We start from the raw sequence: 225,584 nt of genomic DNA on the forward strand, positions 1-225,584 counted from the left end.
AAGCGACGCGACCGCAGGGAGCGCCCTTGACGGACCGACCCGACACGGAAGGACAGTGGACTGACGGGACGCCCCCGGACACACCACCAACCCCGAGCCCATGAGTCCCGACCCCCGAAGCCCCCGGCCCGACCTTCACCGACCCCGACCCCCGCCCCCAACGCCCCCTACACCCCCGGGTTCTCCCGTACCGCCGCCAAGTCCGACGACGTCTTCGACGCGATGAACTCCGTGATGCGGTACTCGCAGACGCCGGCCAGGATGAAGGGGTCCTCCGCCGCGATGCGCTCGACTTCCTCGCGCGAGACGCCTGCGGCGATGATGATTCCGCCCTCGCGCGGGACCTTGCGGCCCGAGGCGATGAAGACGCCCGAGGCGTAGTAGCCGTCCAGCCACGCGATGTGGGCGTCCAGCTCGTCCTCGACGGCTTCGATGGGCGCGGTGTAGGTGAGCTCCATGACGAACATGATCGTCAGGCTACTCTCGCACCATCATGACGAGTGTGAAGACCCCCGCCGATGAGGCCGAGGCCCGGGCGATACAGGACGAACTGCGTAAGAGTGTGGTGCTCGACGAGGCCGGTCCGCCGCCCGGGCTCGGGCTGGTCGCGGGCGTGGACGTCGCCTACGACGACGAGCGCGACCTGGTCGCCGCCGCGGCCGTCGTCCTCGACGCCGCCACCCTTGAGGTCGTCGAGGAGGCGACCGCCGTCGGGCACGTCAGCTTCCCGTACGTGCCCGGGCTCCTCGCCTTCCGTGAGCTGCCCACCGTGCTGGCCGCGCTCGACTCGCTCACCGCCGCCCCCGACCTGGTCGTCTGCGACGGCTACGGGCTCGCCCACCCGCGCGGCTTCGGCCTTGCCTGCCACCTCGGGGTCGTCACCGGGCTGCCGAGCATGGGCGTCGCGAAGAACCCCTTCACGTTCACGTACGAGGAGCCGGGGGACCGGCGCGGTGACGCGGCCGCGCTGGTCGCGGCCGACGGCGCCGTCGTCGGCCGGGCCCTGCGCACACAGGACGGGATCAAGCCGGTGTACGTCTCCGTGGGCCACCGGATCTCGCTCGACACCGCCTGCGCCCATGCCCTCGCGCTCAGCCCGCGCTTCCGGATCCCCGAGTCCACCCGGCACGCCGACTCCCTCTGCCGACGGGCCCTGCGCGAAGCCTCCTGACCCGGGCCCGCGCCTGACCCCGGCCCGCGCCTGACCCCGGCCCGCGTCTGACCCCGGCCCGCGCCCGGCCCGCCCCCGCCCGCTACCGCCTGCCCGCCACCCGGAACCGGATCCCCGCCTTCTGGAGCCGGTCCAGCAGGGCGTCGCCCATCGCCACCGCCGTGGTGAGCTGGCCGGCCCGCTCCGGCAGGGCGTCGTACGCGAGGCACAGCGCCGACTCCGCCAGCATCTTGGCGGTCTCCCCGTATCCCGGGTCGCCGCCCGAGACCTCGGTGAACACCCGGCTGCCGCCGCCCTCGCCGACGAACCGGACCGTGAACCAGCTGCGCGCCCGCCGCTCGGCGTCCGGGCCCTGGCCCGCCTCCCGGCGGCTCATCAGCCACCGCCGCGCCGCCGGGAGCTGAGCCAGGGCCACCGCTCCGCCGACCGCCGCCGCACCGCCCACGGCGACCGGAAGGTGCTTCACCGAGGCGTACTGCCGATAGCGGAAGTCCGGCCCGTACCGCTCCAGCGCGGCCGCCGAGCGGGTCACGACCCGGTGGTCCAGCGTCGGCAGCGGCAGCGCCCACGCGCCGGTCTCCCGGCTGAACCGCGGCGCGCCCAGGGGGCTCCGTACACGGCGACCCGGCAGCCGGGGCTCGTGCAGACGGCGCTCCTGCGCCGCGGCCAGGGTCTGCGGTCCGCGGCCCATGGCGGTCAGGGCGGAGGCCAGGGTCCCGCCGGAGAACGTCGCGTTGGAGCGCATGAACCCGTCCACCCGGAGCGGGACGCCCTCGGGCAGCTGCCCCACCGTGAAGTACGCGCCGAGGTCGGCGGGGATCGAGTCGAAGCCGCAGGCGTGCACGAGCCGCGCGCCGGTCTCCCGGGCCCGGGCGTCGTGCTCGACGTACGTCCGGTCCACGAATTCCGGCTCGCCGGTGAGGTCCACGTAGTCCGTGCCCGCCGCCGCGCAGGCGGCGACCAGCTCCGCTCCGTAGAGGACGTACGGTCCGACGGTCGTGGCCAGGACCCGGGTGGAGGCGGCCAGTTCCCGTACGCCCTGCGCGTCCCCGGCATCCGCGCGCAGCAGGGGCAGTGACGCGCAGCCGGGGTCGAGCAGGGTCAGCCGCTCGCGCAGCCGCTCCAGCTTCCCGAGGTCGCGCCCCGCCAGGGCCCACCGGCAGCCGGCGGGGGCGTGCGCGGCGAGGTACTCGGCGGTGAGGGCCCCGACGAAACCGGTCGCCCCGAAGAGCACCACGTCGTAGGAGCGCTCGCGCTCGCGCCCGAGCTCACGCCCAGGCCCGTGTTCGAGTTCCGCGGTTCCGTCGGCCTGCCGAACCTCTTCGTCCATCACGGCTCCTCCCACTCCTGTCGGTGGCTGAGGCTAACCCGCACCCCCCGTACGCAGAACAGCGCCCCGGGAGCGGCCTGGACGGCCGTTCCCGGGGCGCTGTGAGCGGCGCCGGGCGCGGTGGGTCAGTTCTCCTGGTACAGCCCGAAGACGTCGACGATGAGGTCGGTGTCGCCGTCGCTCTGGTTCCAGAAGTCGACGAGGCCGGTGCCGCCGGTGCTCGCCTGGACCAGGTTCGGGACGGTCTTGCCGGTCGTCCAGTTCAGGGTGGAGGAGGTGGGCGGCGTCGGCTGGCTCGCCGCGTCGTTGTCGTACTCGTCCAGCGTGTTCGGGTCCGGGGAGACCGCGAGGAAGCCGCTGTCCTTGGTGTTGGTCACCGTGGCGTTCAGCACGAAGCCCGTGATGCCGGAGCCGGGCTCGCCCATCGGCGCGTAGATGTAGTCGCGGCCGCCCAGCGGCCCGTAGACCGGGCTCTCGGGGTCACGGGTGTCGAGCATCCGCTCCGGGGTGAAGGGCAGGTAGGAGCCCTTGCTCTGCGGGCTGTAATAGCCGACGACGTCGACGATGACGTCGGCCGGGTTCCAGCCGCCGTTGCGGATGCTGATCTTGCCGTCGGGGCCGACCGGGACGATCACCGAGTTGGCGATGGTCTGGCCGGTCGTGAAGTTCACGTTGGACGCGGTCGGGGCCTGCTGGCCGCTCGGGAAGACGGTCAGGTGGCCGTCGCTGCGCGGGTTGGTGACGGTCACGTTGAGCGCCACGGCGGTGACGCCGGAGGCCGGCACCTTGCCCAGGCCCGTGATCTGGGTGCTGAAGGACCCGTACCCGGCGAGCTGGCCCTTGGCGGTGCCCGTGCCGCTGCGGGTGTCGACGAACCGCTGCGGCGCCAGCGGGGTGTAGCCGCTGGAGGCCGTCTGCGTGAAGTAGCCGGTGACGTCGGCGATGAGGTCGACCGACTCCCAGCCGCCGTTGTAGAGGTTGACGTAGCCGTTCGGGCCGACCGGCACGATGACCAGGTTCGGGACCGTCTGGCCGGGGACGAAGTTGACGTTCGAGGTGCTCGGACGCCCGTCGCCGTCGGCGAAGGCGGTGACGTGGCCGCCGCTGGTGGTGCCGGTGACGGTGACGTTGAGGACCACCGCGGTGACGCCGGCGGGGATGCCGCCGTTCCCGCCGATCTTCAGGTGTGCGGAGGTGTACGCGGCGACCTTGCTCTTGGGCGCGCCGGTGCCGTTGCGGGTGTCCAGCAGACGGGTCGGGCCGTACGGGGTGTAGTCCGAGCCGGCGGTCGTGAACGCCACCTCGTTGGTGACCGAGGTGTTGGCCGCCTTGTCCGTCACGGTGACCTTGACGGTGTAGGTGCCGAGCTCCGCGTAGGTGTGCTCGGAGGACACGACCTGCGTGCCGGAGGCCGACGCGGCGGTGGTGGCCCCGTCGCCCCAGGCGATGCTGATGTCGAGCGGGGTGGACGCGCTGGTGACGGAGCTGTCCAGCTCGACCGTGTGCGCGGAAACGGCGAACGCGTCCAGGCCGACCGCGAGGGTCGGGTTGGCGGCGCCGGCGGTCTCCGCCATGGGAGCGGCCGCGAGCTTGCCCGTGGGGACCGGTGTGCTCTTCCGGATCGACCGGTCGGCCGGGCTGGAGAACTTGGTGGTGTCCTTCAGGCCGTCCTGGGCCAGATCGGGCTTGCTGATGCCCTGGGCGTCGCCGGGGTTCGCGTCGGCCGCGTGTGCCATGCCCGGTATGAGAGAAATGCCGGCCGCGAAGACGGCCGCAGATGCTGCGAGTCGGCGGTAGGACACCGAGCCCCCTATGTTCCGTGAGCCCTTGGTCAGGGCTGAAAGCTCGCTCAGATTACATAGCTCCTGACGTTCCGCTTGAGGCCCCCCGGGTTAAGTTCGGGCAGCTGCGGGAAGTGCCTCGAAAGCTGCCTGGAAGTCATCCCCCTCCGCTGTGATCAGGGGTTTCATGTTCTCTGACCAGTTGTCCGGGTAGGCCCCGAAAAGGTGGACGGCGGGGCCGATGTCGCCGTCGCTCCGGTTCCGGTAATCGACGGCGCGAGGGGGGCCTCGACCCGCCGGGGGCGTGCCCGACCGCCCCGGCCGGGAAAGGACGTCGTCGGTTCCCGGCCCGTGCCGGGGCGCGGCGCTAGCGTGGGCAGGGACTGTCCGTGCGGGCGTGTGTGAGCGCGTGTGAGCTGTGGTGAGGGAGGCATCGGTGAAGGCTGCGGTGCGCAAGTGGGAGGCGGTGCGGGAGTTTGCCCGAGGGCTGCCGGAGGCCGCGATCGAGTTTCCCTGGGGGCCCGAGGACTGCGTCGTGAAGGTCAACAAGAAGATCTTCGTGTTCCTGGGCAGCGCCGACGGCCCGCAGGCGCCCGGGCTCTCCGTGAAGCTCAAGGACGAGGCGCTGCACGGCCACGCCATGACCGCGCCGGGGGCGGAACCGACCGGTTACGGCCTGGGGAGGGCCGGCTGGGTCTCCGTGCCGCTGGGGGAGAAGGGGGCGCCGCCCCTCGACGTGCTGTGCGAATGGGTGGAGGAGAGCTACCGCACCGTCGCCCTCAAGCGGCACCTCAAGGAGCTCGACGCGCGGCGGGAGACGGGTCCCGGCGCGCGAAACGAGGCAACCGGCTAAGCGGTTGCTCTTGTGCTGAGTGGAACGCGTTCCTAGCATCGCTGGTGTTACATCAGTTGTGTCACACAAAGGCGCGCCGCGGACGCTACGGATGCTGGGGGCTCGATGGCAGTGACAGGGAACGTGCCCGGCGGGCCGGGCCGCACGCCCGGCGCCGGTCCGCTCGCGGGCGTGCGCGTCGTCGAACTGGCGGGCATCGGCCCGGGCCCGTTCGCCGCCATGCTCCTCGCCGACCTGGGGGCCGACGTCGTACGGGTGGACCGGCCCGGCGGCGGCGGGCTCGCGGTCGACCCCACGTACGACGTCACCAACCGCGGCAAGCGGTCGGTCCTGGTCGACCTGAAGTCCGCCGGGGGCCCCGCCCGCGTGCTGGACCTCGTCGAGCGGGCCGACGTGCTGATCGAGGGCTTCCGGCCCGGGGTCGCCGAGCGGCTCGGCGTCGGACCCGCCGACTGCCACGCCCGCAACCCGAAGCTCGTCTACGGCCGGATGACCGGCTGGGGCCAGGACGGTCCGCTCGCGCACACCGCCGGGCACGACATCGCGTACATCGCCGTCACCGGCGCCCTCGGCATGATCGGAAAGCCGGGGGAGGCGCCGGCCGTCCCCGCCAACCTCGTCGGGGACTACGCGGGCGGCTCGCTCTACCTGGTCATCGGCGTCCTCGCGGCGCTCCAGCACGCCCGCACCCCCGACGGCGCCGGCCAGGTCGTCGACGCGGCCATCGTCGACGGCACCGCCCACCTCACCGCCATGATCCACGGCATGATGGCGGCCGGCGGCTGGCAGGACCGGCGCGGCGCCAACCTCCTCGACGGAGGCTGCCCGTTCTACGGCACGTACGAGACCTCCGACGGCGGGTACATGGCGGTCGGCGCGCTGGAGCAGCAGTTCTACGACACCTTCGTCGAGCTGCTCGGCATCAAGGACGAGGCCCCGGCCCGCAAGGACCCGGCCCGCTGGGGCGAGCTCCGCGAGGCCGTCGCCGCCCGCTTCAAGTCCCATACGCGCCAGGAGTGGACGGCGGTGTTCGAGGGCACCGACGCGTGCGTGGCCCCGGTGCTCTCCCTGCGCGAGGCGCCGCAGCATCCGCACCTCGCCGCCCGCGCCACCTTCACCGACGTCGGCGGGATCACCCAGCCCGCCCCCGCGCCCCGGTTCTCGGCCACCCCGGCCGCGATCGCCGCGGGCCCCGCCCTGCCCGGTGCGCACACCGAATCCGTGGCCCGCGACTGGGACGTACCGGCCCTGCTCGGGAAAGAGGCCTGATGGAACTGTCCATGATGCTCGACTACGCCGGGGACCCGCGCCGGGCCGCCGATGAGGCGGCGGCGCTGGAGGCGGCGGGGCTCGACGCCGTGTGGGTCGCCGAGGCCTGGGGCTTCGACTCCCCGACGATCATGGGCTACCTCGCCGCCCGCACCGAGCGGATGAAGATCGGCTCGGCCATCCTCAACGTCTACTCGCGCACCCCGGCCCTCATCGCCCAGACGGCCGCCGGACTGGACGCGCTCTCCGGCGGCCGGGCGCTGCTGGGCCTCGGCGCCTCCGGCCCGCAGGTGGTCGAGGGCTGGCACGGGAAGCCGTACGACAAGCCGATCGGCCGGACCCGCGAGACCGTCGAGCTGTGCCGCAGGATCTGGCGCCGCGAGACCATCGACCACCACGGCATCACCGACATGCCGCTGCCGCCCGGGAAGGGCGGCCGGCACGGCAAGCCGCTGAAGATCCTCACCCGGCCGGTCCGCGACGCCGTCCCCGTGTACATCGCCTCGCTCGGTCCCGCGAACGTGCGGATGACCGCCGAGATCGCCGACGGCTGGCTTCCCACCCTGTTCCTCCCCGAGAAGGCCCACGCCGTGTGGGGGAGCGCCCTCGCCGAGGGCGCGGCCCTGCGCGCCCCGGAGCTCGGCCCGCTGCAGACCGTGGCCGGCGGGCTGCTCGCGATCGGCGAGGACGCCGCCGCCGTACGGGACCTCGCGCGCCCGCAGATCGCGCTGTACGTGGGCGGGATGGGCGCCGTCGGCAAGAACTTCTACAACGACCTCGCCGTCGCCTACGGGTACGGGGAGGAGGCCCGGAAGATCCAGGAGCTCTACCTCTCCGGCCGCAAGCGCGATGCGGCGGCCGCCGTACCGGACGAGTTCTGCGAACTCATGACGCTCTGCGGACCGGAGGGCTACGTACGCGAGCGGGTCGAGGCCTTCCGGGAGGCGGGCGTCACCATGCTCAACGTCACACCCGTCGGAGCCGAGCCGGCCCGGCTGATCGAAACCGTCAAGAGCTGGCTCTAGGGGGCCCCGATGCAACGCCGCATCTTCGACGCCGACCACGAGGCGTTCCGCGAAACGGTCCGCACCTTCCTCACCAAGGAGGTGCTGCCGCACTACGACCAGTGGGAGAAGGACGGCATCGTCAGCCGTGAGGCCTGGCGGGCCGCGGGCCGACAGGGCCTGCTGGGGCTGGCCGTCCCGGAGGAGTACGGGGGCGGGGGGAACACCGACTTCCGCTACGCCGCCGTGATCGCCGAGGAGTTCACCCGGGCGGGCGCGGCCGGGCTCGCGATCGGCCTGCACAACGACATCATCGGCCCGTACCTGACCTCGCTCGCCACCGAGGAGCAGAAGCGGCGCTGGCTGCCCGGCTTCTGCTCCGGCGAGACCATCACCGCCATCGCGATGACCGAGCCGGGCGCGGGCTCCGACCTCCAGGGGATCCGGACCAGCGCCGAGGACCGGGGCGACCACTGGGTGCTCAACGGCTCCAAGACCTTCATCTCCAACGGCATCCTGGCCGACCTGGTGGTCGTGGTCGCGAAGACCACCCCGGAGGGCGGGGCGCACGGCCTGTCGCTGCTCGTGGTCGAGCGGGGCGCGGAGGGCTTCGAGCGCGGCCGCAACCTCGACAAGATCGGGCAGAAGGCGCAGGACACCGCCGAGCTGTTCTTCCACGACGTACGCGTCCCCAAGGAGAACCTGCTCGGCGAGCTGAACGGGGCCTTCGTCCACCTGATGACCAATCTCGCGCAGGAGCGGATGGGCATCGCGATGGCCGGCATCGCCGCCGCAGAGCACCTGCTGGAGATCACCACGCAGTACGTGAAGGAGCGCGAGGCCTTCGGACGGCCGCTCTCCAAGCTCCAGCACGTCCGCTTCGAGATAGCGGAGATGGCCACCGAGTGCGCCGTCACCCGCACCTTCCTCGACCGCTGCATCGTCGACCACTCCAACGGGGAGCTGGACCACGTCCACGCCTCGATGGCCAAGTGGTGGGCGACCGAGCTCCAGAAGCGGGTCGCGGACCGCTGCCTCCAACTGCACGGCGGTTACGGATACATGAGCGAGTACCGGGTCGCCCGGGCCTTCACCGACGGCCGCATCCAGACCATCTACGGCGGCACGACCGAGATCATGAAAGAGATCATCGGCCGCTCCCTCCTCGGCTAACGCACGACCTCTCCCCGAAAGGCTTGACCAGTGAGCACCGAAGCGTACGTATACGACGCGATCCGCACGCCGCGCGGCCGCGGCAAGGCCAACGGCGCCCTGCACGGCACCAAGCCGATCGACCTGGTCGTCGGCCTCATCAACGCCCTGCGCGAGCGCAACCCCGGCCTGGACCCGGCCACCATCGACGACATCGTCCTCGGTGTCGTCGGCCCGGTCGGCGACCAGGGCTCCGACATCGCCCGGATCGCGGCCATCGCCGCCGGACTCCCGGACACGGTGGCCGGCGTACAGGAGAACCGCTTCTGCGCCTCCGGCCTGGAGGCCGTCAACCTGGCCGCCGCCAAGGTCCGCTCGGGCTGGGAGGACCTCGTCCTCGCGGGCGGAGTGGAGTCCATGTCCCGCGTCCCGATGGCCTCCGACGGCGGCGCCTGGTTCAACGACCCCATGACCAACTGGGACACCGGCTTCGTCCCGCAGGGCATCGGCGCCGACCTCATCGCCACCATCGAGGGCTTCTCCCGGCGCGACGTCGACGAGTACGCCGCCCTCTCCCAGGAGCGGGCCGCCACCGCCGTCAAGGACGGCCGCTTCGCGAAGTCCGTCGTCCCGGTCACCGACCGCAACGGCCTGGTCGTCCTGGACCACGAGGAGTTCGTCCGCCCCGGCACCACCGCCGACACCCTCGCGAAGCTCAAGCCGTCCTTCGCGGACATCGGCGACCTCGGCGGCTTCGACGCCGTCGCCCTGCAGAAGTACCACTGGATCGAGAAGATCGACCACGTCCACCACGCGGGCAACTCCTCCGGCATCGTCGACGGCGCCTCGCTCGTCGCGATCGGCACCCGCGAGGCGGGCGAGCGGAACGGCCTGGCGCCCCGGGCCCGGATCGTCTCGGGCGCCGTCTCCGGCTCCGAGCCCACCATCATGCTCACCGGCCCCGCGCCGGCCACCCGCAAGGCCCTCGCCAAGGCCGGCCTGACCATCGACGACATCGACCTGATCGAGATGAACGAGGCCTTCGCCGGCGTCGTCCTGCGCTTCGTCAAGGACATGGGCGTCTCCCTCGACAAGGTCAACGTCAACGGCGGCTCCATCGCACTCGGCCACCCGCTCGGCGCCACCGGCGCGATGCTGCTCGGCACCGTCATCGACGAACTGGAGCGCCAGGACAAGCGCTACGGGCTCGTCACCCTCTGCGTCGGCGGCGGCATGGGCGTCGCCACCATCGTCGAGCGCCTCTGAACCGCGTCCTGTATCCCCCTGACCTCCTCTCAGACACGGAAGTAGCGAGAACATGAGCGAGTCCACCACGATCCGCTGGGAACAGGACGAGACCGGCGTCGTCACCCTGATCCTCGACGACCCCGACCAGTCCGCCAACACGATGAACCAGGCCTTCAAGGACTCCATCGCGGCGATCGCCGACCGCGCCGAGGCCGAGAAGGACTCCATCCGCGGCATCATCTACACCTCCGCGAAGAAGACCTTCTTCGCGGGCGGCGACCTCAAGGAAATGATCGGCCTGCGCCCCGAGCACGCGCAGCTCGCCTTCGAGACCGGCACCGCGATCAAGGGCTCGCTGCGCCGCATCGAGACCCTCGGCAAGCCCGTCGTCGCCGCCATCAACGGAGCCGCCCTCGGCGGCGGTTACGAGATCTGCCTCGCGTCCCACCACCGCATCGCCCTCGACGCGCCCGGCTCCAAGATCGGCCTGCCCGAGGTCACCCTCGGCCTGCTCCCGGCCGGCGGCGGCGTCACCCGTACGGTGCGCCTCATGGGCATCGCCGACGCGCTGCTCAAGGTCCTGCTCCAGGGCACCCAGTACAACCCGCAGCGCGCCCTCGACAACGGCCTCGTCCACGAACTGGCCGCCACCCCCGAGGAGATGCTGGCCAAGGCCCGCGCCTTCATCGACGCCAACCCCGAGTCGAAGCAGCCCTGGGACGTCCCCGGCTACCGGATCCCGGGCGGCACCCCGTCGAACCCGAAGTTCGCCGCCAACCTCCCGGCCTTCCCGGCCAACCTGAAGAAGCAGCTGAACGGGGCCCCGTACCCGGCCCCGCGCAACATCCTGGCCTGCGCCGTCGAGGGCGCCCAAGTGGACTTCGAGACCGCGCTGACCATCGAGGCCCGCTACTTCACCGAGCTGGTCACCGGGCAGACCGCCAAGAACATGATCCAGGCGTTCTTCTTCGACCTCCAGGCCGTCAACGCCGGCCGCAGCCGCCCGCAGGGCATCGAGCCGCGGAAGGTCGGCAAGGTCGCCGTCCTCGGCGCCGGCATGATGGGCGCGGGCATCGCGTACTCCTGCGCCCGCGCGGGCATCGAGGTGGTGCTGAAGGACGTCACACCGGAGGCCGCCGCCAAGGGCAAGGCGTACTCCGAGAAGCTGCTCGACAAGGCCGTCTCCCGCGGCCGCAGCACCGAGGCCCAGCGCGCCGAGCTGCTGGCCCGGATCACCCCGACCGCCGACGCCGCCGACCTGGCGGGCTGCGACGCCGTCATCGAGGCCGTCTTCGAGGACACCTCCCTCAAGCACAAGGTGTTCCAGGAGATCCAGGACGTCATCGCCCCCGACGCGCTGCTCTGCTCCAACACCTCCACGCTGCCCATCACGGGCCTCGCGGAAGGGGTTTCGCGCCCCGGGGACTTCATCGGACTGCACTTCTTCTCGCCCGTCGACAAGATGCCGCTCGTGGAGATCATCAAGGGCGAGCGCACCGGCGACGAGGCCATCGCCCGCGCCTTCGACCTCGTACGGCAGATCAACAAGACCCCGATCGTCGTCAACGACTCGCGCGGCTTCTTCACCTCGCGCGTCATCGGCCAGTTCATCAACGAGGGCGTGGCGATGGTCGGCGAGGGCGTGGAGCCCGCCTCCGTCGAGCAGGCCGCGGCCCAGGCCGGCTACCCGGCCAAGGTGCTCTCCCTGATGGACGAGCTCACCCTCACCCTCCCGCGCAAGATCCGCAACGAGACCCGCAAGGCCTTCGAGGCCGAGGGCCGCTCGTGGACCGCGCACCCCGCGGACATGGTCATCGACCGGATGGTCGACGAGTTCGGCCGCCCCGGCCGCAGCGGCGGGGCCGGCTTCTACGAGTACGACGAGAGCGGCAAGCGCGCCGGTATCTGGCCGGGCCTGCGCGAGCACTTCGCGAAGCCGGACGCGGAGATCCCCTTCGAGGACATGAAGGAGCGGATGCTCTTCTCCGAGGCCCTGGACACCGTCCGCTGCCTCGACGAGGGCGTCCTGACCTCGATCGCCGACGCCAACATCGGCTCCGTCATGGGCATCGGCTTCCCGGCCTGGACCGGCGGCGTCATCCAGTACATCAACGGCTACGAGGGCGGTCTCGCGGGCTTCGTGGCCCGCGCCCGGGAGCTGGCCGCACAGTACGGCGAGCGGTTCACCCCGCCGGCCTCGCTCGTCGCGAAGGCCGAGCGCGGCGAGACGTACGCCGACTGACCCCGTCAAACCCGTAGCACCCGCCGCGGGCGGCGTTCACCCGGAGTCGGCCGACTCCGAGACGAACGCCGCCCGCAGTTCCTCCTTCAGCGACCGCTGGAACGCGGTCACCAGCGCCTGCACCACCATCGGCTGCATGTGCGCGGACAGCGCCTTCATCGACTCCACCCGCTCCGGATCGCTCTCGTCCCGCGTGAACGGACTCCACACCTCGTCCCGGAAGAGCGCCGTCAGCTCGTGCGCCGCCGTCCGCGCGTGCTCCAGCAGCACCTTGCGCGCCGCCAGGATCGTCTCGTGCGCGATCGGCACGTCCAGCAGGGCGACCCCCAGCCGCAGCAGCCCCACGTCCACCCGGAAGCCCTCCCCGGCCGGCGCCAGCACGTTCATCGCCGCCAGCCGCCGGACGTCGGTGTCCGACAGGCTCCGGCCCGCCCGCTTCTCCAGCTCCTCCCGCGACACGTCCTGCGGCGCGTCCGGAGCCCAACTGGACACCATCGCGCGGTGGATCGCCAGGTCGTGCGCGCTCAGGTCGTCGGGCAGCGCGTCCAGATAGCGCTCGATGGCGGACAACGTCATGCCCTGGTGCTGGAGTTCCTCGATCAGCGCCAGCCGCGAGAGGTGTTCCGGTCCGTAGTGCCCCACCCGACGAGGGCCGATCACGGGAGGGGGCAAAAGCCCGCGCGTGCTGTAGAAACGAACGGTGCGCACGGTGACGCCCGCCCGGGCCGCCAGCTCGTCGACGGTGAGCATCGGCTCGGGTGCCTGGTCGGCCATCGTCTGCGCCTCGCTCTCTGCTCCACAGCTTGGGTTCAACAGTATTGCTGTCGCACCAACGATGTGAAACGGCCAGGAGCTGCCCATGACCATGAAACTGCGACTGCCCGGACGACCCGAAGAGCTCACGATCCCCGCCCTGCTGGCCCGCAACGCCGCCGAGTACGGCGCTCTCCCCGCCCTCTCCTGGCGCGAGGGCGACGGCTGGACGACCCTCGACTGGACCGAGGTCCGCCGCAAGGTCGCCGTCCTCGCCTCCGGATACGCCGCCCTCGGCATAGAACGCGGCGAACACGTCCTGATCATGATGGGCAACCGCCCCGAGCACTGGCTGACCGACCTCGCCCTCGTCCACCTCGGCGCCGTCCCCGTCACCGTGTACGGGACCTCCGCGCCCGAGCAGATCGCCCACATCGCCCGGCACAGCCGGGCCCGGGTCGCCGTCCTCGAAGGCGCGGGCGAGCTGGCCCGCTGGGAACCGCTGCTCGCCGACGCCCGGGTGCCCCTGGAGCGGCTGGTCGTGGCCGAGGCCGCCGAAGCCGGTCCGCACCGCACCTACGGCTCCCTGCACGCGAGCGGTGCCCGTGCGCACCGCCCCGACGCCTTCGAGAAGGCCTGGCGGGAGACCCGCCCCGAGGACCCGCTGACCGTCGTCTACACCTCCGGTACCACCGGCGACCCCAAGGGCGTGCGGCTGACCCACCGCAACATCATGCTCCAGGCCGTCCGCATCGACGGGCGCACGGACCTGCCCGAGCACGCCGAGCACATCTGCTACCTGCCGTTCGCGCACATCGCCGAGCGGATCCTCGGCATCTACCTGCCGCTGCTGCGGGCCGCGCACGTCCGGCTCGTCGCCGACCCGGCCGCCGTGGGCGCCGCCGTACGCGAGCTGCACCCGGTGCAGTTCTTCGGTGTGCCCCGGGTCTGGGAGAAGCTCGCCGCGTCCGTACGGGCGGTGCTGGCGCAGCTTCCGGCGGCGCAGCGGGAGTCCATCGAGGCGGCGAACGACCTCGCCCGCGCCCGGGCCGGCCACCGCGAGCGGGGCGAGCGGATCCCGGCCGCGCTCGAAGCCGCGTACGCCCGGGCGAAGGAGCAGGTGCTCGACCCGCTGCTGGGCCTGGCCGGGCTGGACCGGCTGGTGTGGACGGCCAGCGCCACCGCGCCGATGCCCATCGACGTCGTCCGGTTCTGGGCGGGCTGGGGGATCACCATCATGGACGCCTGGGGGCTCACCGAGACCTCGGGCGTGTGCACGATCAACAGCCCCGACGGCTTCCGGCTGGGCTCGGTGGGGCGGCCGATCGAGGGGCTGGAACTGCGGCTCGCCGAGGACGGGGAGATCCTCACGCGGGGCGCGACCGTCTTCGCCGGGTACCTGCGGCCCGACGGGTCGGTGGAGAGCGCGCACGACGCCGACGGCTGGTTCCCGACGGGGGACGTCGGCCGGCTCGACGAGGACGGGTTCCTCTGGCTGACCGACCGCAAGAAGGAACTCATCATCACCTCGAACGGCAAGAACGTCTCGCCGGCCCTGGTGGAGAACACCGTCAAGGAGCATCCGCTGATCGGCCAGGCCATGGTGCACGGCGACGGCCGCTCCTACCTCGTCGCCCTGCTGGTGCTGGACGCGGAGGTGGCCCCGGCCTGGGCGGCGGCCCGCGGCATCGAGGCCGGCTCGCTCGCCGGGCTCGCCGAGCACCCGGCGGTCCGGGAGGAGATCGCCGCCGCGGTCGACGCGGCCAACGCCCGGCTCAACCGGACCGAGCAGATCAAGCGGTACCGGCTGCTGACGCAGGAGTGGGGCCCCGGGTCCGGGGAACTCACCCCCTCGCTGAAACTGCGCCGCCGGGTGGTCCGGGAGAAGTACGGCGCCCTGATCGACGCGCTGTACGCCGACCCGTACGAGGAACCGCACCACGCCGGGGGCCGGTAGCCCGGACGGCCCCGTCCGGTGGGCGGGCGGGCGTCCGCCGGACGAGGCCGGGAGGACGCCGGAGACCCGTTCCGGCCGCGAGGTGGTCCAGCCCACGACCCGGACCACCTGAAGGCCGGCCGCCAGCTGGGCGACGTCTTCGCCGAGCACGCGGCGCAATGGCGGCGCTCGCAGGCCCGACCGCCTCGGCGCGGCCCCGCGGGTGCCCGGCCGCGGCGGCGGGCACCCGGGGGAGTGCGGACTAGCGGCCGATCAGCGGGTAGTGGTCCGAGAGGTTGGTGTACGTGTACGAGGTGCCCCAGCTGGAGACCGTCCAGGGCGCCGACTCCTCCTTGACCACGTTGTTCTCCCAACCCGCCGGGCGGGCGTTGCCCTTGCGGTAGAGGACGTAGTCGAGGTCCTCGCGCGGGTCCGTCGGGTAGCGGTAGTTCGCGATGGAGTTCAGCGCGGTGTCGAACGAGTACGGGTGGCCCGTGCGCGAGTCGGAGTCCGCCAGGTCGGCGTTGGCGAGCATGGAGGCGAACTCGGGGGAGCGGGAGTCGACGTTCATGTCGCCCGCGACGATGACCTGCTCGGCCGCCGGGATGTTCTTGCCGTCCAGGAAGGCGTCTATCGCCTTGAACTGGCGGGCGCGCATGTCCGCCGCCTCGCCGGAGCCGCAGCCCGAATCGGTGGACTGGGCGTGGGTGCCGACCACGTGGACCTTGGTGCCGTTCACGTTCAGCACGACGTAGGCGAAGCCCTTGTTGGACCACCAGTCGGCGCCGCAGGCGTCCTTGTAGACGACCTGCTCCTTGCGGACGATCGGCCACTTGCTGAGGATCGTGACCCCGCCGTCCTCGGGGGTGGTCGAGGAGTACGCGCCGCCCGTGGCGTCCCAGCCGCTCTTGCTGCGGCCGACGATCGGGGTCTGGTACGGGTACTGCGCCGAGGCGTTGGCCTTCAGCGCGTCCGAGGCGCCGTTGTCGAAGGCCTCCTGGAGCACGACCACGTCGTGGCCCTGGAAGAAGGAAGCCCTGGGGATCTCCGAAGCCCGGTGGTCCTGACCCCAGTTGGGGTAGAGGTTCTTGCTCATCAGGAACGTGTTGTACGTGAGGACGCTGAGCCGCGGGGCCGCGGCGCTCTCCGCGGCCGAGGCGGCCGGCGCACTGGTGGCGGCCAGTGCGCCGACGGCGATCGCCGCAACGGCCGTGGCGGCGGCGCGGTTGCGGCTGAGCTTGGTGTGCAGCATGAGGTCTCCATCATTCCTGCAGGGGGAGATCGACTCCGTCATCCAAGCAGCCGCGGTTACCTCTGGGTAACACCCGTGACAAGACTTTCTGTCCGGGAGCGGACGTCTGGCACCCGCGACCCGAACCTTCAGCACTCGCATACTGGAACCATGAGCGAAACAGGGCTTCCCGTACCCGGACAGGCGGCCGGCCGCCGTCCCGATCCCGAGCCGCCGGCCCCCGGCGGGGTGCTCTGGACCATCTCCGGCGACATCCGGGCCCTGCTGATGCTGCCCGCCGCCTTCACCATGCAGGTCGCCCACCCCGCGATCGGCGCCGGCGTCGACGCGTACTCGGTCTTCCGCACGGACCCCTGGGGGCGCGGCGAGCGCTCCCTGCGCTCTGTCCAGCTGTGGGTGTACGGCGGGGCGGAGGCCGCCGAGGAGGGCCGCCGGGTGCGCCGCCTGCACAAGGAGATCCAGGGGATCGACACCCGGGGGCGGCGCTACCACTCCCTCGACCCCGCCTGCTACTCCTGGGTGCACGCCACCGGCTTCCCGATCTACCTCTACGCCGGGCGCTACCTGCTGCGCCCCTTCACCCCCGCGCAGGAGCGGCAGCTGTACCGGGAGTGGCTCCAGGTGGGCCGGATCCTGGGCATACACGACCGGGACATGCCGCAGAGCATCGAGGCGTACTGGGTCTACTACCGCCGGATGCTGGCCGAGGAGATCGAGCCGACCAAGGTCGCCCGCGAGCTGGTCGCCACCGACGTGCCGCTGCCGAGGCCCGAGGGCGGCTCCCTGCCCGTGCGGCTGCTGCTGCGGCTCACCTGGCCGGCGCTGCGGGCTGCGTTCCTGCGCTTCCGGGCCTTCGCCACCGTCGGGTACATGCCGCCCGAGGCCCGCGCCGCCATCGGGCTGGAGTGGAGCCCGGCCCAGGAGCGCAGGCTCCGGCGGTTCAGCACGGCCGTACGGCTCCTCGTACCGCTGCTGCCGGAGCGCCTGCGGTACCTGCCCATCGCGCGCGCCGCCCGGGCCCGGTGGCGCGCCGGCACCCCCTGAGGGGCGCCGGCGCGCGGAGCCTCGTACGCGCTGCGCGTCTCAGTGCTCGTGGATCGTGTTCGTCTCGGCGATCTTCTTCCAGGACTTCGGCTCCACCGGCTTCGCGGCGGGGGCCTTGAGGGACCGGGCGCTCGGGGCCGCGGCGGCCGGCGGGGCGAACGCCGGCTTGCCCGGGGTGTACAGCCAGGTCTCGAACAGCTGCGCCAGCGGCTTGTTCGAGACCTTCTCCGCGTACCGGACGAAGTCCCCGACCTTGGCGTTGCCGTAGGCCCGCTCGGTCGGCCAGCCCTTGAGGAGCTTGAAGAACGTCTCGTCGCCGACCTCGTTGCGCAGCGCCTGCAGGGCGATCGCGCCGCGGTCGTACACAGCCCCGTGGAACTGGTTGTCCGGGCCCGGGTCACCCGGCTTGACCTGCCAGAACGGGTCGTCCGCCGCGCGCAGCCCGTACGCCCAGTCCGCGAGCTCCTGCGCGGTGCCCTCGCCCTCCTTCTCCGACCACAGCCACTGGCTGTAGCGGGCGAAGCCCTCGTTGATCCAGATGTCCTTCCAGCCGTCGACGGAGACGCTGTCCCCGTACCACTGGTGGGCCAGCTCGTGCACGACGACGGAGACGTTCGCGCCGTTCGCGAACTGCTTCGGGCTGTAGAACGGCCGGGTCTGCGTCTCCAGCGCGAAACTGGACGGCACGTTGGGTACGTACCCGCCCAGGGCGTTGAAGGGGTACGGCCCGAAGACGCCCTCCAGCCATTCGGCGACCTCGCCGGTCCGCTCCACGCTCGCGCGCGCCGCGCCCGCGTTGTCGCCGAGGTCCTTGCTGTACGCGTTGAGGATCGGCAGGCCGCTCGCCGTCTTGTCGGTGGTGACGTCGAACTTGCCGATGGCGAGGGTGGCGAGGTACGTGGCCTGCGGCTTGTTCGAGCGCCAGTTGTAACGGGTCCAGCCGAGCCGGGAACTCTGCGACTGGAGCACGCCGTTGCTGATGGCCTGGGTGCCATCGGGGACGTTGACCGAGATGTCGAAGGTGGCCTTGTCGAGCGGGTGGTCGTTGCTCGGGAACCACCAGACGGCCGAGTCGGGCTCCTGCGCGGCGACGCCGCCGTCCGGGGTGCGCTGCCAGGCCGACCAGCCGTCGATCTTGAACTCCGAGGGCTTCCCGGCGTACTTGACGACGACCGACGCCGGCGTGTCCTTCTTCAGCGGCTGGGCGGGGGTCACCTCCAGCTCGTGCTCCCCGGAGGTGGCGAACTTCGCCTTGGCGCCGTTGACACGGATCTCGCTGACCTTCAGGCCGAAGTCCAGGTTGAAGCGGGAGAGGTCCTGCTTGGCGGTGGTCAGGAGGGTGGCGGTGCCCTCCAGCAGGTCCGTCTTCGGCTGGTACTGCAGGCGCAGGTCGTAGTGGGACACGTCGTATCCGCTGTTGCCGCTGGCCGGGTAGTAGGGATCGCCGATGCCCGGGGCCCCTTGGACCGAACTCGCCGCCGAGGCCGGGATCACCAGCAGGAGGGAGGCGGCGAGCACGCTCGGGGCGATGACTTTGCGGTGCACGAAGAGCTCCAAGTGGTAGGGAGACGGTTCTGTTCAACGGCTTGTCGTCCGACCGTATTCACGCCCGCCCCCCTACGTCATGTCCATGGCCCCCGGTGTCACACGATCGCCATTCGGCCGTCACAGGCCGGGGCCCGGACCGGCCTCCCACCGCGCCGAAGAGCCGTGTTCGGGCACGCGAACGGCCTTCTTCCGCGATGGGGACCGCGGAAGAAGGCCGGAAACCGGATGCCGCCCGGATGCGAAAGCGGCGGACTAGAGGCCGTTCAGCTTCGAGTTGGTCGCCAGGAACTGGTTGCCGATGCCGGTGTCGTTGCCGGTGAAGAGGCCCGATGCGCCGCGCAGGCTGGTCTTCTCCGCCGCCAGACGGCCCATCAGGGTCTTCACCTGCTGGTCCCAGGTGTCCGCCACCTTCTTCAGGCCGGCGGCCGTCTCCCAGCCGTCGAAACCCTTCTGGGCGGCGCCGGTGTCGGTGTCCGCGTGCTCCGCGGCCTTCTTGGTGTTGGGCTCCAGCTCGGTCTCGATGGTGTTCGCCGCGGCCTTCTTCTGGGCCGGCGTCGAAGCGAAGTCCCCGGAGCCGCCCGGGACGAACGGGCCCATCGGGCCCTTCGGGCCGCCCGGCGCGGCCGGTCCCGTCGGAGCCGTCGGTCCGCTCGGTTCGGTCGGCACGTGGTTCAAGCGCATGCCGGCCTGGAGGTCCGACACCTGCTCGCCGTCTTCTGACATGTTCACGCCTCCCCGTTGGTTTCGGCTCGATCATATGCATGGAGGCCGGGACTCGGCCTACCCGACATACTGAGCGGTCGGTAATCTGGCCGGTATGACGATTCCTCCGCGCGCCGCCCGCAATTGCTGGCATGCGGCGATCAACCCGCTGCATGCCACCATCTACTTCTCTCCCGATCTGGGCAAGGAGTTCGCCGCCCTCGGGGTCGCCGAGGGGCCCGCGGTGAACCTCGCCTCCCGGTCCGCCGCCATGGGCGCCGTCGGGCCCGGCACGGTCACCGCCACCTTCTACAACTACCGCCACGACTTCGTCGCCCGGCACCTGCCCGCCGTCTGGGACACCATCACCCCCGAACAGGCCCTCGACGCCCGGTTGCGCGCCGCCGACAGCACCCTGCGCCGACTCCTCGGCGCGGAGGCCATCGCATCCCCCGAGCTCGCCGAGGCCGCCGACCTCGCCCTGCGCGCCACCGAGGGCTGCACCCGGCACGCCCGGCCGCTCTACGCCGCCCACGCCGACCTCCCCGTACCCGAGGAGCCGCACCTGCGCCTCTGGTACGCCACCACCCTGCTGCGCGAACACCGCGGCGACGGCCACCTCGCCGCCCTGCTGCTCTCCGGACTCGACCCGCTGGAGGCCCTGGTCAGCCACACCGCCACCGGCCGCGGCATGACCCCGAAGTGGATCAAGGCCATCCGCGGCTGGGAGCAGTCCGACCTCGACGCCGCCGCCGACCGGCTGCGCGAGCGAGGGATCCTCGACGCCGACGGCGAGCTCACCGAGGAGGGCGCGGCCGTACGCGAGCGCCTCGAAGCCGACACCGACCGCCTCGACGCGGCCCCCTACGAGCACCTCGGCGCCGAAGGCCTGGCCCGGCTGGCCGAGCTCGGCGGCGGCTTCGTCGTCAAGGCCGTCACCGCCGGGGCCTTCCCCGCGGACGCCTTCGGCAAGGCCTGACGGGACCGCGCACGGGCCCGGGCGCGGGGCTCCCGGCCGCCGTCACCGCCACCTGCCACAATTGGCAGCCTTCCAGTGCAAACGAAGGCAGGCGGGACCCGATCGTGACGATGTCCATCGAAGGCAGGATCGCCGAGGAGCTCGGCGTACGGGAGCGGCAGGTCAAGGCCGCCGTCGAGCTGCTCGACGGCGGCTCCACCGTGCCGTTCATCGCGCGCTACCGCAAGGAAGCGACCGAGATGCTCGACGACGCCCAGCTGCGCACCCTTGAGGAGCGGCTGCGGTATCTGCGCGAACTGGAGGACCGGCGTGCGGCGATCCTGGACTCCGTACGGGAGCAGGGCAAGCTCGACGCCGAGCTGGAGGCCCGGATCAACGCGGCGGACACCAAGGCCCGGCTGGAGGACATCTACCTCCCGTTCAAGCCCAAGCGCCGCACCAAGGCGCAGATCGCCCGTGAGGCGGGCCTGGAGCCGCTCGCCGACGGCCTGCTGGCCGACCCGTCGGTGGAACCGGCCGCCGCCGCGGCCGCGTTCGTCGACGCCGACAAGGGCGTCGCCGATCCGGCCGCAGCCCTGGAGGGCGCCCGCGCCATCCTCACCGAGCGCTTCGGCGAGGACGCCGACCTGATCGGCGAGCTGCGCGAGCGCATGTGGGGCCGCGGCCGGCTCGCCGCGAAGGTCCGCGAGGGCAAGGAGGAGGCGGGCGCCAAGTTCTCCGACTACTTCGACTTCGCCGAGCCCTTCACCGCGCTGCCCTCGCACCGCGTCCTGGCCATGCTGCGCGGGGAGAAGGAGGACGTCCTCGACCTCACCCTGGAGCCGGAGCACCCCGAAGACGCGGCGAACCCCGGCCCGTCCACGTACGAGGGCATGATCGCCCGCCGCTTCGGGATCGGCGACCGCGGCCGCCCGGGCGACAAGTGGCTGGCCGACACCGTCCGCTGGGCCTGGCGCACGAAGATCCAGGTGCACCTCGGCATCGACCTGCGGATGCGGCTGCGCGCCGCCGCCGAGGACGAGGCCGTACGGGTCTTCGCGGCCAACCTGCGCGACCTGCTGCTCGCCGCCCCGGCCGGCACCCGGGCCACGCTCGGCCTCGACCCGGGCTTCCGCACCGGCGTGAAGGTCGCCGTCGTGGACGCCACCGGCAAGGTCGTCGCCACGGACGTGGTCTACCCGCACGTGCCCGCCAACAAGTGGGACGAGTCCCTCGCCAAACTGGCCCGCCTCGCCGAGGAGCACGCGGTCGAGCTGATCGCCATCGGCAACGGCACGGCCTCGCGCGAGACCGACAAGCTCGCCGGGGACCTGATCACCCGCCACCCCGAGCTGAAGCTCACCAAGGTGATGGTGTCCGAGGCGGGCGCCTCCGTGTACTCGGCCTCCGCGTTCGCCTCGCAGGAGCTCCCGGACATGGACGTGTCGCTGCGCGGCGCGGTGTCCATCGCCCGCCGCCTCCAGGACCCGCTCGCCGAGCTCGTCAAGATCGACCCCAAGTCGATCGGCGTCGGCCAGTACCAGCACGACCTCTCCGAGGTGAAGCTCTCGCGCTCGCTCGACGCGGTGGTCGAGGACTGCGTGAACGGCGTCGGCGTGGACGTCAACACCGCCTCCGCTCCGCTGCTCTCGCGGGTGTCGGGCATCAGCGGCGGGCTCGCCGCGAACATCGTGGCCCACCGCGACAACAACGGCCCGTTCCGCAGCCGCAAGGCGCTCAAGGACGTGGCACGGCTCGGCCCGAAGGCGTACGAGCAGTGCGCGGGCTTCCTGCGGATCCGCGGCGGGGACGACCCGCTGGACTTCTCCAGCGTGCACCCCGAGTCGTACCCGCTGGTCCGGGGCATGGCCAAGGCGGCCGGGAGCGAGGTGGCGGCGCTGATCGGCAACACCGGCGTGCTCCGCTCGCTGCGGCCGGAGCAGTTCGTCACCGAGGCCTTCGGCCTGCCGACGGTGACGGACATCCTGCGCGAGCTGGAGAAGCCGGGCCGCGACCCGCGGCCCGCCTTCAAGACGGCCACCTTCAAGGAGGGCGTCGAGAAGATCGGCGACCTGGCGCCCGGGATGATCCTGGAGGGCGTGGTCACGAACGTGGCGGCGTTCGGCGCCTTCATCGACATCGGCGTCCACCAGGACGGGCTGGCCCACGTCTCGGCGCTGTCGAAGAACTTCGTCAAGGACCCGCGGGACGTGGTCAAGCCGGGCGACATCGTCCGCGTGAAGGTGCTGGACGTGGACATCCCGCGCAAGCGGATCTCGCTGACGCTGCGGCTGGAGGACGAGGCCGACCGCCAGGCGGGCGGCGCTCCCCGGCCGCGCGAGGACCGCCAGGACCGTCAGGAGCGGCGCGGCGGCGGCCGTCCCCCGCAGCAGCGGGGCGGCGGCCAGGGCCAGGGCGGTCAGGGCGGCCAGGGCCGGGGCCAGGGCGGCGGCCAGCGCCAGGGCGGGCAGCGCCAGGGCGGCAGCGGCTCCCCGGCCCCGGCCAACAGCGCGATGGCGGACGCCCTGCGCCGTGCCGGCCTCACGGGCGGTCCCGAGGAGCGCCGCAAGCGCTGAGGAGGGTGGGTCCGCAGGGACGGTCCGGGGATGGCCGAATAGGCACCCCACCTGGGCACACACCTTGCGAACTCGCGTACAAGATCTGTAGGCATGGTGGAACGCCCGTTCGCCGAGTGGCGAACGGGCTTCCGCTTCTCCCCTCAGGACCCCACTCCCAGAGGCCGCCTTGAAGGCACAGGACGCCATGCCCACGCCCACGCACGCCTACCGACGCTGCCCGCGAAAGGGTCCGAAGAGGGATCACATGCCCCACTCGCAACCCAGCCTCCGTAAACGGTGCGAGAAGATTCTCGGCCATCTGGATCTGACACATCCCTTCTCCATCGAGGGGCTGTGCAACCGGATCGCCGAGCAGCGGGGCCGCCCCATCCACCTCCACCCGCTCCCCAAGGAGGCGGCGGAATCCGGGGTCTGCGGGCTGTGGGTGGGCACCGACAGCGTCGACTTCGTCTTCTACGAGGCCCAGACCACCGCGCTGCACCGCGAGCACATCGTGCTCCACGAGCTCGGGCACATCCTGTTCGGCCACAACTCGCTGGAGGCCGAGGACAACGACGGGCAGGTCCCGGTCGTTCTCGGGCGCACCAACTACACCACCAGCCAGGAGCAGGAGGCGGAAATGCTGGCCAGCATGATCCGCATTCGCACGACGGGCCCCTGCCCGCAGTCGGCCGCCGCGCCCCGCGGCACCCTCGCCTGGCTGGAATCCGCCATGGGCTACGGGCGGGGGAACCATGGACGCCGCTGACCTCACCGCCTTCGGCGACTCGCTCGCCGTGCCCAGCGTCGTCTGCCTCTGGACGGCAGTCCTGCTGCGCGCCCCGGCCGCCCTGCGCTCCCCGCAGCAGCGCGGCCTGTGGCTCGCCGTCGCCACGGCCGCCGCCGCGATGACCTTGAACCTCCCGGACGTCGTCGCGTACGCGATGCGCGACCCGGACTACGCGCACGCCGTCGGCCTCGTCCGCAACCTGATCGGCGTGCTGTCCGCGGGCACCGTGCTCTACTTCGTCGCCGCCGCCACCCGCGGCCGGGCCCTCCAACTCGCCTCCTGGGTGGGCACGGTGGCCTGGCTGACCACGCTCGTGGTGCTGGACACGACCGCCCCCGCGCACACCGCGCACACCATCCCGCCGCAGGGTGACCCGGTCCCCTCCCTGGCGTACTGGCTGCTGCTGATCTCCGCGCACCTCCTCGCCAACACCACCTGCGTCTCCCTCTGCTGGCGCTACAGCCGCCGCACCGAGAGCCGGGGGCTGGCCGCCGGGCTGCGGCTGTTCGGCCTCGGTACCGCGCTCGCCGGCCTGTTCTGGTTCGCGTACCTGCTCAAGGCCCTGTTCGCCAGCACCTGGGCGATGCCCGCCCTGCCGCTGATGATGAACCTGCACGGACTGCTGCGGGCCGCCGCGATCCTCGTGCCCACCCTGTTCACGCTGCGCCGTACGAGCGCCGACATCGCCACCGCCTGGCGCCTGTGGCCGCTCTGGCACGACCTGGTCCAGGCCGTCCCGCACGTCGCCCTCACCAAGCCGCGGGCCGGGCGGGTCGTGGAGCTGCTGTGGCCGCCCGTCCCGCGCAACCTGCTGGTGTACCGCAAGGTGATCGAGACCCGCGACGCGATCCTGATCCTCGGCGAGTACGTCGCCCCGGGCGTTCCGGAGCTCGCCCGCAGCCATGTCACCGGGCACGGGATCCCCGAGCAGCGGCGCACCGCGGCCGCGCTGGCCTGCGTACTGAAGGAGGCGCGGCAGGCGAAGCTGGCCGGACGGCCCGGGCAGCCGGGGGAGGACGCGGCGTGGGAGCTGCCCGCCGCGATGCAGACCTCCGCCGAGGGCGGCGACCTCGACGACGAGGCCCGGTTCCTGGTCGACGTGGCCCAGGCCTACGGATCGCCGTCGACCACGGACTTCACCCCGCAGCGCCCGCACACCCCGTAAGGAAGTGACCCTCTCTTGACCACCGTTCTGATCACCGGGGCCAGTGCCGGTCTCGGCGCCGCCTTCGCCCGCGGCTTCGCGGCGAAGGGCTGCGAGCTCGTCCTGGTCGCCCGCGACAAGGACCGCCTCGAAGCCGTGGCCCGGGAGCTCGCCCGGGAGTTCGGCACGGCCAGCGAGGTGCTGCCCGCCGATCTGCTGGACCCGGCGGACTGCACGGCCGTCGCCGAGCGGCTCGCCGACCGGGACCGGCCCGTGGACATCCTGGTCAACAACGCGGGCTTCGGGCTCGCCGCACCCTTCCCGTACAGCCCCGTCGAGGACGAGGAGCGGCTGCTCGACCTGCTGGTGAAGGTCCCGCTGCGGCTCACCCACGCCATGCTGCCGGGGCTGCGCGCCCGCCGCCGGGGCGCGGTGGTGAACGTCTCCTCGGTGGCCGGACTGCTGCCGACGGGGACGTACGGGGCCGCGAAGGCCTGGGTCACCGCGTTCAGCGAGTCCCTGCGGGTGGACATGGCGCCGTACGGGGTCCGGGTCCTGGCGGTGGTCCCGGGGTTCACCCGCACCGAGTTCCAGGCGCGCGCCGGGATGGACGTCAGCTCCCTGCGCGAGGCGGTGTGGCTGGAGCCCGAGGCGGTGGTGGCCAAGGCGCTGCGGGACCTGGCGCTGCGCCGGCCGGTGAGCATCACCGGCCGGCGCTACCAGGCGTACGCGCTCGCCGTCCGGCACCTGCCGCGCGGCTTCGTGGCCGCCCGGCTCGCGCGCAAGCGGCGCGCGCCCGAGCAGTAGGGGCCCGGGCGCAGTAGCGGCCCGGGCGCCGGCGCCCCGGCAGGGGCGGCCCGGGGGCGGCGACGCCCGGGCAGGAGCGGCCCGACGCCCCCTAGAGCTCGGTGACCTTGCCGTTCGCGACCTCCAGGCGGCGGGTCACGTGCACCGCGTCCAGCATCCGGCGGTCGTGGGTGACCAGCAGCAGGGTGCCCTCGTACGCGTCCAGGGCCGACTCCAGCTGTTCGATCGCCGGGAGGTCCAGGTGGTTCGTGGGCTCGTCGAGCACCAGCAGGTTCACCCCGCGGCCCTGGAGCAGCGCCAGGGCCGCCCGGGTGCGCTCGCCGGGGGAGAGCGTGGCCGCCGGACGCAGTACGTGCGCCGCCTTCAGGCCGAACTTGGCCAGCAGGGTCCGTACTTCGGCCGGCTCCGTCTCCGGCACCGCCGCGCAGAAGGCCTCCAGCAGCGGCTCGTCCCCGAGGAAGAGCCCGCGCGCCTGGTCCACCTCGCCGACCAGTACGCCCGAACCGAGCGTGGCCGCACCGGAGTCGGGTGCCAGCCGGCCGAGGAGGACGGCGAGGAGAGTGGACTTGCCCGCGCCGTTGGCGCCGGTGATCGCCACCCGGTCCGCCCAGTCGATCTGCAGGCTGGCCGGACCGAAGGCGAAGTCCCCGCGCCGCACGGACGCCTCGTTCAGGGTGGCGACGACCGAGCCGGAGCGCGGCGCCGCCGCGATCTCCATCCGCAGCTCCCACTCCTTGCGGGGCTCGTCGACGACTTCGAGCCGCTCGATGGCGCGCTGCGTCTGGCGGGCCTTGGAGGCCTGCTTCTCGCTCGCCTCGCTGCGGAACTTCTTGCCGATCTTGTCGTTGTCCGTGGCCTTGCGGCGGGCGTTCTTGACGCCCTTGTCCATCCAGCCGCGCTGCATCTGGGCCCGGCCTTCGAGCGCCGAGCGCTTGTCCGCGTACTCGTCGTACTCCTCGCGGGCATGCGTACGGGCCCGCTCGCGCTCCTCCAGATAGGCGTCGTAGCCGCCGCCGTAGAGGTTGATCTGCTGCTGCGCCAGGTCGAGTTCGAGGACCTTGGTGACGGTCCGGGTCAGGAACTCGCGGTCGTGGCTGATCACGACGGTGCCCGCGCGCAGGCCCTTCACGAACTGCTCCAGGCGCTCCAGGCCCTCCAGGTCCAGGTCGTTCGTCGGCTCGTCGAGCAGGAAGACGTCGTAGCGGGAGAGCAGCAGCGAGGCGAGGCCCGCGCGGGCCGCCTGGCCGCCGGACAGCGCGGTCATCGGCAGGTCCAGGCCGACGGCCAGCCCGAGCTCGTCGGCGACCTCCTGGGCGCGCTCGTCGAGGTCGGCGCCGCCGAGGTTCAGCCACTGGTCCAGGGTCGTCGCGTACGCGTCGTCCGCGCCCGGGGTCCCGTCGACCAGGCCCTGGGTGGCCGCGTCCAGCGCCGCCTGGGCGGCGGCGACGCCCGTGCGCCGGGCCAGGAAGTCCCGTACGGACTCCTCGGGGCGCCGCTCCGGTTCCTGCGGGAGGTGGCCGACGGCGGCGGTGGGCGGGGAGAGCCGCAGCTCACCGGTCTCGGGCGTGTCCAGGCCGGCCAGCAGGCGCAGCAGGGTGGACTTTCCGGCGCCGTTGACGCCGACGAGGCCGATGACGTCGCCGGGGGCGACGACCAGGTCGAGATCGGCGAAGAGCGTGCGCTCACCGTGCGCGGCGGTGAGGTTCTTGGCGACGAGGGTTGCAGTCATGGTCCGACGATCCTATCCGCGCGAGGGGTCATGGCCGTAAAGGTGGGATGAGCGTCATTGCGGCCATCGGCACGCGGGTCACACCATGGGGTCATGGCGTTGCGAAACGTGCTCGTCGTCCTCTACGACGGCCTCCAGAGCCTGGACGTGACCGGGCCCGTGGAGGTGTTCGCCGCGCTCGGCCGCTTCCCGGAGCGGGCGGGGGCCGGGTACGCCATCCGCACGGCCTCCCTCGGCGGGGCGCCCGTACGGACGAGCAGCGGGCTCACGCTGGTGCCGGACGGGGACCTGGAGAGCGCGCGGCCGGGGGCGGGCACCACGCTGCTGGTGCCGGGCGGCCAGTACCGGGGGGACTTCGAGCCCCGGCTGACCGAGTGGCTCCGCGCGCACGGGGGTGGCGCGGAGCGGCTGGTGTCCGTCTGCACGGGCGGCCTGCTGCTCGCGGAGGCCGGGCTGCTGGACGGGCGGCGGGCCACGACGCACTGGTACGTCTGCGAGCGGATGGCCCGGGACTACCCGGCGGTCACCGTGGAACCGGACCCGATCTACGTACGGGACGGCCCGGTGGCCACCTCGGCGGGGGTCACGGCCGGGATCGACCTGGCGCTGGCACTGGTGGAGGAGGACCACGGGAGGGAGCTGGCGCTGCGCATCGCGCGGCACCTGGTGGTGTTCCTGCGCAGGCCCGGCAACCAGGCGCAGTTCAGCGCGCAGCTGGCGGCGCAGACCGCGCAGCGGGATCCGTTGCGGGAGGTGCAGCAGTGGATCACGGAGCATCCGGGCGCGGACCTGAGCGTGGAGGCCCTGGCGGCGCGCGCCCGGCTCTCGCCGCGGCACTTCGCCCGGGCCTTCCAGGCGGAGACGGGGGTGACGCCCGGCCGCTACGTGGAGCGCGTACGCGTCGAGCACGCGCGGCGGCTCCTGGAGGACACGGGGGACGGGGTCGCCCAGATCTCCCGCGCCTGCGGCTACGGCACTCCCGAGGCCCTCCGCCGCGCTTTCGTGAAGACCCTGGGCCAGCCCCCGGCCGAATACCGCCGCCGCTTCGGTCCCGGTCCCGCGTAGCAGACCGACCCTTCACCACCCAGGAGGAAACATGCAGATCGCCGTACTGCTCTACGACCGCTTCACCGCGCTCGACGCCATCGGGCCCTTCGACACCCTCGGACGGCTGCCCGACACGGAGGTCGTGTTCGTCTCGGAGCGGCCCGGGCCGGTGCGCACCGACAACGGGGCGCTCGCGCTCGTCGCCGACAAGGGGCTCGACGAGGTGACCCGGCCCGACATCGTCGTGGTGCCCGGCGGGCCCCACCCCGAGCTGGAGATGGAGAACCCCGCCGTCGTCGACTGGCTGCGCACCGTCGACGCGGCCACCACCTGGACCGCCTCCGTCTGCACGGGATCGCTCCTGCTGGCCGCCGCCGGGCTGCTCAAGGGGCGGCGCGCGACAAGCCACTGGCTCTACCTGGACCGGCTGCCCGCCTTCGGCGCCGAGCCCACCGGTGGGCGGGTCGTGTACGACGGGAAGTACGTCACCGCCGCCGGGGTGTCTTCCGGCATCGACATGGGCCTCGGCCTCCTCGGCCGGATCGCCGGCGACGAGTACGCCCAGACCGTCCAGCTGATGACCGAGTACGACCCGCAGCCGCCCTACGACGCCGGCTCGCCGGACAAGGCCCCGGCCGGGATCGTGGCGCGGATGCGCGCGCTCACCGCCCGCCAGGACCTCTCGTAGCGCGCCCTGCGGTCCAGCCGAACGACGGCGTGCGGCGTTCCAGGAACGCGGCGACACCCTCCGCGGTGTCGCCGCTCCCGGCCGCCTGCTCCGCCCAGTACGCGTCCCGGTCCGTCCGCCCGTTCGCGAACTCCTTGGCCGCGGCCTGCGTCAGCTGGGAGCGGCTGGTCAGGACGCGGGCGAAGTCCGCCACGCGCTTGTCCAGCTGCCCGGCGGGCAGCAGCTCGTTCAGGAAGCCGGCCCGCAGCGCGTGCTCCGCGTCGATCAACTCGGCGGAGAAGAGCAGGTACTTGGCCACAGCGGGGCCGACCAGCGCGGCCAGTCGGCGGGTCGAGGACGCGGGGTAGACGATGCCCAGCTTCGCCGGGGTCACCCCGAACGACGCACCCTCCTCCGCGAACCGCAGGTCACAGGCGGCCGCCAGCTGGCTGCCGCCGCCCACGCAGAATCCGCGGACCGCCGCGAGCGTCGGTTTCGGGAAGGCGGCCAGGGCCTCCTCCGCCACCACGGCCAGGGCCTGCGGGTCCTCGCCCCCGGCCAGCGAGGAGATGTCGGCCCCCGCGCAGAAGGTCGGTCCGGCCCCGGTCAGGACGAGGACGCGTACGGCCGGATCGGCCGCGAGCCCGTCCAGTACCTCCGGGAGCGCCCGCCACATCGCCGCCGTCATGGCGTTGCGCTTGGCGGGATGCGAGATGACGACCGTGGCGACCCCGTCGGCGACGGTGTGCAGGAGGGCTGCTTCCTGGGCTGCGTCCATGCGCCGGATGCTATCCCGGTCGGCCGATCCTATGATCAAGGGGATTCCGTCCGGGGGGTGCTGAGAGGTGGCACGACCATGGGCGCAGACCGTTCCGGGGCCGCGGCCGGGTCCGGGGCTTCGACCGAGGCCGAGGGCAAGGACAGGAAGCAGCTCAAGCGCGGCTTCGGGCTGCTGGCCGTGCTCGGGGCGCTCCTGGTGGCGGCCGGGCTGATCGGTCTGCTCTACGCCGGGTTCGCCACGCTGACCACGATGTTCCTCTTCGGCTGGCTGCTGCTGGCCGGCGGCCTGGTGGGTCTGGTCCAGGCGTTCCAGTCCCGCAAGAGCAACCATTTCTGGCTCGCCGTCGTGGTCGCCGCGATCAACATCGCCGCCGGTTTCGTCATCCTGCGCCGGCCCGGGGCGAGCGCCGAGGCGCTGACCATGTTCGCCGCGCTGTTCTTCCTCATCGGAGGGCTGTTCCGGCTGGTCGGCGGCCTGGTGGTGCGCGGGACGAACCTCTGGGTCAACCTGGTCCAGGGCGCCTTCGGGATCCTGCTGGGCTTCCTGATCCTCGCCAACTGGCCGAGCAGCAGTCTCTACGTGATCGGAACCTTCTTCTCGCTCGCCCTGCTGTTCGACGGGCTGAGCCTGGTCCTCCTGGGCATGACCGCCCGGCGCATTCTGGGCTTGGTCAGGGAAGACGAGGTTGCGGACGCCACGGCCGGGCCGGGGAGCGCTGCCGAGAAGGGTTCCGCAGAAGACCAGGAACGGTCGCACAACTGACGCTGTCATACGCCAACGATCAGAAAGCGTCCGATTGACGCTGACTTCTGGTCAGGGGTCCGGTGCGGACCGGTCCGCTCCCCACTCTTGACGCGTGGAGACGATCGAGCGCGAAGACGGGGGCCGGAAGATGGATGTCAGCGGGAGCGTCCCGCCAGCCGGGGAGGGGGAGCCGGCGGCCCCGGCCGACCCCCTCGCGTACGAGGGCGTGTGGCGGTTCACCGTGCCCGCTGTAGAAGAATCCGTTCCGCAGGCCCGCCGGGCCGTCCGCGACCTGCTGGGCCGCCAGGGCGTTCCGGCCGACCGGGACCTCGTGTACTCGCTGCTGCTGATCGTCTCCGAACTGGTGACGAACTCGGTCCGGCACGCGGCCCTGCTCTCGCCGGAGGTCGCGGTCGAGGTCGCCATCGGCCGGGACTGGGTACGGGTGGCGGTCGAGGACAACCACCCGTACCGCCCCAAGGCGCTGGAGGCGGACTTCGGCCAGACCGGCGGCCGGGGCCTGCTCCTGGTGCGCGAGGTCACGCGCGAGTCCGGCGGGGTCTGCGACGTCGAGCACACCTCGACGGGCGGCAAGGTCATCTGGGCGGCCCTGCCGCTCGCCGCACCCGCGGTCTGAGACGGCGTACGGGCTACCAGCCCGCGGCGTCCCCGGTCAGTTCGCGGATCGCCGGCCGGGCCGCGTCCAGGACGGTCATGAACCAGGCGGAGAACGGCGCCTCGGCATGCCGCTCGGCCAGCTCCTCGGCGGTCACGAACGCGGTGTCCCCGACCTCCTCCGGATCCGGCCGCAGCCGCGACTGCGCGAGTCCCACGAAAAGGTGGTTGAACTCCTGCTCCACCAGGCCCGACGCGGGGTCCGGGTGGTTGTAGCGCACGGTGCCCGCCTCCGCGAGCAGCGAGGGCGACAGGCCCAGCTCCTCGTGGGTCCGCCGGGCCGCCGCCGCGAACGGCGACTCCCCGGGGTAGGGGTGACCGCAACAGGTGTTCGACCAGACGCCGGGGGAGTGGTACTTCCCGAGGGCACGCTGCTGGAGCAGCAGACGGCCCTGCTCGTCGAAGAGGAACACCGAGAAGGCCCGGTGCAGCAGACCGGGCGCCTGATGGGCGGAGAGCTTCTCCGCCGTGCCGATGGTGTTGCCGGACTCATCGACCAGTTCGAGCATGATCGGTTCTTGAGTGCCGGTGCCGGGGGACGCGGTGTTCGCGGCGGTGGCTGGTGTGGTCGGCATACCCATCCTTCGCTTCGGACTTCGACCTTCAGTCTGCCGCACAAAAGAGGCTTGTCCCCACTTCGCCCATCCGCGCATGTCCGCCCGCGCAGCGTGGTAAGCGGCGGTGGCGGAGCACCCCTGCCCCCGGGTTTGTGGTATCTCGCCGCGATCGTCAATGATGATCGCGCCGGGGCCCGAAGCCCCGGGATATTCGGCTGGTCGGGGAGTAAACGGGTGGTGAACCCCCGCTTCCATTCATCCGATAGCCTCTGCCGACGTGCCGCCGCCCCCCACGGGGGCGCCCGTCCAGTGTTCGCTGCAAGGAGTGAGTCCGTCTGTCGACCGTCATCCTCACCGGCCTGCCGGTCCCCGGATCACCGCTCACCGACGAGCTGCGCTCCCTCGGCTTCGACGTCCGCCCGGCCGCCGGCCCTGAAGGGACCGCTGCGGTGCTGGCCGGCGTACCCGCCGACCAGCGCGTCGCCGTCGTCGACAGCGCCTTCGTCGGACACGTCCACGCCCTGCGGCTCGCGCTGACCGACCCGCGTTTCGACGCCTGCGCCGTGACCGGCGCCTTCGCCGTCCAGCCGGGCGCCCGCGCGGCCCTGGACAAGGCCGCGGCCCTCCCGGTGGAGGGCGAGGGCCCCTACGCGGACCGGCTCGCCGCCGCCGTCGAGGCCGCCGGCACCCCCGTCCAGCGGCCCGAGCTCGGCACCCTGGTCGCCGCAGTCCCCGCCTCCGACGCCGAGCGCGCCGCGGCGGACGCCGCCGTCGCCGCCGTGGACGACGAGGCCGTACGCCTGCGCACCGCCGTGAAGTCCCGCGACGGGTTCTTCACCACCTTCTTCATCAGCCCGTACTCGCGCTACATCGCCCGCTGGTGCGCGCGCCGCGGCCTGACCCCGAACCAGGTCACCACCGCCTCGCTGCTCACCGCGCTGATCGCGGCCGGCTGCGCCGCCACCGGCGAGCGGTGGGGCTACGTCGCCGCCGGTGTGCTGCTGCTCGTCTCCTTCGTCCTGGACTGCACGGACGGGCAGCTCGCCCGCTACTCGCTCCAGTACTCGACGATGGGAGCCTGGCTCGACGCGACCTTCGACCGCGCGAAGGAGTACTCCTTCTACGCGGGCCTCGCGCTCGGTGCGGCCGGGAACGGCGACGACGTGTGGGCCCTCGCCCTCGGCGCGATGATCCTGATGACCTGCCGCCACGTCGTGGACTTCGCCTTCAACGAGGCCAACCACGACGCGACCGCCAACACGAGCCCGACGGCCGCCCTGTCCGGCAAGCTCGACAGCGTCGGCTGGACGGTATGGGTCCGGCGGATGATCATCCTGCCGATCGGCGAGCGCTGGGCCATGATCGCGGTGCTGACCGCGTTCACCACCCCCCGGATCGTGTTCTACGCCCTGCTCGTCGGCTGTGCCTTCGGCGCCCTCTACACCACCGCCGGCCGGGTGCTGCGCTCGCTGACCCGCAAGGCGAGGCGCACCGACCGGGCGGCCCGGGCACTGGCCGACCTCGCCGACTCCGGCCCGCTGGCGTCGATCGGCACGGCCCTGGCCAAGGGGCGGCCCGTCGCCCCGCTGGTGATGGCCCTGACGGGCTCCGTCCTCGTCATCGGCGGGGCCGCGGTGAGGCCGTACGGCACCGGCGCACTGATCGGGGCCGCGGTGTTCTACGTCATAGCCGCCGGCGCGGCCGTCTCCCGCCCGCTCAAGGGGGCGCTGGACTGGCTCGTGCCGCCGGTGTTCCGCTGCGCCGAGTACGTGACCGTGCTGGCGCTCGCCGTGCGCGCCGACGTCCCCGGGGCCCTTCCGGCCGCATTCGGACTGGTCGCGGCGGTCGCCTACCATCACTACGACACGGTCTACCGCATCCGCGGCGGCTCGGGCGCGCCGCCCAGATGGCTGGTGTGGACGATCGGCGGGCAGGACGGCCGGGTGCTGCTGGCCGTGGTCCTGGCCGCCGTCCTGCCCCGTGACGCGTTCCCCGTCGCGCTCACGGCCCTGGCCGTGTTCGTGGCACTCGTGGTGCTCGTGGAGAGCATCCGCTTCTGGGTCTCCTCCGGGGCACCCGCCGTACATGACGAAGGAGAACCAGCATGATCGGCCTTGTACTCGCTGCCGGTGCCGGACGCCGTCTGCGTCCCTACACCGACACCCTGCCCAAGGCCCTCGTGCCCGTCGGCCCCGAAGGCGCCGAGGACAGCCTGACCGTGCTGGACCTCACCCTCGGCAACTTCGCCGAGGTCGGCCTCACCGAGGTCGCGATCGTCGTCGGCTACCGCAAGGAGGCCGTGTACGAGCGCCGGGAGGCCCTGGAGGCCAAGTACGGCGTCAAGATCACGCTGATCGACAACGACAAGGCCGAGGAGTGGAACAACGCATACTCCCTGTGGTGCGCCCGTGACGTCCTGAAGCAGGGTGTGATCCTCGCCAACGGCGACACCGTCCACCCGGTCTCCGTCGAGCGGACCCTGCTCGACGCCCGCGGCAACGGCCAGAAGATCATCCTCGCCCTCGACACGGTCAAGAGCCTGGCCGACGAGGAGATGAAGGTCGTCGTGGACGGCGCCAAGGGCGTGCAGAAGATCACGAAGCTGATGGAGCCGTCCGACGCCACCGGCGAGTACATCGGCGTCACCCTCATCGAGCCGGAGGCCGCCGCAGCCCTCGCCGAGGCGCTGCAGACCACCTTCGAGCGCGACCCCGACCTGTACTACGAGGACGGCTACCAGCAGCTCGTCAACGACGGCTTCGTCATCGACGTGGCCCCCATCGGCGACGTCAAGTGGGTCGAGATCGACAACCACGACGACCTCGCCAAGGGCCGGACGATCGCATGCCAGTACTGACGAGGCTCATCCCCTCCCCGGTCGTCGTCGACATCACCCGCGGCGCCATGGACGACCTGGCCGGCCTCCTGGCCGACCAGCGGATCTCGGCGTCCGGCAAGCTGGCGATCGCGATCAGCGGCGGCTCCGGCCAGCTGCTCCGCTCCAAGCTGGAGCCGGTACTGCCGCACGCCGACTGGTACCCGGTCGCCGACGGCACCATCGACTCCGCCGTCAAGCTGGCCGACGACATAAAGGGTCGCCGCTACGACGCCGTCGTCGGCCTGGGCGGCGGCAAGATCATCGACGTGGCGAAGTACGCCGCGGCGCGGGTCGGGCTGCCCATGGTGGCCGTCGCCACCAACCTGGCGCACGACGGCATCTGCTCGCCCGTGGCCACGCTGGACAACGACAACGGCCGCGGCTCCTACGGCGTGCCCACGCCGATCGCGATGGTCATCGACCTCGACGTGATCCGCGACGCCCCGGTGCGGTTCGTCCGCTCCGGCATCGGCGACGCCCTCTCCAACATCTCGGCCATCGCCGACTGGGAGCTCTCGCACAAGATCACCGGGGAGCCCGTGGACGGCCTGGCCGCCGCCATGGCCCGTACGGCCGGCGAAGCCGTCCTGCGCCACCCCGGCGGCTGCGGCGACGACACGTTCCTCACGGTGCTCGCCGAGGCCCTGGTGCTCACCGGCATCGCCATGTCGATCAGCGGGGACACCCGGCCGGCGTCCGGCGCCTGCCACGAGATCAGCCACGCCTTCGACCTGCTCTACCCGGGGCGCTCCGCGCTCCACGGCGAGCAGGTCGGCCTCGGCGCCGCCTTCGCGATGTTCCTGCGCGGCGCCGACGAGCAGGCCGGGCTGTTCGTGGAGTCGCTGCGCGGCCACGGACTGCCCGTGCTGCCCGCCGAGATCGGGTTCAGCGTGGACGAGTTCGTCGCGGCCGTCGAGTACGCCCCCCAGACCCGTCCGGGACGCTTCACGATCCTGGAGCACCTCAATCTGTCCGCAGCCGAGATCAGGGACGCTTACGCCGACTATGCCAAGACCATCCGTAGCTGAACTCCGGCCCGTCGTCCACCCGCCGGGCGTCAAGGACCGGCGCAGTGGCGAGCACTGGGGCGGTCGCCTGTACATGCGCGAGATCTCCCTGCGCATCACCCGCGTCCTGGTGAACACCAAGGTCACGCCCAACCAGCTGACCTACCTGATGACCCTCGCCGGCGTCCTGGCCTGTCCGGCCCTGCTGATCCCGGGCATCTGGGGCGCCGTCCTCGGCGTGGTCGCGGTCCAGATGTACCTGCTGCTCGACTGCGTCGACGGCGAGGTGGCCCGCTGGAAGAAGCAGTACTCGCTCTCCGGCGTCTACCTGGACCGCGTCGGCGCCTACCTGTGCGACGCGGCGGTCCTCGTCGGCTTCGGCCTGCGCGCCAGCGACCTGTGGGGCACCGGCCGGATCGACTGGCTGTGGGCCTTCCTGGGCACCCTCGCGGCCCTCGGCGCCATCCTGATCAAGGCCGAGACCGACCTGGTCGGCGTCGCCCGGCACCAGACCGGCAAGGAGCCCGTCGCCGAGGCCGCGGCCGAGCCGCGCTCCTCCGGCATGGCGCTCGCCCGCCGGGCCGCGTCCGCGCTCAAGTTCCACCGGCTCGTCCTCGGCATCGAGGCCTCGCTGCTCATCCTGCTGCTGGCGATCGCGGACCAGATGCGGGGCGACCTGTTCTTCACCCGGCTCGGCGTGGCCGTGCTGGCCGGCATCGCGATGCTCCAGACGGTTCTGCACCTCGTGTCGATCCTGGCCTCCAGCAGGCTCAAGTGACGACGGCGATGCGGCTGGGCGCCGTGATCATCACGATGGGCAACCGCCCGGACGAGCTCAAGGCCCTCCTCGACTCGGTGGCCCGCCAGGAGGGCGACCCGGTCGAGGTCGTCGTCGTGGGACAGGGCGTCCGGCTCACCGGGCTGGAGGGTGCGCTGCCGGGTCTGCGCACCGTCGAGCTGCCCGAGAACCTGGGCATCCCCGGCGGCCGCAACGTCGGCATCGAGGCCTTCGGCCCCGGCGGCAGCGAGGTCGACGTCCTGCTGTTCCTCGACGACGACGGGCTGCTGGAGCGCACCGACACCGCCGAGCTGTGCCGGCAGGCCTTCGCCGAGGACCCCCGGCTCGGGATCGTCAGCTTCCGGATCGCGGATCCGGAGTCCGGTGAGACCCAGCGCCGGCACGTGCCCCGGTTGCGCGCCTCGGACCCGATGCGCTCCTCCCGCGTGACCACCTTCCTGGGCGGCGCCAATGCCGTCCGCACGTCGGTGTTCCAGCAGGTCGGAGCATTGCCGGGGGAGTTCTTCTACGCGCACGAGGAGACCGATCTGGCCTGGCGGGCGCTCGACGCAGGGTGGCTGATCGACTACCGGGCGGACATGGTGCTCCTGCACCCGGCGACCGCCCCCTCCCGGCACGCCGTCTATCACCGTATGGTTGCCCGTAACCGGGTGTGGCTCGCCCGCCGTAACCTGCCCGCCCCGCTGGTCCCGGTCTACCTGGGCGTCTGGCTCCTGCTGACGCTCCTGCGCAGACCCTCGGCACCGGCGCTCAAGGCCTGGTTCGGTGGGTTCAAAGAGGGATGGACCACCCCCTGCGGTCCCCGGCGCCCCATGAAGTGGCGTACGGTCTGGCGGCTGACCCGGCTGGGCCGACCGCCTGTCATCTGACACGCTCGGGTCTGAGAACATGACGCGGTCACGGAACACACGTGATCACGCACCATGCATGTTCACGGGCCGAGCGCCCCAGGCCCGATGCCACCTTCTGCCGCATCTTGAAGACGGAAAGTTTCAACTTGTGAGTGACACAACCCAGGATGGCGCCCTCGCCACGAGCAAGCCGCCGTCCGAAGACGCGGGGCTGAGCCCCGCGGAGCTCGCCAGGAAGTACGGCCTGTCCGTCAGCGGTGCCCGGCCGACCCTGGCCCAGTACGTGCGGCAGCTCTGGGACAGGCGCCACTTCATCATGGCGTTCTCCCGGGCGAAGCTGATGGCCCAGTACAGCGAGGCGAGGCTCGGCCAGATCTGGCAGGTGGCGACCCCGCTGCTCAACGCGCTGGTGTACTACCTGATCTTCGGCCTGATCATGAACGCGGGCCGGGGCATGGAGAAGGGGGTCTACATCCCCTTCCTGGTGACGGGCATCTTCGTCTTCACCTTCACCCAGAGCTCGCTGATGGCGGGAGTCCGGGCCATCCCCGGCAACCTCGGCCTGGTCCGCGCCCTGCACTTCCCGCGCGCCTCCCTGCCGATCTCCTTCTCGATGCAGCAGCTCCAGCAGCTGCTGTACTCGATGATCGTCGTGGTGGTCGTCACGGTCGCGTTCGGCAACTACCCGAAGCTGTCCTGGCTGCTGGTCATCCCGACGCTGGCGCTCCAGTTCGTCTTCAACACCGGCCTCGCGCTGATCTTCGGGCGGATGGGCTCCAAGACCCCCGACCTCGCGCAGCTCATGCCGTTCCTCACGCGTACGTGGATGTACGCCTCGGGCGTCATGTTCTCGATCAACGGGGCGCTCAAGGAGAGGGACGTGCCCTCGTGGGTTTCGGACGTCCTCCAGTGGAACCCGGCGGCGATCTACATGGACCTGGTCCGGTACGCGCTGATCGACGACTACGGCCGGCACAACCTGCCGCCGCACGTCTGGGCCTTCGCCGTCGGCTGGGCCGTCGTGATCGGCCTCGGCGGTTTCGTGTACTTCTGGAAGGCTGAGGAGCGTTACGGCCGTGGCTGAGAACTACCGGGGCAACGTCCCCACCGTCATCGCCGACGACGTGCACATCGTCTACCGCGTCAACACCGGCAGCTCCGGCAAGGGCAGTGCCACCGCCGCGCTGAGCAAGATAATGCGCCGGGGCAAGGGCGATGCGCCGGGCGTCCGAAGGGTCCACGCCGTGCGCGGCGTCTCCTTCACGGCGTACCGCGGCGAGGCCATCGGCGTCATCGGCTCCAACGGCTCCGGCAAGTCCACCCTGCTGCGTGCCATCGCCGGTCTGCTGCCGTGCGAGTCCGGCAAGGTCTACACGGACGGCCAGCCCTCGCTGCTGGGTGTCAACGCCGCACTGATGAACGACCTCACCGGTGAGCGCAACGTGGTCCTCGGCGGTCTCGCGATGGGAATGAGCCGCGAGCAGATCCGGGAGCGCTACGACGACATCGTCGACTTCTCGGGCATCAACGACAAGGGCGATTTCATCTCCCTTCCGATGCGCACGTACTCGTCCGGTATGGCGGCGCGCCTGCGCTTTTCCATTGCCGCGGCCAAGGACCACGACGTCCTGATGATCGACGAGGCCCTGGCCACCGGTGACCGCAAGTTCCAGGTGCGTTCCGAGGAGCGCATCCGCGAACTGCGCAAGCACGCCGGTACCGTTTTCCTGGTGAGCCACAACAACAAGTCCATCCGCGACACCTGCAGCCGCGTGCTGTGGCTGGAGAAGGGTGAGCTCCTGATGGACGGGCCCACGGAGGAAGTCGTCTCGGCCTACGAGAAGGCGACCAGCGCCTGACTCCGGTCTTCGCCGGCCCCCGTCGCTCCGAGCGGCGGGGGCTTCGGCATGTCGGCCGACATTCGGTGGCGGAGTGAATACCCGAGAGGCTGCCGCGGCGTTGTACAGCGTAAGCTGGAGCAGTCCTGAATCACGCCAGAGGGGACGATTCCCCGCAGGTGAACGGCCTGGGGTACCCCGGGGAAAGTCCGGCGGCGTGTCCGAAATAGGATGTATTGGGTCGGCAGTGTAGAACGGGAGACGTGACGGCAATGGCTACGGGAATTCTCCGGCCCCCAGGCATTACGGCCGTCCCCCGCGCGGGCGGCGGGCGGTGACCCCCGGGCACGACGGTATCCGGCCACGCCGGGACGCGGCCCCCACATCCCCCGACGCCCGAGCCCACGCGTACGCCACCCTCGGCAAGGCGCGCTCGGAGAACTTCCCCGTCGCCCCGTCCTTCCTCCCGCGCGCCTGGCGCCACGGCCTCATGGCGGTGTACGGGTACGCCCGCCTGGTCGACGACATCGGCGACGGCGACCTCGCGCCCGGCGGACACGACGCCGTTCTCCTCGGCCTCGACCCGGCCGCGGCGGACGACCCGCTCACCATGCTCGACGCGTTGGAGGCCGATCTCCACCGCATCTTCGGCAGCCCGGGCGGCCCGCCCCGCCACCCCCTCCTGCAGGCGCTCCGGCCCGTGGTCCGCGCCCACGGCCTCACCCCCGAGCCCTTCCTCGGGCTCATCGAGGCCAACCGCCAGGACCAGCGCGTCACGCGCTACGAGACGTACGGCGACCTCCTCGCGTACTGCGAGCTGTCCGCGAACCCCGTCGGCCGCCTCGTGCTGTCCCTCACCGGCACCAGCACCCCCGAGCGGATCCGCCGCTCCGACGCCGTCTGCACCGCCCTGCAGATCGTCGAACACGTACAAGACGTCACGGAGGACCTCGTCCGCGACCGGATCTACCTCCCGGCCGAGGACATGCGCCGCTTCCACGTGGCCGAAACCGACCTCAAGGCCCACCGCGCCGGCGCGTCCGTGCGCTCCCTGGTCGCGTTCGAGGCGGAACGCGCCCGGGACCTCCTGGCTGAAGGCACCCCGCTCGTGGGGAGCGTGCACGGCAGACTCCGGCTGCTGCTCGCGGGCTTCGTGGGAGGAGGCCGTGCCGCCCTGCGAGCCGTCACCGCCGCCGGCTTCGACGTACTTCCCGGCCCGCCCAAGCCCACCAGGAGCGGCCTGCTCCGCGAGGTGGCCGCCGTCCTGCGCACAGCGCCGAGAAAGGGGTGAGCCCGACCGTGGAGGGTTCCGCACACACGTCCGCACCGTCCGCAGCGGTCCTGGCGGCGTACAGCTACTGCGAGGCCGTCACCGGTTCCCAGGCGCGCAACTTCGCGTACGGCATCCGGCTGCTGCCCTCCGACAAGCGGCAGGCGATGTCCGCGCTGTACGCCTTCTCCCGGCGCGTCGACGACATCGGCGACGGCACGCTCACCCCCGGGGCCAAGTTCGTCCGGCTGGAGGAGACCCGCGCCCTCCTCGGCCGGATCCGGGCCGAGGACATCGACGAGGACGACACCGACCCGGTCGCCGTCGCCCTCGCCCACGCCGCCCGCCGCTTCCCGATCCCGCTCGGCGGCCTCGACGAGCTCATCGACGGAGTCCTCATGGACGTCCGCGGCGAGACCTACGAGACCTGGGACGACCTCAAGGCCTACTGCCGCTGCGTGGCGGGAGCCATCGGGCGCCTCTCCCTCGGCGTGTTCGGCACCGTGCACACCGGCGGCCTCGGCGCCGCCGACGCGGCACGGGCCGGCGAGTACGCCGACACCCTCGGCCTCGCCCTGCAGCTCACCAACATCCTGCGCGACGTCCGTGAGGACGCCGCCAACGGACGCACCTACCTGCCGGCCGAGGACCTCGCCAAGTTCGGCTGCTCGGACGGGTTCGCGAGCGAGCGGATGCCCGCCGGGGCCGACTTCGCCGGGCTCGTCCACCACGAAGTCCGGCGCGCCCGCGCCCTGTTCGTCGAGGGCTACCGGCTGCTGCCCATGCTCGACCGGCGCAGCGGCGCCTGCGTCGCCGCCATGGCCGGCATCTACCGGCGCCTGCTCGACCGCATCGAGCGCGAGCCCGAGGCCGTGCTCCGCGGCCGCGTCTCGCTGCCCCCGCACGAGAAGGCGTACGTCGCGGTGCGCGGCCTGTCCGGCCTCGACGCCCGTACCATCTCCCGCCAGAGCACGCGGAGGCGCGCGTGATCCGGCCGACACCCCCGCCCGCCGCGTCCGCCGCGGCGGACGCAACCCCCTTCCGCGCGGCCGCGTCCCTCCAGGCGGGCACCGCAGGCCACGCCGACGGGGAGGGCTCATGAACGGCAGCGACGACCGCGCCGTCGTCATCGGCGGCGGGCTCGCCGGAGTGAGCGCCGCGCTCGAACTCGCCGACGCGGGGCTCAAGGTCACCCTGCTCGAAGGCCGCCCCCGGCTCGGCGGGCTCGCCTTCTCCTTCAAGCGCGGCGACCTCACCGTCGACAACGGCCAGCACGTCTACCTGCGCTGCTGCACCGCCTACCGGTGGTTCCTCGACCGCGTCGAGGGCGCCGCCCTCGCCCCCGTCCAGGACCGGCTCGACGTGCCCGTACTCGACGTCGCCCACCCCGCCGGCCCGCGCCTGGGCCGGCTGCGCCGCAGCGCCCTGCCCGTACCCCTGCACCTGGCGGGCTCCCTCGCCCGCTACCCGCACCTCTCGCTCGCCGAGCGGGCGAGCGTCGGCCGCGCCGCCCTCGCGCTGCGCCGGCTCGACCCCGCCGACCCGGCGCTGGACGGCCTGGACTTCGCGACCTGGCTCGGCCGCTACGGCCAGAGCCCGCGCGCCATCGAGGCCCTGTGGGACCTCGTCGGCATCGCCACCCTCAATGCCACCGCGGGCCAGTGCTCGCTGGGCCTGGCCGCCATGGTCTTCAAGACCGGCCTGCTCTCCGAGAACGGCGCCGCCGACATCGGCTGGGCCACCGTCCCGCTCGGAGACCTGCACGACACCCTCGCCCGCAAGCAGCTCGACGCGGCGGGCGTACGCACCGAACTGCGCACCCGCGTCACCCGCATCTCCCGTGCGCAGGAAGGGAACTGGCGGGTCGACACCGAGGGCGAGTCCCTCGACGCGGGCACCGTCGTCCTCGCCGTCCCGCAGCGCGAGGCGCACGCACTGTTGCCGCCCGGAGCCCTCGCCGACCCGGACAAGCTCCTCGACATCGGCACCGCGCCCATCCTCAACGTACACGTCGTCTACGACCGCAAGGTGCTCAAGCAGCCCTTCTTCGCCGCGCTCGGCTCCCCGGTCCAGTGGGTGTTCGACCGCACCGACGCCTCCGGACTTCCCGACGGCGGCCAGTACCTGGCCCTGTCCCAGTCGGCCGCGCAGGACGACATCGACGAGCCCGTCTCGGTGCTGCGCGCCAAGTACCTGCCCGAGCTGGAACGGCTGCTGCCGGCGGCGCGCGGCGCCAAGGTGCGGGACTTCTTCGTGACCCGGGAGCGGACCGCCACGTTCGCCCCCACCCCCGGCGTCGGCCGGCTGCGCCCCCGGGCGCGGACCGACACGCCGGGCCTCTACCTCGCCGGTGCGTGGACCGCCACCGGTTGGCCCGCGACCATGGAGGGCGCTGTCCGCAGCGGACTGAGCGCGGCGCACGCCGCACTCGCCGCACTCGGCCGCCACCGGGAGCACCCCCTGCAGGAGGCGGCATGACGACCACCAGCACGACCGCAGCAGCACGTACAGGACACAGAGGAGAGCCAGTGAACCCGGGGAATCCGGCTGTCGAGAACACGGACGCCGGCAACGGCGCAGCCGGAGGGGGCGCCGAGAAGGCGGACACGCTCGCGCTCCTGGAGCGCGGCCGCGCGCTGTCGACCCCCGTGCTCCGAGCCGCGGTCGACCGGCTCGCGGCGCCCATGGACACCGTCGCCGCGTACCACTTCGGCTGGATCGACGCCCAGGGCAACGCGGCGGACGGCGACGGCGGCAAGGCCGTGCGCCCCGCCCTCGCGCTGCTCTCCGCCGAGGCCGCGGGGGCCGCGGCCGAGGTCGGCATCCCGGGCGCCGTGGCCGTCGAGCTCGTCCACAACTTCTCGCTGCTCCACGACGACCTGATGGACGGCGACGAGCAGCGCCGGCACCGCGACACGGTGTGGAAGGTGCACGGCCCGGCGCTGGCGATCCTGGTCGGCGACGCGCTGTTCGCCCTCGCCAACGAGGTCCTGCTGGAACTCGGCACCGTCGAGGCCGGCCGCGCCGCGCGCCGCCTGACCACCGCCAGCCGCAAGCTCATCGACGGGCAGGCCCAGGACATCTCCTACGAGCACCGCGAGCGCGTCAGCGTCGAGGAGTGCCTGGAGATGGAGGGCAACAAGACCGGCGCCCTGCTCGCCTGCGCGGTCTCCATCGGCGCCGTGCTCGGCGGCGCGGACGACCCTACGGCCGACAAGCTGGAAGAGTACGGCTACCACCTCGGCCTCGCCTTCCAGGCCGTCGACGACCTCCTCGGCATCTGGGGCGACCCGGACGCCACCGGCAAGCAGACCTGGAGCGACCTGCGCCAGCGCAAGAAGTCCCTGCCGGTCGTCGCCGCCCTCGCGGCGGGCGGGCCCGCCTGCGAGGAACTCGCCGAGCTGCTCGCCGCCGACGCCAAGAGCAACGACTTCGAGAACTTCTCGGAGGAGGAGTTCGCGGCGCGCGCCGCGCTCATCGAGGCCGCGGGCGGGCGCGAGTGGACCGCCGAGGAGGCGCGCCGCCAGCACGCCATCGCCATCCGCGCCCTCGACGACGTGGACATGCCGCAGCGGGTGCGCGAACAGCTCGTCGCCCTCGCCGACTTCGTCGTCGTGCGCAAGAGGTGACCGCCACCCGAGCAGGGATATGACTCGCGAGTCGCCGGCCGGCGCCGCCTGACAGCAGCGCCCGGCCGACGGCATACCCCAGCACAGCAGAGGACCACTGCCACGTAAGGGGAAGCCATGACAGCGACGACCGACGGTGCCGGTACCCCCGGCGCCGATCCGGCTGACACCGCGCCCGCTCCCGGGCCCCCCGCACTGCGGGGGGCCCGGGAGGCCGCCGCGCGGGCCACCCGGTACCTGCTGGCCCGCCAGGACGCGGCCGGCTGGTGGAAGGGCGACCTGGAGACCAACGTCACCATGGACGCCGAGGACCTGCTGCTCCGGCAGTTCCTCGGGATCCGGGACGAGGCCACCACGCAGGCCGCCGCCCTCTTCATCCGGGGCGAACAGGGCACGGACGGCACCTGGGCCACCTTCCACGGCGGGCCGCCCGAACTCTCCGCCACCATCGAGGCGTACGTCGCCCTGCGGCTCGCCGGCGACGAGCCCGACGCCCCGCACATGGCCCGCGCCTCGGCCTGGATCCGGGCCCACGGGGGGATCGCCGCCGCCCGCGTCTTCACCCGGATCTGGCTGGCCCTCTTCGGCTGGTGGAGCTGGGACCACCTGCCCGAACTCCCGCCCGAGCTGGTCTTCCTGCCGCCCTGGGTGCCGCTGAACATCTACGACTTCGGCTGCTGGGCCCGCCAGACCATCGTCCCGCTGACCGTGGTCTCCGCGAAGCGGCCCGTCCGCCCGGCCCCGTTCGCCCTCGACGAGCTGCACACCGACGCGCGGCGCCCGTACCCCGCTGCCAACCGTCCTGCTCCGCTGGTCAGTTGGGAGGGCGCCTTCCAGCGGATGGACAAGGTCCTGCACGCCTACCGCAGGTTCGCACCGCGCCGGCTGCGCAAGGCCGCCATGGACACCGCCGCCCGCTGGATCATCGAGCGGCAGGAGAACGACGGCTGCTGGGGCGGGATCCAGCCGCCCGCCGTGTACTCCGTCATCGCCCTGCACCTGCTCGGGTACGACCTCGGCCACCCGGTGATGCGGGCCGGGCTGGAGTCCCTGGACCGGTTCGCGGTGTGGCGCGAGGACGGCGCCCGGATGATCGAGGCCTGCCAGTCCCCGGTCTGGGACACCTGCCTCGCCGCCATCGCCCTGGCCGACGCGGGCCTGGCGCCCGACCACCCGGCCCTGGTGAAGGCCGCCGACTGGATGCTCGGCGAGGAGATCGTCCGCACCGGCGACTGGGCCGTGCGCCGCCCCGGACTCGCCCCGGGAGGCTGGGCGTTCGAGTTCCACAACGACACCTACCCCGACATCGACGACACCGCGGAGGTGGTGCTCGCGCTGCGCCGGATCAAGCACCCGGAGCCGGCCCGGGTCGAGGCGGCCATCGCCCGCGGGGTGTCCTGGAACCTCGGGATGCAGTCGAAGAACGGCGCCTGGGGCGCCTTCGACGCCGACAACACCAGCCCCTTCCCGAACCGGCTGCCGTTCTGCGACTTCGGCGAGGTCATCGACCCGCCGTCGGCCGACGTCACCGCCCACGTGGTGGAGATGCTCGCCGTCGAGGGCAAGGCGGCCGACCCGCGGACCCGGCGCGGCATCGCCTGGCTGCTCGCCGAACAGGAGCCCACCGGCGCCTGGTTCGGCCGCTGGGGCACCAACTACGTGTACGGGACCGGATCGGTGGTCCCGGCCCTGACGGCCGCGGGCCTGGCTCCGGCGCACCCCGCGATCCGGCGGGCCGTGCGCTGGCTGGAATCCGTACAGAACGAGGACGGCGGATGGGGCGAGGACCAGCGCTCGTACAAGGACCCGGAGTGGGCCGGGAAGGGCGCTTCGACCCCCTCGCAGACGGCGTGGGCGCTGATGGCCCTGCTCTCGGCGGGGGAGCGGGACGGCAAGGCCGTCGAGCGCGGCATCGCGCACCTGGTGGAGACCCAGCGCGGGGACGGCTCCTGGGACGAGCCGTACTTCACCGGCACCGGCTTCCCGTGGGACTTCTCCATCAACTACCACCTGTACCGGCAGGTGTTCCCGCTCACCGCGCTCGGCCGCTACCTGTACGGGGAACCCTTCGCGCCCGGGGAGGCCTGATGGCCGGCGCCGCCCGGGCCGACGGCCCGGCACCGTCCGAGCAGCCCGCACCGCTGCTGGTCGCCTGCGCGCTGCGCATCGAGCAGGCGGCCCTGCGCAGCGGCGGCGGCCGCGGCGCCGCCCGACCCGAACCGGGGTACGCCCTGTTGCGCACGGGCATGGGCCCGCGCGCCGCCGAGCGGGCCGTCGGCCGGGCGCTCGCCGAGCCCGGGCTGCGCCGGGCCCCCGTCCTCGCCACCGGGTTCTGCGCCGGGCTGGTCCCCGGCATGAGCCCCGGCGACCTGGTCGTCGCCGAGGAGACCCGGGATCCGCGGGGCACCGTCGCGTGCGCCGGCACCGCCCTGCTCGCCGAGGCACTGGCCCGGGCCGCTCCGGGCCGGACCGTGCACACCGGCGCACTGACCGGATCCGACCACGTCGTCCGCGGCCAGGAGCGCGCCGAACTGCGCGCCACCGGCGCCATCGCGGTGGACATGGAGTCCGCGGCCACCCTGTGGACGGCCACCCGGGCCGCCGCAGATGGCCGGAACCGTCCGGTTGCGGCCGTCCGGGTGATCGTGGACGCTCCGGAGCATGAGCTCGTCCGCATCGGCACGCTCCGCGGAGGAATATCGGCCTTCCGCGTATTGCGTGCCGTACTGCCCGCGTTTTATGACTGGCACCGTTCTTTGCTGCTCCCCAGGAGGTGAGCCAGATGGCCATGCCGCTGCGACAGTCCATCAGGGTCGGGACGTATCTTCTCGAACAGAAGCTCCGCAAGCGTGAGAAGTTCCCGCTGATCGTCGAGCTGGAACCGCTCTACGCCTGCAATCTGGCGTGCGAGGGGTGCGGGAAGATCCAGCACCCGGCGGGCGTGCTCAAGCAGCGCATGCCGGTGGCCCAGGCGGTCGGTGCCGTCCTGGAGTCCGGCGCGCCGATGGTGTCCATCGCGGGTGGTGAGCCCTTGATGCACCCGCAGATCGACGAGATCGTCCGACAGCTGGTGGCGAAGCGGAAGTACGTGTTCCTGTGCACCAACGCGATGCTGCTGCGCAAGAAGATCGAGAAGTTCACCCCGTCCCCGTACTTCGCCTTCGCGGTGCACATCGACGGACTGCGCGAGCGCCACGACGAGTCGGTGGCCAAGGAAGGCGTATTCGACGAGGCGGTCGCCGCCATCAAGGAGGCGAAGAGGCGCGGGTTCCGGGTCACCACCAACTCCACCTTCTTCAACACCGACACCCCGCAGACGATCATCGAGGTGCTCAACTACCTCAATGACGACCTCAAGGTCGACGAAATGATGATCTCGCCCGCCTACGCCTACGAAAAGGCACCCGACCAGGAGCACTTCCTGGGCGTCGAACAGACCCGGGAACTCTTCAAGAAGACCTTCGCGGGCGGGAACCGGCGGCGCTGGCGGCTCAACCACTCCCCGCTGTTCCTCGACTTCCTGGAGGGCAAGGCGGATTTCCCGTGCACCGCCTGGGCCATTCCGAATTACACCCTCTTCGGCTGGCAGCGGCCCTGCTACCTGATGAGCGACGGGTACGTGCCCACCTACCGGGAGCTGATCGAGGAAACCGACTGGAGCAAGTACGGCCGCGGGAAGGACCCGCGCTGCGCGAACTGCATGGCGCACTGCGGCTACGAGCCCACCGCCGTCCTCGCCACCATGGGCTCCCTCAAGGAATCCCTGCGCGCCGCCCGCGAGACGATCTCGGGGAACCGGGAGAAGCAGTGACCGGCTTCGACCTCCGCGCCCTGCTGGACGAGCGGGGCGGGGAACGGTACGAGCTCCACGCGCGCCACCTCAACCACCAGCTGCCCCGGATGCTGCACACGATCGGCTTCGACAAGGTCTACGTACGGGCCGAGGGCGCGCACTTCTGGGACGCCGAGGGCAACGACTACCTGGACATGCTGGCCGGGTTCGGGGTGATGGGCCTGGGCCGGCACCACCCGGTGGTCCGCCGGGCCCTGCACGACGTCCTGGACGCGCAGCTCGCCGACCTGACCCGCTTCGACTGCCAGCCGCTGCCCGGGCTGCTGGCGGAGAAGCTGCTCTCGTACAGCCCGCACCTGGACCGGGTCTTCTTCGGCAACAGCGGCACCGAGGCGGTGGAGACGGCCCTGAAGTTCGCCCGGTACGCCACGGGACGGACGAGGGTCCTCTACTGCGACCACGCCTTCCACGGCCTGACCACGGGCTCGCTCTCGGTCAACGGGGAGGGCGGGTTCCGCGACGGCTTCGCACCGCTGCTGCCCGATACGAAGATCGCCCTCGGGGACCTGGCCGCCCTGGAGCGGGAGCTGAAGCGGGGCGACGTCGCCGCCTTCGTCGTCGAACCGGTCCAGGGCAAGGGCGTGCTCGCGGCCCCGCCCGGATTCCTGCGGGCGGCGCAGGAGCTGCTCCACCGGCACAAGGCCCTGCTGATCGCGGACGAGGTGCAGACGGGTCTCGGCCGGACCGGTGATTTCTACGCGTACCAGCACGAGCCGGGCGTGGAGCCGGACCTGGTGTGCGTGGCCAAGGCCCTTTCGGGCGGTTACGTGCCGGTGGGCGCGACCCTGGGCAAGGACTGGATCTTCAAGAAGGTCTACTCGTCCATGGACCGGGTGCTCGTGCACTCCGCCAGCTTCGGCTCCAACGCGCAGGCGATGGCGGCCGGGCTCGCGGTGCTCTCCGTCATGGAGGACGAGTCGGTGGTCGCGAACGCCCGCGCGACGGGCGACCTGCTGCGCGGGCGGCTCGCCGCGCTCGTGGACGAGTACGAGCTGCTCCACGAGGTGCGCGGGCGCGGCCTGATGATCGGGATCGAGTTCGGGCGGCCGTCCTCGCTCGGGCTGCGCAGCCGGTGGACCATGCTCCAGGCCGCCCGCAAGGGGCTCTTCGCGCAGATGGTCGTGGTGCCGCTGCTGCAGAAGCACCGGATCCTGACGCAGGTGTCGGGCGACCACCTGGAGGTCATCAAGCTGATCCCGCCGCTGATCGTGGACGAGGGGGACGTCGACCGGTTCGTCGGAGCCTTCCGCGAGGTCATGGACGAGGCGCACGGCGGGGGCGCCCTGATGTGGGACTTCGGCAGGACGCTGGTGAAGCAGGCCGTCGGCGGCGGCTGACGGCCTGCTCCTGCTCACGGCGGCCGGGCTCAGTCGAGCAGCCGGTCCCGCAGCCGGTCGAGGGTCTCGGGCGCGAGTCCGAGGCCCTCGGCGAGGTACCGGTCGACCCCGCCCCAGTGCTCGTCGATGGCGTCGAAGGCGGCCGTCAGGTACTCGGCCCGGGCGTCGAAGAGCGGCGAGAGCAACTCCATCACCTCGGGGGAGCGGGCCTCGGGCGCATCGCTGCCGCGGCGCACCCGGTAGCGGCGGTGCGGGGCGTTGGACTCCAGGTAGTCCGCCACGATCGCCTCGCGCTCGACGCCCAGCGCGAGCAGGGTGACGGCGATCGCCAGGCCGGCCCGGTCCTTGCCGGCCGCGCAGTGCATGAGCGCCGGAACGCTCTCCTCGGCGAGGGCGTGCACGACCCGGCTGTGCTCGGCGGTGCGGTTCTCGATCATCGAGCGGTACGACGTGGCCATCCGGTCGGCGGCCCTCCCCCCGCCGAGGAGTCCGCGGAGCTGTTCGATGCCGCCGTCGCGGACCATCTTCCAGAACTCCTTGCCGTCGGCCGGATCCGACAGCGGGATGTTGACGTTCCGTACGCCGGGGAGCTCGACGTCTGGCCCCTCCAGGGCGTGGTCGGCGTCGTTGCGGAAGTCGAAGACGGTGTGCAGGCCGAGCGATGCGAGGAATTCTGCATCGGTTTCGGTGGCATGTGCCAGATGTCCGCTACGGAACAGTATTCCCGGCTTGACCCTCCGGCCGTCGGTGGTCGGGAGGCCGCCCACGTCACGGAAGTTGCGCACCCCCGCGAGTTCGGGCTCCGGTACGGGCTCCGTCCGCGGGGGCCGGGGTATCTGCTGGGTCACGGGAACTCCTCCGCGTCGTCGCGATCTGTCCGAATTACACTACTTGGGGCCAACTTGCCATAACCGGAGGCGAGATCGGGCGCGGCCCCGTGAGCCAGATCATACGGTGACCGTGAGTGCCTGATCGTCGAAGCCGAATGGCCCGGCCGGGGCGGTTGTTGGCGCCGGGGAATGGACGCAGGGTGACCGGAATTCCGGCGGATTCCCGCTTCTGTGAATCCGTCAGGAAATTCGTGGCTTGTTCGGTGCGGCTCAACTCGATTACCTTCGCGATCGATCCGGATGGACCGCCGAATCCTGCCGCCGTCCGGAAACCGCACCCGACTATTCACGCGCGCGGCAGGAGCGGGGGAACCAGGTAGGCCGCTGTTCCCGATCATTCGCATCGGAGCAGCTCGGGGTGAAGCCGTTCATGTTCTGTTCATGCACGGCCGGACATCTCCAGTCCGAACCCGACAGCTCACCTCGCAGGCGACGGAGAGGAATTCGCCATGCCTGCAAAGGGTAAGCACCGACGTCCCAAGTCCCGTTCCGTGGCGCGCGGCTTCGCCGTCGCGGGCACCGGCGGTGCGGCCCTCGCGCTGCCGCTGCTGGGTGCCGCCGGCGCCCACGCGGCCGGCGCTCCGGCCGCCGCACCCGCTGCGGCTCCCGTGCAGGCCCCGCAGTTGCCGGCGGCCCTCCAGGCCGCGCCCGCCGCTGCCGAGCAGGGCTCCCCGGCCACTTCGGCCGTCTACACGGTCGTGCCGGGGGACTACCTCTCCAAGATCGCCCAGGACCGCCACCTCTCGGGCGGCTGGCAGCAGCTGTACGCCGACAACCGCGAGGCCGTCGGCGCCGACCCCTCGCTGATCCACCCCGGGCTGAAGCTGGCCCTCGGCGTGAAGGGCGGGGACGCCCCGGCTCCCGCGGAGAAGGCGGCCCCGGCCCCGGCGAAGAAGTCCTCGGACTCCGCCCCGGCCTCCGCCTCGGACGCCGAGGGCTCCGCGGCCGCCGCTCCGGCCCCCGCCGCTCCGGCCCCCGCCGCGCCCGCGCCCGCGCCCGCGCCCGCCAAGAAGAGCGCCGCCGCCAAGTCCGCCGCCGGCACGGTCAGCGCCGCCGGCTTCGTCGCCCCCGTCGGCGGTGGCGGGATCTCCACCCAGTACAAGACCCCCGGCGCCATGTGGTCCAGCGGTTACCACACCGGTGTCGACTTCATCGCGAGCTCGGGCACCACCGTCCGCGCCGTCGGCGCGGGCACCGTGGTCTCCGCCGGCTGGGGCGGCGCGTACGGCAACGAGGTCGTCATCCGTCACGCCGACGGCAAGTACTCCCAGTACGGCCACCTCTCCCAGCTCTCCGTCTCGGTCGGCCAGAGCGTCACCGGCGGCCAGACCATCGGCCTCTCCGGCTCCACCGGCAACTCGACCGGCCCGCACCTGCACTTCGAGATCCGCACCGGGCCGTCCTACGGCTCGGACATCGACCCGCTCGCCTACCTCCGCTCGAAGGGCGTGAGCATCTGACGGCTCGCCGTCGGAGAGGCAGCCGGACACGTGGGGCCGGGACCCGAGGGGGGTCCCGGCCCCACGCGCTGTTATTCCGTACCGACCGGGTGGTATAGATCACGGTCCGTCAACCCCTGCCTACGGTGGCGTAGGTCACGTGCCGGGGTGAAGGATGTGTTCTCGTGGCAGCGACGAAGACGACACTCAAGACCATCGGCTCGTACGCGGCGATCGGGGACAGCTTCACCGAGGGTGTGGGGGACCCGGGGCCCGGGGGGACCTTTCTCGGCTGGGCGGACCGGCTGGCCGTACTCCTGGCCGATCAGCGCGAGGAAAACGAATTCCGGTACGCGAACCTGGCCGTGCGGGGGCGCCTCCTCGACCAGATCGTGGCCGAACAGGTCCCCCGGGCCAAGGAGCTCGCACCCGACCTGGTGAGCTTCTGCGCGGGCGGCAACGACATCATCCGGCCCGGCAGCGACCCGGACGACGCGGCGGAGCGGTTCGAGGCGGCGGTCGCCGACCTCACCGGGGCCGTCGGCCAGGTCATGATCACCACGGGCTTCGACACCCGGGGCGTTCCGGTCCTCAAGCACCTGCGGGGCAAGATCGCGACGTACAACGCGCACGTGCGCGCCATCGCAGACCGCTACGACTGCCCGGTGCTCGACCTCTGGTCCCTGAAGTCCGTGCAGGACCGCCGGGCTTGGGACGACGACCGGCTGCACCTGTCGCCCGAGGGGCACACCCGGGTCGCGCTGCGCGCCGCCCAGGTGCTGGGGCTGGAGGTGCCGACCGACCCCGACCAGCCGTGGCCGCCGCAGCAGCCGCGCGGCTCGGTGGACGTGACCCGGGACAACATCCAGTGGGCGCGGGAGTATCTGGTGCCCTGGATCGGGCGGCGGCTGCGCGGGGAGTCCTCCGGGGACCACGTGGAGGCGAAGCGTCCGGACCTGCTGCCGCTGTAGAAGGCGGGGCGGGCGCGGGGGAAGGGGACGCAAGGGCCGCGGAGGGGGCGGGAGGAGCGGGAGCGAGGACGCAGGCGCGCGGCGGAATCCTTCGGGGCCGGTGCGCGTTGGCAAGGTGGTAGACCGGTACTCCGTACTGCCTCACGCCCATCCGCCCCACCCTCCCAGGAGGCGCTTTGACCGGCTCCCGTCCCCTGCGTCCCCGGCTGCGCGCCCTGCGGCCCGAAGCCTTCGGCGCGGATCCGTCCGGTGCCCGCCTGGAGCGGATCCGGCGCTCGCCGAACTTCGCCGACGGCGTCTTCCAGAACCCGGTCGGGGCCCGGACCAGGCCCTCCGGCTCCATGACGGAGTTCGCCAAGATCTACTTCCACAAGGAGCAGCGGACCCGGCGCAACCCGGGCGCGCCGATCCCGGTGTACCCGACGACGCTCGCCGAGCTGGCGAAGCCGCCGGTGAGCGGCTTGCGCCTGACCTGGATGGGGCACTCGGGCGTGCTCGCGGAGATCGACGGGCGGCGGGTGCTGTTCGACCCGGTGTGGGGTGAGCGGTGCTCCCCGTTCCCGTTCGCCGGGCCCAAGCGCCTGCACCCCGTCCCCGTACCGCTGGCCTCGCTGGGGCCGGTCGACGCCGTGGTGATCTCGCACGACCACTACGACCACCTCGACCTGCCGACCATCAAGGAGCTGGCCGGGACGGACACGGTCTTCGCCGTGCCGCTCGGCGTCGGCGCCCACCTGGAGCGCTGGGGGGTGTCGCCGAACCGGCTGCGCGAGCTCGACTGGAACGAGGCCACCGAGATCGCGGGGCTCTCCCTGACGGCGACCCCGGCACGGCACTTCTGCGGGCGCGGCCTGCGCAACCAGCAGAACACCCTGTGGGCCTCGTGGGTGGTCGCGGGCGACGAGCACCGGATCTTCCACAGCGGCGACACCGGGTACTTCCCCGGGTTCGCGGAGATCGGCGCCGCGCACGGCCCCTTCGACGCCACCATGATCCAGATCGGTGCGTACTCGGAGTACTGGCCCGACATCCACATGACCCCCGAGGAGGGCATGCAGGCCCACCTCGACCTCCAGGGCGGGATCCCGCACGGCACCATGCTGCCGATCCACTGGGGCACCTTCAACCTGGCGCTGCACCCGTGGGACGAGCCCGGCGAGGGCACCATGGCCGCCGCCGAGGCCACCGGGGCGGCGATCGCGCTGCCGATCCCGGGCCAGCCGTTCGAGCCGGGCGACGCGGGCGCCCCGAGCGAGCCGTGGTGGCGCCCGTTCGTGGCCTCGGCCACGCCCGTCCCGGCGACGCCGTCCCGCCCGGTCGCGACCGCCCGGCCCTCGGCCGCGGCGCACGAGGAACCGGAGGCCGTCGGCTCGTAGGGGGTTGTTTCCGCGGATGGGGGGTGCGCGTCCCGTACGGTCCTCGCGAACGTGCGCCCCCCGGCGGATTCGGGCTGCCGTACGAGCGCTCCATCGGGAGCGGGAAGCACCCCGGCGAAGTTCCCCAACTGGCTGTCAGCGGCGGGATCCTGCGGTCTAGCGTGGGTATCCGGTGATCAACACCGTGATCCACACCGGGCCCCGGAACCCTGGGGGCCCGGGCCCCACGTAGAGGACGCCGATGTCCGGACTCCGCGCCGCCCGCCACGCCCCGTCGAGACACTCCGTCACCGGTCCCGGCCGGCAGATACGGCCCCAGCTGGTCCGCGCCGCTCTGCTGCCCACGCTCGCCGCCGCGCTCAGCGGCGCCGCCGCGGTGATCTTCACGCTGCAGCTCGGCGGGGGCGCGGGGGAGCGGGACGCCCGGCTCTGGCCGGTCCTCGCGGGCTGCGCGCTGCTCGTCATCGGCGCGCTGGCCGCCGCCCTGCTCGGAGCCCAGCGCTCGGCCAAGGCCGTCCGGGACCGCTGCGAGGCACTGCGCCGCTCCAGTGTGCGCGGACGCCAGGAGCTGCGCACCGCCGCCGAGCGGCTGGAACGGGGCGAGCCGCCGGTCCGCCCGGTCCGCGGCGGACCGACGGCGCCGCCGCCCGGGACCGACCCGGACCGCGTCGACGAGTTCTGGCTGCTCTCCCAGGAGCTGCGCGGCGCCCGCGAACACGCGCACACGACCCTCGTACGGCTGGCCGGCCCGGCCGCGCCGTCCGACAGCGACCGCAAGGTCGAGGTCTTCGTCAACCTCGCGCGCCGCCTCCAGTCCCTCGTGCACCGGGAGATCTCGCTGCTCGACGAGCTGGAGGACACGGTCGAGGACCCCGACCTCCTCAAGGAGCTCTTCCACGTCGACCACCTCGCCACCCGGATCCGCCGCCACGCCGAGAACCTGGCCGTGCTCGGCGGCGCCGCCTCCCGGCGCCAGTGGACCCGGCCCATCGACCTGAGCGAGGTGCTGCGCTCCTCCGTCGCGGAGGTCGAGCAGTACACGCGGGTCAAGGTGGTGCCCCCGGCGTGCGGCACCGTACGGGGCCACGCCGTCGCCGACGTCGTGCACCTGCTGGCCGAACTGGTCGAGAACGCCACGGTGTTCTCCGCCCCCGACACCGACGTGGTGGTGCGCGCCGAGCGGGTCACCGCGGGCATCGCCGTCGAGGTGGAGGACCGCGGGCTGGGCCTGCCGGCCGCGGAGCAGCACCGGATGAACGCCCTGCTCGTCGACCCCGACCAGATCAGCGTCCGGCACCTGCTGGCGGACGGACGGATCGGCCTGTTCGTGGTGTCGGCTCTGGCCCGGCGGCACGGGATCGCCGTCGAGCTCAAGTCCAACATCTACGGCGGGGTGCTCGCGGTGCTGGTGCTGCCGCAGGAGCTGCTGGGGGCGGAGGCGCCGAGCGCCGCAGATGCGCTCGGGGGCTCCCGGGCCACGTCGTGGGGGACCGGTGACGGGGGCGCCGGCATGCCTCCGCTGGAGCCCGTACGGGTGGCGGTGCCGCAGCCGCAGCCGCAGCCGCAGCCGCAGCCGAGGCCGAGGCCGGAACCACCGCTCCGACGGGAGCCGGAGCCGGCGGCACCGACCTGGGCGGCGCCGTCCGCGCCGCACCCGCGGACGCGTGTGCGGCCGCCGGAGCCGAGGGAGGTGCCGGACGTCGAGACGACCCTGGACCTGGGCCTCGACCTGGGGCTGGACGTGATCCCGCCGGGCCGGGCGCCGGCCGTGAGCCCGGGCGCGGGACCGGCCGTACGGCCGGCCGCGAGGCCCGTCGTACGGGAGCCGGCGCATCCGGCGCCCGTGCCCGCCGCCACGCCCGTGCCCGCCGCCACGCCCGTGCCCGCCGCCACGCCCGCGCCCGCGCCCGCGCCCGCTTTCGCGCCCGCGCCGGTGGCCCCGCCGGCCATGGCGGTGGTCTCCGTACCGGCCGCCCGCACGGATCCCGACCGGCCGCCGCTGCCCCGGCGCCGGGCCCAGCACCACCTCGTCCCGCAGCTGCGGGACGCCCCCGCCCCGCGGCCGGCCGACACACCCGAACAACCCGTGCACGACCCGGGCCTGATGGCCGCCTTCCAACGGGGCTTCGGCCTCGCCCAGTCGGAGAACCAGCTATGACCCCGACCTCTCACCTCAGCAAGGAGCGCACCACCATGGGCGGCGAAGCGGCGACGAAGACCAGCCGGCTCTCGGACCTCGACTGGCTGCTCAGCGGCCTGGTCCAGCGGGTCCCCTACACGCGCAGCGCGGTCCTCCTCACCGCCGACGGCCTCGTCACGTGCGTCCACGGCCTCGACAAAGACAGCGCCGACCACCTGGCGGCCCTGGCCTCCGGGCTGTACTCGCTCGGGCGGAGCGCCGGATCCCGGTTCGGGGACGGCGCGGAGGTCCGTCAGGTGGTGGTCGAGCTCGACACCGCGCTCGTGTTCGTGTCGGCCGCCGGGGCGGGCACCTGCCTCGCGGTCCTGGCCGACCGGGAGGCCGACGCGGGCGTGCTCGGCTACGAGATGGCGATGCTGGTCAAGAGCGTCCGACCGTACCTGGCGGCCCCGCCGCGGCGGCCCGTCGGCGACCCGGAGTGATGCGCGCCCGCGCCCCGTACGGCATGGGCGCTCCGCGGGACACTCCCTGGCTCGACGATTCGGCGGGCCGGGTGATGCGCCCGTACACCGCCAGCGGCGGGCGGACCCGTCCGGCCGCCGCGCTCGACCTGCTGTCCCTGGTGACCGCGACGGGGGTACGGCCGCGCGGCCCGCTCGGCGCGGAGCACACGCTGGCGCTGCGCCTGTGCGCGGGCTCCGCGGCCGTCACCGTCGCCGAGGTGGCCGGACAGCTGCGGCTGCCGGCGGTGGTGGTGAAGGTGCTGCTGTCCGACCTGATGGAATTCGGGGCCGTCACGGCGCAGGCGCCGCGGTTCCCGGGCGGCGGATACGTCGCCGCCGACGACCAGAACCTGCTCCGGGCGGTGCTCGATGGCCTACGCCGACGACTGTGACACCCGCCTCGCCCCGGCCCTGCCCGCGACGCTGAAGATCCTGGTCGCGGGCGGGTTCGGGGCGGGCAAGACGACCTTCGTGGGCGCGGTGAGCGAGATCGAGCCGCTGTGCACGGAGGAGCTGCTCAGCGGGCTCAGCGAGGAACCCGACCCGCTCGACGGGGTGGAGGCGAAGACGTCGACGACCGTCGCGCTCGACTTCGGCCGGATCACCCTGGACGAGCGGCACGTCCTCTACCTCTTCGGGACGCCGGGGCAGCAGCGCTTCTGGTTCCTGTGGGAGGAGCTGTGCGCGGGCGCGCTCGGCGCGGTGGTGCTCGCGGACACCCGCCGGCTCGCCGACTGCTTCCCGGCGGTGGACTTCTTCGAGCGGCGCGGCATCGGGTTCATCGTCGCCGTCAACGAGTTCGACGAGGGCCACCGCTACACCGCCGCCGAGGTGCGCGAGGCGGTGGGGCTCGGGACGGAGGTGCCCGTCGTACGGTGCGACGCGCGGCTGGCCAGCTCGGGGACCGGGGCGCTGGCCGCCCTGGTCCACCACTTGCTCTTCACGGCGGCGACGGACAAGTCGTCGAAGTCATGGAATCGGGATGGGGGGAAACCGCGATGACGTACTACGAGTCGACCGGACACCTGCTGCTCACGCCGGTGGACCGGGAGGCGCCCGCGCGCGCCGTCCGGCTGCGCGAACTGGGCCTGGGGGAGCGGGCGGACACGGAGCTCGACGCCTTCGCCCGGCAGATCGCCGAGGTCCTGGCGGCCCCGTACGCGGGGGTCAACTTCGTCGGTGAGGAGCGGCAGTTCTTCGCCGGGCTGCACCACGCGCCGGACGCGCCGGCGAGCGGGTACCCGGCGCGGGTGCTGCCCCGGGACCACGGGTACTGCCCGCACGTGGTGGTGCGGCGCCGGGCGCTGGTGCTGGAGGACGTACGGGACTTCGCGCGCTTCGCGGGCAACGCGGTGGTGGACGAGAGCGGGGTCCGCTCGTACGTGGGCGCCCCGCTGATCGACCGGACGGGGGCCGTCCTGGGCACGGTCTGCGCGGTCGACGTGGAACCCCGCCGCTGGGGCCTGAAGGGCCTGGCCACGGCCAAATCGCTGGCGGCGGACCTCCTGGAGATCATCCACGCCCGGGAGGACACCCTGCGCACCGGCTGAGCGGCCGCCCGGGAGCGGTTGCCGGTGGCGGCCGCTACGGCCGCCGGCAGCGGGTCTGCCGATCGCCCGGCTCCCGGCGGCCCCCGGACGCCCCGTCGCGGCCCACCCGGAACCGGCCCGCTAGCGGGGCTGGACGAAGGCGCCGATCCGCTCGCGGAGGGAGTGCGGATCGAGGCCGTGCGCGGCGGTGTGCTCCTCCATCGTGCCGTAGCGGCGGAGCTCGGCGCGGCCGACGCCGAGGCCGAGGACCCGGTGCGGGACGTGCGTCAGGGCCTGGGCGGTGGCGGCCGTGGAGGTGCCGGCCAGGTACGGCTCGACGAGGACGACGTCGGCCCTGCCCCGGCCGACCGCCCCGCGCAGGGCCGCGTCGTCGAAGGGCCGCACGGTGGTGGCGTACAGCACGGTCACGTCCAACCCCTCCGTCGCGGCGAGCACGTTGTCCAGCAGCGGCCCGGCGGCGACGACGACGGCGGCGCCGGGGCCGCCCTCCCGCACGGTCAGGAAGCCCGCGCCGTCCACCGGGCGCGGGGCGGCGTTCGACTGCTGCGAGAGGCGTACGTAGACCTTGTCGTCCCCGGCGGCGTAGGCGTGCCGCAGCAGCGCCTCGGCCTCGTCCGGGTGCCCCGGCACGTGGACGGTCCAGCCGTGGAGGGTGTCCATCAGCGCCACGTCGCCCGGCGCCATGTGCGTGAGCCCGCCGGCCGGCCAGTCGTAGCTGGCGCTCGCGCTGACCAGCACTCCGCCCGTGCCCTGGTGCCCGAAGTCCAGCTTGACCTGCTCGAACGGCCGCTCCACCAGGAAGCTGGCGAACGTGTGCACGATCGGCCTCAGCCCGGTCAGGGCCAGCCCGCCGCCGACCCCGATCAGCAGCTGCTCCCGGATCCCGACGTTGACCACCCGATCCGGATGGCGCTGCCGGGCGGGCCGGAACCCGTCCATGGTGATCTCGGCGAGCACGAGCGCCAGCCGCGGATCCCCGTCGAGCGCGCGCGAAGTGACGGAGACGAAGCGCTCCCTCATGTTGTCCACGACCAACCCCTCTACTGCTTCTTCTCGACACGGGCGATGACGGCGTGGGGCCGGCCCGGATGCGGTGTGGTGAAGGCGGCGTGCAGCGCCGCGTGGTCCCGTCCGTCGACGGTCACCGCCGACCAGCCGGCGGCCTCGAAGCGGGAGGCGATCCCGCCGCGCCAGCCGTGGGTCGCGGAGTCGTTGTCGATCACCACGGTGTGCAGCCGCTCCAGCCCGGCGGCGCCGGCGTAGGCGATGGCCTCGTGGTTGCTGCCCTCGTCGAGCTCCGCGTCCCCGATCAGCACCCACACCGCCGGCTCGTCCAGCCCCTGCGCCCGCAGCCCGAGCGCGCTGCCGACGGCGAGCGGCAGCCCGTGCCCGAGCGAACCGCTGCCGATCTCCACTCCGGGGATCAGCGTGCGGTCCGGGTGGTGCCCGAGGGGCGAGTCGTACGATCCGAAGCCGCGCAGCCAGTCCACCGGGAAGAACCCCTTGGCGGCGAGTACGGCGTAGTACGCCATCGGCCCGTGCCCCTTGGAGAGCAGGAACCGGTCCCGCCCGGCCTCCTCGGCCGCCTCGGGCTCCACGCGCAGCACCCGGTCGTAGAGCACCCACAAAACGTCGAGCGTGGAGTGAGCGGCGGGCGCGTGCTTCTCGGCCCCGGTCATGAGCGCGATGAGCCGGCCCAGATCCTCGTAGCGGAACCCCGTGTCCGCGGTTGCCTGTGTCATGCACTGATCGTGCAACCTCAAGTCCGCTTGAGGTCAAGCCCGCCCCCGGCCCGCGACAGGTGCGCGCGACCACCCCGCGAAGTGCGGTATTGTTCTCCTGCGCGTTCGGCCAGGGGAAACCCCAGGTCAGCGGGTATCGGGACGTGGCGCAGCTTGGTAGCGCACTTGACTGGGGGTCAAGGGGTCGCAGGTTCAAATCCTGTCGTCCCGACCAGCGTTTACGCAGGTCGGAGGCCGTTCTCTCACACATGAGAGGACGGCCTTTTCCGTGCCCGGAATGCTGGTGGTCGCAGTGTGGTCGCACGCCCGCTTCGGGGCTGGTTCGCCATGGTGCTGAACGCGGTCGGGGCGGGGGAGCGGAGCCGGTTGAGGGCTTCGCGGAGGTGCTGGATGTGGTCGCGTGGTGGTCGCAGCCACGCCGCGCGGCCTGTCCACGTCCTGGTCTTCTCGGCTTTGGTCAGCGTGTGGTCGATGGTGTCGACGGCTTCGCGGGCTGCCTGTTGGGTGAGGTGGCTGTAGATGTTGGCGGTGGTCGACAGCGTGGAGTGCCGCAGCGTCTTGGAGACCACGGGGAGGGGGACGCCGGCGGTGATGGTGATGGTGGCGGCCAGGTGTCGCAGGTCGTGAACGGTCACCCGCGGTACACCGGCCTCTTTGGAGAGTTGCCGGAGCCGGTCGAGGACGGTGTGGGGTCGCATGGGTCGGCCGTCGGGTCTGCAGAAGACGAGTCCGGTGAAGGGATCGCTGGGGTCGCTGTGGCGGCGGGCCCTGGACCGGGCCCGGTGCTGGAGTGCGGTGGCGACGCGGGGTGAGATGGCGACCCAGTTCCTGCTGGTACGGGTCTTCGGGCTGGTGATGACGAGGTGGTTGTTGTCGATCGCGGAGAGCGTGCAACGTACATAGAGGACACGCTCGGCGAGGTGGACGTCGTCCCAGTGCAGACCGAGGGTCTCTCCTTTGCGCATGCCGGTGCCGATGAGGAACTCGAACAGGTCGGCCATGTCCGGATCGGCCTGATGGCAGTGCTGGAGGAAGCGGACGGCCTCGTCCGCGGTCCAGATCCGTCGCTCGGGCGACGGTGGCCGGTGAAGTGCCGGGGGACTGGCGGGATTGTGGGCGAGGCGATGCTGGCGGACCGCGTCGCCGAGTGCGCTGGAGAGGGTGGCCAGGCAGCGGTAGAGGGTGGTCTTGCCGCGGCCTGCGGCGAGCTCGCCGGTGACGAAGGCCGCGATGTGACGGTGTCCGAGCTCGTCCAGCTTGAGGATGCCGAAGGCGGGCGCGAGGTCGTTGTGGACGTAGTCCCGGTAACGCGCCATGGTGGTCGGCTTGAGCACGAGCGCCTTGGTGGCCAGCCAGGTACTCAGGTAGTCGTCGACGCTCTGGTTCGGGTCGGCGTTGAATCCGCCGGCCTCGCCCTCGAGGAATCTGCGGAGTGCGGTCTCGGCTGCGTCGTGGTTGTCGAAGCCGCCCCTGCGCACGGTCGTCCGGTGGCGGCGTGGGGTCGGGACATCGACCGCAAAGGTCCACGTCCCGTGGTCACCGTCGGTGAGCAGGTGGGGGCAGTGCGCTCCGAGCTGGTGATGCAGTGTGTCCCGGCAGCCACATCTGCGGTAGATGCGGCCGCGGTCGGCGGTGGTACGCATGCGGATCGCCTCCAGGAGGCGGAGGAAAGGGCCGACACCCTCATTCTCGTGCGACCACATGCGACCACCACGACCCATGCGCCCCCTGTGACCTGTGCTTTCTCCTTGTCTCTGCGCCAAGGGCGCGGCCGTGACAGGCAGGGCCGCTGTTCCCCGATCGCGGCGCCGACCAGGTTCCAGGAGGCGAGGACTCGGCCTGCGGCAACGTCGATCCACGGTTTCCTGAATTCAGGATTCCTTGTACTGTTGTTGTGTGCTGACCGTCGCTCCTGACATTGAGGTGCTGGCCCGTTTCGGCCGCGCGCTCGCCGATCCGATCCGCTGCCGCCTGCTGCTCGCGCTGCGCCAGGCTCCCGCGTACCCGTCCGATCTGGCCGACCAGTTCGGGATCTCCCGGACCCGGCTGTCGAACCATCTCGCCTGCCTGCGCGACTGCGGCCTGGTCGTCACCGTGCCCGACGGTCGGCGCACACGCTACGAACTTGCAGACGAACGCCTCGGCCACGCCCTGGACGACCTGCGCAGCGCCGTCGTCGCGATCGAGGCCGACAAGACGTGCCTGGATCCCGAGACGGAGGGCTGCTGCTGATGGCCTCGATTTCGCTGGGTCCGTCGCCGGCCCGCCGTGATGTGCTGGCCCGCCGAATACGCCTGCTGGTCGCAGCCACCATCACCTACAACGCCATCGAGGCGATCGTCGCGATCACCGCCGGGATGCCCGCCTCCTCCACCGCCCTGATTGGCTTCGGCCTCGATTCCGTCATCGAGGTCTCCTCCGCTACCGCGGTCGCCTGGCAGTTCTCCGCCCGCGACCACGCTGTGCGCGAGGCGCGGGAGAAGGTCACGCTGCGGATCATCTCCGTGTCCTTCTTCGCGCTTGCCGCATATGTCGCCGTCGACTCGGTCGGCGCGTTGGCCGGTTCCGGTGAGGCCGACCGCTCTGTCGCCGGTATCGCCATCGCCGTCCTGTCGCTCGCGGTGATGCCGTTCCTGTCCGCCGCCCAGCGCCGGGCCGGTCGCGAAATCGGCTCGGCCAGCGCGGTCACCGACTCCAAGCAGACCCTGCTGTGCACCTACCTCTCCGCGGTCCTCCTGGTCGGTCTGGTTCTCAATGCCGCCCTCGGCTGGTCCTGGGCCGACCCGGCCGCCGCGCTGGTCATCGCCGCTGTCGCGGTCAAGGAAGGTCGTGATGCATGGCAGGGCAAGGGCTGTTGCGCCCCCGCCCCGGCTGCTTCGCCGAGGAGCGAGGCTGGTGGGTGCGACTGCCGGCTCGGATGCGACTGCTGCACCTGACCTCACCGACAGGTCGCTGAACTGGACCGCTGTCGAGGGCGGATGACGACAATTGAACCCGCGCCCCAAGCTTGGGAATGCGGCTGTACGCACGCTGGAACGGCCCAGGAACTGGGTCACAGGGTTCGGGTCTGAGTGACACGCCACAAGCGGCGCGGTAGTTCGCCTTCCTCGAAGCCATGGACTTCGTTCAGGATCCAGTTGTCGGACAGTGCGCCGACCAGGTCGCGCGAGAAGAAGTGCACGGCGAAGCCTCCGTGTTCGTAGATGTCGTCGCCGTGCGGGGTGCCGGTGCCGTAGTGGCTGTCGCCGGTGTGTCGGGCGGTATAGATGAACACTCCGCCCGGCCGTAGCACTCGGTGGACCTCGTGGACCAGGGCGTGGATTTCTGGAGTGGACAGGGCCATGCACAGCAGCATGTGCGCGAAGACCGCGTCAACCGAGGCGTCCGGTAGCGCCAGCGGCTCGCGGACATCGTGGACGGCGGTGCTGATTCGATCTGCGACGTCCTGGATGCGGGCGGCCTCCTGTAGCTGCTGAAGGCCTGTGGCGCTGAAGTCGGTGGCTTGCACGGTGAAGCCCTCGCGGGCGAAGTGCAGGGCGTCGCGGCCGTGCCCGGCCCCCAGCTCCAGCACATCCTTGGCTCCGGCCGCATGGAAGACAGCGGCGGCGTGGACCGCAGCGGTGGAGGGCTGATCGCCGTACATGCCCGGGTGGGCCGAGTAGGTGTTCTGCCAGTGGTGCCGTTGCGCGTCGGCGAGGCCCTGGTCGTGGCGGCGGTCGGTCAGCGCCTGGCGCAGCTGGTCGAGGCTGGGGAGACCGGCACGGCCGTCCGCTGTCGGGTACACCCGGCACGCCAGTCCCGCCGGGCGCCCGGCCTCGGCGAACGGGTCGCGTCCGTCGATCAGGAAGGTCGGCGACCCTGTGAAGCCGCGCTGTTCGGCCTCAAGATGGCCGGTGACCACGCGCGTGGTCACCGTGGCACTGTGCAGGCCGACTTCGTCGAGAGCCTGCCGCAGCAGCTCGGCCGCCGACTCGGTGTGCGGACAGTCGGGTACGACGAGGATCTCGATGTCCATGCCCCCAGCATCGCGCGCCGTCCACGGCCGGCACCACCGTCCGAGGAACGACTCGGGCCCCTGCGGTGACTACCGCTGCCTATGGCTTCTGCGTAATGGCTGGCCTTAATCGGGGCCCGACCAGTCGAAGGTGATGTGCTTGCTGGACTGACGCTCCCGCTCCAATGGAAGCCGAAGGCGTCGGCACGGTCCGCCGTGGAGCGGCCCCAGGTCGCGACCCGCCCCGGCCCGGTCATCGCCGACCTCCAGGCCCTGCGCACCACCCTCCGGACCGCGCGTGCCATGGCCGGCCAAGCGGCGGACCGGGGAGAACGCCGTCGTCTGCCAGATCATTGAAAGCGTCCCCGCGGGATCCTGACCCGCGCCCTGACGCACGGGCCCGAGGGTGCCGAGCGGCTACCGATGCGGCTTGGCCCAGCATGGCGCGCATGTCGCGATGCCTGCCCCTGTCGCTCCGGACGTGGTCCGGAGTGCTGCTGGTGTGCGCGCTCTTTGCCTGTCTGACGGGGCTGGCGCGTCCGGCGATGGCGATGCCGGGCCCGATGGAGATGTCGTCGCACGTCGTGATGAGTGGGCATGCTGCGGCTCCGGCCGCCGCCGAGTCGCCGGACCACGGTCCGAGCTGCCCGATGGCCCAGGAACAGTGCGTGGCACCGAAGGGCATCCTCGCCCAGCACAGCCCGGCAGTCCCCGTGCTCGCGACGGAGTCGCATGCGACGGGCTGCGCGCCCGAATTCCTGATGACGCAGCCCAACGCTCCGCCGCCAGCGGCGGCTCCTCCTGATCTGCACCGGTTGTGCGTGTCACGGACGTGACGGTCGGCCACCCGTGAGGCGAACGCCTCGCGGGACGCCGTGTCTTCTCATGTCCGTCTCGGCACGCCCGGATATTCCGTGTGCGCGTGCCGTCGTCGCAGAACAGGAGTAACGACGCATGCTGTCGTCCGTTGCTTTGCTGATCACCGGTGCGAGTACCGGTCTGCTCGCCGGTGGTGCCTCGTGCGCAGCCGTACAGGGGGGGCTTGCTGGCCGGCGCAGTGACCCGCCGCCGCAGCCCCGTCTCGAAATCGACCGCCAAGCCGAACACCTCCCCGCCGGAGACCGCTACGCCGCTGCCGTCGGTCGGAGCCTTCCTCGCAGGGAAGCTCGCCTCCCACACCGTGCTCGGCGCCCTGCTGGGCGTCTTCGGCAACGCCCTGCAGCCCAGCCCTCGTACCCAGGCGGTGCTGCTGCTCGCAGCCGGGGCCACCATGGTGCTATTCGCCTGGACCTGATCGGGGTCAAGGCCGTGGGCCGGCTGCTGCCCAGGCCCCCGGCGTCATTCGGCCGACTGATGCGCCGCAGCGCGAAGACCGACACGGTCGCCACCCCCACCCTGGTCGGCTTCGCCACCGTCCTGGTGCCCTGCGGGGTGACCCTCTCGATGGAGCTCCTCGCCATCACCTCCGGCTCGGCGGTGGCCGGGGCTGCGGTCATGGCCGGATTCGTGGCGGGCACCGCACCGCTGTTCGCCCTGCTCGGCTATCTGTTCCGGCACAGCAGCCAGGCACTCTCGGGCAAGCTGGCCGGACTCACCGGTGTCGTGATGCTGACCGTCGCCGCCTGGACCATGCTCTCCGCGCTGCAGGCAGGCGGTTGGGTCTCCTTCGACCCACCCTCACCGGGCCGGCAGACCTCGGCGAGCGGCCCGTTCATCGTCGAAGGCGGCGACGGCAGCGGTTCCGGGGGCGGCGGCGACTCGCAGGAGCCGCCCGAGACCCCCGAGACCCCCGTACGTACGGACGCATCCGGGCGACAGATCATCACGCTGACCGTGACGGACTTCTACGTCCCCACTCAGTTCACCGCGAAGGCCGGTGTACCCACCACATTGGTGCTGCACGGCAAGGACTCGGGCGGCTGCGCCCGGGCGTTCACCATCCCCGAACTCGGGGTGCAGGAGATCGTCAAACGCGACGGTGACACCGACGTCGACCTGGGCACCCGCAAGCCGGACCCGTTCAACCCGTACGAGCGCGTCGGCATCTGGGACCTGTTCGACGTGCACGTCGTCTCCGAGCGGGTCGGCATGGCCAAACCCGATCTGGCGATCTATCGGCTGACCCTGGACCGGATCGGCCTGCCCGCCGAGCGGTGCGTGTTCGTGGACGATCACGCTGTGAACCTTTCGCCGGCCGCCGAGCTGGGCATCACGACCGTCCACGCCACAGATGAGGACGCGGCTGTGGCGGAGCTCGAGGCCCTTCTGGGAGTTAGTGCGGTCCTCGCGGCGTGCGGTAACTTGCGGCTGATCAAGGGCGGCCTGTCGGCATTGGCGCGAGCGACCGCGGCAGGGTGCCGTGACGATCTTCCAGTCGCCCCAGCCGGTACGTGACCGATCATCGACTTGCTGCTTGTGAAGGCGCTGCGCTCCTTTGCCAGGAAAGACTCGGGTTGGCGGTGGAAGATGGGTAAGGGGAGAGATAAGGGGTTCTCCATGGCTCACGCTTCCACCGTCGCTGTTCTCGGAGCAGGTGCACTGGGCGCCGCGATGGCAACGCGGCTCGGCGATACTGGCCACGAGGTAAGGCTGTGGAACCGTACGGAGGAGAGAGCCCGTGCGGTGGCGGACGGCGCTGCCGGGGTCACAGCAGTGAGCGCGGTGGGCGATGCGGTCTCCGGCGCCTCCGCCGTTATCACTGTGCTCCGTGATGGCGATGCGGTCGCGGAGGTCATGTCGGATGTCATCGACCGGCTCGACAGAGATGCCGTCTGGGTGCAGGCGAGCACGGTAGGGCCACGGAGCGCCGACGCCCTGGCCGGTCTGGCGCGTGATCACGGTGTCGCCTACCTCGACGCACCAGTTTCGGGAAGCACCGGGCCCGCTCGGCAGGGCAAACTTGTCTGGCTGGCCGCCGGCCCCGAGGACGCCCTCGCGCGGGCGCGACCCGTTCTCGACGATCTTGGCTCGTCCGTGCTGCATGTCGGGACGGGAACCGAGGGCAGCGCCGTCAAGCTTGCGGTCAACGCCTGGATGGCTGCCTCGACGGTCGCCATGAGCGATGTCCTTGCGCTGTGCGACGCTCTCGGCGTCGACCACGCGACGTTCGTCCGGGTGCTTGAGGCGGGCCCGCTCGCCATGCCGTACGAGTTGCAGAAAGTAGGCCTCATGGACAACGACTCGTATGCGCCCGGATTCGCGGTGCAACTCGCCCTGAAGGACATCGACCTGGCCGCGGCAGCTGCCGCCCCCAGCCCGCTGCTCCAGGTTGTCCGGGCCCGCCTGGAAGCAACCGTCGAAGCCGGCCACGACCACGACGACCTCGCCGCCGTCGACTACCTGCGGAAGCCGCCGCCGTAGTCCGCGTGCGGGCCGTCATTCGCTGAGGCCCGTCGAGGAAGGCACCGCATGCGCAAACTGTTGACTGATGCCGTTCATACGCTCGTCCCGCCGCGCGACGATCCTCATGGCCCCCTCCCGCCGCTGATGCTCACACTCACGGTGGTGACAGGCCTGGTCGATGCGGTGAGCTATCTGGGACTCGGCCACGTTTTCGTCGCCAACATGACCGGCAACGTCGTATTCCTCGGGTTCGCACTGGCCGGTGCCCAGGGGCTTTCGGCGCCCGCCTCCGTCACCGCTCTTGTGGCCTTCCTCGGTGGCGCGTTCGCCGGAGGCCGGCTGCACGCCTGGCTGGGCACGCATCGCGGTCGAATGCTCACCGTCGCCCTCGGGGCGCAAGTGCTGTTGGTGGCCGTGACGGTGGTCGTGGCTGCGGCCACCGACGACAAGGTGACTTCGGGTGTCCAGTACGTGCTCATCGTGCTCCTCGCGATGGGCATGGGGGTGCAGAACGCTGTCGTCCGGCGCCTCGGCGTCCCCGACCTCACCACGACCGTCCTCACCCTGACTCTCACCGGACTCGCCGCCGACTCCACGGCGGCAGGCGGTACTGGACCGCGACCCGGGCGGCGCGTCCTGTCCGTTCTGGCGATGTTCCTCGGTGCCCTCATCGGTGGCCTGCTCCTTCTGCGCGTCGGCCTCTCCACGGCTCTGGGCCTGGCACTGCTCCTGCTCGTCGCCACGGCTGCATTCACCCATCGGTTCTCGGCTTCCGACGCCGCATGGACCCGGCCTCCCGCGTCGTGACCGGCGAACGGGAGCAAGCACCATGATCAATACATCTAAGCCCGCCCGCAGCGTCGATCGAGGCCAACTGGGGGCGCCTGGTAGTGGCAGGGTGAGTGCGCGTCGGCGTATTGGTCTGGTCCGACCAGTCTCAGATGTGGGTGGCATGGCAGTGACTGTGGGCGACTTCGGGTGGGCACGGGGCCGCGGTTGTGCCTCGGCCGGTACGCCACTCGATCAGTGAGATGCCCAACGCCGCGCAGATGGCGACGATGCCGACGCCGACGGACGCTGCCACGGCCAGCCGGTAGTCGTCCTTGCTTGAGGCCAGTACCAGGTAGTACGTGCCGGGCAGCGCGGCCGTCCCCACCGCCCCGCCCAGCCGCTGTCCGGTCTGCAGCGCGCCGCCTGCGGCGCCCGCCATCCGCACTGGCACATCCCGCAGCGTCATCGTCACATTCGGGGAGATGACGAAGCCACTGCCGATACCGCCCACGAGGAGGGCGGGGACAGCGGCCCAGACGGCGACTGATGGCGGGGCGAACCTGAGCAGCAGGGCCGCTGCGGCGAGCCCGACGATGACGCCGACCAGGCCGAGCACGGTCAGCAGCCTGCCCATCCGCTCCACGAGCCGCCCGGCTACGACGGCCGCGCCCGCGGAGCCCACCGCGAACGGTGTCACAGCCAGTCCGGACTGCAGCGGTGAATAGCCCAGGCCGTTCTGGAAGAACAGGGCGAACACGATCCACACACCGCTGAATCCCATGAAGTAGAGCGTCGCCAGGCTGGCACCGGTGGCGTAGCCGCGGGTTTCGGTAATCAACCGTGGATCCAGCAGCGGTTGGCCGCCGTGCGTTGCGACTCGGCGCTCCCACCACCCGAAGCCGACCAGCAGCACTGCCCCTGCTGGGAAGAGCCACCACAGACGGCGCAGGCCGCCAGCGTCGGCCAGGACCAACGGCAGCATGACCGCCAGGACACCGCAGCCAAGCAGGGCGACACCCGGCAGATCGAGGTGTCCCCTCTTGCCCGGGGCGACGCGGGGCAGCAGTCGATGGCCGAACACGAGTGCCACGGCACCGATGGGAACGTTGACGAAGAAGATCCAGCGCCAGCCCTGGGGTCCGGTGGCCAAGGCGAGGATGAGGCCTCCGGTGATCGGACCGACCGCACTGGAGATACCGACGATGGCGCCGAACAAGCCAAAGGCACGAGCACGCTCGGCTCCGGTGAACATCTGCTGGATCAGCGCGGAATTCTGAGGAGCAAGGCAGCCGGCGGCGATTCCTTGCGCCATGCGGGCGATGACGAGCACGGTGATCGTCGGGGCCGCCCCCGCCGCGACGCTGCACAAGACAAAGGCCGCGAGCGCCCCGAGGAAGATCCGGCGCCGGCCGATCGCGTCGCCAAGACGTCCGGCCAGCACCAGCGCAAGGGCGAACGTCAGCGCATACCCGGACACCACCCATTGCACTGAGGCCGGGGAGGCGCCCAGATCCCTTTGCATCGAGGGCAGGGCGACCGCGACAATCGTCACATCGAGAAGGATCATGAAGCCCGCCACCAGGGTGACCCACAAGGCATGCCACCGGCTCGGACCTGGCCGGCCTGCTGACGTCGCCGTACCTGGTTGTCGCCTACTCGGTTTCACGGGGGCTCCTTTCGACGGAGTCACAGCCCAGCGTCCCTGGGATATCCCGCATCCCGGAGGATTCGTACGCCGCTCTCCACCGACATAACCCCGCCGCGGTCTTGACCACCTCATCGAGGACGGCAGCGAGACGGCTGTTCGCTGCGATGCGATCGAGGACGTATCGACCCGAGCTGGGCAGCGGTCAGCAACCCGTGCGCCGACTCGGCTGTGACGCCATGCGTGAACCAAGTGGTCCAACGCCCACGCGCCGAAGATCCAGCGTAGCCATAGTTATCGCGCTCGTCGGTGACAGACGCGACCGCGGGCTCTGCGTCACCCGCGACGCCGCGGGCGGTGGCGACACGGGGTTGCGCCTGCTCGCTGCGGCGCATGGCGTTCCCGACTTGCGGAGCCTCGACACCGGCCGCTCCAGTACGCTGCCCGTCGCGGTTTCTGGCCCGTGACGACTGGGACTGGTGCAGCAAGTGCGGCGGCTACGCCGTACGCCGGCTGACCGACTACTTCGAGAAGGACCTGAAGGGAAACCTGTACAGGGTCTGGAACCGCATGTCATCGGGCTCGTACTTCCCGCCTCCAGTGCGAGCGGTGGCCATTCCGAAGACGAACGGCGGTGGCACGAGGATGCTCGGTATTCCCGCTGTCGCCGACCGGGTAGCTCAGACCGTCGTAGCCCGGCATCTCATGCGAAGGGTGGAACCCATTTTCCACCCGGACAGCTACGGATATCGGCCCGGACGGTCTGCCTTGGATGCGGTAGGGAAGTGCCGGGAGCGCAGCTGGCGGCAGGACTGGGTGGTCGAGTTCGACATCGCCAAGTTCTTCGACAGCGTGCCCTGGGACCTGCTGGTCAAGGCGGTGGCCGCGCACACTGACGTCGTCTGGGTGAACTTGTATGTGCGGAGGTGGCTTACCGCCCCGCTCGTCATGCCTGACGGCTCCCTGGTGGAGCGGGAGCGCGGGACGCCTCAAGGGGCACCGGTCTCTCCCGTTCTGGCGAACCTGTTCCTGCACTATGCGTTCGACATGTGGATGGAACGGGAGTTCCCGTCCGTCTGGGTCGAGCGCTACGCAGACGACGCGGTCTCGCACTGCGTCACTGAGCGAGAGGCCCGCCAGGTGCTGGCTGCGCTCACGAACAGGATGGTCGAGGTCGGACTGCGTCTGCACCCGGACAAGACCCGGATTGTTTACTGCAAGGACGGCAACCGCCGGCGCTCCTTCGAGCACACGGCCGCCACCCTTCTTGGGTACACGTTCCGCGCCCGGAAGAACCGGAATCGGCACGGGAAGCCGTTCCTGTCGTTCGAGCCGGGGATCAGCAGGGAGGCCTTGACGAGGATCGGTCGAGAGGTGCGTTCTTGGCGCGCGTCAACACCTACCTGGTGCGTTGGATCCGCAACAAGTACAAGCGGCTCGCGGCCCAGAAGAAGGGCGTACTCGAAGATGCAGGAGATCGCCCAGCGATACCCCCGCATGTTCGTGCATTGGCGCCTCACCACGGCGGCCGCGGAGGTCTGATGATCAGAGCGACAAGAGCCGTGTAACGGGAGATCGTTACGCACGGTTCTGTGAGAGCCGAGAGGTGAGATTCCCCTCGGCTACTCGACTCTCCGGGAGGGTTGTTCGCTGCGGATCGAGGAGTCTGAGCTGCGGGTCGCGGGGGCGGGGCCGGCGTAGGCGGCGAGGTGGGCGGCGGACGAACTGCCGTCGCCGACGTCGATGAGGATCCTGGCTCCGGTCCTGACGCCGATCCCCGGCGTGGACGTCAGGACCTTGGAAAGAGGGTGCTTCTCCAGCAGTTCCTCGATCCGGGCGGCGAGGAGTTTGCGCTGGTCAAGGACTGCTGTGAGCGAGCCGGCCAGGCTGGGCACGATGAGTGCGGCCGCAGGGGCGGGTTCCGCAGCCATTATGCAGCAGAGCTCGCGCTGCGGAAGTTCCAGGAGGGCGAGGCCGGCGGGTTCAACGCCGACCCGGACGGTCGTCCAGTGGTGGCGTGGGGCGGGGAGGTCGACGGCGAAGGTCCACGTCCCGTGGTGGCCGTCGGTGAGCAAATGCGGACAGTGCGCTCCGAGCCGGTGACGGTGGGTGTCCCGGCAGCCACACCTGCGATAGATGCGGCCGCGGTCGGCGGTGGTACGCATGCGGATCGCCTCCAGGAGGCGGAGGGAAGGCCGACACCCTCATTCTCGTGCGACCGCCTGCGACCACCCCGGCTGTCACACCGACCGTGACCAGTGCGTTTCCCTTGTCGGAACGCCAAGGGACTGCAGCAGATTCCTCTGCTGCTGGTACACGGCTTGCATCACCGCTGGCCAGCCGAATAGTGCCATCTCGGCTGGCGGTGGGGCGCTGGTCGGTGACTGGCCCGGATCTTGATCCGCTGTCGATGGGCTGATCGCGCATGGGCGGCGAGGTCCTCAGGCGTGCACCGCTGGAGGGGCTGCGAGCGCGTGAGTGGTTGCCGGCATCTGGATCTCGAAGTGGACCGTTCCGAAGCCGCCGTGCTCGCCGGTCGTGCGGGCGTCGTAGACCTCGGTCGCGAGACTGCGCCAGAACGTCTCCGCGCCGGGGATGTCCACGTTCGTGTGCAGGTAGATGCTGTCGTAGCCCGGGACCCCGGCGGCGAACTCGCAGGCCATCTGCACCATGGCGCGTGCCAGGCCGTGCCGGCGGTGGTCGGGTCGCACGTACACGCGCAGCAGCTGGGCAGTGCACCCCGACGGGTAGCGCTCGGTGAGCCATCGCGGGTGCGGGGGGTGGGCGGGGCCCCGGGAGTGCAGGGCGGTCGTGCCTACGACCTCGCCGTGCAGTACCGCCACGACGAGGGTGTGGCGCGGGTGCGCGAGGTACGTGTCGTCGATGTCTACGACGTCGGAGTGCCACTGGGGCACGTATCCGTAGTCGAACTCCCGATAGAACGTGTCGAGCATGACGCTGCGCGCGCCGGGCACGTCCTCCGGTCTGGCGTGCCGCACCACATACGGACCGAGTTCTTGATACCGCATCAGATTCTCCATCACTCCACCACCTCGGGCTTCCGGAGCGGCAGGTTACCCCTCGAGACACTCTATTGGAAATGAAAACGCTTTCCGATAGTGTCCCGGTTCAGCGATGCGGAACGCCTCCTGTTGGGCGGTCCGCGGCGTACGTATGCCCGAGAGCCGTGTCGGCGGTCTGAGAGGAAGTCCTGTGGGACATCTGCTGGTTATCGAGAGCTGGGTGGGGTCGATGAGCAGGCTGCTGCCCAGGGCGATCCGCGAAGGCGGACACGAGTTCACCTTCGTCACCCGGGACCTGCACCACTACCTGCGTGCCGCCCCCGCCGACGGGCCGCACCCCCTGCTCGCCGCGCGCAACGTCATCACCGCCGACACCAATGACATCGACGTACTGCTGCCGTACCTGGAGCGGTTGCATGCGGTGCTCGGCTTCGACGGGGTGGTCTCCTCGTGCGACTACTACCTGCCGGTGGTCGCGCGCACGGCCGAGCGGCTGGGCTTGCCCGGGCCCGCTGCCAAAGCGGTCGAGGCCGCGTGCCGCAAGGACCTGACCCGCCGGGTACTGGCGGAGGCCGGAGTGCCCGGCCCCCGCTTCGCGGTGTGCGGGGACGGGGTGCAGGCGGCGGTCGCCGCCCGGGAGATCGGATATCCGCTGGTGGTCAAGCCCGTGGACCTGTGCGCCGGGATGCTGGTTCGCGAGGTCCGCGACGAGCGGGAACTGGAGGCGGCCTGCAGGGCGCTGGCCGAGTTCCCGGTCAACGCGCGGGGCCAGGACCGCAGCCCCGTCTTCCTCCTCGAGGAGCTGCTCACCGGACCCGAAGTCAGTGTCGAGACGGTCTCGTTCGGTGGCGCCACGCGGGTGGTCGGGGTCACGGACAAGAGCATCGGCGGGGCTCCGGCGTTCATCGAGACGGGTCACATGTTCCCGGCGGGCATCGAGCCGGGGCTGGAGGGGGAGGCCGTCGACACCGCTGTGGCGGCGATCAAGGCGCTCGGGCTGGACCGTGTGGTCTGCCACACCGAGATCAAGCTGACCCCCGAGGGTGCCAGAGTGGTCGAGGTGAATCCCCGCCCGGCCGGCAACCAGATCACCGAGCTGGTACGCCGGGTCACAGGCGTCGACCTCGCCGCTGCGTGTGTGGACGTGGCCCTCGGCCGCAATCCGGACATCACCCCGCGATCGACCGGCGTACGCAGCGCCGCCATTGCCTTCCTGCTGCCCGACGCCACCGGCGTCCTCACCGGCATCGAGGGCGCGGACAGCGTCCGGGAAGAGCCGGAGGTGCTGGAGCTCACCCTCGCCGGGCCGGGCCGCACCGTACGCGCCGCGACCAGCAACAACGAGTACCTCGGGCACATCATGACCGCCGACACCGAGGGCGGCGGCGCCCGCGGGACGGCCGAGCGGCTGCTCGCCCTCCTGCGCCCCACGTATGAAGAGTGTCCGGCTGAAGAGTGTCCGGCCGAGCCGTCGTCGGCGGTGTCCGCGTGAACGCGCCCGTCCTACACGAGTCCTCCGTCCGTACGGTCGACCAGCTCATGGAACGCGTCCGCACCGGCGGCTACGGTCCCGACCCGGCCCAGGAGCGCATCGCACTCGCCTTCACCACCGCCCAGGCGGTCCGCCACGAAGGCCGCAGCGGCGGCTACCGTAATGAGGTCCTCAGCCTGCGCCTCGCCGGTGCCGTCGGATCCTGCGCCGTGGAGCCGGGAGCGCTGCCCGCGACGGCGCTCGACGAATGCGTCGGCGCCACCGTGGCCGACCTGCTCGACCATCCGCTCCTGCCTGTGCGGATCGCCGCGCTCGACGCCTACCTGATGTACGTATGCCCGCACACCCCCGACCACGGAGCCCGCCCCTACGCGCTGCCCGCGGGCAGTTCCCTATACCGCTCCCGAGCCCGAGCCCGTGCGGTCGTAGATCTCCTGCCCGCTGCCGGGCCCCAGCGGCTCCTCGTCGTGGGTGTCGTCAACTCCCTGCTGGAGCGGCTGCGCGAGCGCGGGACGGCGTACACGCCCTGCGACCTCAAGGGCGGCACCACCGAATGGGGCGAGCCGGTCCGCACGGATGCCCTCGCGGAGCTGGAGCGCTGCGACGCGATCCTCGCCTCCGGCATGACCCTCGGCAACGGCACCTTCCAGCAGCTGCTCGACCACGCCACCGCCACCGGAAAACCGCTCGTCATGTTCGCGCAGACCGGCAGCGCCGTCCTGCCGCGGTTCCTCGGAGCCGGGGTGAGCGCCGTGTCCGCCGAGCCGTACCCCTTCTTCTGGCTCGACGGCGGCCCCGGAGTCATCCACCGCTACGGAGGCACCCGGTGACCACCGCACCCCTGCTGCACCGGACATCGGCCGCCGTGGCCAACCCTGACCTGCTGCCGCTCGTCGGCCGCACCCCGATCACCCGGATCCGTACCGAACTCCCTTACCCCCACCCTGGTTTCTGGGCGAAGCTGGAATGTCTCGGCGCCGGCGGCATGAAAGCCCGGGCGGCCGTCTCCATGCTGCGCGGTGCCCGGCGTCGCGGGGAACTGCTCCCCGGCGCCCCCGTGGTGGAATCGACCTCCGGCACGCTGGGCATTGGTCTCGCCTTCGCCGGACAGGCCCTCGGCCACCCGGTCGTCCTCGTCGGCGACAGCGAACTCGAACCGTCCATGCGCCAGTTGCTGCGCACGTACGGAGCCCAGCTGGAGCTCGTCGAATGCCCGGCGGCCGAAGGCGGCTGGCAGGCCGCCCGGATCGCCCGGCTGCGCGAGGTCCTGGCCCGGATGCCGGACGCGTACTGGCCCGACCAGTACAACAATCCCGACAATGCGGCGGGCTACCTGTCCATGGCCGCCGAACTGTGCAGTCAGCTGGACCACTTGGACATCTTGGTGTGCAGTGTCGGCACCGGTGGGCACAGCGCCGGACTCGCCGGCGCGCTGCGGCGCCGCTGGCCGCGCCTGAAGGTGATCGGCGTCGACTCCGTCGGCTCGGCCATCTTCGGCCAGCCCGCCCGCCCCCGCCTGATGCGCGGACTCGGCAGCAGCATCCACCCGCGCAATGTCGCCCATCGAGCTTTCGACGAAGTGCACTGGGTGGGCCCGGCCGAAGCGGTCGACGCCTGCCGCAGGCTTGCCCGTGGCAGCTTCGTCAGCGGCGGCTGGAGTACCGGCGCCGTCGCTCTGGTCTCCGCCTGGGCGGCCCGCGTGGAAGCCGGCGCGGTCGTCGCCACCGTCTTCCCCGACGGACCGCACCGCTACCTCTCCACCGTCTACGACGACGACTTCTGCCACGTCCACGGCCTTGACCGGGCCGAGCTCGCCGTCCGGCCGCTGGAGATCCCGCACCCACAGGCGGTCGAGGCCGTCGGCTGGGCCCGCTGCCGGACCGTCCTCGACCCGGTGGCACCCCGCCGTCTCCAGGTGCCCGTGCCCGCGCAAGGGGGCGCCGCGTGAAGCTCACCTGGAGCACCACGGAACTGGAACTGGCCGAGCCGCTGCGCATCTCCCGCTCGGTGATGGCCCGCCGCGACGCCGTCTGGGTCACCATCGAACACGGCGGCCTTCGAGGCTGGGGCGAGGCCGCCAGCAGCGACTACCTCGGCCTGCCCACCGGCCGGATCGTCAAGCACCTCGCCGCCTCGCGCCCGGGCATCGAACGCCTCCCCGACCCCGAGACGGCATGGGGCGAACCCGCCGCCTGGACACTGCCGGAGCTGCCGGCCGGCGTCCTCGCGGCGATCGAAGCGGCGCTGATCGATCTCGTCGGCAAGCGGGCCGGCCGGCCCGCACACCAGCTGCTCGGCTCGGACGCCGCCCCCGCCGTGGCGACCGCCCGTACAATCGGCATCGCCCCGCCCGTGGCGGCAGCCGCGCAGGCCGCCCGCCTCGCGGTGAGCGGATTCACCGTCCTCAAAGTCAAGGCCGGATCTCCCGACCCGGCGGACGATCTCGCCCGGGTGGAGGCCGTACGCACCGCAGCGCCCAAAGCCACCTTGCTGCTCGACCCCAACGGCGCTTGGACCGAGCGCCTGGCCCTCGACCTGCTGCCGCGATTCGCCGACCTCGGCGTCACCGCCGTGGAACAGCCGATCGCGCCGGGCCGCCCCGAGGTCCTCGCCCGGGTGGCCAAGGAATCCCCGGTCCCCGTCATCGCCGATGAGGACGCGGTCTCGTACGAGGACGCCGTGGCCCTGGCCGGACGGGTGCACGGCGTCAACGTCAAACTCGCCAAATGCGGCGGGGTCCGGGCAGCCCTGCGCATCCACGAAGCCCTGCGCGGCAGCGGCACCGAGCTGATGCTCGGCTGCCTCACCGCCAGCTCGCTGGGCATCGCCCCCGCCGTGCACCTGGCCGATCGGGCCCGCTGGGTGGACCTCGACGGGCACCTGCTGCTCGCAGACGACCCGTGGACCGGTATCGGCGGAGCCGACGGCACGGTACGGGCCGCGAACCGGGCCGGTCTGGGCGTCAGACGCGCCCACGTGGAGGCCGTACGGTGAGAACCCTTGCCGCGGTGCGGAGCTTCCCCCTCGCCATACGCTTGCTCCTCGTCAACCAGCTGGGCGTCAACACCGGCTTCTATCTGCTCATCCCGTACCTCGCCACGCACCTGACCGACGACCTCGGCCTGTCGGCGGCCGTCGTCGGCGTGGTGTTGGGCCTGCGCAATCTCAGCCAGCAGGGGCTGTTCCTCATCGGGGGCTCGGCCGCCGACCGGCTCGGAGCCCGCGGTGTGATCATCGCGGGCTGTGCACTGCGCACCCTGGGCTTCGCCCTGTTCGCCCTCGGCGACGCGCTGCCGCTGCTGCTCGGCGCGTCCATACTCAGCGGGCTCGCGGGGGCCCTCTTCAACCCCGCCGTACGGACCTACGTCGCCCAGGAGGCGGGCGGGCGCACAGCCGAGGCCTTCGCCCTGTTCAACGTCTTCGCGACCACCGGGGCGCTGCTCGGCCCGCTGCTCGGCAGTCTCCTCCTCCTCGTGGACTTCCGGGCCGCCGCCGTCAGCGCGGCAGCGGTGTTTGCCGTACTCACCTTCGTGCAGTTCCTGGTGCTGCCCGCCCGCGAGGTCCCCGCACCTGACACGGGGGTGCTCGGCGACTGGCGGGAGGCGACCGGTAATCGCCGGTTCCTGGCGTTCTCCCTCGCCATGGTCGGCATGTACGGCCTGCAGAACCAGCTGTACCTGCTGCTGCCCCACGCTGTGGCGCGGGCGTGGGGGTGGGACGGTTCGATCGGTCTGCTCTTCCTCGCGGGGACCATCGCGAATCTGGTCTTCCAGCTGCGCATCACCCGCAGGCTCGCGGCCCGGGCAAGCCGCGCCCGCTGGATCGCCACCGGCCTTGCGGTCATGGGACTGGGCTTCGTCCCGCCGATGCTCGTCTCGGGCGCCCGGGCCCCGCACCCGGCGTACCTGCTCCTGGTGCTGGCCGGTGCACTGCTCCTCCACCTCGGCGTGATGATCGCCCAGCCGTTCGTGATGGAGCTGATCCCCGCCTTCGGCCGCGAGAACCTGACCGGCACCTATTACGGCCTCTTCTACGCGGTGTCCGGCCTCGCCGCCGCCGTCGGCAGCGCGGCGATCGGCTGGTCCATGGACACCGCCGGACACACCGGCCTGACCTGGCTGCCGTACGCCTGCTGCCTCGCCCTCGGCCTGGCCTCGGCCGTGGCCGTCGTACGGCTGCACCGACGGCGCGCGCTGCCCCCCGACTCCGTACCGGACCCCATGCCCCCACGTGTCGACGTACGTCCTCGAAGCGAGACCAAGTGACCAGCGGCAACCTCCTCACCGACCACCCCGAGCTCTACGAAGAACGCTTCCCCGACCTGGAACACCTGGCGGCCCGCTGGGCCGAGGACGTCCTGGACCGCCACGGCGCAGGGCCCCGCGTCCTCGACGTCGGCTGCGGCACCGGCCGCGACGCCGCCTGGCTGCACCACCGGGCAGGCCGCGAGGTCACCGGCATCGACACCTCCGAGGCCATGCTGGCGCACGCCCGCAGCCGCCACCCCGGCCCCGCCTACCACCGCGCCGACATGCGCGACTTCGACCTCGGCAGCCCCTTCGACGCCGTCGTCTGCATGGACAGCGCCCTGCTCTACTGCCACACCAACGACGACCTCACCGCCTTCCTCGCCCGCTGCCGCACCCACCTCAACCCCGGTGGCCTGCTCGTCGCCGAAATGCGCAATGGGGCCTTCTTCCTCGGCGACACCGAGCTCCTCGACGGCCCGCGCACCAACACCTTCGCCTGGCGCGGCACGACGTACACCTCCCACACCACCCTGTGGATCGACCACGGCGCACAACTCCTGCGCCGTCGAAGGACCTGGACCGCCGACGACGGCTCCCGGCCGGAGGAGCAGCACTCCGCGTGGAGGCTCCTCTTCCCGCAGGAGCTGCGGTACTTCCTCACCACCGCCGGGTTCGAGGTCCTCGCGCTGTACGACGGACCCGGCCCCCGCACCGAACCCCCGTGGAGCGAGGGGGAGGCCCCGCACGGGACCACGAGTTCCGACCGCCTCCATCTCATCGCCCGGCTCATGACCCACCTCAGCAACGGAGACACCCCCGCATGAACGACGCCCGCTCCAGTCTCGCCCGCAGAGGCTTCCTGATCGCCACGGGCGCCACCGCGCTCGCCTTCACCGCCGGCTGCGGCACCGGCGCCACCACCCCGGACGCCAAGAACGCCGCACAGGGAGCCCCCAAGGCCGGCGGCAAGCTGCGCGCCGCCTTCGCCGGTGGCGGCGCCAACGAGACCCTCGACCCGCACGCAGCCAACCTGTTCGTCGACGCCGCCCGCGCCAAGGCCCTCTTCGACAAGCTCGCCGACTTCGGCGCCGACCTCGCCGCCGTCCCCAGGCTGGCCGAGCGCTGGGAGCCCAACGACGCCCTCGACACCTGGCGCATCACCCTGCGCAAGGCCGTCTTCCACGACGGCAGGCCCGTCACCGCTGAGGACGTCCTCTACAGCTACCGCAGGATCGCCGACCCCAAGGGCACCTTCCGCGCGAAGGCATCGCTGGAGCCCATCGACCTGGAGGCCAGCCGCGCCGTCGACGCGGGTACCGTCGAGTTCAAGCTGAAGCGCCCGTACGCCGAATTCCCCAACGTCCTCGCCGCGTTCGGCGCGTACATCGTCCCCAAGGACGCCACCGCCTTCGACAAGCCCATCGGCTCCGGGCCGTTCACCTTCGTCTCCTTCAAGCCGGGCAGCTCGCTCGTCGTCAAGCGCAACGACGCCTACTGGGAGGGCGCCCCGCACCTGGAAGAGCTCGAATTCGTCGTCGCCGGCGAGGAATCGGCACGCGTCAGCGCCCTGCTCGGCGGGCAGGTCGAGTACGCGCACGAACTGAACCCGGCCACAGCCCGCACCCACGAGGGCAAGGGCAAGATCGACATCATCCGCCTGCCGGGCAGCGCGATGCAGGGCTTCGTCATGAAGACCGACCGCCCGCCGTTCAACGACCCCCGGGTCCGCCAGGCCTTCTTCCTCATCGCCGACCGCAAGGAACTCGTCGACGGGGCCCTCTCCGGCGCGGGCGAGATCGGCAACGACCTGTTCGGCAAGGGCTACCAGTACTACCCCGCCGGCCTCCCGCAGCGCACCCAGGACCTCGACAAGGCCCGTGCCCTGCTCAAGGAGGCCGGGGCCGAGGGGCTCAAGGTCACCCTCGACACCGCCCCCGCCGCCACCGGCTTCGTCGAGGCCGCCGGCATCTTCAAGGAGCAGGCCGCCAAGGCCGGAGTCACCGTCGAGATCAAGGTCGGCAACAAGGACACCTACTGGAAGGACATCCTGAACAACGGTACCTTCGCCTCCTACCGCTCGGGCGCCATGCCCATCGAGTCCCACATCTCGCAGCGCCTGCTGACCGGCTCCACCACCAACGCCACCAAGTGGCAGCACAAGGACTTCGACGACCTGTACCAGCAGGCCCAGTCCACCCGCGACGTCACACAGCGCGGCGCCCTCTACGAGCGGATGCAGCGCCGGCTGTACGACGAGGGCGGCTTCCTCATCTGGGGCTTCGCCGACTGGATCATCGCCACCGCACCCAAGGTGCGCGGAGTGTCGAAGACGGCCCCCGCCAACACCCTCGACTGGGCCCGTTTCGACAAGATCTGGCTCGCGTGACGCTCCACCCGTCATGGATCGGCCGCCGCCTGCTCCTCGGCCTGGGGCAGACGGCGGCCGTCGTCCTGTTCATCTTCGCCCTCACCGAGGCGCTGCCCGGCGACGCGGCCGTCGCCCTCGCCGGGGACCAGCCCGATCCCGCCCGCATCGCCCGCATCCGCGAGACGATGGGCCTGGACCGCCCGGCCGCCGAACGCCTCGTCGACTGGGTCTCCGGCCTCCTGCACGGCGACCTCGGCACCTCCTTGGTCAGCGGACGGCCCGTCACCGGCTACCTCACCGCCGGACTCGGCCCCACCCTGCTGCTGGCCGCCGCCACGCTCTCTCTGCTGGTGCCGCTCGCCGTGGGCCTGGGCGTCCTGGCGGCCCGTCGTGAGGGCGGGCCGCTCGACCGGACGGTGAGCGCCCTGACCCTCGCCGTGCACGCCGTACCGGAATTCGCCGTCGGGGTCCTGCTCGCCACGCTCTTCGGGCTGTGGCTGGCCTGGCTGCCGCCCACCGCCGTCGGCGCCGACCCGTTCACCGAACCCGCCGTCCTGGTCCTGCCCGTCGTCGTCCTGCTGTCGCGGCCCGTGTGCACCATCAGCCGCCTCGTGCGCGCCGGGATGATCGACGCGATGGCCTCGCCGTACGTCGCCCAGGCCCGCCGCTACGGAGTGTCCGGCGCCCGAGTCACCTGGACGCACGCCCTGCCCAACGCCCTCGCCCCCGCCACCCAGCAACTGGCCCGCACATGCGACTGGCTCCTCAGCGGAGTGATCGTCGTGGAGGCGCTCTTTGTGATCCCGGGTCTCGGCACCGTACTCATCGAAGCTGTCGCCGCCCGCGACATCCCCGTTGTCCAGGGCATGGCCGTCGTCTTCGGCATCGTCACCGTCGCAGTCAACCTCGCCGCCGACCTGGTCGCCCGCCGCTTCGCACCCCGGTCCGAGGTAGCGGCGTGAAACAGAAGCCGACAAGGTACCTCCTCGCACTCGGACTGATCGTCCTGCCCGTCCTCCTCGCGCTGGCCGGACCCTTCGCGGCGGGCCCGGCCGGCCCCCGATCGGTCTCCTTCGCCTCCGGCGACGGGCACTGGCTCGGCACCGACTTCAGCGGGCGGGATGTCTGGCAACAGGTGCTCCTCGGCGGCCGCTCCGTCGTGCTCGTGGCGATCGCGGCCACCGTCCTCGCCTACCTCGTCGCCACCCCTCTGAGCCTCGCCGCGGCCCTCACCCGCCGTACCTGGCTTGAGGAGGCACTGATGCGTCCCCTGGACGTGGTCATCGCGGTCCCCTCGCTCCTGCTGGTGCTGCTCGTCGCGGCCACCCTCACCCCGGGACCCGTCGGACTGACCGTCCTGGTCGGGCTGGCCGCCGTACCCGATGCCGCCCGGGTCGTGCACGCGGCGGCCGTCGAGATCTCCTCCCGGCCGGCCGTCGAAGCCCTGCGCATGCAGGGCGAATCCTGGTGGCGCACGGCCATCGGGTACGTAGCCCGCTCCATGCGCCGCACCCTCGCCGCCGACGCCGGCATCCGGCTGACGGGCGCCCTGTACCTGGTGGCCACTGCCGCCTTCCTCGGCGTCGGCGTGCAGCCGGACGCCGCCGACTGGGCGGTGATGGTCGACCGCAACCGCACGGGCCTGTTCCTCCAGCCCTGGGCCGTGGTGGTGCCGGCGCTGCTTATCGCGGCGCTGTCCATGGGCACCAACCTGCTGTTCGACGCCGCTCTGCAGAAGAAAGGAACGACGCGATGAGCCTCGTCGCACACGTGCGCGGCCTCCGGGTGGAGATCGGCGGGCGGGCGATCGTCGACGGCGTGAGCCTCGAGGCCCACGCAGGCAAGGTCACCGCCCTCATCGGCCCTTCCGGCAGCGGCAAGACCACCACGGGCCTCGCACTCCTTGGCGAGTACCCGCGGGGCGCCAAGGTCGAAGGCACGGTACGTACACCAGGGGGCGCCGTCGGATACGTACCCCAGCACCCCGCGACCGCACTCAACCCGGCACGCCGCGTGGGAGCACTGCTGCGGGACATCGCCGTCCGCCAGGGAGGCGACCGGCGCGAGATCCGCGGGCGCGTCGAGCAGGCCCTCCGCTTGGCGCAGATCCCGGACCCAGCGGCCGTACTGCGCCGCTTCCCCCACCAGCTCTCCGGCGGCCAGCAGCAGCGGATCGTCCTGGCGCAGGCACTGCTGCTGGGCGCGCAGGTCATCGTCGCCGATGAACCCACCACCGGCCAGGACGTCCTCACCAAACAGGGCATCGTGGCGGAGCTGGCAGCCGTGGCCGCACAGGGCATCGCCGTCATCCTGCTCAGCCACGACCTAGACGTCGTACGGGAGTTGGCCGACGAGGTCGTGGTCATGCGAGAAGGCCGGGTCGTGGGCCGCGGGTGTGCGTCGTCGGTGCTCGCCGGCCCTGTGGGGGAGCCGCCGCCCCGCGCTGTACGGGCGGCCCGCCCGCGAGGGCCGGTACGCCTTGCGGCCCAAGGCCTGAGCGCGAGGCACCGCACGGCGCGGGGCGCCATCGAGGTGCTGAGCGATATCCAGGTCTCGGTCGCAGCGGGGGAGTGTCTGGCGCTCGTAGGCCGCTCCGGCAGCGGCAAGACCACGCTGGGACGCTGCCTGGCCGGGCTGCACTCCGCGTACGACGGTACGGTCCTGCTCGACGGGAGCCCGCTGCCACACAGCCTGCGCTCCCGTAGCCGCGCCCAACTGGCCGCCGTACAGTACGTGTTCCAGGACGCGAAGGCCGCCTTCGACGAACACCGGCCCGTCCTCGACCAGGTCGCCCGCAGCGCGGTGCGCCTGCGGGGGGCGGACCGGCACGACGCCCGCAGGGCGGCCGTACGGACCCTTGAGGAACTGGGCCTGACCGCGAGCCTCGCCGAACGCCGCCCCGGCGGGCTCTCGGGCGGCGAACTCCAGCGGGCCGCACTCGCCCGGGCCCTGCTGGCGCAGCCGCGGGTCCTCATCTGCGACGAGATCACCTCCGGCCTCGATCCCGCCACCCGGCACGCCATCCTCGACGTACTCGCCCGGCTCCGGGAACGCGCCGAGCTCACCCTGTTGTTCATCACGCACGAGCTCGCGGCTGCCGGGGCTCTGGCCGACCGGATCGCGGTCCTGGACGAGGGACGGGTGGTCGAGGACGGGCCGGCGGGGCGCGTGCTCACCGAGCCGCGGCATGCGTTCACCCGAGCCCTGCTGGGGGCCGCGGCACAGCCCACGTAGCCTCGGCAGTGAGATCGATGGAACCCGGATCGTAGGGATTACGTCCCATCGCCGACCGACCGATGCTCCGGTGCGGGGAGGCCATAGGATGCGTATGCGGGTACGGACGGGAATGGTTCTCGCGGCGCTGCTGCTCACGGCCGGTTGCGGCGCCGAACCGGCCCGGGCCGGCTGCGTCGACGGCGGCGAGGTGACCGTCACCGCAGCGGACAACGGCCATCGGATCTGCCTGGACAGGCACGGCACGGTCCGGGTGTCGCTGCAGGGGCGGCCCACGGGCCCGGTGAGCGTGTCCGGAGCGGCGCTGGCCCGGGAATCGGACGATCTCTTCCGGGGCGAGTCGACCGGAACGGCCGTCCTGACCTCCGCCGTCCGGAGCTGTCCGGAGCCGACTGCGGCCGGCTCGGTGAGCTGCCTCGCGATGATGACCTGGAAGGTCACCGTGGAGGTCCGCTGAGCCGGGACGGGCGGGCGGCCGCACAGCCGGGCGGGCCCGGACCGATGCCTGCGGTCCGGGCCCGCCCTTCTTCATCTTCGGGTCAGCTGACGTTGACCGCGGTGTCGTCGATCACGAAGGAGGTCTGCAGGCTGGAGTCCTCGGTGCCGGTGAACTTGATGGTCACCGTCTGCCCCGCGAACGAGGACAGGTCGAAGGTCTTCTGGACGTAGCCGGTGTTCTTGTTGAGGTTGGAGTAGCTCGCCAGGGTGGTGGAGTTGGCCGTCACCGTCAGCTTGTCGTAGGCGGTGGCGGTGGTCGTCTCCGCGGTGTCGATGTGCAGGTAGTAGCTGAGGGTGGCGTGGCAGCCGGCCGGGAGCGTCACCGACTGGGAAAGAGAGTCGGTGTGCGTGGAGCCGTAGCCGTTGAGCCATGCCTTCCAGGAGCCGGAGTGCGCGGCCTCGCCGCTGCCGTTGTCGACCACGCCGGTGGTGGCGGTCCAGGGGCTGGCGCTGCCGGTTTCGAAGCCCGCGTTCCCCAGGCGCTGCCCGGGGACGCAGCCGCCGCCGGTCGGGCTGACGGCCCAGGTGAAGGAGGCGCTGCCGACGGCGTTGGTGGTGTCCTTGGCGGTAACCGTCACGTTGTAGGTGCCCGCGGTGGTCGGCGTACCGCTGATCAGCCCGGTCGAGGTGTTTATGGACAGGCCCGGCGGGAGTCCGGTGGCGCTGTAGGTGAGGGTCTGGCCGCTGGCGGAGTCGGTGGCCTGGATCTGCAGGGAGGCGGCGGTGTCGACGGTGGTGCTCCGGCTGCCGGGGTTGGTCACCGTGACGGTGTTCCCGCCGGTGGAGCCGCCCGTGAAGGCGGCGGTGCCGTTGGGGGTGCCGAGGCCGGTCGGGCCGTCGTAGCCGGACTTGGCGGTGCAGAGGTAGCTGCTGCCGCAGGAGCCGTTGGCGCCGCTGGTCACGTCGTTGAGTGAGGAGGTGTGGGCGTACGGGTACGAGGACGGGTAGCTGCCCGCGGCCGGGGTTCCGGCGAGGGCGTAGACGGCGGCGATGATCGGCGCGGAGGCGCTGGTGCCGCCGTAGACGTTCCAGCCGCTGGCCTGGTAGCTGTCGTAGACGGCGAGGCCGGTGGCCGGGTCGGCGACCGCGGAGACGTCGGAGACGGTGCGCTTGGCGCAGCCGCTGTCGGTCTGCCAGGACGGCTTGGTGGTGTAGGAGGAGCAGCCGGAGCCCGCGCCGTTGCCGCCGGAGCTGGTGCCCCAGACGGATTCGGACCAGCCGCGCGTGGTGCCGCCGGCCCGGGTCAGCGAGGTGCCGCCGACGGAGGTGACGTACTGGGAGGCCGCCGGGTACTCGACTCCGTAGCCGCTGTCGCCGGAGCTGACGGTGATCGCGACGCCGGGGTGGTTGAAGTACGAGGCGTCGGAGCTCGGGTCGGTGGAGTCCTCGCCGCCGCCGTAGCTGTTGGAGACGTACTTGGCCCCCATGGTCACGGCGCGGTTGACGGCGGCGCCCAGGTCGGCCATGGACGGCTGGTTCGCCTCGACGAGCAGGATGTGGCACTGCGGGCAGACGGCGCTGACCATGTCCACGTCGAGGGAGATCTCGCCCGCCCAGCCGGAGTCCGCCTTGGGGTAGTTGGTGCCGCCGTTCTGGTCGACCTTCCTGAAGCAGCCGTTGGCGGTGGTACAGGCCGGGAGGCCGTACTGGGAGCGGTATGTCGCCAGGTCGGCCTCGGCGTTCGGGTCGTCGTAGGCGTCGATGATGGCGACCGTCGCGCCGGCGCCGGCCGAGGCCGACAGGGCGTACGCGCTCTGCAGGTCGGTGGGTCCGTAGCCGGACGGGAGCAGGTTGGGCGCGAGGCTGAGCTGCTGCTTGAGGTCGGTACGGGCCAGCGCGTGGCAGGCCATGAAGCCGGGTTTCGTCGGCTCCGAGCAGAGCCGCTGGGTGTGCGCGGCGGAGGCGGCGGGCGTGGCGGGCGCCGTCGAGGCAGCGGACGGTGAGGCGACGGCGAGTAAGCCGCCGGATATCACGGCCGCCGTCGAGAGCACGGCGGTCGCGGCGCGGCGCGTCAGGCTTCTGGCGCGGCTGGTGGGACTCGATTGCAATGAACTGCCCTCCATGGGGGGTCGGATCCCCGCGGCGTGGGATTGGCCTCCAGGACATGCCAGGTCCATGACATATCGATGGGGAGGAACGCCGCGGGGCTACGCGTGGCACGGGTTCATTGATCTGAGTGACTGCCACCACGTTCAGTGGTGGCCACCGCAGAACGTAGTGAGAAGCAGGCCCAAGGGGATACCCGCGAAGGGCAAAGGATTGCTTTCGGTCAGTGATCTACGGGTATACCGTGTGCTGCCATGGAGTTGGACGACAGTGCGGTCAACAACCTTGTTGCGCTGGGCCTTTCCCGCTACGAGGCGCGGGTCTACCTCACCCTGGTGAGGCGGGAGTCGTACACTGCGGCGGAAGTGGCGCGCGCCGCGGACGTCCCCCGCCAGCGCGTGTACGACGTTCTCGAGGCGCTGGTGCGGCGGCGTCTCGCCATCCCGCGTCCGGGGCGGGTGGCCGCCTTCTCCGCCGTGTCCCCCGAGTTGGCGCTAGCCCGGCTGATGGCCCTTCAGCGGGAGTCACTGGAAAGGCTGGACCAGGCGGCGGCCGTGCTGGCGACGGCGCTGACTCCGGTCTGGTCGGCCGGGCAGACGCATACGGATCCGCTCGACTACATCGAGGTGCTGCGCGACCCCAAGGCGATCGCCGAACGGTTCGCGAGTATCCAGGAGCAGGCCACGCACGAGCTGCTGAGCTTCTGCAAGCCGCCCTTCGTCGCCCCCGCGGCCAACGACGAAGGCATCGAGGCTGTCCGCAGGCTTCGCCGCGCCGGGGGATCGGCCCGCGCCGTCTACGCCCACGATGCCCTCGGCGACGGGGGGGTGCTGGAGAACGTGCGCCGGTTCGGCGAGGCCGGCGAGGAGGCCCGCTTCACTCGGGAGCTCCCGTTGAAGCTGATCATCGCCGACGCCTCGCTGGTCCTGTGCGACATGCCCGACCCGATGGCCGACACCCGGGCAACCACAGCGCTGTTCATCGAACACCCGGCACTCGCAGGCTGTTTGAGGCTGTCATTCCTGTCGGTGTGGGACCAGGCCGAGGCGGCGTCCGACGCACGCCACCCCTGACACCTCTCGCGCGGATCGGTTCGGTGGACTACCGGCTGCTGCTGTACGGCAGCAAGGCCATCTCGCGGGCGTTCTTGATCGCCTGGGCGAGGCGGCTCTGCTGCTGGGCGGTGACGCGAGTGACGCGGCGGCTGCGGATCTTGCCGCGGTCGGAGATGAACTTCCGCAGCAGGTCGGTGTCCTTGTAGTCGATGTAGGTGATCTTCGCGGCGTCCAGCGGGTTGGGGCGGGACTTCAGCGGCTTGTGGGGGGCTTGGCGGCGGGCCATGAGGGTTCCTTGGGGTTGTCGTGTCGTCAGGAGACGGGGTCGAGGAGGGAGTCGAAGGCGGCCGGGAGGCTCTTCCATGCCTCCCGTCCCGCCGCGTATTCGGCGTCGGTGAGCAGGCAGGACTCGAGGAGCCGTTCGAGGCCGTGCCGGTCGAGGCCGGGTGAGGTGAAGACGAGGTGCTGGCAGCAGTCGCCGTGTTCGGGATGCCAGTCGAGCGAGGCTGCCGCCCTGCGCATCGGCGGCACCATTTCCCAGGCGGCGTCCGGTAGGGACGCCAGCCAGGGGCCGGCGTTCTCCACGCACAGGGCGCCGCCCGCGGCGTCCCAGGCCAGCAGGGTGTCGGGTCGGTCGGCGAGCCAGAACCGGCCGCGGCTGCGGGCCGCGGCGCAGCAGAGGTCTTCCAGCGCCTGGTAGAGGCGCTCGGGGTGGAAGGGGCGGCGGCGGTGCCAGACGAAGGTGGTCACTCCGGCCTCGTCGGCCTCCTGGGGCAGCAGGGCGCAGGCCGGGTGCTGGGCGGCGGCCGCTGTTTCCAGGTCGAAGCCAGCGAAGGCCAGCTGGGCGAGCTCTCCGGATCCGGCCGGGACCCGGCGGGCGGTCGGATGGAGCTGGGCGAGGAGGGCGCGGTCCTCGTCGTCGGCGTCTTCGCTATCGACGAGTGCGAGTACGGGGGCGTACTCGAGCTGCCGCGCCCAGGTGTCTCCGACCGTTCGCTGGTCGGAGGCGGCCGCGGCGAGGCCCACCTCTGCCAGGTCGTCTCCGTTGACGAGGTACGGCAGTACGAGTGCGGGGTCGACCGCGGTGATGACGCCGGTGAGGTCGAGTACGTCTCCACCGTGTGCGACGACGACCTCGGCCATCGCCTTGGGCTCGACGGAGTCCCAGAGCTCGACGACGGCCAGCCGTGTCATCCCGCTGTCGGCCAGCCGTTCCAGCTCGGGGACCAGGTCCTCGCGCAGGGCGCAGCAGGCGCAGTCGTTGACGAGGGGTGCCTCGCCGCGGGACAGCTCGCCGGAGGCGTCGCGTACCAGGCGCTGCACCGTGCCGGCCGGTGCGGTGGCCAGGTCGTGGTGGAGGGCGACGCTTCCGGGCACGGTGCGCAGCAGCCGATCCACGACCTCTCTGCGGGCGTCGGCGTGGAGCCCGCCGACGAGGACGACGGGCAGGGTCACGGCTTGCTCCCGTAGCGGCGCTCGAAGCGCTCGACGCGGCCGGCGGTGTCCAGGACGCGGGCGGTGCCGGTGTAGAAGGGGTGGCTCCGCGAGGAGATCTCCACGTCGATCACGGGGTAGGTGTTGCCGTCCTCCCACTCCACCGTCTTCTCGCTGGTGGCGGTGGAGCGGGTGAGGAAGGCGAAGTCGGCGGCCTTGTCGCGGAAGACGACGGGGCCGTAGGCGGGGTGGATTCCGGGCTTCATGGGATGGCTCTCTCGGTTGTCGGGTCTTGGTCAGCGCTCTTCGCGGAAGTCGACGTGCCGGCGCACCACCGGGTCGAACTTGCGCAGCACCATGCGGTCCGGGTCGTTCCGGCGGTTCTTGCGGGTGACGTAGGTGAAGCCGGTCCCCGCGGTGGAGCGGAGCTTGATGACCGGGCGTACTTCGTTGCGTGCCATGCCGCTACTATACGGGAATGGAAATCGTTTCCAATAGCCTTCCCGTTCAGAGAGAGGCAGGCAACACGCCATGTCCGCCCACTGCCAACTGACCGGCGCCCAGCCCGGCTTCGGCAACAACATCTCCCACTCGCACCGGCGCACCTCCCGCCGCTTCGACCCCAACATCCAGCGCAAGCGCTACTGGCTGGCGAGCGAAGGGCGCCACGTCCGCCTGACCCTGAGCGCGAAGGCGATCAAGACCGTCGACGTGATCGGCGTCGAGGCGGCGGTGGCCCGGATCCGCGCCCGAGGGGTGAGGGTCTGATGGCGAAGAAGAGCAAGATCGCGCAGAACGAGAACCGCAAGGCGACCGTCGAGCGGTACGCGGCCCGGCGCGCCGAGCTGAAGGAGGTCCTGCGACGCCCGCACTCGACGGAGGCCGAGCGCCGCGCGGCCATGGCGGAGCTGCGCAAGCAGCCCCGCGACGCCAGCGCGACCCGGGTCCGTAACCGGGACGCCGTCGACGGCCGCCCTCGAGGCCACCTCCGGAAGTTCGGTCTCTCCCGCGTCCGGATGCGCGAGCAGGCACACGCCGGCCTCCTGCCCGGAGTCACCAAGTCCTCCTGGTAGCGCCTGCGTACCTGGTGCGCGCACGGGCCCACATCTCCGGCGGGATGTGGGCCCGCACGCCACCGCCTCGCCCGCCTGCCGCCGCTGCACCCCGATCCGCTCCTCGGCCGTCGCTGGGCTTGCGATGACAATGCCCGCCCAGCGCGAAGCTGGGCGGGCATTGTGGGACCGATACCGGGCTGGGCAGTGCCGTGGCTGCGACCACTGCCCAGCCCGGAGTCTTCATGCCTGCTGCAGCACCGGTTCCAGGCGCTCGTGCTCGCAGGCGTCGTCGATGCCGTAGGTGTCCCAGGCCGGGAACGGATCGCCCGGCGGGAGGGATTCCCCATCCGCCATCAGGCAGGCGCCCAGGGCCGCATGGAGGGATTCGGCGCGAAGTCCAGTACCGATGAAGACCAGTTCCTGGCCCTGGGGGGCGTCCGCGTCGCGGGCGCCGGAGGGCTCGAAGCGGGCCACGGCGCCGGCCTGTGACCACAGGCCGGTGATGTGCGGGCGGCTGGCAAGCCAGAAGAAGCCCTTGGAGCGCAGGACTTGTCCGTAGGTTCCGCTGTCGAGGCCCTTGGTGACGAAGGTCCACAGTCGGCCCGGATGGAACGGCAGTTCGGAGCGGAAGACGGTGGACGAGATCCCGTACTCCTCGGTCTCCGGGACGTGGTCGCCGTTGAGCTCCATGACCCAGCCCGGGGCCTGCTGGGCTCGCTCCAGGTCGAACAGTCCGGTGCCCAGGACTTCGCGCAGTTCGACGCGCCCGCGGGTGGCGGAAACGATCCTGGCGGAGGGGTTGAGGCGGGTGAGGGCGGCCCACAGCCGGTCGGCGCTCCGCTTGCCGACGAGGTCGAGCTTGTTGAGCACGATGACGTCGGCGAACTCGATCTGGTCCATCAGCAGGTCGCTGACCGTGCGCTCGTCGTCCTCGTACTGGTCGAGCCCGCGCTCGGCGAGGCCGTCCCCGCCGGTGAGTTCCGGCAGGAAGTTCTTCGCGTCGACCACGGTGACCATGGTGTCGAGCCGGGTGAGATCGCCCAGGGTGGCGCCGTCATCGCGCGGGAACGCGAAGGTGGCCGCGACCGGCATGGGCTCGGAGATGCCGCTCGACTCGATGAGCAGATAGTCGAAGCGGCCCTCGCGGGCGAGGCGGTCGACTTCTTCCAGCAGGTCATCGCGCAAGGTGCAGCAGATGCACCCGTTGGTCATCTCGACCAGACGTTCCTCGGTGCGCGACAGGGCAGCCTCACCGCCGCGCACCAGTGTGGCGTCGATGTTGATCTCGCTCATGTCGTTGACGATGACCGCGACGCGCAGGCCCTCGCGGTTGCTCAGGATGTGGTTGAGCAGGGTGGTCTTGCCCGCGCCCAGGAAGCCGGACAAGACGGTGACGGGCAGTCGGTTGTGCGTCACGTCGGTCAGCCCTCGGGCCGCAGCAGACCGCGCTCGTAGGCCTTCAGCAGCCGCTGCGGCACGAGGTAGACGGAGCCGTCCACGGTGAAGGGCACCAGCGTCGGGGTGGTCGCCTTCCACTGGGCGCGGCGGTGACGGGTGTTGCTGCGGGACATCTTCCGCTTGGGAACGGCCATGGCGATCTCCTGGGTGGGTGCGGGGCGGGCGATTCCAGACAGTACTCTAAATGAACACGATTTTCATGTCGATAAGATGCGGGCTCGTGCAGTGCCCAAGCCCACCCCTGGAGGACCCATGCATCACCCCAAGCGCGGCGCCGTCGGGCTCGCCTCCGTCGCCATAGCCCTCGCGCCGGTAACTGCCTGCGGCTCCGGCTCAGCGGCCGACAGCGGCGCCCCCGGCGAGGGCGGCAAGCTGAAGGTCGTCGCCACCACCACACAGGTCGCAGACTTCGTCCGCACCATCGGCGGCGACCGTGTCGCGGTCACCCAGCTGGTGAAGCCCAACGCCTCGCCCCACGAGTACGAGCCCACCCCCGCCGCCATCCAGGCGATAGGCCAGGCCGAACTGCTGGTCAAGAACGGTGTCGGTCTCGAAGACGCGTGGCTCGCCAAGACGGTCCAGACCTCCGCCTTCCACGGGCAGACCGTCGACACCAGCGCGGACGTCACGCTCCGCCACGGCGAAGACGAGGAAACCGGCAAGCCAGCCGACGACCCGCACATCTGGCACAACCCGCAGAACGCCAAGACCATGTGCGCCGCCATCGAGAAGGCCCTGGCCAAGGCCGACCCGGCCCACACGGCCGACTACGAGCAGCGCTTCACGGACTACGCGGCAAAGCTCGACGCCCTCGACAAGGACATCGAGCGCCAGATCAACTCCCTCCCGGAGGACGGCCGCAAGCTCGTCACCAACCACGACGCCTTCGGCTACTACATCGACCGCTACCACCTCACCTTCGTCGGCTCGGTCATCCCCGACTTCAGCGACCAGGCGGAGCTGTCCGGCACCCAGCTGGACAACCTGGTGAAGAAGATCAAGGACGAGAAGGTGAAGGCCGTCTTCGGCGAGTCCTCGCTGCCGCCCAAGACCGCGCAGACCATCGCCGACGAGGCCGGAGTGAAGGTCGTCGCGGGCGACGGCTCGCTGTACGGGGACTCGCTCGGGCCCGAGGGCTCCGCCGGCGACAGCTACCTCAAGAGCGAGGCGTTCAACACCAAGACCATCGTGGACGCCCTGAAGTGAGCGCCCTCACCCTGCCCTCACCGCGTACGGAAGCCGGTCCCGGCCCGCTGCCGGCGATCGCATTCGACCACGCCTGCCTGTGCTACGGCTCCACCACCGTGCTCGACGACGTGCACGGCACCGTCCTCCCCGGCCAGGCCGTCGCGCTCATCGGCCCCAACGGCGCCGGCAAGTCCACCCTCATCAAGTCCGCACTCGGCCTGGTACGGGTGGGCTCCGGGGCGGTCTCCGTGTACGGACAGCGCCCGGCCGCCGCCCGCTCCCGTACCGCCTACGTTCCCCAGGCTGACACCCTCGACCCCGAATTCCCCGTCACCGTGGGCCAGGTGGTCCTCATGGGCCGCTATCGGGCCGTCGGCTGGCTGCGCCGGCCCGGCCGGCGGGACCGGGCCGTCGCCGCTGACGCGCTGGAGCTCGTAGGCCTCGCCGACCGGGCCAACGACCGCTTCGGCACCCTCTCGGGCGGGCAGCGGCAGCGCGTCCTGCTGGCCCGCGCCATCGCCCAGCAGGCCGATGTACTGCTGCTGGACGAGCCGTTCAACGGCGTGGACGCGGTCAGCCGGGATGCCCTGCTGGGCGCGCTGCGCGAACTGCTCTCGGGCGGCGCCGCCGTCCTGGTCTCCACCCACGACCTGACGGTCGCGCGCGACCTGTGCGAGCAGGTGTGCCTCCTCAACGGGCGGCAATTCGCCTTCGGCCCGCTGGAGCAGACCCTCACCGCAGACAACCTGCGGTGCTGCTACGGGTCGCACGCCTTCGAGGTGGACGGCTCCGCGATCGTGGCCGGGGCGTGAGCGGGGTGGGGGCTCTCCTGGTGGAGCCGTTCCACGTGCCGTACATGGCGCGGGCACTGACCGAGCTGGTGATCCTGGGCGTCCTGGGCGGAGTGGTGGGCGTGTTCGTCCTCGTACGCCGCCTCGCCTACGTCGCCGACGCACTCACCCACACCGTCTTCCCCGGCGTCGTGGTCGGCTTCGCCGCCGGAGCGGCGGACGGGGTCTTCTGGGGCGCGCTGACCGCCGGACTGATCACCGCCGTACTCCTGACACTGCTCACCCGGGCCCCGCGCATCAGCGAGGACTCGGCCCTGACCGTCCTCCTCACGGCCTTCTTCGGTCTCGGAGTGGTCATGGTCTCCCGGCAGCACGGCTACCGGCACGACCTGACGGCCTTCCTCTTCGGCCAGGTCCTGACGGTGACCTGGACGGAGGTGGTGCAGAGCGCGCTGGTTGCCGTCGGCTGCCTCGCCGCGCTGGCGGTCCTCGGCCCCCACCTGGCGCTGCGCGCCTTCGACCCGGAGGGAGCCCGGGCCATGGGCTACCGTATTGGGCTCCTGGACCTGGCCCTGAACGTCGTCATCGCACTGGTGGTGGTCGCAGCCGTCCGGTCGGTGGGGACGGTGCTGGTCATCGCACTGGTCATCACCCCTGCCGCCTTCGGCCGCGTCCTGTCGCACCGCATCCCCGTGATCGCCGCCGTCGGAGCGACCTTCGGCGGGCTCTGCGGCTGGCTCGGCCTCGCGGCGAGCTACCAGGCATCCGTCTTCCACGGCCTCCAACTGGCGGCCGGACCCGCCATCGTCCTGCTGATGACCACCGCTTACGCGGCTCTGCTCGCCGGAGCCGCACTCCTGCGAAGGGCCCGACGCGCATGAGCTGGCTCGACTCCTACACCCACAGGGCTCTCTTGGAGGCGGCCATGGTGGGCGCCCTGTGCGGGGCGATCGGGCTGCACGTGGTCCTGCGCCGGATGAGCTTCTTCGCGATGGCCATGACCCACGCGACCTTCCCCGGCGTCGTCCTGGCCGCCGTACTGGGCATCGACATCTACCTCGGCGGCGCCGCCATGGGCCTGCTCGTCTGCCTGTGCGTCCTCGCCCTGTCCCGCCGACGCGACCACCAAGCGCAAGGTGCCACCACCGCGACCGGCATCGTCCTGGCCACCGGCTTCGCCCTCGGCGTGGCCCTGCTCTCCGCCACCAACGGCTTCAACAGAAACCTCGAAGCCTTCATGACCGGCTCGATCGTCACCGTCACCGGCCAGGACCTGGCCACCACGGCATGCGTGGGCGCCGTAGTGCTCCTGGTCCTCGGCGTGCTGCACAAGGAGTTGCTGTACGGGGCGTTCGACCCCGAGGGGCAGCGCGCGGCCGGCTACCCGGTGGCCGCCCTCGACCTGCTGATGCTGCTCCTGGTCGAAGCGGTGATCGTCGTCACCGCCCCGGCCGTCGGCGTCATGCTGGCCATGGCCCTGATCGTCGGCCCCGCCGCCACCGCCCGCCTGTGGACCGACCGCATCCGTACGACGATCCTCATCTCGGTGGGCACCGGCACCGGCTCCTGCGCGCTCGGCCTGGAACTGTCCACGCGGTGGAACCTGGCAGCGGGCGGCACCATCGCCCTGGTCATCGCCGTGGCCTTCCTCGTCTCGCTCCTCGTCGCACCGAACGGCGGTGTGCGTCGGGTCGCCGTCGCGTGAGGTCCAGTGGAGGGCGTGAGGGTCGAGAGTCCTTGGTTCAGTTGGGCTTGCCAATTGTGCTGCGGGCCGCGAGGCGGAAGTCCTTGACTGCTTGGTAGAGGGTTCGCTCTCGTTCGGCGGCAAGGGCGGTGTCTTCGGCCTTGCGGGTGGTGTTCCCCGCGCGGGCGTTCTCGGCCATCCGTCGCATGACGTGTGAGAGGTCGCTGGAGGCGTTGGTAACACGCTCCGCGACTTCCGCGAGGGATGCAGGCCCTTCCAGGATGACGACTTCGCCGGCACGGTGGACCTCGCGGGCCAGGGTGATGAAGCGGCCCATCTTCTCGTCGATGTCGGGCAGGCCGGGTGGGTCTGAACGCAGCGAGTCGAGGACGGCGTCCATGGCGATGTCGCGGTCGTGGAGAGCGCTGAGGTAGCCGGCGTATGCGTCGCGGCGATGCTGGCGGCTCTATTGGGCGTGCTGGGACCGTGCCTGAGCACGGCCGTTCACGATTGCGGCTCCGAGGGTGGCGGCGGAACCGACGGCGGCGCCCAGCAGTGCGGCGAGTCCTGAGTCCATGGGCCCCAGTCTGCCGCTTGTTGTACATCCTGTTCGCCGGGGTTTCGTGCCCTTCTCGTGGTGGGAGGGCTGGCTGTTGTATCCCTCGCCGGTAGCGGGGGCCCGTCTCACGTCGTGACGTGTGGGCTGAGTGCTGGTTCTTCGAAACCAAGTGGACGTCCGGGCCCTGGCCGGGAAGGTGTCGGAGCATGCGCTGGTGAGGGGGCTCTTTAGACCACAGGCTTCTCAACCCTCGTCGAACCCTTGGCCTGGTCGTCTTCGCGCTCCTGTACGCCGGCGTCGTCCTTCCTGACCATCTGGTCGCGCCACCCGGACCGCCGCAAAGCGGCGCACCGCGCCCTCGACATGCTGCTGAAGGCTCGCCGCGGTCTGCGGCGTATCGGGCGGTGAGGCGTGGTGGGAGCCAGGTGGGCCCATGGTTCCTGCGTCAGGCGCAGCTGTACACCACGAACTCGGACCCGCGACTCCCTCGCGCAGCTCACCGGCTGCACGACATTGCACGGCAGCTCGACGACGAGCGTGCACACCGCGTGCCCGTTGACCCGGAAGCCCTGACCAGGCAGGTAGAGAACCTTGCGGCCGGGGAGCCCGGTAGGCCCGAGGGCCGTGACTGGCACGGCTCCTGGCGAGGCGTGAGGTCATCCGCGACCTGCCAGGCCGAGCCGAGGCAAGAGCGGCACGCTGATCCCGAGCGTCTTCCCCCTGGTGGCGGGCTGTGGCGGCGGGCGGATTCCAGGGCCAGGTGGCGCCCCTTGGGCTGGGGGTCAAGGGGTCGCAGGTTCAAATCCTGTCGTCCCGACCATGCTTTTAGCTGGTCGGAGGCCGTTCTCTCATCCGTGAGAGGGCGGCCTTTCGTGTGTCCGGGGCCATGGTGGTCGCAGTGTGGTCGCACGTCCAGTCTGCGGCCGGGAGGCCGTGGCGCTGAAGGCCAGCGGCACGGGGGAGCGGAGCCGGCGGAGGGCTTCGCGGAGCCGTTGGATGTGGTCGCGTGGTGGTCGCAGCCACGCCGGGCGGCTGGTGTCGGCGCCGGCCTTCTCGGCTCCGGTGAGGGTGCGGTCGATGGTGTCGACGGCTTCGCGGGCTGCTTGCTGGGTGAGGTGGCTGTAGATGTTGGCGGTCGTCGACAGGGTGGAGTGCCGCAGCGTTTTGGAGACCACGGTCAGGGGAACGCCGGCGGTGATGGTGATGGTGGCGGCCAGGTGCCGCAGGTCGTGGACCGTGATCCTGGGGACGCCCGCTTCGGCGGAGAGCCGGTGCAGTCGGTCCAGAACCCGCTGTGGTCCGAGAGGACGGCCGTCGGGCTGGCAGAAGACGAGTCCGGCGAACGGATCGTCAGGGTCGCCGCGTGTTCGGGGCATCGTCTTGGCGTGATGCCGGAGGGCGGTGGCGACGCGGGGTGAGATGGCGACCCAGCCGCGGCTGGATCGGGTCTTCGGTGTGGTGATGACGAGGTGGTTGTTGTCGATGGCTAAGAGGGTGCAGCGGACGTAGAAGACGCCCTGGTCGAGGTGGACGTCGTCCCAGTGGAGGCCGAGGGCTTCGCCCTTGCGTAGGCCGGTGCCGATGAGGAACTCGAACAGGTCGGCCATCTCGGGGTCGGCGTGGTGGCAGTGGGCGAGGAAGCGGGCGGCTTCCTCCGCCGTCCAGATGCGACGCTCCGGCGACGGAGGACGGCGCAGGACCGGGGGACGGGCCGGGTTGTGGGCCAGACGGTGTTGGCGCACGGAGTCGCCGAGGGCGCTGGAGAGGGTGGCCAGGCACCGGTAGAGGGTGGTCTCGCCGCGGCCGGCGGCGAGCTGGCAGGTGGTGAAGGCCGAGATGTGTCGGTGAGCAAGCTGGTCGAGCTTGAGGGTGCCGAAGGCCGGGATGAGGTCGTTGCGGACATAGTCGCGGTACCGGGCCATGGTGGTCGGCTTCAGTACCAGGGCCTTCGCTTCCAGCCAGGCCCCCAGGTAGGCGGTGACCGTCTGGTTCGGGTCCGCGTTGTATCCGCCGGCCTCGCCCTCGAGGAAGCGGCTCAGGGCCTGCTCGGCCGCATCCTGGCTGAGGAAGCCGCCCCGGCGCACCGTGGTGCGGCGGTGGTCCGGGGCGGGGACATCGACGGCGAAGCTCCAGGTGCCGTGCTCGCTGTCGGCGACCAGGTGGGGGCAGTGTGTGCCGGGCTGATGGCGATGGTTGTCTCTGCAGCCACGGCGGCGGTAGACACGGCCGCGGCCGACGCTGATACGCATGGTCATCGCCTCCGGGAGGCGGAGGGAAGTGGGTACCTCCAGCCTGCGACCACACGCGACCACCACGCCTCTCACGAGCGTCTGACCAGCCGGTTTCCCTTGATACCGCGCCAAGGACTGCGGCCCCGGAGACCACCGGCAGATTCTTCGTCTCATGGTGAACGGCAGCCGCGAGCCGTTGACCAGCGGAGACGCGGTTTACGGCTCTGAGGGGACTGGACGTTCCAGCGGAGTGCCCTCTTTGAGGAATCGGGTGACCGCGTCCATGCGGTCGGAGAACCCGACTGGTGTGTGGTCCGCCAGGAGATCAAGGTGGTCGGCGGGCCACGTCTGGGGGTTGCCCTTCAGCAAGACGAGGCGCTGATCGAAGGCATAGTCCGCGCGTTCGATGCGTTGCACGAGCGATAGTGCGTGTTCCAGTCCCTGCTCCGAGCCGCCGACGGCCTGTACCAGGACCGTTCGCTTGGGGAGGTTGATGCGCGCGGTGGGGCGTACCTTGGCGCCGCGGGGGAGCTCCACAGTGGGGCGCCGGTCGTAGGCGATGCGGGCATCGTCTAGGTACGCGTAGAGCTGCCGAACGAGTTTGCTGTCCCGCTCAGGAGCCGCGAGCCATCGCAGGCCGTCGGTGGTCAGCATGGCGCTGCTGAGGTCCGAGACGAGCGTCGCCGCCTGTTCCAGAGGTCGGCGGCCCACGATCCGTCCGTCAACTTCGCTGAGGCGGAACGCATTGAGAGTCTCGGTCCAGGCCGTCGCTGCCCGGGTAGGCCCCCAGACGTCGACTCCTGCATCGGCCAGGCGGGTCACCATGGTGCCTCCGTCGCTGGCCAAGGCGTCGTCTCCGGATACGCGCAGAAGGACGGTAACGCCGTCTCCGTCAGCGAAGTATGAGCGTCCGGTGAGCGCGACGGTTCCAAGGCGACCTGCCGGTGCGATGTGCCAGCAGCGCAAGTCCTCGGTGAGGCGCGGATCGAGGGGGGAGGCGCTCATGGATATTCCTCGAATCCCTCTAGCGTCGGGGGCGGCATGGGCGGCGCGGGCGGAACCCAAACGTAGCCCGTGGCGATGTCCATCTTGCATTCCTGGACGAAGTCCCTCACCACGCGGTCGTACTCTTCGTCCATAGAGGTGAGGGTCGCATCGGCGATCGGATCTGGCCCATGGCGGATGTCATCTGGGGCGTAGACGTCCCTGTTGCCCCGCCGCTCGCTCCACTTGTGTTTGTGCGTGCGGTTGATGAAGTGCTCGCCCGTTTCACGGTCTAGGTGTGTTCCCCGTACGTCGAGGCGGCGCAGGATCGTGCCACTTCCGGGATGGAGGAGCATCAGGCTGTACTCCCACGGCTTGTCGAGGCCTATGCGGAAGCGGAGCTCGAGGCGGCAGGAGAGGTCGGTCCAGACCGGAGTGTTTGCCTCGACGTGAATAGGGGCGGACAGCCGGCGCGGTGCATTCTTCTGCTTCCACCGGAATGGAAGGTGGAGGGCACCTCCGACCTTGCCCCCAAGGATCTTGTCCGCCAGGGCGTCGATCATCACGTCGTCAGGGTCCATCCACTCCCCCCTCAGCGTTGAGATGACGAACATAGAGCCGCTGCCGTCCGTTTCATAGAGGGCCGATCAACGTCTTGCTTCGGTGGCTTGCTCATGCGGTGCGGCTACTTGCCCCGCTCGCCATTCCTGGGGCGCGACGATGAGAGTGCTGAATGGCTGCCCTGCTTGCAGGCAGGCCGACCGCTCTGGTCGCACCAGGTACCGTCGCCGCAACCTGGTCTCGGCCGAAGTGGTGACGGCAGATGGTGGGCTCGTCGTGGCGAGCGAGCAGGAGCACGAGGACCTCTTCTGGGCACTGCGCGGCGGCGGTGGCAATTTCGGCGAGGTGATCCCCCTCGAATTCCGGCTCAGCCCGTCAAGGACATCTACGGCGGGCCGATCCGCTTCGAGCTGGACAGCGCCGACATGGTCCTGTGCTCCTTCCGGGCCTTCATCGCCGACGCGCCGGAGCAGCTCGGCGGCTTCCCGGCCTTCCAGATCGCCCCGATGCTGCCGTTCATCCCCGAGGCCGGCGCGGCGAGCCCTTCACACTGATCGTGTCGTGCTGGGCGGGGCCGCCGGAGGAGAGCGAGCGGGCGCTGCAACCCTTCCACGACCTCGCCCCGGTGGTCGCGGAACACGTCGGCGTCATGCCGTATCCCGCGCTCAACAGCACCTTCGACGCGCTCGTGCCGCGGTCTCCAGCACTACTGGAAGGCCAACTTCGTGACGGAGCTGAGCGACGCCGCGATCGAGGCGCACCTGGTGCACGGCCCGCGCCTGCCCGCCGTGAACTCGACGGTCCACATCTACCCGATCAACGGCGCCTGCCACCGGTTCGCCCCGGAGGCGACGGCCTTCGCCTACTGGGATGCCTCCTTCGCCACCGTCGTCGCTGGCATGTGGCCGGAACCCCGCGACAACGAGGCCAACACCGCCTGGTCCGCGACTACTACGAGGCCACCGCTCGCACTCCGAGGAGGGCGGCCTCGCGGGTCCGCTCGATCGTCGGCATCTCACCGGTACCCGCGTCCGGGTTCCCGCTCGAAGGGGAGATGTGGGAGCTGTTCGTCGGGGCCGTGGAGGATTCCGGCAACCGCCCCGGCGCCGCCCTGGCCCTCCGCATGCGAGGAACCTCTTCGGCTGGGGTGACATCCGTCCCTGCTGAGGCGGGGGGCGGATCCGGCCGCGGCGGACGTGCGGCCCGCATTTGCTCTCGTCTTGACTGGTGCTCGCGGCCGAGCTGCGAGCGGGTGGGGTCCCGGGCATGCTGGTTCGAGGCGGTAGGTGTCGGGCCCGCCGGGCCCTGGCCGTCCGGGATGAGGGTGAACGCCGGTGTGGGGCGAAGGGGAAGCGTACGAGCCGTACATCGGGCGGTGGAGCCGGCAGGTGGCGGTGGAGTGCGTCCGCCGGCTGGGCGTTGCGGAGGGCAGTGACTGGCGGGACATCGGTTGCGGGACGGGTGCCGTCACGCGGGCGGTCCTGGACGTGGCCCGTCCCCGGCGGGTGGTGGGAGTCGAGCCGTCGGACGGCTACGTCCGGTACGCCCGGCAGTACGTCACGGATTCCCGGGTCCCGTTCGTACGCGGCGATGCGATGAGGCTGCCGTTTCTGAAGTCAGGCCATAGCCCCCTCGCCGGCTCCGTCGGCGGTGGACGGGCCGGATTCTGGTGGGGCACCGGCTGGTCTGCCTCTCGGGGGGGCCGTAGGCCGGGCGCCCGTGTGGCTGCGTCAGTGCGTGTGGCGAGGTCGCGGTCGCACGGGGGCGGCCCGTGGAGACAGTCCTACGGGGCTGGTGTGGAGCATGAGCGGGGTCGGGTCAGCCCTGTGCCTTGATGTGGTCGATGACGGTGGTGAAGGCTTCGATGGGTGAGAAGTCCACGTATTCGCAGTCCTCGAGTGCCACGGGGGCGTGCCCGGGCGGCCAGTAGAAGGCCTGGCCCGCTTCGTAGGTCTCCTCCCCGTCCTTCGTCACCATCTTCAGCCTCCCTTTGAGCATGTAGCCCCAGTGAGGGCAGGCGCAAAGGCCGTCAGGCAGGCCGGTCAGGGCCGGCCTCATATCGGCGCCCTGCGGGAACCGGACGAAGGCCACGGACAGGTCCTCTCCGATTGCTTGCGTACGGAGTTCGACGCCTCCGCCTTCGATCACGACCGGTGTGTCATCCCGCGTCGTCGCGGTCATGGCCGTCTCCATTCCCTGGGGTTACGGGGAGCCACCTCCCTCCAGGCTCGCCCCGGCGGCCGGATCGTGCCACGTGGGCGCGGTGGGCCGGTCCGGGCGGCGGTCGGCCCAGGGGCGGGCGCGTTCAAGCTGGGCTGCGAGGCGCAGGAGGGTCGCCTCGTCGCCGGCACGGCCGAGGAAGTGGACGCCGATGGGCAGGCCGCTGCCGGACCAGTACAGGGGTACGGACATGGCGGGGCCGCCGGTGATGTTGGCGACGACGGCGGGGAACGCGACGAAGGGAGCGCTCCGCTCGGCGGCGCGCAGTGGTTCGTCCTCCGTGGAGGTCATCTCGCCCAGGAGGAGCGGTGGTTGCGCCAGGGTCGGAGTGAGCCAGGTGTCGAAGCGGCTGAGGAACCGGGCGGCGGTGCGGGCGAAGTGCTGGAGTGTGGTGACGGCGAGGAGGTAGTCGCCGCCGGTGAGGCGCAGGCCGTGTTCCCAGTACGCCCGGGTGAGGGGTTCGAGCTCGTCGGGGCGGGGTTCGCGGCCGAGTTCGCGGATCCAGTAGGCGAGGATCCAGGACAGGCCGGCGCCGTAGACGGCGCCGATGGCGTCGCCGACGTCCGGGGTGAGGCCTGGCAGGTCGGCTTCGACGAGTTCGTGGCCCAGTCCGGCGAGGAGCCCGAGGGCGTCGTCCAGGGCCGCGAGACAGTCGGCGTGCACGCGGTGGCCGTCCGCCGGGCGCCTGCTGAACGCGATGCGTAGTCGCCCCGGTTCGTGGTGGACCTCGTCGGCGAACGGCCCCGGCGTCTGGGGGGCCGGGTAGGGGTCGCCCGCCTCGGGCCCGGCGACGGCGTCCAGGAGTGCGGCGGAATCCCGTACGGAGCGGGTCAGGGCGTGTTCGCAGGCCCAGCCGCCGAAGGCGTCGCCGTAGGCGGCGCCGAGCGGCACCCGGGCCCGGTTGGGTTTGAGGCCGAACAGCCCGCAGCAGGAGGCGGGGAACCGGATGGAGCCGCCGACGTCGTTGCCGTGAGCCGCGGGGACCATCCGGGCCGCGACGGCGGCCGCGGATCCCCCGCTGGAGCCGCCGGTGGTCCGACTGCGGTCCCACGGATTGCGGGTCGGCCCGTAGAGGACGGACTCGCAGGTCGGGCTCATGCCGAACTCCGGTGTGCTGGTCTTGCCGAGGATGACGAGCCCGGCGGCGCGCAGCCTTCGTACGAGCTCCTGGTCGTGCGGGGAGACGTGGTCGCGCAGGAAGACCGATCCCTCGTGGAAGGGCACGCCCTCCTGCTCGGTGATGAGGTCCTTGAGCAGGTAGGGGACCCCGGTGAACGGGCCGTCCGGGAGACCGGCCCCGACCCGTTCCAGGGCCTGCTCGAACACCTGCGTGACGACGGCGTTGAGCTGCGGGTCGAGGGCTTCGATGCGGGTGACGGCCGCCGTGACGAGGTCCTCGGCGGTGGCTTCTCCGGTACGGACGAGCTGCGCCTGGGCGGTGGCGTCGAGCGCGGTCAGCGCTTCCACGTCTCCGGGGCTGAGGGCCGTCATGGCCTTGGGCCGATGGCGCGGGCCGCTGCCGCCAGCGCCGCCTCGGCTTCCCTTACGGTCCGGCGGACGATCTCGCCGGCGGGCAGGATCTCCTGAACGAGGGCAGTCGACTGGCCGGTCAAGGGGAGGTACTCCTCGCCACCGCCGGCCCGGATCGCGGCCATCACGCGAGGCACGATCTCCGCGGGGTCCACCTGTTCAGGGTGCTCGCGCAGCGCGTCCACCAAGGGGGTGCGAAGGCAGCGCGGCACCCCGGCACTGCCGGGGAGGTTGAACGGCGGCAGGATCCGCTCACTGCCCACGGCCTTCACCGCGTCCGACGCGGCGGACTCCACGATCCGGCTCTTCCACCCCTGCGACACGCTCATCTCCTGCGACGCGAGGAAGCGCGTCCCCATCAACACCCCCTGCGCCCCCAGTGCCAGCGCCGCGGCCAGGCCACGGCCGTCGGCGATCCCGCCGGCCGCGAGGACGGGTACCTCACCCGCCATGTCGACGACATCGGGGACCATCACCATCGTGCCGACATCCCCGCCCTGCCCGCCGGCCTCGCCGCCCTGCGCGACGATCACATCCGCTCCGGCCCGCAGAGCCTCGTCGGCCTGCCGCCGGCTGGAGACCTGCTGGATCCAGAGGATGCCGGCATCGTGCGCCCGGGCGATCAGGCCGGGCGGCACCGCCAGGTGGAAGGAGATCGCTGCCGGGCGCTCCTCGATCGTGGCCTGGAACGCTTCCTCGTCGAAGGGGCGGCTCGTGTGATTGATCGCGAACGGCCGGTCCGTCAGCCGCCGCAGCCGAGCCCACTGCTCCCTCAGTTCCGGGAGGGGCCGCACCGCCGTGCCGAGGCCGCCGAGGCCGCCGGCTCCGCACACTGCCGCCGCGAGATCGACCTCGTCCCAGGGGCCGAAGGGCGCGCAGACGATCGGGGCATCGATACCGAGAAGGCGGCATACAGGGGTGGTCAGCATCAGGACCTCCAGGGAGCTCGCGAGGATCATGCTGCGAGCGGCCGTGGCACGGGCTTCTCCGTCCCATCATCGCGTACGCCGCGCTCCCGGGCCTCGTGAAGGAACCCGTCATGCTCGGCCGGAAGGATCGGGAGCAGCCGCCGGGCGCCGTCCCCACGGGCCGGGCGCCCGGGATCCGACCGCGGCCCGGATCATGACCTTGGGGTTCAGCAGTACCGAGGGGGGCGCTGCCCGCATCGCGAACGCCGCGAGCCGACGGGAGATGTCCGGTTCGGACACGGCTGCCGCGCGGATCGCCCGCTGGAGCCAGCTGGGTGGCCGGGCGAGTGCTTCCCGCCGGCCCAGGGCGTCGTACGTGTCGATGAACCTGTGTGCCCGGCGGTAGTCGCGCAGCGCGCGGTGCAGGTCCCGGCCCTGGGCCAAAGGCTCGGCGGTCGCGTCGGCCAGCCACGCGGCACTGCGGAACGCCCAGCCGCAGCCCACGGCCGGAACCGGGTCCGAGGCCCGGCGAAGTGGAACCGGCGCGGCTCGCCGATCACGCAGAGCGTGCCGACGACCGGGCCGCCGTGCTCGCCTACGCACCCCTCGCGGCACAACGGGCATCCACGCTGGGGGCTCACACGGAGGCCGCGGCACACCTCCGCCGCGCACTCGAAGTGTTCCCGGGCAGCCCGGACGCGGACCGGGCCGGGCTCCTGGAGGAACTCGGCCGGCAGTGTCATCTCGCCGACGACCTCGACGGCGCCCTGCGCGCCCGGCAGGAGGCCGTCGAGGCGTGGCGGGAGGTCGGCGACGACCGTCGGCGGGGCGGGGCGCTGGTCGGGCTGGCGATCACCGCGGCGCACCTGGCCCGGGAGATCACGCTCGGCGAGAAGGCCTGCGACGAGGCACTCGCACTGCTGGCGGGGCAGCCACCGGGACCCGAGTACGCGCTCGCCTGCGCCATCCGCGGCAAGCTCTCCGCAATGGCGTTCCGCAACGCCGACGCGGTCGCGTGGGGCGAGCGGCTCCTCGCGATGGCCGGCGAGGGCACCGGACCGCTGGAACGGGCGCTCGCGCTGCTGCCCATCGGCATCGGCCGCGCCCAGGACGGCGACGTGTCCGGCCTCGACCTGATCGCGGAGAGCGTCCGCCTGGCGCGCGAAGCATCCGCAAACGATCAGGCCGGCCTCGGCTACTTCTGGCTCCAGCTGATCTGCGTGACCCGCCGCTGGTACCGGGAGGCCGAGCGGTGGTACGCGGAGGCCCTCTCCTTCACCGAAGAACACGGCCAGGAGGTGTGGCGCCAGTGGCTGCGTGCCTTCCGGTCGAGGGCGCTCCTCGACCGGGCCGGTGGGACGAGGCCGAGGCGCTCGCCTCGGAGGTGCTGCGCACGGCTGGCGTGGACGACGGGCGCAGGATGATAGCCATGGTGGTGCTGGGCCGGCTGCGCTCCCGCCGAGGTGACTCCGATCCCCGCCCCCTGCTGGCCCGGGTCCGTTCGGTCATGGTCACCGCCGAGCCGGTCGTCGGCTGGATCATCGGATCCACTCCGGCGCTGGCGGAAGCCGCGGCGTACACCGGCGACCTCGATCAGGTACGCGCGGTGGCCACCCCGGCCCTGGCCACCGCCGAGGAGCAGGGCGAGCCATGGCTGCTTGGCGAGCTGGCCTACTTGCTCTCGCGCGCCGACCGACCGGGCGAGGTCCAGGCGCGGGCAGCAGAACCGTACCGGCTCCAGCTGTCGGGCCGCCCGCGCGAGTCGGCAGAGCGTTGGCAGGAGATCGGCTGCCCCTACGAGGCCGCGCTCGCGCTCGCCGACACCACCGACGAAGGGATGCTGCGCGAGGCACTTGCGGCCTTCGACCGCCTGGGAGCCCGCCCGATGCGCGACATCACAGCCCGCCGCCTGCGCCGGCTCGGCGTGCGCGACATCCCCAGGCGCCCGTCCCGCGGTGCCGGCCCAGACGGGCTGAGTACCCGCGAGCGGGAGGTGCTCACCCTCTTGGCCGACGGACTCCGCAACGCAGAGATCGCCGACGAGCTGATCTTGTCGCGGCGCACCGTGGAGCACCACGTCGCCGCCGTGTTGCGCAAGCTCGGAGTGGCGAACCGGTCGGAAGCCGCTCGATACGCCCGGCGAAACGACGTGACCGCTCGCCGACCCGTCGTGCCCCCATCGCCCCTGACACCGTGATCGTCTTCTACCGGAACGCCAACGTCACCCCCGTCGCAGCCTGACATGCCGTCACGCGTGAGGCCCCGGCGACCTCTCGGTGGCCGAGGGGTTTCGTCCGTTCACTGCTCCGAGTGGGTCCGGTCGGTCAAGGCCCACGGTGTCCTTGCGAAGGCGCCGTGGGAGAGGGGGTGACCCCGGGCCCAGCCCCGGCAAGGGCCGCAGCGGCAACACCATCAGGTCGGCCACGTCGGTCCCCGGTGCTGATCCCGAATGCGGCGAAGCCCTGTGCCGGGACCCACTCTGCCGCGCGGGCTGCGTCCTGCTGCGGCATCAGCGGGTCAGGAGCGGTGCCATGAGGTCGTGGGCGAAGTCGGCGACGGGCCGTGGGTCGCGCCCGGTCAGTTGGCGCACGGAGTCGGTGGTGTCGGCATTGATGCCTTCCCTGAGCATCTGGAAGATGCCCATCACCCCCTCGGCGAGCCACGGAGGCAGGCCCGCCCCGAGCATGCCGGCCAGGGCCGCCTCGTCGGGTACGGCGACATACTCGACCGTCCGTCCGAGGGCGGCGGAGAGCTGGCGGGCGACCTCGGTGAAGGTGATGGCCTCCGGGCCGGTGATCAGGTGGGTCTCTCCGTCCCCGCTCTGCCCGCCGAGCACCGCGACCGCGCAGGCGGCCACGTCCCGGGGGTCGATCATGGCGACGCAGGCGTCGTCCGCAGGCAGGAAGATCCGCCCGGCCTGCCCGATCGTCGGCAGTGAACCGAGTAGGTTCGACATCAGGAAGCCGGACCGGAGAATCATGAACGGGATCCCCGCCGAGCGCAGGCGGTGCTCGATGCGGCCGTGCTGATCGGCGAACGTCTGCGCCGCCCCGACCTCGGCGCCGACCGTGGACAGCAGGACGATCTGTCGGACACCGGCCGTCGCTGCGGTCTCGATCGCGTTTGCCGCGTTCTCGACCTGCCGCGGGTCGTTGGCGCAGCTCAGGAAGGCCTGCTCGGCGCCCGCGAAGGCGGCACGGAGCGAATCGCGATCGGTGAAGTCCCCCTGCGCAAGGTCGGCGCCGGGGCCGAGTACGGCAGTGGCTCGTTCCAGGTTGCGGGTGAGCGCGCGGTAGGGGATGCCGCGCCGGCCCAGTTCGCTCACCACGTGTCGTCCGACGTTCCCGGTCGCGCCGGTCACCACAACGGTCGTCATCTCGTCGCGTCCTCACGCCGGTACGGGGCTTTCCACCCACGTTGTGCGCCATGACCGTCCTGAGGCCCTCAGGACACGCGGGTTCACCCGTCAGGACCCCTGGGCGGGCTACCCCGCCGGAATGGGAGGCCTGGTGCTGCTCCAGGCTGCCTCGGGCATTCCGGTCTGGTTCGGGTCGCGCTGAATCGGCCGGCTTCGCCCTCGAGGAAGCGGCGCAAGGACATCCAGCCACGGAAGGATCTCGTCCTATGGTGCGGTCGGCCAATCCGGGGGGACCATGGAACCCGAAGCGCCCACAGACGCAGGAGCCAGGCAGGGCCGGCGTCAGCGGACGGCCCGCGCGATGCCGGCAGGCGGAAGGAGAGCCTGCGATGAGCGCAGCCGAGGCACGTCGGGCCGATGCCGGTCGGCCGGAGGAGGGTGCGCCGGAGCCGAGCGGGCTGATGGACCTCCTCGGTGTCGCCGCCGTGCTGCTGAACGCTGATGGGCGGATCGTCCTGTGGAGCCCGCAGGCCGAGGACCTCTACGGCTACTCCGCCGAGGAGGCGCTCGGGCAGTACGCGGCGCCACTGCTCGTCCATGAACAGCACTGGGAACTGATGAGCAAGCTGTTCGCCCATGTCATGGGGACAGGCGAGAGCTGGGCCGGAGCGTTCCCCGTTCGGCACAAGGACGGCAGCACTCGACTGGTCGAGTTCCGCAACATGCGCCTGCTGGACGACCGCGGCAACTTCTACGCCCTCGGGCTCGCCGCCGACGAGACGACGTTGCGCGAGCTGGAGCGGGATGTCGCCCTGTCCACGCGGCTGATCTCACAATCCCCCATCGGGCTGGCGATCCTTGACACCGATCTGCGGTACGTGGCGGTCAACCCGGCCCTGGAGCGGATGCACGGCATATCCGTGAAGGACCACCTCGGCCGGCACTACCGCGAGATCATGACCGCCGCGAAGTTCGGGGTGGCCGAGGCCGCGATGAGGGAAGTTCTGAAGACCGGGATTCCGATGGTTGACCAATCCACCATCGTCGGCCGCACACCCGGCGACCCGGATCAGCACGCCTGGTCGATCTCCCTGTACCGGCTGGAGGACCCCCAGGGCCGGGTCCTCGGCGTGGCCGACCTGGTGGTCGACGTCACCGACCGGTATCAGGCGGCCATGGAGGCCGCAGAGGCCCGGCGGCGCCTGGCCCTGATCGCCGACGGCTCCGCCCGGATCGGCACCACCCTGGACGTGGAACAGACCGCCCGCGAGCTGGCCGAAGTCGTCGTTCCCGAGCTCGCCGACGTCGTCGCGGTCGACGTGCTCAACTCCGTCCTGGACGAACACCGCCCAGGCCCTGCTCCCCGAGACGGCCCGGAGCTCTTTCGCGCGCTCGCGCTGAAGGCCGCCTACCCCACGGAAGCGTTCCAGGCCGCCGACCCGCCCGGCGAGATCGCCGCCTACGCCGCCGACCGCGTGGCCACCGAGACCGTACGCACCGGGCAGCCACAGCTCATCGCCCACGCCGACGACACCGACCTGGCACGCATCGCCCGGGACAGCCACGCCGCCGGCCTTCTGGCCCGCGCCGGCGTGCACTCCTACATGTCGGTCCCGCTCACCGCACGCGGCCACGTCCTCGGCTTCCTGGGCCTCACTCGGGCCCGCAACCCGGCGCCCTTCGGCGAGGACGACCTCTCCCTCGCTGCCGAACTCGCTGCCCGCGCCGCCGTGTGCATCGACAACGCCCGTACGCACCAGAGCGTGCGCAACGCCGCCGAAACCCTGCAGCGCAGCCTGCTCCCCAGCCACCCGCCGCACCTTCCCGGACTGCAGATCGCCTCCCGGTACCGGCCCGCGCAGGCCACGTACGAGATCGGCGGCGACTGGTACGACGTCTTCCCCCTCGACCGCGACAGGACCGCACTCGTCGTGGGCGACGTCATGGGCAGCGGCATCGACGCCGCCGCCGCCATGGGCCGCCTACGCACCGCCACCAGCGCCTTCGCCGACCTCAACCTCGACCCCGACCAGCTCCTCCAGCACCTCGACAAGATCACCTCGGGGCTGGAGCACTACATCGCCACCTGCGTCTACGCCGTCTACGACCCCCACCGTGCCGAATGCCACATCGCCAACGCCGGCCACCTACCGCCCGCCCTCGTACGCAGCGGCAAGCACCCCGAACTCCTCGACCTGCCCACCGGCACCCCGCTCGGAGTCGGCGGAGCCCTCTTCGAGACCACCACCTTCGGCCTCGGCATCGGCGACCAGCTGGTCCTGTACACCGACGGACTGGTCGAAACCCGCCACCATCCCATCGATGAACGACTCGAAACCCTCCTCGCCCTGCTCGACGTGCCCGACGATTCCCTGGAAGAGACCTGCGACCGGCTCCTACGCGAACTCCGGCGTCCCGACGACCCAGATGACGTCGCCCTGCTCATCTGCCGTACGCAACCCTTCACACGTGGTGCTGATCCCCCACAGAGCTGATCCCGGAGCCACCACCTTGCGGCTGGTGATGCCCAGCTCGCCCGGACATCGCTCCACTTGCGCACCACGCAGACACTCGGCGGCCAGCACCCCGACGACACACGTCGGCACGGAGATCTAACGGTCCTACTGGCGGGGGAGCCGGGCCTTGATCAAGTACTCGGCTTCCTCGGACAGTCGCGCACGCCGGCCTTCTTCGTCGGCGATCTCGATCTCCCCCCGCAGGGCCAACTCCGTGCGCAGTACGGTCGTTCCCGGGACAGGTACCCGCTGACCTGGCTTCTCCGTGAACGGCTGCAGCTCTGCTGCCAGGGCCTTCGCATCGTCCGATGCGCTCCGGCGCAGCGAAAGGAAGACCCGGGCCAGCCAGTCCGCGGGGATCTGCACCATGAAGTCGGTCAAGCAGGTGTAACGACCAGCCCAGGTGGTCCGTGTCGCTCGACCGCCCGAGCGGCCCAAGGGTGTCGGCCACCGGCACCCGGGACGCAGCCCTCGCGGCACTGAACGAGGCGTGCAGCGTGACACCGGTGTGGGCGACGCTCCACTGGCCTTCGGGTGGGGACCCGGCCCGCATCGTGCGCGCCAGCGACCTCGCGGGGCAGGCGGTGGTCGCCGTGCTCGCCGGACAAGCCGTCGACCTGTTCACCGGCGACATGCGACCGCAGCTGCGTGCCTGCCTGGCGCCGGGCTGCGTGCTCTACTTCGTGAAGCAGCACCCCCGCCGCGAATGGTGCTCGGCCGGCTGCGGCAACCGTGCCCGTGTCGCCCGCCACTACCAGCGCCACCGGGGCACCAAGACCGCCCCCGAGTCCTGAGCGGAGGCTCTCCGATGAAGGTCGACGTGCTGACCGAGGCCGTGATCGCCGCCCCGTCCGACAAGGTCGCCGCCTACGCGGCCGACCCCACGCACGCACCGAGTGGTACGCGAACATCACCTCCGTCGACTGGCGGACGCCGCCGCCGTTGGCTGTCGGCTCCAGGGTCGCGTTCGTCGCCCGCTTCATCGGCAGGCGGCTGGCCTACACATACGAGATCACCGCGTACGAGCCCGGGCGCCGACTGGTGATGCGGACGGACGAAGGACCCTTCCCCACGGAGACCACCTACACCTGGGAGCCGTACGGGGAAGGCTCGAACCGCACGCGCATGACGCTGCGCAACCGGGGCGAGCCCAGTGGGTTCGCCTCCTTCGGCGCCACCGTGATGGCGGCGGCCATGCGCCGCGCCCAGCACAAGGACCTGGCGGCACTCAAGGCGCTGCTGGAGCAGTGAGTACGGATCTCACTTGGGCGGCAGCGTGTCCGCGAACGCCACTGCCGTCGTGAGCCAGTGGTCCAGCACCGCATCCTCCGCCAAGGCCCGGCCGCTGACCGTCACCCAGCCGCGCATCGGGCGACCGGTGAAGTCCATGGGCCGGGCCTCCGGGCGGGCGAGAGCCTGTTCGGTCCCGTCCGGACCCACACGGGCGATGACCTCGTCGCCGGACACGCCCACGGTCATGTTGCCGTGCAGCAGGAACGCGAGACCGCCGAACATCCGTTTCTCGGTGACGGCGGGCTGCTCACCGAGCCGCTCCCGGATCCGCTGGGCCAGTCCTTCGTCGTACGTCATGCACCCACTGTCCTGCGCGGTACGGGTGCCCGCGCGCCGGGCACCGCCGCGATGTGCCGGTGCGGGCGGTGCTCGGCCCCGCCGAGCAGGATGATCCACGGGGTAGGGTTTCCGGAGGCAGGGTGGTCATCGACCTCCCTGCCGTTCCACGTCGCGGCCGCCGGTGATGCCAGCCGCCCGGAGGCATCCGGAGGTGCCTCGGCGGCGCCTCCGCCCCCTGCCGCGCACCCCGTTCTGTCAACGAGGTGCCCCAGCCCGACAGGCCCTGACCCCTGCTCGCTTCCCCGATGTCCGCCGTCGCGCGCATCGTTCGCCGAAGTCCTGGCCTCGAACATCGGGGGCACGGCCACCCTCGTCGGTGACCCGCCGAACATCATCATCGCCAGCCGGGCCGGGCTCACCTTCAACGACTTCCTGGTGCACCTCGCCCCGCTGTGCGTCGTGCTCGTGGGCGTACTGGTGCTTCTGTGCCGGGTGATGTTCGCGAAGCACTTCGTCTACGACGAGAAGCGCGCGGCTGAGCTCATGGACCTTCGCGAACGCGAGGCGATCACCGAACCTCGGCTCCTGGCTCAAGGCCTCGGCGTCCTCGCGCTCGTCGTGGCGGGCTTCGTCCTGCACCCGGTGCTGCACTACGAGCCGAGCGTCGTGGCCCTGCTCGGCGCGGGCCTGCTCATCGCGATCTCCAAGGTCGAGACGGGGGAGATCCTCGGCGAGGTGGAGTGGCCCACCCTCGCCTTCTTCGCAGGGTTGTTCGTCATGGTCGGGGCGCTGATCGAGACCGGTGTCATCGGAAGCCTGGCAGGCTCCCTCGCGGATGCGATCGGCGGTGACGCACTCGGCGGATCCATGATGCTCCTGGGTGGATCCGCGGTCCTCTCGGGGATCATTGACAACATCCCTTACGTGGCCACGATGGCTCCGATCACCAGCGAGCTGGTCGGCGAAATGGGTGGCGACCCCGACCACGTGATGTGGTGGGCGCTCGCGCTGGGCGCCGACCTCGGAGGCAACGCCACCGCCATCGGAGCTTCCGCCAACGTCGTGGTGCTCGGCATCGCCGAACGCAACCGCCACCCCATCAGCTTCTGGGCATTCACCAAGTACGGCCTCGTGGTCACGATGGCGACCGTCGCCCTCTGCGCCCTCTACCTGTGGTTGCGCTACTTCGCCCTCGCCGGGTGAGCATCGTCATCGGCTCGTGGGCAGCCCGGCTGTTGGACCGCTAAGGCTTAGGCGACACCCGACTTGAAAATCAGGTGCCGGAGTTGTCGACGAACCCCACGACATCGAGGTATTCGATTTTGGGCGGGACGCCATAAATCCCCGTCACCTTGCCGACGAGCTCCTCCGTGAAGAAGGTGCGGCCTTTTTCCTCGTCATCCCACACGTAGAAGTTCCTTGCCCGAACACCGTCTTCGTCGAGCATGAAACTCTTGAAGCGAAGGCCGGCCATGCCTTCGAACGGTGCCCGGAGTTCGCCGGCAATCCTTGCGAGAGTTGCACGATCGAACTTGTCGGTCTGCGTAAAAGTCACGAGCACGCCGATCATCGGGCCTCCTGTCGATCCAGTGATGCTAGCGGCGGAGCCTAGTACACGCGGCCGGAAATTCTGGGCGTTAGGCCGCGAGTGGGAGGTGCGGCTCGCGGTCCGCTATTCGGGCCAGGAGCGCGTCGCTCGTCCACACCGCCGGAAGCGGTCTCCACGATCAGCAGCCCCTGGCCGTGGACGAGGTCCCTGATCCGCCGCAAGAGCCTGCAGGGGTCGCCGCCGATGCCGATGTTCCCGTCGATGAGCAGGGCCGTTCCCCACGTGCCCTCACCGGGAATCGGATCGAACACCGAACAGTGCAGTGCGGCGCCACCCCGGCGCACCGTGGTGATCACGGCGGACGGCGACACGTCGATCCCGAGTGTGTAGTGCCCGCGGTGGAGCAGCGCCTCGACCAGCCGGCCGGCCCCGCCCCCGATGTCCAGTACGCGGCCCTTGCAACGGCGCAGCACGGCGTGATCACCGGCGTCCGCTCGCGCGCACCGCCTCTCGAGACATCCAGGGGACAGCACCAACCGTCCGCATCGCGCAGTGACAGATCACCCCGCCGGGTGTGCATTGCCTCTGCGTAGGGGCCGTTGTTCCAGGCCCTCAGCGGTACGGAGCGGCCCAGAACCAGAGGTGCTCACACAGGCTCCCTATGAGCGACAGGGGCCGCCGCAGTCCGGGGCGGGCGGCGGCCATCCTCCATGCATCGCCACAAACGCCGGGATGGGCGGGGCAGTGGCGGCCGATTCCATCGAACGGCCCTCTCCGGATTCCTGGCGCTGGATCCCTGGAGCCGCCGCGGTGGGTCACCGGGGCCGACGGTCCCGGCCCAGGGCGAACGTGACGAGGATCCCGGCGAGCGCGCCGGCCCTCGTCTACGAGGACGACGAGGGGAGACGGGCGGCTCAGCCCGCTGCGGGGGCCAGGGCCGGGTCGGAGAAGAACGCCGAAGGAGCGGTCACCCCGGCGATCACCCGGGCGAACCCGTCCATCGTCTCTTGCCGCTGCGCGATGGCGCCGAACATCTGCTGCATCTGCGGGGTCGGCGGGTCCAGCTGGGCGAACTCGGCGGTGAACTCGTACATCTCCTGTACCCGCGCGTCGCGGGCCTCTTGGTAGTCCCGCATGGCCTCCGCGAAGGGGCGTTGTCCGGTGAGGGTCTCGTCGACGGCCCGGGCGCACAGCTCCGCGTCCTGGAAGGCGTCCTGGATGCCCTGCGCGGTGATGAAGTCCTTGAGGTAGCCGGCGTCCCCGACCAAGGCCCAGCCCGGTCCGTACGGTCTGCGGAAGTAGTTCGGGACGGCAGTCCCGACGAGCCGCTCGACACGGGTGGCCGAGGCGGTCCGTTCGGCGAGGGAGGGAGCCAGAGCGATGGTGGCCAGGTACTCCGCCTCGGCGTCGGCCCGGTGCGCCTCGGCTTCGCGCATCGGCCAGCCGCAGATGAGCAGGGTCAGGCCGTCGTTGGTGGGCCAGCCCGCGAGCGCCCGGTCGGGCCGAAGGAAGGCCTCGAAGTGCTCGAACCCGAGCCCTGACCAGTAGGTGTAATAGCTGGCCTGCAGTTTCGGCTTCTCGGCGTACGAGGCGGCTCCGGCGGTCCGCGCGACGAACGAGTGGGCTCCGTCCGCGCCGACCACCACCTGGGCGTGCTCCGTCACCTGGGGGCCGTCGTGTTCGCGGCCCGTGATCCCGGTCACGGTGCCGTCCGTACCCCCGCCGTCGGTCACCAACTCCTCAACGGAGAAGGCCTCACGTACCTCGACGCCCGCTTCCGAGGCCGCATCCACGAGGATCTTGTCCAGGACGGTGCGGCGCGGTGCGTACGAGCCGGAGAACCCGCACCCGGCCGGTGAGCCCGCCAGGGTGAGCGGTCCGAGGTCGAACGAGTAGGTGGTGATCTCCGGCAGACCGCCGGCGGTCACTCGGCTCAGCAGGCCCCAGCGGTCCAGGGCCGCCAGGCCCGGCGGGTGGATCAGGTGCGTGGAGACGGTGTCGCTCGGGAAACGGGCGCGGTCCACCAGAAGGACCCGGTGGCCCCGGCGGGCCAGCAGCATCGCGGTCGGTGCACCCGCGCAGCGGGCCCCGACGACGATGGCGTCGTAGGTCTTGTTCGTCATGGCCTCACCTGCCGGTCGCTGTTCTTCCACGCTATCCGCGGACCTAGGGCGGCGCCCCCGGAGAAGGGGCCCGCGGTCCCGGCCGACTGTGCGGACGGGGCCGGATTCGTCTGGCGGCCGCGCGTCCGGGGGGCTCCCGGCCGTGAATCATGTGTCACCGGACGATCACCATCCGTGCCGAGCGTCCCGTGGGGCGGCCTCTCCGTCCGTCGCCGGAGATGGTGGAGGTGCGTAAGCTTGATGTGAGGGCCTGCCGGTGCCAGAGGGCTCTCTCCGCCGGGGCAGTGGGGTGTTACGCAACGGCGGTCCGAGCCCGTCGATGGCCGGTGCCGACACGCTCGCGACCAGCGCGGGCGAGCCTGGTCGGGCACGCGGAGCCTTCGGAGGAGGCTGTTTTCATGACGACCACGGTCAGTCGCGCCGATGTCGAAGCGGACATCAAGGAAACCCTGGGCCTGGTGCCGCACTTCTTCCAGAGCATTCCGACCGAGCTGCTGGGCCCGGAGTGGGAGATCTTCAAGCGGATCGAACTCGGCGAGACGCTGATCCCGAACAAGTACAAGGAGTTGATCGGCGTCGGGCTGCACGCCGAGACCAAGTGCCGGTACTGCAGCCTGTTCCACGCCGAGGCGGCCAAGCTCTTCGGTGCCACGGACGAGGAGATCCAGGAAGCCGTGCACTACGCGAAGGCGAGTCTGGGCTGGAGTGCCTACATCAACGGCATGCAGGAGGACTACGACCAGTTCGCCTCCGAGCTGGGCCAGGTCGTCGAGTACGTACGCTCCAAGGGCTGACTGATGCTGCTGGAGAGGCTGCGCCCGGCGGTACTCCGCGGCACGTTCCACGTGTACGAACTGTCCGCACTGGTCACGGCGGCCCGCTACGTCGTGGAGTCCGCTCCGGCCGACGTACCGGCCGAGTCGCTGGACCATCTCCGTCAGCTGCTCGACGATTACGACCGGCAGGTGCAAGACCTGCCGGCCGCGGCCGCCCAGCCGACACGAGGCGGCCCCGCGGCAACGTGAACGGCAGAGATGCCACCATGTCCCGCTGCCCCGTCCATCCCCGTCCATCCCGGTGCCGGGAGTCAGCGGCACAGGACGGGGACTCGCTGGACGGCGTTGTTGCCGAAGCCGCCACGGTTCCATGGCTGTTCGAGGGGCTGGGTGCGGCCCGAGGCGTCCGTGGCCCGGACCGTCAGGGTGTGACTGCCCGGGGTGGCCGTCCACTCCGTGTGCCAGGCCTGCCAGGCCGCCGGATGCGGCCCGGGCGGCTTGACCTCGGTGTCGGCCCACGTCAGCCCTCCGTCAGGACTGAACCCGACCCGTACGACCGGCCCGTGCCCCGACCAGGCACGGCCTTCCAGCCGTACGGGCCCTGGGTGCACGACGCGGGTGCGGGACATGAAGTCCGGGAATCCGGGCGGTACGAGCAGGGCGCGCGGCGCGATCCGGGTGACTGGTTCGCCGGGCTCCTCCGGGGTCTGCCGGTAACGGTAGGCGACCGTCTGCTGGAAGCCGGTGAACGGGCGATCGACGAGAGTGATGTCGCGCAGCCATTTCACGTGGGCCATGCCGTACCAGCCGGGGACGACCAGACGGACCGGGTACCCGTGCTGCGGGGGCAGTGGCGTGCCGTTCATGGCGTAGGCGATCAGTACGTCCTCGCCGACGGGCAGTGGAAGACTGCGCTGGTAGTCCTGCTCGACGCCCCGCTCCACGCCGTGGTCGGCGCCGGTGAACACGGCTTCGACGGCATCAGGCCCTACCCCGGCCGCGTCGAGCACCGCCTGCAGAGGCACGCCCGTCCATCGGCGCTGCCCACGGCCTCGACCAGCCAGGGCTGGCTGACGGGCCTGGGCGAGAGCCGGGCCGGCCGTTGCCCGCGCACTCCATGGTGACCCGGGTCGTGACGGCCGGGAGCGCGCGGAGGGCGGCCAGGCCCAGCCTGAGCGGCGTGCGGACCGTCCCGCCGACGGTCAGCCGCCACTCGTCGTCGTTCGCCACGGGGATGTCGTAGTGGACCAGCACGTAGTGCAGCCCCGCCGGTGTGACCTCGTAGCGCAGCGCCTCCAGCGGCATCCCGTGGTTGCGCGCAGCGAGCGCCAGCTCCTCCGCGCCGATGCCTTCACCGGCATCCGCCACGCGACCGGGGCTGCTGACATCGCTCAGGGACGGCGGTTCCATGCCCCCATGGTCGCGCGAGGCACTCCGCCCGGCACGTCACGGGGCCCCGCGGGAGAGTGGGCGTATGACGTACGACGAAGGTCTGGCCCAGCGGATCAGGGAGCAGCTCCGCGAGCGGCCGGACATCACCGAGAAGCGGATGTTCGGCGGCCTGTCCTTCCTTCTGTGCGGGCACATGAGCGTGGGCGTGGTCGGCGACGAGCTCATCGCCCGGGTGGGTCCGGACCGGGCCGAGGAGGCGCTCGCCCGGCCGGAGGCCCGGCCCATGGACTTCACCGGGCGCCCGATGCGCGGCTGGGTGACGGTCGGAGGCCCTGCCCTCGCGGAGGAGTCCGTCCTGCGGCACTGGGTGACGACGGCGGTGGCCTTCGCCTGCCCACGCTTCCCCGGAAGTAGCGCAGCCGACGGGTGCACGCGCCTGCTTACCCGAGGTTTCGCGAGCTCCGGGTGCGAGCCAGTGAAGGCGGTTGCCGAGACCGGCCACATCGAAGGCGGCGGTGATGGATGCGCTTGCGGACTGGGAGCCCGGCTGGCACGCTGGGGGTCAAGGGGTCGCAGGTTCAAATCCTGTCGTCCCGACCAGCGTTTACGCAGGTCGGAGGCCGTTCTCTCATTCATGAGAGGGCGGCCTTTCGTGCGTCCGGAGCCATGGTGGTCGCACGTCCGGTCTGTGGCCGGTCGGCCGTGGCACTGAAGCCGGGTACTGCGGGGGAGCGGTGTCGGCGGAGGGCTTCGCGGATCCGGTGGATGTGGTCGCGTGGTGGTCGCAGCCACGGTGTCCGGCCCGTTTCGTGGCCGGCGTTCTCGGCTCCGGTGAGGGTGTGGTCGACGGCTTCGCGGGCTGCCTGTTGGGTGAGGTGGGTGCAGAGGTTGGCGGTCGTCGAGAGGGTGGAGTGCCGCAGCGTCTTGGAGACGACGGTGAGGGGGACGCCGGCGGTGATGGTGATCGTGGCGGCCATGTGTCACAGGTCGTGGACCGTGACCCTGGGGACACCGGCTTCGGCGGAGAGACGGCGAAGTCGGTCCAGAACCTGATGAGGTCCGAGCGGTCGGCCGTCGGGTCGACAGAACACGAGTCCGGCGAACGGATCGTCAGGATCGCCGCGGGTTCGAGGCATTGTTTGCGCGCGGTGCCGTAGGGCTGTGGCGACACGGGGTGAGATGGCGACCCAGCCGCGGCTCGACCGGGTCTTCGGTGAGGTGATGACGAGGTGGTTGTTGTCGATGGCTGAGAGGGTGCAGCGCACGTAGAAGACGCCCTGGTCGAGGTGGACGTCGTCCCAGTGGAGGCCGAGGGCTTCGCCTCTGCGCAGGCCGGTGCCGATGAGGAACTCGAACAGGTCGGCCATCTCGGGATCGGCATGGTGGCAGTAGGTGAGGAAGCGGGCGGCTTCCTCCGCCGTCCAGATGCGACGCTCCGGCGATGGTGGTCGGTGTAGGAGCGGGGGACGGGCCGGGTTGTGGGCCAGACGGTGTTGGCGCACGGAGTCGCCGAGGGCGCTGGAGAGGGTGGCCAGGCACCGGTAGAGGGTGGTCTCGCCGCGGCCGGCGGCGAGCTGGCAGGTGACGTAGGCCGAGATGTGTCGGTGGGCAAGCTGGTCGAGCTTGAGGGTGCCGAAGGCCGGGATGAGGTCGTTGCGGACGTAGTCGCGATAGCGGGCCATGGTGGTCGGCTTCAGCACGAGGGCCTTCGCCGCCAGCCACGCGTTCAGATAGGCGGTGACCGTCTGGTTCGGGTCCGCGTTGTATCCGCCGGCCTCGCCCTCGAGGAAGCGGCTCAGGGCCTGCTCGGCCGTGTCCTGCGTGGGGAAGCCGCCCCGGCGCACCGTGGTGCGGCGCCGGTCCGGGGTGGGGACATCGACGGCGAAGCTCCAGGTGCCGTGCTCGCCGTCGGTGACCAGGTGGGGGCAGTGTGTGCCGAGCTGGCGGCGGTGGTTGTCCCTGCAGCCACAGCGGCGGTAGATACGGCCGCGGCCGACGCTGGTACGCATGGGTATCGCCTCCGGGAGGCGGAGGGAAGTGGGTACCTCCAGCCTGCGACCACAGGCGACCACCACGCCTCTCACGAGCGTCTGACCAGCCGGTTTCCCTTGTTGCCGCGCCAAGGGCCCCACTCAGGAGAGCGTCAGCAGATTCTTCGTCTGCTGGTGGTACACGATCAGCGCCTCCGATGACCAGGCAAAACGTACGTCGATCGCCGGAGTGTTCACAGCTTGGTCCGCAACTGGCCCGGATCTTGGTTGGCTTGGGCGGAGGACTGGAGCGCCGGGTCCGGGCTGCACTTGATGGCGAGGCCGTCGTCGCTGGGGCGCCACCGCGTTCGATACTCCCGTACGTCGCAGAAGCGCTGCCATGGCGGACAGATCGACTGATCCGGGGCAGCGATAGCCAGTCGTGGCACGAGGAGGCCGCGAAAGTCGGCCGGCGCACGCTCGCGGAGGTTGACGCGACGACTGCCGGGCGTTCGGGGACTCCGTCCCGGGCGAAGCTCGAACGGGAGCCCGAACGATGGGCAGGCAGGGGCAGCCCGGATCACAGTTCCGTTGCGTAGATGCGCTCGAAGACTCGGGTTCTCCTGCGATCTGCGAGGTCGGCGGCCTCGGAGAGATCGCAGATCCCGGCCTGCGCAGCTGGTGGGATCGTCCACTGTGAACGACTCCTTCCGCCCGTCAGACTGCCCAACATGACTGACACCGCGCCGCCCGCTGACACCACACCCGACCAGGACAAGTGGCTGAGCCCGGGCGTCAAAGGCATCGGCTCGGCCAGTTTCCTCGCAGACGTCGGCCACGAGATCCCGACCGCGCTGCTGCCCTCCCTGCTGACCTCCACGCTCGGCGCTCCCGCCGCTGCACTGGGGGCGATCGAGGGTATTTCCGACGCGCTGGCGGGGGCGGCCAGGTTCGGTGGCGGCGTCCTCGCCGACGACCCGGCGCGACGTCGGAAGGTCGCCGTCGGCGGGTACGCGACGACCGCAGTACTGGGCGCGGCAACCGCAGGCGCCACTGCGGTGTGGCAGGTGGGACTTCTCCGTGCCGCCGCCTGGACCGCACGCGGGCTTCGGGTGCCTGCCCGCAACGCCCTGCTGGCGGACATCGTCCCGGCCAGGGCGTACGGACGGGCGTACGGGTTCGAGCGGATGATGGACAACCTCGGCGCGATCTTCGGCCCCCTCCTCGCGCTGGGTCTGGTCGCCTGGGTAGGCGTCCAGTGGGCGATCGGCCTCTCCGTCATTCCCGGTCTGCTGGCCGCCGGCGCAATCGTCTACGCCATCCGCAAGACCCCTCGCCCGACCAGCCGGGACAAGGTGCCCCTCAGGATCCGCGTCAAGCCCGTCCTCCACGGTGATCTCGGCAGGCTGCTGGGCGCGGTCGCCGCGTTCGAGGTCGGCAACGTCGCCGCCACCCTGCTGATCCTGCGCGCCTCGGACCTGCTGACCCCCGAACACGGCACCAAGACCGCGACCACCATCGCGCTCGGCCTCTACACCGCCTACAACGTGGCCGCCACCATCGCCTCCGTGCCCGCCGGGCGGCTTTCCGACAGGCTCGGCGTCCGGGGCCCTGTTCTCGTCCTCGCCGCAGGGGTCGCCGCCTTCGCCTTCTCCTACGGCCTGTTCGCTGTCGACGCCACGGCCATTGCCTTCCTTGCGGTGCCGTTCGTCCTGGCCGGCGTCGGGATCGGCGCAGTCGAGACCGCCCAGCACTCCGCCGTCGCGGCCCTCGCACCCAAGGACCTGCGCGGCTCCGCCTTCGGCATGCTCGCCACCGTCCAGTCCCTCGGCAACCTCGCAGCCAGCACCATCGCCGGCATCCTCTGGACCACCATTTCCCCGACCGCGGCCTTCACCTACCTCACCGTCTGGATGGTGCTGGCCCTGGCCGGGCTGCTGACCTCTGCCCGCCGCCGATAGCAGCCGGGGCCGCGGCCTGGCTCGACGGGAGAGGACTCGGCCTGGCTCTTGCGGCTCGTCACGAGATGAGCTCGCGTTCCCTTGCCGCCGCTCTCGAGCGTCTGCTGTTGGCAGTGGCGTGAGCGACCGCGGCCTTCTGGGAGTCGACCGGCTCCCAGAAGGCCTGCGTGGCATCAGCGCAGACGGAGGCGGCGCAGCGCCATCACGGTGCCGTCGGGGTGTAAGGAGACGGGGCCGCGCCACTTTGAGTCCCAGGGGTCGGCGGGCCAGGAGGAGCGGAGTGCGTGCGCCTCGTGGCGGTACTGCTCGACCCTGCCTTCTCGTAGGTGCTCGAAGAGGTCCTCGGCGAGGCCGGAGAAGGCCTCGACCCGGATCCCGTTGAGGCGGAAGACGTGATCGGTGCCCACGAAGTTCTTGCCGTGGATGGTGTGGGTGACGTCTTGGACGATGCCGGTGCCGGCGTGGGTGAAGGTCTCGAAGTGCCGCTTGCCCTGGCGCTTGGTGAGGTAGCGCGCTGTCGGTTCACCGCCGCCGGTGAACGCCATCAGACCGGCGGCATCAGCCTGGGCGAGAACGCGGCCGAACCAGCCGTGCTCCTCCGGCTGGAGGTGGTATCCGGGCAGGACGACCGGCTTCTCGTCCGGCTCGGTGGGCACGTGGATGCCGGGGACGATGGCGCGGTCCTCGACCGAAGGGTCGAGGGTCACGGTCGTCGGCAGCCGCAGGGTGCCGTCGCCGGGGGCCTGGAGCAGGTAGACGGTGATGTTCTCGCTCTTCTTGGGGAGCGTCGTACCGAAGACCAGGGACGGAGTCTCGTTGTACGGGCCGATGTGGATGCCCTCCACATCGGCGGAGGCGGTGGCGAGCTGCTTGTGTACCTGGGACACGTTGCCGTGGGTGCCCTTGCAGGTCACCGGGATGACCCGGGACGGCTCACCCGGTTTCCAGACCTCCAGGAAGAAGTTCGGTCGCCTTGGGGCGCTGCTGCGCCCGGCCTCCTTGCCGGTCAGCTCCCAGCCGGCCCGCATGGCTATCTCGGCGTCGATGACCGAGACCGAGTGATCCGGATACTGCGCGGCGAGCACGCGCTGGGCGAGCGCGAGGGCGAAGCCGATGCTCAGCTCGCCCGACTGGGTGGCAGCGTAGTGGCGCCGCGGGTTGCGGCCCTCTGTCGAAAGGGCCATGTAGCGGCCGTCGTTACCGGTCAGGGCTTGGCAGTACTTCAGGCTTGCCCAGTGCTCGGCGAGGCCTCGTCCGGCGCCTTGCCGGGCGAGGACGTTGGCCCGGCCCAGGGTGTGGAGGACGTCCCAAGGGGTGAGCTGGAGCGACAGGCCGAGCGGCTTCAGGGGCAAGGGGCGGAGTTCCGGTTTGCGGCGCAGGGGCGCCTGGTTCTTCTCCTGCTTGGCCTTGTCGTCCGCGGCCGCCGCTTTCGCGACGCTGCCCGCAAGTTCCGTTGTCGACTGGACGGATACGTGCCACGGTTGCGCGAGATCCCTCAGTACGTCTGCTCGCTTCAAGCTGCTTCCCCCTACGGCTCGTACGGGTGTTACAGGCCAACGTCGCAAGCTACGTGGGGGAGTAGGGGCGCATGAAGGGCGTACGCGCGCACGTGATCAGGGTGGCCCGCGCGCGAGGCGGGGCCACCCAGTCAGGCCTTGGCAGGCTCCAGTTCGGCTTCTGTGCTGTTCCCGTCGCCGAGTGCGGCGAGGTAGCGCTCGGCGTCGAGGGCCGCGGCGCACCCGGTGCCGGCTGCGGTGATGGCCTGGCGGTACGTGTGGTCGACCACGTCGCCGGCGGCGAAGACGCCGGGGATGTTCGTACGGGCCGACGGCGAGGCGGTCTGGATGTAGCCCTCGTCGTCGAGGTCGAGCTGGCCGGTGAACAGCTCGGTGCGCGGGTCGTGCCCGATCGCGATGAACAGGCCGGTGACGTCCAGGTCGCGGGTCTTGCCGGTGAAGGTGTCGCGCAGGACGATGCTCGCCAGCATGCCGTCCTTCTCCTTGATCTCGGCGATCTCACTGTCGAAAGCGAAGGAGATCTTGTCGTCGGTGAAGGCCCGATCCTGCATGACCTTGGAGGCACGCAGGGCGGAGCGGCGGTGGACGACTGTGACCGAGCGGGCGAAGCGGGTGAGGAAGGTGGCTTCCTCCATAGCGGTGTCGCCGCCACCGACCACGACGATGTCGCGGTCGCGGAAGAAGAACCCGTCGCAGGTCGCGCACCAGGACACGCCCCGGCCGGAGAGCTCGTCTTCCTTGGGCAGGCCGAGCTTGCGGTAGCCGGATCCGGTCGCGATGATCACCGTCTTCGCGCGGTGGACGGTGCCTTCGGAGTCGGTGACTTCCTTGATGGTGCCGGTGAGGTCGACGGAGACGATGTCGTCGTCGATCATCTCGGCGCCGAACTTCTCCGCTTGGGCCCGCATGTTGGTCATGAGGTCCGGGCCGTCGACGCCGTCCGGGAAGCCGGGGAAGTTCTCGACCTCGGTCGTCGTCGTCAGCGAGCCGCCGACGAAGATCGAGCTGCCGAACAGCAGGGGCTTCAGCTGTGCGCGGGCGGTGTAGAGGGCCGCGGTGTATCCAGCGGGGCCCGAGCCGATGATGATGACGTTGCGTATGCCGTCAGCGTCGGTGGTGGTCGCGTCGGTCACGGGTCAGCCCTGCTTCTTGGCGTCGATCTCGGCGATCAGGCCCTCGATGAGGCCCTTGATCTCGTCGCGGATGGGGCGGACGGCCTCGACGCCCTGGCCTGCCGGGTCCTCGAGCTGCCAGTCGAGGTAGGTCTTGCCGGGGAAGTACGGGCAGGCGTCGCCGCAGCCCATGGTGATGATGTAGTCGGACGCCTTGGCGGCCTCGGGGGTGAGGACCTTCGGCTTCTGGTCGGAGATGTCGATGCCCAGCTCGGCCATGGCGGCGACGGCCGAGGGGTTGATCTGCTCGCCGGGCATGGAACCGGCGGAGCGGACCTCGACGCGGTCGCCGGCGAGGTGGCGCAGGAACCCGGCCGCCATCTGGGAGCGGCCCGCGTTGTGGATGCAGACGAACAGGACGGAGGCGGCAGGAGCGGAGGACATCTGTTCTTCCTTGGGGTGAGGCGACTGCGGTGGGGATGTGCGGGGGCTTCAGGGGGCGAGCTGAGTGAGCAGCTCGCTGATGTGGGCGTCGATGGCGTCACGGATGTCGCGTACGACGGCGATCGGGGCGCCGTCGGGGTCGGCGACGGGCCAGTCGAGGTAGAGGCGGCCGGGCACGACGGGACAGGCGTCGCCACAGCCCATCGTGATCACGATGTCGGCGGCCTCGACGACTTCCGAGGTCAAGGGCTTGGGATAGGCCTCGGCCAGGTCCGTGCCCGCCTCGGTGAGGGCCTGGGCGATGTGCGGCTCCACCTCGTCGGCGGGGTGGGTGCCCGCTGAGGAGACGGTGACGCGTTCGCCCGCCCGGTGTGCGAGGAGGGCGGCGGCCATCTGGGAGCGGCCGGCGTTGTGGCTGCACACGAACAGGACTCGCGTCGGGCCGCTCGTCAGCCCTTGGGTGTGGGCGAGGGCGTCCAGGCGCTCGGCGGTCAGCCGTTCCGCCAGCACGACCAGGTGCGTACGGATCCGGGCGTGCTCGGCGAGACGCGCGTACGAGTCGGCAAGCAGGCCCAGCACGGTTTCCGGCGCGAAGTGGCCGGCGTACCGGGAGGCGAGACGGGCAGCCCCCGCAGCCAGGCGTTCGTCCGGCAGGAGGGGCGAGGAGGGCGAGGGCATGGCGATCCCGTTCAAAGGAGCCAATAAGGTCAGCTCGGGCTGGTGTCAGCCCCAGCTGATGTGACAGTATCAGCACATGATGACGTCAGTCGACACTGATCTGATCCGGGTTCTGGCCGACCCGCTCAGGCTCCAGATCGTGACCCTGCTCGCGCGCGAGACGCTGTGCACCACCCACCTCGTGGAGGAGACGGGTGCCAAGCAGACAAACCTCTCCAACCACCTGAAGGTGCTGCGCGAGGCTGGGGTCGTGGAGACGGAGCCCTGCGGAAGGTACATCTACTACCGCCTGCGCCCGGAAGTCATCGAAGCCCTCGCCGGTCAGTTCGCCGACCTCGCCACGACCGCGCGCGCCACCGCCGAAGCGAACCTCAAGCGGTCCTGCCCATAGCCCGCTCTGCCTCACCTGCCCGAGGAGAACCCGTCTTGACCGCCACCGAGCCCGTCGCCGCCCCCACGGCGGAGAGCGACATAGCCGCCGACGAGCCCCAGCCCGCACCCGGCGCGACCCCGCCCCGCACCCCGCTGATCGCCCGCGCCGCCGCCGAGCTGGTCGGCACCGCGGCTCTGGTCGCGATCGTCGTCGGCTCCGGCATCCAGGCCACCGAGCTCACCCAGGACGTGGCTCTCCAGCTGCTGGCCAACTCCACCGCCACCGTGTTCGGGCTCGGCGTACTCATCGCCCTGCTCGGTCCGGTCTCCGGCGCGCACTTCAACCCCGCCGTCACCCTGGCCGAGTGGTGGACCGCCCGCCGCGGCGGCGCCGGAGTCACCGCCCGCGAGCTTGCCGTGTACGTGCCCTCGCAGATCGTCGGCGCGATCGCGGGCGCGATCCTCGCGGACGCGATGTTCGGCGAGCCCCTGGTGAAATGGTCCACCCACGACCGCTCCGCCGGGAACCTCCTCCTCGGCGAGGTCGTCGCGACGGCCGGCCTGATCCTGCTGATCTTCGGCCTGGCCCGCACCGACCGGCTCCGCTTCGCGCCCGTCGCCGTCGCCTCGTACATCGGCGCCGCGTACTGGTTCACCTCCTCCACCTCCTTCGCCAACCCAGCCGTCACCATCGGCCGCGCCTTCACCGACACCTTCGCGGGCATCGCCCCCGGCTCGGTGGCCGGCTTCGTCGGCATGCAGCTCGTCGGTGCCGTGGTGGGCCTGGCGCTCGTGGCGGTCATCTTCATGCGCCCGCAGACCGAGCAGGGTCAGCCCGCGGCATGACGTGCAGCACGGGTGTGGTGGTGATCGGCGGCGGCCAAGCAGGGCTCGCCGCCGGCTACCACCTGCGCCGCCTGGGCATCGAGCATGTCGTCCTCGATGCCCAGGTGGCACCTGGCGGGGCCTGGCAGCACACCTGGGACTCCCTCCATCTGTTCTCGCCGGCCGCATACTCCTCGCTGCCCGGTCGGCTGATGCCCGCCCAGCCCGGCCAGACGTATCCGGACGCGCAGCATGTCGTGGAGTACCTCGCCGACTACGAGAAGCGTTACGAGCTGCCGGTCCAGCGCGGCGTGTGGGTCGACGCGGTCCATCGCGACGGCCCTTGTCTGCGGGTGGAGAGCGACGCGGGCGACTGGCGGGCCCGCGCGGTCATCAGCGCGACAGGCACCTGGACCCGCCCGTTCATCCCCGCGATCCCCGGTCGCCGGGAGTTCTCCGGACGCCAGCTCCACACGGTGCAGTACAAGAGCCCGGTCGAGTTCGCCGGCCAGCGGGTGCTCGTGGTGGGCGGCGGCAACTCCGGTGCCCAGATCGCCGCCGACCTCGCCTCTGTGGCCGATCTGAGCTGGGTCACCCAGCGTCCGCCCCGCTACCTGGCCGACGACATCGACGGCAGGGTCCTGTTCTACGCCGCCACCGTCCGCCGCCGCGCCCTGGACGCCGGACGCACCGACACCGGTGGCGTGGCCTCCCTCGGCGACATCGTCGCCGTACCGCCTGTACGGGCTGCCCGCGACGCCGGGCTCCTCCCCGCCACGCCCATGTTCAGGCGCCTCACCACGACGGGTGTCGAATGGGTCGACGGCACCCGGGCCGAAGCCGACGCGATCATCTGGTGCACCGGCTTCCGCCCCGCCCTCGCCCACTTCGCCGCCTTGCGCCTGCGTGGCACCCGAGGCCACATCGCCACCGAAGGCACTCGCGCCGTCGGCGAGCCCCGGCTTCACCTGCTCGGCTACGGCGACTGGACAGGCCCCGCCTCGGCAACCCTCATCGGCGTGGGTCGCACGTCGCGTGACGCAGCTCGTGAGATCGCCGGTCTGCTCGGCTGATCAGGGCAGCATGTCCGGGCTCCTGACTTCCGCGGCGACGGCCACAGTCAGGATGGCGGGGCGCGCGGCAGGCAGCCTCTCCTGGCCGCCCAGCGCAGGAGCCCAAGGGGCAGGAGACTGAGAGAGTACGGGACGCAGCCGGCGGGAGACGACCATGGCCAGGCATCACGAATTTCATGCCGATCGGGCCGGGCATTCGATCACGTTGGCCGTCCACGGCGATCACCCGCACGTGATCGAGCTACTGGTCGATGGCAAGGAACTCGGCCGTCGAACCGCCCGCACGGGCAGCTGGATCCTGGATGCCGAACTGGCCATCGATCCCCCCACGCCGATCCGGGTACGGGTCCATCTCCCGCATACGGCCAGTACGCCCCGCTGCACGCTGGAGATGGACGGTATTGAAGAGGCCATGGCGCAGCGGGCTGATGTCTGAACCGGCGCGGCCCGTGAGATCGCCGACCTGGTTGGGAAGCACGGGCTCGCAGCCGTCATCGGCGGGCCGGTGTCAGCAGGTGTCGGTCAGGGTGAGCTGGCGGTGATGGAAGTCGAAGTGCTGGGCCGGGTAGTGGTAGAGGTCCGTGACGGTCATGAAGTCGCGGAAGAAGGGATCCCACCGGACGGGGTAGTGCATCCCCAGGGTGAAGGCAGCCTCCGGCGCTGCGTCGAGGTGGCGGTGCAGACCGGCGATGACCCCGTCGAGCTTTGCGCCCATCCGCCGGTGGCCGTAGACCCTGACGGCTGCGACCGGCCCCAGGTAGTTGATGACATCGAATGGCCTGGTCGCGCTGTTCAGGAGCCGGGAGAAGGCTCGGCTGACGCCATGCGGCAGCTGTCCGAAGATCCGCATCAGGGCCAGCAGTGGCCGGATGAGGATGTAGCCGAAGAGCATGTGGAAGAGCAGTTGCTCGTTGGTCCAGCGGGTCCCTCGGGTGGGCAGGCTCAGGTCCGCCGGCTTGGCGGCGTCGAGAAGCTGATGGAACTCGACGCGGGCCCGGTCCAGCTCGTCATGGATCAGCTGGCGGTCCACCAGCGGCTCACCCGACATGGGCTCACCTGTCCCTCGCGTCGCAGGCTGTCCGGAGGACAGCCGTCCTCTGATGATGCCCCTCAGGGTCGGCGGGCGGCCGGACACTGCCGCGCACCTTTGGTTGTACGCGCCCAAGAGTGCAGGGTGTTCACCCCAACCGGGTCACCCGTTGCCAGTCCGGCCGGGCAAGTCAGACGACGGTGGGGCTTCGGCGTTCGACGAGGACGACGTCGCGCCAGGCTCCGTTGTGGCGGCCGATGCGCTCGCGGGTGCCGATGATCCGGAAGCCCGCCCGCTGATGGACGGCGAGGCTCGCGGTGTTCTCGGGGAAGATCCCTGACTGGATCGTCCAGATGCCTGTCGCCTCCGTGGAATTGACCAGAGCCTTCAGCAGGGCGGAGGCCACACCGCGTCCCCGCGCTCCCGGGTGGACGTAGACGGAGTGCTCCACGACGCCCGCATACGCGCAGCGGTCCGACACCGCGCTGGCCGCAACCCAGCCGAGGACTTTGCCGTCGGTGTCCACGGCGACGAAGCGGTGCTCGGGCAGCTTCGCGGCGTCGAAGGAATCCCATGCCGGCGCGGTGGTCTCGAAGGTGGCGTTGCCCTCGTCAATCCCCGCCTGGTAGATCGCCAGGACCTCATCCGCGTGCGCTTCGGCCAGCGGCGCGATCGTGATGCTCATGCGGCAGCCGCGCGGGTCAGCAGCTGTCCCATGGCGGCGAGCACCGAGGGCTCCACCCGGTAGTACACCCAGGTGCCACGCCGTTCGGAGGACAGCAGCCCTGCCTCCCGCAGCTTCTTCAGGTGATGGGAGACCGTCGGCTGGGACACGCCGACGTCGGAGATGTCGCACACGCATGCCTCGCCGCCCTCGTGCGAGGCGACCAGCGAGAACAGCCTCAGGCGGACCGGGTCGCCCAGGGCCTTGAACATGACGGCGGGCCGCTCGGCCTCCTCGGCCGTCAGCGGGCGCTCCGACAGGGGCGGGCAGCACGCCGCCACGGCCTCCGGCTCCAGCAGCGGCAACACCTTCGTAGTCATGCCCCCATCATCCGAGAAATTTCGACGGATGTCTATGTTGACGAACGTCGATCCAGGGTCCACTCTGGAGGCGTCAGGACATCGACAGACGTCGAATCAACTGGGGAGCCCGCCGTGAACGCATCCACCGAAGCCCTGCCCGTCGTCGTGATCGGCGCCGGCCCGATCGGACTCGCCGCGGCTGCACGGCTCATCGAGCGGGACATCGAGCCCCTGGTCCTCGAGGCCGGACCGGCCGCCGCGTCCGCCGTGCGCGACTGGTCGCACGTACGCCTCTTCTCCACCTGGTCCGAGGTCGTCGACCCCGAGGCCGAGAAGCTCCTCGCCCCCACTGGCTGGGTGAAGCCGGACGGTGCCGCTTACCCGTCCGGTGGCGACTGGGCCGAGCTCTACCTGCAGCCCCTGGCTGACATCCTCGGCGACCGTGTCCGCTACGACGCCACCGTCACCGGTGTCTCCCGCTCAGGCCGCGACCGCATCGTCGACGCCGACCGCGAGTCCCAGCCCTTCGTCGTTCACCTCACCGGCCCTGACGGCCGTGAGGAGAGGATCTTCGCCCGCGCCGTGATCGACGCCTCCGGCACCTGGTCCACCCCCAGCCCGGCCGGCGGCAGCGGCCTGCATGCACTCGGCGAGAAGAGTGCCGCAGAGCAGATCACGTATCGCGTCCCCGACCTCAAGGACCCGGCCGTCCGTGCCCGGTACGCCGGCAAGCGCACCGCCGTCATCGGCTCCGGCGCCTCCGCCTTCACCGCGCTCGCCTACCTCGCCGACCTCGCCAAGAACGAAGAGGACGGCACCGGGACGCATGCGACCTGGATCCTCCGTCGCGGCATCAGCGGCGCCACCTTCGGCGGCGCCGCCGCCGACCAGCTGCCCGCTCGGGGCGCCCTCGGCCTCGCCGCCAAGGCCGCAGTGGACGGCGGCTACGCCGACGCGGTCACGGGCTTCCGCACCGACGCCATCGAGAAGACCGAGGACGGTCGCCTGGTCCTGGTGGGCGAGGACGGCCGCCGCCTGGACCCGGTCGACGAGGTCATCGTCCTCACCGGCTTCCGCCCCGACCTCACCTTCCTCGACGAGCTGCGCCTCGGCCTCGACGAGCGACTCCAGGCCCCGGTCGAGCTCGCCCCGCTGATCGACCCCAACCAGCACTCCTGCGGCACTGTCTACCCGCACGGCGCGGGCGAGCTCTCCCACCCGGAGAAGGACCTCTACCTGGTGGGAATGAAGTCCTACGGCCGCGCCCCCACCTTCCTCGCCATGACCGGCTACGAGCAGGTCCGCTCCATCGCCGCCCACCTCGCCGGCGACCATGCAGCCGCCGAGCGCGTCGAACTCACCCTCCCGGAGACCGGCGTCTGCGGCGGCGCGGGCCTCTTCGACCAGCCCGAAGCCGCCGAAGAGACCGGCGGCGGCTGCTGCGCCGCCCCGGCCACCCTCACCATCGGCGCCCCCGCCTCCTCCGGCGGCTGCTGACCACCGTGCCCAACACCCAGGCCGACGTGGCCGTGACCGGAACGGGGGCCCGGCCACGGCCACGCGCCGTACTCCCAGCCCTGTGCGCCACGCAGATCACCAGCTGGGGCATCCTCTACTACGCCTTCCCCGTACTCCTCCCTCGCCTCACGGCCGACACCGGCTGGTCCGCCAACGCGACCACCGGCGCGTTCTCCCTCGCCCTGCTCGTCTCCGCCCTGGTGGGAATCCCTGTCGGCCGGATACTCGACCGCCGAGGTCCCCGAGCGGTGATGACCGCCGGATCCGGCATCGGCGTACTCGCCGTCCTGACCATCGCCGCCGCTCCCAACCTGCCCGTCTTCTTCCTCGGCTGGATCCTGGCCGGAATCGCCATGGCGGCCACCTTCTACCCGCCCGCCTTCGCGGCGATCACCCGCTGGTGGGGACCTGGCAGGGTCCGGGCGCTGACCATCGTCGCCCTGGCGGGCGGCCTGGCCTCCACGGTCTTCGCCCCCCTCACCGCCACCCTCGCGGAACACCTCAGCTGGCGGCAGACCTATGCCGTGCTCGCCCTCATCCTGGCCGCGATCACCATCCCGGCCCACGCCCTGGCCCTGCGAGCCCCCTGGCCCCCGGCGCCTCCGGCCCTGCCCACCACCGACCGCACCCCGATAGCAAAGACCCGTCCCTTCCTCGTCCTGGCGACGGCCTTCACCCTCTCCAGCTTCGCCATGTACGCCGTCGTCATTGGCCTGATCCCGCTCCTCACCGGGCGCGGCGCCGGCACCACAACCGCCGCTTGGGCCCTGGGACTCGGCGGCGCGGGCCAGACACTCGGCCGCACCCTCTACACGGGCCTGGCCGCCCGCACCACAGTCACCGCCCGCACGGTCACCCTCATAGCCCTCGGCGGCGCCACCACGGCGGCGCTCGCCCTCATCCCAGGTCCGCTGCCTCTGCTGGTCGTCCTCGCGGTCCTGGCAGGAGTCGTCCGCGGCAACCTCACCCTCCTGCAAGCCACCGCCGTCACCGACCGGTGGGGCACCACCCACTACGGCCGCCTCTCCGGACTCCTCGGCGCCCCTGCACACATCGCAGCCGCCCTCGCCCCCTGGGCTGGCGCCGCCCTGGCGGCCCCTCTCGGCGGCTACCCCCTGCTCTTCGGGCTGCTCGCGGTGCTCTCCGGTGTGGCCGCGTGCCTCGCAGTGTGGGGACGGAGTGACGCGACATCAGCTCCGGGAGTCAAGAGGGCATGATGCGAGCATCGATTCCCACGTCGTCCAGCTGGGTCTCGCCCTCAATCGGGAATACCGTTCGAAGGAGTCGGTGGAAGATGCAGCTTCCGGTTCTGTTCCGTGACTGGTCCGGGAGAATCCCGGCGCATCCTGCGGATGGCGACCGACGGCATCCTGCCGAACGTCTTCGCGGGCCAACTGCGGCGGCTACGCCGTACGCAGGCTGACCGACACCCAGCTCTCCTACTGTACCGATCGACCCGGACGCCCTGATCAAGCAGCTGGAAGAGCTTGCGGACTGGGGGCCCGGCGGGCACGAGGACTGCGACTGGGACGGTTCCTGGCGTTGGCGTGAGGTCATTCGCGACCTGCGACGCCGAGCCGAACGGAAGCGGCGGCACACCGCTTCCTGAGCCGCTTTCCCCCTCGTGGCCGTCTGTGATGTCTGGCGGGCCCGAGGGTCATGTGGTGCCCCTTGGGGACCAGTTGGGGACCAGCGCCTACGTCGATGGGCGCACAGCATGTACGGATGTGCACGCTGTGCGCCCTGAGATTGTGCTGTATGTCAGGATTTTTCCTCCGACCCATCTGGGGGTCAAGGGGTCGCAGGTTCAAATCCTGTCGTCCCGACCATGCTTTATGCAGGTCGGAGGCCGTTCTCTCATCCATGAGAGGACGGCCTTTTCCGTGCCCGGAGTACTGGTGGTCGCATTGTGGTCGCACGCCGGGTTCGGGGATGCTCCGCCGTGGTGCTGAACACGGGCGGGGCGGGGGAGCGGAGCCGGTTGAGGGCATCGCGGAGGTTCTGGAGGTGGTCGCGTGGTGGTCGCAGCCGTTCCAGCCAGGTCCGTCGATTGTCTCGTTTCTGGGCCAGGGTGAGGGTGTGGTCGATGGTGTCGACGGCTTCGCGGGCGGCTTGTTGAGTGAGGTGGCTGTAAAGGTTCGCGGTGGTCGACAGGGTGGAGTGCCGCAGGGTCTTGGAGACGACGGTGAGCGGGACTCCGGCGGTGATGGTGATGGTCGCGGCCAGGTGCCGCAGGTCGTGAACGGTGATGCGGGGAACGCCGGCTTCGTCTGACAGCTTTCGGAGCCGGTCGAGTACGCCCTGAGGGCGGAGTGGCCGGCCGTCGGGCTGGCAGAAGACCAGCCCGGTGAACGGATCGCCCGGGTCGCCGCGGGTGCGGGGAGCTGCTGGTTCCCGGTGCCGGAGGGCGGTGGCGACGCGGGGTGAGACGGCCACCCAGCCGCGGCTCGAGCGGGTTTTCGGCGTGGTGATGACCAGCCGGTTGTTGTCGATCGCGGACAGGGTGCAGCGGACGTAGAGGACCCGTTCGGGCAGGCGGACGTCATGCCAGTGGAGGCCGAGGGCTTCGCCTTTGCGCATGCCGGTGCCGATGAGGAACTCGAACAGGTCGGCCATGTCCGGGTCGGCCTGGTGGCAGTGCTGGAGGAAGCGGACGGCCTCGTCCGCGGTCCAGATCCGTCGCTCGGGCGATGGCGGCCGGTGCAGGGCTGGGGGACTGGCGGGGTTGTGGGGGAGGCGATGCTGGCGGACCGCGTCGCCGAGAGCGCTGGAGAGTGTGGCCAGGCAACGGTAGAGGGCGGTCTTGCCGCGGCCTGCGGCGAGCTCGCCGGTGACGAAGGCGGCGATGTGACGGTGGGCGAGTTGGTCGAGCTTGAGGGTGCCGAACGCGGGGACCAGGTCGTTGCGCACGTAGTCGCGGTAGCGGGCCATCGTCGTCGGCTTCAGTACCAGCGCCTTCGCCGCCAGCCATGTGTCCAGGTAGGCGGTGACGGTCTGGTTCGGGTCCACGTCGAACCCGCCCACCTCACCCTCACGGAACCGCCGCAAGGCCTCTTCGGCCGCATCCTGACTGGCGAAGCCGCCCCGGCGCACCGTCGACCGACGGTGGCCCGGGGCGGGGACGTCGACGGCGAAACCCCAGGTCCCGTGGGTGCTGTCGGCAAGCAGATGAGGACAGCGGGCACCTATCTGGTGACGGTGGGTGTCTCTGCAGCCGCAGCGGCGGTAGATGCGGCCTCGGGTGGCGCTGGTACGCATGGCGATCGCCTCCGAGAGGCGGAGAAGGGCCTGACATCCTCAGCGTGCGACCAGACACGACCACCACGCCCGTCAGAGAGGCCGTGACCAGCGAATTTCCCTTGTCTGTGCGCCAAGGGCCCCGCAGATTCTTCGTGTGCTGGTGGTACACGCCTCGCGTGGCCGCTGACCAGCGGAAACGGCCACGATTCGACCAAGCTGCAGGCGGCTGGTCCGCGTATGGCCCGGATCTTGGTCGGTACGGAGGGGACCTCTGACCGACGGCCCTTGGCTCGAATGGCCGTTCCCGTCGACCGTGGCGCCCTCCGTCGAGCGGCGGTCAGCGCAGATGGGGGCTAGTCCCACTCGAAACCTTACGAGCGCTGCGGGGTGTCGCCGCCCGCCTCCGTACCGTGCTGGCAGCTCCCGGCGAACGACCGCTCGCCGCGGATGCCCAGCGGAGCGGCCGCACGGGGCCGAGAAGGGCTGACCGCCCTCGCACGATTGCAGGACTGCTTCCGGTGAGCCTGGGCCTGCCGATTGTCAGTGCTGCGTGGGACTCTTTGGGTACACGACAGGGCGACGAGCAGAATGCTGAGGTGCAATGCCATGGCTGTGCGTGTTCGCCATTCAGGTCCCCCTGCGCCGTCCGGTTGCCGATGGTGCGGTGTGGAGAAAAGCCTCCATGGCCGGCGCTGGGTCTCGTCCGTCGGCGTGCACTCGTGGGAAGAACCGACCCGTGAGCAACGACTGAGCCGAATGAAGGCTCGCCGTGCACTACGCAGCCCGGCTCAGCCACCCTCCGGCCAGTAGGCCAGCCCTGCCTCGTGGGCCACCTTGATCACGTCCTGGAAGACCTGCACCAATGCGGCCGGCACATCGGCAGGCTCGCGCAGCCGGCGCGCCAGCTCGATGACCATGTACTCCTTCCTGTTCGGTGCGTCTTCGGAGTGCTCGCGCAGCATGCTGTGCAGTGCCTTGCTGAACTTGCCGCCCGACCTGAGGGCCGTGACATCCTGGACGGTCCACTGCAGTGCGTCCTTGCGGGGCCAGAGGGCGTTCATGGTGTCCGCCCACTGATCGTCGCCGAAGACGTCCTCCAACTCGTTCGGGTCACCCAGGAACAGGCAGTCTGCTTCGGTGAAGCCCTGCTTGTTCAGGTGGCTGATGTTGAACTGCTTCTGCTTGTCGCGCATGGTGTCGGCGTCGACGAGGAACACGACGGTGCGCCGGTGCTCCTTCAGGAACTTGGCGAAGCTCAGAGCACCGTCGTTGCCCTGGCAATTCCACAGCGCGATACCCGCAGACTGCATGGGATACCCGAAGGCACGCTTGAACAGAATGGGCAGCGCCGCGTACTCCGTGGGGCCCTCCACTCCGACGAAACACCGTTCGTGCAGCAGGACGCTGTTGCGGAAGCCCAGGGAGAGGGCCATGTTCGACATGAACCGACGGGTCTCGTCGTCGGTGTCCTCCGCGCCCAGCGACTGCACGTAGGCGCGCCCGTTCCGGCTGCGGAGGTGCACGATGTCCTGGATGTCGACGCCGTCGATCAGATTCAGCGAGTGGGTCGCCACGATCACGGTGGACTGTTCGGCAGACGCCGACACCTTGATCATTTCCATGATGCGGCGCTGGTGATCGTAGTCCAGGTGAGTGTCGGGCTCGTCGTAGGCGATGATCACCCCGCCGACGCTGTCCTCATGGTGCTCCGACAGCAGCTCCTGACTGGCCTCCCACAGCGCCAGGGACACACGCCGGGACCGGCCGGATCCCGCTGCCGGCAGCGAAACGGCACTCTGCCCCGGAGCCGTTGCGGTCAACGACAGCCCATGCACGGCTGGCCGGAACTGCACACCCGGATCCACGGTGAACGCATCGAGGGCGCACCGCTCCTCCACGAGCTTCTGCAGCCGCGCGACATCGCCCTTGAGGAGCACGGAGAACTCCTCCTCCAGGTCGCTGATCTTCTGCCGGGTCTCCTCACGCTGCGTGTACTCACGCAGCTTCGCCGTCAGGATGCTGCGCACCACCGCTTCCGGAGACTCGGCGGCGTCGCCCTTGAAGTACAGCAACTGCGGCAGTGCCGCGGCCACAGAATCGGGTGCTCCCACCCAGTCGGGGACCATCTCCGTTCCGGCGGCGTGCGCCTCGAGCGCCTCCACCCAACTGGCCTTCACGTTCGGCTGGTCCGTGCCCAACCGGACACCCAGCTCGGCAGCCAGCTCGCGCAGCTCGGTAACCTTCTGCCCGGGGATGTCACGCAGCTGCGCATTGCGGGGCGCGTCCGTCAGCCACTCCAGACGGCTGCCCTCGCCCTCCACATGACGACGACGCACCCGCAGTGATTCCCGGATACCCAGCGACTTCTGCTCTGCCGAGGACGGAACGAACCGGCCCTCCACCGTGACCGTACGGTGCTCTCCTCCCTCCTCGCGCGGCAGTGCCGCACGGGCCGGCTCTCCGACGGCGAAATCCGAGATGTCGCTGTCGTCCATGGCCCGCTCACCGAGGAGGAACGCGATCGCGTCGAGGGTCGCCGTCTTCCCGCAGTCGTTGTGCCCTGTCAAGATCGTCTGCTTGTGAATCGGGATGCCCCGGACGTCGCCCAGCGAGCGGAAATTGGTGACGCTGAGTTCGACGAGACGCACGGTGCTCCCTTGCAGTACGGCCAAACGCCCGCGGGGGACAGCCAGAGCCAGCCCCGTGAGACCCACCCGCTTCGACGTGTGGGAAAACTCTAGCGCCCACTGCGACACGGGAGCGGGGGGAGAGCCCAACGTTGCAGCCGTGGGGGGAAACAGGGCGCGAACGGGCGGGACCCTGCAGCCGTCGTTGGCGGGAGGCATCGGGCTCCTGGAGTGACGCCCCGGTTCCCCGCACCAGCGGCTTCCGTGCCCTCGGCCTCCTGGAGGCGAGGTGGACCAGACCGGCGCGCCGCCCGATGGAGGGCGTGGACGCCGTTGGGGGCGCTGGGGGAGGGGCGGACCTGTTGCGTTGCCTGCAGGCCCTTCTCCGGGAGCGTGGCGAACCCACTCCCCCGGCCGATGTCAGTACCCGTTCTTACGATAGGCCGCATGTCCTACGCATCGGCTCGTGATCTCCCCTCATTCCTCGAACTGGACCGGCAACTTAAGCCGCTGCGTCTGCTCGGCAAGACCGGTCGGCAACAAGCAGCGTCGATCAAGACGAAGATGCGTGAGCTGGCGGACACTGTCGATGCCTTCTACCAACTGCTCGGCGACAAGCACTGGATCTTCCACGACCGGCTCTCCCTCACGGCGGTTCGTACTATCCACGCTTCCGCAGGCGGTGACGCAGACCGGGCCGAGCAACTGCTGATCGAGCACTACCATGACCCCGAACACCTGGCGCTCATGCTTCTTCCCCTGCGGAAACTGCCCGCCATGCGCCGCAGACTGGATCTCGTCGACAAGGCCCGCCAGGACTACTTCGACGGCCGCTTCTACTCCACCGTCCATGTCCTGCTCAGCGTCATGGACGGCTTCGTCAACGAGTTCGAGACTGTCCGGCGAGGCCTCCACGCCCGCAAGCCTGAAGAGCTCCACGCCTGGGACAGCGTTGTCGGCCACCACCTCGGTCTTGCCCACGCCCACAAGACGTTCACCAAGGGCCGCAGCGCTACCCAGGAGGAACCCGTTTTTGAGCTGTACCGCAACGGCATCGTGCACGGCAGCATCCTCAACTACGACAACATCACCGTGGCGACCAAGGCCTTCAACCGGCTCCTCGCCGTCGCCGACTGGGCCGTCGCACGCGACAAGGAGGAGCGGCACCAGGCCGAGGAGCCTGTCACATGGTCCAGCGTGGGCCGGCAGCTCAAAGAGACGCTCGGCGCTATCAGAGAACAGGCCGAAGCGGATCGAGCCAATAAGCAGTGGAAACCGACCGAATACCGGCCCGGCAGTGAGGACTTCACCGGCCATCCTCTCTACCAGCAAACCCATGAGCTGCTGACCTGCTGGAAGCGGCGCAACTACGGATCCCTCAGCGGCCTGATGACCCACGACCTGCACAACAAGTACGGGAAGTCCGTGCGCAGCGAGATCCGCCGGGCCTTCGAGCCGTTTCCGCTTGACGACTTCGAGATCTGCGCGGTGCGTCATGACATGGCAGCGGCAGGCACAGTGCTGGTGGTCTTGGCCCACTCGGGTGGAAAGCGCGTCAGCGCCGAGCTGCGATGGGTCAGGGAGAACGCCCAGGCCCGTCCATGTCCCGAACCGATGCCGGGGCAGTGGCGTCTGGTCTTCCAACCCCGCGTCTTCCTGGACCGGGCCACCTCGCTGCCAGCGGAGTGACCGCCCAGGTGCCTCAGGAGTGCTGGTTGGGGTCGATCTACATCGCCGACCCGACCAGGGTTCTGCACAGCGTGCAGAACCAGCAGCGCATCGCGCGGCGCCGGGCCACCCTGACGGCCGCTCCGCTTCTGCAACGGCCTGGAGCGCGCTTGCTGCTCGGTGGTGGTAGCCACCCGGCGGTGCCCCGCCAGCCCCGCCAGACGGTCAGGGGAATAGCCAGAGCCTGTCCACCCAGGCGATCTGGATGAAGCGCCCCTTCTCTGCGAGCCAGGGGTAGGGGGTGCGGAACCGCGTTAGGTTCTCCATCGATACCACCGGTGCGTTGAGTTGCCCCGCGACGTTGAGTACGGCATGCGAGGACGTCGAGGAAACGGCGATTACGTTCCCTTGGGCGATGGCCTGGTCCAGTAGGTCCCGTTCGTGGTGCTCGACCGCCTCGGATACATCCGTGCCGATGACCGTGACAATGCGCCGGTCCGGGAAGCGCTGTCCGATCGCTGCGAGTGCGGAGGTGAGCAGCCTGTAGCTTGGCGGTCGCCGTGATGCAGGGGTGCGCCCTGCCGTCATGACTCCTCTGCCGTCGACGACGAGAGCCGCAGTAGCCGGCCTGGGTTCTTCCACCTGTGGTTCGGCGTCCGCCTGGGCCCCACCGGCCTTCCTCGCGTTGCTGTCGGAAGCCGGCTCTGTGATCCGTCGGAGCAGCCGTTCCAGCTCACGGTCGAGGCCCTGCTCGATGGGCGTTCCGTCGGGTCCGAAGCAGTCGAGTTCCTCGTTGAGGATCTCGCGGCCCCCGTGCCGCAGAACGGCTCGGACCTTGAGGATTCCATCGCGGTCGTACCGGTAGTCGACGTCGAAGAGATTGGCTGAGGGATCGGCCGCGGGCTGGGGTACGGGCAGTTCGAGCCGTGCGAGCGGGAACGTGCGCTCGTCATCGGCGGCACGGGCGCTGTCGCCCTCGACGATTTCAAGGACGACTCTTGATGCACCGCGAACGGCGGGCATTGCACTGCGGCTGCCGCGTGCGGGCAGGGTGGAGTAGCGCGGGATCAGCGTGGCGAATCCGCGACGGTCGCCAGCCTGGAAGGCGAGCCCCAGATCATGGCTGGCGGCCACCGAGATGGTGGTCCCCGGGACCAGGCCGTCGATCTCGGCTGCTGTGATCGCGGCTCCGCGGGCGACTGCCGTCATGGGGTTGCATAGACGCGCGTCGACGACATCCCGGACCAGTGCCGCCTCGACCTCGCGCCGGACCATCGGGATCTGCGAAGTTCCACCGATCATCAGCACGGCGTCGAGCGCGCCGGGGGAGAGCCCCACGTCGTTGAGGCACTCCTCCAACGGCACCAGAGCTCGCCGTACAAGAGGTTCGACGGCCTGCTCGAACTCCTCGCAGTGGATGACCACCGCGCGGCCGCCGCCGGGTGGCTCGAACAGGACCTCCGTGGTCCCTGGCTGGGACAGTGCGATCTTGGTGAGCTCCACATGACGCCGCCAGCGAAGGGCTTCGGCGCGCGTGAGGTGCTCAGGCCTCGTACCGAGCTTGGGCAGCACGAGCCTCACCAGCGCCTCGTCGAATTCGAGTCCGCCGAGGGCCGTGATCCCTCGTGAGGCGATCTCGTCGAAAATGCCGTCGTAGTGCTCGAGAACCGTGATGTCGATGGTGCCGCCGCCCCAGTCGAAGACGAGGAAGCATCCTTCGCCGGGGTAGTCGTGGGCGTAGCTGATGGCTGCCGCGGTGGGCTCGTTGATGAGAGCCTTCACCTTGATGCCGGCCAGGCGGGCCGCGGCCCGGGTTCGGTAGCGGGCCGCGCCGGTCGCATTGGCGGGGACAGTGACGACGGCCTCGTCCATCTCCCGAAGATTACGGCGGACCCCGGCCCGCATCTGGTCGAACAGGGAAGCCGCTACCGTCGTACTCCGATAGGGCTCGTCGCCCAGCCAGACGTTGTGTTCTTCCGGCACTGACAGGCGCGCGCCCTCGTCTTCTTCGGAGGAGGCCCTCGGCCTGGAAGCGAGCATGCGCTTGACCGCGTCCTGTGGTGTAGCCGTACTGCACTTCGCGGCCCATCCGAAGCACAGCGTTCGCTGCACGTCGCGAATGGAGACCACTGAGGGGAACAGCTCGTCGAAGCCAGGGCGGTTCCACTCGGCGGGCAGGCCCCCGCTGTCCACCCGGATCACCTCAGTGCCGTGCCCCGTCCAGCGGGCGACGACCGAGTTGCTGGTGCCGAAGTCGATCCCGAACGTCATCCTCTGCCCTTCGACTCGCCAGTGTCATCTGCCGGCAGCTGCCGTACGGCGCCACGCTGGACAACGCGGCCGGTCACCGTCTCGACGTACGCCGGCGACAGAACCTCGTAGCTGGCCGCGTGGTTGTGCTCCTGCGAGTCGACGACGTCGAACGGCGTCAGGTTGGTTGGCGTCGTCAGGCGAGTGAGTCCCGCCCGCTTCATCTCGGCGTCGACGCGCAGGCGCACAGCTTCGATGTCGTCGGTGCCCCATGCGGTGCGATCGATGAGCGCGAGTTGCGCGAGCTGCTGATCGCGGACGCGAGTGGCGTCGAGCACAGCGGTCCTCAGGGTGTCGTCCACCGCTGCCTGGACAGCTTGACGCACCAGTGTGCCCACCTTGTCGGCGGTGGACATGGCCACGCGGATGGCGTCGTCGAGCTCTTCGGTGAGCTTGCGGGACAGCTCCTGTGATGCTTTCAGTCCGGCCTTGGAGGCTGCCTTGTCCACCTGAGAGGCCAACTTCACGGTCAACTTCTCGAAGAGCGCGCCGGGGTCGGCGAGCGCTTCGCCCACCACGGGAGTATGTCCGTCGTGTTCCTCCACAACGTCAAGGTCCCGATTCCTGACGGTCTGCTGCGTGGCCGTGTCCGTCCTGGCGTCGGATCCGGCTTGTCGGCCCGACGACCGGGGCTGTTGACCCTGCGCCTTCGGCTGGTCCCGGGCGACACCGGGCCTGGAACGGGAACGCACTCCCTGGAACTCGGGGATGGAGTTGAGGGGTTGCCTCTTGTTTCTGCTGCCCATCAGTGGTCTTCCCTCATGATTCTGCTGCGGCTGACGATGTCCCGAGCCGCTTCGGACGCGGTCCAGTTCCGTTCTTCGGACGTACTTGGGTCCGTGCGGCGTTCCAAGGGGCGTATCCGCGGTTGGAGAACAGGTGAGTGGACGCGCGGGATCCGCAGGAACTGTTCGTCCAGGGGAAGCTCGTACAGAATCTCAGCCTCCCTGCCCATTCGCCCGGCCATCTCGCGTCGCTGGACTCGGTCCTTGGCGTTGTTGATGTACTCCAACTGCTCGGCGGGGACTTGACCGCGGAGATTTCGCCAGCCGTGGCGCCACTCGGACGAACCGTGCTCGACGGAGAGGGCCAGATACGGGTTGAGGACGTCGTGAGGTCTCGACTTCTGACGCAGTGCCTGCAGCAGATCGCTGAGTACGATCATGCGTCGGCGAGCCTGAGGGTCCACGCCTCCGCGACGCCGAGTACCGCGCATGAGTACCTCTTCCAGGAGCCCGACAGCCCGGTCCAGTCTGTCCCGGTCTCCCGGACGAGCAGTCAGGAAGTAGACATACGCCAACACCGCGCGTGCTTCCCGGTCCGCTTTGCCGGCTCCTGCTCCCTCTTTCTCGTTGCGTAGAGCGATCGCCTGCTCCACCACGCTGCGCAGGACGTCCGGTGCAATGTCGGGTTCAGCTGCCATGGCCCAATGAGCCTCGTCGAGTAGCCGGTACAGGCGTCGCGTGCCGGCCCAGTAGTGGAACTTGGACGAGCCGGACACCAGGCGATCACTCGGGAGACAGTCCTCCAGTAGGAAGAACAGTCCCGGTTCATGTCCCAGCTCTGGTCCCACGGCAGCTCCGCGGCGTACGGCCTGAAGCGAGCGGACTAGCCGGGACAGATCCGGTGGGAAATGCGTGTCGCCGAGTGGCCCTACCTGGTCGAGCGCATTGACGTCACCGGTGAGCAGCGCCGCACGCAGACTCCACTCGTCGTGCCGCCCATCGACCGGAAGGACGTCGGCCCCCTCCGCTACGGCGCGCCGTCGCAGCTCACTCGTCCATGCGAGGGCTTTGACGTCGGAGGCGCCGAGTGCGCCCGGCGACACGCGGGCCGTTACATAGCGGGAGCGGTCGTCGTGGTCCGGCCAGCTGGCCAGGTCGGCCCGTGCATCGAGCTTCCCGGAGTCGATGAGGTCGTCTACAACGGCCAGTGGGAGCGTATGCACGAGGCGGCGCCACGCACCTTTGGAGAGGACGGCACGGGTACCCGCCTCGTGAGCCTCGAGGAGCAGCTGCCATGAGTCCAGCTCGGAGGGATCCACCGGGGGAGCGGGAAGGCGGCCGGTGAGAATTGCTTCGGCCCGCAGCGATTCGTCGTCGCTGAAGACAGGCATCCCTGCCGTTGTGAGATCGGCAAGATGGGCGAGGGCGCCGAGGGGCGGGAATGCGACGGAGATGCTTTCCCGTACGGCTTTGGCGACGTACTCCATCGGATCGCTCAAGCCGCCGGCTCGCATGAGTACGTCGTGGAACATGTCCGCGGCCCCGGCCTCTCCGCCAACACGATCCAGGATGGTGACGAGGCGCGCGGGCAGCACCAGCGGTGTCGGCGGGGCATCCGGTGTAGCACCTGCCACGCCGAGATCGCCGGGATTGACTGCTCTGCGACGAGCCCGAAGAGCAGGTATCTCGCCTCTCTCCCGGGCGAGCCGTCGCTGTCGGCGCTTCTCCTGCTCAATCTGGCGAAGCTCCTCGGTACTGGCCTCGTCAACAGACTCCAACGACATTTGATGTGTCTCCCCGGCGAATACGACCTGTAACCAGCCCCATGTCACAGGTGTTTCGATTCGGATCGTATGCCAGGTTGGAGGGCCCGGCATAGCCATTCCAAAAGGTGGTCACCGAAGGGTTTTGGGGCTGCCTGCCCATGTCGGTGGGAGGCCGATTGCGTACAGCCTCTGGGGGCCACGGAAACATCGGGAACTGCCAGCTCGATCCGTGTACCCCGCCCGCAGGCAAGCTGACTGCGGGCGGGGTGAGGTCTGCTCACTCCTCAGCGGGCCACTCGTACAGTGTGGAGTCCACATCCGTGTCCCGGATGCCCTTGAGTCTGACGTCCGTCGGGGGCTCGACTTCGAAGCGGTTCACAGGGTCGGTCACGAGGCGGAGGGTGGGGGTGCCGGTGCCCTCCTCCAGATGCGAGGCGATGACCAGGGTGTAGTTTTCCCCTTCGGATAGTGCCCGCACGAATTCGGCACGAGTAAGGGTCAGTTCTGGCGGGACGGCGCCGCCGTGGGCCTTGATCTCGTAGTAGCGCCCGGCCGAGTCAAAGACATCCGCCCCAAGTCCCGAAACGCCGCGCTGGTCTTCCAGTTCGATGCCCTGCTCCCGCAGGATCTGACGGAGGGCTCGGATCACGAGCCGCTCTTTGTCCGGGTCCCGGTAGCCGAGCGGTGCGGACTGCTCTCGCGGCGAGGCGCCGCCGGGCCGGGGTTGGGGGAGTGAGGACGGCCGCCGTTTGCTTCCGCCGGGTCGTGCGGAGCTCGATCGGGACGACGTACCCGGATGCAGTGACGGAGTACCGGTCTGGGTGACTTTACGGGGCCGCTTGTCGAATTCGGTCTCACCCACGAGGCGGCGCACGGGTGCCAACTGTTCCGGCTGCGGAGGTGGCGGCGGTGGCGGCGGTGCGCTCGGCAGGGGTGTGGGCGGAGCGTCGGGAGCGGGGCGCGGCGCAGGTACGCCGCCCGCGGGTCGTGGCGGCGCGGGGCGTGATGCGGGGGCGGGCGGCACCGGACGGGAGGGCGGTTTCTCCTGCTCCCGCCGGCGCAGTTGCTCGTCCAGCCGCTGACGGTCTTCTTGGTCCTGCTGCTCGGTCGAGCTGAGGGCGTCCTCGCGGACGGTCTCCACCAGGCCCTCCTCCCATACATCCCGCCATCGGTGCCCAACGCGGGTCCGCTCCGTAGCGAAATGGGAAGCGATCGCTGCTCCCGCACCGCCCTTGGCGCTCAGTGCCTCGACGGACCGGATGAAGATGGTGGCTTGTTCGCGGTCGATCTGCGCGTCGATGGGGAGCTCGATCGGCTCGTGCCCGCCGCTTGGTTCGAGCCGGATCCGCAGCCCGGGATGGAGCCGTACCTCCAGGCCGGCCAGCCAAGTCCAGCCGGTGAAGTTCTCGGCCACCTCGGGCTCGTCGCGGACAAGGAGGTCTTGGAGGGCGACGACGGCTCGGCGGAAGTCCTCAGTGAGAGTGCCGTCCGGCGACAGGTCCTGTCCGCCGACGACTTGCGCGCCGACGACGTCCAGCGGAGTGACCCGTAGCAGGCCGAGCAGCGAGGCGAACTGCTGGACGTCCCCTCCAGGTTTCCAAAGAGGCAGCTGTTCCGCGAGGGCGCGTTCGAGGCCGGAGTGGTCCACAGCGAAGACCGGCCTGGTCTTGGTCCACCCGGCCGTGGTCCACAGCGGCAGGGGGCGCAACTTGTTCCGCAGCCCGAGTTGGACCTGCCCGTCATCGGAGGCGACGCGGTCCCGTAGGCGGCGTAGGGCATTGAGCATCACCTGCTGCTGCCGGACGTCAGGCGCGCTGCCGGCCTGTGCGATCTCCTTCAGCACGTCGGCAAGGTCCTCGGCACCGGGCTCACTGATGCCTAGCACCAGCCACAGCGGGTCAAGATCCGACCCGGTGAGCGCGAAGGGGCGGAACCCGCGCAAGACGGCGGTACCCCGGAAGCATGCGCCCGACATCATCCAGCCTTGGTCGGTAAGTACTAGTTCTTCCCCCATGAACCCGTAGCGGATCTGCTTCTCGACCTCCGCGCGCGGGGTGTCGACCGAGCGTTCAGTCAGGCGTCTTGCCAGAGCCCGGTACACGAGCAACGCCTCGGCCCTGAGGCCGTCGCCAATCTCGTCGTTCCCCTGAGTCCGTTCACGGAGCTCGCGAAGCCGCTCCATGAGTCGGGGGACGTCCGGATCGCCCGATACGCCGAGGGCCGTGAGAACGTCTACTCGGGTCGCCAGGGGCTTGATGGATGGCGGAGTGAAGATAGCCTGGGTCGTCGTGCCCGTAGAGGGCTTCGGCGTCCGGAGTGCGGAGCTGGAGTTCAGATGGTGTACGCAGGCCACCGTCGGCATCCTCCAGCCAGGCAATGTCCCGCAGCCGCCACACCCACATGGCCGACGTCTCGCCCTTCACGACCCACTTGCGGTCTGCCCATGCCATCGAAACCCGCGCCTGGTCCGGACTGGTGACCGGACCGGCAAGCGTACGCAGCAGGGCGGCCGTGCGTCGGCGGCGCTCCTCCACGTTTCGCTCGGCGACGATGTTCGCCACGACGGAGACCAGATCGGCGCTGATCAGGTCATCCAGGGTGAAGTTGGCATCCTTCTCGCTCATTGCGCGCCAGCGATCCGGGCTGCTCCACATACAGTCACGTGCCAGGCCGAGGCGCGAGTCCGCCGAGTACCGCTTGAAGTAGGAGTGGTGGTAGTGACTGCGTGGTACCGGTGTAAGCCGGGGCGTGTCCGCCACGCCGAGCAGTCTGAGGAAGGCCGTCCTGCTCAGGCCGTTGCTCTGCGCGGCGGAGAGCAGAGATCGCGCATAGGAGCGGTGAACCCAGACGAGCCCGGGTGTCTTGCGGGCTGCTACTGCGAACCGATCTCCTCAGCCTCTCCGGCATCGGGCAGGTGTCCGCCTGACTCACCGAGCCGAGCGACGAGCCTCAGCACGGCAGCCGTGTCGTCCCGTCGGACCAGCCATCCCTGCCTCCGCAGCCAGTCGACCACCCTCTTCGACCACTGGTCCTCCTCCCAGTAAGCAGAGTGCAGATCGAGCACGACACCCAGGTGGTCCAGCACCCCCGTGGTCTCGCCAGTTCCCTCCGCGAACGCGTGCTGGTCGGCTGATGGGCGCAGCGGACGTCCGTCGGCCGTGACCACGCACGGCTTGCGCGTCAACGCGTAGGCATGGCCGGCTTCCAGGACGACCGCGGCGAGCCGGATGATCCGTGTGACATCACGGTCTGCCTCGTCGAAGAGGCCGAGCGCATCAGTGACACGAACCTCTGGGAGCAGGTCCGCCGCTCCCGCCGAGCGCCAGTCCGCGAGCACCCGACGCCAGCGGCCGGCCCGGTCGCGGGAGGTAGCGGGAAAGGCGTACTGGGCGCCGGACAGCCGGGTGATGTCTGCATCGTCAAGCACGCCCGACAAGGCGGCCTCTTCAGCAGCGAACTCGGCCAGGGGTGCCGCGGGCCCGCCGTCCGCGACCGGCAAGGTGAGCTCCGAGGCGAGCGACTGCCTGGCGCGTGAATGGAGCGCCGCCCGCATCGTGTCCTGCAGCCGGTCTGGTGAGGTGGCCCCGGCTGTGGAGGGCAGGGGGATGAGGTGCCAGGCAGCCGGGTCCACCCGTCCGAGTACGTCGCGGACAGCGGCCTCCCATAGGTCGGCGACCAGCGGGACGAGCTGCTGGTTCAGGCGACTGTCGGCGAAGCCTTCGCGGCTGGCGACCGGGTCGAACTGGGCGTGGACGCGGGCAGCCGCGTTCAGCGGTGCGACGGGCAGGCCGGCATGGACGCAGCCGTGCCCCTGGGGTTGCAGGGGGAGCGCCACGGCGACTGGCATCGTCGTGCCAACGGCCTTGTGGTGGCGTTCCCAGCCGGGGCACGGCGAGACCTGTGCTTCGTACACCCGCCAGACCGCGCCGTCACTCGCAGTGGCGTGTCGCACCAGCACGTCGGTATTCGCGCCGCCGACCGGGACCCGGTCTCGTGCCGCTTCTTCCCAGAAAAGGGCCAGTACAGTGGTGCGCTCGCCGTCCGAGACTTCGAGTCGTTTGAGGTGCCGCAGGAAGAGCAGCGAGGCATCGCTCCAGCTCTCGAACCATTCGAAGAGATCGGAGGCGGGCAGCGCGTCCGACTCCAGAGGGATACGGAAGACCGTCCATTGGGGTCCAGAGATCTCTTCTGGTAGCTCCGGCGGAGCGACTGGTTCCAGGGCGAGATCGGCGAACCGTACGTGGAAGGGATGGCAGTGGACTTCCCAGGTCGTTGCGAGTGCCCTGAGCGTTGACAGCCCGATGCCAAAACGCCCCGTGCTCTGAGCGTCGGCGGTCTTGCCACTGAGCCATGGCATACCGAGGAGTAGGACATCGCCCATGCGCACGCTGACGCCGTCGTGGGCGATCAGCAGCGCGTCTGGATGCCACAGGAGCCGCAACTGGCTGGCCCTCGCATCGTTGGCGTTCTGTACGAACTCGGAGAGCACCTGGAGCGGGTCTGACGATAGGGTCTCGGCGCCCCGCTGGGCGCCCTCGGCCATTCTGCGGAAGACCCCCGGTCCTTCGCGCAGCCCCTGGTCGAGTAGGCGTACTACGTGTGCTGCCTCCTCGGTACCGGACACCTCCAGCTCCGGATCCACGCGCGGATCGTCCAAAAGCCTGCGCACCGCCGACGTGAGCGCCTCATGGTCCACGCTCGTCCCCCCTTTGTGCCGTATGACAGGCGATAATCCTCAGGCGTGTCGTGGCCCCTCCGATCAGCAACCTTCGTGATTCCGCCAACGTCCGGCTGCCTCCCCGAGGTGTCCCCGCCCGGGCCGTTGCCCGCGCTGGGGCGAGCTCATCCGGTGACCAGCGTGTGAGCCCCTGTCCACCATGGGCTTGAACGCGGCGGAAACTCTTCGGCTCCCCCTGCTGATTGTCAGACCCAACTGCTAGAGCGTGTCTCTTCTAGCTAGGGGGGCCAGTTGATCGGTGTCGGCGATCACCCGCAGGGAGCGGCGCGGCGACTACTGCACGCAGGCCCGACCCAAAAACCCGCGCCTGCGGTGGTCTACCGCCATCGAGCGACGGGACGGCTCCACCACGATGGACCAGCCCGGCCCGCGCCACCTGTCGCATCACGGTTTCAGGTCGCCCGCGAGAGCAAGAAGCGTCACAATTGAGCCGAGTGGGAGTCCGGCTCGGCTGGGGGAGCGGGCTTCAACCCCAGGGAGTGCGCGGCCCGCCCAATCCGTCCGAACCTCCCGAGTGGCGCCTTGGGGTGACGACTGGTTGGGGACCAGTTGGGGACCAGTGCCGCTGCATGCAGGCGCACGGCACGCGCATTGATGCACGTTCCCCGCCCTCAAATAGCGCCACATGTCCTGATTGTAGGCCTGGCGCAGCCATCTGGGGGTCAAGGGGTCGCAGGTTCAAATCCTGTCGTCCCGACTAGAGGTTCGCCTCGTAGTCGCAGATGAGGGCCTTGTTTCACTTCGGTGAGACAAGGCCCTTTTCTCGTTCCTCTGGCTCGTCGTGTCACAAATCGTCACAGACGCTGTCGATCACGCACCGGACAGCAGCTCGCCCAGCTTGTCCGAACCGGCCCTGAGGCTCTGCGGGTCGGGGTGGACACACACCCGCTTGGTGAACAGGTCGCTGTGCCCGGCCCAGGCAGAGAACGTATGTATGAGGCTGTCGCCTCACCCTAGCTGAAGCTAGGGACATAGGTAGGCGCCCTTGACGTGTCAGAACGCGTACTCAGCTTGGATAAACCGGTCGGTGCAGCACTGCACCTTGCTGAGTCAATCGTGTCGTGTTTTGGCAATCAGATTCGTGATGCCGTGAGTCCAGGTCAACCAGTCGCCAAAATAGTTCCTGGTCGCAATGAGCTCGGCCAACTTTTCTATCTCAAATCAGAACGAATCGAAGCGTTGCACCTTTCCCCAGATGGCACGCTCCATAGCGCCCTCAATTGAGACGGGCGCTTGCGTGACTGCGTCTTCGATGAGCTGCTCCCATGTCGCGCCACCAGTTCGGCGAATACGGGGATACGCGAACGCCGAGCCCTTGTTGTGGCCGTGACATTCGATGATGTTTAAAGGAACTGGCGAGTCGAAAGACGTCGCCGTGGGTTTTCTTATACCACGGGATATAAGCCGGTTCAGTAAGGTAGATGACAAACAGGGAGTAGGGGCTGGGTCTCATCACCATGCCGAGGCTGGGACAAATCGAGAAGTGCAACTGCAGGACTGTCAGCAGGGGTTGGATGGGCGGCGAGCCTCGATAGGCCGTCGAGGAACATTTCTTCTGCGACGTGGGCATGCAACCGCTGTAGCAACTACAGGTCGTCGACGAACTCACCCTGACGTATCTTCAGCACGGCCCAAGGGATTTTCAACAAGCTTGAGATACTGCAGGCCCGTCTGTGTGATTTCCGCGTACTCTCGAAGCCTGAACTTGTCACCCGCCTTTTCGAGATCGGTTTCAAAAGAGGATGCGTTGTCGTTAAGGGGTCTCAGGTAATTTAGATGTTCGAGGCGTACAAGCTCGCGGCGTAGCGACAGGTGATTTTCTACTTCGTCATCCTCCGTGAACCGCAACTTCTTCAGATGCTCAACCTCCCACCTGGTCAGTAGAGATCGAATGGCAAAGTTCAGTGCGTCCACCTCGGCTGTGAGTTGCTCAAATTGCTTCTCAACCTTGCGAAACTTGGCTCCCAGGAGACCGAAACGCAGTTCTTCAACGTTGGCCGGATAGGCCAATATCGTGAAGAGCGTGATCACGCCAGCAAGAGCTAGTAGCTGGGATGAGTTGAAGGTGATCTTCTGTATCAGACTCAGAATGAGAAACACCATCAACAGGATCGTGAGCAAGAAGGCCGCAAGAAGAAAATAGCGGTTCATTGGACCGCTCTTTATGGCCGACCACACATTTGCTCGACGAGTCACGGCCTCAGGCTCAACCTTAGGTGAACTCTCCAAAGATGCATGGTCACTCATGTAGATCATCTCTCTTCGCTCCTAGATTTGCGAAGAGCCCGCAAAGCGTTGATACGTCGCTACGTTTTCAGTATGTCACCGAAAGCATGGCTCGCAACCCCCACAACCAGCAGCTTCGGCCACCTAGAAGGGCGCAGTTCTGTTGAGGCATCAAATGACTTCGAGCCCCCTTCCCTCCCTTCGCCGTCATGCTGCCGCGGCTCCCCTGCGCGTCAAGGGCTTCGCGAGCCGCCTCCGTACCTCCGCCGGCCCGTGACCCGAGAGGGAAGACCGCAAGAGAACGTCAATTAAGGAGGGAAGGAAAAGTAGTGTCACCGCAGACCTGGAGGAGACTTGAGAGCTTGTCATGCTGCCGACTCCTCGTATTGGTCAAAATCGATGACGTCAAGCCCGGGGATCCGTGCAAAGTGTTTGACGTTGCTTGTGACAACGGGAATACCGTACTCCAAGGCGGTGGCAGCGATCAGGGTGTCCATGTCTCCCACGAGAACAGCTCCATAGGGGTGCCGTAGCGCCCGGCGCAAGTCAGCGAACCGATCCAGGATGTCGTAGGTGAGGGCGAGCGGAGGCGCTACCTGTAAGAGCTTCCGTAGCTGCTGATGGAGAACGTCGTGGTTGTTCATTTCCTTGAAGTACTCGGCAACCTCTCCATATACCAGAATGCTTGTAACCGCCTCGCCCTGTACCACCCAAGGGGCAATCGCGGAAACGGAATATCTGCGTCCTAGGAGGTAGGCAGCTAAAGGGCCGCTATCGAGAAGGTATTGCTGCGTCATAGGTCTTTGTCTTCAAGGGGTGGACTCGAAACTCTCCGATCGCGAAGGTTCTTGAGCCCCCTCATAACCTCATCAGCATCGCGATCGGACCATGCACCGGCAAGTTCAAGCGCTCTCTTCACGGCCTTGGCGTGCATGAGAGTCGGCGGGAACTCTGGCTGTTCCTTCGCGTCTGGCGAAGAATAGAAAACGATGTCCTGCCCCTTCCCCTCTCCAGGAATGGCGACAAGGGCCTGCTTGCCAGATGGTGTGATGAATGAGCTGGGAGTCGACATAGCCCCTGTGGTGGCGGGAACGGTGTCGGCGGTGCGCACCGACGTGGATCTCCGCAGAAGGCGGGCAGATGGGCCGCCGGTCGGGGGTCTCGCGGGCGCGAGCGGCGGCCTGCCGTTGCAGGCCCTCGAACGACAAGGCACCTGCCTCCACGTCCCCGGCGAGGACTTCGGCGTCGAAGACCAGGCCGCCGGGCAGCCGGCAGGTGGCACTCGCCGACCCCCCGCGTCATCCCTCCGGTCGGCCCACTCGCCCCCTGGCATTGAGGCACCCGTGAGCCGTCCCCTGTTCTGGAGATCGGCCACCCCCGTGTTCCAGGCATGCGGGCGAGTGCCTGCCGGCGCCGAGCGGCACGCCCTGCGCCGCCTGACTGCGCTGGACGCGGTCAACTGCCCGGCCTGGGGCCCGGACAATGACCATTCCGAGGGCCACGGCCCGGCGCCGACGGGCCCTGGAGCGGCTCGGGGCCGCCCCGTCCCCGTTCGATGGTGCTCATGGACGTTGTCTCCCGAACAGTCCGTTGCCGGTGGCGACCACGGTATTGATCTTCTTCGTCGCTGCTCCCTGACTCCCCGCCCCCGCCCAGCGGGGACCCGTTGGGGGCCACCGCCCCTGTCGATGGGCGCAGGCGTTCGGAGCCGTGGTCGTGGTAGTCACGCCGCACGGCCTGGGCCGGCGGTCGGGCGGAGTGCCGCAGGGTGCTCCGGCCGAGCTGCGGGCGGGTGGGGTCCCGGGCATGCTGGTTCGAGGCGGCAGGCGTCGGGCCCGCCGGGCCCAGGCCGCCCGGGATGAGGGTGAACGCCGGTGTGGGGCGAAGGGGAAGCGTACGAGCCGTACATCGGGCGGTGGAGCCGGCAGGTGGCGGTGGAGTGCCTCCGCCGGCTGGACGTTGCGGAGGGCGGTGACTGGCGGGACATCGGCTGCGGGACGGGTGCCGTCACGCGGGCGGTCCTGGACGTGGCCGGCCCGCGGCGTGTGGTGGGAGTCGAGCCGTCGGACGGCTACGTCCGGTACGCCCGGCAGCACGTCACGGATTCCCGGGCCCGGTTCGTACGCGGCGATGCGATGAGGCTGCCGTTCCCGGACGGCCGGGCGTCGGCGGCGGTCAGCGGCCTGGTCCTCAACTTCGTCCCTGCTCCTGAGCGGGCGGTCGCCGAGATGGCCCGCGTCGTTCGCCCCGGCGGCACGGTCGCCGCGTACCTCTGGGACTACACCCAGGGGGGCATGGAGCTCATCCGCCACTTCTGGAGAGCCGCCGTCTCCCTGGACGAGGGCAGCCGGGAGCTGGACGAGGCGCTCCGGTTCCCCCTGTGCGCGCCCGGGCCGTTGGAAGAACTGCTGCGGGCGGCCGGCCTGGCGGACGTGGAGGTCGACGAGATCGTCATCCCGACGCGCTTCAGGGACTTCGACGACTACTGGGCTCCGTTCCTGGGCGGGCAGGGGCCCGCCCCGTCGTACCTCGCTTCACTGCCGCGGAAGCGGCAGGACGCGTTGCGTGAGCGTCTGCGAGCAGACGTACCCACCGAGGCCGACGGCTCGATCGCCCTCACCGCACGCGCCTGGAACGGCCGGGGGAAGACGTCCGAGAACTGACGTCGGGCCGTAGACCCTCGCCGGCCGTACGCCGCAGGCTGGTGTGGAGCATGGGCGGGTCGGGCGTGGGCGGGGCGGGTCAGCCCTGTGCCCTGATGTGGTCGATGACGGCGGTGAAGGCTCCGGTGGGTGAGAAGTCCACGTATTCGCAGTCCTCAAGTGCCACGGGGGCGTGCCCGGGCGGCCAGTAGAAGGCCTGGCCCGCTTCGTAGATCTCCTCCCCGTCCTTCGTCACCATCTTCAACCGCCCTTTGAGCATGTAGCCCCAGTGAGGGCAGGCGCAGAGGCCGTCGGGCAGGCCGGTCAGGGCCGGCCTCATGTCGGTGCCCTGCGGAAACCGGACGAAGCCGACGGACAGGTCTTCTCCGATCGCTCGTGTGCGGACCTCGACGCCTCCGCCTTCGATCACGACCGGTGTGTCATCCCGCGTCGTCGCCGTCATGGCCGTCTCCATTCCCTGGGCTACGGGGAGCCTCCTTCCTCCAGGCTGGCCCCGGCGGCCGGATCGTGCCACGTGGGCGTGGTGGGTCGGTCCGGGCGGCGGTCGGACCAAGGGCGGGCGTGTTCGAGCTGGGCCGCGAGGCGCAGCAGGGTTGCCTCGTCGCCGACGCGGCCGAGGAAGTGGACGCCGATGGGCAGGCCGCTGCCGGACCAGTACAGGGGTACGGACATGGCCGGGGCGCCGGTGATGTTGGCGACGACGGCGGGGAAGGCGACGAAGGGGGCGCTCCGCTCGGCGGCGCGCAGTGGTTCGTCCTCTGTGGAGGTCATCTCGCCCAGGAGGATTGGTGGTTGGGCCACGGTCGGGGTGAGCCAGGTGTCGTAGCGGCTGAGGAAGCGGGCGGTGGTTCGGGCGAAGTGCTGGAGTGTGGTGACGGCGAGGAGGTAGTCGCCGCCGGTGAGGCGCAGGCCGCGCTCCCAGTACGCCCGGGTGAGGGGTTCGAGCTCGTCGGGGCCGGGTTCGCGGCCGAGTTCGCGGATCCAGTAGGCGAGGATCCAGGACAGGCCGGCGCCGTAGACGGCGCCGATGGCGTCGCCGACGTCCGGGGTGAGGCCTGGCAGGTCGGCTTCGACGAGTTCGTGGCCCAGTCCGGCGAGGAGCCCGAGGGCGTCGTCCAGGGCCGCGAGACAGTCGGCGTGCACGCGGTGGCCGTCCGCCGGGCGCCTGCTGAACGCGATGCGTAGTCGCCCCGGTTCGTGGTGGACCTCGTCGGCGAACGGCCCCGGCGTCTGGGGGGCCGGGTAGGGGTCGCCCGCCTCGGGCCCGGCGACGGCGTCCAGGAGTGCGGCGGAATCCCGTACCGAGCGGGTCAGGGCGTGTTCGCAGGCCCAGCCGCCGAAGGCGTCCCCGTAGGCGGCGCCGAGCGGCACCCGGGCGCGGTTGGGTTTGAGGCCGAACAGCCCGCAGCAGGAGGCGGGGAACCGGATGGAGCCGCCGACGTCGTTGCCGTGAGCCGCGGGGACCATCCGGGCCGCGACGGCGGCCGCGGATCCACCGCTGGAGCCGCCGGTGGTCCGACTGCGGTCCCACGGATTGCGGGTCGGCCCGTAGAGGACGGACTCGCAGGTCGGGCTCATGCCGAACTCCGGTGTGCTGGTCTTGCCGAGGATGACGAGTCCGGCGGCGCGCAGCCTTCGTACGAGCTCCTGGTCGTGCGGTGAGACGTGGTCGCGCAGGAAGACCGATCCCTCGTGGAAGGGCACGCCCCGCTGCTCGGTGATGAGGTCTTTGAGCAGGTAGGGGACCCCGGTGAACGGGCCGTCCGGGAGACCGGCCCCGACCCGTTCCAGGGCCTGCTCGAACACCTGCGTGACGACGGCGTTGAGCTGCGGGTCGAGGGCTTCGATGCGGGTGACGGCCGCCGTGACGAGGTCCTCGGCGGTGGCTTCTCCGGTACGGACGAGCTGCGCCTGGGCGGTGGCGTCGAGCGCGGTCAGCGCTTCCACGTCTCCGGGGCTGAGGGCCGTCATGGCCTTGGGCCGATGGCGCGGGCCGCTGCCGCCAGCGCCGCCTCGGCTTCCCTTACGGTCCGGCGGACGATCTCGCCGGCGGGCAGGATCTCCTGAACGAGGGCGGTCGACTGGCCGGTGAAGGGAAGGTACTCCTCTCCGCCGCCGGCAAGGATCGCGGCCATCACCCGGGGCACGGTCTCTGCGGGGTCCACCCGTTCGGGGTGCTCGCGCAGGGTGTCCACCAGGGGGGTGCGAAGGCAGCGCGGCACCCCGGCACTGCGGGGGAGGTTGAACGGCGGCAGGATCCGCTCGCTGCCCAGGGCCTTCACCGCGTCCGAGGCGGCGGACTCGATGATCCGGGTCTTCCACGCCCGCGAGACGCTCATCTCCTCTGACGCGAGGAAGCGCGTCCCCATCAGCACGCCTTGCGCGCCCAGGGTGAGCGCCGCGGCCAGGCCGCGGCCGTCGGCGATCCCGCCGGCCGCGAGGACGGGTACCCCGCCCGCCATGTCGACCACATCGGGGACCATCACCATCGTGCCGACGTCCCCGCCCTGCCCGCCGGCCTCGCCGCCCTGCGCGACGATCACATCCGCTCCGGCCCGGAGGGCCTCGTCGGCCTGACCGCGGCTGGAGACCTGCTGGATCCAGAGGATCCCGGCATCGTGGGCCCGGGTGATCAGGTCGGGCGGCACCGCCAAGTGGAAGGAGATCGCTGCCGGCCGCTCCTCGATCGTGGCCTGGAACGCTTCCTCGTCGAGGGGGCGGCTCGTGTGGTTGATCGCGAACGGCCGGTCCGTCAGCCGGCGCAGCCGGGCCCACTGCTCCCTCAGTTCCGGGAGGGGCCGCACCGCCGTGCCGAGGCTGCCGAGCCCACCGGCTGCGCACACTGCGGCCGCGAGATCGACCTCGTCCCAGGGGCCGAAGGGCGCGCAGACGATCGGGGCGTCGATACCGAGAAGGCGGCATACGGGGGTGGTCAGCATCGGGACCTCCAGCGGGCTCGCGACACTCCTGCGGCGAGCGGCCATGGCACGTGCTTTCTCAGTCCCATCATTGCCCATGACGCCGTCCCGGGCCTCGTGAAAGGGCAGCCGGGGGCCGTCCCCACAGTCTGGGCGCCCGGGATCCGACCGTGGCCCGGATCATGACCTTGGGGTTCAGCAGTACCGATGGGGGCGCTGCCCGCATCGCGAACGCCGCGAGCCGACGGGAGATGTCCGGGTCGGACACGGCTGCCGTGCGGATGGCCCGCTGGAGGGAGCCGGGTGGCCTGGCGAGCGCGTCCCGCCGGCCCACGGAGTCGTACGTGTCGATGAACCGGTGCGCCCGTCGGTAGCCGCGCAGCGCGCGGTGCAGGTCCCGGCCCCGGGCCAGGGGCTCGGCGGTCGCCTCGGCCAGCCACGCGGCACTGCGGAACGCCCAGCCGCAGCCCACGGCCGGAACCGGGTCCGACGTGGTGGCGGCATCGCCGATCAGGGCCAGCCCGGGCCGCGGTACCGGGTCTCGGCGTATGCACGGGTAGTCGGTGGTGCCGATGAGGTTCGACACCTGCCGGGCGCCGACGAGGGAGGGCCCGTCCGGCAGGCACCCGACGAACCGGTCGAACGCGCTCTGCCGCTCGGCGGTGAACTCGGGCAGCCGGTCCTTCGCGGGGAAGACACCCACCTGCGTGAGCCCGTCGTCGACACGGATGCAGACGGCGACGTCCCGGCCCACGGGCCACACCTGGCCGTCGCCGGGGCCGTTCATCGTCGCGCCCTCGTAGTACGTCCAGAACAGGAAGCGCTCGTTCGGGGCGTGGTCCTCGGGCACCTCCGCGAGTCGGGCGACGGTGGAGTGGTGGCCGTCCGCGCCGACGACCAGGCGGGCACGGAGTTCGGTGCGCTCGGCCTCGCCGTTCGCGGTGACCACACCGCGTACACCGCCGTCGTCGTCCTGGAGGAGGCCGACGACGCGGTTGTCCCGGCATGACGTCCACCCCCGGGGTCGCACCGGCGATCTCCCGCAGCAGCGGGTCCAGCTTGCTGCGGCGCAGGCTGATCGCCGGCGGAACCGCACTGTCCGGCCGGGGGACGATCCACCCGTGCTCCGTCCACACACCGAGCCCGGTCGTCACGGCTGCGCCGTGCGTGACCATGGGCTGCCAGAAATCCAGTCGCTGCAGGACGTCGTGCGTGCCGCCGAGCACGAAGTGGCCGCACAGCGTCTTGTGCGCCCGGGGGTTGCGATGGCGTTCGACGAGCGCCACGCGGAGCCCGGCGCGGCCGTAGGCCGTGGCCGCCGTGCAGCCCGCGATGCTCGCCCCGACAATGATCACGTCGTAGTCGTCCATGACTGCCTCCGCCGCTGCGTTCCGTTGCTTCGGTCATGACGCAGCATGCGCAGCCGGGCCGGCCGCCGACATCGGTAGTCGATACCCAATCTTGTGGCGGCAGCCTGCCTACCATGGACAAGGTGACGGTGGGACCCTGCACGCTTGAGGAGCGGGACGGCGAGATCGCGTCGCTGACCCGCTGGTGGCGCGAGGCCTGCGCCGGCACCGGACGGCTCGTCCTCGTCGGCGGTGACGCGGGCGCGGGCAAGACCGTCCTGGTCGAGGAGTTCGGCCGGAGGCTGGGTGCGGTGCGCCTGCTCCGCGGCTGCTGCGAACCCCTCACCCCACCGCTTGCGCTCGGTCCGCTGCGCGACATGGCCCACGGTCTGTCGCCGCCGCTGCGCCGGCACCTCACCGGACCGGCCGATCCGGTGGAGGCACGCCGCCTGATGCTGGAGGAGTTGCGGGGCGGCGGCGACCCCGCCCTCGTGGTGCTCGACGACGCGCACTGGGCCGACGAGGCCACGCTGGACCTGCTGCGCTTCCTGGGCCGCCGCATCGAGGCCTGCCCCGCCATGCTCGTCGTGGTCTACCGGCAGGACGAAGTGGGGGCACGCCACCCCCTGCGCGTCCTGGCCGGCGACCTCGCGGCCCTTCCCGTCGTGCGCCGGCTGACCGTGCCGATGCTGTCCGAGGCGGCCGTGGCACGCCTCGCGGCGGGAACGGACGTCGACCCGGCCGAGCTGTACCGCCGCACGGGCGGCAACGCGTTCTTCGTGACCCAGGTGCTGGGGGACGGCGGGGCCACCGTTCCCCCCACGGTCCGGGACGCGGTGCTCGCTCGCGCCGCCCGCCTGGAGCCGGGTGCGCGGGAGGCGCTCGACGCCCTCGCCTGTCTCGGGACGCGGGCGGCCCCATGGCTGGTCGAGGCGGTTTCGGGCCGGGCGGCCGACGACCTCGACGCATGCGTGGACGGCGGGCTGGTCGCCGCCGATGACGGTGCGGTCACTTTCCGGCACGAGCTCGTCCGTGTCGCGGTCGTGGAGGCGATCCCGCCGGGACGCGCGGCGGCCCTGCACCGGCGCGCACTGGCCGTACTCGGCGCGCGGCCGCCCGGCGAAGTGGAACCGGCGCGGCTCGCCGATCACGCGGAGCGTGCCGACGACCGGGCCGCCGTGCTCGCCTACGCGCCCCTCGCGGCACAACGGGCCTCCACCCAAGGGGCTCACACGGAGGCCGCGGCACACCTTCGCCGCGCGCTCGACGCGTTGCCGGGCGGGCCGGACGCGCACCGGGCCGGACTCCTGGAGGAACTCGGCCGGCAGTGTCATCTCGCCGACGACCTCGAAGGCGCCCTGCGCGCGCGGCAGGAGGCCGTCGAGGCGTGGCGCGAGGTCGGCGACGACCGCCGGCGGGGCGGGGCGCTGGTCGGGCTGGCGATCACCGCGGCGCACCTGGCCCGGGAGATCCCGCTCGGCGAGAAGGCCTGCGACGAGGCACTCGCGCTGCTGGCGGTGCAGCCGCCGGGGCCCGAGTACGCACTCGCCTGCGCCATCCGCGCGAAGCTCTCCGGAATGGCGTTCCGCAACGCCGACGCGGTCATGTGGGGCAATCGGCTCCTCGCGATGACCGGCGAGGGCACCGGACCGCTGGAACGGGCGCTCGCGCTCTTGTCGATCGGCATCGGCCGTGCCCAGGACGGCGACGTGGCCGGCCTCGACCAGATCGGGGAGAGCGTCCGACTGGCGCGCGGGACGTCCGCACACGACCTGGCCGGGCTCGGCTACTTCTGGCTCCAGCTGATCTGTGTGACCCGTCGCTGGTACCGGGAGGCTGGGCGGTGGTACGGGGAGGCGCTTTCCTTCACCGACGATCACGGTCAGGAGGTGTGGCGCCAGTGGCTGCGTGCCTTCCGGTCGCGGGCACTGCTCGAACAGGGCCGGTGGGACGAGGCCGAGGCCCTGGCCTCGGAGGTGTTGCGCACGGCGCACGTGGACGACGGGCGGAGGATGCTCGCCATGGTGGTCCTGGGCCGGCTGCGCTCGCGCCGTGGCGACGGCGATCCCCGCCCCCTGCTGACCCGGGTGCGTTCGGTCATGGCCACCGCCGAGCCGGTCGTCGGCTGGATCATCGGATCCACTCCGGCGCTGGCGGAAGCCGCGGTGTACACCGGGGACCTCGATCAGGTGGACACGGTGGTCACCCCGGCCCTGGCCGCCGCCGCGGCGCAGGGCGAGCCGTGGTTTCTCGGCGAGCTGGCCTACTGGCTCTCGCGTGCCGACGGACCGGCGGCAGTCCCGGCGCGGGCCGCAGAACCGTACCGGCTCCAGCTGTCGGGCCGCCCGCGCGAGGCGGCAGAGCGCTGGCAGGAGATCGGCTGCCCCTACGAGGCCGCGCTCGCGCACGCCGACACCGACGACGAGGGGATGCTGCGCGAGGCACTCGCGGCCTTCGACCGCCTGGGAGCCCGCCCGATGCGGGACATCACAGCACGCCGCCTGCGCCGGATCGGGGCGCGCGACATCCCCCGACGCCCATCCCGCGCTGCCGGCCCGGACGGGCTGAGCACCCGCGAGCAGGAGGTGCTCACCCTGTTGGCCGAGGGACTCCGCAATGCCGAGATCGCCGACGAGCTGTTCCTGTCCCGGCGCACCGTCGAGCACCACGTCGCCGCCGTGCTGCGCAAACTCGGCACGTCGAACCGTTCGGAAGCCGCTCGATACGCCCGGCGAAACGAGCCGGCCGTGCGCCGGCCCGCCATGCCCCCGTTGCCCCGGACATCGTGACCGAGCAGCTGGGTGAGCTGCGCCGACGTGCGAATGAGCAGGTCAGAGGCCGTATCGAAAGCATCCTCGAACCGTTTCCGGGCTGTGACGGGGAGCGGGCGGGGCGGGGCGGGCCGACCGTCCGGCCGAGGCGGATGTGATTGGTGAGCCTGAGGCGGGGCAGTCGCAGAGTCTCGGCAGCCGTTCGGTCAAGGAGGTGCACGGTGTCCTGTTCGGCTCTGCCCCAGGGTGAGCTGCCTGGCGGCCTGATCGCTTTGCGGGGCGTCTATCGGCCGCAGGCCGATACCCGTCTGCTGGCAGCGGCGCTCGAACAAGAGGAACTGGGGCCCAGGACGGACGTGCTGGAGATCGGCACGGGTACGGGAGCCCTGGCCCTGCAGGCCGCGGGCAGGGGCGCGCGGGCCACGGCCGTCGACGTCTCCTGGTCGGCGGTGGTCACGGCGCGCCTGAACGCCCTGCGCCGACGGCTCCCCCTGCGGGTGCTGCACGGCGACTTCGTCGCCCGCACCACGGGGCGCCGCTTCGACCTGGTGGTCAGCAATCCCCCGTACGTTCCCGCCCCGGAGGCCCGGCTGCCGTCGCGGGGGCCGGAGCGCGCCTGGGACGCCGGTCCCGACGGGCGCATGGTCATCGACCGCATCTGCTCGGCGGCCCCGGCCTTGCTGAGGCCCGGGGGCGTCCTGCTCATGGTGCATTCGGGGATGTGCGGGGCCGAGGAGACGGTCGACCGGCTGACGCGGGCGCCGCAGCTGACCGCGGAGGTCATGGCGAGGGCCTACGTGCCGTGGGGTCCCGTACTGCGGTCGCGGCGGGCCTGGTTGGAGCGGCGGGGGCTGGCGGCGGGGGCCGAGGAGCAGGAGGAACTGGTGATCATTCGTGCCCGGCACCGCTGACCGCGCCCCGAACGCGCCGGACGCGCCGGACGCGCCGGACGCCCCGAACGCGGCGTCCGCCGCGATGCCCGCGCGGCGGGTGTTCGTGGATCCGCAGGGCCCCGTCCTCGTCGAGGGCCCGGTTGAGATCGTCCTGGACGACGGGACCGTGGCCCGGTCCGACCGTTTCGTCGTCGCCCTGTGCACCTGTCGCCGCAGCCGGACGTACCCCTGGTGCGACACGAGCCACCGCCGCCGCGAGCGCACCGCCCCGCCTCCCGAGGAGAGGAAACCGCGATGACCCCTCCGGGGCCGAGCACGAAGGCGCCCACGACCACCGCCCGCCCCCGCCTGGCCGCCGGACGGGGCGAGCTGTCCTCCGCGCTGGCGCAGGCCCTGCGCTCCGGCCGCCCCCCGGCGTACGACCCGGGGGCGATCCTGCGGGCCGACCCGTGGGGAGAGGACCTCCAGCTCGCGCTCTACCTCCTGTACGAGCTGCACTACCGGGGCTTCGACGGCGTGGACGAGGAGCGGGAGTGGGATCCGGACCTGCTGCGACTGCGCCGGGCCCTGGAAGACCGCTTCCTCCACGCCTTGCGGACCGAGCTGTCCGGCGCCCCGCGCTCGGTCGAGGACGCGTTCGCCCCGCTCCTCGTGGAGCCCGTCGACCTCTCCGGCAGCCTCAACCATTACCTGGAGACCGAGGGCGAGTCCTGGCAGCTGCGCGAGTACGCGGCCCTGCGCTCCCTCTACCACCTCAAGGAGGCCGACCCGCACGCCTGGGTCATCCCCCGGCTCACCGGCCGCGCCAAGGCCGCGATGGTGGCCGTCGAGTACGACGAGTTCGGCGCCGGCCGCGCCGACCGCATCCACGCGAGGCTCTTCGCGGACCTCATGGCCGACCTGGATCTGGATCCGGGGTACGGCCGCTACCTGGACCGCGCTCCGGCGCCCGTGCTCGCGACCGTGAACCTGATGTCCCTCTTCGGGCTGCACCGCGCCCTGCGCGGCGCTCTCGTCGGGCACTTCGCGTGCGTCGAGATCACCTCGTCGCCCGGGTCCAGGCGCCTGGCCAAGGCCATGCGGCGCTGCGGAGCGGGACCCGCCGCCGAGCACTTCTACGCCGAGCACGTGGAGGCCGACGCCGTCCACGAGCAGGTCGTACGCCACGAGGTCGTCGGCGGGCTCCTCGCCGACGAGCCCGGCCTGGAGGCGGACATCGCCTTCGGCTGCGTGGCGACCGGATTCCTGGAGGACCGCTTCGCGGCCCATGTCCGCGGGGCCTGGGACCAGGGGCACAGCGCGCTGCGCACACCCCTGCCCGAGCCGTGACGGTGGGTCCGCAACCGCGCCGGCGTGATTGGCGGGGCGGCCAGTGGGCAGCCGCGGTGTGACGGGTGAGCCTGCCCGGCTTGCCGCGGCCCGGTCGAGGAAGGGCTCTTCCATGTCGCGCAAACTGATCGCCCCGGCCCGTGGAGTCGACCGCGTCGGCGCGGTCCCGCCCTTGGCCGCCCGGCGGATGACGGTGGGCGTGGAGGAGGAGTTCCTGCTCGTGGACCCGCGCACGGGAGTGCCGGTGGCCCGCGGTCCGCTCGTCGTGGAAGCCGCACGTGCGGTACTGGGCGAACGCGCACAGCCCGAGTTCTTCGCCGCGCAGGTCGAGGTGTGCACCCGCCCCACGGCCGACATGGCCGAGCTGAGGTGCGAGCTGGCCCTGCTGCGGCAGGTGATGGCGGAGGCCGGGGCGGGTGAAGGATGCCTGCTGGCCGCGACCGGCACCCCGGTGATCCCTCCCGGGCGGCCGCCGACGGTGACCCCGGACGCGCGGTACGGGCGGATGGCCGCCCGCTGGCCGTCCCTGGTGGGCACGTACGACGGGATGGTGTGCGGCTGCCACATCCACGTGGGGGTGCCCGGGCGCGGCCAGGCACTCGCCCTGGCCAACCACATGCGTCCCTGGCTGCCGGGCCTGCAGGCGCTCGCCGCCAACTCGCCCTTCTCCCTGGGCCGTGACACCGGCTGGATGAGCCGGCGGTCCGTGGAGCACTCACGCTGGCCCGGAGTGGGGCCGGCCCCCCTGCTCGACGAAACCGGCTACGAACGCCTCGCCGACCACCTGGTGCGGACCGGCACGCTGCTGGACCGCCGGATGATCTACTGGTACGCGCGCCCCTCCGAGCACGTACCGACGCTGGAGATCCGGCTCTGCGACGTGAACGCCGACCTCGACGTGGTCGTGCTGCTCGCGACCCTCGTGCGGGGACTGGCCACCGCCCTGCTGCCCGAGATCGCCGAGGGGCGGCCCGCTCCTCGCCTCCCCGAGTCGCGCCTGCGTGCCGCGCACCGGCTTGCCGCACGGCAGGGGCTGCAGGGGGAGGGGCTCGATCCCGTGAGCGGGGAGTGCATACCGGCCGCGGCGGCGGTCGCGCTGCTGCTGGCGCGGGCCGGCCCCGGACTGGCAGCCGTCGGCGACCGCGATCTCGCGGAGGAACTGTTCGACCGGGTGCGGCGCTCCGGGGGCGGGGCCGCCCGCCAGCGTGCGGCGTACGTGCGCCGGGGCCGCCTGAGCGACGTGGTCGGCGACCTGGTGCGCACGACGCTCACCGCCCCGGCGTGACGCCGAAAACCACCGCCGGGCAGGGGACGTTTCAACGGGGCGGAAGCGGTAAGGCGCCCCGCATGGTGAGATTCGGGTACACGATGATGACCGAGCAGGCCGGCCCCCGGGAGCTGGTCGACCACGTGGTGGGCGCCGAGCGGGCGGGGTTCGACTTCTCCGTCATCTCCGACCACTCCTTCCCGTGGCTGGCGGCCCAGGGACACGCGCCCTACGCGTGGAGCGTCCTGGGCGCCGCCGCGCAGGCCACCACCCGGATCCCGCTCATGACGTACGTGACGTGCCCGACGTTCCGCTACCACCCCGCGGTGATCGCCCAGAAGGCGGCCACGATGCAGCTCCTGTCCCAGGGCCGCTTCCGGCTGGGCCTGGGCTCGGGCGAGAACCTCAACGAGCACATCGTCGGCGCGGGCTGGCCCGCCGCCCACGTCCGCCTGGAGATGCTTGAAGAGGCCGTGGGGATCATCCGCTCCCTGTTCGCGGGCGGCTACGTCAGCCACCACGGCGCCCACTTCGACGTCGAGAACGCCAGACTCTGGGACCTCCCCGAAGAACCGCCCCCGATCGGGATCGCCGTCTCCGGGGACCGCTCCTGCGAGATCGCGGGCCGCCACGGCGACCTGCTCATCGCCACCGAACCGAAGCAGGAGCTGCTGACCGCGTTCGACGCGTACGGAGGCTCCGGCAAACCGCGCGTGGGCCAGGTCCCGGTCTGCTACGACCCCGACCGCGACGCGGCCGTGGCGCGGGCGCACGAGCAGTTCCGCTGGGCGCTCGGCGGCTGGAAGGTCAACGCCGAACTCCCCGGCCCCGCGGGTTTCGAGCAGGCCTCGCAGCACACCCGGCCCGAGGACGTCGCGGAGGCCATCCCCTGCGGAGACGACGTGGACGCCTTCGTCGACGCGGTGCGCCCCTACGCCGACGCCGGATTCACCGAGATCGCCCTGATCCAGATCGGCGGCGACCGGCAGGAACCCTTCCTGGACTGGTCCGCCACGAAGCTGCTGCCGGCCCTGCGGGAGCTGTGAACAGGGCCGGCACGGTCAGAAGGGCAGGTCAGAAGGACACGGACTGCGCGTCCACGGCGAGCATCAGGGCCGAGTCCGCGTGGAGCGTGATGCGCACCGGCGCGAAGGCGGTGGCGTCCACCGGCGACTCGCCGGTGCCGGGGTTGCGGGCGTAGCGGGGGTGGGGGCCCGCGCTGATCTGCCAGCGTATGCGGTGGCCGACGGCGAAGCGGTGGGCGGTGGAGCTCATCGGCACGATGATCTGCGAAGGCTCGCGTCCGTCCGTCCGCAGGCGGCCCAGCCCGTCGCAGATGTTGACGGAGCGGCCCTGGGCGTCCACCTCGCACAGGCGGGTGAAGACGTCGGCGTGACCGGTGTCCGTTGAGATGCTCAGACGTGCCCAGACCGGTCCCAGGACGTCCAGGGGCTCGGTCAGCGGCGGGCTGGTGAAGGTGAGGACGTCGTCCCGGGCCTCCAGGGCGGTGTTGTCGCGCGGACCGGCGGTACGGGACAGGACGGCGCCCCCGAGGGAGGGGGTCGGGTCCTCCGGGTCGTGGCGGAACGAGGCCAGGGGCGCGGAGTCCGGGGGAGCCTGCCGGGTGAGATGCCCCTGGGCGGTCGGGAACCACGGGCCGACCTCCGCGGCAGGAGGCCAGTCGCCGAGGTTCCGCCAGGCGTTCTCGCCGCCCACGTGCACCCGCACCCTGGTGGGACGGAGCCCGGAGGTCTCGCCGTCGAGGTGGGCGCGCAGCCAGGCGAGGCTCTCGGCGAACACTTCGGGCCAGCCCTGCTGCAGGGCTGAGGTGTGGGTCCAGGGGCCGACGAGCAGGGCGGTCTCGCAGCCGGCCGCACGCAGCCGGTCGTACTGCTCCAGGGTCTGGTCGGCCAGCGCGTCGTGCCATCCGGTGATCAGCGCCGTGGGCACGCGCAGCCGCTCCGCCGACTGTGCCAGCGATGCGCCGTGCCAGTAGGCGTCCTCGGCGTCCGGGTGTGTCATCACCTCGTCCAGCCACGGCACTTCGCTCCCGAGGGCCGACTCGTGCGCCCGGCGCAGCGGCTTCGCGGTGGTGATGTCGCGCAGCCGGCGCTGCAGGCGCAGCGTCGCCTTGACGAACGCCCCCATGCCCTGGTGCTGGTAGGTCATGCCCACGCCGACGGCGAGGGCGGTTTCCAGGTGCAGCGCACCGCCCCGGTGGAACAGGGCGTGGGGATCGTGCAGGCTCACCTGCGCCACCATCGCCTTCAGTTCCGGCGGCGGGTCCTGGGCGAGGGCCCATTGGGTGTAGGCCAGGTAACTGGGGCCGAGGGTTCCAAGCGTCCCGTTGAACCAGGGCTGTTCGCGGAGCCAGGACACCGTGGCCCGCCCGTCGGCGGCCTCGTTGCGCCACAGGTCGAACGCGCCGCCCGAACCGCCGGTGCCGCGGCAGCTCTGCAGGACCACGTGGAAGCCCTGTTCGGCGAAGAGCAGGCCGTACATGGGGGACCACGGCAGGCCCCGCCCGTACGGCGAGCGCACCAGGAGGGTGGGGAAGTCGCCCTCGGCGCGCGGGAAGTAGTGGTCCGTGATCAGCGGGCTGCCGTCGGCGGCCGGCACCACCAGCCCGGGCTCCCACCCGGCCTCGTGCCGTTTGGCCGGGAGGCGGCGCCATGCCGCCCTCATCATCCGTGCGGCCGGCGGCGGTTTTCCGGCAGGCGGTGCCCAGGTCGGCCTCGACACAGGACCGTGCGTGGGTGACGTCATCGTGCCCCTCCTTGATTTCCGTACAGTGTACGAGAATAGCCGCATGCTTGACTGGCCCGCACAGGGCCGCCGGCCAAGGAGAGGAGCGTGGACCGTGCCCCGCGAAGGAAGGGCCGGTGCCCCGGGCGTCGACCCCCAGGAGCTCTGGCTGGGCCCTGACCAGCCCCGAAGGGGCCGCAAGCCCGCCTACAGCCGAGAGGCGATCACCGCGGCCGCCGTCGCGCTGGCGGACGCGGAGGGGATCGAAGCGGTCACCATGCGGAAGGTCGCCGCGCAGGTCGGAGCCGGCGTCATGTCGCTCTACAGCTACGCCCCCGACAAGGAGGCGCTGCTGAACCTGATGGTCGACCACGTCAGCGGCGAACTGCCGACCGCGTACCCGCTCACCGGCGACTGGCGCGCCGACCTGAAGACCATCGCGCACCTCCAGCGCGCGCACATGCTGCGGCACCCCTGGCTCCCCGCGGCCCTGACCACCCGCCGCGTCCCCGGGCCCCACACCCTCGCCTTCCTGGAACGCGCACTCGCCGCCCTGCGGCCCGCCGGACTGGACGGCGCGGCGAAGCTGGAGGTCTTCGCCCAGCTCACGTCGTTCGTGGCCGGGCACGTCGCGCACGAGTTCGCGCAGGCCGCGCTGACGCAGTCCCCGGACCGGGCCGCAGCCGAAGCCCGCTACCTCGCCGCCGTCGCCGCGGACGGCCGACACCCGGAACTCGCCGAAGCCCTCTCCACCCCCGGGCGCCCCCTCACCCCTGACGCCACCTTCACCCGGTTCCTGAACCGCCTGGTCGACGGCCTCGACACGGACTGATCTCGATCCCGACCTGTCGGCCGTTCAGGCGGCGGGCGGCCGAGGGCCGTTGGGGACGGACCCGCGGTGGCCCTGCTGCTGACGCGCCCGCCATCCACCACGAGCGTCGCCGCGGAGTTCGGCGCGCGGGGCGCCGGGACCCCGGTTCCAGTGCGGAGCGTTGTCGGGGTGTCACGCCGTGTCGCTGACGAAAATCTTCACTCGGTGAAAGTGGAGGGGGTGCCTCCCATTACATTCCTCCCCGGAGCAAGCGGAAAGATGGGTGGATTCGGACCGGTTTGGGCATCGGGGGTCACGTACCGCCCTTCTTTGTTACGCGATCTTGTGGAGAACCCGTGGCGATACGCCGAATCAATCGGAAAGCCCCTCGGGTGAATGGCCATATCGCTTGAACGGGGAGGTCAACACGGTTCGCCCGGTCAGCTGTTCGCGTGCTTACATCTGGCCTCGGAAGTGGTCGGAACCGCCTTGTCGGGGAACGGCCGCGCCATGTGAGAAACAATCAGACGACTGAAGGGTGCGCACATCATGCGTAACGACATCGAGACCCGTGAGATCGCCGACGACGAACTGGACGCGGTTTCCGGCGGTGTCAGCATCTCCGGTGGGCTGCTCGGCGGTGTGACCGGCGATGTGTTCCACGTCCTGAACACGGTGACCTCGCTCCAGACGGTCCAGGGCGTGCAGGCCCTGCCCGGCCAGGTCGAGGGCATCGTCGGCGTTCGCGCCGGTGTCGCCGGCCTCTGAGCCGAGCCGGTACATCAGGGCGCGTGAACCCCGGGACGTACGCGTTCCGGGGTTCACCGGTGCCCATGGCCGTGCCCGTGCGATCGCCCGTGCGCGTGCCCGTGTCGTGAAATGCATTCGAAGGACAGGTCGCTGGTCGTGCAGTTCCGTCAAAAGGCGCTCTCCAGGCTGCAATCGCCCGAAGAACTCGATCTGCCCGTACGGTTCGCGCGCCCGCAGGGGCGATTCGTTCTCGCCGTCACCGCACTCGTCATGGCCGCAGCGAGTTTCTGGGCATTCACCGGATCCGTTTCCTCCAAGCTGAGCGCCCCGGGCATCCTCACGCGCGCGCAAGGCAGTTATCTGCTCCAGAGCCCGTACTCGGGACAGGTCACCGCCGTGCTCGCCAAGGAGGGCCAGGCGCTCACCCCCGGCACGCCCCTGCTCCAGCTCGCCACCGAGCAGGGCGACCGGACCGTGCGCGTCGTGGCCGGGGGGCGGGTGACGAGCCTGGCCGCCAAGACCGGTGCCGTCGTGACGACCGGTGCGGACCTTGCCGTCCTGGAGCGCGTCAGCGGCGCGGACGACCCGCTGGTCGCCGTGCTCTACGTGTCCGGCGGCGCCGGCGGTGCGGAGCTCCGCGCCGGAGCCGCAGTCGACCTGGACGTCCAGTCCGCCCCCCGGCAGCAGTTCGGCGCATTGCGCGGCCGCATCAAGGAAGTCGGGCGTACGCCCCAGACGCAGGAGCAGATCGCCGGCTTCCTCGGCGACGCGCGCCTCGCCGCCCAGTTCGCCCGCCAGGGCAATCCCGTCGCGGTGCTCGTACAGCTCGAACGTTCCTCCGCGACCACCTCCGGCTACCGGTGGTCCACCGCCGACGGGCCCCCGTACCCCCTCGACTCCACGACGCCGGTCACCGGAGCCGTCCACCTCCCCGCACAGCGCCCCGTCGATTGGCTGCTCCCGTGACCACCGTGCCGCAGGCCCGCCGAGCCCCCTCCCGCGGCCGACCGCGCCGCCCGCCGCGGCCCGTACGCACCCCCACCGTGCTCCAGATGGAGGCGGTGGAGTGCGGGGCCGCCGCGCTGGCCATGGTGCTCGGCCACCACGGCCGTTTCGTACCCCTCGAAGAGCTGCGCATCGCCTGCGGCGTCTCGCGGGACGGCTCCCGCGCCGGGAACCTGCTCAAGGCCGCCCGCGGCCACGGGCTGACCGCCAAGGGCATGCAGATGGACCTGGCCGCACTCGCCCGGCTCGACCCGCCGGCCATCCTCTTCTGGGAGTTCAACCACTACGTCGTCTACGAGGGCACGGGCCGGCGCCTCGGCCGCCGGGGCGCCTACCTCAACGACCCCGCGAAGGGGCGGCGGTTCGTCCCCATGGAGGAGTTCGACACGGCCTTCACCGGCATCGCGCTCGTCTTCGAACCCGGCCCCCGCTTCCGCCGCACCGGCCGCAGGCAAGGCGCCATGAGCGCCCTGCCGGCCCGTCTGCGCGGCACCTCGGGCACCATGCTCGCCGCCGTGCTCGCCAGCCTCCTGCTGGTGGCCGTCGGCGCTGCCGTGCCCGCGCTGAGCCGTACGTACATCGACATGTTCCTCATCGGCGAGCAGACCTCCCTGCTGGGCGTGCTGTTCGCGGCGATGGCGGGGGCCCTGGTGCTCACGGCCGTACTCACCTGGCTGCAGCAGGCCAATCTGCTGCGCGGACGCGTCATCTCCTCCACGCTCGGCAGCGCCCGCTTCCTGCGCCACCTGCTCCGACTCCCGGTCGCCTTCTTCACCCAGCGCAACCCGGCCGACCTCGTCCAGCGCCTCCAGTCCAACGACGCGGTCGCCGAGACCCTCGCCCGGGACCTGGCCGCCGCAGGCGTGGACGCCGTGGTCGTCGTGCTCTACGCGGTCCTGCTGTGGACGTACGATCCGCAACTCACCGCCGTCGGGGTGCTCATCGCCCTGCTCAACCTCGTGGCCCTGCGGATCGTGGTGCGGCTGAGGGCCACCGGCACGCAGAAGCTGCGCGCCGAGAGCGCCCGGCTCACCAACACCTCGTACAGCGGCCTCCAGCTCATCGAGACGATGAAGGCCACCGGCGGGGAGAACGCCTTCTTCCGCCGCTGGGCCGGCCAGCACGCCGTCACCCTCGACGTGCAGCAGCGGCTCGGCGTCCCCAGCGCCTGGCTGGCCGTCGTCGCGCCCACGCTCGCGGCGCTCAACAGCGCACTGATCCTGATGATCGGCGGCCTGCGTGCGGTGGAGGGGCACCTCACGGTCGGCCTGCTGGTCGCCTTCCAGGCCCTCGTGACCAGCTTCACCGCACCGATCACCCGCCTGGGCGGCGTGGCCGGACGGATCCAGGACTTCGCCGCCGACGTCGCCCGCCTCAAGGACGTCGAGGACTTCCCCGTCGACCCGCTGTACGTGCGGCACGCGCGCGGCGAGAGCCCCGCCGCCGCCCGCCGCCTCAAGGGCCACCTGGTGCTGGACGGCATCACCTTCGGCTACAGCCCGCTGGACGCCCCCCTGCTGAAGGACGTCTCGCTCGCGGTCGGCCCCGGACAGCAGATCGCGCTCGTCGGCGGCTCCGGGAGCGGCAAGTCCACCGTCTCCCGGCTGATTTCCGGCCTCTACACCCCGTGGCAGGGAGCCATCCGCATCGACGGGATGCGGCTGGAGGACATCCCGCGCGGCGCGCTGGCCGCCTCCGTCTCCTTCGTGGACCAGGACGTCTTCCTCTTCGAGGGCACCGTCCGCGACAACGTCGCACTGTGGGACCCCTCCATCCCGGACGAGGCCGTCGTCGCCGCCCTCCAGGACGCCGCCGTGTACGAGGTGGTGGCGCGCCGGGCCGGCGGCATCCACGGCCGCGTCGAGCAGGACGGGCGCAATTTCTCCGGCGGCCAGCGCCAGCGCCTGGAGATCGCCCGCGCCCTGGTGCGCCGCCCCAGCGTCATGATCCTGGACGAGGTGACCAGCGCCCTCGACGCGGCGACCGAGCGGATCGTCATCGACAACCTGCGGCGCCGCGGCTGCGCCTGCGTGGTGATCGCCCACCGGCTGAGCACCGTCCGCGACAGTGACGAGATCGTCGTCCTCGACCGGGGCACGGTCGTGGAGCGCGGCCGGCACGAGCAACTGCTCGCCGCGCGCGGCGCGTACGCGGCACTGGTCAGGGAGCACTGACGTGGCGACCCCGCAACAGGCCCCTCAGCCCCACCTCGTGTCGGATCCCGTCGTCGCGGCCCTCGGCGGGCTGGGCTCGGCCGTCGACTGCACGGGCCTGCGCAGCCTGTCCCTGGAGGGGCCGCTCGTATTGTGGCTCGTCGTCCAGGGCGAGCTGGACCTGTTCGCCGTCGACGCCGCGCAGGCGGGCCACTGGCACTTCCTCGGCCGGCTGGAGTCGGGCGCGCTGCTCCTCGGCCCGGCCGAAGGGCCCGCGCACACGCTGACCGGGCGCCCGCTGCAAGGCTGCGTACTGCGCCGCATCGAGCTGCGCGAGCTGCACCGGCCCGCGCCCGGCGGAGCCTGGGGCGGACACGGCGAGTACAGCGCCTACGGCGAGTACGGCGAGTACGGCGGGCACGGCGCGTACGGCGACCCGTGGCAGGCGGCGTCCAGCCCCCTGGAGGACGCCTTCGCCCGCGGCATCGGCCGCGGGCTGCGCGTGCTGTACCAGGCGCCGCTGGAGGGCGGCGCCGACACCGCCGGCAGCGGCGGGGCCGACGAGGACATCCTGTGGATGCAGATCCCGCCGGGGAGCGTGCAGTACGGCGCCGTGTACGAGTCGTACGAGTCGTACGAGGGCGCGGGCACGGCCGGCACCCTCCTCGTCGACGAAGCCCTGTGGCAGGGCATGGTCGACCAGCAGTACCGGCTGCTCTCCGCCCTGGACCGCCGCATCGAGGAGGACGAACGCGCCCACGCGGACCGCACCGCGGCCGGCATCGAGGCCGGAGAGGCCGCCCGTACCCAGGCGGACCGCGCCCTGCTCGCCTCCATCGGCCGCCCCGGCCGGGGCGGCCGCCGCGCCGCCGGCGACGACGCGACCTTCGCCGCGTGCCGTCTGGTGGCCGCAGCGGCCGGCATCGCCCTCACCGAGCCCACGGGCGCGGACGCCGCCCCCGACTCCGCCGCCTCCGTGCGGACGGACCCGGTCGAACGCATCGCCCTCGCCTCCCGCATCCGCACCCGACCCGTCAAGCTCGCCGGCCGCTGGTGGCGGGAGTACGGCGGCCCGCTGGTCGGCCGGCGCGCCGACGACGGCGCACCCGTCGCACTGCTCTGGCGGCGCGGCCGGTACGAGGCCGTCGACCCGGCCACAGGCGTCCGCGAACGCATCCGCCAGGGCAACGCGGCCGCCTTCGCACCGCACGCCGTGATGTTCTACCGCCCGCTCCCTGACCGGAAGCCGGGCATGCTGCACCTGATGCGGTTCAGCGTGCGCGGCAGCGGCCAGGACCTGCGCAGCCTGGTCCTGGGCGGGCTCGGAGCCGTCGGCCTCGGCGCGCTCGTCCCCGTCGCCACCGGCCGGGTGCTCGGCACGTACGTACCGCACGCCGAGGACAGCCTCATCGTGCAGACCGCGCTGGCGCTCATCGCGACCAGCGTGGTCTCGGCCGCCCTCATGCTGTTCCAGAACGTCTCCGTCCTGCGGATGGAAGGCCGTATCGAGGCCACCTTGCAACCGGCCGTCTGGGACCGGCTGCTGCGCCTGCCGGTGACCTTCTTCGCCGGCCGCTCCACCGGGGAGCTCGCCGCCGCGGCCATGGGCATCAGCTCCATCCGCAGCGTGCTGTCCGGCATCGTCCCGGTGTCGCTGCAGGCCGGCACCGTCGGCGCGATGAACCTCGTGCTGCTGCTCGTCTACAGCGTGCCGCTGGCGCTGGCGGCGCTCGCCATGCTGGTGGGCGTGGCCGTCGTCTTCCTCGGCCTGGGGCTCTGGCAGCTCCGCTACCAGCGGCAGCTGATCCGGCTCGGCAACAAGCTCGACAACCAGGCGTTCCAGACCCTGCGCGGACTGCCCAAGCTGCGCGTGGCCGCGGCCGAGAGCTTCGCGTACGCCGCCTGGGCACGGGAGTTCGCCCGTACCCGCGAGCTGCACCAGCGCATCGGCCGGATCAAGAACGTCCTCACCGTGCTCAACGCGGTCTACCTGCCGCTCTGCACGCTCGTGATGTTCATGCTGCTGGCCGGACCGGCCCGGGGCAGCATGTCCGCGGCGGAATTCCTCACCTTCAGCACCGCGGTGACGATGATGCTGTCCTCCGCCACCCAGCTGACCGGCGCCCTGCTCTCGGCGGCCGCCGTCCAGCCGATGTTCGAGCAGGTCAAGCCGCTCCTCCAGGCGGCCCCGGAGGTACGTTCCGCCGGAATCCGGCCGGGCCGGCTCAGCGGCGCCGTCGAGGTGCAGAACCTCTCGTACCGGTACGCCGACGACGGCCCGCTCGTCCTGGACGACGTGTCGTTCGAGGTGCGGCCGGGGGAGTTCGTCGCGGTCGTCGGGGCCAGCGGCTGCGGCAAGTCGACCCTGCTGCGCATGCTCATCGGCTTCGACCGGCCGACCTCGGGCAGCGTGCGGTACGACGGCCAGGACCTGGCCGCGCTCGACCAGGCGGCCGTACGCCGCCAGTGCGGGGTCGTCCTCCAGAACGCGCAGCCGTTCTCCGGGTCGATCCTCGACTGCATCCGCGGCTCCGGTGCGTACTCCCTCGAAGAGGCGGCGGAGGCAGCCGCGCTGGCGGGCCTCGCCGAGGACATCAAGGCCATGCCGATGGGCCTGCACACCGTGCTGTCCGACGGTGGCGGCACCGTCTCGGGCGGCCAGCGCCAGCGGCTGATGATCGCCCAGGCCCTCATCGGCAAGCCGCGCATCCTCTTCCTGGACGAGGCCACCAGCGCGCTGGACAACGAGGCCCAGCGGGTGGTCATCGAATCCACCCGCGCCCTGCGCGCCACCCGGATCGTGATCGCCCACCGGCTGTCCACCGTCATGGACGCCGACCGGGTGATCGTCATGGCGGACGGCCGGATCGCCCAGCAGGGCCCGCCCGCCGACCTGCTCGCCGATCCGGCGGGCCCGTTCCACGAACTGGTCCGACGCCAGGTCGGGTGAGCCCGGAGGAGACCGTCAGCGTCGGGCCGGGGCCGGGGCCGGGGTCTGCGTGCCCGCCTCGTGGTCCGCACGGCCCGACGCGCTCCCGGCCACGGGCGCGCTCCCGGCCACGGGCGCGCTCCCGGCCACGGCAGGCAGCGCGAAGACGCGGAGGAAGAGCTGCGAGAGCGGGCCGATGGCCAGGGCGTACGCCACCGTGCCCAGGCCGGCCGTGCCGCCCAGCAGGACTCCGGCCGCCAGGACCGTCAGCTCGATCCCGGTACGGACCAGCCGCAGCGAGCGCCCGGTCCGCCGGTGCAGCCCGGTCATGAGGCCGTCGCGAGGGCCGGGCCCGAAGCACGCGGCGATGTACAGGCCGGTCGCGACCCCGTTGAGGACGATGCCCGCGGTCAGCAGTGCGGCCTGGGCGACCGTGCCGTGCACGTCCGGCAGCACCGCGAGGGTGGCGTCCATGGTCAGGCCGACGGCGAACACGTTGGAGACGGTCCCGAGCCCGGGCCGCTGCCGCAGCGGCACCCACAGCAGCAGGACCAGCGCCCCGACGGCCACCGAGACCGTGCCGATGCTCCACCCGGTGCGCTCGGCGAGCCCCTGGTGGAAGACGTCCCACGGGTCCAGCCCCAGCCCGGCGCGGACCAGGAACGCCGAGCTCGCGCCGTAGAGCGCGAGCCCGACGTAGAGCTGCAGGAGCCGGCGGGGCAGACGCCGCGCGGGGCGGACGGGGGCGAGGGACACCGGTGGAGCCTTTCGGGGGAGCCAAAGACCGACAGGTCTTACCGTGTGGCATCCCCTGACTGGCCCAACAGGGCCAATCCGAACCAAGTGGCCTTACTTTCGCCGATCCGTACCGGTGGGACCTCCGCCCGTCCCGCCTCGTGAGACCTGGCACATTTTGGTCCCGTTTAGTCCGAATTGGTGAATGCTGGTTCCCGGTCCACACCGACCCACCAGCGCCACCGGCACCGGGAGAGACGAGAGACATGCGACGCGTACACCGCCCGACGATCAACCGGCGGACAGCCCTGCCCCTCGTCGGCGGAGCCGCCGTCCTCGGCTTCGGCGGCCTCTATCTCACCGGTCTGGCGGTGGCGGGCGACGCCATCGCCGACGGCACCCACGTACGGGGCGTCGACATCGGCGGCATGAGCCGTACGGAGGCCAAGACCGCGCTCGACCGCGCTCTCGGCCCCGCCGCGGCCGCCCCGATCGAGCTGCGGATCGGCGACCTCGCCGAGAAGGCCGCCCCCGCCGCCTTCGGGCTGTCGCTGGACACCGCCGCCACCGTCGACCGCGCCGCGAAGGCCGGAGCCGACCCCTTCACCGTGATCGGCCGCCTGCTCACCCCGGCCGAGAACCGGGACGTGGAGCCCGTGGTCCGTACGGACGGCCCGACGAGCACCGCCGAGGTCGACCGGATCACCGCCGCCGGCCGGGAGGCCCGCGACGGCCACATCACGTTCGAGGGGGGCACGGCCCGGGCCACCGCCCCCGTCACCGGTGTCGCCGTACGGGCCGACCAGGCGGCCGACACCGTACGCGCCGCCTACCTGCGCCCGCAGGGCGGGCCGGTCGCCCTCCCCGTGGAGCAGAAGCCGCCCGCCGTGGGGCAGCAGGAGACCGCGCGGGCCCTGAAGGAGTTCGCGCAGCCCGCGATGTCCGGCCCGGTCACGCTCAAGGTGGCCGGAAAGACGGTCACCCTCACCCCCGCCGTGCTCGGCCGGCACCTGTCGGTCTCGCCCGACGCGCAGGGCCGGCTCGTCCCCAAGCTCGACGCCAAGGGGCTGCTGGCCGAGCCCGCGGTCGCCCGGCAGGTCGCAGCGGCCACCAGCCCCTCCCGCGGGGCCACCTTCAGCGTGGACTCCGCCGGCCGCGCAGTCGTCGCCCGGGACGGGCGCACCGGGGTGCAGGTCACCGAGAAGGCCTTCGCCGACGCCGTCGTCCCGCTGCTGACGCGCACCGGCGCCGCCCGTACGGGAGAGGTCGCCGTGACGACGGTCCACCCGCGCCTGACCGCCGAGAACGCCCAGAGCCTCGGCGTCAAGGAGCAGATGTCCTCGTTCACGGTCAAGTTCCCGGCCGCGCCGTACCGCACCACCAACATCGGGCGGGCCGTCGAGCTGATCAACGGCTCCGTCGTGCTGCCGGGCGAGACGTGGAGCTTCAACAAGACGGTCGGCGAGCGGACCAAGGAGAACGGCTTCGTCGACGGCATCATGATCAACGACGGCCAGTTCGTGAAGTCCCCCGGCGGCGGTGTCTCGGCGGTCGCGACGACCATGTACAACGCCATGTTCTTCGCGGGCGTCCACCCGGTGGAGCACGGGGCCCACTCGTTCTATATCGAGCGCTACCCCGAGGGCCGCGAGGCCACCGTCGCCTGGGGCACCCTCGACCTGCGCTGGAGGAACGACTCCGGCCACGCGATCTACGTGAAGGCCGAGTCCACCGACACCTCGGTGACCATCAGCCTGCTCGGCACGAAGAAGTACGAGGAGATACGCGCGACCCAGGGCCCGCGGACGAACACCACCCCGCCGGCCAAGCGCACGGGCTCCGGTCCGACCTGCGAGGTACAGACCCCCCTGGAGGGCTTCGACGTGGCCGTCGACCGCGTCTTCGTCCAGGGCGGGAAGGAGGTCAAGCGGGAGACGTACAAGACGCACTACACCCCGCGCGACGAGGTCACCTGCGAACCGCAGGCCTCGCAGACCCCCGCGGCCCCGAGCCCCTCGGCGGCCCCGACGGGCCCGGCCGCCACGCAGCCGGGCCGCGCCTGACGCCCGGGGGCCGTCCGGGCTACAGCTCCTGGACGAACCCGGCGGGCGGGCGTGAGCGCCAGGAGTGGGCGGGACAGTGCACCACCGACCTCAGGTTCCGGTCCCAGTGGGCCCGGTGGCGCCGGGTGGAGCGGGGCGCGCACGGCACGGCGGCCGTGCGCGCCAGCATGAGCAGGGCGGCCGTGAGGGCCGCCAGTTCTATGTGGTCGGGGGTGCCCCGGACCACCCTGATCCGGTGCCGGCGTATCACCAGGTCACCGGCAGGGTCTTGGGCCCCCGGATCAGCGCCCCGGACTGCCATTCGAGCTGCTCGGGCGGCACGGCCAGGGCCAGGCGCGGATAGCGTTCGATCAGCGTGGTGATGATGATCTCGGACTCCATACGGGCCAGCATCGAGCCGACGCAGTGGTGGGGCCCGTTCCCGAAGGCCATGTGGGCGATGGGCCCGCGGTCGAAGTCCAGCGCGTCCGGGTTCGGGAAGACCTCGGGATCGCGGTTGGCCGCGAGGTACGAGGAGTACACCGTGTCCCCGGCCTTGACCGTGACGCCGGCGATGTCCACGTCCCGCGTGGCGATCCGCGGCAGGCCGACCCCGCTGCGGTGCGGGATGAACCGCAGCAGCTCGTCGACGGCCTGGGGGATCATCTCGGGCTCCCTGCGCAGCCGTTCGTGGTGCTCCGGATGGGTGAGCAGGGCGTACACCATGTTCGCGCTGTTGTTGCGGACGGCGTGCGCACCGCTCACGAGGATCGCGGTGGCGATGGAGACCGCCTCCGGCTCGGTGATCTCACCGGCGTCGGCGGCCCCGGCGAGGACTCCGGCGAGGTCGTCGCTCTGCTTCTCCCGCCGCATGGCGAGCAGGGCGACCACGCATTCGCGCACCGTCTTCAGGGCGTCGGTGCTCTTGTCGGGGGCCGGGCCCGGGGTCATGATCACGTTCGCCCAGGAGGTCATGTCCTTGCGCATGTCCTGGGGCATCCCCAGCAGGTCGGCGACGGCCGCGAGCGGGAACGGGCCGTGCAGGTGCTCGACGAGGTCCGCCGGCGAGCCGTGCCGCTCCATCTCGTCCAGCAGGCCGTCGGCCGTCTGCTGCACGGTCGGCCGAAGCTTCTGCATGCTCTTGCCGGTGAACGCCCGGGCGACCACGCGGCGCATGTCGTTCAGGCGCGGCGGATCGGCGTAGTTCATCGACGCCTGCTGCGAGGCGATCGCGTGCGGGGAGGAGGCGGTGATCGTCCGGCCGACCAGCTCGGAGCGGCTGAAGCGCGGGTCGGTGGTCGCCGCCTTCACATCGGCGTAGCGCGCCATCAGCCAGGCGGTGCCCTGGCCGAACGGCAGCCGGATCCGGGTGGCCCGTTTGTCCCGCAGGCGGTCGTGCAGGAACGGGTCGAAGTCCAGCGCCTCGAAGTCGTCCAGGTTCCAGCAGTGCACCGGTTCGCCCGTGGCCGGGTCCAGCTCCGGGGCCCTCTCCGGGTCCATCTCCGGGTCCGGCCTGAGGGCGGTTTGCGGGTCTGACGTCATGGTTCATCTCCCTGCGTGGATGTCACCCCCCAAGGCGCGATTCCGCGGGAAATCGGCACAGCCATCCCTTCCCTGTCGTCACACGCTCCGCTGCCTCCACGGCGCAGCGTCACCGGATTGGCTCATGTCACCAACGCCGTAGTCCCGCGCGCGCTTCCGGCGCAGGTCGATGAGGCTGTGTCAGACACGAAAGGAGAGCCACCCATGGCGACTCTGTGCAGGCCAACGGTGTGCGTGCCCGAGCACGTGATCACGATGGAGCAGACCCTCGATCTGTGCCGGTCCGTGCACGCGGACCATCCGCAGCTCGACCTCGCGCTGCGCCTGATCCGCAACACCGGCGTCGCGAAGCGGCACATCGTGCGCCCCATCGAGGAGACCCTCAAGCACCCCGGTTTCGAATCGCGCAACGCCGTGTACGAGACCGAGGCCAAGGCGCGGGTCCCCGCTGTGGTGCGGCAGGCGCTGGAGGACGCGCAGCTGCGCGCCCAGGACATCGACATGATCATCTACGTGTCGTGCACGGGCTTCATGATGCCCTCGCTGACCGCGTGGATGATCAACTCGATGGGCTTCCGGACGGACACCAAGCAGCTCCCCATCGCCCAGCTGGGCTGCGCGGCGGGCGGTGCGGCGGTCAACCGGGCCCACGACTTCTGCACCGCCTACCCCGAGGCGAACGCGCTGATCGTGTCCTGCGAGTTCTGCTCGCTCTGCTACCAGCCCAGCGACCTGGAGGTCGGCAACCTGCTCTCCAACGGCCTGTTCGGCGACGGAGTGGGCGCGGCCGTTGTCCGCGGCAGGGGCGGAACCGGCATGGAACTGCACCGCAACAGCTCGTACATCATCCCCCAGACGGAGGACTGGATCATGTACGACGTCAAGTCCACCGGGTTCCACTTCAAGCTCGACCGGCGGGTCCCGGGGACCATGGAACCGCTCGCGCCGTCCCTCAAGGACCTGGCCAAGCTCCATGGGTGGGACGCCGCCGCACTGGATTTCTACATCATCCACGCAGGCGGGCCGCGCATCCTGGACGACCTCAGCAAGTACCTCGGTGTGGCACCCGAGGCATTCCGCTTCAGTCGGGCCACACTGACCGAGTACGGCAACATCGCCAGCGCCGTCGTCCTGGACGCACTGCGCCGACTGTTCGACGAGAACGGCACCGCTGACGCCGCGCGGGGCCTGCTGGCTGGCTTCGGCCCCGGCATCACCGCAGAGATCTCACTGGGCAGCTGGACCTCGGATCGAGGGACCGGGTGAGGGAGGAATCCGAACAATGCTGAAGGACGGCCCCGCAACCGCAAGGCCACCCATCACGCACTGGCCCACCCCGGCACTGGACGGGGTCGACTTCGACCCCGTCCTCGCCGAGCTGATGCGGGCGGGTCCGATCACCCGGATCCGCATGCCCAACGGAAGCGGGTGGGCCTGGCTCGTCTGCCGGTACGACGACGTGCGCATGGTGGCCAACGATCCCCGGTTCAGCCGCAAGCTGGTCGCGGAACACGATGTCACCCGGCTGGCCCCGCACTTCATCCCCGCGCCGGGCGCGGTCGGGTTCGAGGACCCGCCCGACCACACCCGGCTGCGGCGGACCGTCGCCGCGGCCTTCACCACCCCCGGGGTGGAGCGCCTGCGCACCCGCGCGAAGGAGATGCTCGACGCCCTCGTCGACGGGATCCTGCGCGACGGCCCGCCCGCGGACCTGACCGAGCGCCTGCTGGCGCCCTTCCCGCTCGCCGTCGTGTGCGAGCTGATGGGCGTCCCGGAGGAAGACCGGCCCATGGTCCACGAATGGACCACGCTGATCCTCTCCTCCGCCCAGGGCGCCGAACGCAGCGAGCAGGCGAAGAACGACATGTGCGCCTACCTGGGCGGGCGCATGCGCTCCGGGGAAGTGGCCGGCGGCGACAGCGTCATCGGGCTCCTCGTCAAGGCCGTCGAGGCCGGCGAGGTCACCGCGGAGGAGGCGACCGGCATCGCCCTGCTCATCCAGATCGGGGGCGAGGCCGTCACCAACAACGTGGGCAACATGGTCTACATCCTGCTCACCCGGCCGGACCTGATGGACCGGATGCGCAGCGAGCCCGGCCTGCGGCCCTCGGCCATCAACGAGCTGCTGCGCTACATCCCGCACCGCAACGCGGTCGGGCTCTCGAGGATCGCCCTGGAGGACGTCGCCGTGGCGGGCCAGCTCATCCGGAAGGGCGAGGCGATCTACGTCTCGTACCTCGCGGCCAACCGCGACCCGGAGGTCTTCCCCGATCCCGAGGAGCTCCACCTGGAGCGCAGCCCCAACCCGCACGTCTCCTTCGGGTACGGACCGCACTTCTGTCCCGGGAACATGCTGGCCCGCCTCGAATCCGAGCTGATGGTGGACGCCCTGCTCGACCGCTTCCCGGACGTGCGCTTCAGCGTCCCCGTCGGCGAGCTGCGCTGGCGGCCCGGGGCCCTCATCCGCGGGCCCGAAGGTCTGCCCGTGACCTGGTCATGACCGCGCACGTCGCCCGCGACGGGCTGCTCGTGCCACCGGGTCACGGCCGCAAGCTGCACACCGAGGCCCAGCAGGTCACGTTCAAGGTCACCGGGGAGCACTCCACGGTGGCCTCCAGCTTCGAGGTCGTCGTACCGCCCGGGTTCGACGTCGGGGCGCACCTGCACACCCGCAGCGAGGAGCTTTTCTACGTCCTGGAGGGTGAACTCGACGTCATGGCCTTCGAGCCGCGCGTCCGTTCCGGGGACGACTGGAGACACTGGGAGTCGCTCGACGGACGCCAGGTCGTCCGTGCCACGCCCGGAACCGTCATCGTGGTTCCGCCCGGTTGTCCGCACGCCTTCGCGAACCCCACCGGCGAACCGGCCCGGATGTTCTTCCAGGCCTCCCCGCCGCCCGACCACGAGCGGTACTTCGAGGAGCTCCTCGAACTGCTCGACACGAGCGCCACCCCGGACCCTGCCGCGATCCACGCACTCCGGAAGCGCTACGACATCGAACAGCTCACGCCGCTGCGCCACGAGCTGTCCTGACCAGCACGGCACCGAACCACACACGCACACCACGCTCGGGAGAATTCATGCTGCGTACGCGCCGCAAGCTTCGCACCGCCACGTACACCCTCGCGACCCTGGTCGCCGCCAGTGCCTCGCTCGCCGCGGGTCCGGCACGGGCCGCCGAACCCCTGCCGTCGCACTGGTGCTACGTCAACGGGGTCGAGGCGAAGCCCGGATCGCAGGTCAACGGCACCCCGGCCGATGACACCATCCTCTGCGAGAACGACGTCGAGAACGTGATCATCTACGGCGGCGGCGGCAACGACAACATCCGCGTCAAGGGCATGCTGATCGACTCCCAGGTGCTCGGCGGCGAGGGCGACGACACGCTCCAGGTCAACAACCTCTCCCCGCGCAGCGGCAGCTCCACGGTGCGCGGCGGTGCGGGCAACGACACCATCATCACCGCGCTCGTCGTGGGCACGGCGGAGCACGGGGCCAGCGTCTACGGCGACCACGGCGACGACAAGATCACCACGGGCAGCGTGATGGGCCAGCCCGGCGAGTACGAGCGCGGCGGCGGCCAGGTCTTCGGCAACGACGGCAGCGACCTCATCCGTACGGGCAACGTCGACCTCGGCGGCCGGGTGCTCGGCGGCAGCGAGAACGACATCATCGAGCCCAAGTCGGTGGGCGCCGAGTCCGCGGGCATCGTCCAGGGCGGTCCCGGCAACGACACGGTCCGCGGCCTCAACGACACCGTCCTGACCATCGGACCGGGCTACGGCCAGGTCGACGGCGGGATCGGGACCAACTCCTGCCGGGTGAAGCACTTCTCGACCGGAGACCGGGTCCGCAGCTCGCTGGCGAACTGCCTGAATGCCGAAGCCGCCCCCGCGGCGCCGACCGCGCCCGCGGCTCCCGCCGCTCCGGCCAAGCAGGCGCCCGCCGCTCCGGCCAAGCCGGCGGCTCCGGCCAAGCCGGTGGCCCCCGCGTCCCCCGGCGGCCACTCACCGCGCTGACGGGCGGCGGCCTCCGGGCGCGCCGTGCCGGCGTTCCACGGTCAGGCCGCCGGGCAGCATGAGCAGGGTCAGCACCGCGCCGACGGCGAAGATCGCCGCCGATGCCGTGAAGACCGTGTGGTAACTCTCCAGGGCAGCCCGCGCCGCCAGTTCCGGCGTGGGCTGCCGGCCCGCGAGCGAGCGGGCGACGGCTCCGGCGGCAAGGGTGCTCATGAGCGCGGTGCCGACGGAGCCGCCCGTCTGTCGCATGGCGTTGACCGTCGCCGAGCCCACGCCCGCGTCCCGCGGGTCGATGCCGGCCGTGCCGAGGTTCATGGCGGCCGCCGTGATCAGGCCCATGCCCAGCCCCGTCGCCACCTGGCCCGGCAGCACGTCGAAGACGTACGGGCCGGTCGCCGTCAGGTTCGTCATCCAGGCCATCCCGCACGCCGAGAGCAGCATCCCGGCGACGATGCGCGGGCGCCCGCCGATCCGGCCGAGCAGCCCCATGTTGCTGCCGATCGCGCCGATCATGGTGCAGCCGGACATCGGCATGAAGGCCACGCCGGTGCGGGCCGGGCTGTAGCCGCGGGTGTGCTGGAGGTAGTACGTCAGGAACAGGAACACCCCGAACATGCCGACCCCGGTGATGAACACGGCGATCAGCGCCGCGCCGCGGACCCGGTCGAGCACGATCCGCAGCGGCAGCAGCGGGTGCGGGCTGCGGCGCTGCCACCACACGAAGGCGGCGAGCAGCAGGGCGGCCATGACCAGGAAGCCCAGGGTGTGGACGGACTGCCAGCCGTGGGAGCCGGCCGTGGCGAGCCCGTAGACCAGGCAGAACAGCCCGGACGAGGCGAGCACCGTGCCCGGCAGGTCCAGCCGGGGCGGGGTGGACGGCGCCGGGCGCCCCAGCAGCAGCACACCGCCGGTGACGGCGACGGCGGCGAACAGCAGGTTCACGTACATCGTCGAGCGCCAGCTCAGGTGCTCGGTGAGGAACCCGCCCAGCAGCAGCCCCACGGCGCCCCCGGACGCGGCGAGCGACCCGAACACGCCGAAGGCCTTGGCGCGCTCGGCCGGCGCGGAGAACGTGGTGGTCAGCAGCGAGAGCGCGGCCGGGGCCAGCAGCGCGGCGAACACCCCTTGCAGGGCGCGGGCCGTGACGAGGGTCCCGAAGGTGGCCGCCGCGCCGCCGAGCGCGGAGGCCGCCGCGAAGCCGATCTGCCCGATGAGGAAGGCCCGGCGCCGCCCGAACTTGTCGGCCAGCCGCCCGCCGAGCAGCAGGAGACTGCCGAAGGTGATCGCGTACGCGGTCACCACCCACTGCCGCTGGGCGTCGGAGAACCCGAGGCCGGCCTGGGCGGAGGGCAGGGCGATGTTCACGATGGTGGCGTCGAGGACGACCATGAGCTGGGCCAGGCCGATGATGGCGAGGATCCACCAGCGGCGCGGATCGGGCGGCGCCGCGGTGTCGGGGACGGCGGAAGTGGTGCTGGTACCGGGACGGGTCGGCTCTGCGGACATGGTGTGGCTCTCCATGGGTTCCGCTCGTTCTCGCTGGCGAGAGGGCTTACGCGTGTGCGTGGACTGTCTGCTTCGACGATGCGTGAGACGGCCCCGTCACCCGCGCGCCACGCCATGGCGCCGTCCGGATGGACCAGTGCAGCGTGCGTTTCTCCTACCGTTTCCCCTTCCCCTTCCCCTTCTTCTTGTGCGGGGTGTCGGCGGGGCGGCCCGCGTGGAGTTCCAGCGGGCCCGTGCCCTCGCCGCGGGCGCGCAGGCAGGCCTCGATCTGGCGGCGCAGGGAGGGCTTGACCAGGGCGCGCAGCTCCCCGGCGGGCACGGTCCGCCAGCGCAGCAGCTCGAAAGGGGCGAGCCGGATCCGGGCCAGGGCGGCGGCGTCCAGCACCCCGCCGTCGTAGAGGAAGCGGACGCGGGCCGGATAGCCGGGCTTGTGGGCCCAGTTGACACCGAGCAGCCGGCCCGGTGCGAGGTCGAGGCCGAGTTCCTCGCGCACCTCCCGGCGGGCGGCGGCGCGCGGGGTCTCGCCCAGGTCGCTGTCGATCCCGCCGCCCGGCAGGTTCCAGCGCCCGGACTTTCCGTACGAGGGCTCCACCAGCAGGATCCGACCCGCGGAGTCGGTGAACAGCACGCTGGCCGCGGTGATCGCCTTGGGACGGGACGCCCGGTGGCTCGCGGCGTCGAAGGATCCCGCGTGTTCCAGGGCCGTACGCCGCTCCGCGTCCAGGCCGGCCGGGGAGCCGGGCTGCGGCACGCCGTCGACGAGGTGCGCGAGGGAGCCGGCGTACAGGGCGGCCAGAGCGGCGCGCAGCCGGGGCGCGAGCCGGGCGGGCAGCGCCTCGTACGCCTCGTCCGGCGCGAGCCAGCGGGCCGGGGCGGCCTCGTGCTCCGGAAGGGAGAGCGCACCGGCCTGCTCCGGCGAGAGCGGCCCGACCAGGTGGACGTGGGCGATGAGGGAGCGGCCGAGGGAGCCGGGGCGCCGCGAGTCCACGGCGAGCAGCCGGCCGACCGGCACGGACAGGCCCAGCTCCGCTTCCAGTTGCCGGGCCAGCGCCTCCTCCGGAGTCTCGGTGTCCTCGACCGTGCCGCCCGGAAGGTCCCCGTCCGGCCGGTTCGAGGGCGCCAGTACGAGCACCCGTCCGGCGGAGTCCAGCACGATCGCGGTGGCGGCGACGAGCGGGGACGGCCGGGCGGCGTAGTACAGGCGCACCTCGTCGGGGGAGGGTTCGCCGGAGGGCGCGCCGGGCGGTCGGCCGTACTGCCGGGCGGGCGGGCGGTCGGACGGGCGGTCGGGCACTGCGGACTCCCAGGGTCTGGTCGTGCCACCGTACGGGGCGGATCAGCGCCCCGCCCGGGCCCGCCGCGCCCGCCGGTCAGGCCCGGGCGAGGAGCAACCCGCCCATCGTGACCATGGTCGCGGCGACGAGCCCGTCCAGCACCCGCCAGGCCGAGGGGCGCGCCAGCAGTCCGCTCAGCAGCCGGGCGCCGTAGCCGAGGGTGCCGAACCAGATCAGGCTGGCCAGTCCGGCCCCGATGCCGAAGGCCCACCGGAGGTCCCCGCGGTCGGCGGCGAGGGAGCCGAGCAGCAGGACCGTGTCCAAGTAGACGTGCGGGTTGAGCCAGGTCATGGCCAGGCAGGTCAGCACGGCCCGGCGGCGGGACCCGGCGGTGGCCCCCTCGGTGCTCAGGGCGGCGCCGGGGGTGGGCCGCAGCACCCGGCGGGCGGCGAGGAATCCGTAAGCGATCAGGAACCCGCCGCCGGCGAGGGCGACCGCGGTCAGGGCGGCCGGCCAGGCGGTGACGAAAGCGCCGACGCCGGCGACCCCGAGGGCGATGAGGAGCGCGTCGGAGACGGCGCAGATCGCGACCACGGCGAGGACGGCGTGCCGGCGCACCCCCTGCCGCAGGACGAAGGCGTTCTGCGCGCCGATGGCGACGATGAGGGAGAGTCCGGTGCCGAAGCCTGCGAGTGCCGCCGCGATGATGCCGTGTGTCATGTCGTCGACCGTAGGCAGCGGCGTGGTTTCAGTACAGCTAAAGATTTTTACGTACCCTTAGCGTTCGTGATGGAAGAACTTCCCCTGGACCAGGTACGGACCCTGCTCGCCGTGGTCGACGAGGGCACCTTCGACGCGGCGGCCGCGGCCCTGCACGTGACCCCGTCCGCCGTGAGCCAGCGGGTCAAAGCGCTGGAGCAGCGGACCGGGCGGGTGCTGCTGATGCGCACGAAGCCGGTACGGGCGACCGAGTCCGGGCAGGTGGTGGTCCGGTTCGCCCGGCAGCTGGCCCGGCTGGAACGGGACGCGCGCGCCGAGCTCGGCATGGCGCAGGAGTCGGGCGGCCCGGTGCGGCTGCCGATCGCCGTCAACGCGGACTCCCTGGCGACCTGGTTCCTGCCGGCGCTCACGCGGGTGCCGCAGGATCCGCCGGTCTTCTTCGAACTGCACCGGGAGGACGAGGGGCATACGACGGCCCTGCTGCGGGAGGGCCAGGTGATGGCGGCGGTCACCTCCTCGCCGGACCCGGTGGCGGGGTGCACCGTACGCGGGCTGGGGCTCGCGCGGTACCTGCCGGTGGCGAGCCCCGGGTTCGCGGCCCGGTACCTGGCCGGGGGAGTCGAACAGGGCCTTCGCGAGGCCCCGGTGATCGTCTTCGACCGGCGCGACGAGCTCCAGGACGTCTTCGTACGGTCGCTGACCGGGGATCAGGACTCCGGGGCGGGGCCCCTGCGCCACCACGTGCCGACCTCGGAGGGATTCTGCGACGCGGTGGCCGCCGGGCTGGGCTGGGGCCTGGTGCCGGAGCCCCAGTCGGAGCCGCTGCTGCGCGCGGGCAGGCTGGAGCTGCTGGTGCAGCGGCGGCCCATGGACGTGCCGCTGTACTGGCAGCAGTGGAAGCTCGACTCGCCGGCGCTGTCGGCCGTGGCGGAGGTGGTCGCGGCCGAGGCGGCCGAGGCCCTCCGCCAGGAGGGGACGGTCCGTCAGGACGGGAGCCCCCGCCCGGACGGAACCCGGCCCCCGGCGGGTCGGGGCCGGACCTGATCCCCGCAGCCACACCCTAAGCTGCGGGTATGGAGTCCTACACGATCGGCCAGGCCGCCCGGTTGCTCGGCGTGAGCGTCGACACGGCCCGGCGCTGGGCCGACGCCGAGCGGTTCCCCACCCGCCGGGAGGGCACGCGGCGGATGGTGGACGGGCCGGACCTGGCCGCGTTCTGCGTACGGGCCGCGCAGGAGGCCGCCGAGGGCGAGGAAGCCCCCCATACCTCGGCGCGCAACGCCTTCCCCGGCATCGTCACCGCCGTGAAGCTCGGCACGGTCGACGCCCAGGTCGAGATCCAGGCCGGCCCGCACCGCATCGTGTCGCTCCTGACCCGGGAAGCGGTGGAGGAGCTCGGCCTGGAGGTCGGCGCGCGGGCCGTGGCCCGGGTGAAGTCGACGAGCGTGTTCATCGACCGGGTCTGACGGGGCCGATCGGCGGCGGTGGCAGACTGGCCGCTGATCCGCCGAAGGGAAGTCCCCCGTTGTCCATGTTCAGCAACCTGCGCCGGGCCGTGCGTCGCGGCTACCGGCGGGCCGTTGACCTCAGCCACCCGTCCCGCTCCCCGCTCGGAAGCGCGGTGGTCAACTGCGTCGTCTACGTCGAAGGCGCACGCCAGGACGGCTGCGCCGAGGTGGAGGAGGCGCTGCGGCGGGTCCGCAAGACGGGCGACGGGTTCGTCTGGATCGGCCTCCACGAACCGACGAGGGAGGAGCTCGCCGGGCTCGCCGAGCTGTTCGGCCTGCACCCGCTCGCCGTCGAGGACGCGGTGACCGCGCACCAGCGCCCCAAGGTGGAGCGGTTCGACGACATCCTCTTCTCCGTCTTCAAGACCGTGCGCTACGTGGAGCACGAGGAGCTCACCGCGACGAGCGAGGTCGTGGAGACCGGCGAGCTGATGGCGTTCACCGGCGACGACTTCGTCATCACCATTCGGCACGGCGGCCACGGCACGCTGGGCCCGGTCCGCGAGAGCCTGGAAGCGGCGCCGGGCCAACTGGCCAAAGGGCCGGCCTCGGTTCTGCACGCCATCGCCGACCACGTCGTCGACGACTACGTGGCCGTCACGGACGCGGTGCAGAACGACATCGACGCCGTCGAGACCGCCGTGTTCAGCGAGTACGGCGGCCGGGGCGACGCGGGCCGGATCTACCAGCTCAAGCGCGAACTGCTGGAGCTGCGCCGGGCGGTGGCCCCGCTGAGCCGCCCGCTCCAGCACCTGGCCACGCAGCCGATACCGGTGATCCCGGCGGAGGTCCGCGCGTACTTCCGGGACGTCTCCGACCATCTGACCCGGGCCACCGATCAGATCAACGCGTACGACGCGCTGCTCGACTCCATCCTCCAGGCCCACCTCGCGCAGGTGACCGTCGCGCAGAACGAGGACATGCGCAAGATCACGGCGTGGGCGGCCATCGTCGCCGTGCCCACCATGGTCTGCGGGGTCTACGGCATGAACTTCGACGACATGCCCGAGCTGCACTGGACGTACGGCTACCCGATCACGGTCGCCGTGATGGCCCTCGCCTGTTTCGTCATCCACCGCGGCTTCCGCCGCAACGGCTGGCTCTGACGTCCGGCGGTCAGACAACACGCATGGCGTGCACGGGTATTGAGCTGTCGCAACCTCTGGTAGTAAAGTTTCCTAACGAAGTCGCTCAAGCCTCAACTTCCCCCTGGAGGACTTGTGTTCGCCCCCCACCGCAAGAAGATCGCCATCAGCGCCCTCCTCGGCGGCGCGCTCCTCGCCGTACCGGTGACCGCCCACGCGACGGCGGCGCCCGCGCCCGCATCCGCGTCCCCCGCCGCGGCATCGGTGAAGGCCGTCGGCCTCGACGACCCGGCGAAGAAGGACATCGCCATGCAGATCGTCTCCAGTGCGGAGAACTCCTCCCTGGACTGGAAGGCGCAGTACAAGTACATCGAGGACATAGACGACGAACGCGGCTACACGGCCGGGATCATCGGCTTCTGCTCCGGCACGGGCGACATGCTCGACCTCGTCGAGTACTACACCGACGTCAAGCCGGGCAACGTGCTCGCCAAGTACCTTCCGGCCCTCCGGAAGGTCAACGGCACCGACTCGCACCAGGGCCTCGACCCGAACTTCACCAAGGACTGGGCGAAGGCGGCCCAGGACGGCGAGTTCAAGAAGGCCCAGGACCACGAGCGCGACCGGGTCTACTTCAACCCCGCCGTCAAGCAGGGCAAGTCCGACGGCGTCGGCGCGCTCGGCCAGTTCATGTACTACGACGCCATCGTCATGCACGGTGACGGCGGCGACTCCACGAGCTTCCGCAACATCCGCAAGCGGGCCCTGTCCAAGGCCAAGCCCCCGGCCCAGGGCGGGAACGAGACCACCTGGCTGAACGCCTTCCTCGACGCCCGGGTCTGGGCGATGAAGCAGGAGGAGGCGCACAGCGACACGAGCCGTGTCGACACCGCGCAGCGGGTGTTCCTCAAGAAGGGCAACCTGAACCTCAACACCCCGCTCGACTGGAAGGTCTACGGGGACTCGTTCCACATCGGCTGACCGGTCGCCGAGTTCACGGTGCGTTCAGGGCGAGTTCGCGGCGTCCCGGGCCGGCCCCTGGTCCGGAGCGGGGCGCCGTTCGCGTCCGTGACAGTGGCTGACAGGGTCGCGGAGCCGTAACGATGTGGGGGCGGATGGGCGTGTTCCGCCGGGGGAGGGGGCGCACGGGGGTTGCCGCCGGACGGCTCACGAGGCTCTCGCGCATCACGAAATGGTCCCTCACACCCCTGTTTCGTCACGCCGTGTGACCCCGTACGACCAGTGGGTTCCAAGTGGCCCGAGGAGCCCGTGAATTTGGCCGGTGAACCCTGGAAAAGCGGTAATTCAGCCGTGTTGTGAACTGGCTTGACCGCCACATAAGCGGGGCATAAGTTCTGCCTCGGCTTGCTCCAGCAGGACGGGCCGACGAACCGTCCTCAGGGGGGACTCATGAACTACTACACCGACGTCCTGAAGAAGTACACCGTCTTCTCCGGCCGCGCCCGCCGCCAGGAGTACTGGATGTTCTTCCTGTTCAACATGGCCGCCGCGATCATCCTCGCCATCGTCGACGGTGCGCTCGGCACCTACCCGCTGCTCTACGCGATCTACGCCCTCGCGGTGTTCCTCCCGAGCCTCGCGGTCGCCGTCCGCCGCCTGCACGACACCGGCAAGTCCGGCTGGTGGCTGTTCATCGGCCTCGTCCCGCTGATCGGCGGCATCTGGCTCATCGTCCTCATGGCGACCGAGGGCCAGCCGCAGCCGAACGAGTACGGCCCGAACCCCAAGGCCGTCCACGCCTGACCAGGCCGTACGCCTGAGCGCCGCGGAGCGCCGCCCCTGGCTGGAAACAGCCGTGGGGCGGCGCTCCCGCCGTTTGCGGGGCCCGGCCGGGCCCCGGCCGGCCGAGGGTGACGCGCGTCTCCCCGAGACTCGGGCAGGGGGCTGTCCGGACCGGTCCGATCACGAGATATCTTGATGTCGAGCAATGTTGCAGACGAGAGACGCAGACTGTGGAGCGGAGCATCCGGTGACTGACTCGACCATCATCTACACGCACACTGACGAGGCCCCGGCCCTCGCGACGTATTCCTTCCTGCCTGTGATCCAGGCCTACGCGTCGACGGCCGGTGTGAATGTCGAGACCCGTGACATCTCCCTGGCCGGTCGGATCATCGCCAGCTTCCCCGAGTACCTGGAGGAGGGCCAGCGCATCGCCGACGCCCTCGCCGAGCTCGGCGAGCTGGCGAAGACGCCGGAAGCGAACATCATCAAGCTGCCCAACATCTCGGCCTCGATCCCGCAGCTGAAGGCCGCGGTCGCCGAGCTCCAGGGCCAGGGCTACGCGCTCCCGGACTACCCGGACGACCCGAAGACCGACGAGGAGCGCGAGATCCGCGCCCGCTACGACAAGGTCAAGGGCAGCGCCGTCAACCCGGTCCTGCGCGAGGGCAACTCCGACCGCCGCGCCCCCGCCTCGGTCAAGAACTACGCCAAGGCCCACCCGCACCGCATGGGCGCCTGGACCCCCGAGTCGAAGACGAACGTCGCCACCATGGGCGCCGATGACTTCCGCTCCACCGAGAAGTCCGCGGTCGTCACCGAGCCCGGCACGCTCCGCATCGAGCACGTCGCCGCCGACGGCACCGCCACCGTCCTGCGCGAGTCCGTACCGGTCCTGGCCGGCGAGGTCGTGGACGCGTCCGTCCTGCACGTCGACGCGCTGCGCACCTTCCTGAACGACCAGATCGAGCGCGCCAAGGCCGAGGACGTCCTGTTCTCCGTGCACCTCAAGGCCACGATGATGAAGGTCTCCGACCCGATCATCTTCGGCCACGTGGTCCGCGCCTTCTTCCCGAAGACCTTCGCCCGCTACGGCGAGACCCTGGCCGCCGCCGGCCTGTCCCCGAACGACGGCCTCGGCACCATCCTGAACGGCCTGGGCGCCCTGCCCGACGCCGACGCGATCAAGGCCTCCTTCGACGCCGAGATCGCCGAGGGCCCGGCCCTCGCGATGGTCGACTCGGACAAGGGCATCACCAACCTGCACGTCCCGTCCGACGTCATCGTCGACGCCTCCATGCCGGCCATGATCCGCACCTCCGGCCACATGTGGGGCCCGGACGGCAACGAGGCCGACACCCTGGCCGTCCTCCCGGACAGCAGCTACGCGGGCGTCTACCAGGTCGTCATCGACGACTGCCGCGCCCACGGCGCCTTCGACCCGTCCACCATGGGCTCGGTGCCGAACGTCGGCCTCATGGCCCAGAAGGCCGAGGAGTACGGCAGCCACGACAAGACCTTCGAGATCGCGGCCGCGGGCACCGTCCGCGTCGTCGACTCCGAGGGCAAGGTCGTCCTGGAGCAGCAGGTCGCCAAGGGCGACATCTTCCGCGCCTGCCAGACCAAGGACGCGCCGATCCAGGACTGGGTCAAGCTCGCCGTCACCCGCGCCCGCGCCACCGGCGTCCCGGCCGTCTTCTGGCTGGACGAGGGCCGCGCGCACGACGCCCAGCTGATCGCCAAGGTCAAGACCTACCTCGCCGAGCACGACACCGAGGGCCTGACCATCGAGATCCTCTCCCCGGTCGAGGCCACCAAGTACTCCCTGGAGCGCATCCGCCGCGGCGAGGACACCATCTCGGTGACCGGCAACGTGCTGCGCGACTACCTGACCGACCTCTTCCCGATCCTGGAGCTGGGCACCAGCGCCAAGATGCTGTCGGTCGTCCCGCTCATGAACGGCGGCGGCCTCTTCGAGACCGGCGCCGGCGGCTCCGCCCCGAAGCACGTCCAGCAGCTGGTCAAGGAGAACTACCTGCGCTGGGACTCCCTCGGCGAGTTCCTCGCGCTGGCCGTCTCCTTCGAGCACCTCGCGACCACCACCGGCAACGCCCGCGCCCAGGTGCTGGCCGACACCCTGGACCGCGCGACCGGCACCTTCCTCAACGAGGACAAGTCGCCGAGCCGCAAGCTGGGCGGCATCGACAACCGCGGCAGCCACTTCTACCTCGCCCTGTACTGGGCGCAGGAGCTGTCGCGCCAGACCGCCGACCCGAAGCTGGCCGCGGCGTTCGACCCGCTCGCCAAGACGCTGGCCGAGTCCGAGGAGAAGATCGTCGGCGAGCTCATCGCCGTCCAGGGCTCCCCGGCCGACATCGGCGGGTACTACCAGCCCGACGCCGCGAAGGCCTCGGCGGTCATGCGGCCGTCGGCGACCTTCAACCAGGCGATCGCGACCCTCGCCTGAGGTCCGTTTGTCTTGATCGGTTCCGCCCCGGCCGGCAGCAGCCGACCGGGGCGGAACCGTACTCCGACGCCTGAAGGCGCCGGAAACCCGGTTGCGGGGCGGCTCCGCCGACGGCTAGGAAGTCCTGGTGATTCAGGGAACCCTGGTCGGGCTCCGCGCCCGGCACGCCGATGACGTAGCCGTGCTCCACGCCGGGCTGTACGAGGACGTGGCGACGCGCTCGCGCGCCGAAGCCGGTCCCTGGCGCCCGATAACCCCGAGCACCGGCCATTCCCCGTACGAGCCCTCCGCCCCGTCCGAAACCGCGTCGTTCTTCTCGGTGGTCGAGGCCGCCTCCGGATCGCTCGCGGGCGACGCCGCGCTGTGGGGCATCGACCTGCACAACCGCAACGGCCACCTGGGGATCTCCCTGCTGCCCGGCTCCCGCGGCCGGGGCCTGGGCGCGGAGGTCGTCCAGCTGCTGTGCCACTACGGGTTCACCGTGCGCGGGCTGCACCGGCTCCAGGTGGAGACCCTCGCCGACAACGCCGCGATGATCGGCGCCGCGACCCGCGCGGGCTTCACCCTGGAAGGCACCCTCCGGCGCTCCGCCTGGGTGGCCGGGGCCTTCGTCGACGAGGTGATCCTCGGGCTGCCGGTGGAGGAGTGGAAGCGGGGGGCCTGACCGCGCCGGTGACCGCCGGCGTGCCCTGGCGCCCCTGTGGCGGGTGCGTTAGCGTGCCGCCGGGGATCTGAGGGGGAGTTGGGGTGGCGCGTCGCAAGAACACGTTCCTCGCCCGGGCGGCCGCCGTGCTCGCCGCCCTCGCGGCCAAGGCGATCGGCGCGCGCCCCCGGCCGGGCGAGGTGTGGCTGGCCATGGTGCCGCTGCGCGAGGACCCGGGGCGGCAGCTGCGGCACTACTGCGTGGTGCTGGAGACCGGCTCGGGCTCGGCCCGGGTCGCCCAGATCACCAGTAAGGACAAGGACGGCCGGCGCGACCACATCCGGATCCCGAACCACGGATGGGACGAGTACTCGGGCCGCTCCCACTGGGTGGAGATCGGCCGCGAGCCCCGTGTGGTGCCCTACCGCAGGTTCCTCAAGTCCCGCCCGCAGGGCCCCTGCCCGGACGCCGTCTGGTCCGAGCTCCAGGCCCGCCGCCCGGCGGCCGTCCCGTCTGCCGCGGCCGCGGGCACGCCCCTGCTGAAGCGGATCCTGGGCAAGCACCGGGGCTGACGGGACCGCTCGCGCGCCGGGCCCCGTCAGAGCCTGTGGACGCGTTCCGACTCGAAGGACAAGGGGGAGCGGCCCGCGGCCAGGATGCGCAGCCCCGGGGCCGCCGTGAGCAGGCGCCGCAGCCAGGCGAGCGCCTCCGGCGCGAGGTGCTCGGTGCCGTCCAGGACGAGGAGCATGTCCCGCTCCGCCAGCCACGAGAGCGGGTCGGTCGTGCCGTACGGCAGGAGCGGCATGCCCGGGACGCAGCCCAGCGCGGCCGTCAGCTCGCGCACGCCGAAGGGCCGGCCCATGGTGACGACGGCCGCGCCGTCGCAGAAATTGGACGCCAGCCGCTCGGCGATCTCCCGCACCAGCCGGCTCCTCGGTTCCCTGAACCGCCCCGTGACCGTCAGGACCCGCCCCCGCCGGACGGCGGTCAGCAGCCGCGACAGCTCGTCGGATGTCGCCGGCAGCGTGCCGGCCCGGCCCGAATCCCTCATCGGCACGATGCCCCCCATTGCATGCGTGTCCCATGCGCGGCCAAGGGTTCTTTCGAGCCGCGTAGCGATGATTATGCGCCAATTCTGCCGGAAGGCCAGGGGAATGTCTGATTCCATATAAGTTGTACATGCGACGCGCTTTTGTCCATTCGCCCAGGTGGGGGGCGACGGCGCGCGGGAACGGACGCCCTGTGCTCGGATGTCGGTCATGGGCCACGACCACGGAGCTCCCTCGGCAGCCGCCGGGACCGTCAGCGGGACGTTCCGCGCCCGACTGCTCTGGACCATCGCCATCAGCGCCTCGATCACCCTGATCCAGGTCGTCGGCTCCGTGCTCTCCGGCAGCCTCGCCCTCCTCGCCGACGCCGCGCACAGCCTCACCGACGCCGTCGGGGTCTCCCTCGCGCTCGGCGCGGTCACCCTCGCCCAGCGTGCCCCGACCCCCCGCCGCACCTTCGGGTTCTACCGGGTCGAGATCTTCTCGGCCGTCCTGAACGCCCTGCTCCTCCTCGGCGTCTTCGTCTGGGTCCTCTACACCGCCGTCCGCCGCTTCAGCGAACCCGTCGAGGTCAAGGGCGGGCTGATGTTCGGCATCGCCGTACTGGGCCTGGCCGCCAACGGCGTCGGCCTGTGGCTGCTGCGCGACGCCAAGCAGCACAGCCTCAACCTGCGCGGCGCCTATCTGGAGGTGCTCGGCGACGCCCTCGGCTCCGTCGCCGTCATCATCGGCGGCCTGGTCATCGTGCTCACCGGCTGGGAGGCCGCCGACCCCGTCGCCTCCATCGTCATCGGCCTGCTCATCGTCCCGCGCGCGTACGGCCTGCTGAGCGAGGCCGCCCACGTCCTGCTGGAGGCCACCCCGCAGGACATGGACCTGGCCGACGTACGGCGCCACCTCCTGGAGGAGCCCGGCGTACTGGCCGTGCACGATCTGCACGCCTGGACCGTCACCTCCGGCATGCCCGTCCTCACCGCGCACGTCGTGGTCGCCGCCGGGACCTTGCGCGGAGAGGACCACGGGAAGCTGCTCGCCCGGCTCCAGGCCTGCGTGGGCGACCACTTCGACGTGGCCCACTCCACCCTCCAGCTGGAACCGGAAGGGCACACCGAGGACGAACGGGCCCTGCACGCGTGATCCGCAGGCGCCGTCACCCCCACCCGGCCCGGTGCGGAGCCCGGGGCAGCGCGCCCGGCACGGCAGCCACCACCGCCTCCGTCCGCCGCGCGTGGTGGCGTTCCAGGTCCTCCTCCCGGTACCGCCGGGTCTGCGCGTGCCAGGTGGCGATCGCGGCCATCCACTGCTTGAGCTCGTCCGCGTACCGGTCCATCGCCGCCCGCGCCGCCGCGTCCAGCCCGAAGTCCCGGTACATCGCGGGGAACTCGTTCGCCAGCACATGCTCGAACTGCTTCATCCGCGCGGTCATCAGGTCGTTCACGACCCCGAGCGCCGTCGGGTAGTCGCAGCCGAAGAAGGCCTCCGTGACGACCAGCATGTTGAGCAGCTCGCCCTCGTACTCCACCTCCTTCTGGTACGAGTACACGTCGTTCATCATCCCCGAGTAGTCGAAGGCGGCCGCCTCCAGCGACTGCAGCGCCGCACTCCCGTACACGGCGTCCGGTACGACGTCCATGTGCGCCATCCGGGCCAGCGAGGCCGTCATGGGGGAGCCGAAGGTCGCCCGGCGCATCTCCAGATAGTCCACCGGGTCCGGCACCCGGTGGGCCGCCTGGTTCTCCACCTCCCACAGCCAGCCGTCGAGCACCGAGTCCATCGCCGCCCGGAACATGCGCCGCCCGGCCGGAGCCATCGGGGTGATGGTGCGCAGCCAGACGTCGGCGAGCCCCCGTTCCACCGCGTTCACCGGGGCCGGGGCGGGCGCCCCGGGCTCCAGCGGCATGAGCGCGCGCAGCCGGGCGTCCTGGGCCCTGGCCCCGGCCAGGTCGCGCGTGGCGCCGAAGCGGAGCGGATAGAGGTCGTCCGCGTACGTGCCCCAGCTCAGCCAGGCCGCGCTGACGTCCAGGTCCTCGGCCGGGGCCCCCGGGTCGATGCCCGCCGAGCACAGCGCGAAGTCGAAGTCGACGGCCTTCTCCTCCCACCACAGGCCCTCGTCGAACATCCCCATCGCGCGGTTCCACTCCACCAGCCGCCCGCGGGCGCCCTCCAGGTGCGGGTTGAGCCGCGTCGGATACGGCAGGTGGAAGTCCGGGATCACCGACGGGCCCACCCGGCGCGGGGCGCGGGTGTGCCGTCGGCGCCTGTCCGCGCCGCCGGTGATCCCCAGCAGCGCCTTGAGGCCGGAAGCCGCGCCGCCCAGCCCCGGGGGGCCGGAGGGCAGCCCGGCCCGCCGGTTCATGTAGCGGCTGGAGCGCAGGTGCCACTCGTGGCCGCCGGACTGCCAGTCCTGGAGCCCGCGCGCGTACGTGAGCACCGCGAGGACCTGCTCCGGGGTCAGGCCGGTCCGTACGAACATCGGGGGCAGCTCGGCGAAGAAGGTGTGCTCGAACTGCTGGAGCCGCGAGGTCAGCAGCCGGTTCAGCTGGTCGGCCGCCTCCTGGGTGGTGCACCCGAAGAACGTCTCCAGCACCAGCACCCCGTTGCTGAGTTCGCCCTCCTGGCCCACCTCGCGCTCGTAGGAGAACAGGTCGTTGCGGAAGTGCACCGAGTCCGCGAAACAGTCGCGCAGCACGCGCAGCGGCCGCTCGCCGGAGACGGCTGCGGGTACCTCGGCGCCCACCGCGTGCTCGATGAGCCCCGCCGACCAGGGCGCTCCGCCGACCTTGCGGCGCTGTTCCACGTACTCGACCGGATTGGCGACCCGGCCGATGCTGATGTTGTCGAGCTCCCACAGGGACTCCACGAGCAGGTTGCGGGTGCTGAGCGAGAAGCGGGCGATCCAGTCCGGCGAATGCCCGGGGACGGTACGGGCCCACAGGTCGGCGAGCCCCGCCTCCACCGGGTTGCCGGGCTCCGGGCTCCGTGCCTGCGCCCCGCGTGCGGGCGCGGCCTCGGGCATGAACAGGGCCAGGCGGTCCAGCGCGGTGCGCCCGCCCTCCCGGTCGCCGCGCCGTTTGAAGAACTCCAGGAACCAGTCGTCGAAGAAGAACACCCACACGTACCAGTCGGTGACCAGCGAGAGCATCGGGCCATCGCATTCGGGATGGGTGTAGGCGCACAGCAGCGCGTAGTCGTGGGCCTCCAGATCGGCCTGGTCCCAGACGCCGGAGCCCTCCAGCATGCCCATGCCGCGGGCCCAGTCGAGGGCGTGGGTGCGGGCGCGGGCCAGGTGGGGGTTGAGGCGGGCGGGATGCGGGACGTAGAACTCGGGCAGTTCGAAGGGCTGCGCGCTCCCCGTGCTGCTGCTCATCCGGTCGCCGCCCTCAGTCCTCGAAGCGGGAGATCTCTACGTTCTCCAGCACCCCGACGGCGTCGGGAACCAGGATCGCCGCCGAGTAGTAGGCGGTGACCAGGTAGGAGACGATCGCCTGCTCGTTGATGCTCATGAAGCGGACGGACAGCCCCGGCTGGTACTCGTCCGGCAGGCCCAGCTGGTGCAGTCCGATGACCCCCTCGTTGTCCTCGCCGGTGCGCATGACGAGGATCGAGCTGGTCCGCTCCTTCGTGATCGGGATCTTGTTGCAGGGCAGCAGCGGCACCCCCCGCCAGGCGGGCGCCATGTGCCCCTGGAACTCGACGGAGGCCGGGTACAGGCCGCGCCGGCTGCACTCGCGGCCGAACGCGGCGATCGTGCGCGGGTGCGCGAGGAAGTACTGGGAGCCGCGTCGCCGGCTGAGCAGGTCGTCCATGTCGTCGGGGGTCGGCGGTCCGGTGCGGGCGTAGATCCGCTGCTCGTACTCGGCGTTGTGCAGCAGTCCGAACTCCGGGTGGTTGACCAGCTCGCTCTCCTGGCGCTCCCGGAGTGCCTCGATCGTCAGGCGCAGCTGCTGCTCCGACTGGTTCATCGGCTGGTTGTAGAGGTCGGCCACGCGGGTGTGCACGCGCAGCACGGTCTGGGCGACGCTCAGCTCGTACTCGCGGGGGCTCAGGTCGTAGTCGACGTACGTGCCGGGCAGCATGACCTCGCCGGTGTGGCCGGCCGACAGGTCCACGGCCTCGCTGCCCTTGCGGCCGACCCGCTCCGCCTCCAGGTAGGCCTCGGCGTGGCGGCGCAGGGCGGGGGAGCGGTTGAGGGCCTCGTCCCAGTTGCCGCGGTTGTACGTCATGGTCACCACGTCGGTCTGGGCCCGGGCGGTGAACTCCCAGCGGGCGTCCGGCAGCGGGTGGTGGCCGAAGTGGTCGCCGTCACTGAGGACGCCGAGGCTCGCCTCCTCCCCGTACGCGCTCTCGCCGAGCCGCTCGATGCGGCCGTGGGCGATCAGGTAGATCTTGTCGACGGGCTCGCCGCGGCGGACGATCACGTCGCCTTTGCGGAACTCCTCCTTGACGAACCGGTCCGCGATCGACTTGACGACGGCGTCGTCGGGGAAGTGTCGCAGCATGCCGAGCTCGCGCAGCATGGGCGGGATGACCCGCAGTTCGGATCCGGTCTTGACGAAGCTGATGCGCCCGTCGCCGAGGGTGTAGCTGACCGTGCGGTTGACCCGGTACGTGCCGCCGCTGGTCTGGACCCACGGCAGGATCTTCAGCAGCCAGCGGGAGCTGATGCCCTGCATCTGCGGGGCGGACTTGGTGGTGGTGGCCAGGTTCCGCGCCGCGTCGGTACTGAGGCTCTGGCGGGCTGAGCCGGTCTGTGGTGCGGCGGCGCCGGCTTCGGTCGTCGGGTCGACAGACATGACGGAACGTCCTCTCGGTCGGTCTTCCTCGGTCGGGCTTCCTCGGCCGGCCGGTCTTCCTTGGCCGGCCGGTCTTCCTGGCTCCGGATGCGGCGTCGGTGACGGTCGCGTTCGTCGTGCAGGGGGTCGATCGGAAGGAGTGGCCCCGCTTGTCCGTGATCCGCTGTGCTCCCGCACGCCACGGCCACCCGGTGTGACCGGGGGCCACCGTGTGCACACGTCTTAGTTAGGGGCAGGGCGGCCCCACCGGATACACGGGCCCCTGCCCCACCCTGTTGAATCTCCGACCGTGTTGAAACGCGGGACACACGTACGAGTTGGGCGGTTCTGGATGGCGAAGCGTGACCCCAACGGACGACTCCGCACCCTCCTCACCGAAGCCCGCTGGAGCGGGCAGGACTTCGCACGGGCCGTCAACGGCGTCGCAGCCGAGGCCGGCCTCACCCTGAGCTACGACCGGACCTCCGTCTCCCACTGGCTCGCGGGCACCAAGCCGCCCGCGCACGTCGTCGCCCTCGCCGCCGAAGCCCTGAGCCGGCGCACCCGGCGCCGGATCGACGCCGCCGACACCGGGCTCGCCCGGCCGTCCGCGGCGCCACGGGAGCGGGAGCGCTCCGCGGGCGGCACCGGCCCGCTCCCCCCGCTCGACGCGCAACTTCCGTACAGCGGGCCTGACTTCGGTGTCGGCGCGTTCGGCGAGATCCCCGTGTACTCCTCGGCCTGGCGCCCGACGCAGGGACAGCAGGCCGCCGCGGAGACGGGCGCGCACACCGGGGCACGGATCGGGCAGGACCACGTACGGGCCGCCGAGGCGGTGCTCCCCGTCTTCCGCAACGCCGACATGATGTTCGGCAGCGGCCTCGCCCGGCCCGCCCTGACCGCGTACCTCGCCACCACCGTCGCCCCCTGGCTGCGCGCCGACGCGCCGCCCTCCGTGCGCCACCGGCTGCTGGGCGCCACCTCCCGGCTGGCCTACACCGCCGGATTCCTGTGCTTCGACGGCAACCAGCACGGGGTGGCCCAGGCCTACTACCGGGCGGCGCTGCGGCTGGGCCGGGAAGCGGGCGATCCGCAGTGCCACGCCCCCGTGCTGCGGGCGATGAGCGTGCAGGCCCACCACCTCGGCCACCGCACCCAGGCGCTGGAGTTGGCCCAGGCGGCCGCGCGGGAGGTGGGGCGGCTGCCGACGCTCCAAGCGGCCTTCGTCACCGGGCAGTTGGCGGTGGCGGAGGCCGGCTGCGGGGACCGGAGGGCCGCGATCTCCCATCTGGCGGGCGCGCAGCGGCTGTTGGAGCGTTCGGAGGGGCAGAGCGCGCCGATCGGCGACTACCACCAGGCCGCCCTGTGCCACCAGGAGGCGGAGGCACTGGCAGCGCTGGGCGACGGCCGGGGCGCCATCGCCGCGCTCGGCGCCTCGCTGCGCCACCGGCCGCCGGCGGAGCGCCGGGCCCGGGCCGTCACGGCGGCCCGGCTCGCCGAACTCCACCTGGGCCAAGGGCATCTGGAGCGGGCCTGTGCCGCCTGGCACGAGGTGCTGGACGCCGTACCGCAGCTGGAATCGGCCCGGGTGACCGACGCGCTGCGCCGGATGCGGGGGCGGCTGCGGGCGGTCCGCGCCAGCGGGGTCGTACGGCCGCTGCTGGAGCGGGTGGCGGCGGGTACCTAGTTCGTTCGTACATCCGTTCAGAGCTTCAACCGCGCGGGATTTTCAACAGGGCCGCCGCCGGCACGGCTACCGGGACGCCCGGCCCGCGACGCACTGTCGTGCCATGCAGAAGCATCCGCCCGCTGCCTACCCCGACCATCCGCCCCACCTGCCGGACCCGTCCGACCTGTCCCGCGCACCCGACCCGTCCGTACCACCGGCCCCTCCCGTCCCGTCCCGTGCGGCGCTGCTGGCCCGGCTGCGCGGGGGTCCGGGCGGACCCGGCACGAGCACCCTGCGCGTCAGGCCCGCCCTCCCGGCCCCGGCGGCCGTACCCGCTCCGAGCCCCGCCCCCGTCCCGGCCGCGCCGTCCGCAGCCCCGTCGGCCGGCCCGTCCGCCGCCCCCGCGGCGCCCGGCGCTTCCCGGGGGAATCCCGCCGTCCCCGAGCTGTACTGCCCGCCCCCGCAGCGCGACGACCCGGCCCTCGCGGAGGCGGTCGAGGACCGGCTCATCGCCTGGGCCGAGGAGACCGGGATCTACGCCGGCCGGCCGGCCGACGTACGGGCGCTCTCGATGGGCCGGTACACCATGCTGACGTACGCCCACGTCGAGGACCCGGACCGGCTGCTCGCCCCCGCCAAGTGCACCCTCGCCCAGTGGGCCACCGACGACTACTACTGCGACGACGAGAGCGCCGGCGCCGTCCCCCTCCGGATCGCCACCCACCTGTCCCAGGCCCTGGCCGCCATCGACCCGGCCCACCTCCCGGCCGCCTACGCGCCCCTGCTGGAGCGGGCCATGTGCGCCGACCCGGTCCTCGTCGCGCTGCGCTCCAGCACCGAGCACCTGTCCCGGTACGCCACCCGCTCCCAGCTCACCCGCTACCGGCACGAGATGGCCGCGCTGTTCTCCGGATACACCGCCGAAGCGGGCTGGCGGGTCTCCGGACGCACCCCGCCCGTCTGGGAGTTCCTCTCCGTCCGCCAGGACAACAGCTTCATCCCGACGATGGTGATGCTCGACCCGGCGGGCGGCTACGAGCTCCCGGTCGAGGCCTACGCCGACCCGCGCGTGCGGGGCGCGGTCCTCAAGGCGGCGTCCGCCAGCGTCATCGTCAACGACCTCTACTCCATGCACCGCGAGGACGAGAGCGCCGCCGTCAACTACAACCTGCCCGCCCTGATCGAGGCCGAGGAGGGCTGCTCGCGCGCCGAGGCGGTGCGCCGCTCCGCCGACCTCCACGACGAGCTCGTCCACGCCTTCGAGGAGGAGTCGGCGCTCCTCGCCGCGGCCGGATTCCCGCCGCTGGTCCGCTTCCTGGCCGACGTATGGGCCTGGCTCGGCGGAAACCTCGAATGGCACCGCACCACCGCCCGCTACCACCGGGCGGGCCCGGCCACGGCCCTGGACGGCACCCGCACACCCGGCCCGACGCACGGAGGGACCACGGCATGACCACCCCCGAAGCCCCCACCCCCGAGGCCGAAGCAGCGGCCCGGCAGGCCGCCCTCAGCACAGCGGCCGCCCGCAACCTCGCCACCACCACCAAGTCCGTCCCGCAGATGCAGGGCATCAGCTCCCGCTGGCTGACGCGCGTCCTGCCCTGGGTCGACGTCAGCGCCGGCACCTACCGCGTCAACCGGCGCCTGAGCCACGCCGTGGGCCGGGGCAGGGTCTCCTTCGTCCAGAGCGGCGCCGACGACGTGCGGATCCTCGCGCCCACCCTGAGCGAACTCCCCACCCTCAAGGGCTTCCCGGACCAGGAGGTCTTCGAGGACCTCGCCGGGCGCTTCGTCACACGCGACCTGCGCGCCGGCGACACCCTCGTCGAGGAGGGCGCGCCCGTCGAAGAGGTCTTCATCATCGCCCACGGCCGCTTGGAGAAGCGGGCCCGGGGCAAGTACGGGGCGACGGACGTCCTCGGCGTCGTCGCCGACGGCGACCAGCTCGGCGAGGACGCCCTCGGCAGTCCCGAACCGCGCTGGGACTACTCCGTACGGGCCGCGACCGCCGGCACGGTGATGGTGCTGCGCTGGCGCGCCTTCCAGGAGGTCCTGGAGCGCTCCGCCGCCCTGCGCACCCACCTGGAGCGGTACGTGGAGAACGGCCGCCGCCCGGTCAACCGGCGGGGCGAGGCCGACATCGAGCTCGCCTCCGGCCACGCGGGGGAGGCCCTGCTCCCCGGCACGTTCGTCGACTACGACCTCAGCCCGCGCGAGTACGAACTCTCCCTCGCCCAGACCGTCCTGCAGATCCACACCCGCGTCGCCGACCTCTACAACGACCCGATGAACCAGTTCGAGCAGCAACTGCGGCTGACGGTGGCGGCGTTGCGCGAGCGGCAGGAGTGGGAGCTGGTCAACAACAGGGAGTTCGGGCTGCTCCACAACGCCGCGTACGACCAGCGCGTCACCACCTGGTCCGGGCCGCCGACCCCGGACGACCTCGACGAGCTGGTCACCATGCGCCGCGGCACCAAGGTGCTGCTCGCCCACCCCAAGGCCATCGCCGCCTTCTTCCGCGAGTGCAACAAGCGCGGGCTGGTCCTCGACAACGCCGAGGTGCAGGGGAAGTCCGTCCCCGCCTGGCGCGGCATCCCCCTGCTGCCCTGCGGCAAGATCCCGGTCGTCGGCGGCCACACCAGCTCGATCCTCGCGCTGCGCACCGGGGAGGAGCAGGAGGGCGTCATCGGCCTGCGCCCGACCGCGATCCCCGAGGAGTACGAACCCGGCCTGAACGTCCGCTACATGGGCATCGACCAGCGGTCGATCATGTCCTACCTGGTCAGCGCCTACTACTCGGCGGCCGTCCTCGTCCCCGACGCCCTCGGGATCCTGGAGAACGTGGACATCGCGGCCCCGCGCTCCTGACGGTTGTCCGGGGGGCGCCGATCGGCTGTACTGCTCTGCAGTCCCCGTACCCCGGGGCACCGTGCAGGGGAGGGCACCCACGATGAGTTCACACCGCCGCCGTCCGGGCGTCCGGGGCCGGCCGCTACTGACTCTGGCGGCCGCCTCCCTGCTCGCCGGGGTCTGCGCCGCCGCCGGCATCGCCTGGGACCCGTTCACCGCAGACGCCCGCCAAGGCGCCGCGTCCGCACCCGTGATCGGCACGCCCTGGTCCGCCGGGCCCGACACGGGCTCGGCGAGCCCGGCAGCCGGCGCCACCGGCCAGGCTCCCACCGCGCCCGGCGGGAGCCCGGGCGGTACGGGCCGGGGCACGGGAAGCACCCCGGGCGCCGGGGACGCCGGAGGCGGGCGGCCCGCCGGCGCCCTGCCGTTCGACCTGCCCGGGCCGGCCGCCCTGCGCACCGGTGACGCGGGCGGGAAGCTGGTGTTCGCGCACTACTTCACCCCGTACCCCCTCTCGCTGGACAACGCGAGCGCGGACGCCGACTACTACACCCGCAACTACCTGAACCCGGCCGGGGAGAACGGCAAGCACGAGCGGTACGGCGGCCTGCTGCGCGACCGGCCGCTGCCCGTCCCGCCCCGGGACGGCAACTGGGAACTCGCCAACCTGGAGCAGGAGGTGCGCACCGCACGGGCCGCGGGCCTCGACGGGTTCACGCTCGACATGCTCTCCCTGTCCGGGCAGAACCGGGACCGCGCCCATCTCCTCATGGAGGCCGCCCACGCCGTCGACCCCGCCTTCAAGATCATGCTGATGCCGGACATGACCTCGCTGAACACCGACGACCCCGGCGTGCTCGCCGACGCCGTCGCGGCCCTGGGCAAAGCCCCCGCCGCGCACCGCCTCGGCGACGGCCGTCTCGTCGTCTCCCCCTTCAAGGCCGAGGCCAAGAGCGTCGCCTGGTGGACACGGGTCCTCGACATCCTTCGGACCCGGCACGGCATCCGCACCGCCTTCGTCCCGACGTTCCTCGACTCCGACGCCAACAGCGCCACGTTCGCGCCGATCAGTCACGGCTTCTCCGAGTGGGGCAGCCGCAGCTACGTCGGCCAGGAGAGCGCCACCCGCGACGTGCAGCGGGCCCACGGCATGGGCAAGATCTGGATGCAGCCCGTGTCGGTCCAGGACGCCCGCCCCAACCAGGGCGTCTACGACGAGGCCGGCAACACCGCCACCCTGCGCTCCACCTGGACGCACGCCATCGACGACGGCGCCGACTGGGTGCAGCTCACGACCTGGAACGACTACTCCGAGGGCAGCCAGTTCGCGCCCTCGCTGCACAACGGGTACGCCTACCTGGACCTCAGCTCCTACTACCTGACCAAGTTCAAGACGGGCCGCTGGCCGAAGATCGTCCGCGACACGCTGTACGTCTCCGCCCGCACCCAGTTCGCCGCGGCCGACCCCACCGGCGCCCAGACGCTGGTGATGTCCGTGCGCAAGGGCAGCGCCGCGCCCCGCGACTCGGTGGAGGTGCTCAGCTTCCTGACCGCCCCGGCGACCGTCCGTACGGTGGTGGGCGCGGCCCAGGACGCGCACGAGGCCCCGGCCGGCATCCACTCCGAACTGCTCCCGCTGCGCCCGGGCACCAGCTCGGCAGCGGTCGTACGCGACGGGAAGGCCGGCGCGGAGGTGAAACTGCCCTACCCGGCGGACCGCACGGTGCAGGTCCAGGACCTGCAGTACTACGCCGTCACCAGCGGGCGGGACTAGGGAGCGTCGGCGAAGCGGCGCCGGCCCCCGAAGGCGGGGCAGCCCCCTGGGCAGCCCCCGCCGCCCGGACGGTACGTTGACGAAGGGACCCGGGGTCGGCTGCATACCGGCCACCTTCACGGCATTGGCCCTTCCGGGCCGTTCGGGGCGGCATGCATCATCCGGGCAACCGCACACCACCCCTCGGAGGACCCGTGACCGACCCGACCGCCCCCGCCGCGCCGTTGCGCTCAGCCGCCCCCGCCGTGTTCCCCGGGGGACCCGGGCTGTTCCGGCTGGATCCGGAGACCGCGCACCTCAACCACGGGTCCTTCGGCGCCGTTCCGCTGCCCGTGCAGGAGGCCCAGGCCGCGCTCCGGGCGGAGCTCCACGCCGACCCCGACGCCTTCTTCATCGGCGCCGCGGACCGGATCGCCGGGGCCCGCGCCCGTGTCGCACGGCACTTCGGCGCCGATCCCGACGGCATCGCCTTCATCGGCAACGCCACCGAGGGCGCCAACCTCGCCCTCGACGCCGTCCCGTTCGCCGACGGCGACGAGATCCTGGTCACGGACCACGGCTACGGCACGGTCGTCGCCGCGGCCGCCCGCCGGGCCCGGATCGACACCGTCGCCCTGGACCCCTCCCTGCCCGACGAGGACGCCGTACGCGAGACGGTGCTGGCCGGGCTGACCCCCCGTACCAAGGTGGCGCTGCTCGACCACATCAGCTCGCCCACCGCCCGGCTCATCGCCTCGCCCCGGCTGCTCGCCGACCTGGCCGCCCGCGGGGTCACCACCATCGTCGACGGGGCGCACGTCCCCGGCATGGTCGCGGACCCGCTCGCCGGGGGCGCCGACTTCTGGTTCGGCAACCTGCACAAATGGGCGTACGCCCCCTCCGGCAGCGCCGTCCTCGCCGTCGCCCCCGGACACCGCGGCCGGGTCCGGGCGCTGGTGCCCTCCTGGGAGGACGGGGACGGGTTCCCCCGCTCCGTCGAGAACCGGGCCACCGCCGACTACACCGGCTGGCTCGCCGCCCCCGAGGGCCTGGACCTCCTCGAGCGGCTCGACGCCGCGAAGGTACGGGCCCACAACGCCGCCCTCGCCGCCCACGGCGCGGCCCTGCTCGGCGAGATCCCCGGGCTCACCCCGCTCCCGTACACCGAGGGCCTCGCGATGCGCTCCCTGCGGCTGCCGCCCGGCACCGCCGAGACCCCGGAGGCCGCCCGCGCCCTGCGCGAGCGGATCGCGGCGGAGCAGGGCATCCGGGTGCTGGTCTGGCCCTGGCCGGGCGGCGGCGGCATCCGCGTCTGCGGGCAGGTCTACAACCGCCCCGAGGAGTACGAGCGCCTCGCCGCCGTGCTCCCCGGATACGTGGGCTGACGGGCTCAGCCGCGCCGGAGCAGGTACGTGTCCATGATCCAGCCCTTGCGGGCGCGGGCCTCGGTGCGGAGCTCCTCGATCCGGTCGGCGACCTCCGCCAGCTTCCCCGAGACCAGGATCTCGTCCGGGGTGCCGACGTAGGCCCCCCAGTAGATGAAGAGGTCCTGGTCGAGGTGGGCCGTGAACGCGTGCCGCGCGTCCAGCATCACCACCACGTCGTCCACGTCCTGCGGCCAGCCCTCGGCCAGCCGCCGACCGGTGGTGATCTGGACGGGCCGGCCCACCCGGTTCAGGTTGGTCCGGTGCCGGGCCAGCAGTGCGGAGATGCTGCTGATGCCGGGCACGACCTCGTGCTCGAACGCCACCCGGCCCCGCTCCAGCACCTCGTCGAGGATGGCGAGGGTGGAGTCGTACAGCGAGGGGTCGCCCCAGACCAGGAACGCGCCGGTCTCCCCGTCCGCCAGGTCCTCGGCGACGAACCGCTCGAAGATCTCGGCCCGCGCACTGCGCCAGCCGTCCACGGTCGGGGCGTATTCGGCCGGGGTCCGGTCCCGGTCCGGGTCGCGGCCCTCCACCAGCCGGTGGCCGGGGCGGGCGTGCGCGTCGAGCATCGCCCGCCGCAGCCCGGTCAGATCCGCCTTCTCCTCGCCCTTCTCCAGGATGAGGAATGCGTCCGCCGCGCCGATCGCCCTGACCGCCTGGAGGGTCAGGTGGTCCGGGTCGCCCGCGCCTATGCCGATCACTGAGAACTTCTTCACGCCGCTATTCTGCCCGTCATGCGTGCCGCCCTGTTCGTCACCTGCCTCAACGACGCGCTGTACCCGCGGACCGGCGTCGCCGTCGTGCGCCTGCTGGAGCGGCTAGGCGTCGGCGTGGACTTCCCGGCCGCCCAGAGCTGTTGCGGGCAACCGCAGTACAACACCGGCTACCGGCGCGAGAGCGAGCCCCTGCTGCGGCGCACCGCCGAGGCCTTCGCGGGACACCCGTACGTGGTCACCCCGTCGGGCTCCTGCGCCGCGATGGTCCGCACCCACTACCCGCGCATCGGCCGGCAGGCGGAGCGGGAGGGGCGGGGATCCGAGCTGGCGGCGCTGGCCGAGGACCTCGTACCGCGCGTCCACGAGCTGACCGAGTTCCTGGTGGACGTCCTGGGGGTGATCGACGTGGGCGCGTACTTCCCGCACACCGTCACCTATCACCCCTCGTGCCACGGCCTGCGGGGGCTCGGGCTGGGGGACCGTCCGCGGCGGCTGCTCGCCGCCGTCAAGGGCCTGGACCTCGTCGAGCTGCCCGGCGCGGAGGAGTGCTGCGGCTTCGGCGGCACCTTCGCGGTGAAGAACCCGGACGTGTCGGCGGCCATGGGCGCCGACAAGACCGACAGCGCGGTGGGGACGGGCGCGGCCGTGCTGTGCGGGGCGGACAACTCCTGCCTGGCCCACCTCGACGGGATCCTGCGCCGCCGGGGAGACGCGATGCGGACGCTGCACCTCGCCGAGATCCTGGCCTCGACGGAGGAGGAACCGCTTTGACGACGGGCACTTTCATGGGGATGCCGGCGTTTCCGGACGCGGCGCGCGAGGCCGTCGGAGACCGGGTGCTGCGCGCCAACCTCCGGCACGCCACCCACACCATCCGCGACAAACGGGCCCGGGCGGTCGCCGAGCTCGCCGACTGGGACCGGCTCCGCGCGGCGGGGAAGGCCGTCAAGGATCACACCCTGCGCCACCTGGACCGCTACCTGCTCCAACTGGAGGAGTCGGTGACGGCCGCGGGCGGCACCGTCCACTGGGCCGCCGACGCGGACGAGGCCAACCGGATCGTCACCGCGCTGGTGCTGGCCACCGGAGAGCGGGAGGTGGTCAAGGTCAAATCCATGGCCACCCAGGAGATCGGCCTCAACGAGGCCCTCGAAGCGGCCGGGATCGCCGCGTACGAGACGGACCTGGCCGAGCTCATCGTCCAGCTCGGCCACGACCGGCCCTCCCACATCCTGGTCCCGGCCATCCACCGCAACCGCGCCGAGATCCGGGACGTCTTCGCGGCGGAGATGGGCCACTGGGGCCGCCCCGCCCCGGAGGGGCTCGGCGACGACCCGCGCGAGCTCGCCGAGGCCGCCCGCCTCCACCTGCGCGAGAAGTTCCTGCGCGCCAAGGTCGGGATCTCCGGTGCCAACTTCATGGTCGCCGAGACGGGCACGCTGGTCGTCTTTGAGTCCGAGGGCAACGGCCGCATGTGCTTGACGCTGCCCGAGACCCTGATCTCGGTGGTGGGCATCGAGAAGGTGGTGCCCACCTTCCGGGACCTGGAGATCTTCCTCCAGACGCTGCCGCGCTCCTCGACGGCCGAGCGGATGAACCCGTACACCACGATGTGGACCGGGCTGGGTCCTTCGAGAGGGGCGGACGGCGACGGCCCCTCCGCCTTCCACCTCGTCCTGCTCGACAACGGCCGCAGCGACACCCTCGCCGACCCGGTCGGCCGCCAGGCCCTGCGCTGCATCCGCTGCTCCGCCTGCCTCAACGTCTGCCCGGTGTACGAACGCGCCGGCGGCCACGCGTACGGATCCGTCTACCCCGGCCCGATCGGCGCCATCCTGAGCCCCCAACTGCGGGGCACCGGGAGTGACATCGACGCCTCGCTGCCGTACGCGTCCACCCTGTGCGGAGCCTGCTACGAGGTCTGCCCGGTCGCCATCGACATCCCGGAGGTCCTGGTCCACCTGCGCGAGCGGGTGGTCCAGGGCGGCCCGGCGACCCGCGAGGGCGTCCGCGTACGGATCCGCCCGGCGCGGGGGCACACCGCCGAGCGCGCCGCCATGCGGGCCGCCCGGCTGCTCCTGGACCACCCCGGCGCGCTGCGCGCCGGGGAGCGGCTGCTGGCCCGGGCCCGGCGGCTGCGGCCGCGCCGGCTGCCGGGGCCCGGGCGGGCGTGGACGGACAGCCGCGAGCTGCCGGAGCTCCCGGCGGAGTCGTTCCGGGACTGGTGGGCACGGGAGCGGGGAGCAGCGGGAGGGACGGCATGAGCAGCAGGGACCGCATCCTGGGCCGGATCCGGCGTGCGACGGCGGGGTACGGGGGCGCACCCGACCCGGCCGTCCCCCGCGACTACCTCCGCGTCCACGGCGCCCGCACCCCGGCCGAGACGGCCGACCTCCTCGCCGCGAACCTCGCCGAGTACCGGGCGCGGGTGCACCGGACGGACGGCGCCGGGATCGCCCCGCTGCTCGCCCGGCTGCTGGCCGAGCGCGGCGCCCGTACGGTCCTCGTCCCGCAGGGCCTGCCCCCGTACTGGCTCGCCGAGGCGGAAGCCGTCCGCGTCGACGACCTGCCGGGGGCGAACCCGTACGAACTCGACGCGGTGGACAGCGTGGTGACCGGGTGCGCCCTGGCGATCGCCGAGACCGGCACGATCGTCCTCGACGCCGGGCCGGGCCAGGGCCGGCGACGCATCACCCTGGTCCCGGACCACCACGTCTGCGTGGTCGAGGTCCCGGGCCAGGTGGTGGACTCGGTCCCGCAGGCCCTGCCCCTGCTGGACCCCGCGCGGCCGCTGACCTGGATCTCCGGGCCCTCCGCGACCAGCGACATCGAACTCGACCGGGTGGAGGGTGTGCACGGCCCGCGCACCCTGGAGGTGGTCCTGCTGGCCGGACCAGCACAATGAGTGCCATGTCCGCATACATCGCGCTCACCACTCTCGTCGTCCGCGACTACGACGAGGCCATCGACTTCTACACCCGCGCCCTCGGCTTCACCCTCGTCGAGGACACCGCGCGCCCCGACGGCTCCCGCTGGGTGGTGGTCCGCCCGGACGGCGCCACCGAGGCGGCCCTGCTGCTGGCCCTCGCCAAGGACGACGCGCAGCGCTCCCGGGTCGGGGACCAGACGGGCGGCCGGGTCGGCTTCTTCCTGTACACCGACGACTTCAAGCGGGACCACACCCGGATGACGGCGGAGGGCGTCCGCTTCCTGGAGGAGCCGCGCCACGAGGCGTACGGCTCGGTGGCGGTCTTCGAGGACCTCTACGGCAACCGCTGGGACCTCCTGGAGCCCGCGTAGGCCCTCTCCGGACCGGCTGCACCCCCCGCTGCTTCAGGCGGGGTCCTGCCGGTCCGGCCCGCGCGCGAGCCGGGGGGAGTGGGCCGCAGCGTCGACCGCCGGCCCCTCTTCCACCCGAAGGGCCAACTCCCCGGCCCAGCGGACCAGCCCCTCCACGTCGATCCCGTGCGGAGACCGGCCCCGGGCGGAGGCCGTCTCCGGTCCGGCCTGGGCGAGTGCGTCGGCGCCCCGGCGCAGCAGGCGGGCCCCGCCGACGGCGTTCCCGCGCGCGGCGTGCGTGAGCCCGACCGCCAGCTGCGCGAGGGCCCGCCACAGCGGGGCCTCGGCCTCGGGCCCGGACTTCCAGGCGTCCTCGAACACCTCGTGCGCGTGGAACGGCATCCCGGCGTCCAGCAGCCGCTGCGCCTCGGCCACCGTCTCGGCGGGCGTCCGTACGACCCCCTCGGGCTGCCGCTCCACGCCGGGCTCCCCGTACGCCAGCGGCCGCCCCAGCCCGTCCCGGGGCCGCGCGCTGCGCGCCCGCCCCTCATCGTCCCGATCCCGTGCGTTCACCCCGCCATCCTGCCCGCCGCCGGAAACCCGTGCATGCGCACCCCTCTACGTGGGGTAATGTTCTGCATGTGCCGCCGGGACGGGGGAAACCCCAGCTCAACGGCACAACGGGACGTGGCGCAGCTTGGTAGCGCACTTGACTGGGGGTCAAGGGGTCGCAGGTTCAAATCCTGTCGTCCCGACGTAAAGTCGGATTCAAGAACTTTTCACGAATGGCCCGTACCTGGCTCTGCCGGGTGCGGGCCATTCGTGTTTTCCGCGCCCGAGGCGCGGCCGAGGCGCGGCTGAGCTTCGACAGGGGCGGGATCCGGCCGTTCCGTGGGCTCCCGCTCGCGGCGGCGGGTGGGCCCGGACCCGGGTGCGGGCCGTGGTGGCGGGGGGCTCGGAGCGGGTGCGGGCGGAGTGGTGGACCTACGGGTTTCAGCCATGGCTCGGAGCATCAACCCCCCAGCCCCGTCCGGATCATGACCTGCTGTCAAGAGCCGCGCGTATAGACGCTAAGATTCCGGGCCGTTGTCATATGATCATTCGCTTTCGATCGTTTGAGGGTTCTGATGGTTCGCGTGGGATCGTCGCCCGGAAGTCCAGGGCCCACCTCACCCGTCGTTTGGGCGCTGCCCGCCCTGCTGACCGCCGCCGTCGCGGCGATCGCCGTGGTGCAGGTGTCCGCACCTGCCCGCACCCCCGTCGCCTGGGTGGGAGCCGTCGCCTTCGTGGCGGTCGCCCTCTCCTGCGGTGAGGCGGCCCGGCGCGGCAAGGCGGTCGCCGCGCTGCGGGCGACGGTCGCCGCGCAGGAGGCGGCCCTGCACCGGCAGCAGGCCGAGACCGTACGACTCGCGCAGGAGCTGCTGCCCGATGTCGTGGAGCGGCTGCGCAAGGGCGAGTTCCCCGAGGAGGTGCTCGCCTCCCTGGAGGAGCTCGACACCCACGGGCCCGGCCTGACGCAGGAGTTCAGGGCGGCGCACCAGGCCGTGCTGCGCTCGGTGCTCGACGCCGTGGTCGCCGAGGAGGACCTGCGCGACTCCGCGCAGCGCGCCTTCGTCAACATCGCCCGCCGTGTCCAGGCCATCGTGCACCAACAGGCCCAGGAACTACGGGAGATGGAGGACCGGCACGGCCGCAGCCCCAAGGTCTTCGGCGACCTGCTGCGGCTCGACCACGGCACGGCCCTCATCGGCCGCCTCGCCGACTCCATCGCCGTGCTCGGCGGGGCCCGGCCCGGCCGCCAGTGGAGCAAGGCCGTCCCGCTGTACAGCGTGCTGCGCGGCGCCATGTCGCGGATCATCGACTACCAGCGCGTGGAGCTGCACTCCGTCTCGCAGGTCGCCGTCGTCGGCCCCGCCGTCGAACCGCTCATCCACGCGCTCGCCGAGCTGCTGGACAACGCGACCCGCTACTCCCCGCCGCAGACCAGAGTCCACCTGACCGCCGTCGACGTGAACTCGGGCATCGCCGTCGAGATCGAGGACGGCGGCGTGAGCATGAGCGAGGAGGCCCGCAAGCGGGCCGAGCGCATGCTCCGCCAGGCCCAGCAGGGCATCGACCTCACCGACCTCGGGGAGACCCCGCGCCTGGGCCTCGCCGTGGTCGGCCGGCTCTCGCAGGCGTACGACTTCCAGGTCTCGCTGCGCGCGTCGGCCTACGGCGGCGTACGCGCCGTTCTGGTCATCCCGCAGTCGCTGATCACCACGGCCGCCGCCGCGACCGGCGTCGCCCACGGCATCGGCACCGCCTCGGGCCCCCGTGCCGCCCTGCCGTCCGCCGCCGACGGGGCCACCGCCGCGTCCGGGGCCCCGGACGTACGGCCGGAGCCGGCGCGCCCGGTCACCGGACCGCGCACGCCGGCCGAGCCCGACGAGGTACCCGCCGTGACCGAGCGGACCCCGGGCGGCCTGCCGCAGCGCCGCCGCAAGACCCGCGCCGTGGCACCCGAGGCGCCCGCGGTCGCGGGCGGTGCCGGGACGGGCACCGGAGACCGGATCGTGGCGGCGGCCGAGGCGGCCGCGGACCGCGCCGGGCACGGGTACGCGCAGGAGACCGGGTACGCGTACGGAGCCGGACGCGCGCCCGGCCCCGCGCCGGACCCGCAGCCCGAGGTGCAGCCCGGGATGTGGCTGGCCGCCTTCCAGGACGGCCTGTCCTCGGACAGCAGCAAGACCGCCGCGAGCCGGAGCGGCGCAGCAAGCCAGAACACGGATGCCTCGCCGGCCTCGGCGAGCAAGGGGGAACAGCCATGAGCCAGCAGCAGACCAATATGGACTGGATGCTCAAGGACCTGGCCGAGGGCGTCCCGCAGACCCGCCACGTCATCGTCCTGTCCGCGGACGGCCTGCGCATGGCGCAGTACGGGGCGGAGACCGACACCGCCGACCGGCTCGCCGCCGCCTGCGCCGGACTGCAGAGCCTCGCCGGCGCCGTCGCCACCGAACTCCCGGGCAGCAGCGGGCGGATGCGGCTCGTCGTCATCGAGATGGACGGCGGCTTCTTCTACCTCATGGCGGCCGGCGCCGGCGCCTTCCTCGCGGTACTGGCGGGCGAAGGCGTCGACGCCGGTCTGATGGGCCAGCGGATGCGCGACCTCGTCGCCCGGATCGGAGAACACCTGAGCAGCCCGCCGCGCCGCGACGGGCAGCCGGCGTGAGCAACCCGGGCGGGGACTGGGAGGACGGCACTCCCGAGCGGCTGTACGTGATCACCGGCGGCCGGAGCGGGGATTTAGACCCCAGCCACCTCGACCTCGTCACGCTGATCATCGCCAAGTCGGGGCCCAAACCCGGGATGCAGCCGGAGCACGCGGCGATCATGCGGCTGTGCCGGTCGCCGCTCTCGCTGGCCGAGATCTCCGCGTACCTCGGCCTGCCGGTGAGCGTGGTCACCGTACTCCTCGGTGACCTGCTCGCCGCGGGCCACGTGCTCTCCCGCCCACCCGTCGCTCCCGCCAAACTCCCGGACCTGGCACTGATTGAGGCAGTCATCGATGGACTTCGAAAGCTCTGACCGGGCCACCGCGCCCCGGCGCGAGGACGCGCTGCCGGCCACGGCCGCCGCCGCAGTCAAGGTGGTGATCGTGGGCGGCTTCGGGGTCGGCAAGACGACCCTCGTCGGCTCGGTCAGCGAGATCCGGCCGCTCACCACCGAGGAGACGATGACCCAGGCCGGGGTCGGCGTCGACGACACGGCGGGCGTGGAGCGCAAGACCTCCACCACCGTGGCCATGGACTTCGGCCGCATCAGCATCAACGAGGAGCTGGTGCTGTACCTGTTCGGCACCCCCGGCCAGGAGCGCTTCTGGTTCCTGTGGCGCGGCCTGTTCGAGGGCGCCCTCGGCGCGGTGGTCCTGGTCGACACCCGCCGGCTGGAGGTCAGCTTCGACGTGATCGGCCGCCTGGAGGAGCGGGGGGTGCCGTTCGTGGTCGCCGTCAACTCCTTCCCCGACGCGCCCGAGCACCCCCTGGAGGAGCTGCGCACCGCCCTCGACCTGCCCGCGTCGGTACCGCTCGTCTTCTGTGACGCCCGCCGGCGCGATTCGAGCCGCGACGTCCTGATGACGCTGATGCGCTACCTGCACTCCCTCGCCGCGACCCCGGAGGCATCGTGAGCACCACCCCCACCCACCAGCCGGGTCCGGCCGCCCCGCCGCCCGGCTGCCCCGCGCACCGGCTCTACGGAGCCGAGGCCGAGGCCGACCCCATGGGCCTGTACGAGAAGCTGCGCGCCGAGCACGGTGCGGTGGCCCCCGTCCTCGTGCACGGCGACCTCCCGGCCTGGCTGGTACTGGGCCACCGGGAGAACCTGGACGTCGCGCGCACCCCGTCGCGGTTCTCCCGTGACCCGCGCCGCTGGCGGGACCAGCAGGAGGGCAACGTCCCCCCGGACCACCCGCTGACCCCGATGACCGCCTGGCAGCCCGTGTGCCACTTCGTCGACGGCGTCGAGCACGAGCGGCTGCGCGGCGCGATCACCGAGTCGCTGGAGCGCTTCGACCGCCGCGGTGTGCGCCGGTACGTGAAGCGCTTCGCCGACCAGCTGATCGACGCCTTCGCCCAGACCGGGAAGGCCGACCTGGTCACGGACTTCGCCGAGCCGCTGCCGATGCTGGTGATGACCCAGCTCGTCGGGGCGCCGGAGTCCTACGGGCCGCGTCTGGTCGAGGCCGCCCGCGACATGATCCAGGGCACCGAGACGGCACTCGCCAGCAACGAGTACGTCACGGTCACCCTGCGGGAACTCGTCACGCGCAAGCGGGAGGTACCCGGCCGGGACTTCACCACCTGGCTGCTGGAGCACCCCACCGGGCTCGACGACGGGGAGATCGTGGAGCACCTGCGGCTGGTGCTGATCGCGGCGTTCGAGACGACCGCCAACCTCATCGCGAACACCCTGCGCATGGTGCTCACCGACGGCCGCTTCCGCGCGAACCTGTCCGGCGGTCACATGACGCTGCCGGACGCGCTGGAGCAGGTCCTGTGGGACGAGCCGCCGCTCATGACCGTCCTGGGCCGCTGGGCCACCGGTGACACGGAGCTGGGCGGGGTGCGGATCAAGGACGGCGACATGCTGCTGCTCGGGCTGGGGGCCGGCAACCTCGACCCCGACATCCGCCCCGATCCGAACGTTCCCGTCCACGGCAACCGCTCCCACTTGGCCTTCAGCAGCGGCCCCCACGAATGCCCCGGCCAGGACATCGGCCGGGCCATCGCGGACACCGGCATCGACACGCTGCTGACCCGGCTGCCCGATCTGGAGCTGGCGGTCCCCGAGGCCGAGCTGCGGTGGACGTCCTCGCTGATGTCCCGTCACCTGGTCGCGCTGCCCGTCCGGTTCGCCCCGCGGGGCAGTACCGTCACCGGCTCCACGCCGGTACCCCGGCCGGCGGCCCGGCCGCCCCGTACGGAGCCGCCGACCGTCCCCGTTCCGGGGGAGCGGCCGGCGGGCCGGGGCTCTTGGTGGGCGCGTCTGCGCGGCCGCCGCTGACCTCAGTGCGGGGAGGCGTCGAGCTGCTGCCACCACCAGGCGAGAGCCGGGACCGGCAGCGGCTCGACGCTGGGATCGCTCGGCGTGTCGCTCCAGGTGATGTCGTACGAGGCCCCCTCGACGGGCAGCTCGTTGCGGTTGCGCGGGCTGGTGTAGCGGGGCGCCACGTTGTGGTATTCGGTGTCGCCCGCGATCCAGTGCTCCAGTGAGACGAGATAGCGCGCGAGCTGCTCGTCCGCGTTCCGCCGGAGCCGGTCCCGCAGCCGGACGAAGAGGGTCACCGACCGGTCCCGCACCGCGAAGGCGGCCGCGAGCGCCTCGCGCGGCGTGCAGCCCTGCCGCTGGGCCATCACGTTGATCAGGTTGTGCTCCCACGGCTCCTGGTGGTCGTCCTTGTTGTACGACATCAGGTCGTTGTCGCAGCTGACGATGAAGCCCGCGGCATCGGTGAGGGCCTGCACGGGCGCCGAGTACAGCACGTCGGGCGGCAGGTGGATCCCGTTCGCCACGTCGCACCAGGTGAGGGTGAAGCGGCTGCCGTTCGCCGCCGTCCGCATCGCCGCGAACGCGTTCAGGCAGGGCATCTCCCCCCGCTCGGCGTCGGCGGCCTGACACGCGGCGCCGAACACCCAGTCGCGGATGCCCTCGGTGAAGCGGCGCAGCTGGAAGGGGGTGAGCATGGCGTGCGTGCGGGCCACCAGGTCGTTCAGGGCGGCCGTGTGCGGGCCCGGCGGCAGCAGGTCGCACCCCGGGGTCTCGACGGTGCGGACCAGGCGGGCCCCGTGATCGGCGACGGATGCGGTACGGGCCGCGGAGTGGCCGGAGTCCTGCCAGTCGTCGGTGGCGAACGCCCAGTAGTTCCACTGGGCGAAGAGCAGCATCGGTTCCACGTCGCCGTACGGGATGATCCGGCTGGTGAATTCGGCGCTGCGGGTGGCCAGTCCCCAGGCCCGCTCGGTGGCGTCGGGGTAGAAGCCGTACGAGTCGATCCAGGCGATGGCCCGCTCTTCGAGCTCCGCCGCCTTGGGGTGGATGAGGTGGCGCTCGAACGGACAGTAGAACGGCGGCAGTTGCCAGCCGATGCGGGAGGGGTGGGCGTCCTCGCGGTACACGGGTGGCATGGTCAGCCGCCCCCGCCGAGACGGAACAGCAGCAGCCGGGTCTCCAGGGCGTGGTCGCGCCAGATGCGGAACAGCTTCCCGTGCGTGATGGTGGACTCCTGGAGCCGTTCGCGCGACCAGGCGGACCGGGCGCCGGAACTCTCGAAGCAGTCCAGTTCGGCGCTGTTCCAAGCCATGGACTGCACCCAGAACTCGGCGACCCGGTCGGTGACGTCCTCGTCCTGCTCCAGCTCGAAGCCGGCCGCCTCGGCGGCGGTGAGGTACTCGGTGAGGGTGCCCAGGCGCGTCTTGTAGTAGCCGTCGATGAACTCGGTCCACTCGGGCCGGCAGATGAAGTGCTCCTGGATGCCGAACCAGCCGCCGGGCTTCAGGGACTCGGCCACCACCTGGAAGAGCCGCTCGCGGTCCATGTAGCCGGAGCTCTCGTTGGCGTACGCGGCGTCGTACTTACGGTCGGGGGTGAAGGCGTGCACGTCTGCCAGGAGGGGGGTGACGCGGTCGCCGACGCCGGCCTGGCGGGCGAAGTCCTGGATCACGGGTATGTGATCGGCCGCGACGGTGAGCCCGGTGACCGTGGCGCCGTGCTCCTGGGCCCAGTAGAGCGACCCGCCCCCGACACCGCAGCCGATGTCGAGGACGCTGCCGGGCGGCTTGGAGTACGCGCCCCAACTGCGGGCCGCGTGCTCGACGATGGCCTCCTGGGACTCCACGATGCGTCGCTTGAGCACGCGTTGGGAGACGGTGGTGTTCGGCGTGGCGCCCGGGCCGAAGAGGCCCATGTGGAAGTGGACCCTGGGTCCCGGTCCGTACTTGTGGAGGATGTCCGCGGTCTTGCGGCTGTAATAGAGCGGCACTTGGCTCTCGTCGAACTCCTGGCCACCAGCGGGGGTCTGGATGACAAGGTTCCTGTCCATCGATTCTCCGGTCCTGCGTCACGTGGGGGTGTTTATCGGCCGCCCCACTCTGCCCGTAAGTGATCGATAAAAGTCTTCAGTCACTCGGGTGATGAGCATAACCACAGCTGAAACGGCAACAATTCCGGCCATTTGATGTCACGTCAGGTGTTGGCCGCCGGTCCAAGCGGAATACATGTCGCAGCGTCAGGCGGAATGCCGGTCAGGCGTCGCCCAGGGCGGCCACGATCCCGGCGGTCGTGCTGACCTTGCCGATGCGCGGGAAGATCTTGCCGAACGAGTGGGCGTGCGACGCGGAGTCGGTGTCGGCGGTGGCGTCCTCGGCGAAGACCAGCGCGTAGCTGTGCTCCCAGGCCGTACGGGCGGTGGACTCGACGCCGACGCTGGTGGAGATCCCGGCCAGGACGATCCGGTGGATGCCGCGGCGGCGTAGTTGAAGGTCGAGTTCGGTCCCGGTGAACGCGCCCCAGTGGCGCTTGGTCACCACGACGTCGCCGAGGGCGGCCAGCTGCGCCGGGATCTGCGAGAACGCGGCGGGCGGGGCGGAGGCCGGGCCCGGGCGGTCCACGTCGTCGATGGGCAGGTCGCCGCCGTCGGGCGACCAGGCGACCCTGACCAGCACCACGGGCAGCCGGCGGGCGTGGAAGGCCTCGGCGAGCAGGACGGCGTTCGCGAGTACCTCGTCGGCGGGCCGGGTCGTCGGCAGGGCCAGGATGCCCTGCTGCAGGTCGATCAGGACCAGGGCGGTGCCGTCGTCGAGGGTCAGGGGCGAGTGGTCGGTGCGGTCGGCTGCGGCGGTCATCCGGGCTCCTGCGGTCGATGCGGTATTCACTCTCCCGCCCATGAAACCCGGACCGCGCGCCGCCGGAGTTCCGGTCCGCGCCGACCGGCGTGGCGGCCGCAGGAAAGGCCCCTTCCTAGAATAGGAACATGAGTGCGAATTTTGAGGAAACTCGGCCCGCCCCGACTCCGGCACTGACCGGGGCGGAATTGCTGCGCTGGTACTGGACGCTGGCCGAACTGTCGGAACTGGCCCGGAGGATGGGCCTGCCCGCCAGTGGCGGCAAGGTGGCGCTGACGGCCCGGCTCGCCGCCGCGCTCGACGGGACCAGGCCGCCACAGCCGGTCCGCGTCCCCCGCCGGGGCGGGCGCCAGCTCGCGGCCCCCGTCGACGGCGACACCGTGATCCCGCAGGGCCAGCGGTGCAGTCAGGTCCTCAGGGCCTTCTTCGTCAGCGAGATCGGGCCGGGCTTCCACTTCGACGCGTACATGCGGGAGTACGTGGCCGGGCACGCGGGGCACACCCTCGCCGAGGCCGTCGCCCACTGGCACGCCACCCGCGCCCGGGCGGCCGAACCCCGGGAGGTCGCCGCCCAGTTCGAGTTCAACCGGTTCCTGCGGGACTGGCACGAGCGCCACCCCGAGGGCACCCGTCAACAGGCCCTGGCCGCCTGGCGGGCGCACCGCGCCCTCCCGAAGGACTGACCACGGCCGGCCCCGCGCGGGCGCGTCAGGCGCCCGGGGCGGGCTCCGGCAGCCGCCGGGCCGGCGCCCAGGCCGGCAGGGGGAGGAGCAGGGCCGTCCGCACCGAGGTGGCGTCCGCGAGGGCGCCGATGAGAGGGCTGGCCACCCCGCCGACGGTGACCCTCAGGCCGAGTGGGACGCCGCTCGCCGTACGCATGCGGGCCGGCAGGTGGCCCTGGCCCGGCGGGACCTGGAGCGAGAACGGCACGTACAGGGCCGTGGCCGCCGGCGCCGGGCACCCGGACACCCAGGGGCGGCGGCAGGCACAGCACGCCCGCCACGGCCGGAGCGGCCGCCGCGTAGGCCCGGCGGACCGTGTGGCCCGGCCCCGGCGGGAGGCCGGCCGGCCGCCGAGCAGGGTGCCGCCCGGACTGCCCGCGAACAGGGCGAACAGGGCCACCGCCCCCGCCGCCGCGGTCGCGCCGCCGCCGCGCTCGCGCACGTACAGGGCGATGAGCGTGCTCAGCCCGATGAACGCGACGGACCGGACGGCCACCACCGGGGAGAGCCGCAGGAACGCCCGCCGGTCCTCGGGCCCCGGCGTCCTGGCGGACGGCGCCGCCACCGGTCCGGTCTGCACCAGGCGCTGCGGCTGCCGGCCGCCGGCACCGCGGTCACCGTCGTTGCGCACCGCTGCGGCTGGTCCTCCGTGAGCGCCTTCACCGACGTCTCCGTCGCGCCTTCGGCCACACCCCCGGGGCCCGCCCCGGCCGCCTTCCCTGAACCTACGGGCGCCCGTACCGGACTTGGACGACGCCGTTTCCGAAGGTGCGGGTGCCCTCCAGCCGCAGCGGCACCAGGCCGCCGCCGGCGGGCGGGAACAGCGGTCTGCCACGGCCGATGCGCACCGGGTGCACGAAGATCCGGTACGCGTCCACCAGGTCGTGGCGCAGGAAGGCGGCGGCGAGATCGGCCCCGCCCACGGCCAGATCGCCTCCCGGGGCCGCCTTGAGCGCGGCGACCTCCGCCGGGACGACGTCCCGCACGAGGGTGGAGTTCCAGCCGAGGTCGGCGTCCGGCAGCGTGCGCGAGTACACGTACTTCGGCATGTCCCGCCAGATGCCGGCGAACTCGGCCTCCGCAGGGGAGGCGGCCGGGTCGGCATCGGCGGTGGGCCAGTACGCGGCCATCAGCCCGTGCGTGACCCGGCCGGACAGGAACCCGCCCAGCGGGCGGATCTCGTCGTTCATGTACTGGTGCAGTTCCTCGTCGACCCGGTGCCAGGAGATGTCCCCGTCCACACCCTCGAAGTAGCCGTCCAGGGACACCTGCATCATCAGGATGATCTTCCGCATGCCGCGGCACGCTACATACTGGCCGGTGTGAAGACCGAAGACGGCGCAGACGACACGGCCCTGTTCACCACGGAGGGCCACACCGGGGTGATCACCCTCAACCGCCCCAGGGCCCTCAACGCCCTCACCCACCCCATGGTGCTGGGGATCGCCGAGGCGCTGACCGCCTGGGAGCAGGACCCCGCCGTCGTCCAGGTCCTCGTCCGAGGCGCCGGCGAGCGCGGGCTGTGCGCCGGCGGGGACATCCGGGCCATCCACGACGACGCGAAGGCCGGCGGCGACGCCTCCGAGGGCTTCTGGCGCGACGAGTACCGGCTGAACGCGCGGATCGCCCGCTACCCGAAGCCCTACGTGGCCCTCATGGACGGCATCGTCATGGGCGGCGGCGTCGGCGTCTCCGCCCACGGCAGCGTGCGCGTCGTCACCGAACGCTCCCGCGTCGCCATGCCCGAGACGGGCATCGGCTTCATCCCCGACGTGGGCGGTACGCACCTCCTGGCCCGCGCCCCGGGCGAGCTCGGCACCCACCTGGCCCTGACCGGGGCCGCCGTCGGCGCGGCCGACGCGCTGCTGTGCGGGCTGGCCGACCACTTCGTACCCGCCGCCCGGCTGCCGGAGCTGACCGCCGCGCTCGCCGGCGCACCGGCGCACGAGGTGCTGCCGAGCTTCGCCCAGCAGCCGGCCGCGGGCGAACTGGCCGGGTGGCGGCCCTGGATCGACCGCTGCTACGCCGCCGAGACCGTCGAGGAGATCGTCGAGCGGCTGTCGGCCCAGGGGGATCCGGCCGCCAAGGAGGCCGCCGAGACGATCCTGGCGAAGTCCCCGACCTCGCTCAAGGTCACCCTGGCCGCCCTCCGCAGTGCCCGGCGGCTCGGCTCCCTGGAGCGGGTGCTGGAGCAGGAGTTCCGCGTCTCCTGCCACGCCCTGCGCGCACCCGACCTGGTGGAGGGCGTACGCGCGCAGGTCATCGACAAGGACCGCGACCCCCGCTGGTCCCCGCCCGCGCTGGCCGAGGTCACCGGCGCGGACGTGCAGCGGTTCTTCGCCCCCCTCGGTGAGGCCCGCGAACTCCGGCTGCCCTGAGGGCGTCAGGGAAGTGGGGGGACGGCCCGGTCAGCGGTAGCCGGTCACGTCGGCCGGCAGGCCCGGGTCCTGGACCTCTACCAGGTACCGCCACGCGTCCGGCCGGCTGCCGTCGAGGTCCGTGAACCCGTACGCGCGGGCCAGCTGCGCGCTGGAGAGCGACTGCCCGTTCCAGCGCGCCACCTCCGGGTCCGCGGCGAGCGCGGCAACGCCCCGCCCGACGTAGGCGGGGGTCTCGGAGATCGCGAAGTGCGGCATCTGCTCCAGTGCGTCCCGCCAGTTCGCCTCGGTCACACCGAAGTTGTCGAGCATCATCTCGGAGCGAAGCCAGCCCGGGGTCAGCGCCACCGCCGTCGCCCCCCGCGGACCCAGCTCGTGCCCGAGCGCGAACGCCATGCGCAGCACCGCGGACTTGGCGAGGTCGTAGAAGAACGACACCCGGTAGTTGGCCGCGTTGTACTCGGCCGTGCCGTCCGTCATCTCCACCACCAGCCCGCCCGGATCGCGCAGCAGCAGCGGCAGCGCGAAATGGCTCGTGATGGCATGGGTGTCCACCGCGAGCCGCAGGATCCGCAGCCCGTTGTCCAGGTCGTGCTCCCACACCGTGCTGTCCCACTCGAACAGCCGCTCGCCGCCCCAGATGTCGTTCACCAGAACGTCCAAGCGGCCCTGTTCGGCGTCGATCCGCCCGACCAGCGCCTCCACCTGCGCCGGCACCAGGTGGTCCGCGACCACCGCGATGCCGTGCCCGCCCGCCGCCGTGACCAGCTCCGCCGTCTCCTCGACGGTCTCGGGCCGGTCGTACTCCGAACGGCTGCCGCGCGTACTGCGGCCCGTCACGTACACCGTCGCGCCCTGCGCGCCCAGCTGGACCGCCGTGCCCCGGCCCGCACCCCGCGTCGCCCCGGCCACCAGGGCGACTTTGCCTTCCAGGGTCCGCCGCTCATCCGCCATGCCCCGACCCTACGCCGCCACCGCCCGCCGGGCACGGCGGCACGCGTGCGGGAACCGCTCGCGTGCCGGTGGCCGGATCGGCGCCCTTTCGAGGACGGCGACGGGTGGGTACGACTGGCCCCACACCAGGGCCCGTCACCCGGGCCCGGACACCCGGGCCCGAGACCCGCCCCGAAACCGCCCCGTGACCCGTGGAGGCGTACGCCCGATGACCGCTGCCGGAATGACGAGCTTCGACGAGATCTACGGACTCCCCGACCCCCGCGGATACTTCGGCCGACTGGGCCCGTACGCCTACCAGACCCCCGGCCACGCCCAGCCGGTGTTCCGCGCCCTGGCCGGCGAACTCGCCCCGGGGCGGCGGTCGGTGCTCGACATCTGCTGCTCGTACGGGATCAACACCGCGCTCCTCAACCACGACGTGACCCTCGACGAGCTGTACGCGCGCTACACCTCGCCGAAGGCTGCCCGGCTGACCACCTCCGAACTCGCCGAACGGGACCGCGAGTTCTACGCCGCTCGGCGCCGCCCCGACGCCGTGCGGGCCGTCGGCATCGACGTGTCGGGCCCCGCACTGGAGTACGCGGAGGCCGTCGGACTGCTCGACGAGGCGCACTGCGTGGACCTGGAGGCCGAAGAGCCGGGGGAGCGGCTGCGGCGCTCCGCCGCCGGCACCGGCCTGATCACCATCACCGGCGGCACCAGCTTCCTCACCGGACGCACCTTCGCCCGCCTGCTCACCGCCGCCGGCCGGCCCGTGCCGGTGGCCGCCTTCGTCCTGCGCACCCACGACTACCGGCCGATCTCCCGCTGCCTGGAATCGTACGGACTCACCGTCGAGCGGTCCGCCGCCACCCAGCCGCAGCGGCGCTTCACCGACCCCGGCGAGCAGCGGCGCGCGGAGGCCGCCGTCACCGCGCTCGGCGAGGATCCGGCCGGCAAGGAGTCGGCGGGGTACTTCCACACCCGGCTGCACCTGGCCCGTTGACCCCCTCCCGGTACCCGCCGCCCGGTGACGCCCCGGAACGGACTTGTCCCATCAGCCCTCCAGGCCGCACTGTTGCCCGAGATCCGTGCACGCTTCCAGACGGTCAGGAGACCCGGCTTGTCACCCGACAGCGCACCCGCGCCCGCAACTGCGCCCGCAACCGCGCCCGCGCCCGCGTACGCCATCGACCCCGCCGGCGGCTGCCCGCACGCCCTCAACGCCCGGCTGCGCGCCCAGGGCGCCGTGGCGGACGTCGTCCTGCCCGGCGGGGTGCCCGGGGCCGTCGTCCTCGGACAGGAAGCGCTGAAGGAGTTCCTCGCCCACCCCGACGCGGCCAAGGACGCCCGGCACTTCCCCGCCCTGCACGACGGCACCATCCCGCCCGACTGGCCGCTTCGGGTGTTCGCCAACGCCCAGGGCATGCACACCGCAGACGGCGCCGACCACCGCCGGCTGCGCTCCCTCGTCGGCAACGCCTTCACCGCCCGCCAGGTGGAGCGGCTGCGGCCGCGCATCGAGGAACTGACCGCCGGCCTGCTCGACGACCTCGCCGGGGCGGCCGCCCAGGCCCCCGACGGGGTCGTGGACCTGCGTTCCCGTTTCGCGCTGCCGCTGCCGATGAGCGTCATCTGCGAACTGCTGGGCGTTGACCCCGAGCACCGTGAGCGGCTGCACCACCTGTCCCACACGGTGATCATCGCCACCGACACCACCCCCGCCGAGGTGATGGCCGCCGTACGGGAGCTCGTCGAGCTGATGGGCACGATCGCCGACGCCCGCCGGGACGCCCCCGGCGAGGACCTGACCAGCGCGCTGATCGCCGCCCGCGAGGGCGACGGCGACCGGCTCAGCGAGGCCGAACTCATCGGAACCATGCGCCTGATGCTGGTCGCCGGCCACGAGACCACCCTCAACCTGATCGCCAACGCGGTCCGCGCCCTGTGCACGCACCGCGACCAGCTCGCCCTGGTCCGGGACTCCAAGGCCACCTGGTCCGACGTGGTGGACGAGACCCTGCGCTGGGACGCGCCGGTCAGCTGGTTCCCGTTCCGGTACGCCGCCCGCGACCTGACCGTCGAGGGGACCATGATCCCGCAGGGCACCCCGGTCCTCGCCGCCTACACCTCGGCCGGCCGCGACGGGGCCTTCCACGGCCCCGACGCCGACCGCTTCGACCTCACCCGCCCCACCGCCGCCCGCCACCTCTCGTTCGGGCACGGCGCGCACTACTGCGTGGGGGCCCCGCTGGCCCGCCTGGAGGCCACCATCGCGCTGGAGCGGCTCTTCACCCGCTTCCCCGACCTCGACCTCGCGGTCCCCGAGTCCGAACTCCCGTACCTGCACAGCTTCATCGGCAACAGCGTCGAAACCCTGCCGGTCCGGCTGGGGTAGCACACTCAGCCGCGGCCGTCGCCGGGCGGCGAGAGCTCCGTGCTCAGCCAGCCCAGCGCGTCCGCGTACATCGCCGTCCAGGTCTGGAAGTTGTGGCCGCCGGACGGGCGCACCAGGGTCTTCACCCGGACCCCGC

210 protein-coding genes, 2 tRNA genes, 5 pseudogenes and 1 riboswitch (1 of these 218 running past the window's edge) are annotated in these 225,584 nt (G+C 71.4%); of the genes and pseudogenes, 132 read left to right on the forward strand and 85 right to left on the reverse strand.

The genetic code is table 11. From position 1 onward, the window contains the following. Window positions 1–167: 167 nt before the first annotated feature. Entirely contained in the window at window positions 168–467 is a 300-nt protein-coding gene (locus ACIBAD_RS18195) for a YciI family protein (RefSeq protein ID WP_134069840.1), read from the reverse strand. Window positions 468–493: 26 nt separating this feature from the next. Here ACIBAD_RS18195 and ACIBAD_RS18200 point away from each other — a divergent pair, with 26 nt between their 5' ends. Then, window positions 494–1,171 (forward strand): endonuclease V, encoded by a 678-nt coding sequence (locus tag ACIBAD_RS18200; protein ID WP_134069838.1) that lies wholly within the window; start codon window positions 494–496, stop codon window positions 1,169–1,171. A gap of 82 nt (window positions 1,172–1,253) precedes the next feature. Here ACIBAD_RS18200 and ACIBAD_RS18205 read toward each other — a convergent pair whose 3' ends face one another. Together ACIBAD_RS18205 and ACIBAD_RS18210 are read right to left on the reverse strand one after the other, a co-directional pair. Continuing rightward, window positions 1,254–2,501, reverse strand: coding sequence for a saccharopine dehydrogenase family protein (locus ACIBAD_RS18205; protein ID WP_398907677.1), 1,248 nt, complete (start codon window positions 2,499–2,501; stop codon window positions 1,254–1,256). A 125-nt stretch (window positions 2,502–2,626) separates the two neighbouring features. Then, entirely contained in the window at window positions 2,627–4,237 is a 1,611-nt protein-coding gene (locus ACIBAD_RS18210) for a PKD domain-containing protein (RefSeq protein WP_398907678.1), read from the reverse strand. Window positions 4,238–4,718: 481 nt separating this feature from the next. Between ACIBAD_RS18210 and ACIBAD_RS18215 the strand changes: the two genes are divergently transcribed. The 6 genes from ACIBAD_RS18215 to ACIBAD_RS18240 all read left to right on the forward strand — a co-directional run bounded on the left by ACIBAD_RS18215 (window position 4,719) and on the right by ACIBAD_RS18240 (window position 12,050). Further along, a complete protein-coding gene (locus ACIBAD_RS18215; protein ID WP_398907679.1) occupies window positions 4,719–5,135 on the forward strand; it encodes an MmcQ/YjbR family DNA-binding protein in 417 nt (138 codons plus the stop codon). 105 nt (window positions 5,136–5,240) lie between these two features. Next, a complete protein-coding gene (locus ACIBAD_RS18220; RefSeq protein WP_398907680.1) occupies window positions 5,241–6,404 on the forward strand; it encodes a CaiB/BaiF CoA transferase family protein in 1,164 nt (387 codons plus the stop codon). Further along, a complete protein-coding gene (locus ACIBAD_RS18225) occupies window positions 6,404–7,429 on the forward strand; it encodes an LLM class F420-dependent oxidoreductase (protein ID WP_134069828.1) in 1,026 nt (341 codons plus the stop codon). The genes ACIBAD_RS18220 and ACIBAD_RS18225 overlap by 1 nt, the downstream gene beginning before the upstream one ends. Window positions 7,430–7,438: 9 nt before the next feature. Continuing rightward, complete coding sequence (locus ACIBAD_RS18230; RefSeq protein ID WP_134069826.1) at window positions 7,439–8,581, forward strand: acyl-CoA dehydrogenase family protein; 1,143 nt, start codon at window positions 7,439–7,441, stop codon at window positions 8,579–8,581. 30 nt (window positions 8,582–8,611) lie between these two features. Then, complete coding sequence (locus ACIBAD_RS18235; protein WP_398907681.1) at window positions 8,612–9,826, forward strand: acetyl-CoA C-acetyltransferase; 1,215 nt, start codon at window positions 8,612–8,614, stop codon at window positions 9,824–9,826. A 52-nt stretch (window positions 9,827–9,878) separates the two neighbouring features. Further along, the gene (locus ACIBAD_RS18240) at window positions 9,879–12,050 is read left to right on the forward strand and encodes a 3-hydroxyacyl-CoA dehydrogenase NAD-binding domain-containing protein (RefSeq protein ID WP_134069822.1); all 2,172 of its coding nucleotides are present in this window, start codon (window positions 9,879–9,881) and stop codon (window positions 12,048–12,050) included. Between the two features lie 36 nt (window positions 12,051–12,086). On the opposite strand, the gene ACIBAD_RS18245 is transcribed toward ACIBAD_RS18240, so the two are convergent. Next, a complete protein-coding gene (locus tag ACIBAD_RS18245) occupies window positions 12,087–12,824 on the reverse strand; it encodes a MerR family transcriptional regulator (RefSeq protein WP_134069820.1) in 738 nt (245 codons plus the stop codon). A gap of 85 nt (window positions 12,825–12,909) precedes the next feature. Here ACIBAD_RS18245 and ACIBAD_RS18250 point away from each other — a divergent pair, with 85 nt between their 5' ends. Then, a complete protein-coding gene (locus ACIBAD_RS18250) occupies window positions 12,910–14,760 on the forward strand; it encodes an AMP-dependent synthetase/ligase (RefSeq protein WP_134069818.1) in 1,851 nt (616 codons plus the stop codon). A 241-nt stretch (window positions 14,761–15,001) separates the two neighbouring features. Here ACIBAD_RS18250 and sph read toward each other — a convergent pair whose 3' ends face one another. After that, a complete protein-coding gene (gene sph / locus ACIBAD_RS18255; protein ID WP_134069816.1) occupies window positions 15,002–15,991 on the reverse strand; it encodes a sphingomyelin phosphodiesterase in 990 nt (329 codons plus the stop codon). 150 nt (window positions 15,992–16,141) lie between these two features. Here sph and ACIBAD_RS18260 point away from each other — a divergent pair, with 150 nt between their 5' ends. Beyond that, window positions 16,142–17,035 carry an oxygenase MpaB family protein gene (locus tag ACIBAD_RS18260; protein ID WP_398907682.1) on the forward strand — a complete coding sequence of 298 codons (894 nt, stop codon included), beginning with the start codon at window positions 16,142–16,144 and terminating at the stop codon, window positions 17,033–17,035. A 39-nt stretch (window positions 17,036–17,074) separates the two neighbouring features. On the opposite strand, the gene ACIBAD_RS18265 is transcribed toward ACIBAD_RS18260, so the two are convergent. Together ACIBAD_RS18265 and ACIBAD_RS18270 are read right to left on the reverse strand one after the other, a co-directional pair. Continuing rightward, complete coding sequence (locus tag ACIBAD_RS18265) at window positions 17,075–18,580, reverse strand: M1 family metallopeptidase (protein ID WP_398907683.1); 1,506 nt, start codon at window positions 18,578–18,580, stop codon at window positions 17,075–17,077. A 255-nt stretch (window positions 18,581–18,835) separates the two neighbouring features. Beyond that, window positions 18,836–19,306: a hypothetical protein gene (locus tag ACIBAD_RS18270; protein ID WP_134069808.1), complete on the reverse strand. Its 471-nt coding sequence runs from the start codon at window positions 19,304–19,306 to the stop codon at window positions 18,836–18,838. Window positions 19,307–19,400: 94 nt separating this feature from the next. On the opposite strand from ACIBAD_RS18270, the gene ACIBAD_RS18275 reads away from it, so the two are divergent. From ACIBAD_RS18275 to ACIBAD_RS18295, 5 genes are all read left to right on the forward strand, one after another. Next, complete coding sequence (locus ACIBAD_RS18275; RefSeq protein ID WP_134069806.1) at window positions 19,401–20,264, forward strand: hypothetical protein; 864 nt, start codon at window positions 19,401–19,403, stop codon at window positions 20,262–20,264. 104 nt (window positions 20,265–20,368) lie between these two features. Further along, window positions 20,369–22,819 (forward strand): Tex family protein, encoded by a 2,451-nt coding sequence (locus ACIBAD_RS18280; protein ID WP_398907684.1) that lies wholly within the window; start codon window positions 20,369–20,371, stop codon window positions 22,817–22,819. A 247-nt stretch (window positions 22,820–23,066) separates the two neighbouring features. Next, entirely contained in the window at window positions 23,067–23,570 is a 504-nt protein-coding gene (locus tag ACIBAD_RS18285; protein WP_134069802.1) for a hypothetical protein, read from the forward strand. Continuing rightward, window positions 23,557–24,756 (forward strand): MAB_1171c family putative transporter, encoded by a 1,200-nt coding sequence (locus ACIBAD_RS18290; RefSeq protein ID WP_134069800.1) that lies wholly within the window; start codon window positions 23,557–23,559, stop codon window positions 24,754–24,756. The genes ACIBAD_RS18285 and ACIBAD_RS18290 overlap by 14 nt, the downstream gene beginning before the upstream one ends. A 15-nt stretch (window positions 24,757–24,771) precedes the next feature. Next, window positions 24,772–25,542: an SDR family NAD(P)-dependent oxidoreductase gene (locus ACIBAD_RS18295; RefSeq protein WP_134069798.1), complete on the forward strand. Its 771-nt coding sequence runs from the start codon at window positions 24,772–24,774 to the stop codon at window positions 25,540–25,542. Window positions 25,543–25,633: 91 nt separating this feature from the next. On the opposite strand, the gene ACIBAD_RS18300 is transcribed toward ACIBAD_RS18295, so the two are convergent. Continuing rightward, entirely contained in the window at window positions 25,634–27,271 is a 1,638-nt protein-coding gene (locus ACIBAD_RS18300) for an ABC-F family ATP-binding cassette domain-containing protein (protein ID WP_134069796.1), read from the reverse strand. A 93-nt stretch (window positions 27,272–27,364) separates the two neighbouring features. Here ACIBAD_RS18300 and ACIBAD_RS18305 point away from each other — a divergent pair, with 93 nt between their 5' ends. Together ACIBAD_RS18305 and ACIBAD_RS18310 are read left to right on the forward strand one after the other, a co-directional pair. Next, window positions 27,365–28,336 carry a GlxA family transcriptional regulator gene (locus tag ACIBAD_RS18305; protein ID WP_398907685.1) on the forward strand — a complete coding sequence of 324 codons (972 nt, stop codon included), beginning with the start codon at window positions 27,365–27,367 and terminating at the stop codon, window positions 28,334–28,336. 31 nt (window positions 28,337–28,367) lie between these two features. After that, a complete protein-coding gene (locus ACIBAD_RS18310; protein ID WP_398907686.1) occupies window positions 28,368–29,006 on the forward strand; it encodes a DJ-1/PfpI family protein in 639 nt (212 codons plus the stop codon). On the opposite strand, the gene ACIBAD_RS18315 is transcribed toward ACIBAD_RS18310, so the two are convergent. Further along, the gene (locus ACIBAD_RS18315; protein WP_134069790.1) at window positions 28,981–29,763 is read right to left on the reverse strand and encodes an enoyl-CoA hydratase/isomerase family protein; all 783 of its coding nucleotides are present in this window, start codon (window positions 29,761–29,763) and stop codon (window positions 28,981–28,983) included. The two genes, ACIBAD_RS18310 and ACIBAD_RS18315, sit on opposite strands and share 26 nt — an antisense overlap. A gap of 78 nt (window positions 29,764–29,841) precedes the next feature. On the opposite strand from ACIBAD_RS18315, the gene ACIBAD_RS18320 reads away from it, so the two are divergent. Continuing rightward, on the forward strand, window positions 29,842–30,528 hold the full coding sequence (locus tag ACIBAD_RS18320; protein ID WP_398907687.1) for an HdeD family acid-resistance protein: 687 nt from the start codon (window positions 29,842–29,844) through the stop codon (window positions 30,526–30,528). A 130-nt stretch (window positions 30,529–30,658) separates the two neighbouring features. Beyond that, a complete protein-coding gene (locus ACIBAD_RS18325; RefSeq protein ID WP_398907850.1) occupies window positions 30,659–31,147 on the forward strand; it encodes an ATP-binding protein in 489 nt (162 codons plus the stop codon). Between the two features lie 13 nt (window positions 31,148–31,160). Here the strand turns inward: ACIBAD_RS18325 and idi are convergent, their stop codons facing one another. Further along, window positions 31,161–31,760 (reverse strand): isopentenyl-diphosphate Delta-isomerase, encoded by a 600-nt coding sequence (gene idi / locus ACIBAD_RS18330; RefSeq protein ID WP_134069784.1) that lies wholly within the window; start codon window positions 31,758–31,760, stop codon window positions 31,161–31,163. A gap of 317 nt (window positions 31,761–32,077) precedes the next feature. Between idi and ACIBAD_RS18335 the strand changes: the two genes are divergently transcribed. From ACIBAD_RS18335 to ACIBAD_RS18405, 15 genes are all read left to right on the forward strand, one after another. Then, on the forward strand, window positions 32,078–33,850 hold the full coding sequence (locus ACIBAD_RS18335; RefSeq protein WP_398907851.1) for a DUF5941 domain-containing protein: 1,773 nt from the start codon (window positions 32,078–32,080) through the stop codon (window positions 33,848–33,850). Beyond that, on the forward strand, window positions 33,847–34,599 hold the full coding sequence (locus ACIBAD_RS18340) for a phosphocholine cytidylyltransferase family protein (RefSeq protein WP_134069780.1): 753 nt from the start codon (window positions 33,847–33,849) through the stop codon (window positions 34,597–34,599). The genes ACIBAD_RS18335 and ACIBAD_RS18340 overlap by 4 nt, the downstream gene beginning before the upstream one ends. Continuing rightward, window positions 34,587–35,648, forward strand: coding sequence for an iron-containing alcohol dehydrogenase family protein (locus ACIBAD_RS18345; protein WP_134069778.1), 1,062 nt, complete (start codon window positions 34,587–34,589; stop codon window positions 35,646–35,648). Before ACIBAD_RS18340 ends, ACIBAD_RS18345 begins: the two co-directional genes overlap by 13 nt. After that, window positions 35,626–36,405: a CDP-alcohol phosphatidyltransferase family protein gene (locus ACIBAD_RS18350; RefSeq protein WP_398907688.1), complete on the forward strand. Its 780-nt coding sequence runs from the start codon at window positions 35,626–35,628 to the stop codon at window positions 36,403–36,405. Before ACIBAD_RS18345 ends, ACIBAD_RS18350 begins: the two co-directional genes overlap by 23 nt. Before the next feature lie 8 nt (window positions 36,406–36,413). After that, a complete protein-coding gene (locus tag ACIBAD_RS18355) occupies window positions 36,414–37,295 on the forward strand; it encodes a glycosyltransferase family 2 protein (protein WP_398907852.1) in 882 nt (293 codons plus the stop codon). A 130-nt stretch (window positions 37,296–37,425) separates the two neighbouring features. Continuing rightward, entirely contained in the window at window positions 37,426–38,361 is a 936-nt protein-coding gene (locus ACIBAD_RS18360) for an ABC transporter permease (protein ID WP_134069772.1), read from the forward strand. Continuing rightward, the gene (locus ACIBAD_RS18365) at window positions 38,354–39,136 is read left to right on the forward strand and encodes an ABC transporter ATP-binding protein (RefSeq protein ID WP_134069770.1); all 783 of its coding nucleotides are present in this window, start codon (window positions 38,354–38,356) and stop codon (window positions 39,134–39,136) included. The genes ACIBAD_RS18360 and ACIBAD_RS18365 overlap by 8 nt, the downstream gene beginning before the upstream one ends. Before the next feature lie 334 nt (window positions 39,137–39,470). Further along, entirely contained in the window at window positions 39,471–40,406 is a 936-nt protein-coding gene (gene hpnC, locus ACIBAD_RS18370) for a squalene synthase HpnC (RefSeq protein ID WP_398907853.1), read from the forward strand. Next, window positions 40,403–41,374, forward strand: coding sequence for a presqualene diphosphate synthase HpnD (hpnD, locus tag ACIBAD_RS18375; protein ID WP_398907689.1), 972 nt, complete (start codon window positions 40,403–40,405; stop codon window positions 41,372–41,374). The genes hpnC and hpnD overlap by 4 nt, the downstream gene beginning before the upstream one ends. 109 nt (window positions 41,375–41,483) lie before the next feature. After that, the gene (hpnE, locus tag ACIBAD_RS18380; RefSeq protein WP_134069766.1) at window positions 41,484–42,863 is read left to right on the forward strand and encodes a hydroxysqualene dehydroxylase HpnE; all 1,380 of its coding nucleotides are present in this window, start codon (window positions 41,484–41,486) and stop codon (window positions 42,861–42,863) included. A gap of 50 nt (window positions 42,864–42,913) precedes the next feature. Beyond that, window positions 42,914–44,014, forward strand: a complete 1,101-nt coding sequence (locus ACIBAD_RS18385; RefSeq protein WP_398907690.1) for a polyprenyl synthetase family protein — start codon at window positions 42,914–42,916, stop codon at window positions 44,012–44,014. 117 nt (window positions 44,015–44,131) lie between these two features. After that, a complete protein-coding gene (shc, locus tag ACIBAD_RS18390; protein ID WP_398907691.1) occupies window positions 44,132–46,102 on the forward strand; it encodes a squalene--hopene cyclase in 1,971 nt (656 codons plus the stop codon). Then, window positions 46,102–46,791 carry a 1-hydroxy-2-methyl-2-butenyl 4-diphosphate reductase gene (locus ACIBAD_RS18395; RefSeq protein ID WP_134069761.1) on the forward strand — a complete coding sequence of 230 codons (690 nt, stop codon included), beginning with the start codon at window positions 46,102–46,104 and terminating at the stop codon, window positions 46,789–46,791. Before shc ends, ACIBAD_RS18395 begins: the two co-directional genes overlap by 1 nt. 5 nt (window positions 46,792–46,796) lie before the next feature. Continuing rightward, complete coding sequence (gene hpnH, locus ACIBAD_RS18400) at window positions 46,797–47,825, forward strand: adenosyl-hopene transferase HpnH (protein WP_134069759.1); 1,029 nt, start codon at window positions 46,797–46,799, stop codon at window positions 47,823–47,825. Continuing rightward, window positions 47,822–49,204, forward strand: a complete 1,383-nt coding sequence (locus ACIBAD_RS18405; protein ID WP_398907692.1) for an aspartate aminotransferase family protein — start codon at window positions 47,822–47,824, stop codon at window positions 49,202–49,204. Before hpnH ends, ACIBAD_RS18405 begins: the two co-directional genes overlap by 4 nt. Window positions 49,205–49,233: 29 nt before the next feature. On the opposite strand, the gene ACIBAD_RS18410 is transcribed toward ACIBAD_RS18405, so the two are convergent. Then, window positions 49,234–50,052 (reverse strand): tyrosine-protein phosphatase, encoded by an 819-nt coding sequence (locus ACIBAD_RS18410; protein ID WP_134069755.1) that lies wholly within the window; start codon window positions 50,050–50,052, stop codon window positions 49,234–49,236. Window positions 50,053–50,330: 278 nt separating this feature from the next. Further along, window positions 50,331–50,539, forward strand: a riboswitch (cyclic di-AMP (ydaO/yuaA leader). Between the two features lie 4 nt (window positions 50,540–50,543). Between ACIBAD_RS18410 and ACIBAD_RS18415 the strand changes: the two genes are divergently transcribed. The 8 genes from ACIBAD_RS18415 to ACIBAD_RS18450 all read left to right on the forward strand — a co-directional run bounded on the left by ACIBAD_RS18415 (window position 50,544) and on the right by ACIBAD_RS18450 (window position 58,073). Further along, window positions 50,544–51,554 (forward strand): peptidoglycan DD-metalloendopeptidase family protein, encoded by a 1,011-nt coding sequence (locus ACIBAD_RS18415; RefSeq protein WP_398907693.1) that lies wholly within the window; start codon window positions 50,544–50,546, stop codon window positions 51,552–51,554. Between the two features lie 164 nt (window positions 51,555–51,718). Next, a complete protein-coding gene (locus tag ACIBAD_RS18420; protein WP_132759517.1) occupies window positions 51,719–52,504 on the forward strand; it encodes an SGNH/GDSL hydrolase family protein in 786 nt (261 codons plus the stop codon). A gap of 176 nt (window positions 52,505–52,680) precedes the next feature. Further along, window positions 52,681–53,880, forward strand: coding sequence for an MBL fold metallo-hydrolase (locus ACIBAD_RS18425; protein WP_398907694.1), 1,200 nt, complete (start codon window positions 52,681–52,683; stop codon window positions 53,878–53,880). A 241-nt stretch (window positions 53,881–54,121) separates the two neighbouring features. Beyond that, entirely contained in the window at window positions 54,122–56,038 is a 1,917-nt protein-coding gene (locus tag ACIBAD_RS18430) for a sensor histidine kinase (RefSeq protein WP_398907695.1), read from the forward strand. A 35-nt stretch (window positions 56,039–56,073) separates the two neighbouring features. Then, a complete protein-coding gene (locus ACIBAD_RS18435) occupies window positions 56,074–56,502 on the forward strand; it encodes a roadblock/LC7 domain-containing protein (protein WP_134074290.1) in 429 nt (142 codons plus the stop codon). Between the two features lie 23 nt (window positions 56,503–56,525). Next, window positions 56,526–56,915, forward strand: a complete 390-nt coding sequence (locus tag ACIBAD_RS18440; RefSeq protein ID WP_134074289.1) for a DUF742 domain-containing protein — start codon at window positions 56,526–56,528, stop codon at window positions 56,913–56,915. Continuing rightward, window positions 56,893–57,525, forward strand: a complete 633-nt coding sequence (locus ACIBAD_RS18445; RefSeq protein WP_134069747.1) for an ATP/GTP-binding protein — start codon at window positions 56,893–56,895, stop codon at window positions 57,523–57,525. The genes ACIBAD_RS18440 and ACIBAD_RS18445 overlap by 23 nt, the downstream gene beginning before the upstream one ends. Then, complete coding sequence (locus tag ACIBAD_RS18450; RefSeq protein WP_030159755.1) at window positions 57,522–58,073, forward strand: GAF domain-containing protein; 552 nt, start codon at window positions 57,522–57,524, stop codon at window positions 58,071–58,073. Before ACIBAD_RS18445 ends, ACIBAD_RS18450 begins: the two co-directional genes overlap by 4 nt. Before the next feature lie 120 nt (window positions 58,074–58,193). On the opposite strand, the gene ACIBAD_RS18455 is transcribed toward ACIBAD_RS18450, so the two are convergent. After that, window positions 58,194–59,093 carry a transketolase family protein gene (locus tag ACIBAD_RS18455; RefSeq protein WP_398907854.1) on the reverse strand — a complete coding sequence of 300 codons (900 nt, stop codon included), beginning with the start codon at window positions 59,091–59,093 and terminating at the stop codon, window positions 58,194–58,196. A gap of 20 nt (window positions 59,094–59,113) precedes the next feature. Next, window positions 59,114–59,815, reverse strand: a complete 702-nt coding sequence (locus ACIBAD_RS18460) for a transketolase (RefSeq protein WP_134069743.1) — start codon at window positions 59,813–59,815, stop codon at window positions 59,114–59,116. Window positions 59,816–59,952: 137 nt separating this feature from the next. On the opposite strand from ACIBAD_RS18460, the gene ACIBAD_RS18465 reads away from it, so the two are divergent. Continuing rightward, a tRNA-Pro gene (locus ACIBAD_RS18465) sits at window positions 59,953–60,029 on the forward strand. 28 nt (window positions 60,030–60,057) lie between these two features. Here ACIBAD_RS18465 and xerC (ACIBAD_RS18470) read toward each other — a convergent pair. Then, on the reverse strand, window positions 60,058–61,458 hold the full coding sequence (gene xerC / locus ACIBAD_RS18470) for a tyrosine recombinase XerC (protein WP_398907696.1): 1,401 nt from the start codon (window positions 61,456–61,458) through the stop codon (window positions 60,058–60,060). Between the two features lie 253 nt (window positions 61,459–61,711). Between xerC (ACIBAD_RS18470) and ACIBAD_RS18475 the strand changes: the two genes are divergently transcribed. After that, complete coding sequence (locus ACIBAD_RS18475) at window positions 61,712–62,047, forward strand: ArsR/SmtB family transcription factor (RefSeq protein ID WP_398907697.1); 336 nt, start codon at window positions 61,712–61,714, stop codon at window positions 62,045–62,047. After that, the gene (locus tag ACIBAD_RS18480) at window positions 62,047–62,751 is read left to right on the forward strand and encodes a cation transporter (RefSeq protein ID WP_398907698.1); all 705 of its coding nucleotides are present in this window, start codon (window positions 62,047–62,049) and stop codon (window positions 62,749–62,751) included. The genes ACIBAD_RS18475 and ACIBAD_RS18480 overlap by 1 nt, the downstream gene beginning before the upstream one ends. A 116-nt stretch (window positions 62,752–62,867) precedes the next feature. On the opposite strand, the gene ACIBAD_RS18485 is transcribed toward ACIBAD_RS18480, so the two are convergent. Then, a complete protein-coding gene (locus ACIBAD_RS18485) occupies window positions 62,868–63,830 on the reverse strand; it encodes a class I SAM-dependent methyltransferase (protein ID WP_398907699.1) in 963 nt (320 codons plus the stop codon). Window positions 63,831–64,851: 1,021 nt separating this feature from the next. Here ACIBAD_RS18485 and ACIBAD_RS18490 point away from each other — a divergent pair. The 5 genes and pseudogenes from ACIBAD_RS18490 to ACIBAD_RS18510 all read left to right on the forward strand — a co-directional run bounded on the left by ACIBAD_RS18490 (window position 64,852) and on the right by ACIBAD_RS18510 (window position 67,958). Continuing rightward, window positions 64,852–65,103: a hypothetical protein gene (locus tag ACIBAD_RS18490; RefSeq protein ID WP_398907700.1), complete on the forward strand. Its 252-nt coding sequence runs from the start codon at window positions 64,852–64,854 to the stop codon at window positions 65,101–65,103. Between the two features lie 14 nt (window positions 65,104–65,117). After that, a pseudogene (locus tag ACIBAD_RS18495) lies at window positions 65,118–65,420 on the forward strand (sulfite exporter TauE/SafE family protein); the annotation flags it as partial. A 402-nt stretch (window positions 65,421–65,822) separates the two neighbouring features. Continuing rightward, window positions 65,823–66,203 (forward strand): annotated as a pseudogene (locus ACIBAD_RS18500) (HAD-IA family hydrolase); the annotation flags it as partial. 21 nt (window positions 66,204–66,224) lie between these two features. Further along, window positions 66,225–67,169 carry an NAD(P)-dependent oxidoreductase gene (locus ACIBAD_RS18505; RefSeq protein WP_398907855.1) on the forward strand — a complete coding sequence of 315 codons (945 nt, stop codon included), beginning with the start codon at window positions 66,225–66,227 and terminating at the stop codon, window positions 67,167–67,169. A 48-nt stretch (window positions 67,170–67,217) separates the two neighbouring features. Further along, window positions 67,218–67,958, forward strand: a complete 741-nt coding sequence (locus ACIBAD_RS18510; protein WP_398907701.1) for a YoaK family protein — start codon at window positions 67,218–67,220, stop codon at window positions 67,956–67,958. Window positions 67,959–68,088: 130 nt separating this feature from the next. Here ACIBAD_RS18510 and ACIBAD_RS18515 read toward each other — a convergent pair whose 3' ends face one another. Continuing rightward, window positions 68,089–69,588 (reverse strand): MFS transporter, encoded by a 1,500-nt coding sequence (locus ACIBAD_RS18515; protein WP_398907702.1) that lies wholly within the window; start codon window positions 69,586–69,588, stop codon window positions 68,089–68,091. Window positions 69,589–69,960: 372 nt separating this feature from the next. Between ACIBAD_RS18515 and ltrA the strand changes: the two genes are divergently transcribed. After that, complete coding sequence (gene ltrA / locus ACIBAD_RS18520; protein ID WP_398907703.1) at window positions 69,961–71,109, forward strand: group II intron reverse transcriptase/maturase; 1,149 nt, start codon at window positions 69,961–69,963, stop codon at window positions 71,107–71,109. 92 nt (window positions 71,110–71,201) lie between these two features. Here ltrA and ACIBAD_RS18525 read toward each other — a convergent pair. Both ACIBAD_RS18525 and ACIBAD_RS18530 read right to left on the reverse strand, forming a co-directional pair. Continuing rightward, window positions 71,202–71,477, reverse strand: a pseudogene (locus ACIBAD_RS18525) (transposase); the annotation flags it as partial. 531 nt (window positions 71,478–72,008) lie between these two features. After that, window positions 72,009–72,596: a GNAT family N-acetyltransferase gene (locus ACIBAD_RS18530; RefSeq protein ID WP_398907704.1), complete on the reverse strand. Its 588-nt coding sequence runs from the start codon at window positions 72,594–72,596 to the stop codon at window positions 72,009–72,011. Window positions 72,597–72,780: 184 nt separating this feature from the next. Between ACIBAD_RS18530 and ACIBAD_RS18535 the strand changes: the two genes are divergently transcribed. From ACIBAD_RS18535 to ACIBAD_RS18585, 11 genes are all read left to right on the forward strand, one after another. Next, window positions 72,781–74,082: an ATP-grasp domain-containing protein gene (locus ACIBAD_RS18535; protein ID WP_398907705.1), complete on the forward strand. Its 1,302-nt coding sequence runs from the start codon at window positions 72,781–72,783 to the stop codon at window positions 74,080–74,082. 47 nt (window positions 74,083–74,129) lie between these two features. Continuing rightward, the gene (locus ACIBAD_RS18540; RefSeq protein WP_398907857.1) at window positions 74,130–74,912 is read left to right on the forward strand and encodes a Rossmann-like domain-containing protein; all 783 of its coding nucleotides are present in this window, start codon (window positions 74,130–74,132) and stop codon (window positions 74,910–74,912) included. Beyond that, window positions 74,909–76,030 carry a PLP-dependent cysteine synthase family protein gene (locus ACIBAD_RS18545; RefSeq protein WP_398907706.1) on the forward strand — a complete coding sequence of 374 codons (1,122 nt, stop codon included), beginning with the start codon at window positions 74,909–74,911 and terminating at the stop codon, window positions 76,028–76,030. The genes ACIBAD_RS18540 and ACIBAD_RS18545 overlap by 4 nt, the downstream gene beginning before the upstream one ends. Continuing rightward, the gene (locus ACIBAD_RS18550; protein ID WP_398907707.1) at window positions 76,027–77,076 is read left to right on the forward strand and encodes a dipeptide epimerase; all 1,050 of its coding nucleotides are present in this window, start codon (window positions 76,027–76,029) and stop codon (window positions 77,074–77,076) included. The genes ACIBAD_RS18545 and ACIBAD_RS18550 overlap by 4 nt, the downstream gene beginning before the upstream one ends. Further along, entirely contained in the window at window positions 77,073–78,347 is a 1,275-nt protein-coding gene (locus ACIBAD_RS18555; protein ID WP_398907708.1) for an MFS transporter, read from the forward strand. Before ACIBAD_RS18550 ends, ACIBAD_RS18555 begins: the two co-directional genes overlap by 4 nt. Continuing rightward, entirely contained in the window at window positions 78,344–79,156 is an 813-nt protein-coding gene (locus tag ACIBAD_RS18560) for a class I SAM-dependent methyltransferase (RefSeq protein ID WP_398907709.1), read from the forward strand. The genes ACIBAD_RS18555 and ACIBAD_RS18560 overlap by 4 nt, the downstream gene beginning before the upstream one ends. Continuing rightward, on the forward strand, window positions 79,153–80,718 hold the full coding sequence (locus ACIBAD_RS18565; protein WP_398907710.1) for an ABC transporter substrate-binding protein: 1,566 nt from the start codon (window positions 79,153–79,155) through the stop codon (window positions 80,716–80,718). Before ACIBAD_RS18560 ends, ACIBAD_RS18565 begins: the two co-directional genes overlap by 4 nt. Beyond that, on the forward strand, window positions 80,706–81,662 hold the full coding sequence (locus tag ACIBAD_RS18570) for an ABC transporter permease (protein ID WP_398907858.1): 957 nt from the start codon (window positions 80,706–80,708) through the stop codon (window positions 81,660–81,662). Before ACIBAD_RS18565 ends, ACIBAD_RS18570 begins: the two co-directional genes overlap by 13 nt. Continuing rightward, window positions 81,659–82,456: an ABC transporter permease gene (locus ACIBAD_RS18575; protein ID WP_398907711.1), complete on the forward strand. Its 798-nt coding sequence runs from the start codon at window positions 81,659–81,661 to the stop codon at window positions 82,454–82,456. The genes ACIBAD_RS18570 and ACIBAD_RS18575 overlap by 4 nt, the downstream gene beginning before the upstream one ends. Next, window positions 82,453–83,934: an ABC transporter ATP-binding protein gene (locus ACIBAD_RS18580; RefSeq protein WP_398907712.1), complete on the forward strand. Its 1,482-nt coding sequence runs from the start codon at window positions 82,453–82,455 to the stop codon at window positions 83,932–83,934. The genes ACIBAD_RS18575 and ACIBAD_RS18580 overlap by 4 nt, the downstream gene beginning before the upstream one ends. Window positions 83,935–84,022: 88 nt before the next feature. Further along, window positions 84,023–84,391: a hypothetical protein gene (locus tag ACIBAD_RS18585; RefSeq protein WP_398907713.1), complete on the forward strand. Its 369-nt coding sequence runs from the start codon at window positions 84,023–84,025 to the stop codon at window positions 84,389–84,391. Window positions 84,392–84,473: 82 nt separating this feature from the next. Here ACIBAD_RS18585 and ACIBAD_RS18590 read toward each other — a convergent pair whose 3' ends face one another. Beyond that, the gene (locus ACIBAD_RS18590) at window positions 84,474–86,495 is read right to left on the reverse strand and encodes a putative Ig domain-containing protein (protein WP_398907714.1); all 2,022 of its coding nucleotides are present in this window, start codon (window positions 86,493–86,495) and stop codon (window positions 84,474–84,476) included. Between the two features lie 237 nt (window positions 86,496–86,732). On the opposite strand from ACIBAD_RS18590, the gene ACIBAD_RS18595 reads away from it, so the two are divergent. Beyond that, window positions 86,733–87,551 carry a TrmB family transcriptional regulator gene (locus tag ACIBAD_RS18595; protein ID WP_398907715.1) on the forward strand — a complete coding sequence of 273 codons (819 nt, stop codon included), beginning with the start codon at window positions 86,733–86,735 and terminating at the stop codon, window positions 87,549–87,551. A gap of 28 nt (window positions 87,552–87,579) precedes the next feature. Here ACIBAD_RS18595 and rpsR read toward each other — a convergent pair whose 3' ends face one another. Genes rpsR through rpmG form a run of 4 tightly spaced genes read right to left on the reverse strand, consistent with a single transcriptional unit; the run spans window position 87,580 to window position 89,428 of the window. Next, on the reverse strand, window positions 87,580–87,819 hold the full coding sequence (rpsR, locus tag ACIBAD_RS18600; protein WP_398907716.1) for a 30S ribosomal protein S18: 240 nt from the start codon (window positions 87,817–87,819) through the stop codon (window positions 87,580–87,582). A 26-nt stretch (window positions 87,820–87,845) separates the two neighbouring features. Beyond that, window positions 87,846–88,988 (reverse strand): CobW family GTP-binding protein, encoded by a 1,143-nt coding sequence (locus ACIBAD_RS18605; protein ID WP_398907717.1) that lies wholly within the window; start codon window positions 88,986–88,988, stop codon window positions 87,846–87,848. Further along, window positions 88,985–89,233, reverse strand: a complete 249-nt coding sequence (locus ACIBAD_RS18610; RefSeq protein WP_398907718.1) for a type B 50S ribosomal protein L31 — start codon at window positions 89,231–89,233, stop codon at window positions 88,985–88,987. Before ACIBAD_RS18610 ends, ACIBAD_RS18605 begins: the two co-directional genes overlap by 4 nt. Window positions 89,234–89,263: 30 nt before the next feature. After that, a complete protein-coding gene (gene rpmG, locus ACIBAD_RS18615; protein ID WP_079430716.1) occupies window positions 89,264–89,428 on the reverse strand; it encodes a 50S ribosomal protein L33 in 165 nt (54 codons plus the stop codon). Window positions 89,429–89,498: 70 nt separating this feature from the next. Between rpmG and rpmB the strand changes: the two genes are divergently transcribed. Both rpmB and rpsN read left to right on the forward strand, forming a co-directional pair. Further along, a complete protein-coding gene (gene rpmB / locus ACIBAD_RS18620; RefSeq protein ID WP_398907719.1) occupies window positions 89,499–89,735 on the forward strand; it encodes a 50S ribosomal protein L28 in 237 nt (78 codons plus the stop codon). Continuing rightward, the gene (rpsN, locus tag ACIBAD_RS18625; protein WP_398907720.1) at window positions 89,735–90,040 is read left to right on the forward strand and encodes a 30S ribosomal protein S14; all 306 of its coding nucleotides are present in this window, start codon (window positions 89,735–89,737) and stop codon (window positions 90,038–90,040) included. The genes rpmB and rpsN overlap by 1 nt, the downstream gene beginning before the upstream one ends. Window positions 90,041–90,262: 222 nt before the next feature. On the opposite strand, the gene ACIBAD_RS18630 is transcribed toward rpsN, so the two are convergent. Next, a complete protein-coding gene (locus tag ACIBAD_RS18630) occupies window positions 90,263–91,438 on the reverse strand; it encodes a GTP-binding protein (protein ID WP_398907721.1) in 1,176 nt (391 codons plus the stop codon). A gap of 5 nt (window positions 91,439–91,443) precedes the next feature. Beyond that, on the reverse strand, window positions 91,444–91,614 hold the full coding sequence (gene rpmF, locus ACIBAD_RS18635; protein ID WP_362810919.1) for a 50S ribosomal protein L32: 171 nt from the start codon (window positions 91,612–91,614) through the stop codon (window positions 91,444–91,446). Window positions 91,615–91,732: 118 nt separating this feature from the next. On the opposite strand from rpmF, the gene ACIBAD_RS18640 reads away from it, so the two are divergent. From ACIBAD_RS18640 to ACIBAD_RS18655, 4 genes are read left to right on the forward strand one after another with little or no spacing between them, the layout of a single operon-like run. Next, window positions 91,733–92,686, forward strand: a complete 954-nt coding sequence (locus tag ACIBAD_RS18640; RefSeq protein ID WP_398907722.1) for a metal ABC transporter substrate-binding protein — start codon at window positions 91,733–91,735, stop codon at window positions 92,684–92,686. Beyond that, window positions 92,683–93,480, forward strand: coding sequence for a metal ABC transporter ATP-binding protein (locus ACIBAD_RS18645; protein ID WP_398907723.1), 798 nt, complete (start codon window positions 92,683–92,685; stop codon window positions 93,478–93,480). The genes ACIBAD_RS18640 and ACIBAD_RS18645 overlap by 4 nt, the downstream gene beginning before the upstream one ends. Further along, window positions 93,477–94,340 carry a metal ABC transporter permease gene (locus ACIBAD_RS18650; RefSeq protein ID WP_398907724.1) on the forward strand — a complete coding sequence of 288 codons (864 nt, stop codon included), beginning with the start codon at window positions 93,477–93,479 and terminating at the stop codon, window positions 94,338–94,340. Before ACIBAD_RS18645 ends, ACIBAD_RS18650 begins: the two co-directional genes overlap by 4 nt. Next, window positions 94,337–95,164: a metal ABC transporter permease gene (locus tag ACIBAD_RS18655; protein WP_398907725.1), complete on the forward strand. Its 828-nt coding sequence runs from the start codon at window positions 94,337–94,339 to the stop codon at window positions 95,162–95,164. The genes ACIBAD_RS18650 and ACIBAD_RS18655 overlap by 4 nt, the downstream gene beginning before the upstream one ends. Before the next feature lie 37 nt (window positions 95,165–95,201). On the opposite strand, the gene ACIBAD_RS18660 is transcribed toward ACIBAD_RS18655, so the two are convergent. The 4 genes from ACIBAD_RS18660 to ACIBAD_RS18675 form a co-directional block, all read right to left on the reverse strand. Next, complete coding sequence (locus ACIBAD_RS18660) at window positions 95,202–95,543, reverse strand: hypothetical protein (protein ID WP_398907726.1); 342 nt, start codon at window positions 95,541–95,543, stop codon at window positions 95,202–95,204. 1,007 nt (window positions 95,544–96,550) lie between these two features. Next, complete coding sequence (locus ACIBAD_RS18665; protein ID WP_398907727.1) at window positions 96,551–97,951, reverse strand: tyrosine-type recombinase/integrase; 1,401 nt, start codon at window positions 97,949–97,951, stop codon at window positions 96,551–96,553. Between the two features lie 198 nt (window positions 97,952–98,149). Then, entirely contained in the window at window positions 98,150–98,938 is a 789-nt protein-coding gene (locus tag ACIBAD_RS18670; protein ID WP_393741392.1) for a hypothetical protein, read from the reverse strand. Next, window positions 98,935–99,498, reverse strand: coding sequence for a hypothetical protein (locus ACIBAD_RS18675; protein WP_398907728.1), 564 nt, complete (start codon window positions 99,496–99,498; stop codon window positions 98,935–98,937). The genes ACIBAD_RS18670 and ACIBAD_RS18675 overlap by 4 nt, the downstream gene beginning before the upstream one ends. 405 nt (window positions 99,499–99,903) lie before the next feature. Here ACIBAD_RS18675 and ACIBAD_RS18680 point away from each other — a divergent pair, with 405 nt between their 5' ends. After that, a complete protein-coding gene (locus ACIBAD_RS18680; RefSeq protein WP_393741388.1) occupies window positions 99,904–100,032 on the forward strand; it encodes a hypothetical protein in 129 nt (42 codons plus the stop codon). Between the two features lie 397 nt (window positions 100,033–100,429). On the opposite strand, the gene ACIBAD_RS18685 is transcribed toward ACIBAD_RS18680, so the two are convergent. Further along, window positions 100,430–100,603: a hypothetical protein gene (locus ACIBAD_RS18685; protein ID WP_398907729.1), complete on the reverse strand. Its 174-nt coding sequence runs from the start codon at window positions 100,601–100,603 to the stop codon at window positions 100,430–100,432. A gap of 269 nt (window positions 100,604–100,872) precedes the next feature. Between ACIBAD_RS18685 and ACIBAD_RS18690 the strand changes: the two genes are divergently transcribed. Beyond that, window positions 100,873–101,313, forward strand: coding sequence for a class I SAM-dependent methyltransferase (locus tag ACIBAD_RS18690; protein ID WP_398907860.1), 441 nt, complete (start codon window positions 100,873–100,875; stop codon window positions 101,311–101,313). On the opposite strand, the gene ACIBAD_RS18695 is transcribed toward ACIBAD_RS18690, so the two are convergent. From ACIBAD_RS18695 to ACIBAD_RS18710, 4 genes are all read right to left on the reverse strand, one after another. Beyond that, on the reverse strand, window positions 101,297–101,659 hold the full coding sequence (locus ACIBAD_RS18695) for a hypothetical protein (protein ID WP_398907730.1): 363 nt from the start codon (window positions 101,657–101,659) through the stop codon (window positions 101,297–101,299). The genes ACIBAD_RS18690 and ACIBAD_RS18695 overlap by 17 nt on opposite strands. Before the next feature lie 21 nt (window positions 101,660–101,680). Beyond that, the gene (locus ACIBAD_RS18700) at window positions 101,681–103,189 is read right to left on the reverse strand and encodes an amidase (RefSeq protein ID WP_398907731.1); all 1,509 of its coding nucleotides are present in this window, start codon (window positions 103,187–103,189) and stop codon (window positions 101,681–101,683) included. Then, window positions 103,186–104,187 carry an NAD(P)H-dependent flavin oxidoreductase gene (locus tag ACIBAD_RS18705; RefSeq protein ID WP_398907732.1) on the reverse strand — a complete coding sequence of 334 codons (1,002 nt, stop codon included), beginning with the start codon at window positions 104,185–104,187 and terminating at the stop codon, window positions 103,186–103,188. The genes ACIBAD_RS18700 and ACIBAD_RS18705 overlap by 4 nt, the downstream gene beginning before the upstream one ends. Before the next feature lie 78 nt (window positions 104,188–104,265). Further along, window positions 104,266–104,640 (reverse strand): hypothetical protein, encoded by a 375-nt coding sequence (locus ACIBAD_RS18710; RefSeq protein ID WP_398907733.1) that lies wholly within the window; start codon window positions 104,638–104,640, stop codon window positions 104,266–104,268. Between the two features lie 29 nt (window positions 104,641–104,669). Here ACIBAD_RS18710 and ACIBAD_RS18715 point away from each other — a divergent pair, with 29 nt between their 5' ends. After that, entirely contained in the window at window positions 104,670–105,560 is an 891-nt protein-coding gene (locus ACIBAD_RS18715; RefSeq protein WP_398907734.1) for a hypothetical protein, read from the forward strand. 5 nt (window positions 105,561–105,565) lie between these two features. Next, window positions 105,566–106,333: a LuxR C-terminal-related transcriptional regulator gene (locus tag ACIBAD_RS18720; protein WP_398907735.1), complete on the forward strand. Its 768-nt coding sequence runs from the start codon at window positions 105,566–105,568 to the stop codon at window positions 106,331–106,333. Between the two features lie 312 nt (window positions 106,334–106,645). Here ACIBAD_RS18720 and ACIBAD_RS18725 read toward each other — a convergent pair whose 3' ends face one another. Further along, entirely contained in the window at window positions 106,646–107,512 is an 867-nt protein-coding gene (locus tag ACIBAD_RS18725) for an SDR family oxidoreductase (protein WP_398907736.1), read from the reverse strand. Between the two features lie 371 nt (window positions 107,513–107,883). Here ACIBAD_RS18725 and ACIBAD_RS18730 point away from each other — a divergent pair, with 371 nt between their 5' ends. Further along, window positions 107,884–109,989: a SpoIIE family protein phosphatase gene (locus tag ACIBAD_RS18730; RefSeq protein ID WP_393741373.1), complete on the forward strand. Its 2,106-nt coding sequence runs from the start codon at window positions 107,884–107,886 to the stop codon at window positions 109,987–109,989. Between the two features lie 126 nt (window positions 109,990–110,115). On the opposite strand, the gene ACIBAD_RS18735 is transcribed toward ACIBAD_RS18730, so the two are convergent. Further along, the gene (locus ACIBAD_RS18735) at window positions 110,116–110,379 is read right to left on the reverse strand and encodes a hypothetical protein (protein ID WP_398907737.1); all 264 of its coding nucleotides are present in this window, start codon (window positions 110,377–110,379) and stop codon (window positions 110,116–110,118) included. A gap of 41 nt (window positions 110,380–110,420) precedes the next feature. On the opposite strand from ACIBAD_RS18735, the gene ACIBAD_RS18740 reads away from it, so the two are divergent. After that, complete coding sequence (locus ACIBAD_RS18740; protein ID WP_393741371.1) at window positions 110,421–110,804, forward strand: CGNR zinc finger domain-containing protein; 384 nt, start codon at window positions 110,421–110,423, stop codon at window positions 110,802–110,804. Next, window positions 110,749–111,261 carry an SRPBCC family protein gene (locus tag ACIBAD_RS18745; RefSeq protein ID WP_398907738.1) on the forward strand — a complete coding sequence of 171 codons (513 nt, stop codon included), beginning with the start codon at window positions 110,749–110,751 and terminating at the stop codon, window positions 111,259–111,261. Before ACIBAD_RS18740 ends, ACIBAD_RS18745 begins: the two co-directional genes overlap by 56 nt. Window positions 111,262–111,270: 9 nt before the next feature. Here ACIBAD_RS18745 and ACIBAD_RS18750 read toward each other — a convergent pair whose 3' ends face one another. Continuing rightward, window positions 111,271–111,600, reverse strand: a complete 330-nt coding sequence (locus ACIBAD_RS18750) for a TfoX/Sxy family protein (protein WP_393741365.1) — start codon at window positions 111,598–111,600, stop codon at window positions 111,271–111,273. Window positions 111,601–111,690: 90 nt separating this feature from the next. Between ACIBAD_RS18750 and ACIBAD_RS18755 the strand changes: the two genes are divergently transcribed. After that, on the forward strand, window positions 111,691–112,785 hold the full coding sequence (locus tag ACIBAD_RS18755; protein WP_398907739.1) for an SLC13 family permease: 1,095 nt from the start codon (window positions 111,691–111,693) through the stop codon (window positions 112,783–112,785). Between the two features lie 70 nt (window positions 112,786–112,855). Here the strand turns inward: ACIBAD_RS18755 and ACIBAD_RS18760 are convergent, their stop codons facing one another. The 3 genes from ACIBAD_RS18760 to ACIBAD_RS18770 all read right to left on the reverse strand — a co-directional run bounded on the left by ACIBAD_RS18760 (window position 112,856) and on the right by ACIBAD_RS18770 (window position 115,254). Then, window positions 112,856–113,152, reverse strand: a complete 297-nt coding sequence (locus ACIBAD_RS18760) for a hypothetical protein (protein WP_362403124.1) — start codon at window positions 113,150–113,152, stop codon at window positions 112,856–112,858. A gap of 38 nt (window positions 113,153–113,190) precedes the next feature. Further along, window positions 113,191–113,604, reverse strand: a complete 414-nt coding sequence (locus tag ACIBAD_RS18765; protein ID WP_398907740.1) for a hypothetical protein — start codon at window positions 113,602–113,604, stop codon at window positions 113,191–113,193. Window positions 113,605–114,045: 441 nt separating this feature from the next. Then, window positions 114,046–115,254 carry an NAD(P)/FAD-dependent oxidoreductase gene (locus ACIBAD_RS18770; RefSeq protein ID WP_398907741.1) on the reverse strand — a complete coding sequence of 403 codons (1,209 nt, stop codon included), beginning with the start codon at window positions 115,252–115,254 and terminating at the stop codon, window positions 114,046–114,048. A 398-nt stretch (window positions 115,255–115,652) separates the two neighbouring features. Here ACIBAD_RS18770 and ACIBAD_RS18775 point away from each other — a divergent pair, with 398 nt between their 5' ends. Both ACIBAD_RS18775 and ACIBAD_RS18780 read left to right on the forward strand, forming a co-directional pair. Next, a complete protein-coding gene (locus ACIBAD_RS18775) occupies window positions 115,653–116,048 on the forward strand; it encodes a carboxymuconolactone decarboxylase family protein (protein ID WP_215150402.1) in 396 nt (131 codons plus the stop codon). Window positions 116,049–116,051: 3 nt separating this feature from the next. Further along, the gene (locus ACIBAD_RS18780) at window positions 116,052–116,279 is read left to right on the forward strand and encodes a hypothetical protein (RefSeq protein WP_362406740.1); all 228 of its coding nucleotides are present in this window, start codon (window positions 116,052–116,054) and stop codon (window positions 116,277–116,279) included. A gap of 62 nt (window positions 116,280–116,341) precedes the next feature. Here the strand turns inward: ACIBAD_RS18780 and ACIBAD_RS18785 are convergent. Then, a pseudogene (locus tag ACIBAD_RS18785) lies at window positions 116,342–117,440 on the reverse strand (sulfite oxidase). Between the two features lie 64 nt (window positions 117,441–117,504). On the opposite strand from ACIBAD_RS18785, the gene ACIBAD_RS18790 reads away from it, so the two are divergent. Next, window positions 117,505–118,134, forward strand: a complete 630-nt coding sequence (locus ACIBAD_RS18790) for a TfoX/Sxy family protein (protein ID WP_398907742.1) — start codon at window positions 117,505–117,507, stop codon at window positions 118,132–118,134. Here the strand turns inward: ACIBAD_RS18790 and ACIBAD_RS18795 are convergent. After that, complete coding sequence (locus tag ACIBAD_RS18795; RefSeq protein ID WP_398907743.1) at window positions 118,055–118,399, reverse strand: hypothetical protein; 345 nt, start codon at window positions 118,397–118,399, stop codon at window positions 118,055–118,057. The two genes, ACIBAD_RS18790 and ACIBAD_RS18795, sit on opposite strands and share 80 nt — an antisense overlap. Window positions 118,400–118,402: 3 nt before the next feature. After that, on the reverse strand, window positions 118,403–119,431 hold the full coding sequence (xerC, locus tag ACIBAD_RS18800; RefSeq protein WP_398907744.1) for a tyrosine recombinase XerC: 1,029 nt from the start codon (window positions 119,429–119,431) through the stop codon (window positions 118,403–118,405). Window positions 119,432–120,123: 692 nt separating this feature from the next. Here xerC (ACIBAD_RS18800) and ACIBAD_RS18805 point away from each other — a divergent pair. Then, window positions 120,124–121,353: an MFS transporter gene (locus ACIBAD_RS18805; protein ID WP_398907745.1), complete on the forward strand. Its 1,230-nt coding sequence runs from the start codon at window positions 120,124–120,126 to the stop codon at window positions 121,351–121,353. Window positions 121,354–121,526: 173 nt separating this feature from the next. On the opposite strand, the gene ACIBAD_RS18810 is transcribed toward ACIBAD_RS18805, so the two are convergent. The 4 genes from ACIBAD_RS18810 to ACIBAD_RS18825 form a co-directional block, all read right to left on the reverse strand. Further along, a complete protein-coding gene (locus ACIBAD_RS18810; protein ID WP_398907746.1) occupies window positions 121,527–122,870 on the reverse strand; it encodes a hypothetical protein in 1,344 nt (447 codons plus the stop codon). Window positions 122,871–123,001: 131 nt separating this feature from the next. Continuing rightward, complete coding sequence (gene trxB, locus ACIBAD_RS18815; protein ID WP_398907861.1) at window positions 123,002–123,970, reverse strand: thioredoxin-disulfide reductase; 969 nt, start codon at window positions 123,968–123,970, stop codon at window positions 123,002–123,004. 36 nt (window positions 123,971–124,006) lie between these two features. Further along, window positions 124,007–124,426 carry an arsenate reductase ArsC gene (locus ACIBAD_RS18820; RefSeq protein ID WP_398907747.1) on the reverse strand — a complete coding sequence of 140 codons (420 nt, stop codon included), beginning with the start codon at window positions 124,424–124,426 and terminating at the stop codon, window positions 124,007–124,009. Between the two features lie 48 nt (window positions 124,427–124,474). Next, window positions 124,475–125,104 carry a three-helix bundle dimerization domain-containing protein gene (locus ACIBAD_RS18825; RefSeq protein WP_398907748.1) on the reverse strand — a complete coding sequence of 210 codons (630 nt, stop codon included), beginning with the start codon at window positions 125,102–125,104 and terminating at the stop codon, window positions 124,475–124,477. Between the two features lie 76 nt (window positions 125,105–125,180). Here ACIBAD_RS18825 and ACIBAD_RS18830 point away from each other — a divergent pair, with 76 nt between their 5' ends. The 4 genes from ACIBAD_RS18830 to ACIBAD_RS18845 all read left to right on the forward strand — a co-directional run bounded on the left by ACIBAD_RS18830 (window position 125,181) and on the right by ACIBAD_RS18845 (window position 127,810). Further along, on the forward strand, window positions 125,181–125,495 hold the full coding sequence (locus ACIBAD_RS18830; protein ID WP_069931123.1) for a helix-turn-helix transcriptional regulator: 315 nt from the start codon (window positions 125,181–125,183) through the stop codon (window positions 125,493–125,495). A gap of 35 nt (window positions 125,496–125,530) precedes the next feature. Beyond that, window positions 125,531–126,322 (forward strand): aquaporin, encoded by a 792-nt coding sequence (locus ACIBAD_RS18835; RefSeq protein ID WP_398907749.1) that lies wholly within the window; start codon window positions 125,531–125,533, stop codon window positions 126,320–126,322. Further along, window positions 126,319–127,374: an ArsO family NAD(P)H-dependent flavin-containing monooxygenase gene (locus ACIBAD_RS18840; protein ID WP_398907750.1), complete on the forward strand. Its 1,056-nt coding sequence runs from the start codon at window positions 126,319–126,321 to the stop codon at window positions 127,372–127,374. The genes ACIBAD_RS18835 and ACIBAD_RS18840 overlap by 4 nt, the downstream gene beginning before the upstream one ends. 154 nt (window positions 127,375–127,528) lie before the next feature. Next, window positions 127,529–127,810, forward strand: coding sequence for a hypothetical protein (locus ACIBAD_RS18845; protein ID WP_398907751.1), 282 nt, complete (start codon window positions 127,529–127,531; stop codon window positions 127,808–127,810). Window positions 127,811–127,882: 72 nt separating this feature from the next. Here ACIBAD_RS18845 and ACIBAD_RS18850 read toward each other — a convergent pair whose 3' ends face one another. The 3 genes from ACIBAD_RS18850 to ACIBAD_RS18860 all read right to left on the reverse strand — a co-directional run bounded on the left by ACIBAD_RS18850 (window position 127,883) and on the right by ACIBAD_RS18860 (window position 129,448). Continuing rightward, window positions 127,883–128,422 carry a DinB family protein gene (locus ACIBAD_RS18850; RefSeq protein ID WP_398907752.1) on the reverse strand — a complete coding sequence of 180 codons (540 nt, stop codon included), beginning with the start codon at window positions 128,420–128,422 and terminating at the stop codon, window positions 127,883–127,885. A 172-nt stretch (window positions 128,423–128,594) separates the two neighbouring features. Next, entirely contained in the window at window positions 128,595–129,089 is a 495-nt protein-coding gene (locus ACIBAD_RS18855) for a GNAT family N-acetyltransferase (protein ID WP_398907753.1), read from the reverse strand. Next, complete coding sequence (locus ACIBAD_RS18860) at window positions 129,086–129,448, reverse strand: ArsR/SmtB family transcription factor (RefSeq protein WP_398907754.1); 363 nt, start codon at window positions 129,446–129,448, stop codon at window positions 129,086–129,088. Before ACIBAD_RS18860 ends, ACIBAD_RS18855 begins: the two co-directional genes overlap by 4 nt. Before the next feature lie 114 nt (window positions 129,449–129,562). Here ACIBAD_RS18860 and ACIBAD_RS18865 point away from each other — a divergent pair, with 114 nt between their 5' ends. Then, window positions 129,563–130,927 carry an NAD(P)-binding domain-containing protein gene (locus ACIBAD_RS18865; protein WP_398907755.1) on the forward strand — a complete coding sequence of 455 codons (1,365 nt, stop codon included), beginning with the start codon at window positions 129,563–129,565 and terminating at the stop codon, window positions 130,925–130,927. After that, window positions 130,924–132,165 carry an MFS transporter gene (locus ACIBAD_RS18870; protein WP_398907862.1) on the forward strand — a complete coding sequence of 414 codons (1,242 nt, stop codon included), beginning with the start codon at window positions 130,924–130,926 and terminating at the stop codon, window positions 132,163–132,165. Before ACIBAD_RS18865 ends, ACIBAD_RS18870 begins: the two co-directional genes overlap by 4 nt. Window positions 132,166–132,805: 640 nt before the next feature. Here ACIBAD_RS18870 and xerC (ACIBAD_RS18875) read toward each other — a convergent pair. Both xerC (ACIBAD_RS18875) and ACIBAD_RS18880 read right to left on the reverse strand, forming a co-directional pair. After that, the gene (gene xerC, locus ACIBAD_RS18875; RefSeq protein ID WP_398907756.1) at window positions 132,806–133,972 is read right to left on the reverse strand and encodes a tyrosine recombinase XerC; all 1,167 of its coding nucleotides are present in this window, start codon (window positions 133,970–133,972) and stop codon (window positions 132,806–132,808) included. A gap of 1,004 nt (window positions 133,973–134,976) precedes the next feature. Continuing rightward, entirely contained in the window at window positions 134,977–136,836 is a 1,860-nt protein-coding gene (locus tag ACIBAD_RS18880) for an ATP-dependent nuclease (protein ID WP_398907757.1), read from the reverse strand. Between the two features lie 426 nt (window positions 136,837–137,262). On the opposite strand from ACIBAD_RS18880, the gene ACIBAD_RS18885 reads away from it, so the two are divergent. Beyond that, window positions 137,263–138,504, forward strand: coding sequence for a hypothetical protein (locus tag ACIBAD_RS18885; RefSeq protein ID WP_398907758.1), 1,242 nt, complete (start codon window positions 137,263–137,265; stop codon window positions 138,502–138,504). 204 nt (window positions 138,505–138,708) lie between these two features. Here ACIBAD_RS18885 and ACIBAD_RS18890 read toward each other — a convergent pair whose 3' ends face one another. From ACIBAD_RS18890 to ACIBAD_RS18930, 9 genes are all read right to left on the reverse strand, one after another. Continuing rightward, window positions 138,709–140,754, reverse strand: coding sequence for an Hsp70 family protein (locus tag ACIBAD_RS18890; protein WP_398907759.1), 2,046 nt, complete (start codon window positions 140,752–140,754; stop codon window positions 138,709–138,711). Then, window positions 140,751–141,308, reverse strand: a complete 558-nt coding sequence (locus tag ACIBAD_RS18895) for a hypothetical protein (RefSeq protein ID WP_398907760.1) — start codon at window positions 141,306–141,308, stop codon at window positions 140,751–140,753. The genes ACIBAD_RS18890 and ACIBAD_RS18895 overlap by 4 nt, the downstream gene beginning before the upstream one ends. 230 nt (window positions 141,309–141,538) lie before the next feature. Next, window positions 141,539–143,302, reverse strand: coding sequence for a hypothetical protein (locus ACIBAD_RS18900; RefSeq protein WP_398907761.1), 1,764 nt, complete (start codon window positions 143,300–143,302; stop codon window positions 141,539–141,541). A gap of 259 nt (window positions 143,303–143,561) precedes the next feature. Then, a complete protein-coding gene (locus ACIBAD_RS18905) occupies window positions 143,562–145,466 on the reverse strand; it encodes a hypothetical protein (RefSeq protein ID WP_398907762.1) in 1,905 nt (634 codons plus the stop codon). Beyond that, the gene (locus ACIBAD_RS18910; RefSeq protein WP_398907763.1) at window positions 145,441–145,908 is read right to left on the reverse strand and encodes a hypothetical protein; all 468 of its coding nucleotides are present in this window, start codon (window positions 145,906–145,908) and stop codon (window positions 145,441–145,443) included. Before ACIBAD_RS18910 ends, ACIBAD_RS18905 begins: the two co-directional genes overlap by 26 nt. A 248-nt stretch (window positions 145,909–146,156) precedes the next feature. After that, the gene (locus ACIBAD_RS18915; protein WP_398907764.1) at window positions 146,157–147,980 is read right to left on the reverse strand and encodes a sacsin N-terminal ATP-binding-like domain-containing protein; all 1,824 of its coding nucleotides are present in this window, start codon (window positions 147,978–147,980) and stop codon (window positions 146,157–146,159) included. Between the two features lie 1,647 nt (window positions 147,981–149,627). Then, window positions 149,628–150,278, reverse strand: coding sequence for a hypothetical protein (locus tag ACIBAD_RS18920; protein WP_134069741.1), 651 nt, complete (start codon window positions 150,276–150,278; stop codon window positions 149,628–149,630). 335 nt (window positions 150,279–150,613) lie between these two features. Further along, a complete protein-coding gene (locus ACIBAD_RS18925) occupies window positions 150,614–151,045 on the reverse strand; it encodes a type II toxin-antitoxin system VapC family toxin (RefSeq protein WP_398907765.1) in 432 nt (143 codons plus the stop codon). Continuing rightward, window positions 151,042–151,359, reverse strand: a complete 318-nt coding sequence (locus tag ACIBAD_RS18930) for a hypothetical protein (RefSeq protein WP_398907766.1) — start codon at window positions 151,357–151,359, stop codon at window positions 151,042–151,044. The genes ACIBAD_RS18925 and ACIBAD_RS18930 overlap by 4 nt, the downstream gene beginning before the upstream one ends. A 763-nt stretch (window positions 151,360–152,122) precedes the next feature. Between ACIBAD_RS18930 and ACIBAD_RS18935 the strand changes: the two genes are divergently transcribed. Then, the gene (locus ACIBAD_RS18935) at window positions 152,123–152,911 is read left to right on the forward strand and encodes a class I SAM-dependent methyltransferase (RefSeq protein WP_398907767.1); all 789 of its coding nucleotides are present in this window, start codon (window positions 152,123–152,125) and stop codon (window positions 152,909–152,911) included. 79 nt (window positions 152,912–152,990) lie between these two features. Here the strand turns inward: ACIBAD_RS18935 and ACIBAD_RS18940 are convergent, their stop codons facing one another. From ACIBAD_RS18940 to ACIBAD_RS18960, 5 genes and pseudogenes are all read right to left on the reverse strand, one after another. Next, window positions 152,991–153,353 (reverse strand): hypothetical protein, encoded by a 363-nt coding sequence (locus ACIBAD_RS18940; protein WP_134069737.1) that lies wholly within the window; start codon window positions 153,351–153,353, stop codon window positions 152,991–152,993. A 20-nt stretch (window positions 153,354–153,373) separates the two neighbouring features. Further along, the gene (locus tag ACIBAD_RS18945; RefSeq protein ID WP_398907768.1) at window positions 153,374–154,882 is read right to left on the reverse strand and encodes an amidase; all 1,509 of its coding nucleotides are present in this window, start codon (window positions 154,880–154,882) and stop codon (window positions 153,374–153,376) included. After that, window positions 154,879–155,850: an NAD(P)H-dependent flavin oxidoreductase gene (locus ACIBAD_RS18950; protein WP_398907769.1), complete on the reverse strand. Its 972-nt coding sequence runs from the start codon at window positions 155,848–155,850 to the stop codon at window positions 154,879–154,881. Before ACIBAD_RS18950 ends, ACIBAD_RS18945 begins: the two co-directional genes overlap by 4 nt. A gap of 67 nt (window positions 155,851–155,917) precedes the next feature. Then, complete coding sequence (locus ACIBAD_RS18955) at window positions 155,918–156,859, reverse strand: FAD-dependent monooxygenase (RefSeq protein ID WP_398907770.1); 942 nt, start codon at window positions 156,857–156,859, stop codon at window positions 155,918–155,920. Window positions 156,860–156,899: 40 nt separating this feature from the next. After that, window positions 156,900–157,199, reverse strand: a pseudogene (locus tag ACIBAD_RS18960) (FAD-dependent oxidoreductase); the annotation flags it as partial. A 122-nt stretch (window positions 157,200–157,321) separates the two neighbouring features. On the opposite strand from ACIBAD_RS18960, the gene ACIBAD_RS18965 reads away from it, so the two are divergent. The 6 genes from ACIBAD_RS18965 to ACIBAD_RS18990 all read left to right on the forward strand — a co-directional run bounded on the left by ACIBAD_RS18965 (window position 157,322) and on the right by ACIBAD_RS18990 (window position 164,484). Continuing rightward, on the forward strand, window positions 157,322–159,967 hold the full coding sequence (locus ACIBAD_RS18965) for an ATP-binding protein (protein ID WP_398907771.1): 2,646 nt from the start codon (window positions 157,322–157,324) through the stop codon (window positions 159,965–159,967). A gap of 203 nt (window positions 159,968–160,170) precedes the next feature. Then, window positions 160,171–160,860, forward strand: coding sequence for a HemK2/MTQ2 family protein methyltransferase (locus tag ACIBAD_RS18970; protein ID WP_398907772.1), 690 nt, complete (start codon window positions 160,171–160,173; stop codon window positions 160,858–160,860). A 64-nt stretch (window positions 160,861–160,924) separates the two neighbouring features. After that, on the forward strand, window positions 160,925–161,140 hold the full coding sequence (locus tag ACIBAD_RS18975; RefSeq protein ID WP_134074287.1) for a CDGSH iron-sulfur domain-containing protein: 216 nt from the start codon (window positions 160,925–160,927) through the stop codon (window positions 161,138–161,140). Next, window positions 161,137–162,171: an iron-containing redox enzyme family protein gene (locus ACIBAD_RS18980; RefSeq protein WP_398907773.1), complete on the forward strand. Its 1,035-nt coding sequence runs from the start codon at window positions 161,137–161,139 to the stop codon at window positions 162,169–162,171. Before ACIBAD_RS18975 ends, ACIBAD_RS18980 begins: the two co-directional genes overlap by 4 nt. Before the next feature lie 112 nt (window positions 162,172–162,283). Next, a complete protein-coding gene (locus tag ACIBAD_RS18985; protein WP_398907774.1) occupies window positions 162,284–163,456 on the forward strand; it encodes a glutamate--cysteine ligase in 1,173 nt (390 codons plus the stop codon). A gap of 62 nt (window positions 163,457–163,518) precedes the next feature. After that, window positions 163,519–164,484 carry an LLM class F420-dependent oxidoreductase gene (locus tag ACIBAD_RS18990; protein WP_134069727.1) on the forward strand — a complete coding sequence of 322 codons (966 nt, stop codon included), beginning with the start codon at window positions 163,519–163,521 and terminating at the stop codon, window positions 164,482–164,484. Between the two features lie 28 nt (window positions 164,485–164,512). Here the strand turns inward: ACIBAD_RS18990 and ACIBAD_RS18995 are convergent, their stop codons facing one another. After that, window positions 164,513–166,204: a CocE/NonD family hydrolase gene (locus ACIBAD_RS18995; protein WP_398907775.1), complete on the reverse strand. Its 1,692-nt coding sequence runs from the start codon at window positions 166,202–166,204 to the stop codon at window positions 164,513–164,515. A gap of 43 nt (window positions 166,205–166,247) precedes the next feature. Here ACIBAD_RS18995 and ACIBAD_RS19000 point away from each other — a divergent pair, with 43 nt between their 5' ends. The 5 genes from ACIBAD_RS19000 to ACIBAD_RS19020 all read left to right on the forward strand — a co-directional run bounded on the left by ACIBAD_RS19000 (window position 166,248) and on the right by ACIBAD_RS19020 (window position 173,852). Continuing rightward, complete coding sequence (locus ACIBAD_RS19000) at window positions 166,248–167,015, forward strand: TetR/AcrR family transcriptional regulator C-terminal domain-containing protein (protein ID WP_398907776.1); 768 nt, start codon at window positions 166,248–166,250, stop codon at window positions 167,013–167,015. 528 nt (window positions 167,016–167,543) lie between these two features. Beyond that, window positions 167,544–167,762, forward strand: coding sequence for a hypothetical protein (locus ACIBAD_RS19005; RefSeq protein WP_053689200.1), 219 nt, complete (start codon window positions 167,544–167,546; stop codon window positions 167,760–167,762). 138 nt (window positions 167,763–167,900) lie between these two features. Continuing rightward, window positions 167,901–168,710: a hypothetical protein gene (locus tag ACIBAD_RS19010; protein ID WP_398907777.1), complete on the forward strand. Its 810-nt coding sequence runs from the start codon at window positions 167,901–167,903 to the stop codon at window positions 168,708–168,710. A gap of 86 nt (window positions 168,711–168,796) precedes the next feature. Next, window positions 168,797–170,923, forward strand: a complete 2,127-nt coding sequence (locus tag ACIBAD_RS19015) for an NHLP family bacteriocin export ABC transporter peptidase/permease/ATPase subunit (RefSeq protein ID WP_398907863.1) — start codon at window positions 168,797–168,799, stop codon at window positions 170,921–170,923. Window position 170,924: 1 nt separating this feature from the next. Then, window positions 170,925–173,852 carry an NHLP bacteriocin export ABC transporter permease/ATPase subunit gene (locus ACIBAD_RS19020; RefSeq protein WP_398907778.1) on the forward strand — a complete coding sequence of 976 codons (2,928 nt, stop codon included), beginning with the start codon at window positions 170,925–170,927 and terminating at the stop codon, window positions 173,850–173,852. Between the two features lie 15 nt (window positions 173,853–173,867). On the opposite strand, the gene ACIBAD_RS19025 is transcribed toward ACIBAD_RS19020, so the two are convergent. Next, on the reverse strand, window positions 173,868–174,587 hold the full coding sequence (locus ACIBAD_RS19025; RefSeq protein ID WP_398907779.1) for a YitT family protein: 720 nt from the start codon (window positions 174,585–174,587) through the stop codon (window positions 173,868–173,870). Between the two features lie 245 nt (window positions 174,588–174,832). Between ACIBAD_RS19025 and ACIBAD_RS19030 the strand changes: the two genes are divergently transcribed. Next, window positions 174,833–176,629, forward strand: a complete 1,797-nt coding sequence (locus ACIBAD_RS19030; protein WP_398907780.1) for a VanW family protein — start codon at window positions 174,833–174,835, stop codon at window positions 176,627–176,629. 19 nt (window positions 176,630–176,648) lie between these two features. On the opposite strand, the gene ACIBAD_RS19035 is transcribed toward ACIBAD_RS19030, so the two are convergent. Both ACIBAD_RS19035 and ACIBAD_RS19040 read right to left on the reverse strand, forming a co-directional pair. Beyond that, window positions 176,649–176,879, reverse strand: coding sequence for an acyl-CoA carboxylase epsilon subunit (locus tag ACIBAD_RS19035; protein WP_398907781.1), 231 nt, complete (start codon window positions 176,877–176,879; stop codon window positions 176,649–176,651). Next, window positions 176,876–178,150 (reverse strand): cytochrome P450, encoded by a 1,275-nt coding sequence (locus ACIBAD_RS19040; protein ID WP_398907782.1) that lies wholly within the window; start codon window positions 178,148–178,150, stop codon window positions 176,876–176,878. The genes ACIBAD_RS19035 and ACIBAD_RS19040 overlap by 4 nt, the downstream gene beginning before the upstream one ends. 204 nt (window positions 178,151–178,354) lie before the next feature. Here ACIBAD_RS19040 and ACIBAD_RS19045 point away from each other — a divergent pair, with 204 nt between their 5' ends. The 4 genes from ACIBAD_RS19045 to ACIBAD_RS19060 are packed head-to-tail and all read left to right on the forward strand — an operon-like array spanning window position 178,355 to window position 182,169. Beyond that, on the forward strand, window positions 178,355–179,416 hold the full coding sequence (locus ACIBAD_RS19045; RefSeq protein WP_134069715.1) for a type III polyketide synthase: 1,062 nt from the start codon (window positions 178,355–178,357) through the stop codon (window positions 179,414–179,416). A gap of 16 nt (window positions 179,417–179,432) precedes the next feature. Further along, a complete protein-coding gene (locus tag ACIBAD_RS19050) occupies window positions 179,433–180,650 on the forward strand; it encodes a cytochrome P450 (protein ID WP_398907783.1) in 1,218 nt (405 codons plus the stop codon). After that, entirely contained in the window at window positions 180,647–181,183 is a 537-nt protein-coding gene (locus tag ACIBAD_RS19055; RefSeq protein ID WP_134069711.1) for a cupin domain-containing protein, read from the forward strand. Before ACIBAD_RS19050 ends, ACIBAD_RS19055 begins: the two co-directional genes overlap by 4 nt. A gap of 47 nt (window positions 181,184–181,230) precedes the next feature. Then, on the forward strand, window positions 181,231–182,169 hold the full coding sequence (locus ACIBAD_RS19060; RefSeq protein ID WP_134069709.1) for a hypothetical protein: 939 nt from the start codon (window positions 181,231–181,233) through the stop codon (window positions 182,167–182,169). On the opposite strand, the gene ACIBAD_RS19065 is transcribed toward ACIBAD_RS19060, so the two are convergent. The 3 genes from ACIBAD_RS19065 to ACIBAD_RS19075 form a co-directional block, all read right to left on the reverse strand. Beyond that, window positions 182,158–183,675, reverse strand: coding sequence for an MFS transporter (locus ACIBAD_RS19065; protein ID WP_398907784.1), 1,518 nt, complete (start codon window positions 183,673–183,675; stop codon window positions 182,158–182,160). The genes ACIBAD_RS19060 and ACIBAD_RS19065 overlap by 12 nt on opposite strands. Before the next feature lie 154 nt (window positions 183,676–183,829). Continuing rightward, window positions 183,830–184,969 carry an NUDIX hydrolase gene (locus ACIBAD_RS19070; protein WP_398907785.1) on the reverse strand — a complete coding sequence of 380 codons (1,140 nt, stop codon included), beginning with the start codon at window positions 184,967–184,969 and terminating at the stop codon, window positions 183,830–183,832. Window positions 184,970–185,045: 76 nt separating this feature from the next. Next, window positions 185,046–185,669 (reverse strand): LysE/ArgO family amino acid transporter, encoded by a 624-nt coding sequence (locus ACIBAD_RS19075; RefSeq protein ID WP_398907786.1) that lies wholly within the window; start codon window positions 185,667–185,669, stop codon window positions 185,046–185,048. Between the two features lie 69 nt (window positions 185,670–185,738). On the opposite strand from ACIBAD_RS19075, the gene ACIBAD_RS19080 reads away from it, so the two are divergent. From ACIBAD_RS19080 to ACIBAD_RS19115, 8 genes are all read left to right on the forward strand, one after another. Further along, on the forward strand, window positions 185,739–186,713 hold the full coding sequence (locus tag ACIBAD_RS19080) for a LysR family transcriptional regulator ArgP (protein ID WP_134069700.1): 975 nt from the start codon (window positions 185,739–185,741) through the stop codon (window positions 186,711–186,713). Between the two features lie 29 nt (window positions 186,714–186,742). Then, entirely contained in the window at window positions 186,743–187,135 is a 393-nt protein-coding gene (locus ACIBAD_RS19085; protein WP_398907787.1) for a molybdopterin-binding protein, read from the forward strand. Window positions 187,136–187,200: 65 nt separating this feature from the next. Then, on the forward strand, window positions 187,201–188,283 hold the full coding sequence (gene corA / locus ACIBAD_RS19090) for a magnesium/cobalt transporter CorA (protein WP_398907864.1): 1,083 nt from the start codon (window positions 187,201–187,203) through the stop codon (window positions 188,281–188,283). A 114-nt stretch (window positions 188,284–188,397) separates the two neighbouring features. Then, complete coding sequence (locus tag ACIBAD_RS19095; RefSeq protein ID WP_398907788.1) at window positions 188,398–189,243, forward strand: chitosanase; 846 nt, start codon at window positions 188,398–188,400, stop codon at window positions 189,241–189,243. A 429-nt stretch (window positions 189,244–189,672) separates the two neighbouring features. After that, on the forward strand, window positions 189,673–190,026 hold the full coding sequence (locus ACIBAD_RS19100) for a DUF805 domain-containing protein (protein ID WP_134069696.1): 354 nt from the start codon (window positions 189,673–189,675) through the stop codon (window positions 190,024–190,026). Between the two features lie 226 nt (window positions 190,027–190,252). Continuing rightward, complete coding sequence (locus ACIBAD_RS19105) at window positions 190,253–192,472, forward strand: NADP-dependent isocitrate dehydrogenase (RefSeq protein ID WP_398907789.1); 2,220 nt, start codon at window positions 190,253–190,255, stop codon at window positions 192,470–192,472. Between the two features lie 127 nt (window positions 192,473–192,599). After that, entirely contained in the window at window positions 192,600–193,136 is a 537-nt protein-coding gene (locus ACIBAD_RS19110; protein ID WP_134069693.1) for a GNAT family N-acetyltransferase, read from the forward strand. 83 nt (window positions 193,137–193,219) lie between these two features. Beyond that, on the forward strand, window positions 193,220–193,687 hold the full coding sequence (locus tag ACIBAD_RS19115) for a hypothetical protein (protein ID WP_398907790.1): 468 nt from the start codon (window positions 193,220–193,222) through the stop codon (window positions 193,685–193,687). Between the two features lie 26 nt (window positions 193,688–193,713). On the opposite strand, the gene ACIBAD_RS19120 is transcribed toward ACIBAD_RS19115, so the two are convergent. Continuing rightward, on the reverse strand, window positions 193,714–194,172 hold the full coding sequence (locus ACIBAD_RS19120) for a hypothetical protein (RefSeq protein ID WP_398907791.1): 459 nt from the start codon (window positions 194,170–194,172) through the stop codon (window positions 193,714–193,716). A 193-nt stretch (window positions 194,173–194,365) separates the two neighbouring features. Between ACIBAD_RS19120 and ACIBAD_RS19125 the strand changes: the two genes are divergently transcribed. Further along, on the forward strand, window positions 194,366–195,301 hold the full coding sequence (locus ACIBAD_RS19125; protein ID WP_398907792.1) for a cation diffusion facilitator family transporter: 936 nt from the start codon (window positions 194,366–194,368) through the stop codon (window positions 195,299–195,301). Between the two features lie 13 nt (window positions 195,302–195,314). On the opposite strand, the gene ACIBAD_RS19130 is transcribed toward ACIBAD_RS19125, so the two are convergent. Both ACIBAD_RS19130 and ACIBAD_RS19135 read right to left on the reverse strand, forming a co-directional pair. Beyond that, window positions 195,315–197,531, reverse strand: coding sequence for a germacradienol/geosmin synthase (locus tag ACIBAD_RS19130; protein ID WP_398907793.1), 2,217 nt, complete (start codon window positions 197,529–197,531; stop codon window positions 195,315–195,317). A 13-nt stretch (window positions 197,532–197,544) separates the two neighbouring features. Next, the gene (locus ACIBAD_RS19135) at window positions 197,545–198,957 is read right to left on the reverse strand and encodes a family 2B encapsulin nanocompartment shell protein (RefSeq protein ID WP_398907794.1); all 1,413 of its coding nucleotides are present in this window, start codon (window positions 198,955–198,957) and stop codon (window positions 197,545–197,547) included. 331 nt (window positions 198,958–199,288) lie between these two features. Between ACIBAD_RS19135 and ACIBAD_RS19140 the strand changes: the two genes are divergently transcribed. The 5 genes from ACIBAD_RS19140 to ACIBAD_RS19160 all read left to right on the forward strand — a co-directional run bounded on the left by ACIBAD_RS19140 (window position 199,289) and on the right by ACIBAD_RS19160 (window position 206,593). Continuing rightward, window positions 199,289–200,623: a hypothetical protein gene (locus tag ACIBAD_RS19140; protein ID WP_398907795.1), complete on the forward strand. Its 1,335-nt coding sequence runs from the start codon at window positions 199,289–199,291 to the stop codon at window positions 200,621–200,623. Window positions 200,624–200,726: 103 nt separating this feature from the next. After that, entirely contained in the window at window positions 200,727–202,058 is a 1,332-nt protein-coding gene (locus ACIBAD_RS19145) for a family 2 encapsulin nanocompartment cargo protein terpene cyclase (RefSeq protein WP_208328951.1), read from the forward strand. Beyond that, a complete protein-coding gene (locus ACIBAD_RS19150; RefSeq protein WP_134069682.1) occupies window positions 202,055–203,473 on the forward strand; it encodes a family 2B encapsulin nanocompartment shell protein in 1,419 nt (472 codons plus the stop codon). The genes ACIBAD_RS19145 and ACIBAD_RS19150 overlap by 4 nt, the downstream gene beginning before the upstream one ends. An 82-nt stretch (window positions 203,474–203,555) precedes the next feature. Beyond that, complete coding sequence (locus tag ACIBAD_RS19155; RefSeq protein ID WP_134069680.1) at window positions 203,556–205,229, forward strand: glycoside hydrolase family 71 protein; 1,674 nt, start codon at window positions 203,556–203,558, stop codon at window positions 205,227–205,229. 194 nt (window positions 205,230–205,423) lie between these two features. Continuing rightward, complete coding sequence (locus tag ACIBAD_RS19160; protein WP_398907796.1) at window positions 205,424–206,593, forward strand: aminotransferase class V-fold PLP-dependent enzyme; 1,170 nt, start codon at window positions 205,424–205,426, stop codon at window positions 206,591–206,593. 5 nt (window positions 206,594–206,598) lie between these two features. Here the strand turns inward: ACIBAD_RS19160 and cobF are convergent, their stop codons facing one another. Further along, complete coding sequence (gene cobF, locus ACIBAD_RS19165) at window positions 206,599–207,351, reverse strand: precorrin-6A synthase (deacetylating) (protein ID WP_398907797.1); 753 nt, start codon at window positions 207,349–207,351, stop codon at window positions 206,599–206,601. A gap of 18 nt (window positions 207,352–207,369) precedes the next feature. Here cobF and ACIBAD_RS19170 point away from each other — a divergent pair, with 18 nt between their 5' ends. The 4 genes from ACIBAD_RS19170 to ACIBAD_RS19185 are packed head-to-tail and all read left to right on the forward strand — an operon-like array spanning window position 207,370 to window position 210,651. Further along, complete coding sequence (locus tag ACIBAD_RS19170; RefSeq protein ID WP_398907798.1) at window positions 207,370–208,122, forward strand: (Fe-S)-binding protein; 753 nt, start codon at window positions 207,370–207,372, stop codon at window positions 208,120–208,122. 14 nt (window positions 208,123–208,136) lie between these two features. Further along, on the forward strand, window positions 208,137–209,615 hold the full coding sequence (locus tag ACIBAD_RS19175; protein ID WP_398907866.1) for a lactate utilization protein B: 1,479 nt from the start codon (window positions 208,137–208,139) through the stop codon (window positions 209,613–209,615). After that, on the forward strand, window positions 209,612–210,256 hold the full coding sequence (locus ACIBAD_RS19180) for an LUD domain-containing protein (RefSeq protein ID WP_134069675.1): 645 nt from the start codon (window positions 209,612–209,614) through the stop codon (window positions 210,254–210,256). The genes ACIBAD_RS19175 and ACIBAD_RS19180 overlap by 4 nt, the downstream gene beginning before the upstream one ends. 5 nt (window positions 210,257–210,261) lie before the next feature. Then, entirely contained in the window at window positions 210,262–210,651 is a 390-nt protein-coding gene (locus ACIBAD_RS19185; RefSeq protein ID WP_099888647.1) for a VOC family protein, read from the forward strand. A gap of 33 nt (window positions 210,652–210,684) precedes the next feature. Here the strand turns inward: ACIBAD_RS19185 and ACIBAD_RS19190 are convergent, their stop codons facing one another. After that, window positions 210,685–211,203, reverse strand: a complete 519-nt coding sequence (locus tag ACIBAD_RS19190; protein ID WP_134069673.1) for a DUF309 domain-containing protein — start codon at window positions 211,201–211,203, stop codon at window positions 210,685–210,687. A gap of 108 nt (window positions 211,204–211,311) precedes the next feature. Between ACIBAD_RS19190 and ACIBAD_RS19195 the strand changes: the two genes are divergently transcribed. The 6 genes from ACIBAD_RS19195 to ACIBAD_RS19220 all read left to right on the forward strand — a co-directional run bounded on the left by ACIBAD_RS19195 (window position 211,312) and on the right by ACIBAD_RS19220 (window position 216,177). Further along, window positions 211,312–211,385 (forward strand) — tRNA-Pro (locus ACIBAD_RS19195). A 372-nt stretch (window positions 211,386–211,757) separates the two neighbouring features. Further along, on the forward strand, window positions 211,758–213,440 hold the full coding sequence (locus ACIBAD_RS19200) for a sensor histidine kinase (RefSeq protein WP_398907799.1): 1,683 nt from the start codon (window positions 211,758–211,760) through the stop codon (window positions 213,438–213,440). Next, the gene (locus tag ACIBAD_RS19205) at window positions 213,437–213,844 is read left to right on the forward strand and encodes a roadblock/LC7 domain-containing protein (RefSeq protein ID WP_134069669.1); all 408 of its coding nucleotides are present in this window, start codon (window positions 213,437–213,439) and stop codon (window positions 213,842–213,844) included. The genes ACIBAD_RS19200 and ACIBAD_RS19205 overlap by 4 nt, the downstream gene beginning before the upstream one ends. Further along, window positions 213,841–214,200, forward strand: a complete 360-nt coding sequence (locus tag ACIBAD_RS19210; protein WP_134069667.1) for a DUF742 domain-containing protein — start codon at window positions 213,841–213,843, stop codon at window positions 214,198–214,200. The genes ACIBAD_RS19205 and ACIBAD_RS19210 overlap by 4 nt, the downstream gene beginning before the upstream one ends. Continuing rightward, window positions 214,181–214,801 (forward strand): ATP/GTP-binding protein, encoded by a 621-nt coding sequence (locus ACIBAD_RS19215; protein WP_134069665.1) that lies wholly within the window; start codon window positions 214,181–214,183, stop codon window positions 214,799–214,801. Before ACIBAD_RS19210 ends, ACIBAD_RS19215 begins: the two co-directional genes overlap by 20 nt. Then, window positions 214,798–216,177, forward strand: a complete 1,380-nt coding sequence (locus ACIBAD_RS19220; RefSeq protein WP_134069663.1) for a cytochrome P450 — start codon at window positions 214,798–214,800, stop codon at window positions 216,175–216,177. The genes ACIBAD_RS19215 and ACIBAD_RS19220 overlap by 4 nt, the downstream gene beginning before the upstream one ends. Window positions 216,178–216,179: 2 nt before the next feature. On the opposite strand, the gene ACIBAD_RS19225 is transcribed toward ACIBAD_RS19220, so the two are convergent. The 3 genes from ACIBAD_RS19225 to ACIBAD_RS19235 all read right to left on the reverse strand — a co-directional run bounded on the left by ACIBAD_RS19225 (window position 216,180) and on the right by ACIBAD_RS19235 (window position 219,014). After that, window positions 216,180–217,298, reverse strand: coding sequence for a hypothetical protein (locus ACIBAD_RS19225; protein WP_398907800.1), 1,119 nt, complete (start codon window positions 217,296–217,298; stop codon window positions 216,180–216,182). A 2-nt stretch (window positions 217,299–217,300) separates the two neighbouring features. Further along, entirely contained in the window at window positions 217,301–218,212 is a 912-nt protein-coding gene (locus ACIBAD_RS19230) for a methyltransferase domain-containing protein (RefSeq protein ID WP_134069659.1), read from the reverse strand. A gap of 202 nt (window positions 218,213–218,414) precedes the next feature. Beyond that, on the reverse strand, window positions 218,415–219,014 hold the full coding sequence (locus ACIBAD_RS19235; protein WP_398907801.1) for a hydrolase: 600 nt from the start codon (window positions 219,012–219,014) through the stop codon (window positions 218,415–218,417). A 128-nt stretch (window positions 219,015–219,142) separates the two neighbouring features. Between ACIBAD_RS19235 and ACIBAD_RS19240 the strand changes: the two genes are divergently transcribed. Further along, on the forward strand, window positions 219,143–219,697 hold the full coding sequence (locus ACIBAD_RS19240; protein WP_134069655.1) for a DUF6434 domain-containing protein: 555 nt from the start codon (window positions 219,143–219,145) through the stop codon (window positions 219,695–219,697). Window positions 219,698–219,722: 25 nt separating this feature from the next. Here the strand turns inward: ACIBAD_RS19240 and ACIBAD_RS19245 are convergent, their stop codons facing one another. Both ACIBAD_RS19245 and ACIBAD_RS19250 read right to left on the reverse strand, forming a co-directional pair. Further along, a complete protein-coding gene (locus tag ACIBAD_RS19245) occupies window positions 219,723–220,367 on the reverse strand; it encodes a hypothetical protein (RefSeq protein ID WP_134069653.1) in 645 nt (214 codons plus the stop codon). A gap of 94 nt (window positions 220,368–220,461) precedes the next feature. Then, window positions 220,462–221,031: a dihydrofolate reductase family protein gene (locus tag ACIBAD_RS19250; RefSeq protein WP_398907802.1), complete on the reverse strand. Its 570-nt coding sequence runs from the start codon at window positions 221,029–221,031 to the stop codon at window positions 220,462–220,464. Window positions 221,032–221,058: 27 nt separating this feature from the next. Here ACIBAD_RS19250 and ACIBAD_RS19255 point away from each other — a divergent pair, with 27 nt between their 5' ends. Beyond that, window positions 221,059–222,114: an enoyl-CoA hydratase/isomerase family protein gene (locus ACIBAD_RS19255; RefSeq protein ID WP_398907803.1), complete on the forward strand. Its 1,056-nt coding sequence runs from the start codon at window positions 221,059–221,061 to the stop codon at window positions 222,112–222,114. A gap of 30 nt (window positions 222,115–222,144) precedes the next feature. On the opposite strand, the gene ACIBAD_RS19260 is transcribed toward ACIBAD_RS19255, so the two are convergent. Next, window positions 222,145–223,068 carry an SDR family oxidoreductase gene (locus ACIBAD_RS19260; protein ID WP_134069647.1) on the reverse strand — a complete coding sequence of 308 codons (924 nt, stop codon included), beginning with the start codon at window positions 223,066–223,068 and terminating at the stop codon, window positions 222,145–222,147. 208 nt (window positions 223,069–223,276) lie between these two features. Between ACIBAD_RS19260 and ACIBAD_RS19265 the strand changes: the two genes are divergently transcribed. Both ACIBAD_RS19265 and ACIBAD_RS19270 read left to right on the forward strand, forming a co-directional pair. Next, complete coding sequence (locus ACIBAD_RS19265) at window positions 223,277–224,056, forward strand: hypothetical protein (protein WP_398907804.1); 780 nt, start codon at window positions 223,277–223,279, stop codon at window positions 224,054–224,056. A 117-nt stretch (window positions 224,057–224,173) separates the two neighbouring features. After that, a complete protein-coding gene (locus tag ACIBAD_RS19270; RefSeq protein WP_398907805.1) occupies window positions 224,174–225,448 on the forward strand; it encodes a cytochrome P450 in 1,275 nt (424 codons plus the stop codon). A gap of 5 nt (window positions 225,449–225,453) precedes the next feature. On the opposite strand, the gene ACIBAD_RS19275 is transcribed toward ACIBAD_RS19270, so the two are convergent. Next, window positions 225,454–225,584 carry the 3' portion of an alpha/beta hydrolase gene (locus ACIBAD_RS19275; protein WP_398907806.1) on the reverse strand. 943 nt of this gene lie beyond the right edge of the window, so only the last 131 of its 1,074 coding nucleotides appear in the window; its start codon lies off the right edge, out of view; the stop codon is at window positions 225,454–225,456.

It is taken from the genome of Streptomyces sp. NPDC051109, assembly GCF_044455885.1.
Lineage (GTDB): Bacteria > Actinomycetota > Actinomycetes > Streptomycetales > Streptomycetaceae > Streptomyces.

Coding starts and splice junctions, on each gene's coding strand:
- ACIBAD_RS18195 (WP_134069840.1), bottom strand. CDS start 467: ATGTTCGTCATGGAGCTCACCTACACCGCGCCCATCGAAGCCGTCGAG.
- ACIBAD_RS18200 (WP_134069838.1), top strand. CDS start 494: ATGACGAGTGTGAAGACCCCCGCCGATGAGGCCGAGGCCCGGGCGATA.
- ACIBAD_RS18205 (WP_398907677.1), bottom strand. CDS start 2,501: ATGGACGAAGAGGTTCGGCAGGCCGACGGAACCGCGGAACTCGAACAC.
- ACIBAD_RS18210 (WP_398907678.1), bottom strand. CDS start 4,237: ATGGCACACGCGGCCGACGCGAACCCCGGCGACGCCCAGGGCATCAGC.
- ACIBAD_RS18220 (WP_398907680.1), top strand. CDS start 5,241: ATGGCAGTGACAGGGAACGTGCCCGGCGGGCCGGGCCGCACGCCCGGC.
- ACIBAD_RS18225 (WP_134069828.1), top strand. CDS start 6,404: ATGGAACTGTCCATGATGCTCGACTACGCCGGGGACCCGCGCCGGGCC.
- ACIBAD_RS18230 (WP_134069826.1), top strand. CDS start 7,439: ATGCAACGCCGCATCTTCGACGCCGACCACGAGGCGTTCCGCGAAACG.
- ACIBAD_RS18240 (WP_134069822.1), top strand. CDS start 9,879: ATGAGCGAGTCCACCACGATCCGCTGGGAACAGGACGAGACCGGCGTC.
- ACIBAD_RS18245 (WP_134069820.1), bottom strand. CDS start 12,824: ATGGCCGACCAGGCACCCGAGCCGATGCTCACCGTCGACGAGCTGGCG.
- ACIBAD_RS18250 (WP_134069818.1), top strand. CDS start 12,910: ATGACCATGAAACTGCGACTGCCCGGACGACCCGAAGAGCTCACGATC.
- sph (WP_134069816.1), bottom strand. CDS start 15,991: ATGCTGCACACCAAGCTCAGCCGCAACCGCGCCGCCGCCACGGCCGTT.
- ACIBAD_RS18260 (WP_398907682.1), top strand. CDS start 16,142: ATGAGCGAAACAGGGCTTCCCGTACCCGGACAGGCGGCCGGCCGCCGT.
- ACIBAD_RS18270 (WP_134069808.1), bottom strand. CDS start 19,306: ATGTCAGAAGACGGCGAGCAGGTGTCGGACCTCCAGGCCGGCATGCGC.
- ACIBAD_RS18275 (WP_134069806.1), top strand. CDS start 19,401: ATGACGATTCCTCCGCGCGCCGCCCGCAATTGCTGGCATGCGGCGATC.
- ACIBAD_RS18285 (WP_134069802.1), top strand. CDS start 23,067: ATGCCCCACTCGCAACCCAGCCTCCGTAAACGGTGCGAGAAGATTCTC.
- ACIBAD_RS18290 (WP_134069800.1), top strand. CDS start 23,557: ATGGACGCCGCTGACCTCACCGCCTTCGGCGACTCGCTCGCCGTGCCC.
- ACIBAD_RS18300 (WP_134069796.1), bottom strand. CDS start 27,271: ATGACTGCAACCCTCGTCGCCAAGAACCTCACCGCCGCGCACGGTGAG.
- ACIBAD_RS18305 (WP_398907685.1), top strand. CDS start 27,365: ATGGCGTTGCGAAACGTGCTCGTCGTCCTCTACGACGGCCTCCAGAGC.
- ACIBAD_RS18310 (WP_398907686.1), top strand. CDS start 28,368: ATGCAGATCGCCGTACTGCTCTACGACCGCTTCACCGCGCTCGACGCC.
- ACIBAD_RS18315 (WP_134069790.1), bottom strand. CDS start 29,763: ATGGACGCAGCCCAGGAAGCAGCCCTCCTGCACACCGTCGCCGACGGG.
- ACIBAD_RS18320 (WP_398907687.1), top strand. CDS start 29,842: ATGGGCGCAGACCGTTCCGGGGCCGCGGCCGGGTCCGGGGCTTCGACC.
- ACIBAD_RS18325 (WP_398907850.1), top strand. CDS start 30,659: ATGGATGTCAGCGGGAGCGTCCCGCCAGCCGGGGAGGGGGAGCCGGCG.
- idi (WP_134069784.1), bottom strand. CDS start 31,760: ATGCCGACCACACCAGCCACCGCCGCGAACACCGCGTCCCCCGGCACC.
- ACIBAD_RS18340 (WP_134069780.1), top strand. CDS start 33,847: ATGATCGGCCTTGTACTCGCTGCCGGTGCCGGACGCCGTCTGCGTCCC.
- ACIBAD_RS18345 (WP_134069778.1), top strand. CDS start 34,587: ATGCCAGTACTGACGAGGCTCATCCCCTCCCCGGTCGTCGTCGACATC.
- ACIBAD_RS18350 (WP_398907688.1), top strand. CDS start 35,626: ATGCCAAGACCATCCGTAGCTGAACTCCGGCCCGTCGTCCACCCGCCG.
- ACIBAD_RS18355 (WP_398907852.1), top strand. CDS start 36,414: ATGCGGCTGGGCGCCGTGATCATCACGATGGGCAACCGCCCGGACGAG.
- hpnE (WP_134069766.1), top strand. CDS start 41,484: ATGAACGGCAGCGACGACCGCGCCGTCGTCATCGGCGGCGGGCTCGCC.
- shc (WP_398907691.1), top strand. CDS start 44,132: ATGACAGCGACGACCGACGGTGCCGGTACCCCCGGCGCCGATCCGGCT.
- ACIBAD_RS18395 (WP_134069761.1), top strand. CDS start 46,102: ATGGCCGGCGCCGCCCGGGCCGACGGCCCGGCACCGTCCGAGCAGCCC.
- hpnH (WP_134069759.1), top strand. CDS start 46,797: ATGGCCATGCCGCTGCGACAGTCCATCAGGGTCGGGACGTATCTTCTC.
- ACIBAD_RS18415 (WP_398907693.1), top strand. CDS start 50,544: ATGCCTGCAAAGGGTAAGCACCGACGTCCCAAGTCCCGTTCCGTGGCG.
- ACIBAD_RS18430 (WP_398907695.1), top strand. CDS start 54,122: ATGTCCGGACTCCGCGCCGCCCGCCACGCCCCGTCGAGACACTCCGTC.
- ACIBAD_RS18435 (WP_134074290.1), top strand. CDS start 56,074: ATGGGCGGCGAAGCGGCGACGAAGACCAGCCGGCTCTCGGACCTCGAC.
- ACIBAD_RS18440 (WP_134074289.1), top strand. CDS start 56,526: ATGGGCGCTCCGCGGGACACTCCCTGGCTCGACGATTCGGCGGGCCGG.
- ACIBAD_RS18445 (WP_134069747.1), top strand. CDS start 56,893: ATGGCCTACGCCGACGACTGTGACACCCGCCTCGCCCCGGCCCTGCCC.
- ACIBAD_RS18450 (WP_030159755.1), top strand. CDS start 57,522: ATGACGTACTACGAGTCGACCGGACACCTGCTGCTCACGCCGGTGGAC.
- ACIBAD_RS18455 (WP_398907854.1), bottom strand. CDS start 59,093: ATGAGGGAGCGCTTCGTCTCCGTCACTTCGCGCGCGCTCGACGGGGAT.
- ACIBAD_RS18460 (WP_134069743.1), bottom strand. CDS start 59,815: ATGACACAGGCAACCGCGGACACGGGGTTCCGCTACGAGGATCTGGGC.
- xerC (WP_398907696.1), bottom strand. CDS start 61,458: ATGCGTACCACCGCCGACCGCGGCCGCATCTACCGCAGATGTGGCTGC.
- ACIBAD_RS18480 (WP_398907698.1), top strand. CDS start 62,047: ATGGCCTCGATTTCGCTGGGTCCGTCGCCGGCCCGCCGTGATGTGCTG.
- ACIBAD_RS18485 (WP_398907699.1), bottom strand. CDS start 63,830: ATGGACATCGAGATCCTCGTCGTACCCGACTGTCCGCACACCGAGTCG.
- ACIBAD_RS18510 (WP_398907701.1), top strand. CDS start 67,218: ATGCGCAAACTGTTGACTGATGCCGTTCATACGCTCGTCCCGCCGCGC.
- ltrA (WP_398907703.1), top strand. CDS start 69,961: ATGGCGTTCCCGACTTGCGGAGCCTCGACACCGGCCGCTCCAGTACGC.
- ACIBAD_RS18530 (WP_398907704.1), bottom strand. CDS start 72,596: ATGCGGTATCAAGAACTCGGTCCGTATGTGGTGCGGCACGCCAGACCG.
- ACIBAD_RS18540 (WP_398907857.1), top strand. CDS start 74,130: ATGGAACGCGTCCGCACCGGCGGCTACGGTCCCGACCCGGCCCAGGAG.
- ACIBAD_RS18565 (WP_398907710.1), top strand. CDS start 79,153: ATGAACGACGCCCGCTCCAGTCTCGCCCGCAGAGGCTTCCTGATCGCC.
- ACIBAD_RS18580 (WP_398907712.1), top strand. CDS start 82,453: ATGAGCCTCGTCGCACACGTGCGCGGCCTCCGGGTGGAGATCGGCGGG.
- ACIBAD_RS18585 (WP_398907713.1), top strand. CDS start 84,023: ATGCGTATGCGGGTACGGACGGGAATGGTTCTCGCGGCGCTGCTGCTC.
- ACIBAD_RS18590 (WP_398907714.1), bottom strand. CDS start 86,495: ATGGAGGGCAGTTCATTGCAATCGAGTCCCACCAGCCGCGCCAGAAGC.
- ACIBAD_RS18595 (WP_398907715.1), top strand. CDS start 86,733: ATGGAGTTGGACGACAGTGCGGTCAACAACCTTGTTGCGCTGGGCCTT.
- rpsR (WP_398907716.1), bottom strand. CDS start 87,819: ATGGCCCGCCGCCAAGCCCCCCACAAGCCGCTGAAGTCCCGCCCCAAC.
- ACIBAD_RS18610 (WP_398907718.1), bottom strand. CDS start 89,233: ATGAAGCCCGGAATCCACCCCGCCTACGGCCCCGTCGTCTTCCGCGAC.
- rpmG (WP_079430716.1), bottom strand. CDS start 89,428: ATGGCACGCAACGAAGTACGCCCGGTCATCAAGCTCCGCTCCACCGCG.
- rpmB (WP_398907719.1), top strand. CDS start 89,499: ATGTCCGCCCACTGCCAACTGACCGGCGCCCAGCCCGGCTTCGGCAAC.
- rpsN (WP_398907720.1), top strand. CDS start 89,735: ATGGCGAAGAAGAGCAAGATCGCGCAGAACGAGAACCGCAAGGCGACC.
- rpmF (WP_362810919.1), bottom strand. CDS start 91,614: ATGGCCGTTCCCAAGCGGAAGATGTCCCGCAGCAACACCCGTCACCGC.
- ACIBAD_RS18640 (WP_398907722.1), top strand. CDS start 91,733: ATGCATCACCCCAAGCGCGGCGCCGTCGGGCTCGCCTCCGTCGCCATA.
- ACIBAD_RS18655 (WP_398907725.1), top strand. CDS start 94,337: ATGAGCTGGCTCGACTCCTACACCCACAGGGCTCTCTTGGAGGCGGCC.
- ACIBAD_RS18660 (WP_398907726.1), bottom strand. CDS start 95,543: ATGGACGCCGTCCTCGACTCGCTGCGTTCAGACCCACCCGGCCTGCCC.
- ACIBAD_RS18665 (WP_398907727.1), bottom strand. CDS start 97,951: ATGCGTATCAGCGTCGGCCGCGGCCGTGTCTACCGCCGCCGTGGCTGC.
- ACIBAD_RS18670 (WP_393741392.1), bottom strand. CDS start 98,938: ATGAGCGCCTCCCCCCTCGATCCGCGCCTCACCGAGGACTTGCGCTGC.
- ACIBAD_RS18675 (WP_398907728.1), bottom strand. CDS start 99,498: ATGGACCCTGACGACGTGATGATCGACGCCCTGGCGGACAAGATCCTT.
- ACIBAD_RS18680 (WP_393741388.1), top strand. CDS start 99,904: ATGGTCCTGTGCTCCTTCCGGGCCTTCATCGCCGACGCGCCGGAGCAG.
- ACIBAD_RS18685 (WP_398907729.1), bottom strand. CDS start 100,603: ATGCGGAGGGCCAGGGCGGCGCCGGGGCGGTTGCCGGAATCCTCCACG.
- ACIBAD_RS18695 (WP_398907730.1), bottom strand. CDS start 101,659: ATGACCGCGACGACGCGGGATGACACACCGGTCGTGATCGAAGGCGGA.
- ACIBAD_RS18700 (WP_398907731.1), bottom strand. CDS start 103,189: ATGACGGCCCTCAGCCCCGGAGACGTGGAAGCGCTGACCGCGCTCGAC.
- ACIBAD_RS18705 (WP_398907732.1), bottom strand. CDS start 104,187: ATGATCCTCGCGAGCTCCCTGGAGGTCCTGATGCTGACCACCCCTGTA.
- ACIBAD_RS18720 (WP_398907735.1), top strand. CDS start 105,566: ATGGTGGTGCTGGGCCGGCTGCGCTCCCGCCGAGGTGACTCCGATCCC.
- ACIBAD_RS18725 (WP_398907736.1), bottom strand. CDS start 107,512: ATGACGACCGTTGTGGTGACCGGCGCGACCGGGAACGTCGGACGACAC.
- ACIBAD_RS18730 (WP_393741373.1), top strand. CDS start 107,884: ATGAGCGCAGCCGAGGCACGTCGGGCCGATGCCGGTCGGCCGGAGGAG.
- ACIBAD_RS18735 (WP_398907737.1), bottom strand. CDS start 110,379: ATGGTGCAGATCCCCGCGGACTGGCTGGCCCGGGTCTTCCTTTCGCTG.
- ACIBAD_RS18750 (WP_393741365.1), bottom strand. CDS start 111,600: ATGACGTACGACGAAGGACTGGCCCAGCGGATCCGGGAGCGGCTCGGT.
- ACIBAD_RS18755 (WP_398907739.1), top strand. CDS start 111,691: ATGATCCACGGGGTAGGGTTTCCGGAGGCAGGGTGGTCATCGACCTCC.
- ACIBAD_RS18760 (WP_362403124.1), bottom strand. CDS start 113,152: ATGATCGGCGTGCTCGTGACTTTTACGCAGACCGACAAGTTCGATCGT.
- ACIBAD_RS18770 (WP_398907741.1), bottom strand. CDS start 115,254: ATGACGAACAAGACCTACGACGCCATCGTCGTCGGGGCCCGCTGCGCG.
- ACIBAD_RS18775 (WP_215150402.1), top strand. CDS start 115,653: ATGACGACCACGGTCAGTCGCGCCGATGTCGAAGCGGACATCAAGGAA.
- ACIBAD_RS18780 (WP_362406740.1), top strand. CDS start 116,052: ATGCTGCTGGAGAGGCTGCGCCCGGCGGTACTCCGCGGCACGTTCCAC.
- ACIBAD_RS18790 (WP_398907742.1), top strand. CDS start 117,505: ATGACGTACGACGAAGGTCTGGCCCAGCGGATCAGGGAGCAGCTCCGC.
- ACIBAD_RS18795 (WP_398907743.1), bottom strand. CDS start 118,399: ATGGCCGCCACGATCACCATCACCGCCGGCGTCCCCCTCACCGTCGTC.
- xerC (WP_398907744.1), bottom strand. CDS start 119,431: ATGCGTACCAGCGTCGGCCGCGGCCGTATCTACCGCCGCTGTGGCTGC.
- ACIBAD_RS18805 (WP_398907745.1), top strand. CDS start 120,124: ATGACTGACACCGCGCCGCCCGCTGACACCACACCCGACCAGGACAAG.
- ACIBAD_RS18820 (WP_398907747.1), bottom strand. CDS start 124,426: ATGTCCTCCGCTCCTGCCGCCTCCGTCCTGTTCGTCTGCATCCACAAC.
- ACIBAD_RS18825 (WP_398907748.1), bottom strand. CDS start 125,104: ATGCCCTCGCCCTCCTCGCCCCTCCTGCCGGACGAACGCCTGGCTGCG.
- ACIBAD_RS18830 (WP_069931123.1), top strand. CDS start 125,181: ATGATGACGTCAGTCGACACTGATCTGATCCGGGTTCTGGCCGACCCG.
- ACIBAD_RS18840 (WP_398907750.1), top strand. CDS start 126,319: ATGACGTGCAGCACGGGTGTGGTGGTGATCGGCGGCGGCCAAGCAGGG.
- ACIBAD_RS18845 (WP_398907751.1), top strand. CDS start 127,529: ATGGCCAGGCATCACGAATTTCATGCCGATCGGGCCGGGCATTCGATC.
- ACIBAD_RS18850 (WP_398907752.1), bottom strand. CDS start 128,422: ATGTCGGGTGAGCCGCTGGTGGACCGCCAGCTGATCCATGACGAGCTG.
- ACIBAD_RS18855 (WP_398907753.1), bottom strand. CDS start 129,089: ATGAGCATCACGATCGCGCCGCTGGCCGAAGCGCACGCGGATGAGGTC.
- ACIBAD_RS18860 (WP_398907754.1), bottom strand. CDS start 129,448: ATGACTACGAAGGTGTTGCCGCTGCTGGAGCCGGAGGCCGTGGCGGCG.
- ACIBAD_RS18885 (WP_398907758.1), top strand. CDS start 137,263: ATGTCCTACGCATCGGCTCGTGATCTCCCCTCATTCCTCGAACTGGAC.
- ACIBAD_RS18890 (WP_398907759.1), bottom strand. CDS start 140,754: ATGACGTTCGGGATCGACTTCGGCACCAGCAACTCGGTCGTCGCCCGC.
- ACIBAD_RS18900 (WP_398907761.1), bottom strand. CDS start 143,302: ATGTCGTTGGAGTCTGTTGACGAGGCCAGTACCGAGGAGCTTCGCCAG.
- ACIBAD_RS18905 (WP_398907762.1), bottom strand. CDS start 145,466: ATGGAGCGGCTTCGCGAGCTCCGTGAACGGACTCAGGGGAACGACGAG.
- ACIBAD_RS18910 (WP_398907763.1), bottom strand. CDS start 145,908: ATGAGCGAGAAGGATGCCAACTTCACCCTGGATGACCTGATCAGCGCC.
- ACIBAD_RS18920 (WP_134069741.1), bottom strand. CDS start 150,278: ATGATCTACATGAGTGACCATGCATCTTTGGAGAGTTCACCTAAGGTT.
- ACIBAD_RS18925 (WP_398907765.1), bottom strand. CDS start 151,045: ATGACGCAGCAATACCTTCTCGATAGCGGCCCTTTAGCTGCCTACCTC.
- ACIBAD_RS18940 (WP_134069737.1), bottom strand. CDS start 153,353: ATGACGGCGACGACGCGGGATGACACACCGGTCGTGATCGAAGGCGGA.
- ACIBAD_RS18945 (WP_398907768.1), bottom strand. CDS start 154,882: ATGACGGCCCTCAGCCCCGGAGACGTGGAAGCGCTGACCGCGCTCGAC.
- ACIBAD_RS18950 (WP_398907769.1), bottom strand. CDS start 155,850: ATGCTGACCACCCCCGTATGCCGCCTTCTCGGTATCGACGCCCCGATC.
- ACIBAD_RS18975 (WP_134074287.1), top strand. CDS start 160,925: ATGCCCGCGCGGCGGGTGTTCGTGGATCCGCAGGGCCCCGTCCTCGTC.
- ACIBAD_RS18980 (WP_398907773.1), top strand. CDS start 161,137: ATGACCCCTCCGGGGCCGAGCACGAAGGCGCCCACGACCACCGCCCGC.
- ACIBAD_RS18985 (WP_398907774.1), top strand. CDS start 162,284: ATGTCGCGCAAACTGATCGCCCCGGCCCGTGGAGTCGACCGCGTCGGC.
- ACIBAD_RS18990 (WP_134069727.1), top strand. CDS start 163,519: ATGGTGAGATTCGGGTACACGATGATGACCGAGCAGGCCGGCCCCCGG.
- ACIBAD_RS18995 (WP_398907775.1), bottom strand. CDS start 166,204: ATGACGTCACCCACGCACGGTCCTGTGTCGAGGCCGACCTGGGCACCG.
- ACIBAD_RS19000 (WP_398907776.1), top strand. CDS start 166,248: ATGCTTGACTGGCCCGCACAGGGCCGCCGGCCAAGGAGAGGAGCGTGG.
- ACIBAD_RS19005 (WP_053689200.1), top strand. CDS start 167,544: ATGCGTAACGACATCGAGACCCGTGAGATCGCCGACGACGAACTGGAC.
- ACIBAD_RS19015 (WP_398907863.1), top strand. CDS start 168,797: ATGGAGGCGGTGGAGTGCGGGGCCGCCGCGCTGGCCATGGTGCTCGGC.
- ACIBAD_RS19030 (WP_398907780.1), top strand. CDS start 174,833: ATGCGACGCGTACACCGCCCGACGATCAACCGGCGGACAGCCCTGCCC.
- ACIBAD_RS19040 (WP_398907782.1), bottom strand. CDS start 178,150: ATGACGTCAGACCCGCAAACCGCCCTCAGGCCGGACCCGGAGATGGAC.
- ACIBAD_RS19045 (WP_134069715.1), top strand. CDS start 178,355: ATGGCGACTCTGTGCAGGCCAACGGTGTGCGTGCCCGAGCACGTGATC.
- ACIBAD_RS19050 (WP_398907783.1), top strand. CDS start 179,433: ATGCTGAAGGACGGCCCCGCAACCGCAAGGCCACCCATCACGCACTGG.
- ACIBAD_RS19055 (WP_134069711.1), top strand. CDS start 180,647: ATGACCGCGCACGTCGCCCGCGACGGGCTGCTCGTGCCACCGGGTCAC.
- ACIBAD_RS19060 (WP_134069709.1), top strand. CDS start 181,231: ATGCTGCGTACGCGCCGCAAGCTTCGCACCGCCACGTACACCCTCGCG.
- ACIBAD_RS19065 (WP_398907784.1), bottom strand. CDS start 183,675: ATGTCCGCAGAGCCGACCCGTCCCGGTACCAGCACCACTTCCGCCGTC.
- ACIBAD_RS19075 (WP_398907786.1), bottom strand. CDS start 185,669: ATGACACACGGCATCATCGCGGCGGCACTCGCAGGCTTCGGCACCGGA.
- ACIBAD_RS19080 (WP_134069700.1), top strand. CDS start 185,739: ATGGAAGAACTTCCCCTGGACCAGGTACGGACCCTGCTCGCCGTGGTC.
- ACIBAD_RS19085 (WP_398907787.1), top strand. CDS start 186,743: ATGGAGTCCTACACGATCGGCCAGGCCGCCCGGTTGCTCGGCGTGAGC.
- corA (WP_398907864.1), top strand. CDS start 187,201: ATGTTCAGCAACCTGCGCCGGGCCGTGCGTCGCGGCTACCGGCGGGCC.
- ACIBAD_RS19100 (WP_134069696.1), top strand. CDS start 189,673: ATGAACTACTACACCGACGTCCTGAAGAAGTACACCGTCTTCTCCGGC.
- ACIBAD_RS19125 (WP_398907792.1), top strand. CDS start 194,366: ATGTCGGTCATGGGCCACGACCACGGAGCTCCCTCGGCAGCCGCCGGG.
- ACIBAD_RS19130 (WP_398907793.1), bottom strand. CDS start 197,531: ATGAGCAGCAGCACGGGGAGCGCGCAGCCCTTCGAACTGCCCGAGTTC.
- ACIBAD_RS19135 (WP_398907794.1), bottom strand. CDS start 198,957: ATGTCTGTCGACCCGACGACCGAAGCCGGCGCCGCCGCACCACAGACC.
- ACIBAD_RS19140 (WP_398907795.1), top strand. CDS start 199,289: ATGGCGAAGCGTGACCCCAACGGACGACTCCGCACCCTCCTCACCGAA.
- ACIBAD_RS19145 (WP_208328951.1), top strand. CDS start 200,727: ATGCAGAAGCATCCGCCCGCTGCCTACCCCGACCATCCGCCCCACCTG.
- ACIBAD_RS19150 (WP_134069682.1), top strand. CDS start 202,055: ATGACCACCCCCGAAGCCCCCACCCCCGAGGCCGAAGCAGCGGCCCGG.
- ACIBAD_RS19155 (WP_134069680.1), top strand. CDS start 203,556: ATGAGTTCACACCGCCGCCGTCCGGGCGTCCGGGGCCGGCCGCTACTG.
- ACIBAD_RS19170 (WP_398907798.1), top strand. CDS start 207,370: ATGCGTGCCGCCCTGTTCGTCACCTGCCTCAACGACGCGCTGTACCCG.
- ACIBAD_RS19175 (WP_398907866.1), top strand. CDS start 208,137: ATGGGGATGCCGGCGTTTCCGGACGCGGCGCGCGAGGCCGTCGGAGAC.
- ACIBAD_RS19180 (WP_134069675.1), top strand. CDS start 209,612: ATGAGCAGCAGGGACCGCATCCTGGGCCGGATCCGGCGTGCGACGGCG.
- ACIBAD_RS19185 (WP_099888647.1), top strand. CDS start 210,262: ATGTCCGCATACATCGCGCTCACCACTCTCGTCGTCCGCGACTACGAC.
- ACIBAD_RS19200 (WP_398907799.1), top strand. CDS start 211,758: ATGGTTCGCGTGGGATCGTCGCCCGGAAGTCCAGGGCCCACCTCACCC.
- ACIBAD_RS19205 (WP_134069669.1), top strand. CDS start 213,437: ATGAGCCAGCAGCAGACCAATATGGACTGGATGCTCAAGGACCTGGCC.
- ACIBAD_RS19215 (WP_134069665.1), top strand. CDS start 214,181: ATGGACTTCGAAAGCTCTGACCGGGCCACCGCGCCCCGGCGCGAGGAC.
- ACIBAD_RS19225 (WP_398907800.1), bottom strand. CDS start 217,298: ATGCCACCCGTGTACCGCGAGGACGCCCACCCCTCCCGCATCGGCTGG.
- ACIBAD_RS19230 (WP_134069659.1), bottom strand. CDS start 218,212: ATGGACAGGAACCTTGTCATCCAGACCCCCGCTGGTGGCCAGGAGTTC.
- ACIBAD_RS19235 (WP_398907801.1), bottom strand. CDS start 219,014: ATGACCGCCGCAGCCGACCGCACCGACCACTCGCCCCTGACCCTCGAC.
- ACIBAD_RS19240 (WP_134069655.1), top strand. CDS start 219,143: ATGAGTGCGAATTTTGAGGAAACTCGGCCCGCCCCGACTCCGGCACTG.
- ACIBAD_RS19250 (WP_398907802.1), bottom strand. CDS start 221,031: ATGCGGAAGATCATCCTGATGATGCAGGTGTCCCTGGACGGCTACTTC.
- ACIBAD_RS19260 (WP_134069647.1), bottom strand. CDS start 223,068: ATGGCGGATGAGCGGCGGACCCTGGAAGGCAAAGTCGCCCTGGTGGCC.
- ACIBAD_RS19265 (WP_398907804.1), top strand. CDS start 223,277: ATGACCGCTGCCGGAATGACGAGCTTCGACGAGATCTACGGACTCCCC.